The organism is Burkholderia sp. S-53 (assembly GCF_025560745.1).
GTDB lineage: Bacteria > Pseudomonadota > Gammaproteobacteria > Burkholderiales > Burkholderiaceae > Burkholderia > Burkholderia pyrrocinia.
Genome location: NZ_CP090484.1, coordinates 1 through 228,364, shown reverse-complemented (window position 1 = coordinate 228,364; position 228,364 = coordinate 1). Strand labels below are relative to the sequence as shown.

203 protein-coding genes and 2 pseudogenes (1 of these 205 cut by a window edge) are annotated in these 228,364 nt (G+C 67.8%); 98 read left to right on the top strand and 107 right to left on the bottom strand.

Annotated features, from left to right (window positions below; genetic code table 11):
• From LXM88_RS23220 to LXM88_RS23210, 3 genes are all read left to right on the top strand, one after another.
• Positions 1–30, top strand: the 3' end of a protein-coding gene (locus LXM88_RS23220; RefSeq protein ID WP_262547112.1) for a TssQ family T6SS-associated lipoprotein. The gene continues 357 nt to the left of window position 1, outside the view; only the last 30 of its 387 coding nucleotides appear in the window; its start codon lies beyond the left edge, outside the window; it ends in the stop codon at positions 28–30.
• Between the two features lie 48 nt (positions 31–78).
• Positions 79–1,545, top strand: a complete 1,467-nt coding sequence (gene tagH / locus LXM88_RS23215) for a type VI secretion system-associated FHA domain protein TagH (protein WP_262544680.1) — start codon at positions 79–81, stop codon at positions 1,543–1,545.
• A gap of 90 nt (positions 1,546–1,635) precedes the next feature.
• Positions 1,636–2,865 carry a phosphotransferase family protein gene (locus tag LXM88_RS23210; RefSeq protein WP_262544679.1) on the top strand — a complete coding sequence of 410 codons (1,230 nt, stop codon included), beginning with the start codon at positions 1,636–1,638 and terminating at the stop codon, positions 2,863–2,865.
• Between the two features lie 152 nt (positions 2,866–3,017).
• Here the strand turns inward: LXM88_RS23210 and LXM88_RS23205 are convergent, their stop codons facing one another.
• The 7 genes from LXM88_RS23205 to LXM88_RS23175 form a co-directional block, all read right to left on the bottom strand.
• Positions 3,018–4,463, bottom strand: coding sequence for an NAD-dependent succinate-semialdehyde dehydrogenase (locus LXM88_RS23205; RefSeq protein ID WP_262544678.1), 1,446 nt, complete (start codon positions 4,461–4,463; stop codon positions 3,018–3,020).
• 153 nt (positions 4,464–4,616) lie between these two features.
• Positions 4,617–5,915 (bottom strand): cytochrome c, encoded by a 1,299-nt coding sequence (locus LXM88_RS23200; protein WP_262544677.1) that lies wholly within the window; start codon positions 5,913–5,915, stop codon positions 4,617–4,619.
• Between the two features lie 15 nt (positions 5,916–5,930).
• Positions 5,931–8,150: a xanthine dehydrogenase family protein molybdopterin-binding subunit gene (locus LXM88_RS23195; protein ID WP_262544676.1), complete on the bottom strand. Its 2,220-nt coding sequence runs from the start codon at positions 8,148–8,150 to the stop codon at positions 5,931–5,933.
• A gap of 84 nt (positions 8,151–8,234) precedes the next feature.
• On the bottom strand, positions 8,235–8,690 hold the full coding sequence (locus tag LXM88_RS23190; RefSeq protein WP_262544675.1) for a (2Fe-2S)-binding protein: 456 nt from the start codon (positions 8,688–8,690) through the stop codon (positions 8,235–8,237).
• Between the two features lie 140 nt (positions 8,691–8,830).
• Entirely contained in the window at positions 8,831–9,130 is a 300-nt protein-coding gene (locus LXM88_RS23185; RefSeq protein ID WP_262544674.1) for a putative quinol monooxygenase, read from the bottom strand.
• Between the two features lie 93 nt (positions 9,131–9,223).
• The gene (locus tag LXM88_RS23180; protein ID WP_262544672.1) at positions 9,224–10,267 is read right to left on the bottom strand and encodes an NADP-dependent oxidoreductase; all 1,044 of its coding nucleotides are present in this window, start codon (positions 10,265–10,267) and stop codon (positions 9,224–9,226) included.
• 234 nt (positions 10,268–10,501) lie between these two features.
• Positions 10,502–11,122: a TetR/AcrR family transcriptional regulator gene (locus tag LXM88_RS23175; protein WP_262544670.1), complete on the bottom strand. Its 621-nt coding sequence runs from the start codon at positions 11,120–11,122 to the stop codon at positions 10,502–10,504.
• 308 nt (positions 11,123–11,430) lie between these two features.
• On the opposite strand from LXM88_RS23175, the gene LXM88_RS23170 reads away from it, so the two are divergent.
• The gene (locus tag LXM88_RS23170; protein ID WP_262544669.1) at positions 11,431–13,002 is read left to right on the top strand and encodes a hypothetical protein; all 1,572 of its coding nucleotides are present in this window, start codon (positions 11,431–11,433) and stop codon (positions 13,000–13,002) included.
• A gap of 111 nt (positions 13,003–13,113) precedes the next feature.
• On the opposite strand, the gene LXM88_RS23165 is transcribed toward LXM88_RS23170, so the two are convergent.
• On the bottom strand, positions 13,114–14,133 hold the full coding sequence (locus LXM88_RS23165; RefSeq protein WP_262547111.1) for a DNA-binding protein: 1,020 nt from the start codon (positions 14,131–14,133) through the stop codon (positions 13,114–13,116).
• Positions 14,134–14,494: 361 nt separating this feature from the next.
• On the opposite strand from LXM88_RS23165, the gene LXM88_RS23160 reads away from it, so the two are divergent.
• The gene (locus LXM88_RS23160) at positions 14,495–15,679 is read left to right on the top strand and encodes a thiolase family protein (protein ID WP_262544668.1); all 1,185 of its coding nucleotides are present in this window, start codon (positions 14,495–14,497) and stop codon (positions 15,677–15,679) included.
• Positions 15,680–15,899: 220 nt separating this feature from the next.
• On the top strand, positions 15,900–16,565 hold the full coding sequence (locus LXM88_RS23155) for a cation diffusion facilitator family transporter (protein ID WP_262544666.1): 666 nt from the start codon (positions 15,900–15,902) through the stop codon (positions 16,563–16,565).
• 201 nt (positions 16,566–16,766) lie between these two features.
• Here the strand turns inward: LXM88_RS23155 and LXM88_RS23150 are convergent, their stop codons facing one another.
• Positions 16,767–17,951, bottom strand: coding sequence for a helix-turn-helix transcriptional regulator (locus LXM88_RS23150; protein ID WP_262544665.1), 1,185 nt, complete (start codon positions 17,949–17,951; stop codon positions 16,767–16,769).
• A 280-nt stretch (positions 17,952–18,231) separates the two neighbouring features.
• Here LXM88_RS23150 and LXM88_RS23145 point away from each other — a divergent pair, with 280 nt between their 5' ends.
• From LXM88_RS23145 to LXM88_RS23125, 5 genes are all read left to right on the top strand, one after another.
• Positions 18,232–19,170, top strand: coding sequence for an alpha/beta hydrolase (locus LXM88_RS23145; RefSeq protein WP_262544663.1), 939 nt, complete (start codon positions 18,232–18,234; stop codon positions 19,168–19,170).
• Positions 19,167–20,291: a bifunctional 3,4-dihydroxy-2-butanone-4-phosphate synthase/GTP cyclohydrolase II gene (gene ribBA, locus LXM88_RS23140; protein WP_262544661.1), complete on the top strand. Its 1,125-nt coding sequence runs from the start codon at positions 19,167–19,169 to the stop codon at positions 20,289–20,291. The genes LXM88_RS23145 and ribBA overlap by 4 nt, the downstream gene beginning before the upstream one ends.
• 156 nt (positions 20,292–20,447) lie before the next feature.
• Positions 20,448–20,879 carry a helix-turn-helix domain-containing protein gene (locus LXM88_RS23135; protein WP_262544659.1) on the top strand — a complete coding sequence of 144 codons (432 nt, stop codon included), beginning with the start codon at positions 20,448–20,450 and terminating at the stop codon, positions 20,877–20,879.
• Positions 20,880–20,881: 2 nt separating this feature from the next.
• Complete coding sequence (locus tag LXM88_RS23130) at positions 20,882–22,213, top strand: type II toxin-antitoxin system HipA family toxin (RefSeq protein WP_262544658.1); 1,332 nt, start codon at positions 20,882–20,884, stop codon at positions 22,211–22,213.
• A gap of 367 nt (positions 22,214–22,580) precedes the next feature.
• Positions 22,581–23,816, top strand: a complete 1,236-nt coding sequence (locus LXM88_RS23125) for an NADH:flavin oxidoreductase (protein WP_262544657.1) — start codon at positions 22,581–22,583, stop codon at positions 23,814–23,816.
• A 32-nt stretch (positions 23,817–23,848) separates the two neighbouring features.
• Here LXM88_RS23125 and LXM88_RS23120 read toward each other — a convergent pair whose 3' ends face one another.
• Positions 23,849–24,976, bottom strand: a complete 1,128-nt coding sequence (locus LXM88_RS23120; RefSeq protein ID WP_262544656.1) for a 4-hydroxyphenylpyruvate dioxygenase family protein — start codon at positions 24,974–24,976, stop codon at positions 23,849–23,851.
• Positions 24,977–25,332: 356 nt separating this feature from the next.
• On the opposite strand from LXM88_RS23120, the gene shiA reads away from it, so the two are divergent.
• Positions 25,333–26,640, top strand: a complete 1,308-nt coding sequence (shiA, locus tag LXM88_RS23115; RefSeq protein ID WP_262547109.1) for a shikimate transporter — start codon at positions 25,333–25,335, stop codon at positions 26,638–26,640.
• Positions 26,641–26,843: 203 nt separating this feature from the next.
• Positions 26,844–28,145, top strand: a complete 1,302-nt coding sequence (locus LXM88_RS23110) for a UDP-N-acetylglucosamine 1-carboxyvinyltransferase (protein WP_047903294.1) — start codon at positions 26,844–26,846, stop codon at positions 28,143–28,145.
• Between the two features lie 128 nt (positions 28,146–28,273).
• On the opposite strand, the gene LXM88_RS23105 is transcribed toward LXM88_RS23110, so the two are convergent.
• Positions 28,274–28,762, bottom strand: a complete 489-nt coding sequence (locus LXM88_RS23105) for a hypothetical protein (RefSeq protein WP_262544654.1) — start codon at positions 28,760–28,762, stop codon at positions 28,274–28,276.
• 302 nt (positions 28,763–29,064) lie between these two features.
• On the opposite strand from LXM88_RS23105, the gene LXM88_RS23100 reads away from it, so the two are divergent.
• Positions 29,065–29,460 carry a DUF4440 domain-containing protein gene (locus LXM88_RS23100; protein ID WP_262547107.1) on the top strand — a complete coding sequence of 132 codons (396 nt, stop codon included), beginning with the start codon at positions 29,065–29,067 and terminating at the stop codon, positions 29,458–29,460.
• 42 nt (positions 29,461–29,502) lie between these two features.
• Here LXM88_RS23100 and LXM88_RS23095 read toward each other — a convergent pair whose 3' ends face one another.
• Together LXM88_RS23095 and LXM88_RS23090 are read right to left on the bottom strand one after the other, a co-directional pair.
• Positions 29,503–29,916: a PIN domain-containing protein gene (locus LXM88_RS23095; RefSeq protein ID WP_262544653.1), complete on the bottom strand. Its 414-nt coding sequence runs from the start codon at positions 29,914–29,916 to the stop codon at positions 29,503–29,505.
• Positions 29,903–30,136 (bottom strand): AbrB/MazE/SpoVT family DNA-binding domain-containing protein, encoded by a 234-nt coding sequence (locus LXM88_RS23090; RefSeq protein ID WP_262544652.1) that lies wholly within the window; start codon positions 30,134–30,136, stop codon positions 29,903–29,905. Before LXM88_RS23090 ends, LXM88_RS23095 begins: the two co-directional genes overlap by 14 nt.
• 158 nt (positions 30,137–30,294) lie before the next feature.
• Between LXM88_RS23090 and LXM88_RS23085 the strand changes: the two genes are divergently transcribed.
• Entirely contained in the window at positions 30,295–31,065 is a 771-nt protein-coding gene (locus LXM88_RS23085) for an IclR family transcriptional regulator domain-containing protein (protein ID WP_262544651.1), read from the top strand.
• A gap of 99 nt (positions 31,066–31,164) precedes the next feature.
• On the opposite strand, the gene LXM88_RS23080 is transcribed toward LXM88_RS23085, so the two are convergent.
• The 3 genes from LXM88_RS23080 to LXM88_RS23070 all read right to left on the bottom strand — a co-directional run bounded on the left by LXM88_RS23080 (position 31,165) and on the right by LXM88_RS23070 (position 36,128).
• Positions 31,165–33,465: an ATP-dependent DNA helicase gene (locus tag LXM88_RS23080; RefSeq protein WP_262544650.1), complete on the bottom strand. Its 2,301-nt coding sequence runs from the start codon at positions 33,463–33,465 to the stop codon at positions 31,165–31,167.
• Positions 33,462–35,156, bottom strand: a complete 1,695-nt coding sequence (locus tag LXM88_RS23075) for a VRR-NUC domain-containing protein (protein WP_262544649.1) — start codon at positions 35,154–35,156, stop codon at positions 33,462–33,464. The genes LXM88_RS23080 and LXM88_RS23075 overlap by 4 nt, the downstream gene beginning before the upstream one ends.
• Positions 35,157–35,249: 93 nt before the next feature.
• The gene (locus LXM88_RS23070) at positions 35,250–36,128 is read right to left on the bottom strand and encodes a MipA/OmpV family protein (RefSeq protein ID WP_047903301.1); all 879 of its coding nucleotides are present in this window, start codon (positions 36,126–36,128) and stop codon (positions 35,250–35,252) included.
• A gap of 446 nt (positions 36,129–36,574) precedes the next feature.
• Between LXM88_RS23070 and LXM88_RS23065 the strand changes: the two genes are divergently transcribed.
• Entirely contained in the window at positions 36,575–36,823 is a 249-nt protein-coding gene (locus LXM88_RS23065) for a hypothetical protein (protein WP_262544648.1), read from the top strand.
• Positions 36,824–36,921: 98 nt separating this feature from the next.
• Here LXM88_RS23065 and LXM88_RS23060 read toward each other — a convergent pair whose 3' ends face one another.
• Together LXM88_RS23060 and LXM88_RS23055 are read right to left on the bottom strand one after the other, a co-directional pair.
• A complete protein-coding gene (locus tag LXM88_RS23060) occupies positions 36,922–38,721 on the bottom strand; it encodes a methyl-accepting chemotaxis protein (protein ID WP_262544647.1) in 1,800 nt (599 codons plus the stop codon).
• Positions 38,722–38,955: 234 nt separating this feature from the next.
• Complete coding sequence (locus LXM88_RS23055) at positions 38,956–39,210, bottom strand: DUF3562 domain-containing protein (RefSeq protein WP_262544646.1); 255 nt, start codon at positions 39,208–39,210, stop codon at positions 38,956–38,958.
• On the opposite strand from LXM88_RS23055, the gene LXM88_RS23050 reads away from it, so the two are divergent.
• Together LXM88_RS23050 and LXM88_RS23045 are read left to right on the top strand one after the other, a co-directional pair.
• On the top strand, positions 39,203–39,691 hold the full coding sequence (locus LXM88_RS23050) for a hypothetical protein (RefSeq protein ID WP_262544645.1): 489 nt from the start codon (positions 39,203–39,205) through the stop codon (positions 39,689–39,691). The two genes, LXM88_RS23055 and LXM88_RS23050, sit on opposite strands and share 8 nt — an antisense overlap.
• A gap of 83 nt (positions 39,692–39,774) precedes the next feature.
• Positions 39,775–40,209, top strand: coding sequence for a hypothetical protein (locus tag LXM88_RS23045; protein WP_262544643.1), 435 nt, complete (start codon positions 39,775–39,777; stop codon positions 40,207–40,209).
• Positions 40,210–40,723: 514 nt separating this feature from the next.
• Here LXM88_RS23045 and LXM88_RS23040 read toward each other — a convergent pair.
• From LXM88_RS23040 to LXM88_RS23020, 5 genes are all read right to left on the bottom strand, one after another.
• The gene (locus tag LXM88_RS23040; RefSeq protein ID WP_262544642.1) at positions 40,724–41,659 is read right to left on the bottom strand and encodes a universal stress protein; all 936 of its coding nucleotides are present in this window, start codon (positions 41,657–41,659) and stop codon (positions 40,724–40,726) included.
• 207 nt (positions 41,660–41,866) lie between these two features.
• Positions 41,867–43,249 carry an amino acid permease gene (locus LXM88_RS23035; protein ID WP_262544641.1) on the bottom strand — a complete coding sequence of 461 codons (1,383 nt, stop codon included), beginning with the start codon at positions 43,247–43,249 and terminating at the stop codon, positions 41,867–41,869.
• 441 nt (positions 43,250–43,690) lie between these two features.
• Positions 43,691–44,716, bottom strand: coding sequence for a DedA family protein/thiosulfate sulfurtransferase GlpE (locus LXM88_RS23030; protein WP_034179555.1), 1,026 nt, complete (start codon positions 44,714–44,716; stop codon positions 43,691–43,693).
• A 188-nt stretch (positions 44,717–44,904) separates the two neighbouring features.
• Positions 44,905–45,411, bottom strand: a complete 507-nt coding sequence (locus LXM88_RS23025) for a cupin domain-containing protein (protein ID WP_065502080.1) — start codon at positions 45,409–45,411, stop codon at positions 44,905–44,907.
• A 358-nt stretch (positions 45,412–45,769) separates the two neighbouring features.
• Positions 45,770–46,240, bottom strand: coding sequence for a universal stress protein (locus tag LXM88_RS23020; protein WP_262544640.1), 471 nt, complete (start codon positions 46,238–46,240; stop codon positions 45,770–45,772).
• Positions 46,241–46,560: 320 nt separating this feature from the next.
• On the opposite strand from LXM88_RS23020, the gene LXM88_RS23015 reads away from it, so the two are divergent.
• Together LXM88_RS23015 and LXM88_RS23010 are read left to right on the top strand one after the other, a co-directional pair.
• Positions 46,561–48,657, top strand: coding sequence for a PAS domain S-box protein (locus tag LXM88_RS23015; protein ID WP_262544638.1), 2,097 nt, complete (start codon positions 46,561–46,563; stop codon positions 48,655–48,657).
• Positions 48,654–49,301 carry a response regulator gene (locus LXM88_RS23010; RefSeq protein WP_047903312.1) on the top strand — a complete coding sequence of 216 codons (648 nt, stop codon included), beginning with the start codon at positions 48,654–48,656 and terminating at the stop codon, positions 49,299–49,301. Before LXM88_RS23015 ends, LXM88_RS23010 begins: the two co-directional genes overlap by 4 nt.
• 73 nt (positions 49,302–49,374) lie before the next feature.
• Here the strand turns inward: LXM88_RS23010 and LXM88_RS23005 are convergent, their stop codons facing one another.
• Complete coding sequence (locus LXM88_RS23005) at positions 49,375–49,779, bottom strand: lysozyme inhibitor LprI family protein (protein ID WP_262544636.1); 405 nt, start codon at positions 49,777–49,779, stop codon at positions 49,375–49,377.
• Positions 49,780–50,119: 340 nt separating this feature from the next.
• Here LXM88_RS23005 and LXM88_RS23000 point away from each other — a divergent pair, with 340 nt between their 5' ends.
• The 3 genes from LXM88_RS23000 to LXM88_RS22990 are packed head-to-tail and all read left to right on the top strand — an operon-like array spanning position 50,120 to position 52,436.
• Complete coding sequence (locus tag LXM88_RS23000) at positions 50,120–50,722, top strand: DUF1326 domain-containing protein (RefSeq protein WP_262544635.1); 603 nt, start codon at positions 50,120–50,122, stop codon at positions 50,720–50,722.
• 23 nt (positions 50,723–50,745) lie between these two features.
• Entirely contained in the window at positions 50,746–51,534 is a 789-nt protein-coding gene (locus LXM88_RS22995) for a DUF2182 domain-containing protein (protein WP_262544634.1), read from the top strand.
• An 8-nt stretch (positions 51,535–51,542) separates the two neighbouring features.
• On the top strand, positions 51,543–52,436 hold the full coding sequence (locus LXM88_RS22990; protein ID WP_262544633.1) for a DMT family transporter: 894 nt from the start codon (positions 51,543–51,545) through the stop codon (positions 52,434–52,436).
• Between the two features lie 129 nt (positions 52,437–52,565).
• On the opposite strand, the pseudogene LXM88_RS22985 reads toward LXM88_RS22990, so the two are convergent.
• The 10 genes and pseudogenes from LXM88_RS22985 to LXM88_RS22940 all read right to left on the bottom strand — a co-directional run.
• A pseudogene (locus LXM88_RS22985) lies at positions 52,566–52,724 on the bottom strand (DUF4148 domain-containing protein); the annotation flags it as partial.
• Positions 52,725–52,879: 155 nt separating this feature from the next.
• Positions 52,880–53,473, bottom strand: coding sequence for an SCO family protein (locus LXM88_RS22980; protein ID WP_262544630.1), 594 nt, complete (start codon positions 53,471–53,473; stop codon positions 52,880–52,882).
• Positions 53,466–53,898: pseudogene (locus LXM88_RS22975) on the bottom strand (hypothetical protein); the annotation flags it as partial. The gene LXM88_RS22980 and the pseudogene LXM88_RS22975, both read right to left, overlap by 8 nt.
• Positions 53,899–53,924: 26 nt before the next feature.
• On the bottom strand, positions 53,925–56,297 hold the full coding sequence (locus tag LXM88_RS22970; protein ID WP_318654708.1) for a ricin-type beta-trefoil lectin domain protein: 2,373 nt from the start codon (positions 56,295–56,297) through the stop codon (positions 53,925–53,927).
• 225 nt (positions 56,298–56,522) lie between these two features.
• A complete protein-coding gene (locus LXM88_RS22965; protein ID WP_262544627.1) occupies positions 56,523–56,852 on the bottom strand; it encodes a DUF4148 domain-containing protein in 330 nt (109 codons plus the stop codon).
• A 224-nt stretch (positions 56,853–57,076) separates the two neighbouring features.
• Entirely contained in the window at positions 57,077–57,952 is an 876-nt protein-coding gene (locus tag LXM88_RS22960; protein WP_262544625.1) for a PilZ domain-containing protein, read from the bottom strand.
• 81 nt (positions 57,953–58,033) lie between these two features.
• Entirely contained in the window at positions 58,034–60,625 is a 2,592-nt protein-coding gene (locus LXM88_RS22955; RefSeq protein ID WP_262544622.1) for a penicillin-binding protein 1A, read from the bottom strand.
• A gap of 174 nt (positions 60,626–60,799) precedes the next feature.
• Positions 60,800–61,807 (bottom strand): trans-3-hydroxy-L-proline dehydratase, encoded by a 1,008-nt coding sequence (gene lhpH / locus LXM88_RS22950; RefSeq protein ID WP_065502084.1) that lies wholly within the window; start codon positions 61,805–61,807, stop codon positions 60,800–60,802.
• A gap of 66 nt (positions 61,808–61,873) precedes the next feature.
• Positions 61,874–62,995 (bottom strand): branched-chain amino acid ABC transporter substrate-binding protein, encoded by a 1,122-nt coding sequence (locus tag LXM88_RS22945; protein WP_262544618.1) that lies wholly within the window; start codon positions 62,993–62,995, stop codon positions 61,874–61,876.
• A gap of 121 nt (positions 62,996–63,116) precedes the next feature.
• Positions 63,117–63,854, bottom strand: a complete 738-nt coding sequence (locus LXM88_RS22940; RefSeq protein ID WP_034179566.1) for a FadR/GntR family transcriptional regulator — start codon at positions 63,852–63,854, stop codon at positions 63,117–63,119.
• 265 nt (positions 63,855–64,119) lie between these two features.
• Here LXM88_RS22940 and lhpI point away from each other — a divergent pair, with 265 nt between their 5' ends.
• The 3 genes from lhpI (at position 64,120) to LXM88_RS22925 (ending at position 66,435) form a co-directional block, all read left to right on the top strand.
• Positions 64,120–65,055 carry a bifunctional Delta(1)-pyrroline-2-carboxylate/Delta(1)-piperideine-2-carboxylate reductase gene (lhpI, locus tag LXM88_RS22935; RefSeq protein WP_262544612.1) on the top strand — a complete coding sequence of 312 codons (936 nt, stop codon included), beginning with the start codon at positions 64,120–64,122 and terminating at the stop codon, positions 65,053–65,055.
• 179 nt (positions 65,056–65,234) lie between these two features.
• On the top strand, positions 65,235–65,639 hold the full coding sequence (locus LXM88_RS22930; RefSeq protein ID WP_262544611.1) for a response regulator: 405 nt from the start codon (positions 65,235–65,237) through the stop codon (positions 65,637–65,639).
• A gap of 16 nt (positions 65,640–65,655) precedes the next feature.
• On the top strand, positions 65,656–66,435 hold the full coding sequence (locus tag LXM88_RS22925; RefSeq protein ID WP_262544610.1) for a helix-turn-helix domain-containing protein: 780 nt from the start codon (positions 65,656–65,658) through the stop codon (positions 66,433–66,435).
• Between the two features lie 54 nt (positions 66,436–66,489).
• On the opposite strand, the gene LXM88_RS22920 is transcribed toward LXM88_RS22925, so the two are convergent.
• The 6 genes from LXM88_RS22920 to LXM88_RS22895 form a co-directional block, all read right to left on the bottom strand.
• Positions 66,490–66,840, bottom strand: a complete 351-nt coding sequence (locus tag LXM88_RS22920) for a metal ABC transporter ATPase (protein WP_262547106.1) — start codon at positions 66,838–66,840, stop codon at positions 66,490–66,492.
• Between the two features lie 157 nt (positions 66,841–66,997).
• Complete coding sequence (locus tag LXM88_RS22915) at positions 66,998–67,237, bottom strand: hypothetical protein (RefSeq protein ID WP_034191426.1); 240 nt, start codon at positions 67,235–67,237, stop codon at positions 66,998–67,000.
• A gap of 16 nt (positions 67,238–67,253) precedes the next feature.
• Complete coding sequence (locus LXM88_RS22910) at positions 67,254–67,544, bottom strand: DUF1488 domain-containing protein (protein ID WP_262544609.1); 291 nt, start codon at positions 67,542–67,544, stop codon at positions 67,254–67,256.
• Between the two features lie 111 nt (positions 67,545–67,655).
• A complete protein-coding gene (locus LXM88_RS22905; RefSeq protein WP_047903326.1) occupies positions 67,656–68,054 on the bottom strand; it encodes a DUF488 domain-containing protein in 399 nt (132 codons plus the stop codon).
• Positions 68,055–68,216: 162 nt separating this feature from the next.
• Complete coding sequence (locus tag LXM88_RS22900) at positions 68,217–69,419, bottom strand: amino acid aminotransferase (protein ID WP_262544608.1); 1,203 nt, start codon at positions 69,417–69,419, stop codon at positions 68,217–68,219.
• Between the two features lie 46 nt (positions 69,420–69,465).
• Entirely contained in the window at positions 69,466–70,851 is a 1,386-nt protein-coding gene (locus LXM88_RS22895) for an amino acid permease (RefSeq protein ID WP_262544606.1), read from the bottom strand.
• A gap of 318 nt (positions 70,852–71,169) precedes the next feature.
• Between LXM88_RS22895 and LXM88_RS22890 the strand changes: the two genes are divergently transcribed.
• Positions 71,170–71,643 carry an Lrp/AsnC family transcriptional regulator gene (locus LXM88_RS22890; protein ID WP_174418056.1) on the top strand — a complete coding sequence of 158 codons (474 nt, stop codon included), beginning with the start codon at positions 71,170–71,172 and terminating at the stop codon, positions 71,641–71,643.
• 19 nt (positions 71,644–71,662) lie between these two features.
• Here LXM88_RS22890 and LXM88_RS22885 read toward each other — a convergent pair whose 3' ends face one another.
• A complete protein-coding gene (locus LXM88_RS22885) occupies positions 71,663–72,301 on the bottom strand; it encodes a hypothetical protein (RefSeq protein ID WP_262544605.1) in 639 nt (212 codons plus the stop codon).
• Positions 72,302–72,535: 234 nt separating this feature from the next.
• On the opposite strand from LXM88_RS22885, the gene LXM88_RS22880 reads away from it, so the two are divergent.
• Genes LXM88_RS22880 through LXM88_RS22870 form a run of 3 tightly spaced genes read left to right on the top strand, consistent with a single transcriptional unit; the run spans position 72,536 to position 74,064 of the window.
• The gene (locus LXM88_RS22880) at positions 72,536–73,096 is read left to right on the top strand and encodes a PAAR domain-containing protein (RefSeq protein ID WP_262544604.1); all 561 of its coding nucleotides are present in this window, start codon (positions 72,536–72,538) and stop codon (positions 73,094–73,096) included.
• Positions 73,097–73,099: 3 nt separating this feature from the next.
• Entirely contained in the window at positions 73,100–73,732 is a 633-nt protein-coding gene (locus LXM88_RS22875; protein ID WP_262544603.1) for a type VI secretion system amidase effector protein Tae4, read from the top strand.
• Positions 73,729–74,064 (top strand): hypothetical protein, encoded by a 336-nt coding sequence (locus tag LXM88_RS22870; RefSeq protein WP_262544601.1) that lies wholly within the window; start codon positions 73,729–73,731, stop codon positions 74,062–74,064. The genes LXM88_RS22875 and LXM88_RS22870 overlap by 4 nt, the downstream gene beginning before the upstream one ends.
• A gap of 331 nt (positions 74,065–74,395) precedes the next feature.
• On the opposite strand, the gene LXM88_RS22865 is transcribed toward LXM88_RS22870, so the two are convergent.
• A complete protein-coding gene (locus LXM88_RS22865) occupies positions 74,396–75,307 on the bottom strand; it encodes a DMT family transporter (protein ID WP_262544600.1) in 912 nt (303 codons plus the stop codon).
• 348 nt (positions 75,308–75,655) lie between these two features.
• Between LXM88_RS22865 and LXM88_RS22860 the strand changes: the two genes are divergently transcribed.
• Positions 75,656–77,329, top strand: a complete 1,674-nt coding sequence (locus LXM88_RS22860; protein WP_262544598.1) for a phospholipase C — start codon at positions 75,656–75,658, stop codon at positions 77,327–77,329.
• A gap of 93 nt (positions 77,330–77,422) precedes the next feature.
• Positions 77,423–78,844 carry a cytochrome-c peroxidase gene (locus LXM88_RS22855; RefSeq protein WP_262544597.1) on the top strand — a complete coding sequence of 474 codons (1,422 nt, stop codon included), beginning with the start codon at positions 77,423–77,425 and terminating at the stop codon, positions 78,842–78,844.
• Positions 78,845–78,868: 24 nt separating this feature from the next.
• Here LXM88_RS22855 and LXM88_RS22850 read toward each other — a convergent pair whose 3' ends face one another.
• The 5 genes from LXM88_RS22850 to LXM88_RS22830 form a co-directional block, all read right to left on the bottom strand.
• Entirely contained in the window at positions 78,869–79,600 is a 732-nt protein-coding gene (locus tag LXM88_RS22850) for a class I SAM-dependent methyltransferase (protein ID WP_262544596.1), read from the bottom strand.
• Positions 79,601–79,678: 78 nt separating this feature from the next.
• Positions 79,679–81,007, bottom strand: a complete 1,329-nt coding sequence (locus LXM88_RS22845; protein WP_262544594.1) for an NAD(P)/FAD-dependent oxidoreductase — start codon at positions 81,005–81,007, stop codon at positions 79,679–79,681.
• Positions 81,004–81,759 (bottom strand): amino acid ABC transporter ATP-binding protein, encoded by a 756-nt coding sequence (locus tag LXM88_RS22840; protein ID WP_262544592.1) that lies wholly within the window; start codon positions 81,757–81,759, stop codon positions 81,004–81,006. The genes LXM88_RS22845 and LXM88_RS22840 overlap by 4 nt, the downstream gene beginning before the upstream one ends.
• Positions 81,756–82,412: an amino acid ABC transporter permease gene (locus LXM88_RS22835; RefSeq protein WP_262544591.1), complete on the bottom strand. Its 657-nt coding sequence runs from the start codon at positions 82,410–82,412 to the stop codon at positions 81,756–81,758. Before LXM88_RS22835 ends, LXM88_RS22840 begins: the two co-directional genes overlap by 4 nt.
• Positions 82,413–82,500: 88 nt before the next feature.
• Positions 82,501–83,277 (bottom strand): ABC transporter substrate-binding protein, encoded by a 777-nt coding sequence (locus tag LXM88_RS22830; RefSeq protein WP_262544590.1) that lies wholly within the window; start codon positions 83,275–83,277, stop codon positions 82,501–82,503.
• A 164-nt stretch (positions 83,278–83,441) separates the two neighbouring features.
• On the opposite strand from LXM88_RS22830, the gene LXM88_RS22825 reads away from it, so the two are divergent.
• On the top strand, positions 83,442–84,233 hold the full coding sequence (locus tag LXM88_RS22825) for an IclR family transcriptional regulator (RefSeq protein ID WP_262544589.1): 792 nt from the start codon (positions 83,442–83,444) through the stop codon (positions 84,231–84,233).
• A 51-nt stretch (positions 84,234–84,284) separates the two neighbouring features.
• Here LXM88_RS22825 and LXM88_RS22820 read toward each other — a convergent pair whose 3' ends face one another.
• The 5 genes from LXM88_RS22820 to LXM88_RS22800 all read right to left on the bottom strand — a co-directional run bounded on the left by LXM88_RS22820 (position 84,285) and on the right by LXM88_RS22800 (position 88,050).
• Positions 84,285–84,740, bottom strand: coding sequence for a type VI secretion system amidase immunity protein Tai4 (locus LXM88_RS22820; protein WP_262547104.1), 456 nt, complete (start codon positions 84,738–84,740; stop codon positions 84,285–84,287).
• A 190-nt stretch (positions 84,741–84,930) separates the two neighbouring features.
• On the bottom strand, positions 84,931–85,278 hold the full coding sequence (locus tag LXM88_RS22815; protein WP_262544588.1) for a DUF1493 family protein: 348 nt from the start codon (positions 85,276–85,278) through the stop codon (positions 84,931–84,933).
• On the bottom strand, positions 85,271–85,708 hold the full coding sequence (locus LXM88_RS22810) for an STM2901 family protein (protein ID WP_262544587.1): 438 nt from the start codon (positions 85,706–85,708) through the stop codon (positions 85,271–85,273). The genes LXM88_RS22815 and LXM88_RS22810 overlap by 8 nt, the downstream gene beginning before the upstream one ends.
• 297 nt (positions 85,709–86,005) lie before the next feature.
• Positions 86,006–87,340 carry a chloride channel protein gene (locus LXM88_RS22805; RefSeq protein ID WP_262544586.1) on the bottom strand — a complete coding sequence of 445 codons (1,335 nt, stop codon included), beginning with the start codon at positions 87,338–87,340 and terminating at the stop codon, positions 86,006–86,008.
• Between the two features lie 248 nt (positions 87,341–87,588).
• Positions 87,589–88,050 (bottom strand): VOC family protein, encoded by a 462-nt coding sequence (locus tag LXM88_RS22800; protein ID WP_262544585.1) that lies wholly within the window; start codon positions 88,048–88,050, stop codon positions 87,589–87,591.
• Positions 88,051–88,359: 309 nt separating this feature from the next.
• On the opposite strand from LXM88_RS22800, the gene LXM88_RS22795 reads away from it, so the two are divergent.
• Positions 88,360–89,502: a porin gene (locus LXM88_RS22795; protein ID WP_262544583.1), complete on the top strand. Its 1,143-nt coding sequence runs from the start codon at positions 88,360–88,362 to the stop codon at positions 89,500–89,502.
• Between the two features lie 216 nt (positions 89,503–89,718).
• Positions 89,719–90,021 carry a DUF4148 domain-containing protein gene (locus tag LXM88_RS22790; RefSeq protein WP_262544581.1) on the top strand — a complete coding sequence of 101 codons (303 nt, stop codon included), beginning with the start codon at positions 89,719–89,721 and terminating at the stop codon, positions 90,019–90,021.
• 132 nt (positions 90,022–90,153) lie between these two features.
• Here LXM88_RS22790 and LXM88_RS22785 read toward each other — a convergent pair whose 3' ends face one another.
• On the bottom strand, positions 90,154–91,101 hold the full coding sequence (locus tag LXM88_RS22785) for a LysR family transcriptional regulator (protein WP_262544579.1): 948 nt from the start codon (positions 91,099–91,101) through the stop codon (positions 90,154–90,156).
• 200 nt (positions 91,102–91,301) lie between these two features.
• On the opposite strand from LXM88_RS22785, the gene LXM88_RS22780 reads away from it, so the two are divergent.
• Together LXM88_RS22780 and LXM88_RS22775 are read left to right on the top strand one after the other, a co-directional pair.
• The gene (locus LXM88_RS22780) at positions 91,302–93,485 is read left to right on the top strand and encodes an FUSC family protein (RefSeq protein WP_262544577.1); all 2,184 of its coding nucleotides are present in this window, start codon (positions 91,302–91,304) and stop codon (positions 93,483–93,485) included.
• Positions 93,486–93,621: 136 nt separating this feature from the next.
• Positions 93,622–93,834 carry a hypothetical protein gene (locus LXM88_RS22775; RefSeq protein WP_262544575.1) on the top strand — a complete coding sequence of 71 codons (213 nt, stop codon included), beginning with the start codon at positions 93,622–93,624 and terminating at the stop codon, positions 93,832–93,834.
• A 129-nt stretch (positions 93,835–93,963) separates the two neighbouring features.
• On the opposite strand, the gene LXM88_RS22770 is transcribed toward LXM88_RS22775, so the two are convergent.
• Both LXM88_RS22770 and LXM88_RS22765 read right to left on the bottom strand, forming a co-directional pair.
• Positions 93,964–95,073, bottom strand: coding sequence for a DmpA family aminopeptidase (locus LXM88_RS22770; RefSeq protein ID WP_262544574.1), 1,110 nt, complete (start codon positions 95,071–95,073; stop codon positions 93,964–93,966).
• A 64-nt stretch (positions 95,074–95,137) separates the two neighbouring features.
• Positions 95,138–96,544: an APC family permease gene (locus LXM88_RS22765; RefSeq protein ID WP_262544572.1), complete on the bottom strand. Its 1,407-nt coding sequence runs from the start codon at positions 96,542–96,544 to the stop codon at positions 95,138–95,140.
• Between the two features lie 124 nt (positions 96,545–96,668).
• On the opposite strand from LXM88_RS22765, the gene LXM88_RS22760 reads away from it, so the two are divergent.
• Complete coding sequence (locus LXM88_RS22760; RefSeq protein ID WP_262544570.1) at positions 96,669–97,469, top strand: helix-turn-helix transcriptional regulator; 801 nt, start codon at positions 96,669–96,671, stop codon at positions 97,467–97,469.
• 138 nt (positions 97,470–97,607) lie between these two features.
• Positions 97,608–97,991 carry a hypothetical protein gene (locus LXM88_RS22755; protein ID WP_262544568.1) on the top strand — a complete coding sequence of 128 codons (384 nt, stop codon included), beginning with the start codon at positions 97,608–97,610 and terminating at the stop codon, positions 97,989–97,991.
• A gap of 72 nt (positions 97,992–98,063) precedes the next feature.
• On the opposite strand, the gene LXM88_RS22750 is transcribed toward LXM88_RS22755, so the two are convergent.
• Entirely contained in the window at positions 98,064–98,369 is a 306-nt protein-coding gene (locus LXM88_RS22750) for a panthothenate synthetase (RefSeq protein WP_262544566.1), read from the bottom strand.
• Between the two features lie 188 nt (positions 98,370–98,557).
• Positions 98,558–99,997 carry a cytochrome P450 gene (locus LXM88_RS22745; protein WP_262544564.1) on the bottom strand — a complete coding sequence of 480 codons (1,440 nt, stop codon included), beginning with the start codon at positions 99,995–99,997 and terminating at the stop codon, positions 98,558–98,560.
• 87 nt (positions 99,998–100,084) lie between these two features.
• Here LXM88_RS22745 and LXM88_RS22740 point away from each other — a divergent pair, with 87 nt between their 5' ends.
• The gene (locus tag LXM88_RS22740; RefSeq protein ID WP_262544562.1) at positions 100,085–101,020 is read left to right on the top strand and encodes an AraC family transcriptional regulator; all 936 of its coding nucleotides are present in this window, start codon (positions 100,085–100,087) and stop codon (positions 101,018–101,020) included.
• Positions 101,021–101,086: 66 nt separating this feature from the next.
• On the opposite strand, the gene LXM88_RS22735 is transcribed toward LXM88_RS22740, so the two are convergent.
• Positions 101,087–101,464, bottom strand: coding sequence for a nuclear transport factor 2 family protein (locus LXM88_RS22735; protein ID WP_262544560.1), 378 nt, complete (start codon positions 101,462–101,464; stop codon positions 101,087–101,089).
• A 305-nt stretch (positions 101,465–101,769) separates the two neighbouring features.
• Between LXM88_RS22735 and LXM88_RS22730 the strand changes: the two genes are divergently transcribed.
• From LXM88_RS22730 to LXM88_RS22715, 4 genes are all read left to right on the top strand, one after another.
• Positions 101,770–102,654 (top strand): LysR substrate-binding domain-containing protein, encoded by an 885-nt coding sequence (locus LXM88_RS22730; RefSeq protein WP_262544558.1) that lies wholly within the window; start codon positions 101,770–101,772, stop codon positions 102,652–102,654.
• Between the two features lie 164 nt (positions 102,655–102,818).
• On the top strand, positions 102,819–103,751 hold the full coding sequence (locus LXM88_RS22725; protein ID WP_262544556.1) for an AEC family transporter: 933 nt from the start codon (positions 102,819–102,821) through the stop codon (positions 103,749–103,751).
• Positions 103,752–103,875: 124 nt separating this feature from the next.
• A complete protein-coding gene (locus tag LXM88_RS22720; RefSeq protein ID WP_262544554.1) occupies positions 103,876–104,814 on the top strand; it encodes a DMT family transporter in 939 nt (312 codons plus the stop codon).
• Positions 104,815–105,108: 294 nt separating this feature from the next.
• On the top strand, positions 105,109–105,483 hold the full coding sequence (locus LXM88_RS22715) for a COG4315 family predicted lipoprotein (protein ID WP_262544552.1): 375 nt from the start codon (positions 105,109–105,111) through the stop codon (positions 105,481–105,483).
• A 146-nt stretch (positions 105,484–105,629) separates the two neighbouring features.
• On the opposite strand, the gene LXM88_RS22710 is transcribed toward LXM88_RS22715, so the two are convergent.
• Entirely contained in the window at positions 105,630–107,147 is a 1,518-nt protein-coding gene (locus tag LXM88_RS22710; protein ID WP_262544551.1) for a CoA-acylating methylmalonate-semialdehyde dehydrogenase, read from the bottom strand.
• A gap of 49 nt (positions 107,148–107,196) precedes the next feature.
• Positions 107,197–108,555, bottom strand: coding sequence for an aspartate aminotransferase family protein (locus LXM88_RS22705; RefSeq protein WP_262544549.1), 1,359 nt, complete (start codon positions 108,553–108,555; stop codon positions 107,197–107,199).
• Positions 108,556–108,660: 105 nt separating this feature from the next.
• Between LXM88_RS22705 and LXM88_RS22700 the strand changes: the two genes are divergently transcribed.
• Entirely contained in the window at positions 108,661–109,611 is a 951-nt protein-coding gene (locus LXM88_RS22700; protein ID WP_262544547.1) for a LysR family transcriptional regulator, read from the top strand.
• 144 nt (positions 109,612–109,755) lie between these two features.
• On the opposite strand, the gene LXM88_RS22695 is transcribed toward LXM88_RS22700, so the two are convergent.
• The 3 genes from LXM88_RS22695 to LXM88_RS22685 are packed head-to-tail and all read right to left on the bottom strand — an operon-like array spanning position 109,756 to position 111,870.
• Positions 109,756–111,012 (bottom strand): MFS transporter, encoded by a 1,257-nt coding sequence (locus LXM88_RS22695; protein WP_262544545.1) that lies wholly within the window; start codon positions 111,010–111,012, stop codon positions 109,756–109,758.
• Complete coding sequence (locus tag LXM88_RS22690; RefSeq protein ID WP_262544543.1) at positions 111,009–111,344, bottom strand: hypothetical protein; 336 nt, start codon at positions 111,342–111,344, stop codon at positions 111,009–111,011. The genes LXM88_RS22695 and LXM88_RS22690 overlap by 4 nt, the downstream gene beginning before the upstream one ends.
• A 37-nt stretch (positions 111,345–111,381) precedes the next feature.
• Positions 111,382–111,870 (bottom strand): MarR family winged helix-turn-helix transcriptional regulator, encoded by a 489-nt coding sequence (locus LXM88_RS22685; protein WP_412524166.1) that lies wholly within the window; start codon positions 111,868–111,870, stop codon positions 111,382–111,384.
• 159 nt (positions 111,871–112,029) lie between these two features.
• Between LXM88_RS22685 and LXM88_RS22680 the strand changes: the two genes are divergently transcribed.
• Positions 112,030–112,521 (top strand): 2,4'-dihydroxyacetophenone dioxygenase family protein, encoded by a 492-nt coding sequence (locus tag LXM88_RS22680; protein ID WP_262544540.1) that lies wholly within the window; start codon positions 112,030–112,032, stop codon positions 112,519–112,521.
• An 83-nt stretch (positions 112,522–112,604) separates the two neighbouring features.
• Here LXM88_RS22680 and LXM88_RS22675 read toward each other — a convergent pair whose 3' ends face one another.
• Positions 112,605–113,354, bottom strand: a complete 750-nt coding sequence (locus LXM88_RS22675; RefSeq protein ID WP_262544538.1) for an MFS transporter — start codon at positions 113,352–113,354, stop codon at positions 112,605–112,607.
• An 83-nt stretch (positions 113,355–113,437) separates the two neighbouring features.
• A complete protein-coding gene (locus LXM88_RS22670; protein ID WP_262544536.1) occupies positions 113,438–114,289 on the bottom strand; it encodes a class I SAM-dependent methyltransferase in 852 nt (283 codons plus the stop codon).
• 131 nt (positions 114,290–114,420) lie between these two features.
• On the opposite strand from LXM88_RS22670, the gene LXM88_RS22665 reads away from it, so the two are divergent.
• Positions 114,421–115,392: a LysR family transcriptional regulator gene (locus LXM88_RS22665; RefSeq protein WP_262544534.1), complete on the top strand. Its 972-nt coding sequence runs from the start codon at positions 114,421–114,423 to the stop codon at positions 115,390–115,392.
• Between the two features lie 48 nt (positions 115,393–115,440).
• Here LXM88_RS22665 and LXM88_RS22660 read toward each other — a convergent pair whose 3' ends face one another.
• Positions 115,441–116,205, bottom strand: coding sequence for an SDR family oxidoreductase (locus LXM88_RS22660; RefSeq protein WP_262544533.1), 765 nt, complete (start codon positions 116,203–116,205; stop codon positions 115,441–115,443).
• 138 nt (positions 116,206–116,343) lie between these two features.
• On the opposite strand from LXM88_RS22660, the gene LXM88_RS22655 reads away from it, so the two are divergent.
• Entirely contained in the window at positions 116,344–117,276 is a 933-nt protein-coding gene (locus LXM88_RS22655) for a LysR family transcriptional regulator (RefSeq protein WP_262544531.1), read from the top strand.
• Between the two features lie 402 nt (positions 117,277–117,678).
• Here the strand turns inward: LXM88_RS22655 and LXM88_RS22650 are convergent, their stop codons facing one another.
• Together LXM88_RS22650 and LXM88_RS22645 are read right to left on the bottom strand one after the other, a co-directional pair.
• A complete protein-coding gene (locus tag LXM88_RS22650) occupies positions 117,679–118,992 on the bottom strand; it encodes a PIN-like domain-containing protein (protein ID WP_262544529.1) in 1,314 nt (437 codons plus the stop codon).
• 259 nt (positions 118,993–119,251) lie between these two features.
• Positions 119,252–120,211, bottom strand: a complete 960-nt coding sequence (locus tag LXM88_RS22645; protein WP_262544527.1) for a GlxA family transcriptional regulator — start codon at positions 120,209–120,211, stop codon at positions 119,252–119,254.
• Positions 120,212–120,348: 137 nt separating this feature from the next.
• Here LXM88_RS22645 and LXM88_RS22640 point away from each other — a divergent pair, with 137 nt between their 5' ends.
• Together LXM88_RS22640 and LXM88_RS22635 are read left to right on the top strand one after the other, a co-directional pair.
• Complete coding sequence (locus tag LXM88_RS22640; RefSeq protein WP_262544525.1) at positions 120,349–121,149, top strand: SDR family NAD(P)-dependent oxidoreductase; 801 nt, start codon at positions 120,349–120,351, stop codon at positions 121,147–121,149.
• 373 nt (positions 121,150–121,522) lie between these two features.
• Entirely contained in the window at positions 121,523–123,331 is a 1,809-nt protein-coding gene (locus LXM88_RS22635) for a sensor domain-containing diguanylate cyclase (protein ID WP_262544523.1), read from the top strand.
• 70 nt (positions 123,332–123,401) lie between these two features.
• Here LXM88_RS22635 and LXM88_RS22630 read toward each other — a convergent pair whose 3' ends face one another.
• The 3 genes from LXM88_RS22630 to LXM88_RS22620 all read right to left on the bottom strand — a co-directional run bounded on the left by LXM88_RS22630 (position 123,402) and on the right by LXM88_RS22620 (position 127,316).
• Entirely contained in the window at positions 123,402–124,763 is a 1,362-nt protein-coding gene (locus LXM88_RS22630; protein WP_262544521.1) for an MFS transporter, read from the bottom strand.
• An 83-nt stretch (positions 124,764–124,846) separates the two neighbouring features.
• Positions 124,847–126,199, bottom strand: a complete 1,353-nt coding sequence (locus tag LXM88_RS22625; protein WP_262544520.1) for an MFS transporter — start codon at positions 126,197–126,199, stop codon at positions 124,847–124,849.
• A 157-nt stretch (positions 126,200–126,356) separates the two neighbouring features.
• Entirely contained in the window at positions 126,357–127,316 is a 960-nt protein-coding gene (locus LXM88_RS22620; RefSeq protein WP_262544518.1) for an MBL fold metallo-hydrolase, read from the bottom strand.
• A 177-nt stretch (positions 127,317–127,493) separates the two neighbouring features.
• Between LXM88_RS22620 and LXM88_RS22615 the strand changes: the two genes are divergently transcribed.
• Positions 127,494–129,143: an IclR family transcriptional regulator gene (locus LXM88_RS22615; protein WP_262544517.1), complete on the top strand. Its 1,650-nt coding sequence runs from the start codon at positions 127,494–127,496 to the stop codon at positions 129,141–129,143.
• 516 nt (positions 129,144–129,659) lie between these two features.
• On the opposite strand, the gene LXM88_RS22610 is transcribed toward LXM88_RS22615, so the two are convergent.
• Positions 129,660–132,530: an alkaline phosphatase family protein gene (locus LXM88_RS22610; protein ID WP_262544515.1), complete on the bottom strand. Its 2,871-nt coding sequence runs from the start codon at positions 132,528–132,530 to the stop codon at positions 129,660–129,662.
• 271 nt (positions 132,531–132,801) lie between these two features.
• On the bottom strand, positions 132,802–133,284 hold the full coding sequence (locus LXM88_RS22605; protein ID WP_047903376.1) for an Lrp/AsnC family transcriptional regulator: 483 nt from the start codon (positions 133,282–133,284) through the stop codon (positions 132,802–132,804).
• Between the two features lie 286 nt (positions 133,285–133,570).
• On the opposite strand from LXM88_RS22605, the gene LXM88_RS22600 reads away from it, so the two are divergent.
• From LXM88_RS22600 to LXM88_RS22590, 3 genes are all read left to right on the top strand, one after another.
• Positions 133,571–134,221, top strand: coding sequence for a LysE family translocator (locus tag LXM88_RS22600; protein ID WP_262544514.1), 651 nt, complete (start codon positions 133,571–133,573; stop codon positions 134,219–134,221).
• Positions 134,222–134,458: 237 nt separating this feature from the next.
• Complete coding sequence (locus LXM88_RS22595) at positions 134,459–134,890, top strand: YqaA family protein (RefSeq protein ID WP_262544513.1); 432 nt, start codon at positions 134,459–134,461, stop codon at positions 134,888–134,890.
• Positions 134,891–135,033: 143 nt separating this feature from the next.
• Positions 135,034–137,016 carry a methyl-accepting chemotaxis protein gene (locus LXM88_RS22590; RefSeq protein ID WP_262544511.1) on the top strand — a complete coding sequence of 661 codons (1,983 nt, stop codon included), beginning with the start codon at positions 135,034–135,036 and terminating at the stop codon, positions 137,014–137,016.
• A gap of 49 nt (positions 137,017–137,065) precedes the next feature.
• Here the strand turns inward: LXM88_RS22590 and LXM88_RS22585 are convergent, their stop codons facing one another.
• Complete coding sequence (locus LXM88_RS22585; protein WP_262544510.1) at positions 137,066–138,718, bottom strand: acyl-CoA synthetase; 1,653 nt, start codon at positions 138,716–138,718, stop codon at positions 137,066–137,068.
• Between the two features lie 168 nt (positions 138,719–138,886).
• Between LXM88_RS22585 and LXM88_RS22580 the strand changes: the two genes are divergently transcribed.
• The 7 genes from LXM88_RS22580 to LXM88_RS22550 all read left to right on the top strand — a co-directional run bounded on the left by LXM88_RS22580 (position 138,887) and on the right by LXM88_RS22550 (position 148,754).
• Positions 138,887–139,642 (top strand): Crp/Fnr family transcriptional regulator, encoded by a 756-nt coding sequence (locus LXM88_RS22580; protein WP_262544509.1) that lies wholly within the window; start codon positions 138,887–138,889, stop codon positions 139,640–139,642.
• 228 nt (positions 139,643–139,870) lie between these two features.
• A complete protein-coding gene (locus tag LXM88_RS22575) occupies positions 139,871–143,119 on the top strand; it encodes an efflux RND transporter permease subunit (RefSeq protein WP_262544508.1) in 3,249 nt (1,082 codons plus the stop codon).
• A 26-nt stretch (positions 143,120–143,145) separates the two neighbouring features.
• Positions 143,146–144,375 (top strand): efflux RND transporter periplasmic adaptor subunit, encoded by a 1,230-nt coding sequence (locus tag LXM88_RS22570; protein ID WP_262544506.1) that lies wholly within the window; start codon positions 143,146–143,148, stop codon positions 144,373–144,375.
• Positions 144,372–145,886 (top strand): efflux transporter outer membrane subunit, encoded by a 1,515-nt coding sequence (locus LXM88_RS22565; RefSeq protein WP_262544504.1) that lies wholly within the window; start codon positions 144,372–144,374, stop codon positions 145,884–145,886. The genes LXM88_RS22570 and LXM88_RS22565 overlap by 4 nt, the downstream gene beginning before the upstream one ends.
• A 22-nt stretch (positions 145,887–145,908) precedes the next feature.
• Positions 145,909–146,604 (top strand): heavy metal response regulator transcription factor, encoded by a 696-nt coding sequence (locus LXM88_RS22560; protein WP_065502177.1) that lies wholly within the window; start codon positions 145,909–145,911, stop codon positions 146,602–146,604.
• On the top strand, positions 146,601–148,067 hold the full coding sequence (locus LXM88_RS22555; RefSeq protein ID WP_262544502.1) for a heavy metal sensor histidine kinase: 1,467 nt from the start codon (positions 146,601–146,603) through the stop codon (positions 148,065–148,067). Before LXM88_RS22560 ends, LXM88_RS22555 begins: the two co-directional genes overlap by 4 nt.
• A 99-nt stretch (positions 148,068–148,166) precedes the next feature.
• The gene (locus tag LXM88_RS22550; protein ID WP_262544500.1) at positions 148,167–148,754 is read left to right on the top strand and encodes a LysE family translocator; all 588 of its coding nucleotides are present in this window, start codon (positions 148,167–148,169) and stop codon (positions 148,752–148,754) included.
• Positions 148,755–148,828: 74 nt separating this feature from the next.
• Here the strand turns inward: LXM88_RS22550 and LXM88_RS22545 are convergent, their stop codons facing one another.
• On the bottom strand, positions 148,829–149,674 hold the full coding sequence (locus LXM88_RS22545; protein ID WP_262544498.1) for an AraC family transcriptional regulator: 846 nt from the start codon (positions 149,672–149,674) through the stop codon (positions 148,829–148,831).
• Positions 149,675–149,845: 171 nt separating this feature from the next.
• Here LXM88_RS22545 and LXM88_RS22540 point away from each other — a divergent pair, with 171 nt between their 5' ends.
• Entirely contained in the window at positions 149,846–150,640 is a 795-nt protein-coding gene (locus LXM88_RS22540; RefSeq protein ID WP_262544497.1) for an SDR family NAD(P)-dependent oxidoreductase, read from the top strand.
• 28 nt (positions 150,641–150,668) lie between these two features.
• Here the strand turns inward: LXM88_RS22540 and LXM88_RS22535 are convergent, their stop codons facing one another.
• From LXM88_RS22535 to LXM88_RS22515, 5 genes are all read right to left on the bottom strand, one after another.
• The gene (locus LXM88_RS22535) at positions 150,669–151,043 is read right to left on the bottom strand and encodes a hypothetical protein (RefSeq protein ID WP_262544496.1); all 375 of its coding nucleotides are present in this window, start codon (positions 151,041–151,043) and stop codon (positions 150,669–150,671) included.
• A gap of 223 nt (positions 151,044–151,266) precedes the next feature.
• Positions 151,267–152,337, bottom strand: a complete 1,071-nt coding sequence (locus LXM88_RS22530; protein ID WP_262544495.1) for an AI-2E family transporter — start codon at positions 152,335–152,337, stop codon at positions 151,267–151,269.
• A gap of 136 nt (positions 152,338–152,473) precedes the next feature.
• The gene (locus LXM88_RS22525) at positions 152,474–153,583 is read right to left on the bottom strand and encodes an NADH:flavin oxidoreductase/NADH oxidase (RefSeq protein ID WP_262544493.1); all 1,110 of its coding nucleotides are present in this window, start codon (positions 153,581–153,583) and stop codon (positions 152,474–152,476) included.
• 146 nt (positions 153,584–153,729) lie between these two features.
• Positions 153,730–154,416 carry a type 1 glutamine amidotransferase domain-containing protein gene (locus LXM88_RS22520; protein WP_262544492.1) on the bottom strand — a complete coding sequence of 229 codons (687 nt, stop codon included), beginning with the start codon at positions 154,414–154,416 and terminating at the stop codon, positions 153,730–153,732.
• A 397-nt stretch (positions 154,417–154,813) separates the two neighbouring features.
• Positions 154,814–155,842: a substrate-binding domain-containing protein gene (locus LXM88_RS22515; RefSeq protein WP_262544490.1), complete on the bottom strand. Its 1,029-nt coding sequence runs from the start codon at positions 155,840–155,842 to the stop codon at positions 154,814–154,816.
• 218 nt (positions 155,843–156,060) lie between these two features.
• Between LXM88_RS22515 and LXM88_RS22510 the strand changes: the two genes are divergently transcribed.
• Together LXM88_RS22510 and LXM88_RS22505 are read left to right on the top strand one after the other, a co-directional pair.
• Entirely contained in the window at positions 156,061–157,647 is a 1,587-nt protein-coding gene (locus LXM88_RS22510) for a glycoside hydrolase family 68 protein (protein WP_262544488.1), read from the top strand.
• A 156-nt stretch (positions 157,648–157,803) separates the two neighbouring features.
• The gene (locus tag LXM88_RS22505; protein ID WP_262544486.1) at positions 157,804–159,450 is read left to right on the top strand and encodes a glycoside hydrolase family 32 protein; all 1,647 of its coding nucleotides are present in this window, start codon (positions 157,804–157,806) and stop codon (positions 159,448–159,450) included.
• A 93-nt stretch (positions 159,451–159,543) separates the two neighbouring features.
• Here LXM88_RS22505 and LXM88_RS22500 read toward each other — a convergent pair whose 3' ends face one another.
• Complete coding sequence (locus LXM88_RS22500; protein WP_262544485.1) at positions 159,544–160,293, bottom strand: SDR family oxidoreductase; 750 nt, start codon at positions 160,291–160,293, stop codon at positions 159,544–159,546.
• 122 nt (positions 160,294–160,415) lie between these two features.
• A complete protein-coding gene (locus tag LXM88_RS22495) occupies positions 160,416–161,333 on the bottom strand; it encodes a LysR family transcriptional regulator (protein ID WP_262544484.1) in 918 nt (305 codons plus the stop codon).
• 243 nt (positions 161,334–161,576) lie between these two features.
• Between LXM88_RS22495 and LXM88_RS22490 the strand changes: the two genes are divergently transcribed.
• The 10 genes from LXM88_RS22490 to LXM88_RS22445 all read left to right on the top strand — a co-directional run bounded on the left by LXM88_RS22490 (position 161,577) and on the right by LXM88_RS22445 (position 171,297).
• A complete protein-coding gene (locus LXM88_RS22490) occupies positions 161,577–162,158 on the top strand; it encodes a hypothetical protein (protein ID WP_262544482.1) in 582 nt (193 codons plus the stop codon).
• Positions 162,155–162,751, top strand: a complete 597-nt coding sequence (locus tag LXM88_RS22485; protein WP_262544480.1) for a hypothetical protein — start codon at positions 162,155–162,157, stop codon at positions 162,749–162,751. The genes LXM88_RS22490 and LXM88_RS22485 overlap by 4 nt, the downstream gene beginning before the upstream one ends.
• A 422-nt stretch (positions 162,752–163,173) precedes the next feature.
• Positions 163,174–164,658 carry a MocR-like pyridoxine biosynthesis transcription factor PdxR gene (gene pdxR, locus LXM88_RS22480; protein WP_262544478.1) on the top strand — a complete coding sequence of 495 codons (1,485 nt, stop codon included), beginning with the start codon at positions 163,174–163,176 and terminating at the stop codon, positions 164,656–164,658.
• Between the two features lie 94 nt (positions 164,659–164,752).
• The gene (locus tag LXM88_RS22475) at positions 164,753–165,190 is read left to right on the top strand and encodes a carboxymuconolactone decarboxylase family protein (protein WP_262544476.1); all 438 of its coding nucleotides are present in this window, start codon (positions 164,753–164,755) and stop codon (positions 165,188–165,190) included.
• 10 nt (positions 165,191–165,200) lie between these two features.
• Entirely contained in the window at positions 165,201–165,620 is a 420-nt protein-coding gene (locus LXM88_RS22470; protein ID WP_262544475.1) for a cupin domain-containing protein, read from the top strand.
• Between the two features lie 411 nt (positions 165,621–166,031).
• Positions 166,032–166,730 (top strand): TetR/AcrR family transcriptional regulator, encoded by a 699-nt coding sequence (locus tag LXM88_RS22465; RefSeq protein ID WP_262544473.1) that lies wholly within the window; start codon positions 166,032–166,034, stop codon positions 166,728–166,730.
• Positions 166,727–167,689, top strand: a complete 963-nt coding sequence (locus LXM88_RS22460; protein WP_262544472.1) for an HlyD family secretion protein — start codon at positions 166,727–166,729, stop codon at positions 167,687–167,689. Before LXM88_RS22465 ends, LXM88_RS22460 begins: the two co-directional genes overlap by 4 nt.
• Positions 167,686–168,645: an ABC transporter ATP-binding protein gene (locus LXM88_RS22455; RefSeq protein WP_262544471.1), complete on the top strand. Its 960-nt coding sequence runs from the start codon at positions 167,686–167,688 to the stop codon at positions 168,643–168,645. The genes LXM88_RS22460 and LXM88_RS22455 overlap by 4 nt, the downstream gene beginning before the upstream one ends.
• Entirely contained in the window at positions 168,642–169,796 is a 1,155-nt protein-coding gene (locus LXM88_RS22450; RefSeq protein ID WP_262544469.1) for an ABC transporter permease, read from the top strand. Before LXM88_RS22455 ends, LXM88_RS22450 begins: the two co-directional genes overlap by 4 nt.
• A gap of 10 nt (positions 169,797–169,806) precedes the next feature.
• On the top strand, positions 169,807–171,297 hold the full coding sequence (locus LXM88_RS22445) for an efflux transporter outer membrane subunit (protein ID WP_262544468.1): 1,491 nt from the start codon (positions 169,807–169,809) through the stop codon (positions 171,295–171,297).
• A 226-nt stretch (positions 171,298–171,523) separates the two neighbouring features.
• On the opposite strand, the gene LXM88_RS22440 is transcribed toward LXM88_RS22445, so the two are convergent.
• Positions 171,524–172,744, bottom strand: a complete 1,221-nt coding sequence (locus tag LXM88_RS22440; RefSeq protein WP_262544466.1) for a porin — start codon at positions 172,742–172,744, stop codon at positions 171,524–171,526.
• 477 nt (positions 172,745–173,221) lie between these two features.
• Complete coding sequence (locus LXM88_RS22435; protein WP_262544465.1) at positions 173,222–174,286, bottom strand: phytoene/squalene synthase family protein; 1,065 nt, start codon at positions 174,284–174,286, stop codon at positions 173,222–173,224.
• Between the two features lie 381 nt (positions 174,287–174,667).
• Here LXM88_RS22435 and LXM88_RS22430 point away from each other — a divergent pair, with 381 nt between their 5' ends.
• Positions 174,668–175,813 carry a glycerophosphodiester phosphodiesterase gene (locus LXM88_RS22430; protein WP_262544463.1) on the top strand — a complete coding sequence of 382 codons (1,146 nt, stop codon included), beginning with the start codon at positions 174,668–174,670 and terminating at the stop codon, positions 175,811–175,813.
• Positions 175,814–175,891: 78 nt separating this feature from the next.
• Here LXM88_RS22430 and LXM88_RS22425 read toward each other — a convergent pair whose 3' ends face one another.
• Together LXM88_RS22425 and LXM88_RS22420 are read right to left on the bottom strand one after the other, a co-directional pair.
• The gene (locus LXM88_RS22425; protein ID WP_262544462.1) at positions 175,892–177,517 is read right to left on the bottom strand and encodes a rhodanese-related sulfurtransferase; all 1,626 of its coding nucleotides are present in this window, start codon (positions 177,515–177,517) and stop codon (positions 175,892–175,894) included.
• Between the two features lie 104 nt (positions 177,518–177,621).
• Complete coding sequence (locus LXM88_RS22420; RefSeq protein ID WP_262544461.1) at positions 177,622–178,188, bottom strand: cysteine dioxygenase; 567 nt, start codon at positions 178,186–178,188, stop codon at positions 177,622–177,624.
• Between the two features lie 17 nt (positions 178,189–178,205).
• Here LXM88_RS22420 and LXM88_RS22415 point away from each other — a divergent pair, with 17 nt between their 5' ends.
• Complete coding sequence (locus LXM88_RS22415) at positions 178,206–179,180, top strand: LysR family transcriptional regulator (RefSeq protein WP_262544459.1); 975 nt, start codon at positions 178,206–178,208, stop codon at positions 179,178–179,180.
• A 67-nt stretch (positions 179,181–179,247) separates the two neighbouring features.
• Here LXM88_RS22415 and LXM88_RS22410 read toward each other — a convergent pair whose 3' ends face one another.
• The gene (locus LXM88_RS22410; protein ID WP_262544458.1) at positions 179,248–180,591 is read right to left on the bottom strand and encodes an acyl-CoA dehydrogenase family protein; all 1,344 of its coding nucleotides are present in this window, start codon (positions 180,589–180,591) and stop codon (positions 179,248–179,250) included.
• A 350-nt stretch (positions 180,592–180,941) separates the two neighbouring features.
• Here LXM88_RS22410 and LXM88_RS22405 point away from each other — a divergent pair, with 350 nt between their 5' ends.
• From LXM88_RS22405 to LXM88_RS22370, 8 genes are all read left to right on the top strand, one after another.
• Entirely contained in the window at positions 180,942–182,027 is a 1,086-nt protein-coding gene (locus LXM88_RS22405; RefSeq protein ID WP_262544457.1) for an LLM class flavin-dependent oxidoreductase, read from the top strand.
• A 20-nt stretch (positions 182,028–182,047) separates the two neighbouring features.
• Complete coding sequence (locus LXM88_RS22400; protein WP_262544456.1) at positions 182,048–182,887, top strand: class II aldolase/adducin family protein; 840 nt, start codon at positions 182,048–182,050, stop codon at positions 182,885–182,887.
• A gap of 33 nt (positions 182,888–182,920) precedes the next feature.
• Entirely contained in the window at positions 182,921–183,955 is a 1,035-nt protein-coding gene (locus LXM88_RS22395) for an ABC transporter substrate-binding protein (RefSeq protein WP_262544455.1), read from the top strand.
• Positions 183,956–183,959: 4 nt separating this feature from the next.
• The gene (locus LXM88_RS22390; RefSeq protein WP_262544454.1) at positions 183,960–185,057 is read left to right on the top strand and encodes an ABC transporter permease; all 1,098 of its coding nucleotides are present in this window, start codon (positions 183,960–183,962) and stop codon (positions 185,055–185,057) included.
• The gene (locus LXM88_RS22385) at positions 185,051–185,878 is read left to right on the top strand and encodes an ABC transporter ATP-binding protein (RefSeq protein ID WP_262544453.1); all 828 of its coding nucleotides are present in this window, start codon (positions 185,051–185,053) and stop codon (positions 185,876–185,878) included. The genes LXM88_RS22390 and LXM88_RS22385 overlap by 7 nt, the downstream gene beginning before the upstream one ends.
• A 50-nt stretch (positions 185,879–185,928) precedes the next feature.
• Positions 185,929–187,113 carry a c-type cytochrome gene (locus tag LXM88_RS22380; RefSeq protein WP_262544452.1) on the top strand — a complete coding sequence of 395 codons (1,185 nt, stop codon included), beginning with the start codon at positions 185,929–185,931 and terminating at the stop codon, positions 187,111–187,113.
• A gap of 37 nt (positions 187,114–187,150) precedes the next feature.
• On the top strand, positions 187,151–188,104 hold the full coding sequence (locus LXM88_RS22375; protein WP_262544451.1) for an ABC transporter substrate-binding protein: 954 nt from the start codon (positions 187,151–187,153) through the stop codon (positions 188,102–188,104).
• Positions 188,105–188,196: 92 nt separating this feature from the next.
• Positions 188,197–189,063 (top strand): MOSC domain-containing protein, encoded by an 867-nt coding sequence (locus LXM88_RS22370; protein ID WP_262544450.1) that lies wholly within the window; start codon positions 188,197–188,199, stop codon positions 189,061–189,063.
• A 122-nt stretch (positions 189,064–189,185) separates the two neighbouring features.
• On the opposite strand, the gene LXM88_RS22365 is transcribed toward LXM88_RS22370, so the two are convergent.
• From LXM88_RS22365 to LXM88_RS22350, 4 genes are all read right to left on the bottom strand, one after another.
• Positions 189,186–189,674: a hypothetical protein gene (locus tag LXM88_RS22365; protein WP_262544449.1), complete on the bottom strand. Its 489-nt coding sequence runs from the start codon at positions 189,672–189,674 to the stop codon at positions 189,186–189,188.
• A gap of 274 nt (positions 189,675–189,948) precedes the next feature.
• Positions 189,949–191,346, bottom strand: coding sequence for a sensor histidine kinase (locus LXM88_RS22360; protein WP_262544448.1), 1,398 nt, complete (start codon positions 191,344–191,346; stop codon positions 189,949–189,951).
• A complete protein-coding gene (locus tag LXM88_RS22355) occupies positions 191,343–192,017 on the bottom strand; it encodes a response regulator (RefSeq protein ID WP_006754147.1) in 675 nt (224 codons plus the stop codon). Before LXM88_RS22355 ends, LXM88_RS22360 begins: the two co-directional genes overlap by 4 nt.
• 125 nt (positions 192,018–192,142) lie before the next feature.
• Positions 192,143–193,378, bottom strand: a complete 1,236-nt coding sequence (locus LXM88_RS22350) for a multidrug effflux MFS transporter (protein WP_262544447.1) — start codon at positions 193,376–193,378, stop codon at positions 192,143–192,145.
• Positions 193,379–193,489: 111 nt separating this feature from the next.
• On the opposite strand from LXM88_RS22350, the gene pdxR (LXM88_RS22345) reads away from it, so the two are divergent.
• From pdxR (LXM88_RS22345) to LXM88_RS22325, 5 genes are all read left to right on the top strand, one after another.
• The gene (gene pdxR / locus LXM88_RS22345) at positions 193,490–194,977 is read left to right on the top strand and encodes a MocR-like pyridoxine biosynthesis transcription factor PdxR (RefSeq protein WP_262544446.1); all 1,488 of its coding nucleotides are present in this window, start codon (positions 193,490–193,492) and stop codon (positions 194,975–194,977) included.
• A gap of 218 nt (positions 194,978–195,195) precedes the next feature.
• Positions 195,196–196,296, top strand: a complete 1,101-nt coding sequence (locus tag LXM88_RS22340; protein WP_262544445.1) for an ABC transporter substrate-binding protein — start codon at positions 195,196–195,198, stop codon at positions 196,294–196,296.
• Positions 196,297–196,396: 100 nt separating this feature from the next.
• Positions 196,397–198,169 carry an ABC transporter permease gene (locus tag LXM88_RS22335; protein ID WP_262544444.1) on the top strand — a complete coding sequence of 591 codons (1,773 nt, stop codon included), beginning with the start codon at positions 196,397–196,399 and terminating at the stop codon, positions 198,167–198,169.
• Positions 198,162–199,229: an ABC transporter ATP-binding protein gene (locus LXM88_RS22330; RefSeq protein WP_262544443.1), complete on the top strand. Its 1,068-nt coding sequence runs from the start codon at positions 198,162–198,164 to the stop codon at positions 199,227–199,229. The genes LXM88_RS22335 and LXM88_RS22330 overlap by 8 nt, the downstream gene beginning before the upstream one ends.
• 159 nt (positions 199,230–199,388) lie before the next feature.
• Positions 199,389–200,480, top strand: coding sequence for a porin (locus tag LXM88_RS22325; RefSeq protein ID WP_262544442.1), 1,092 nt, complete (start codon positions 199,389–199,391; stop codon positions 200,478–200,480).
• Positions 200,481–200,704: 224 nt separating this feature from the next.
• On the opposite strand, the gene LXM88_RS22320 is transcribed toward LXM88_RS22325, so the two are convergent.
• Complete coding sequence (locus tag LXM88_RS22320; protein ID WP_262544441.1) at positions 200,705–201,667, bottom strand: quinone oxidoreductase family protein; 963 nt, start codon at positions 201,665–201,667, stop codon at positions 200,705–200,707.
• Between the two features lie 46 nt (positions 201,668–201,713).
• A complete protein-coding gene (locus LXM88_RS22315; RefSeq protein WP_262544440.1) occupies positions 201,714–201,965 on the bottom strand; it encodes a hypothetical protein in 252 nt (83 codons plus the stop codon).
• A gap of 95 nt (positions 201,966–202,060) precedes the next feature.
• Here LXM88_RS22315 and LXM88_RS22310 point away from each other — a divergent pair, with 95 nt between their 5' ends.
• Positions 202,061–202,870, top strand: a complete 810-nt coding sequence (locus LXM88_RS22310) for an AraC family transcriptional regulator (RefSeq protein ID WP_262544439.1) — start codon at positions 202,061–202,063, stop codon at positions 202,868–202,870.
• 228 nt (positions 202,871–203,098) lie between these two features.
• On the opposite strand, the gene hpaI is transcribed toward LXM88_RS22310, so the two are convergent.
• The 7 genes from hpaI to LXM88_RS22275 form a co-directional block, all read right to left on the bottom strand.
• Complete coding sequence (gene hpaI / locus LXM88_RS22305) at positions 203,099–203,905, bottom strand: 4-hydroxy-2-oxoheptanedioate aldolase (RefSeq protein WP_262544438.1); 807 nt, start codon at positions 203,903–203,905, stop codon at positions 203,099–203,101.
• Between the two features lie 7 nt (positions 203,906–203,912).
• The gene (gene hpaH, locus LXM88_RS22300; protein WP_262544437.1) at positions 203,913–204,716 is read right to left on the bottom strand and encodes a 2-oxo-hept-4-ene-1,7-dioate hydratase; all 804 of its coding nucleotides are present in this window, start codon (positions 204,714–204,716) and stop codon (positions 203,913–203,915) included.
• Positions 204,717–204,735: 19 nt separating this feature from the next.
• Complete coding sequence (locus tag LXM88_RS22295) at positions 204,736–205,128, bottom strand: 5-carboxymethyl-2-hydroxymuconate Delta-isomerase (protein WP_262544436.1); 393 nt, start codon at positions 205,126–205,128, stop codon at positions 204,736–204,738.
• A gap of 90 nt (positions 205,129–205,218) precedes the next feature.
• Positions 205,219–206,067, bottom strand: coding sequence for a 3,4-dihydroxyphenylacetate 2,3-dioxygenase (gene hpaD, locus LXM88_RS22290; protein ID WP_096474519.1), 849 nt, complete (start codon positions 206,065–206,067; stop codon positions 205,219–205,221).
• A 45-nt stretch (positions 206,068–206,112) separates the two neighbouring features.
• Entirely contained in the window at positions 206,113–207,576 is a 1,464-nt protein-coding gene (gene hpaE, locus LXM88_RS22285) for a 5-carboxymethyl-2-hydroxymuconate semialdehyde dehydrogenase (RefSeq protein WP_262544435.1), read from the bottom strand.
• A gap of 22 nt (positions 207,577–207,598) precedes the next feature.
• Complete coding sequence (locus LXM88_RS22280; RefSeq protein ID WP_262544434.1) at positions 207,599–208,363, bottom strand: fumarylacetoacetate hydrolase family protein; 765 nt, start codon at positions 208,361–208,363, stop codon at positions 207,599–207,601.
• Positions 208,360–209,049 (bottom strand): fumarylacetoacetate hydrolase family protein, encoded by a 690-nt coding sequence (locus LXM88_RS22275; RefSeq protein WP_262544433.1) that lies wholly within the window; start codon positions 209,047–209,049, stop codon positions 208,360–208,362. The genes LXM88_RS22280 and LXM88_RS22275 overlap by 4 nt, the downstream gene beginning before the upstream one ends.
• A 152-nt stretch (positions 209,050–209,201) precedes the next feature.
• Between LXM88_RS22275 and hpaR the strand changes: the two genes are divergently transcribed.
• Positions 209,202–209,645 (top strand): homoprotocatechuate degradation operon regulator HpaR, encoded by a 444-nt coding sequence (gene hpaR / locus LXM88_RS22270; RefSeq protein ID WP_262544432.1) that lies wholly within the window; start codon positions 209,202–209,204, stop codon positions 209,643–209,645.
• Positions 209,646–209,699: 54 nt separating this feature from the next.
• Here the strand turns inward: hpaR and LXM88_RS22265 are convergent, their stop codons facing one another.
• Positions 209,700–210,911: an SDR family oxidoreductase gene (locus tag LXM88_RS22265; protein WP_262544431.1), complete on the bottom strand. Its 1,212-nt coding sequence runs from the start codon at positions 210,909–210,911 to the stop codon at positions 209,700–209,702.
• Positions 210,912–211,561: 650 nt separating this feature from the next.
• On the opposite strand from LXM88_RS22265, the gene LXM88_RS22260 reads away from it, so the two are divergent.
• The 4 genes from LXM88_RS22260 to LXM88_RS22245 all read left to right on the top strand — a co-directional run bounded on the left by LXM88_RS22260 (position 211,562) and on the right by LXM88_RS22245 (position 216,180).
• A complete protein-coding gene (locus LXM88_RS22260) occupies positions 211,562–211,906 on the top strand; it encodes a DUF3564 domain-containing protein (protein ID WP_262547103.1) in 345 nt (114 codons plus the stop codon).
• Positions 211,907–212,325: 419 nt separating this feature from the next.
• Positions 212,326–214,215 (top strand): peptidoglycan D,D-transpeptidase FtsI family protein, encoded by a 1,890-nt coding sequence (locus tag LXM88_RS22255; RefSeq protein WP_262544430.1) that lies wholly within the window; start codon positions 212,326–212,328, stop codon positions 214,213–214,215.
• A 185-nt stretch (positions 214,216–214,400) separates the two neighbouring features.
• On the top strand, positions 214,401–215,396 hold the full coding sequence (locus tag LXM88_RS22250) for an arabinose ABC transporter substrate-binding protein (protein ID WP_262544429.1): 996 nt from the start codon (positions 214,401–214,403) through the stop codon (positions 215,394–215,396).
• A gap of 19 nt (positions 215,397–215,415) precedes the next feature.
• Positions 215,416–216,180 carry an SDR family oxidoreductase gene (locus LXM88_RS22245; RefSeq protein WP_262544428.1) on the top strand — a complete coding sequence of 255 codons (765 nt, stop codon included), beginning with the start codon at positions 215,416–215,418 and terminating at the stop codon, positions 216,178–216,180.
• Between the two features lie 61 nt (positions 216,181–216,241).
• Here LXM88_RS22245 and LXM88_RS22240 read toward each other — a convergent pair whose 3' ends face one another.
• The 4 genes from LXM88_RS22240 to LXM88_RS22225 all read right to left on the bottom strand — a co-directional run bounded on the left by LXM88_RS22240 (position 216,242) and on the right by LXM88_RS22225 (position 222,111).
• A complete protein-coding gene (locus LXM88_RS22240) occupies positions 216,242–217,960 on the bottom strand; it encodes a cation:proton antiporter domain-containing protein (RefSeq protein ID WP_262544427.1) in 1,719 nt (572 codons plus the stop codon).
• Positions 217,961–218,171: 211 nt separating this feature from the next.
• The gene (locus tag LXM88_RS22235) at positions 218,172–219,596 is read right to left on the bottom strand and encodes a c-type cytochrome (protein WP_262544426.1); all 1,425 of its coding nucleotides are present in this window, start codon (positions 219,594–219,596) and stop codon (positions 218,172–218,174) included.
• Positions 219,593–221,371: a GMC family oxidoreductase gene (locus LXM88_RS22230; protein ID WP_262544425.1), complete on the bottom strand. Its 1,779-nt coding sequence runs from the start codon at positions 221,369–221,371 to the stop codon at positions 219,593–219,595. Before LXM88_RS22230 ends, LXM88_RS22235 begins: the two co-directional genes overlap by 4 nt.
• Complete coding sequence (locus tag LXM88_RS22225; RefSeq protein WP_262544424.1) at positions 221,371–222,111, bottom strand: gluconate 2-dehydrogenase subunit 3 family protein; 741 nt, start codon at positions 222,109–222,111, stop codon at positions 221,371–221,373. Before LXM88_RS22225 ends, LXM88_RS22230 begins: the two co-directional genes overlap by 1 nt.
• 601 nt (positions 222,112–222,712) lie before the next feature.
• Between LXM88_RS22225 and LXM88_RS22220 the strand changes: the two genes are divergently transcribed.
• Positions 222,713–223,297: an RNA 2'-phosphotransferase gene (locus LXM88_RS22220; RefSeq protein WP_262544423.1), complete on the top strand. Its 585-nt coding sequence runs from the start codon at positions 222,713–222,715 to the stop codon at positions 223,295–223,297.
• 13 nt (positions 223,298–223,310) lie between these two features.
• Here LXM88_RS22220 and LXM88_RS22215 read toward each other — a convergent pair whose 3' ends face one another.
• Positions 223,311–223,727, bottom strand: coding sequence for a DUF3995 domain-containing protein (locus LXM88_RS22215; protein WP_262544422.1), 417 nt, complete (start codon positions 223,725–223,727; stop codon positions 223,311–223,313).
• 301 nt (positions 223,728–224,028) lie between these two features.
• On the opposite strand from LXM88_RS22215, the gene LXM88_RS22210 reads away from it, so the two are divergent.
• Together LXM88_RS22210 and ald are read left to right on the top strand one after the other, a co-directional pair.
• The gene (locus LXM88_RS22210) at positions 224,029–225,258 is read left to right on the top strand and encodes an RNA-guided endonuclease InsQ/TnpB family protein (protein WP_262544421.1); all 1,230 of its coding nucleotides are present in this window, start codon (positions 224,029–224,031) and stop codon (positions 225,256–225,258) included.
• A 167-nt stretch (positions 225,259–225,425) separates the two neighbouring features.
• Positions 225,426–226,541, top strand: a complete 1,116-nt coding sequence (ald, locus tag LXM88_RS22205; RefSeq protein ID WP_262544420.1) for an alanine dehydrogenase — start codon at positions 225,426–225,428, stop codon at positions 226,539–226,541.
• Positions 226,542–226,597: 56 nt separating this feature from the next.
• Here ald and polX read toward each other — a convergent pair whose 3' ends face one another.
• Positions 226,598–228,364, bottom strand: a complete 1,767-nt coding sequence (polX, locus tag LXM88_RS22200) for a DNA polymerase/3'-5' exonuclease PolX (protein ID WP_262544419.1) — start codon at positions 228,362–228,364, stop codon at positions 226,598–226,600.

The window sequence follows — 228,364 nt, the reverse complement described above, 5'->3', positions numbered from 1 at the left end:
GCGCGCCGCAGACATGCGTCGTCATCCTGAACGAACCGGTTTCCACGCGAGCGCTTCATCTACCGAGCGACGTATGACATGCAACTGATCGTGATCGAACATGCCGGCGAACCGGTCGAAAACGACTCCTACGACGCCGTCGTGTTTCATCCGCCGGGCGGCACCATCGGCCGGGCCAGCGACAACCATCTGGTGCTGCGCGACGACACGCGGCAGATTTCGCGGCTGCAGGCGCTGCTGCAGGTCGGCGACGACGCGTGCCTGCTGAAGAACCTGAGCAGCGTGTCGACGATCGAGGTGAATCGCGAGCCGGTCGGCTATGCGCAGGAACGCGCGCTCAGTACCGGCGACATCATCCGCATCGGGCCGTACGTGCTGCGGGCCGAACGCGACGATGGCGGCGACGCGCCGGTCATCGACATGGCGCCCGATTCGGGTGTGCACGTCGACAGGCGCGGCGCGGCGGCGGGTGCCGCATCGACGCAACCTTCGCACACGCCCTCGCCTTCGCCTTCGCGCGACGACACGAAAGGCGCCGGCAACCGGCTGTGGGGGTTGCTCCAGGATCGTCTCGGCCCGCGCGGCAAGGCGGCGGATGCCGGCGCCAGGCCGGTTGGTCCGGCACGCGCGGACGCGGCGCAGCCCGCGAACCGTGCCGCAGCCCAGCAGGCCGTGCCGTCCGCACCGTCGCAGCGCGACCTGAATCAGCTATCGACCGATCCGCTCGACCTGTTCGCGCAGTCGTCAGGCGATATCGGCGCGTCGGGTACGGCGCCGTCGGCTGATCGCGGCAACGCGGATCGCGACGCGTCGTCCGCGACGCAGGTCGACCACGCACCCGAGTGGACGCAGCACGTGCGCGTGCAGCCGGCGGCCGCGCGCGCCGACGCGCGGCCGGCCGACGAACCGGCCTCGCATGCCGCGCGCGCACCGGCGCCGCCGACACCCGACGAACTGCTGAACGCGTTCTTCGAAGGCGCGGGGCTCGACACGGCCGCCGAATCGCACCAGTGGTCGGCCGAACAGCTCTATATCGCGGGCCAGTTGCTGGCGCTGTTCGCGAACGGCACGGTCGAGCTGCTGTCGTCGCGCAGCATCCTGAAGCGCGAGGTGAAGGCGCACATGACGATGCTGCTCGATCGCGAGAACAACCCGCTGAAGCTGCTGCCGGACGGCGGCGCGGTGCTGCGGCAGATGTTCGGGCTGCCGCTGCCGGGCTTCATGTCGCCGCAGAGCGCGGTCAGCGACGCGTTCCAGGATCTGCACGCGCACCAGATCGGCATGGTCGCCGGCATGCGCGCGGCGCTGATGGACCTGCTGACGCGCTTTTCGCCGCAACGGCTGCGCGAACGCGACGACGCGATGCGCTGGTACGAGAAGCGCGTGCCGGCGCTGTACAAGGCGCGGATGTGGGATCGCTACGCGGCGACCCATCGCGATACGGTGTTCGCGATCGAGGACGATTTCGCGTCGGTGTTCGGCAAGGCGTTTCTGGCAGCGTACGACGCGGAAGTGGAAAGCTATCGCGGCAGCAGCCGGCATTGAGTCGCGTCACCGCGTAACCCCCGTAGCGGTGCATTCGCGAATTGCGATACGCTCGCCGTGCACCGGCAATCGACGCCGGTCAGGAGCGAAATGAGCACGATGACGGAGACCCTCGATCCAGCGGCACTGCCGCCGCGCGTCGCGCGACTGGTGCTGGTGACGCCGGATGGCGCCGTGATCGGTTGCCTGCCGCCGATGCCTGTCGCGATCCCGTGGTGGCAGGAAGTCGAGTCGGTCGTGCGGGCCGCGCGCGAACGCCATGGCGTCGACGTGACGATCCTGCGCCTGCTGGAAACCGTTCGCGACCGTGCGCCCGGCGGCGAAGTCACCTATCTGGCCGAGATTGCGGAACCGGTGGCGGCCGAAGCCTGGACAGGAAACATCGAACCCCATTCGCTGCGCCGAAGTTACGCACGGCCGGGCGGCCCCGCGGCCGATCTCGGCTGGGCGGCGCGCGTGCTTGCCGGTCATGGTCTGTCGCCCAGCGCCAATCCCGTGCAGGTTCGAACCTGGAATCTCTCCAGCGTCTGGCGTATCCCGATCGGGGCGCGATCGGCCTGGCTGAAAGTGGTGCCGCCGTTCCTCGATCACGAGGGCCGCGTCATCACGGCGCTGGCCGGCCGGCGCGTGCCGACGCTGCTGGGGCACGACGAATGCGGACGCATCCTGCTCGCGGAAATCCCCGGAGATGACCTGTTCGATGCAGCGCTGCCGCAACTGCTCGACATGGTGACGCTGCTGGTCGACATCCAGGCTTCGTGGATCGACCGCGTCGACGAATTGCACGCGATGCGGTTACCCGACTGGCGCGGCGCGGGTCTGGCTGCCGATATCGCCGACGTCGTCGAACGGACCGGCGAGGGACTGTCGCGCGCCGAACGGGCGTCGCTACGGCATTTTGTGAGCGGCCTTCAAGAGCGGTTCGCCGGGATCGATGCGTGCGGATTGCCGAATACGCTGGTTCATGGCGACTGCCATCCCGGCAATTTTCGCGGCACGCGATCGGAACTCACGCTGCTGGATTGGGGCGACAGCGGAATCGGCCACCCGCTGCTCGACCAGTCCGCGTTTCTCGACGCCGTTCCGCGCCACTACGCGGCGGCGATCAAGGATCACTGGAATCGCGAATGGCTGGCGAGGCTGCCCGGCAGCGACCCGGTGCGTGCCGCCGCGCTGCTTGCACCGATCGCCACGGCCAGACGGGCCGTGATCTACCAGCGATTCATCGACAACATCGAGCCGTCGGAGCAGATCTATCATCGCGGCGATCCGGCCGACTGGCTGGGCCAGACCGCGGCGCTGGTCGCGACGCAGGATTGAACGCGGGATGGCCTTCGCCGATGCCGTGAATCGCCACGGCATGGAAACGGGAACAGCAAGAAAAAACGGCGCAGGCCGGGCGCGATACCCGACCTGCGCCGTTCACGCGCGCCGCACCAACGGCGCGCGGCGCGGACTCGGACGAGCGACCGTCAGACGGCCATCACCGTCACCGACTTCGTGACGAGGTACGGCTCGAGCGCTTCCGGCCCGCCTTCCGACCCGTAGCCCGAATCCTTCACGCCGCCGAACGGCATTTCCGGCCACGGCGTAGCCGGCTGGTTGATCCACAGCATCCCTACTTCGAGGCGCTGCGTGAGCAGGTGCACGTTCGCGAACGAACGCGTGAACGCATAGCCGGCCAGCCCGAACGGCAGACGATTCGCTTCGGCGATCGCGTCTTCGAGCTTGTCGAAGCCGCGAATCGCCGCGACCGGGCCGAACGGCTCGTTGTTGAACACGTCCGCTTCGAGCGGCACGTTCGCGATCACCGTCGGCGCGAAGAAGTTGCCTTCCGCGCCGATCCGCTCGCCGCCCGTCTCGATGCTCGCGCCGACCTTGCGCGCGTTGTCGACGACCGATGCCATCGCGGTCAGGCGGCGCGGGTTCGCGAGTGCGCCGAGCGTCGTGCCTTCCTCGAGGCCGTTGCCGACCTTCAGGCTTTCGGCATGCTTGACCAGCGCGCGCGTGAACTCGTCGCGGATGCTGTTGTGCACGAGGAAACGCGTCGGCGAAATGCAGACCTGCCCCGCGTTGCGGAACTTCGCGCCGCCGGCGGCCTTCACCGCGAGCGCGACGTCGGCGTCTTCTGCGACGATCACCGGCGCGTGCCCGCCCAGCTCCATCGTTGCGCGCTTCATATGCTGGCCCGCGAGCGCGGCGAGCTGCTTGCCGACCGGCGTCGAACCCGTGAACGTGACCTTGCGGATCACCGGGTGCGGGATCAGGTACGACGAGATTTCGGCCGGATCGCCGTACACGAGGCCGATCACGCCGGCCGGTACGCCCGCGTCGACGAACGCGCGCAGCAGCGCGGCCGGCGATGCGGGGGTTTCCTCCGGCGCCTTCACGAGGAACGAGCAGCCCGTCGCGAGCGCGGCGCTCAGCTTGCGCACGACCTGGTTGACCGGGAAATTCCACGGCGTGAACGCGGCGACCGGGCCGACCGGCTCCTTGACGACCGTCTGCTGCGCGCCGAGGTTGCGCGGCGGCACGATCCGGCCGTACACGCGGCGGCCTTCGTCCGCGAACCATTCGATGATGTCGGCCGCCGACAGCACTTCGACGCGTGCCTCGGTGAGCGGCTTGCCCTGTTCCTGCGTCATCAACTGTGCAATCGCGTCGGCGCGCTCGCGCACCAGTGCGGCCGCCTTGCGCATCGTTGCCGCGCGTTCGTGCGCGGGCACCTTGCGCCATGCTTCGAAGCCGCGCTGCGCGGCGGCGAGCGCGCGATCGAGATCGGCGATGCCCGCATGGGCCACCTTGCCGATCACGTTGCCGGTCGCCGGGTTCACGACGTCGATCGTCTTGCCGCTCGCGGCGTCGACCCACTCGCCGTCGATCAGCAGTTGCGTATCCGTATAAGTCACGTTAGCCATCCAGACACCCCTACATTGCGTCGATAAAACGCGCGCTGCCGCGAACGGCCGCGCGCCGGTTGACAGAAAGAGCAAAGCCGCCGGGGCTGACAACCACCCGGCGGTGCAGAAGGCAGGCACGCCGGCCCGCCTTCGTTCCGCATGGAGCCGCGCTCAGCGCGCGGCCGCCGTCGCCTTGCGGAGTTTCGCGACGTCCGCCGCCTGCACCGGCGGCGCGCCGTTGTTCCAGCCGGCGCGCATGAACGTCAGCACGTCGGCGATCTGCCGGTCGCTCAACTGGTTCGAGAACGCCGGCATCGGATACGCGGAAGGCACGCCGTCGATCACGAGCGTGTCGCTGCCGTTCAGCGTCACGTTGATCAGCGACGACGCATCGGCCTCGAGCACGTTCGGATTGCCGGCGAGCGGCGCAAGCAGCGGCGCGTAGCCGCGCCCGTCCGCGCCGTGGCAATGCAGGCAGTAAGCGTTATACACCTTCGCGCCCGGATCGGCTGCCGGCCGGCCCAGCACCACCTGCGTCGCCTTCGGATCGTAGCCGTACGGCGGCGCGCCCGTGCCGCCCGCGGCCGGCAGCGACTTCAGGTAGCGGGACATCGCGGCCAGATCGTCGTCGTTCAGCGCCTGCGTGCTGTGGTTGATCACGCTCACCATCGAGCCGAACGCGGTCGCGTGCCGGTTCGCGCCGGTCTTCAGGAACTGCGCGACGTCGGCCTCGTTCCAGCGGCCGAGCCCCGTGTTGTGCTCGCCGGTCAGGTTCGACGCGAACCAGTTGTCGATCGGCGCGCCCGACAGGAACGCCGCGCCGCTTTCGTCGAGCGCCTTCTCCTGGAAGCCGACGCCGCGCGGCGTGTGGCACGACCCGCAGTGCCCGAGCCCCTGCACGAGATACGCGCCGCGGTTCCACATCGGGTCCCTGGACGACTTGTCGGCATAGGGAGTCGTGTCGAGGAACACCGCGTTCCACAGCGCGAGCGGCCAGCGCATGTTCAGCGGCCACGGGATGTCGGACGGCCGGTTCGGCTGCTTCACCGGTTCGACGCCGTGCATGAAGTATGCGTACAGCGCCTTCACGTCGTCGTCCTTCAGCTTCGCGTACGACGGATACGGCATCGCCGGATACAGGTGATGGCCGTCCTTCGCGACGCCCGCGCGCAGCGCGCCGGCGAACTCGGCTTCCGTGTAGCCGCCGATGCCGGTGTCCGGATCGGGCGTGATGTTGGTCGTGTAGATCGCGCCCATCGGCGTGACCATCTTCAGGCCGCCCGCGAACGGCGTGCCGCGCGGTGCGGTATGGCACGCGACGCAGTCGCCGGCTTTCGCGAGATACGCGCCGCGCGCGACGAGCGCGCTGTCGGCCGGTGCCGTCTGCGCGGCGTGCGCGACCGGGCCGGCCAGCAGCGCGGACAGCGCGAGCAGCGATGCGCCGAGCGTGTTCAGGGTCAGGTTTCGCATGGTCGTTCCCGCCCCTCAGGCCGTCTTCAACTGGTTGCCGACCGGCAGCTTGCGCAGCCGCTTGCCGGTTGCCGCGAAGATCGCGTTCGACAGCGCCGCCGCGGTCGCGGCCGTGCCCGGTTCGCCGATCCCGCCCGGCGCTTCGCCGCTCTTCACCAGGTGTACCTCGATCGGCGGCGTCTCGTTGATTCGCAGCATCCGGTAGTCGGTGAAGTTGCTCTGCGTCACGCGGCCGTCCTCGATCGTGATCTCGCCGTACAGCGCGCCCGTGATCCCGAAAATGATGCCGCCCTGCACCTGCGCCTCGATCGTGTTCGGGTTGACGAACATTCCGCAGTCCACCGCGCACACGACGCGCTTGACCTGCACGTCGCCGTCGTCCACCGCGACGTCGATGACGATCGAGAAGAAGCTGCCGAACGCGTGCATCACCGACACGCCGCGCCCTTGCCCTTTCGGCAGCGACGGGCCCCAGCCGGCTGCCTTGGTCGCGACGTCGAGCACGTTGCGCGCGCGCGGCGTCTTGCCGAGCAGCGCACGGCGATATTGCACGGGGTCGGCCTTGGCCTGCGCGGCCAGCTCGTCGATGAAGCTCTCGACGACGAAGGTGCTGCGGGTCGGGCCGACGCCGCGCCAGAACGCGGTCGGCACGTGGCGCGGCTCCTGCCGCACATAGTCGATCAACTGGTTCGGCAGGTCGTACGGCAAGTCGGTTGCGACCTCGACCGCGTCGGGATCGACGCCGTCCTTGAACGCCGGCGGCGCGAAGCGCGCGAGGATCGACGAGCCGACGATCCGGTGCTGCCACGCGACCGGCTTGCCGTTCGCGTCGAGGCCGGCCGAGATCCGGTCGTAGTAGTACGGCCGGTACATGTCGTGCTGGATGTCCTCCTCGCGCGTCCAGATGACTTTCACGGGCGCGTTGACTTGCTTGGCGATCTTCACGGCCTGGCCGATCATGTCCGTCTCGAGCCGCCGGCCGAAGCCGCCGCCGAGCAGGTGGTTGTGCACGACAATCTTGTCCGGCGGAAAGCTCGTGAGCCGCTGCACGGTATCGACCGCGCGCGTCGGCACCTGCGTGCCGACCCAGATCTCGCAGCCGTCGTTGCGCACGTGCACCGTGCAGTTCACGGGCTCCATCGTTGCGTGCGCGAGGAACGGCTGTTCGTAGACGGCGTCGATGCGCGTCTTCGCGCCAGCGAACGCCTTGCCGACGTCGCCGTCCTTGCGCGCGACCGCGCCCTTGCCGTTCGCCGCGGCCTGCGCGAGATCGGCGACGATGTCCTTCATCGACACCTTCGCGTCCGCGCCTTCGTTCCACTTCACGACGAGCGCCGACGCGCCGCGCTTCGCGGCCCACGTGTGATCGCCGACCACCGCGACCGCGTTGTCCGCGCGCACGACCTGGCGCACGCCGGGAATCTTCTTCGCGGCGGTATCGTCGACGCTCGCGACCGTGCCGCCGAACACCGGGCTGTTCACGATCACCGCGTACAGCATGCCGGGCACGCGCACGTCGAGCCCGAACTGCGCGGTGCCGTCGACTTTCTCCGACGAATCGAGGCGCTTCGCGGGGGTGCCGATCAGCTTGAAATCCTCCGGCTTCTTCAGCACGACATCCTTCGGCACCGGCAGCTTCGCCGCAGCGTCGGCGAGCTGGCCGTACGACGCGCGCCGGCCGCTCGGCGGGTGCTGCACTTCGCCATTTGCTGCACGGCAGGATGCCGGATCGACATTCCATTGCTTCGCGGCCGCCGCGACCAGCAGCGTGCGCGCCGTGGCGCCCGCGCGGCGCAGCGGTTCCCATGCGTAGCGAATCGATGTCGAGCCGCCGGTGAGCTGGCCGCCGAGCAGCGGATCGAAGAACAGCTTCTCGTTCGGCGGCGCATGATCGAGCGTCACGCTCGACAGCGGCACTTCGAGTTCCTCGGCGATCAGCATCGGCAGCGCCGTGTAGACACCCTGGCCCATCTCGACCTTCGGCATCACCAGCGTGACCTTGCCGCTGCGGTCGATCTGCACGAACGCGTTCGGCGCGAATACGCGGGCACGCGCGGTTTCGTCGCCGTCGCCGCCGATCACCGAACGGCGCGTGTCGTCGCCTGCCGCCGGCAGGCTGAAGCCGAGCAGCAAGCCGCCGCCCGCCGCCGCGCCGAGCGACATGCCGAACTTGAGAAACGACCGCCGCGACACGCCCGCGCCGGCCCGACCTGCTTCGATCAGTCCTCGCGACATGTCAGCCTCCGCAGAGCCGCCTCAAGGGGGCTGGCCGCCCCCTCGGAGGGCAGTGAACAAAGTGAACGTGGGGGCTGTTTCATCTCAGGCCCCCTTGGCGGCTTGCTTGACGGCCGCGCGAATCCGGTTGTACGTGCCGCAGCGGCAGATGTTGCCGGCCATCGCCGCGTCGATGTCGGCGTCGCTCGGGTTCGGGTTCGACGCGATCAGCGCGGTGGCAGCCATCACCTGCCCCGACTGGCAGTAGCCGCACTGGACGACGTCGAGCTCGCGCCATGCCTGCTGGACCTTGTGGCCGGCCGGTGTCGCGCCGACGGCTTCGATCGTCGTGATCTTGCGGCCCGCGACGGCCGCGACCGGCAGCACGCACGAGCGAGCGGCGACGCCGTCGAGATGCACGGTGCACGCGCCGCATTGCGCGATCCCGCAGCCGAACTTCGTGCCGGTGAGACCGACGACGTCGCGCAGCACCCAGAGCAAGGGCATGTCGTCGGGGGCGTCGACCGCGCGGGTTTCGCCGTTGATGTTGAGGGTGACCATTCAGCCTCCGGGGCCGGTGTATTGGGGAAGCGGCGCGCCTGGCGCGCCGCGCGGGGTCGTCGTTGTCTTCGCCGTCGCGCGGTGCGGGACGGGTGCCGCGCGGCCCGGGTGGGACGAGCCGCGGCGGTGATCCTGCGTCGTTACTCGGCCACGTCGACGCCCGACAGCACCTTGATGACCGGCGGTGCCGTGAACCAGTCGGCCGACTTCGTACGGAATTCGCCGAAATACGGGCTGGCGAGGTGCGCGTCGAATGCGGCCTGGTCGTCGTAGATCTCGTACAGGTGCAGGTTCGGCGAGCCGTCTTGCTCGCGGAACAGGTCGTAGCGCCGGTTGCCCGGTTCGGCGCGCGTCTTGACGACCATGCCGCGCAGTTCGGCCTCGGCGGCCTGTGCATGTTCGGGTTTCAGGAACAGCGAAGCAATCACGTGAAGCGCCATCTTGTCACTCCTTTCGAAACGGAATCGAGCATGCCACAAGCCGGCGTCGCGCGACGCCGGCGTGCAATCGTGGTGGGTTGCCGTGCCGCGGCATCAGGCCAGTTCGTCCGGGCCCACGCGCACGACGACCTTGCCGAAGTTCTTGCCGGCCAGCAGGCCGATCAGCGCTTCCGGTGCGTCGGCCAGGTCGGGGACGACATCTTCCAGCGTCTTCACCTTGCCCTGCGCGACCCACTCGCTCATCTCCTTCAGGAACGGCGCATAGCCGGTCGCATAGTGATCGAGGATGATGAACCCCTGCATGCGGATGCGCTTGCGCAGGATCGTCGACACCAGCGCCGGCAGGCGGTCGGGCCCGGCCGGCAACGCGGTGTCGTTGTAATGCGCGATGATCCCGCACACCGGCACGCGCGCGTGATCGTTGAGCAGCGGCCACACGGCGTCGAATACCTCGCCGCCGACGTTCTCGAAATAGACGTCGATGCCATTCGGGCACGCTTCCTTCAGCTTCGCGGCGAACGCCGGATCGCGGTGGTCGACGCACGCGTCGAAGCCAAGCGTGTCGGTCACGTACGCGCACTTGTCGGCGCCACCCGCGACGCCGATTACGCGACAGCCCTTCAGCTTCGCGATCTGGCCGACGACCGAGCCGACCGCGCCGCTGGCTGCCGCCACGACCACGGTTTCGCCGGCCTTCGGCTCGCCGATCGTCAGCAGCCCCGTATAAGCGGTAAAGCCCGGCATGCCGAGCACGCCGAGCGCATACGACGGATGCGCGAAGTCGCGACCGAGCGGAATCAGGTCGCGGCCGTCGGACAGTGCATAGTCCTGCCAGCCGGCGCCTGCGACGACCAGATCGCCTTCGCGGAACGCGGGCAGGTTCGACGACACGACGCGGCTGACCGTGCCGCCGACCATCACGTGGCCGAGTTCGACCGGCGCGGCATAGGACGGCGCGTCGCTCATCCGGCCGCGCATGTACGGGTCGAGGGACAACCAGACCGTGCGCAGCAGCACCTGGCCGGCGCCGGGCGTCGGCACGTCGCCGGACTCGGTGCGGAAGTTGCCCGGCGTCGGCGCGCCGACCGGGCGCGAAGTCAGGATGATCTGGCGGTTTGCGGTCTTGTTTTGCGGCATGTGAGTCTCCGTCAACAGGAATGAACGTGCTTCGTGGGCACGTTCGGATCAGGGATGGACCAGCAGAAGACGAGCACGCGCGGCAACGTTGGCGGTCAGGCCATCGCGGTTGCACGCGTGCGGTTGGAACAATCGGGACAGCGTAATGCGGGGCGAGGCATTCGTCATGCGTGTATAAGTAGACCAGTCGTCTAGGATCGAGGCAAAAACAAGGCGCGCCAATGCGCGCCCGGGTTACGACTGCGCTCCGTCATGCGCGGCCGGCGGCAGGTTCAGCATGCGCCGTGTTTCGACCATCGCCCTTTCGAGCGGTTTGCGATTGCGGTGAATCTTTTCCAGCAGCGTTGCGCCCAGCCACAGCTCGTAAAGGACCGCGGCCGTGTGCGGCGGATCGTCGACCGCACGCAGCGAGCCGTCGGCGAGCCCTGCTTCGATGCCGCCCGCGAGCCGGTCGATGATCTGGCTCGTGCCACGCCGCAGCACCGTGCGCATCGATTCCGACAGGTCCGACACTTCCGCGCCGAGCTTCACCGCGAGGCACTTGCCTTCCGGATCGTCCGCGCATTGCGTGTGCAGCCAGTTGTCCCAGTACGTCATCAGGCGTTCGGCGCCCGTGCCGGCCTGATGCTTGAACAGGTTGTCGAGATGCGCGAGATAGCCTTCGAAATACGCTTCGAGCAGCGCTTCGCCGAATGCCTCTTTCGAGCCGAAGTAATGGTAGAACGAGCCCTTCGGGATGCCCGCCGCAGCGAGAATCTCGTTCAGACCGACCGCCGAAAACCCCTTGTGGAGCATGATCGGCTTCGCGATATTCAGGATGTGCTGGCGAACTTCCGCGCCTGAAGATGCATTCATGATGGCGTATGGTAGCAACGATTAGACCGGTCGTCTAGTAACGTCGGACCGGCATGTTGAGCGGCACTTTACCCGATCCCCGTGCGACACCCAATGGCCAGCCGGCGTTCCCCCGCCCGCGCCCCGGTGTTGCCGCGTGCGCGGCGTCACACGAGCGACTCGGTTTCGTCGCGGGCGTTTCATCGATTTCCCGGATAAATACGCGCGGCGCATGTGCCGGCGAACGCGAAGCTGCGGCCGGCATTGCACACGTGTGCAATGTGCCGGACCGTCGTTGCCTCTTCCCGAACCCGTGACCAGGAACGCTCATGACCGCTTCGAAACCCGAACGCCCGCCCGCACCGAACCGCCGGCGCTTCATCCAGCGCGGCGCCGCGCTGACCCTGTCGCCGCTCGTCGGCACACTGGCCGCGTGCGGCGGTGACGGCAACACGACGACCGCGTCGTCGTTCGCCGCCAACGGCGCCGCCGATACGTCCGCGCGCAGCTATGGCATCGCCGACCGCTCGATCACGATCAACGTCGTCAACGCGATCCCGTCGACGACGCTCGCGTACGGCAACGCGGCGAGCCAGAGCGGCTCGGTGCCGCAGGCGTCGCAAGCGCTGATCGCGACCGGACAATCGACCGCCGTCAGCGCGTCGAACAGCTGGGGCGATTGCACCGGATCGTTCAGTCTTGCCGGCGGCGATGCGTCGTTTGCGATCTCGTACACGCATCCGTTCGGATCGCAGCCGACCACCGTCAGCGTCACGCCGTCGGCCGGCTACGTGTCGGGCGCCGATGCCGCGACGTTTCCCGGTCACGACTCGGTCGCGAACCTCAACCTGTATCGCGGTGTCGCGACCGCGAACGGCGCGTGGGTCGTCCCGCTCGCGCAGCTCGCGACGCCGCCGTCCAACAATTGCCAGGATTTCGCGAACAGCATGTTCGGCAGCAACGTGCGCACGGCCGCGGCGATCCAGTCCGCGTATCAGGGCACGGGCCCGCTCGGCTACGTGCCGCCCGCCGATTTCACCGGCGGCCAGCTCGCGGGTTTCGTCGCGCAATGGGTGCAGCGCTGGCAGAACGGCGCATCGTATACGGTGCTGCCCGACGCCGATGCGCAACTCATCGACGCGCTGAAGCAGTACGTGTCCGGCGCATCGAGCGCCGGCCCGCTGACGATGTGGGTGCCGCAGATCGGGTGGCAGGCTGGCTCCGATCCGGCGGTGTTCGCGCTGACGGGTTATCGCGCGTTTCCGTTCGTCGATGCGCAAGGCAACTGGATCGCGGACACGCTGTCCGCATTCCTGACGCTGCTGGCGGCCGGTTCGCACATCGTCGCGATCAGCGCGACGAGCGACCTGCCGGCCGGCGTCACGATGCAGGCGTTCGACAGTTTCGTGGGCGCGAGCGGGCTGACGACGTCGACGGATATCGGCAATTCTCACTACGCGTCGGTCGTGAACACGACGGGTCGTTATTACCTGAGCGTCGGCAGCGATTTCGCACCGGCGAACTGCGGGCTGATCCTGTCGTTCCTGTACGGGCGCACGGTGAACAACCTGCTCGCGGGCGCCGGCAGCTACAACACGTTCATCCAGCTCGAAGGCTGGCAAGCCGGCGGTTCGCGTCACAACGCCGACTACGCGACGTATCAGCAGACGTTGTGGAACATCTCGACGTACGGGGCGTCCGCATACAGCGAGAAGCGCGCGACGTCGATCTTCCTCGCGCCGGCCGGCTGGACGCCGCAGGTCTACCAGACGACGCGGATGATGCCGTACGTCGGCGCCTATGCGCAGTCGAACGGCACGCCGCAGGGCTGGCTGAACACGTCGCTGGTCACGATTCCGGCGGATGCGCCGCCGCTGCCGTCGCGGTACGTGTCGAGCTGATCTGGATGGGTGGGTGGGCGAGCGTCGGCGTGTGCAGGTCTCGGCCGTTGGTCCGCTTGCCTGCTTCGGGCGTGCGTCGCGATCGGCTGACGCGCGCTTGCGGTTTCATCGTCAGCGCGCCGCTTCGTCGGCGCGCTTCCTCGTGCGCGCCTGCCGTTCGCTCCGCTGCGCGGCCGGCGCCGTCTTGACGCCGCGCACCGGTGCCCGCCGCGCAAGCACCGTCATTTCCCGCCTCAGCGCATCGAGCTCCTTGACGCGCGCCGCATCGGTCGCCAGCGCGCCGTCGAGTTGCCCTTGAAGCACCCCGCATCGATGCAGCGCATCGCCGAGTTGCGCCTGCAGCGCCGCGACATCCTTCCGCTGCTGCGCATCGCGCTGCTCCGCGCGCGATGCTGTCGCGTCGAGTTCCTTTTGCAGCCGCGCGGCCGCGAGCCGTTCGCGATCGATTTCCTGAAGCGCCCGCTTTTCCGACGCGCGCAAGCGATCCTCGGCCCGGCCCGCGTCGTCGCGCAGCCGGTCGAGCTGGGTCGTGAAATCCGCGCGTGCCTGTGCGAGTGCGCGGTCGCCTTCCGCGTTGTCGGCCTTCAGGCGTTCGATCTCCGCTTGCAGCGCGCGCCGCGATGCGTCGTCGGCCGCCCTCGCCTGCTCCAGTTCCTGAATGCGTACCTGCGCGACCAGCAGCGCTGCCGTACGTTGCTCCAGCGCGGTTTCGGTGCGGGCCAGTTCGGCCTGCAGCGTCGTGACTTCCGCGTTCGCTGCCGTGCGTTCGGCTTCGACTTCCGCGCGCAGTGCGTCGAGCGCGGCGGCCGCGTCGTTGCTCGACCGATTCCACAACGCCGCGACCAGCTCGCCGGCTGCCGCCTGCAGATCGGCCGGCAAGTCGGGATGTTCGATCCGCACGCGACTCTTTTCCCGCAGTTCGGCCCAGAACTCGCCGAGGACGGCCGTCGGCGTGCTCATGCTGCCCTTCCGGACGAGCTGGTACAGGCGGTTCGCGGTAGGCGTGATGCCGAAGCGGAAGAACAGCAGCGCGCAGGCCTCGCGATACAGCTCGCGGGTTTTCGGGAAGTCGGCCTTGAGGCGCTCGATTTCGGCGGTCAGGCGGGGTTCGTCGGCGGCGAGATCGGACATGGCAGGTTTCGTCAGGAATTTAGTAAATAATATAACGTAAACCGGCAAATATCCAATCATTGATGCCGATTGTTTTGACATTATTTCTATAATGTCGAGAACGTGAGCACCGGCATGTCGTGCCGGCATCACCGCTCTTCCCTGACCCCGCGCAATAGCCCCGTTGACAGTATGCATATGCATAGATACCTTTCCCTCACGTAGCGGCTTGCGATCCCGGCATCGGATGCAGCCCCGCTGCACGGCGTCGGCGGCCCTGCCCGCATCACGGCGCAATCGAAACGGCGACGCGAAGCGCGCGGCGTGCCCCGTTCGCGACCGACTCGCCCGCGCACCTCGCAACGCGATCCAGGAACGCATCATGAGTACACGTGAAGTCGTCATCTGCCACCCCGTCCGTACGCCGATCGGCACGTTCAACGGGTCCCTGAAGGACACCCCCGCCACCGAACTCGGCGCGATCGTCGTGCGCGAAACCTTGCGGCGCAGCGGCCTCGACGGCGCGTCGATCGACACGGTCGTGCTGGGCAACGTGATCCAGGCCGGCAACAAGATGAACCCGGCCCGGCAGGCCGCCATTGGCGCCGGCTTGCCGGTCAAGGTACCCGCGCTGACGGTCAACCGCGTCTGCGGCTCCGGCGCGCAGGCGGTCGTCAATGCCGCGCAGGAGATCCTGCTGGGTTACGCGAACGCGGCGGTCGCCGGCGGCATGGAAAGCATGGAGCGTGCGCCGTACCTGCTCGACGGCGCACGCTGGGGCTACCGGATGGGCGACGCGCCGATCCGCGACAGCATGCTGCGCGACGGCCTCGTCGACGCGTTTTCCGACCAGCATTCCGGATGGCATACCGAGGATCTCGCGAGCCAGCTCGACATCTCGCGCGACCGCCAGGATCGTTGGGCACTCCGCTCGCAGCAGCGTTTCTCCACCGCGCTCGCGCACGGCAAGTTCGACGCCGAGCTCGTGCCGGTCGACGTGCTGCAGCGCAAGGCGCGCGTCGCATATGCGCGCGACGAGACGCCGCGCCCCGAGACGACGCTCGAAACTCTCGCGAAACTGAAACCCGCGTTCCGCCCGGACGGCACGATTACCGCGGGCAACGCACCGGGCCTGAACAGCGGCGCGTCGGCGATGCTGGTTGCGGATCGCGCGTTCGCCGACGCGCACGGCATCGCGCCGAGCGCCCGGCTGGTTGCGTTCGGCGTTGCTGCCGTCGAGCCGGGCATGTTCGGGCTCGGCCCCGTTCCGGCCGTTAAGATCGCGCTCGAACGCGCGGGCTGGGCGCTGGCGGACGTCGAGCGTTTCGAGATCAACGAAGCGTTCGCGGTCGTGCCGATCGCGGTGGCCGGTCAGCTCGGCATTGCCGAGGAGATCGTCAACGTCGAAGGCGGCGCGATCGCGCACGGTCATGCGATCGGCGCGACGGGTGCGGTGCTGACGACCCGCCTGATCCATTCGATGCAGCGTGACCGCATCAAGCGTGGCGTCGTGACGCTGTGCATCGGCGGCGGCCAGGGCATCGCGCTGGCAATCGAGGCGCTTTGAGCCGAAACGGCGAAGCCGCGGGCGAAAACGTCCGCCGCGCGGGCTACCCGGGAAACGGGACGGCCGGTAACCTGCGCCGTTCATCGCGTTTTGGGCTGACGGTCGGAGCGTTCGCTTGCGCATCCCGCCAGGATTCGGCGGCGGCGCCCGTGTCACGGCGCTGCCACCGTCGACCGGTAGCGTTCTGGGCTCACCCACGCTATCGACAGACGAATCCGCCATGCAGCGCACGTCGCGCGCCACGTCCCACGTTTATGCGGCCACGTCCCGCGCCCTCGCCGTCAGTCTCGCGATCAACCTGCTGCTGCTCGCCGTCGAGACTGGCGCGGCATGGTCCGCGCATTCGTCGGGGCTGCTCGCGGACGTCGCGCACGCGGCAATCGATCTCGCGGCCGATGCACTGATCATCGTCGCGTGCCGGCTCGACGCGCGCCTGCCGGCGGAGCGGCGTCCGACCTACGAGCCGCTTGCACTCGCGGGCCTCGGCGCACTGCTCGTCGCGACGGGCGCGCAGATGATCTGGCACGCGGTCAGCCGGTTCGACGCGCCGCCCGTCGTACAGCCGGGCGCGACGACGCTCGCACTCGTCGGCATCACGCTCGCCGGCAAGGCCGCGCTGTCGCACTGGATGCTGCGCAAGGCGCGCGACACGGGCTCCGCGCTGCTCGAGGCGAGCGGCTGGCATGTCCGGACCGATGCGTTGTCGTCGTTGCTGGCGGCGCTCGCGATGAGCGCGGCGCTGGTCGGTTTCGGCCGTCTCGACGACGTGGCTGCACTTGCGATCGGCGCGCTCGTGATCCGTACCGGCGCCGGTTTCATCCGGCGCGGCTGCGCGCAGTGGCCGGCGCTGGCGGCGTGGGCGAATCGCGCGATGCGCGGGTCGTGAACGCGGTCGACACCGGCGCGCGTTGCGCCGACGCCCGCAATTTCCGGTACCCGCTATCGGTCATCGGCCGGGTGGAATGACAAAGAGGCTCGCGTCGTGCGAGCCTCTTTCGCTTGATGCTGCCATCGCCGTGCATCGACCGATATCGACGTCTCGCCTGACGAATGCGTCCGGTTCCGATGCAGCGAAATCGGCCGCTGCCTACCCGAGCGGCACCACGCTCCCGAGCAGGATTCGCACGAGCGTCGCCTGCCGCGTGACACCCGTCTTCGAAAAGATCGCGCGCAGGTGCGTGCGTGCCGTGTTCTTGCTGATCCCCGATTCCTCTGCCGCTTCCTCGAGCGTCAGCCCGTTCGTCAGCAGCAGCGCGAGCGACGTCTCGGCGGGCGTCAGGTCGAACAGCTTGCGGATGATTTCCTGCGCGCCCTGCGGCTTGCGATCGGGGTCGCGCAGGAACAGCGTGACGGCCGGCCGCCGCTTGTTGTCTTCCGACCATTCGGACAGCAGCACCGTGCGCACCAGCAGCCCGAGGCGCGGCTTGTCGAAACTGCGCGTGATCGGCATCGCCTCGACGGTCGCCGCGGCCGTGCCGTGGTGCCCCATCACCGCGTGGCGGATCAGCCGCTTCAGCGTGCGGTTCTCCTGCGCGTCGGTCGCCTCGATCGTGCCGCGCGCAATCGTCAGACCGTTGTTCTGCTTGAGGATCTCGTCGGCGACGCTGTTCATGTCGATGATCGTGCCGTTCTCGTCGAGCGCGATCGTGCCGACCTGCATCCGGTCGATCGCGTTTGCATAGATCGACCGTTCGACCTCGGCCGTATCGAGCCGCGAATGCAGTTCGATCGCACGCTTCAGGTGCGGCAGCAGCAGCGCGCAGATCGCCTTGTCGCGCGCGGAGAACTGCTTCGACGCATGGTTGCGGCACACGCGGAACCGGCACTCGACGCCCGACGGCGTGCGCAGGTCCGCGCCGAGGATATAGCGCACGTCCTGCGGCTTCAGGAACTGCTTGTACAGCTCGCTCGACAGCCAGCCGGTGTCGCCGAACACGTCGTCGACCGTCACCACGCGATCGGCCGGCAGGCCGACGAACGGGTCGAGGGAATAGTAGTAATCGTTGTAGGACGCCTGATCCGGGACGACCGGGCCGAACTCCGATGCGTGCACCGACAGCGGCGCGCGGCGGTCGCTCGCGGCCGCGCGCAGGATCAGCGTCACGTAGTTCGCCTGCAGCCAGCGGCGGACCAGTTCGAGCGCACCGGCCCAAGGCGGCGTCTCCAGCGGCCCCTGATAGATGCGCGCCATCAGCTCGCTGAAATCCGCGACGCCGATATCGGCGTCGTCACTTGTTGCCTGGCTCTCTTGGGGAGCCCATCTCGTCTCCATCAGCACGCTCCATCCTCCATACGACATGTTTCCGGTGCGATTCAGCCGCGCCGCCATGATTAAGACGCGTCTAAATTCCGGCGTCATCGGGAGATTCACTGAATGGTGAGAATTGGCTATCCGGGCGTGCGAACCATCGTCCAATCGGATGATGTGGCGCCCTGCCCGCTGCGCTGGAATGCCCGTCAGGCCGTGCCGGCAAGCGTCCGGCGCCCACTCAGGGAAAACCGCGACGCGGGTTTACCTGATTCAGACGAATCCGATTCAGACAGGAGTTCCCATGCCGCTCGACCCCCAGGCGCAGGCGCTGCTTGCCGCGTTCGCCCAAGCACCCGCGATCGATTTCGCCCAGCTCACCGTTCCCGCGTACCGCGCGAGTCTCGCCGCGGGCGGTGCGTTCGCGCCCGGCGATGCCGTCGCCGCCGAAGAGGATTGGCAGATTCCCGCATCGGGCCGTCAGTTGTCCGCGCGGCTGTACCGGCCCGATGCCGCAGGGCCATTGCCGCTGACCGTGTTCTTCCACGGCGGCGGCTTCGTGGCGTGCGGCATCGATTCGCACGCGAACCTGTGCCGCAGCCTCGCGCAACGCGCGCGCACGCTCGTGCTGTCGGTCGACTACCGGCTCGCGCCCGAGGCGCGCTTCCCGGCGGCCGCGCACGACGCGTGCGATGCCGTGCGCTGGGCCGCCGCCAGCGCGCGCGATCTCGGCGCGCGCGCCGGTGCGTTGGCCGTGGCCGGCGACAGCGCCGGCGGCAATCTCGCGGCGGTCGCCGCGCTGCAGTTGCGCGGCTCGGGCATCGCGATCGCGCATCAGTTGCTGCTGTATCCGGTCGTCGATTGCGCGACCGAGCATCCGTCGTACGAATCGCTCGGCGACGGCTATTTCCTGACGGCCGACATGATGCGCTGGTTCAAGGGCCACTATTTCGACGACGGCGCGGATCGCGCGTCGCCGCTCGCGAGCCCGCTCGCCGCGCCGGACGTCGCGGGCGCGGCGCCGGCGACGATCGTCAGCGCCGAATTCGATCCGCTGCGCGACGAGGCCGAAGCGTACGCGCTGCGTCTCGCGCAGGCCGGCACGCCGGTGACGCTCGTGCGCTGGCCGGGCCAGTTGCACGGCTTCGCGAGCATGCTCGGCGCCGTCGACGCGGCCGACCGCGTGCTGACGTTCGGCGCCGCCGCGCTGCGCCGCGCATTCGACGCGACGGAGGCGCAATGACGCTCGCCGGCACGCTGGAGATCGTCGACGAGCTTCGTGCGGGCCGCATGGTCCTGCTCGTCGACGAAGAGGATCGCGAGAACGAAGGCGATCTCGTGATCGCGGCCGATCACGTGACGCCCGACGCGATCAATTTCATGGCGCGCTTCGGGCGCGGGCTGATCTGCCTGACGCTGACCGCCGAGCGCTGCGAACAGCTGCGGCTGCCGCCGATGGCCGACCGCAACGGCACGCCGTTCGGCACCGCGTTCACCGTCAGCATCGAGGCGGCCGAAGGCGTGACGACCGGCATATCGGCGGCCGATCGCGCGCATACGATCCGCGCGGCGGTCCGTTCGGGTGCGCGTCCCGACGATCTCGTGCAGCCCGGGCACGTGTTCCCGATCGCCGCGCGTCCGGGCGGCGTGCTCGTGCGCGCAGGGCACACCGAAGCCGGTTGCGATCTCGCGGCGCTTGCCGGGCTCACGCCCGCGTCGGTGATCTGCGAGGTGATGAACGACGACGGCACGATGGCGAGACTGCCGGAGCTGAAGGCGTTCGCCGCGCATCACGGGCTGAAGATCGGCACGATCGCCGACCTGATCCACTACCGCCGCGAGCACGAATCGCTCGTCGAACGCGTCGGCGAGCGGCCGCTGCATACGCCGTGGGGACGGTTCCGTGCGATCGAGTACCGCGACAGCGTGCACGGCGCGCCGCATCTCGCGCTCGTGCGCGGCGAACCCGATCCGGCGACGCCGGTGCTGACGCGCGTGCACGAATGCCATTCGCTGCTCGACCTGCTCGACGCGGAACCGTCCGCGCATTCGTGGCCGCTGCACGCCGCGCTGCAGCGGATCGATGCGGCCGGCTGCGGAGTCGCGGTGCTGCTCGACTGCGACATGCGCGGCGACGCGATGCGGATGCCGGCCGGCAATGTGCGTCGCGACGGGCGCGTGACGGGGATCGGGTCGCAGATCCTGCGCGATGTCGGCGTGCGGCGGCTGAACGTGCTGTCGAGCCCGTTCCGGCTGCCGGCGCTGTCGGGGCACGACCTGGAGATCATGGCGTTCATTCCGCTCGGCGACGACGATCCGGAAAGCGCGCGGGGCGCGCACGCGAACCCGCTTCGGGCGGCGTGATGGTCGGCTGATGCGCGGGATGGCCGGTCGCATGTCGCGAAACAGGCTATCGTTTGTTTCTGTTGAATACAGTCTCGGGTTTGTATTTTGACAATACATGCCATAGACTGTATTTTCCGATTACAAACGATCGCCTGTCATCCTGCGGAGCGCCCGATGGCCTTTCCTGTCCAGACCCTGACCCAGTTGCGCCCGATACTCGTCGGCTTCCGGAAATCCGCAGGGCTCACGCAGGCGCAATTGGCCGCCCGCCTGGGCGTCACGCAGCAATCCTACGCGCAGCTCGAAGCCAATCCGTCGGCGGTCAGCATCGAACGGCTCTTCAAGGTGCTGAACACGCTCGGCGTTCGGATGACGCTCGACCTGGGCGTGCCGGATGAATTGGCGGGGCCCGCCGATACCGAGGCCGATGCCGGGCCGGCGGCTCGCAAGCCGGCCGCGAAAAAGCGCATGCCGGACCCGGCGCGCGGTGTAACGGCAGCAAAATCCGCCAAAGCCCGAACCAAAACCACGACCGGCGCCGCGCGCAAGCGTCCCGCGACGGCAGCGGCGGGCAAGCCGCGCGTCTCGAAACGGGAGGACTGGTGACCGTGGCCGCGCGAGCCCGCCACGACCGGCTCGACCTGTGGATGAACGGCATTCCGGTCGGCTACTGGGAAGTCCGGCGCGGCGTCGAGCGCCTCGTCTACCTGCCGGGCTGGCTCGACGATCCCCAAGGGCGGCCGCTGTCGCTGTCGCTGCCCTTCACGCCCGGCAACCAGCCGCACCAGGGCGCGATCGTCGCCGACTACTTCGATAACCTGCTGCCGGACAGCGAGCCGATCCGCCGCCGCATCGCGCAGCGTTACCGGCTCCGCTCGACGGCGCCGTTCGAACTGCTCGCGTCGATCGGGCGCGATTGCGTCGGCGCGATCCAGATGCTGCCGCCCGGCGAGACGCCGGTCGACCTCGAGGCGATCGACGGCGTGACGCTCGACGACGCAGCCGTCGCCCACATGCTGCGTCACGCGACCGCCGCGCCGCTGCCCGGCCGCGCGGAGCCGGACGTCGACCTGCGCCTGTCGATCGCCGGCGCGCAGGAAAAGACCGCGCTGCTGCGTCAGGGCAACCGCTGGTTGCGGCCGTCGGGCAGCACGCCGACGACGCACATCTTCAAGCTGCCGCTCGGGCGCGTCGGAAACATGCAGGCCGACATGCGGACATCCGTCGAAAACGAATGGCTGTGCTCGAAGCTGGTCGCCGCATACGGCCTGCCGGTCGCGCCGTGCGAGATCGGCCGGTTCGACGACCAGAAGGCGCTGATCGTCGAGCGCTTCGACCGGCGTCCTTCGCGCGACGGCACGTGGATCCTGCGGCTGCCGCAGGAGGACATGTGCCAGGCGACCGGCACGCCGTCGGGCGCGAAATACGAATCCGACGGCGGCCCCGGCATCGAGACGATCATGGGCATCCTCGCGAATTCGGCCGACGCCGCGCACGACAGGAGGAATTTCTTCGTCGCGCAGTTCGTGTTCTGGGTGCTGGCGGCGATCGACGGCCATGCGAAGAACTTCAGCATCGCGCACCTGCCCGGCAACACGTACCGCAGCACGCCGCTGTACGACGTGCTGTCCGCGCATCCGATCGTCGGCACGCGCCGTAACCAGCTGCCGCCGCGCCGCGCGCGGCTCGCGATGGCCGTGTGCGGGAAGAACCGGCACTACGTGATCGGCGAGATCCAGCCGCGTCACTGGATCGCGCAGGGCCGGCGCGTCGGCCTGACCGAAGACGACGTGCACGCCGCGATGGCCGCGGTCGCCGCGCGCACGGAGCCCGCGATTGCCGAAGTCGCCGCGCAGATCCCGGCGGATTTTCCGGCGGATGTGGCGGACGCGATCTTCGACGGCATGCGTCGCCAGAGCCGCAAGCTTGCGGGTGGGTGATCGCGCGTGATGTTTCCCCGCGGTGTGCCGGGCTGGGGCGTGATGTGGCGCTTCAAGGCGTCGAATCGATTGATCGTCCTGATTGATTCGCCCGAGTTCACGCGAATTCGCGCGATTGCGCGACATGGTCCTCGCCGCGTTAGACGACAGCGAACCGCCGCATAAAGATGGCGCGGGCGGCAAGCGGATCGACACGTCGCACGCGCACCGGATCGGAGGTTGTCGGCAATTCATCCCGGCGGGCGGTGAAGCCTGCGGGCATTTCATTTCAAGCCGGTCCGGACGAAAGGCTCATCCACCCGGACGATGCGCGCCTGCACCACCGCCGCACAATGGTCGCCGTGCCCATCCCGACGCCCGCGCCCCCATGGAATCCGCCGACCTCACGACCGCGTTCAGCCCGCTGCAGATCGGCCCGCTGACGCTGCGCAACCGCCTGATCAAGTCCGCCACCAACGAAGGCATGACGCCGAACGGCGTGCCGTCGCGCGCGCTCGTCGGCTTCCACGAGCGCATTGCCGAAGGCGGCGCCGCGCTGACGACCGTCGCGTACTGCGCGATCAGCGACGACGGCCGCACGTTCGTCGACCAGGCCCGACTCGACGGGCCGACGGTCCGGCAATTCCGCGCGCTGACCGACGCCGTCCATCGCCACGGCGCGGCCGCCTCCGCGCAGATCACGCACGGCGGCTGCTTCACGTTCCTGCCGTCGCTGTCGACGAAACGCCCGTTGAGCGCGTCGGGCGGTTTCAACAAGGTCGGCGTGATGAGCGGCCGCTTCCTGAAGCAGGCGATGACGCGCGACCAGATGTCGGCGATCGCCGACGAATTCGCGCAGGCGGCGCGGCATGCGCGCGACGCCGGCTTCGATGCGGTCGAGATCCACATGGGGCACGGCTATCTGCTGAGCCAGTTCCTGTCGCCGCTGTACAACCGCCGCCGCGACGCATACGGCGGCGACGCGGCACGCCGCGCGGCGTTCCCGGTCGAGGTGCTGCGCCGCGTGCTCGATGCGGTGGGCCGCGATCTCGCCGTCGTCTGCAAGATCGGCGTGACCGAAGGCGTGCGCGGTGGCGGCACCGCCGACGATGCATGCGAGATCGCGCGGCGGCTGGAAGCCGAAGGCGCGCACCTGCTGGTGCTGAGCGGTGGGATGAACGTCGAATCGGTGTGGCAGCTATTCGGCAGCCCGCTGCCGGGTGAAGCGCGCGCGAACGCCGACAACGCGATCGTGCGTACCGCGATGATGCTGCAGAAGCTCACCGAGCCGAAAATGGGCGCCTTTCGCGAGATGTATTTCCTCGAACATTCCAGGAAGGTGCGCGCGGCCGTCAGGATGCCGCTCGCCTATCTCGGCGGTGTGCGCTCGCGCGAAAACGTCGAGCAGGCGATGCGCGAAGGTTTCGACGCGGCTGCGCTTGCCCGGGCGCTCGTGTTCGAACCGGGTTTCGTGAACGGGTTGCGCGACGGCCGGCTGACGCAGTCGGGCTGCACGTCGTGCAACCGCTGCGTCGTATCGATGTACACGCCGGGCGGCACCGCATGCGTGCTGCGCGAGCCGAACGACCCCGCGCCGAACCGCATGCCGGCCGCCGCCGCGTGAAACCTGACGCGTGACGCGGGTGCGCGGGCCGCTCAGCCCGCGTCGCGCGCGCGGGCGAGTGCCGCGAGATTCCCTTCCCCGAACCCGTGGTGCCCCTTGCGCTGCACGATCTCGAAGAAGATCTCGCCGGGCCGGCGCTTGACGAAGGTCTGGAAGAACAGGCGCGGCACGCCGTCGCTGCCGATCTCGCCATCGACCAGCACCGCGCGGCGGCGCAGCGCGTCGAGATCGACGCCGTGCCCGGGCAGCCGCGCATCGACGTCGTCGTAATAGCGTGCGGGCGGCTCGATGAATTCGACGCCGTTCGCGCGCAGCGCATCGACGCACGACAGGATGTCGTCGGTGGCCAGTGCGACGTGCTGGACGCCCTCGCCCGGATGGTCGGGCAGATACGCATGCATCAGCTCGGTGCGCCGCGTGCCTTCCTCGTAGACCGGAATCCGCACCGCGCCGCACGGCGACACCATCACGCGCGAGTCCTCCGACACATGCCAGTGCGCGTCGATTTCGTGGATTTCGCGAAAATGCAGCAGGTCGTGGTAGAAATCCAGCCACTCCCGCATGCGCCCCGCGCCGACGGTCTGCGTGAAATGATCGACCTGCTGCAGGCCGACGCCCACGCAATCGAGATCGGTATGCGCGGTTGCGATGTCGATCGGCCGGAAATCGATGTCGAAGATCGAGATGTCGCCGACGCCGCCGCGCTGGCCGTCCCGCCCGCGCCAGCGGTCGACGAAATACAGGTGCGAATCGCCGATGCCCTGGATCGCCGGGATCTTCAGCTCGCCGACGCCGACCCGCTCGCCCTCGAATGCCCACGCGCCGAGCTCGATCGCACGCTCGAACGCGCGCCGTGCGCTGGCCACGCGCAGCCCGATCGCGCAAACGCCCATTCCGTATTCCTCTGCGTAGCGCGCGGCGAACGATTCGGGCTCGGCATTGATCAGGAAATGCATCTGCCCTTGCCGGTACAGCGTGACGTTCTTGCTGACATGCCGCGCGATCGCCTTGAACCCGAGCTGCTCGAAGCGTTGCGCGAGCGCTTCCGGCACGGGCGCCGCGAATTCGACGAATTCGAGGCCGGCCATCCCGAGCGGATTGGCGGCCGGATCGGCAACGGGCGGCGTATCGCTGGACAGGGGGTGGGAATTGCCGGGCATTCCAGTCTCCGGGGGCATGCGGTCGATGGGGATGGCGCCCGGCGCGTGCGGCATGCGCGGCCGATGTGGCGACCGGGCATCCGCCCCGAACGGGCGAGTTTTCATGCTGCAGATTTTAACCAGATCGTTCACGGCGGCACACCCTGGCCGAACGGGATATCGATGCGCCGCCTAGTGCAAACCCGGAAAGCGTTCGATAATCGCACGAATCTGAACGATAATCGCGCACTTTATCCGATTGGCCAATTGCCGCCGTGCGGCGCGCGCCCTATTCTCCGTTCACCCATCGACTTCAATGCAGCATCGGACGCGGCGCCGCCACGATTCCACGATGCGCCGAGCCAGGAGACACCATGATGACCCCAACCTTCGACACCCTCGACGCCGCTGCCGGCGTCCGCGCGCGCAGCCAGGCCCGCAAGGCCGCGATCGGCAGCTTCGTCGGCGCTGTCGTCGACTGGTACGACTTCCTGCTGTACGGGATCGTCGCCGCGCTGGTATTCAATTCCGAGTTCTTCCCGAAAGTCAGCCCGACGATGGGCACGCTCGCGGCGTTCGCGACGTTCGGCGTCGGCTTCCTGTTCCGGCCGCTCGGCGGCGTCGTGTTCGGCCACTACGGCGACCGGCTCGGCCGCAAGCGGATGCTCGTGCTGACAGTGATGGTGATGGGGCTGTCGACGGTCGCGATCGGCCTGCTGCCGACCTTCGCAACCATCGGCTGGTGGGCGCCGGTGCTGCTGGTGCTGATGCGCGCGATCCAGGGTTTCGCGGTCGGCGGCGAATGGGGCGGCGCGGCACTGATGGCCGTCGAGAGCGCGCCGAAGCAAAAGAAAGCGTTCTACAGCAGCGGCGTGCAGGTGGGCTACGGCGTCGGGCTGGTGCTGGCCACGGGCATCGTGTCGATCCTGAGCCACACGCTCGGCGAAGCCGCGTTCAAGTCGTGGGGCTGGCGCCTGCCGTTCGTGTTCAGCATCGTGCTGGTGCTGATCGGGCTGTGGGTGCGCAAGAGCATGGACGAATCGCAGGAGTTCGTCGAGAAGGTCGAGCACGGCAACCGCAAGTTGCGCCTGCCGGTGCTGGAAGCGCTGACGCGCCATCCGAAGGCGTTCCTGCTGATCATCGCGCTGCGGCTCGCCGAACTGTTCACGATGTATATCGTCACCGCGTTCGCGCTCAGCTATTCGACGACGAACCTCGGCATGTCGCGCGACCTGTTCCTGAACATCGGCCTGCTGGTCGGTGCGGTGAGCTGCGTGACGATCCCGTGCTTCGCGTGGCTGGCCGACCGCTACGGCCTGCGCCGCATCTACCTGATCGGCGCGCTGATCGGCCTCGCGTCCGCGGTGCCGTTCTTCGTTGCACTGGAGGCGCGGTCGATCGCGTGGATCGTGATCTTCTCGATCCTGCTTGCGAACGCCGCGCACGACATGGTCGTGAGCGTCCAGCAGCCGCTGTTCACCGAGCTGTTCGGCGCCGAATACCGCTACAGCGGCGCGGGCGTGGGTTACCAGTTCGCGAGCGTCGTCGGCGGCGGGTTCACGCCGTTCATCGCGATCGGCCTCGTCAGCCTGGCCGGCGGCTCGTGGCACCTCGTCGCCGGTTATCTCGCGGTGGGTTGCCTGATCTCGCTGGTGATTGCCGCGCGGATGCGGGCAGCGCAGTGACGAAGTGAGCGCGTGGCCGGCCCGATCCGCGGCCGGCCATTTCCCTGCGTCGGCCGCCAGCCGTACGGCGGTACCCCCGACTCAACGTCAAACACCGTCAATCACGCGCGCCGATCCCCCTTTTCCCTTCTGAACATTCCACGTCGCCCGCCGACCAATGGCATCATATGGGCCTACGTCAGTCACCGATACGCCCCCATATCATGTCGAATCTCATCGTCCACGGCGGCACTCCGCTGCGCGGGGACATCAAGCCGTCCGCGAACAAGAACGCCGTCCTGCCGATCCTGTGCGCCACCCTGTTGACCGATCAGCCGCTGCGCCTGGTCGGCGTGCCGGACATCACCGACGTACGCAAGATCCTCGACATCTTCCGCACGCTCGGCAGCGACGTGTCGGTCGACTTCACGACGGGCCTGCTCGAACTCCACCATCGCAACACGAAGTTCGATCCGGCCGTCCACCGGCTGCCGGAGGCGATGCGCTCGTCGATCATGCTGATTCCGCCGCTGCTCGCGCGCTTCGGCGTCGCGCGCCTCGAGAACGACGTGAAAGGCTGCACGCTCGGCGTGCGCGAGATCGATCCGCACGTCGAGGTGTTCGAGCGCTTCGGCGCGCACATCGAGCGCACGCCCGATTCGCTGATCGTCCGCACCGACGGCCCGCTGACGGCCAACGATCACTGGTTCGACTACGCGTCGGTGACGACCACCGAGAACTTCGCGCTGTGCGCGACGGCCGCGAGCGGCACGTCGACGTTGATGAACGCGGCGTCCGAGCCGCACGTGCAGGAGTTCTGCCAGTTCCTCGCGATGATCGGCGTCACCATCGAAGGTATCGGCACGTCGCGGCTCTGCGTGACGGGCGGTGGCAAACTCGGCGGCGGAGAATTCCGCTTCGCCGAGGATTTCCACGAGATCGCGACGTTCCTCGCGCTCGGCGCGATCACGGGCGGCGATATCACGGTGCGCAACTCGTCGCCCGAGCATTTCCCGCTGATCGACCGCACGTTCGCGAAGTTCGGCGTCAACGTCACGCACCGCGACGGCTGGTCGCGCGCGGAACGCGACGGCCCGCTGCGCGTGCGCCGGCCGTTCACGCAGAACATCCTGACCAAGGTCGAGGCCGCGCCATGGCCGTACCTGCCGGTCGACCTGCTGCCGATCTTCATCGCACTCGGCGTGCGCGCGGAAGGCAGCGCGATGTTCTGGAACAAGGTCTACGACGGTGCGCTCGGCTGGTCCGGCGAACTGTCGAAGTTCGGCGCGCACGTGCTGCTGTCGGATCCGCACCGGCTGATCACGTTCGGCGGGCTGCAACTGACGCCGGCACGCGTCGAGAGCCCGTACATCATCCGCGTCGCGATCGCGCTGCTGATGGTGGCCGCGAGCATCGAAGGCCGCTCGGAAATCATGAACGCGCTGCCGATCCGCCGCGCGCATCCGCATTTCGTCGAGAACCTGCGCTCGGTCGGCGCGAACGTCGAGTGGACCAGCAGCGAATAATGCCGCTCGGGCGGGTGCGGCTCGCGTGAAGTCGGCGCCGCATCCGTCTGCCCTCCTTCCTTGGCCGGCGTCGGCAGACTCCCCGGCAACCGGCGCGCGTTGCAGGATCGCCGCTTCGCTTCCAGGCGTTACTCCCCCTCCCCGCACCCGACGTCGCCCGCTCCCATGTGGTCGAAGCCGTAAAGCATCACGGCAGTCGTCCCGTGCGCGGGATCGCTCGGCCGCCTGCCGAGGCTGTTGTCGGTCGGGCTCGACGGATACTGGATGCTCGTGTCCATCAGGTTGTCCGGCTGCTTGCGCAGTTCCGCTTCGGTCAGCTTGCGACCTTCCGCGTGCGGCAACCCGAACGCCTTGCGCACGTCCGCTTCGTTCCACGTTCCCTTCAGCGTGACGGTGACCATCTGCAGGTCGCCATGCTCCCAGTCCAGGTCGACTTTCGTCGCGAGCGGATGGATGCGGGCCGCGAGCCGGTCGGGGAATGCAGGGCCTTCGTAATACGCCTTCGTGTTCTTGCACGCGTCGCCGGTGTTCCGGTACTTCTTCAGCGCGCAGTTGAAGCGCTTGTCACGGTAGTCGAATGTCGTTTCGACGTAGCAGCCGAATTTCGGCGACGTCATGCGTGGCCACGCTCGGATGTCGACGGCCGGACGAGCGAGTCCGGCGTCACTTGCAGGACTGGCGCCTGCGAGCGCCGGCACGGCCGCAGCGAACAAGGCCACCGCGAATTCACGAAGTTTCATGCTGGGTTCCAGAAAAACGATGATCGTGTCATGCGCGCGATCCGATGGTTCACGGCAAAACCAGATTCAGACTTGTCCAATTGCTCCCGCACCTGCCCCGGCCTCAAGCTTCTTTCCTTTCCGGGCGGTGGCTGACGAAAGCCACTCAACCCGCGATCCGACAGGAACTGGTGCCGCACATGAAACCCCGATACACCCTGACGCAGATGCGTGAGGTCTGGCTCGATGCATATCGTCACGCTGACATCGAGCAGCTCGATTTCGTGGCGAGCCCGCATTTTTTCGTCCAGCACGAGAATCGCATTCGGACGAAGACGCAATATCTCGCAAGGATGCGCACCCTTGCGGCCGATCGCATGTCGGGCGCACCGCATTTCGTGTATCGGGATGAAGCCATGCAGATCGTCGAGCACGGACAATGGGCGACGATATCGGGTGTCGGGGCCGTCTGGAAAGACCGGGCGATCGACTCCCGCTTCGATTTCCTGGAGCTATGGCGCATCAACGACGCACGATGGCGGATTGCGGCACTGTGCTACGAGCACAAGGAAATCGACGCGCATCGCCCGGCCTGATCGCAGCGTTCCTGTCGGTAGCACACCCGGAATTCGCGACGTTCAGGCAAACGGATTTCGCAGTACCGGACCGCCGTCCACGCGCAGGCCGTCGTGCATGTCCTCGGTGTACAGGTACTCGCAGCCCTCGAGCGACGCGGCGGCGACGATGCACGCGTCATAGAAGGACAAGCCATGCCGTTCCGCGAGCCTTCGCGCCAGGTCATGCGTATCGATCGTGACCGGTACGACATGGCACAAGCTCCTGATCGGTTCCAGAAACTGCCCCACATCGCTCCACGGCATCCGCAATTTTCGACTGCACACGCTGGCGACTTCGTTCAGTACCTGGACACTGATGGTCGGCCGCCGAAGGAACAGCGCCTCCGCCCGATCCGCCTTGGTTTCGTCCTCGGACAGCAGATAAAGCACGACATTGCTGTCGACGAACGATTTCGCCGACTCAATCCCGCTCATTCGCGTCGTCCCGGCTGAACTTGAAATCGGCGGGCAGCTTGCCCCTGAAACGCCGCAACCGTTGCAGAAGTTCATCGGCCCGCGGCTTGCGGCTGACGGCAAAAACGCGCGGGCTATCGACCACGATTTCGATATCGTCCCCTTCACGGAGCTCCAGTGCATCGACCACACTGGCGGGAAGGCGGACGGCCAGGCTATTGCCCCACTTTGCGACCTGCATGCTGACCCCCTCGGATATACATCGGTGATTGTATATCTTCCATATCTCGCCTGCAAAATCGGGGCATGACGCATGCGTCGGAAGCCGCCGCCGTTCGAATCGCGCGATAATCGCCCACTCCCGCGCGATCACCGCGCATGACGGCGCCGCTCCCGACGATGAAAAAGCCCGAACTCGACCGACGCGACTGGATTGCCGGCCTCGAAAAAGGCCTGATGATCCTGGAGGCATTCGACAGCCAGCACGCGCGCATGACGCCCACGCAGGCCGCCGCGCGCACCGGCCTGACGCGCACGGCCGCGCGGCGCTACCTGCTGACGCTCGAATCGCTCGGCTACGTCTACACCGACGGCAAGCTGTACGGCCTGACGCCGCGGGTGCTGCGGGTCGGCTGGTCGTACTTCGACTCGGCGCGGCTGCCGCGCACGGTTCAGCCCTATCTGCAGCAACTGAGCGCGTCGCTGAACGAATCGGCTTACGTGAGCGTGCTCGACGGCTGGGAACTCGTGTTCATCGCGCGCAACGGCGTGTCGCGCGTGATGTCGACCGGCTTCGTGCTCGGCGCACGCGTGCCGGCGCCGCTGACGTCGCCGGGCGTCGTGCTGCTCGCGCATCATCCCGATCGCGAGGCCGTTCGCGCGTGGCTCGACGACACCGAGCTGACGCCGTTCACGCCGCACACGATCACCAACAAGGCGCGCCTGCTCGAACAGGTCGACCAGGCGCGCGACGCCGGTTTCGCGGCGATCGAACAGCAATTGCAGGTCGGCGTGCGCGGGATCGCGGTGCCGCTGAAGAACCGTCACGGCGAAGTGGTCGCCGCGCTGAGCACGAACATGCCGATCGGCACGGAGACGACCGACGCCGCCGTGCGGCGCGTGCTGCCGCACCTGCAGGAAGCCGCGCTCGCGATGCTGAACGTGCTGTAGCGTCCCGCCCAGCGCGATGCCTGCTACACCGCTACGCGACGGATAACACCGCTGGACCGCAACCGGCAGCATGCCGGCCGCGCTTCGTCCCCTTCACCTTCACCCGATCCGCCACCACCGCGGCAGCAGATCGCGCACCTCCCGCCGCCGGTAACGATCGTCGATCAGATGCACGACGCCTTCGTCGCGCTCGGTGCGGATCACGCGCCCGGCCGCCTGCACGACCTTCTGCAAGCCCGGATACAGGTACATGTAGTCGTAGCCGTTGCCGAAGCGCGCGTCCATCGCACGCCGCATCTGCTCGTTGACATCGTTGACCTGCGGCAACCCGAGCGTCGCGATGAATGCGCCGATCAACCGTTCGCCGACCAGGTCCACGCCTTCCGAGAACGCGCCGCCCAGCACCGCGAAACCGACGCCGCGCCCGCCCGCGTCGAAGCGAGCAAGAAATGCGTCGCGCTCGCTTTCGGCCATGCCGGGCGCCTGCGCCCACACGGGCACGTCCGGATGGCGCGTCTGCATCAGCGCGACCACGCGCCCGAGGTAGTCGAAGCTGCTCAGGAAACCGAGGTAGTTGCCGGGCCGGGTCGCGTATTGCGCGGCGATCAGGTCGACGATCGGCTCGAGCGAACGGTCGCGGTCGCGCCAGCGCGTCGATACGTGGCTCGCGACGCGCACCGTCAGCTGCTCGGCGCGGAACGGCCCGTCGACGTCAAGCCAGCCGGTGTCGCCGGGCAGCCCGAGCGTGTCGCGGTAGAAATGGAACGGGCTCAGCGTGCCAGAGAACAGCACGGTCGCGCGCGCGGCTTCGTAGCGCGGCGCGAGAAAGCCGGCCGGGATCACGTTGCGCACGCACAGCGTCGACTGGACGCGGCGCCGGCGGCTGGCTGACGCGACGCCGTCGAGGGCCGGCTGGCGCGGCATCGGCTCGCCTTGCAGCGTTACGTCGAAGATCGACGCGCTGTCGAAGGCTTCGGCGAGCACGCCGAACTGGATCGCCTCGAAATGAAAGCGCAGCAGCGCATCGCCGTTCGCGCGCGGCGCGTCTGTCAGGTGTTCGCCGATCGCCGCGACGAGGTTCTGTACGGCCGACACGATCGGGCCCGGAATGTCCGGATACGCCGCATAGCGTTCGGCCTGCGCGCGATTGATCGTGCCCCACGCGCGGGCGAGCCGGTCGAACGCCTTGCGCAGCGCCGCGGGCGCGGCTTCGCGCGCGGCCGCGAACGCGAACGGATCGAGCGACGCGCTGTACATCTTGCGCGCCCGGTCCAGCAGGTTGTGCGCTTCGTCGACGAGCACGCCGACGCGCCACTGGTTCTGCTGCGCGAGCGCGTGCAGCATCGCGCTGCCGTCGTAGTAGTAGTTGTAGTCGCCGATCATCATGTCCGACCAGCGCGCGAGCTCCTGCGCGAGGTAGTACGGGCAGACGTCGTGCGCGAGCGCGGCCGCGCGCACGGTATCGCGATCGAGCAGCCCGGCGCCGATCGCCGCATCGCGCGCGGCCGGCAGCCGGTCGTAGAAGCCTTGCGCGAGCGGGCACGATTCGCCGTGGCACGCTTTGTCCGGGTGCTCGCATGCTTTGTCGCGCGCGACGAGTTCCAGCACGCGCAGCGGCAGCGCGGGCGTGCCGGCGCCGAGCGTCGTCGCCGCTTCGAGCGCGAGCGCGCGTCCGGGCGTTTTCGCGGTGAGGAAGAACACATGGTCGAGCTCGCCCTCGCCGCACGCCTTCAGCAGCGGGAACACGGTGCCGAGCGTCTTGCCGATGCCGGTCGGCGCCTGCGCCATCAGGCAGCGTTCGTCGCGCGCCGCACGATAGACGGCGACCGCCAGCTCGCGCTGGCCGCTACGGAACTGCCCGTGCGGAAACGCAAGCGCGCGCAGCGCCGCATCGCGCGCCGCGCGATGGGCCGTCTCGCGCTCGGCCCAGCCGACGAAGCACGCGCACTGCTCGGCAAAGAATGCCGCGAGCGTGGCCGCGTCCAGCGTTTCCGTCAGCACGGTCTCGCGCTCGGACACGATGTCGAAATACACGAGCGCGACGTCGATTTCGGCGAGGCCGCGCGCGTCGCACATCAAGTGCGCATAGACCTTCGCCTGCGCCCAGTGCAGCGCGCGGTGGTTCGCCGGCATCGCGTCGAGGCTGCCGCGATAGGTCTTGATTTCCTCGAGGCGGTTCGCCACGGGATCGTAGCCGTCCGCACGGCCGCGCACGGTGAGCGTGCCCCACGTGCCCGTCAGCGCGATCTCGGTTTCGTAGCGCGCGCCGCGGTTCGACGTGACCGCGCCGTGGCCGGCGATGCCTTCGAGCGCGGTCGGCGCGGGCGTGAAGCGCAGGTCGAGATCGCCGCGCCGCGCGGTGAACTCGCACATCGCCCGCACGGCGACGACGTAGCTCACGCGGACAGCCCCGCCGCTTCGGCGTGCGCCACGCCCGCGCCGGCCCACTCGACATCGACGACGCGCACCGGAATGCCGTGCGCGACGCAGTACGCGAGCCAGCGCGTCTGGTTGTCCTGCAGCCGGTCTCCGGGGCCCTTCACCTCGATCAGCTCGTAGCGGCGCTCGCCGGGCCAGAAGCGAACGAGATCGGGCAGCCCCGAGCGGTTGCTGCGGATATCCGCGAGCAGGCGCGCGAACCACAGCCGCAGGTGCTCGGGCGGCAGGCACGCGAGCGCCTCGTCGAGCAGTTCGTCAGTCAGCACGCCCCAGAACACGAACGGCGACTGCAGCCCCGCCTTCATCGCAAAATGCCGGCGGATCGTGTCGCGGTACGCGCCCGAATCGAGTTGCGCGAAACAGGCGGCGAACGCGTCCGCACGGCGCGCGGCGAAATCGGGTGCGTGCAGGTCGGCCGGGCCGCGCTGGAACGGGTGGAAGAATGCACCGGGCACGGCTGCGAACACGGGTTCCCAGCACAGCAGCCCGAACAGCGAATTGATCAGCGTGTTTTCGACGTAATGGACCGGCGACGCCGGTTGCGCGAGATGGTCGCGCACCGCGAATTCGACGCTGACGAACGCATCGGGGCGCACCAGCACGAGCGTCTCTCGCGGCACGTCCGGCGCGGCGGCCGCGCGTTCGACGCGCTGGCCGACGCGGCGCTGCAGGCGCGGCAGCATGCGCTCGACGCGCTGGCGCTCCTCGTCGCTCTCGAAGCCGCCGCGCGCATCGAGCGCCAGCGCGAGCGCGTCGTCGTCGCGCCCGCAGCGTTCGAGCACGCGGATGCGCCGATGGCGGCTGCCGGGCCATGCGCTGCGGGTGTATGCATCGAGCGCGGCGGCCCAGTCGGCGCGGCGCTCGCAGGTCTGCCCGAGCGCGAACAGCAGCTTCGCGCGACGCGTCGCGAGCCACGGCTGCGCGCAGCCCACCGCGTCGATCGCGCGCAGCAGGTCGTCGAACGGCAGATCGTCGGGCCATGCGTCGAGCGCATCGCGACACATCTGCAGCGCGAGATACGCATCGACGTCGCCGCGCTGCTGGAACGCGCGAGACGACGGCGCGATCGGCACGCTTTCGTACTGGAACGCGCCGAGATCGGCGAGCACGAATTCGCTCCAGTCCTGATGGAGATTGCCGAAGAACATCAGGCGCAGCCGGTCGCACAGCGCGCCGACCGTCACGCGCAGCACGCGGTCGCCGGCCTTTGCGCACCACGCATCGAGCGGCTGCGCGACGTCGTGCACGGGCCGCAGCCGTTCGAGCCATTCGGGCTTGCGCTCGCCCGCATGTGCGGCGAGCGACGGGAAGATGCGCAGCAGTTCGGCCTTGGTAGACAGCGCGAACAGTTCGTCGAGCGTCAGAGCGGGCGCCGGATCGACCCAGCCGAGTTCGACGAGCGGCGCGGCCGCATCGAGCGTGCAGCCGATTTCGTCGTACGCGAGCTTGCTCGCGCGGAAGTCGGACCCGTTGCGCATCAGCATCCGCACGAGCAGCGCGCGCGACGCCTGCGGCAGCGTCGCGAAATCGCGGACGAACGCCTGCTCCCGATGGTCGAGCAGGTCGTCGTAACGCTCGCCGAGCCAGGCCAGCGCGCGTTCGAAATTGGTCAGGTAGTAAAACGCCGGGGGCGTCGGCGAAGCGGGTGTCACGGGAATCGATCACTGTACGTTTGTACAGGTCGGAATCATATCAAATGTGACGGGAAGTGCCGCATGCCGCCGCCCGTGCTCACCCGGCTCCGGTCAGAACTGGTAATTCACCGACATGTCGAACACGCCGTTGGTCGACTGCTGCGTGATCGGGCTGCGCGCCGCGCGGCCGACGAGCTGCTCGATCGCGCCGTCCATCGTGACGAACCAGTGCTTGTTCACGAACCAGACCATCGTCACGCCGACGCCGGCCGACTTGATTCCCGCGCCCGACGAATAGGCCGGCAGCCCCGAACGCGCGGCGGCACCCTGGCTCACGCCGAACCAGCTGTTCATGTAGCGCGAGTCGGCGAACGACACGGTCGGCCCCGCGAACCAGAAGAAGTTTTCGTTGCTGCCGGGCATCGGCATGTACGCGGAGAAATCGCCGGTCCAGCCGTTCGAGCCGCCGATGCTGCGCCGGACATCCGCGCGCAGCACGAGCGGGAATTCCTTCGAGATCACGTAATCGGCGGCCAGTTTCATCACGGGCGCCGCGTTGATGTTGTCGAGGCCGTTCAGGTGGCCGAGATCGTCGGCCGAGCGGCGCCCGAGGTCATAGCCGACCGACAGGCTCACGCGCCAGTTCGGCCCGCGCAGCACGTTCGCGCCCAGCCCCTCGCCGGTCGACAGGAAGAACAGGTCGCGATAGCGGATGTCGAGATTCGGGCCGCCCAGCACACGATAGCGGTCGGAGCCCGCATAGCGCGGCTGCAGCGTCATCGCGGCGCCGACGCTGACCTGCCAGGTGGAGATGGTCGGATCGAACAGTTTCTCGAGCGGCACGCCCGCCGAGTATTGCCACTCGCCGAGCGGCGAAGGTGTCTGGGCCGACGCGTCGCGGGCGCCGGCCGCGGCGAGCGCCGCGCATGCCGACAGGCCGGATACGAACCGGCGTGCGCCGGGTGACAGCAACGGGCGAGCAACAGTCATCGAAGGCGGTCTCCGTCGGTTGCGCGAAACGAACCAGAGGGAAAGCGCGTTGCGCCTCTTCGGCAGCAGCGGCTGGCGGCCTGCGGCGCGAACGTAGCGTGCGCTGAATTAACGGACATCCTACGCGACGCGCGCGCAGTCGCAAAGCGCCTGCTGCGCGCGGGCACTTGTGTCTCGTTCCCGCGTGGATGGATGGAGCGTTGCCGAATCGGAAACGCTCGACGTGATAATGCAACGAGCGCGATTCGAAATAGCGGCCGCATGCGTTCGCGTCGTAACGTATCCTTTTCTTGAAAGCATTCGTCACGATGTCCTCTCATCCACGCCGACGGCGCGCGGGTCATGCCCGGCGCACCGGCCGGCTTCCCCGGCACGCAAGCGCCATGCCGCCGATGCCGCGCAGGCACGGCGCTTGCGCCTGCATCGATGACCAAGGAGGTTCGACCATGTCCGTTCACGCCCCCGGCCGCCGCGACACCGTGTCGCCGGCTGCCGGACCGCTCCAGTTCGCCACGTCCCGCCCGCCAACCGACGACAAGACGGAGGAGCGCATCGACGAAGGGCTCGATGAGTCGTTCCCGGCCAGCGACCCGCCCGCCGTCGGCGGTGCGACGCGTATCGACCCTGCCAAGCCGTCCGGCAAGCACGAACGCCGCGCGCCGCACGTTCCTTCCCCGCCCCGCGATCACGGCTGACGGCGGCACCCGGCGCGCGATGTGCGGCGGCGCATCCGCGGGCCGGCGAAATCGGGAGCGGCTCCCGATCGGCAAGGCCGCGCATTCCGCTGGCCGCATCAGGCGACCTTGAACTGCCCGACCGTGGTCGCCAGTGCGTTCGCCTGCGACTGCAGCGCGGTTGCGGCGGCGGTCGACTGTTCGACGAGCGCCGCGTTCTGCTGCACCATTTCATCGAGCTGCGTGACCGCGCGATTCACCTCCTGGATGCCGCGCGTCTGCTCGTTCGCCGCGTGCGTGATCTCGGAGATGATCGTCGTCACGTTCGACACGTTGGACACGATCTCGCGCATCGTGTCGCCGGCCTGGCGCACCTGCCCGGATCCGGCCGACACGCTCGCGACCGTCGATTCGACCAGCACCTTCACTTCGCGCGCGGCCTGCGCGCTGCGTTGCGCAAGGCTGCGCACTTCCTGCGCGACGACCGCGAAGCCGCGGCCCTGCTCGCCCGCACGCGCCGCTTCGACAGCCGCATTCAGCGCGAGAATGTTGGTCTGGAACGCGATCCCGTCGATCACGCCGATGATGTCGCCGATCCGGCCCGATGCTTCCTCGATCTTCCCCATCGTCGCGACGACGTCCGACACGACCACGCCCCCGTGCGACGCGATCCGCGACGCGGCTGCCGCGCGTTCGTCGGCCTGGCCGGCGGCCGCTGCCGACTGGCCGACGGTGGCCGTGATCTCTTCCATCGATGCGGCCGTTTCCTCGAGGCTCGCCGCCGCCGATTCGGTGCGCGACGACAGGTCCTGGTTGCCCGCCGCGATCTCGTTCGCGGCCGTGCGCACCGATTCGCTCGCGTCGCGGATCTGGCGCATCACGTCGTTCAGCTTGTCGACGAAGCTGTTGAACGAGCGCGCGATGTCGGCGACTTCGTCGCGGCCGTCGGCCGGCAGGCGCTGCGTCAGGTCGCCGGTGCCCGAGCCGATCGCGGCCATCGCCTGGCGTACCTGCGACAGGCGCCGGAACGCGGTCGCGGTGATCGCGCCGATGATTAGCGACGCGACGCCGACGATCACGACCAGCGTGATCAGCGACGCGGTCAGCAGCGAGCGCATCCCGGCCGTCGCCTCGGTCTTGTCGAGCAGCACCAGCGCGTACCAGTCGGTGCCCGGCACGGGCCGCGCGCGCGCCAGCTTCGCGTCGCCGCCGACGCTGACCTCGACGGGCGCGGTCGCGGCCGCGACCGACGCGGCGCTCATCGCGCCGAGCTCGGGCGACACGTCGGCGACCGGCTTCAGCGTGAGCTTCGGGTCCGGGTGCGCGACGACGTGGCCGCTGCTGTCGATCAACATCCCGAAGCTCGCGGGTGTCGGGCGGATCGATTTCACGTTCGCGATCACGCTGTCCATCGCGACGTCCGCCGCGACGACGCCCTTCAGCGCGCCGTCGCGCACGATCGGCACCGCGAACGTGACGACCAGGTTGCCGGTGCCGGCGTCGACGTAAGGCGGCGTGACGACCGGCTTGCCGGCCTGCGCGGCCTGCTTGTACCACGGGCGGCCGGTCGGATCGTAGTCGGGCGGGATGCCGGTCGGGTCGGAGAAGCGGAACGCCTTGTCGGCGTAACCCGCGTAGACGTTCGTGAAGCCGCCGGCCGCGGCCATCTGCTTGAACACCGGCAGCGGATCGGGCGCCAGCGCGGCATCCTGCAGCGACGCGATCATCCGGCTCCGGGTAGCAACCCAATCGGCGATCCCGACCACGTGGCCGCTCGCGACGGAGGTCAGGTTGCGATCGATCGCGTCGTCGTTGTACGAGTGCGCGATGAAGTAGTTGATCAGCGTCGTGGCGATGAGCGCGAATACGACAATGGCGACGCATGCGGCAAGGATGCGGGCGCGGATGGACGAGAGCATGGCAACGACTCGGTAAGGGAGCGCGAACGCCCGGTGGACGAATTCACCGGGTAAACGGCAATCGCGCCGCTTACTTGAGGCCGTTGTGACAATTCAGTGAAATGTAAGGCGGAAGGCGCCGCCGGATGTCGGCGGATCGTCAGGACTGCCGCACTCGCCCGGCGCCCGCAAGCAGGTTGCCGGGCGCCGCGACGGGCGGTTGACGCCCGCGGTGTCCGTCGCGGCGAACGCCCGTCATAACCGATGGCTCGGGCGCGGGTCGGATTCCGCGGGCGGCGCGCCGGCCCGCGTATCGCTGTCGAGATCGTCCTGCTGGCGCATCCGTTCGCGCAGATGCCGGATCGCGAACACGTGGATGTAGTCGTGCACGCGCGCGCCGGACGACAGCGCGCGCACTTCGTCGTCGAGCATCGCGCGCAACTGATCCGCGCCGATCGCACGCTGTTCGGCGGCTTCCTTGAGTGAATCGAGCAAATTGTCCTTGGACATCGACGAACTCCTGACGGTCGAGGAACGAAAAGAAGACGGTACTGGAAGCTTAAAGACTGGACGGCTGCGCGGCGTACGATGCGCCGGAGCATATTTGCGCGCGATCAACGGCACGTTGCGTGCCGCCGTGCCGGTCCGTCTCCGGATCGGCCGCGCCCGGTTCGCGGCGCAAACTGCCCGCGAACGAGACTGGAAGCCCTGCCACGCCACCCCGGGGCGCGGCACCGGCAGACGGGCGGGTGGTGGAACGCCGCGCGACGCCGATGCTGTGGCGAACTTAGACCGGCCGAAATCATGCGTCAAGCGACGTCCGCCGCACCCCATCCATTCGTCGGAACGAACGCGCCGGATCACCGTCGATTCCACCGTACCCGCCGATCGGCCGTCGCGCGTGTCAGCGGATTCCGATACGTGCGCGCAATGCCTGACAGCGACTTCAGCGCGCGCTGCTTGGCAGCGCGTTTTCGCCACCCGATACTGATTGCATGGACGAAGCGTTCATACCGGGTCATCGCCCAGCCGGCCGTCGAGCCGGCATGCGGGGGCCGGAGCGGGAGACCAACCATGAAACATCGCAACTTCCCGGCCCGGGACGGCCAGCGGCACGCGTCGGGCAACACGCGTGCCCTGCCCGCCCGGGCCGTGTCGGCGGGCAACCGCCCGTCCGACGACATCGACACCTTGCTCGCGCTCGCACGCGAAGCCGGGTTGCTCGTCACGCTCGACGGGCAGATCGGCCGCGAAAAATACCAGAGCGTCGCGGGGTCGGTACTCGCGCTGCAACGGTTCGCCGCGGCCCTCTGCGCGCGGGCCGCCCCGGATACTCCCGCCGTCTCCGAGCCACGCCGCAAGGCGCGTCCCGGCTGGCCGCACGCGAACCGGCTGCGCAGTCGCACGTCCGCCGCGCGCGGGCCGATGCGTGTCGCGCGTCAACGTCCGCGCGTACGCCGCGGCGCCGGCCGCCGGCACGACCTGCGGTCGATTCTTCGCACCTTCTGAACGCGCACGCAGCCGGCACGGCACGGGGCCGTGCGATGGCTGCGCGCGACAGAAACGTCTGCAGCGCGTGCAGTGGTGGCGCGTGTATCGCGCGACGCCACGCATGCCGCGACCATCGCCGATCCACATAGGCGCGACCACGCGCGATTGCGGACCATTGCGGGACCTCGCACGCCGTTCCACACGGCAGCATTCACGACGATTCCTGCGGGGAAAAGAAATCCGACGGGGCCAGCAACGCGGAAAGCGGACGGGGTGACTCGCACCCCGCCCGTCTCCAAGGCAGCCGTCGGCTGCCTACCCTCGTGCCAGAGAGTTCCCGGCGGATGACGCGCCATGCGCGGCGTGGCGCGGCTCCTGAAAATGATGTGGCGACGACGCTTGCGCGGTTGTCATCGCGCATGCGCGACAGACCGGCAGCGTCGCCGGATGTTCCGTGAATGTCTCACGCGATGCGCATGCCGTTTCTGATGCAGGTCAACCCAAGCCCGCTTCGTGCGCGACATCGCGCCATTCACGCAGCGCCACGCACGAGCAAGACAGGCACTTGCGCGAGGTGCGCAACGCGGCGCGCGACGCTGCCGATCAACCACGCGGCAATGCCGCGCCGGCCATGCGTGCCGACCACCAGCAGTTCCGCACGCCAGTGCACGGCGTCGCGCATCAGCGCATGCGCCACATCGTCGCTGGTCGGACGCGTTTCGACGACACCGCGCTTGGTCGGGTTGCCGGTCGCCTGGAACAGCGGGCCGATCTTCTCAAGCGCATCCTCGCCCTCCGCGCGGTACGCATCCTCGAGCGCGCGCACCGGCACGATATCCGTCAGGCGAATCGCGCGATCGATCACGTACGCCGCATACAGCAACGTCGTCGGCGCCGCGAAGCCGAGCCCGACGCGCACCGCGTGCAGCGACGGTTCGCTGCCGTCGACCGCGAACATCAGACGTTGCAGCGTGCCGTCCGACGGACGCGCATAGCCGGCCGGCACGATCAGCAGCGCGCACCTCGCGCGCGTCGTCAGCGTGTCCGAGATCGCGCCTTCGACGAGCCGCAGCAGCCCGTGATGCGGATTCGCGCCGACCACGAGCACGTCCGCGCGCCATTCCGACGTGTCGTTCACCAGCGCATCGGCGACCGTGCCGCCGGTCACCGACGTATCGACGATGGCCTGCTCGACGTCGATGCCGCTGTCGGCGAACAGCGCCGCGATCCGCGCGTTGATGGCTTGCGCTTCGCGCATCATGTCCTCGCGCGCGGACGTCAGCAGCGCGTCGATACGCGGGATGTCGGGCAGGACGAGGCGCGGGTTGTCGATTGCGCAGACGATGCGCAACCGCATGCCGGCATGCAGCAGCGTGCGCGCATAGCGCGCGGCGGACAGCGATTCGGGTGTCGGATCGACGGCCAGCACGATCCGGGCGAGCGGCGGGATGGACTGGGCAGGCTGCATGGCGAAGGTCTCCGTGCATGCGCGTCGCCGCGGAACGACGGCGGGAGCTTCGCGCGGAAGCGGCGCGCGGCGGCCGGACAGCCGCCGCGGTCGCTGGGATCGGCGGGTAGCCACGCGAAGCGCGGACTAGCAATGGGTTCAGCATAGGTCGTCCGGCCCGCGCCCGCATGATCGCGATCAACGATCGCGCAGCCCTGCCCGTATCGGTTACGACTTCGTCGGCACCGATGCCGCCGGACGGTTCGCGTAGAACAGCGCGTACGCGATGCCGAGCAGCACGATCCATACCGGCCCGATCACGAGCGCGACGCGCGTGTCGGGCGTGAACGCCATCAGCACGACGACCAGCGCGAGAAACCCGAGCGCGACGAACGAACCGAGCGGATAGAACGGCACGCGGATCGGCAGGCGCGCGATCCTGTCGGCCGACAGCGTGCGGCGAAAGCGCATCTGCGCGATCAGGATCACGCACCAGGTCCAGATCGCACCGAACGTCGACACCGACGTGAGCCACGTGAACACGTGCTGCGGCGCGAGATAGTTGAGCAGCACGCCGATCAGCAGCAGCGCGACCGACACGATCACGCCATACACCGGCACGCCGTTGCGGTTCACGCGGCCGAGCCGGGCCGGCGCCTGGCCCTGCTGCGCGAGGTTGTAGAGCATCCGCGCGGTGCTGAACAGGCCGCTGTTGCACGACGATAGCGCCGCGGTCAGCACGACGAAGTTGATGATGCCGGCAGCGGCCGGAATGCCGAGGCGCGAGAACGTCATCACGAACGGGCTGCCCTGCGTGCCGATCTGGTCCCACGGGTACAGCGACATGATCACGAACAGCGCGCCGATGTAGAAAATCAGCACGCGCCAGAACACCGAGTTCACGGCCTTCGTCAGCGACTTCTCCGGGTTGCGTGCCTCGCCGGCCGTGAGGCCGAGCATTTCGACGCCCAGATACGCGAACATCACGATCGGCAGCGCGGCGATCACGCCGCCGATGCCGTTCGGCATGAAGCCGCCGTGCGCCCACAGGTTCGAGATGCCGGTCGCGACACCGCCGTTGCCGATGCCGAACGCGATCATCAGCCCGCCGCCGATGATCATCAGCACGATCGTGACGATCTTGATCAGCGCGAACCAGAACTCGAATTCGCCGTACAGCTTGACCGCGATGAAGTTCACCGAGCCCATTGCCATGAGCGCCGCGAGCGCCCAGATCCAGTTCGGCACGCCGGGGAACCACATGTGCATGTAGACGCCGACCGCCGTGATTTCCGCCATGCAGGTGACGATCCACACGAACCAGTAGGTCCAGCCGGTCAGGTAGCCCGCGAGCGGGCCGAGGTAGTCGCGCGCGTAGCGGCTGAACGCGCCGGCGACCGGATTGGTGATCGCCATCTCGCCGAGTGCGCGCATGATCAGGAAGATCGCGATGCCGCCCAGCAGGTAGGTCAGCAGGATGGCGGGGCCGGCCGTGCGGATCGCGGTGGCCGAGCCGAGGAACAGGCCGACGCCGATCGTCGCGCCGAGCGCCATCAGGTTGATGTGCCGTTCTTCCAGCCCGCGGTGCAACTGGTCTTCTGGTTGTTTCAAGTCCGTCTCCTGGCAGCCGCAAACGGGCCGCCGTCATTGTCGATGTCAATGCGCGACCGTTCATGCCGATCCCGGCATGCCGAAAACGAAATAATCTCCGCCGTCGATTTCAGAATGAGAAACGACATGGATATTGCGTCAATCCGATTGGAATCGCCGCGGATTATCCGTATTGTCCGGAACAATCCGGAAAACGGATCGGGCCTTTCACGGAATACGCCCGTGCGGCCCGTACGACGCGGCTGGGCGCGTGACGGGCGACAACGGGATCAATCGCTTTCGGCGCGAACGAATGCGCGTCGAATGTGCGCGATCACGCGCACGCAATATGCAGGCGGGATTATATGAATGATCGGAGGTTTCACGCCAGCCGATTTTCGCAAAATCGGAGTGCGTGAAACCGGTGGTGGAATTCGAATGCGCGCGGCGCCGCGCGCGCATTTATTTGGACAGCGTCGCGCGCACCGTATATTCGCCTTCGAGCGCGCCGTGTTCGGGACGCACGAAATAGCGCGACGAATCGAGATCGGCCGGCAGCGGCTCGACCGGATAGCCGTGCTTCTCCCACGCATCGAGGCCGCCCTTCAGCGCCCGGATGTTGTGGATCATCTTCTTGCGCTGCATCTTCGCGATCAGCCGCTTCGCGGTTGCCTCGTTCGGGCACACGCAATAGACGACGATCGGCCGTTTCAGCATTTCCGGGTCGAGCAGGTCCGGCGAATCGAGATCGACCGGCACCGCGCCGGCGATCCGGTACGGCTCGCGCTCGCGAATCGCTTTCGGCCGCGCGTCGAAGATCAGCGGCGGCTCGTCCGACGTCATCATCTCGACGAGCTGCGGCGGCGAGATGCGCACCTGCGCGAGATAGCGGCGGAACTGCACGCGGCGCACCCAGCGGTACAGCAGGAACGTGATGAAGATCGCGAGGAACGCGTCGAGGATCGTGCCGCCGCTCGCGCGCACCCACAGCACGAACTGGACGATCTGGTCGTGAATGGCCGCGCCGCCGACGAGCCAGAACGCGGCCCACAGCGACGCGCCGGCCAGATCCCAGAACAGGAAGACGCCGACGCCGATCGCGGTCGTGCCGAGCAGCGGCGCCGACACGAGGCCGAGGCCCGGCAGGAACTTGGACAGCACGAGCAGCGGCGCGCCGTATCTTTCGAATACGTTACGCGCGAAGCGCAGCGTCGTGTCGAGCGACAGCGAAAAGCGTACGAGGCCGTTCAGCAGGCGCCGGCCGCGCGTGCGGCCCATGAAGAACCACAGCGAATCGGCGAGCATCGTCGCGCCGATCGCCGCCGCGAACATGCTGGCCCACGACGCCTGCCCCATTGCCGCCATCGTGCCGCCGAGAATCAGCATCGGCACGGCCGGCACCGGCACGCCGAGCTGCGTGATCAACACGCTCGCGAACACGGCCCACGGGCCGAGCGACGATGGAATTGCAATGGGAAAGTGCCACACGGGGGCGCTCCTGGAAGACATGCGGGCCGCGCGACGGGGGCCGTCGGACCGGCTTGTGCAACGGCCGCTGCGGCACGTCCGCAGCAGGCCTCGTGCATCACGGGCATTCTAAACGGGTTTGGCCGGGATCGCGCGGAACACACGCCGTCGGCGCGGGCTTCGGGCCGACGGTTGCACCGCTGTGACAGTTATGCGTCCGGGCGCTGCGCGAGCCGTGCGACGTGTTCCGCGTAGTCGGGAAACGCGGCAGTCAGCATGGCCGCGTCGGCCAGCTCGAATTCCGCGAACTCGAAGCCCGGTGCAACCGTGCAGCCGACCAGCGCGACGTGCTCCGGCGACGCGCAGCGCGCGCCGAACCAGCGTCCGGCCGGCACGACCGTCTGGAACACGGTGCCCGGATGCGTGAGCGGGTTGCCGAGCCGGTGGATCGTCAGCCCGTCGCGCTCGTCGAGCACCCATACCTCGAGCGGATCGCCCGCGTAGAAATGCCAGACCTCGTCGGAGCGGATCCGGTGCCACGACGAATAGGCGCCGTCGCACAGCAGGTAGTAGATCGCGGTCGAGGCGGCGCGCGGCGCGCCGTCGGCCGGGCGCACGACCGAATCGGTCGCGCGATAGGTTTCGCGGAAATAGCCGCCCTCGGGGTGCGGCTGCAGGTCGAACTGGCGGATCAGGTCGGTGGCGGAAATCGGCATGGCGGATGACGTCGGTAAGGTGAGAAACCGGCATCCGGCGTGCGGCCCGGTTCATCGCGGATGCGACCGGGTGCCGCCGGATGGCGCTGCGTCGATCGCCGCGGCCATGCACGCGGCGAGGAAGCGGACACGGTCGATGCTGCCAGAATTGCGTGTCGGGATGCAACCGCGAGGATGCAGGGGCCGTCCTGGGCGCCCTCGTCCGGACGACGCTTGCGTCGAACGCGACAGGCGAACTCGCGCGCGCCGCGCCGATCAGCGCGTCGCGCGTTCCATCAGGCGGACATGCGGCAACGACACGCGGCAGTCTCCTGCCGGCAACCGCTACCGCTCGAGCGTCAGCGCGGCACTGCGTGCATCACGCGGCCGCCGGCGCGCCCGGCTCGCTGTGCCGCACCAGCAGCACGGGCCGGTCGGCCGCGCGCAGCAGCGATTCCGCGACGCTGCCGAGCAGCAGACGGCGCAGGCCATGCCGCCCGCTCGTGCCCATCACGATCAGGTCGGCGTCGGTTTCGGCCGCCGTACGCATCAGCACCGTCGCGATGTCTTCGCCGTACGCGTCGAGCGCGCGCACGGTGCCCGGCACGTGTTGCTGCGCGAGCACCGCTTTCGCATCGTCGAGCACCGGCGTCGCGGCAGCGGTCGCGGCCGCATCGTCGTCGCGCTCGGCCGCGAAGCCCGCATCGACGTCGACGAGCTGCGGCCGATGCTCGACGACATACGCGCAGATGACCTCGCCGCCGGACGCCGCCGCGATCCGGATCGCCTCGTTCAGTGCGAGACGCGCATTCGGGCTGCCGTCGAGCCCGACGAAAATCCGCTTGTACATGGTCCGTCCCTCCGACCGGGCACGCGCCGCGCATCGCGCAACGGCGGCCCGTTATCGCAAGCCGGCCCGGTGCCGGCTTGCCTGCCGAACAGTCTGCTCCACGTGTCGACGCGCTCGTTGACGCGCGTCAAGCGCGGCCGGCGCGCCCGCTGCTCCGTGCCGTTTGCCGCATTTTCAGGTGACCCTATTACATAAAACGTGTAAAACGCGCACAATTTCATCTTGAAAATAGACGTTGCATGCAGCCGGTGCGAGTTTTGCCCGGTTTTGCCGCGCTGCCCGAGTGCTACGGGCGGCCCCGACAACAGAATGGCCATTGAATGACCGCCGGTGGAACCCCGACGCGCGACGCCCGAGGGCCCACGCGCCTCCAGACCATGTTACGCCAGCCGCTCGCGGCTGGCGTCGTTGCGCTGTTCGCCGGCGCGGTGCTGTCGCTCGGCGTCGCGCTGCTGGTGCGCGGCCAGTGGCAAAGCGCCGTCCATACGCGCTTCGAACGCCGCACAACGCACGTGACGGCGATGTTGCGCCACGAACTGCAGTCCGGCGTCGCCGTGCTCGAAAGCGCACGCGGCGCGTTCGGCCTCGTGCCGGAAATGACGCCGGAGCAATGGCGTCGTTATACGGAGGCGCTCGATCTCGACAGCGGCCGCTCGCCGATCCGGCAGCTCGGCTATGCGCCGTTGCCGCCCGCCACGCGCAGCGCCCTCGCCGGCGCGAACCCGATGCCGGCCAGCCCGCTCGCGGCCGCGACGCTCAGCGCGCCCGCATCGAACGCCCTCGTCGTGCGCTTCGCTGCGTCCGACGCCGCGCCGCTCGCGCGCGCGCTGCAGACCGGCGATATCGCACTTGGCGTCCACCCGGCCGACAACGACGCGTCCCGCGACGCGCGCACCCTCACGCTGTTCCTGCCCGTGACCGCGTCGCCGCATGCGGCCGCCACGCCGTCCGGCACGCGCGAAGCCGGCGCCGACGGCGTGCTGTTCGCGGCGCTGAGCCCGCGGCGCCTGGTCGAGCGTGCGCTCGACGCGGAACGCGGGATCGACCTGTGGATGACCACCGGCGGCGATTCGCGCAAGATCGTCAGCGTCGAAACGACGACCGACGAGGCGTCGGCTTCGCCCGACCTGATGCGGCGCACCGACGTGCTGAATTTCGGCGGCACCATGCTGACGCTCGCGTATTCCGCCGACGGCCGCCCGAGCGCAACCGGTGCGCAACGCGCGGCCGGCACCGTGCTGGCCGCCGGGCTGATCGCGTCGTTCGCGTTCGCGGCGCTCGTCCATGCGCTGGTGCGCGGCCGGTCCGGCGCGAGCAGCCGCGGCATCCTCAACGAGGCGCGGATGATGGGCATTATCCGTTCGTCGATGGAAGCGATCATCACGATCGACGAAAAGCAGACGGTCGTGATCTTCAATCCGATGGCCGAGCAGGTGTTCGGCGTCTCCGCGATGGAGGCGATCGGCGCGCCGTTGTCGCGCTTCATCCCCGAACGGTTCCGCGCCGCGCACGCGAAGCACGTCGACCAGTTCGGCGTGACGGGAGTTTCGGAGCGGCAGATGGGCCGCCAGCGCGTGCTGTTCGGGCTGCGTGCCAACGGCGAGGAATTCCCGATCGAGGCGTCGATCTCGCAGATCCGCGACGCGTCGGGCAAGCTCTATACGGTGATGCTGCGCGACATCACCGAGCGGCTGCGCGCCGAGAACGCGCTGAAGCAGTCACGCCAGGAATTGCGCGAACTGTCGGCGAACCTGCAGAACGTGCGCGAAGAGGAAAAGACGCGCATCGCGCGCGAACTGCACGACGACCTCGGCCAGCAGCTCACCGCGCTGAAGATGGACCTGTCGGTCGTCGAGCAGCAGTTGCGCGTGCCCGGCCGCGCGCAGCCGGACGAAGACATGCAGTCGCACCTGCAGGGCATGCGGCGGCTGATCGATGCGACGGTCGCATCGGTGCGGCGCATCGCGGCCGACCTGCGCCCCGTGATGCTCGACGATCTCGGCCTCGTGCCCGCGATCGAATGGCTCGCGAACGATTTCACGAACCGCTACGGGATCGATGTCGAGCGTCACATCGAAACGGGCGGCCTCACGTTCACCAGCGCGGGCGCAACCACGCTGTTCCGGATCGTCCAGGAAGCGTTGACGAACGTCGCGCGCCACGCGGATGCCACGCGCGTCGCGTTGCGGCTCGACGTCGAGGACGGCTTCTGCGTGCTGCGCGTCGCGGACAACGGCCGCGGCGCGGCGCCCGGCGGGCCGGCTCACGAGGACAAATCGTTCGGCCTGATCGGCATTCGCGAGCGCGCGCACATGCTCGGTGGTACCGTGACGATCGATACCGCGCTCGCGCGCGGTTTCTCGATTACCGTCGCGTTTCCGCTCAGTACCGTTCAACAGGAAACTCTCATCACATGATCACGGTGCTCATTGCCGACGACCATACGCTCGTGCGCGACGGTCTGCGGCACATCCTCCAGAACGCCACCGGATTCGAGGTGGCCGGCGAAGCCTGCGACGGCCCGTCGACGATCGCGCTCGTGCGCTCGACGCCCGCGCAGGTGCTCGTGCTCGACCTGTCGATGCCCGGCCGCAACGGCGTCGAACTGATCAAGCAGATCAAGGACGAAAAGCCCGCGCTGCGCGTGCTCGTGCTGACGATGCACGCGGAGCAGCAATACGCGGTGCGCGCATTTCGCGCGGGCGCGTCAGGCTATCTGACGAAGGAAAGCGCCAGCGCCGAGCTGGTCGGTGCGGTCACGAAGGTGGCGTCGGGCGGCGTCTACGTGAGCCTCGCGATGGCCGAGCAGTTCGCGCAAAGCCTGAACGAGCCGGCCGAGACGCTGCCGCACCAGCGGCTGTCCGATCGCGAATTCGACGTGTTCCGGCGGATCGCCGCCGGCCAGACGCTGACCGAGATCGCGCAGGCGCTGTGCGTGAGCGCGAAGACGGTCAGCACCTACAAGACACGGATCCTGGAAAAGATGCAGATGCCGCACGAAGCGGCGCTGGTGCGTTACGCGATGCGGCACAAGCTGCTCGACGAAACGGACGACGTGTAACGGACGACACGTAGCACCGGATGGCCGGCTTGGCCGGCCGCGCGGCATGCGGCCGGTCAATCGGTGCATGACTTTACTTGCCGGGCACCGGGCACGCGAGATCGCCCTCCTCGCAGGACAGATAGCTCTTCAGCGTTTCGGTACGCGCTTTCGTCAGATCGTCGAGGCAGGTCGACACGACCATCGGGTAGACGCTGCCGCCCTCCGCATTCGCGCTGGAGAAACCGCATTCGGCGTCGCGGTACGCGATCCACGCGCGCTGCGCGTTCACGAGTTTGTCGGCAAGCGGCCGTGCATCGCGCAGGCGCGCGGTGACGGCCTGGTAGGTCCGGTTCAGGTCCCCGTCGGACTTCTTGTACGCGCGATCGGCACATGCCGTCATCGTCGCCTGATCCGTTGCGTCCGCACAATTCGCCTGCGCATGGGCAACGTTCGCCGCCAGCGCCAGCGAGCACAGCAGACCGGTCAAGACACGCATGGATGCTCCTTGTTGTTCGTTGATGTCGTGGAAGCCGGTGCGGAGCCTGACGCCCCTGCCGCGCCTCGGCGCGCGGCGACACCGTCCGCGATGCTAGCGCACGCGCGTTCGCTTGTCAGCCGGCATCATGCTCGCGCGCCGGCTTGCATATCGTCCGCGCGCGCCTACACTGGAAAATCGATACGCCGCTTCAGGCCCGCGCTATCGCATCCATCCCGTCCCGCTTCCGCGCGTTCTTCAGCGCATTTCGCGTTCGTGCCGCCGAGCGGGCCTGACGTTCCGTCAGCCGGTTTCCTCTGCCCTGCGACCGCGCAATCGCCGTCGCTCTCTGGAGGAAATCATGAGCTATCACCTGGAAGGCCGTCTGCTCGAGGTCTGCAACTGTCGCGTACTGTGCCCGTGCTGGATCGGCGAGGATCCGGATTTCGGCGTGTGCGACACCATCGTCGCCTGGCATGTCGACAAGGGCACCGTCGACGGCGTCGACGTCGGCGGCAACACGATCGCCGCGGTGTGCCGTGTGCCGGGCAATATCCTGCAAGGCAACTGGACGGCCGCGATCTACGTCAGCGACACGGCGTCCGACGAGCAGGAGCAGGCGCTCCTCAAGGTCTACACGGGACAGGCCGGCGGCCCGATCGCCGAACTCGCGAAACTGATCGGCAAGGTCGTGTCGATCGAGCGCGCACCGATCAGGTTCGACGTCGAGGGCGCGCGCGGCACGCTGTCGATCGGCACCGACTATCACGCGGAACTCGAGCCGTACCTGGGCCCGAGCGGCGCGCAGACGACGCTGACCGACACCGTGTTCTCGACGGTGCCCGGCGCACCGGTGTTCGTCGGCAAGGCGCCCGTCTACCGGTCGAAGAATGCGGCGATCGGCATCGACGTCGATCTGAAGAATCACAACGCGCTGCAGAGCACGTTCCTGTTCGACGCGTGAATCGCGATCGCACGGAAACGGCCATGGCAGCGTCGCTGCACCGGCGCCTGTTTCCGCTCGTGCTCGCGAGCCTCGTTGCGTTCGCGTGGGTCACGCTGTGGGCGTGGACACGCAGTCCGTACGGGCGTTATCTCGAGCACGGCGACGGTGGCGCCTCCGACCCGTTCAGCGCACTGTGTCGCGCGCTGCCGGGCGGCTCGCTATGGCTGCCGGCCGTGCTCGACGCGGCCGCCTGGACCCTGATGATCCTGGCGATGATGCTGCCGACGACGCTGTCGCTGTTCGACGCGTTCGCGCGCGTCGTCTCGAACCGCCCGGACCAGACGCGCCTGCTCGCGCTCGTCGGCGTCGGCTACGTCGTCGTGTGGAGCGGATTCGGCCTCGTCGCGCACGGCCTGCATGCGCTGGTGCTGATGGGCGTCGCGCAGGTGCCGGCGCTAGCGTGGCGCGGCTGGCTGATCGGCGCGGCCGTGTTCGCGCTCGCCGGCGCATTTCAGTTCAGCAGGCTGAAGGAACACTGCCTGGATCGTTGCCGCACCCCTTTCGGTTTCGTGATCAGCCGCTGGCGCGGCCGCACGCCGTTGCGGCACGCGTTTGCGCTGGGCGCAAGCCACGGGCTCTTCTGCGTCGGGTGCTGCTGGGCGCTGATGCTGCTGATGTTCGTCGTCGGCGCCGGCAGTCTCGGCTGGATGCTGTCGCTGGCCGCGCTGATGGCCATCGAAAAGAATGCAGTGTGGGGACGTCAGCTCACGGCGCCGCTCGGCGCCGCGCTGTTCGGCGTGGCCGTGCTGATCGTCGCGAACCACGCGTGAGGCCCGCGATGCGCCCGCCCGCCTCCGCCTTCGCGCTGCACGTGCGGCCAGGCGTGCGGGTGGCCGCGCTGACGTCCGTCGCAATGCTTGCATTCGCGTCGAATTCGCTGCTGTGCCGGCTCGCGCTGCAGGCCGGGCGGATCGACGCGGCCAGCTTCGGCAGCGTGCGCCTCGTGTCGGGCGCGCTGATGCTCGCGATCGTCGCGCGCGCAGGGGCGCGACGGCCCGCCCCGCCCGCGGACTGGCCCGCGGCGGCGATGCTGTTCGCCTATGTCGCGTGCTTCTCGTTCGCGTACCTGACCGTCAGTGCCGCAACCGGCGCGCTGATCCTGTTCGGCGCGGTGCAACTGACGATGTTCGCGGCGGGATGGCGCGCCGGCGAACGGTTCGCCCCGGCAGGCTGGGCCGGGTTCGGCGTCGCGCTCGGCGGGCTGCTGTATCTCGTGTCGCCGGGGCTCGCAGCGCCGACGCCACAAGGCGCCGCGCTGATGACGGCCGCCGGCGTTGCATGGGGCATCTATTCGATACGCGGCCGCAAGCCTGTCGATCCGGTCGCGGCGACCGCCGGCAATTTCCTGCGTGCCGCACCGCTGGCGCTCGCGTTGAGCGTCGCGCTCGCCGCCCGCACGCACGTGACACCGGCCGGCGTCGCGCTTGCGGTCATTTCCGGTGCGCTCACATCGGGCCTCGGCTACGTCGTCTGGTATGCCGCGCTGCGGCACCTCACGGCCATGCGCGCCGCGGCAATCCAGTTGTCGGTGCCGCCGATCGCCGCGTGCGGCGCCGTGCTGCTCCTGTCGGAACAGCCGACCTGGCGGCTCGCGCTTGCATCGGCCGCCATCCTCGGTGGCGTCGCGGCGGTGCTCGCGACCCGTGCCCGCCGTGCGGGTACCACGCCGTAACGGCAGGCAGGCGGACCGCGCTCGCCCCGGCGCATTCGCGCATGCAGAAATGAAAAACCAGTCCACGGATACCGTGCACGGGTTTCGGGGGAAGCGGCAAACCGGGCGCCATCTCGGGCGCCGACCGCCTTACTGGCCGCCGAAGTACACCGAAGTTCGATCAGCGGCGGCCGACACCACCACGCGCTGGCCCGACTGCGACGTCGCGGCTGCCTTCTCACCGCAGCCCGTTGCGTCGCCTTGAGCACCGGTGTTCTGCGCGGCGGCGATTCTTGCCTGCGCAGATTGTCGGCCGGCGCGATGCGCCCCGTGGACGGGCCGTCCGGCAGCGCTCGCCCACGGCATGGTGAAGTCGCGCGCGCCGCCCATCGACGCGGCTTCATGGCGGCAAAATCAGAGCGCGATCAACGACGCGCAAGTGCGTGACATCTTCGGCGCGCTGCTCACGGGCGCCGCAAGATGTCCGCGACCGATTCGGCCGACGGCAATTCGTAGGTCCGCCAGATCAGCGCGCCAGCCCGGTCGATCACCTGGACCTGCGTGCTGTGATTGTCGAGTCCCGTGAGGCCGCCGCCAAACAGCGCCTGCAATGTGTCGACATCCTTCGGTTCCGGCGCGGCCGCGATCCAGCCCGGCCTCGCATCGAAGCGCGCGAGCCACGCGCGCATCCGCGCGGGCGTGTCCTCGAACGGACTGATGCTAAGCGACAGCAACTGCACGTCGGGGTGCCTGTGCGGCCCCAGCAATCCTTGCACGCGCTGGAACACGGCGCCCTGGATAGGACAGGTCGACGAACAACCGGTGAAAAATAGCTGCAATGCCGTCACCCGGCCGTTCAGCAGCGCGTGCAAACGGGTCGCGCGGCCGTCTGCGGTGTGTACCGGTACGTCCGGCACCGGTACAGGCGGCGTGACGCGCCCGCCGTGATAGCCGACGATCGGCACGGCAGGCGCCGGGCCCGGTCGCAGCGCCGCCAGCGCAAGCGCCGCCGTCAGCCACGCGCGCCGCCGACGGGCGTGCGCGTCGAGCGCGCTCATGCCCCGCCTCCGTTCAAATATCGCCAGAGCGCGGTGCAGTCGCGTTCATTGAGCGTGTAGCGCGGCATCTCGACGTTGACGAGGACATAGGCCGGATCGAGGCCGGTGCGCAGCAGCACGCAGAAGGCGTCGCGATCGTAGCGCGTCAGCGGGCCGCCGCGCCGGCCGCGCGGCGCAGTCAGCCAGTCGTGCGTGAGACGCGGCGCAAGCGAGTTCGGCACGGCTGGCCCCGCGCCCGCCGCATGGCAGTTCGCGCAGCGCACCACAGGCGGCGGCAGGCTGTCCGGATGCGTCGACAGCCGCCCTTGCAGCGGCGCGGCGCCGTCGAAGAGCGCCTGACCGCGCGCGGCGGCATCGCCGGCCGCGGCGGCGCTGCCGCCGTACATCGCCATGGCGACGCACGCGCCTGCCAGCCGCGCCGCCACGCGCCGCCCGAATCGCGGATGCGGCGTCACGAGATCTGCAACGACGTCGACACGCTCGGCACGCCGTTCGCGTCGAGCGCGAACAGCATGTAATAGCCGGGCAGCACCACGCCGGCGTCCGACGGGATCGCGAGCCGGTACGATGTCCCGCTCGCATTGACGATGGACAGCGGAATGCGGCGCTGATCGTTGTTCGTCGTGTGCGTCACCGACGACAGGCGCATCAGCACGAACGACGCGACCGGACCGCGCGTCGCGACCTCGATCGATGCGCCGCGACTCGTCGCCGAAGGCGCGCTCGCGATTGCGGGGCGCCCGGCCGGCGAGCCATCGGCATTGAGCAGATAGGGCGGCGTGAGGATCTCCGCGTTCAGGTGATTGTTCACGCAGCCGGTGCCGCACTGCCCGCCGCCGCCCGCGAACACGCGGCCGTCCGGCAGCAGGATCGCCGTGCTGTGATAGGTGCGCGGCGTCTGCATCGGCTTCAGCAGATTGAAGCGCTGGGTCTTCGGGTTCCAGATCTCCGGAACCATGATCGCCGTGGTGTCGGTGAACGGCATCGGCAAGCTCTGGCCGCCGATCATCACGATGCTGCCGTCCGGCAGAATGACGCTGTTCGCGAACGCGCGCTGGTAGGTCATCCCGTTCAGGCGTTGCACCGTGACCGGCTGGTTCGGCCCGCGCGTGATGTCGATCTGGTAGACCGCATTCGATGCATAACTCGACGCGCTGCCGTTCTGCTGGTACGACTTCGCGCCACCGGCCTTCAGGATCTTGCCGATGTCGTATAGCGACGCCGTGCCGTTGATGCTGTAAGGATCGGCGCCGCGCGTGCCGGCGGACTGGATCGTGCCGCTGCCGTTGGTCGAGATCCAGTTCATCTGCGCACTCGGGCCGGCGTGGAACACGCTGCCGTTGCTCTGCGCGAACAGCCACAGGTGGTTATCGCCCCGATAGATGCCTTGCGGATCCGGACCCACGATGCCGGTTTCCGGCACGCCGGACAGCACCGTCCAGTTGGCGCCGTTCCAGACTTCCGCGCTCTTACCGCCTTGGCCGCCGCTCCACGAGCCGCCAAGCGTCAGCACCGAGCCATTCGACAGCAGTGTGTCGCCCTGATAGCCGCGCGGAATGTTCATCGTCGCCGATGCGCTCCACGTGTTGCTGTTCCAGTCGTACAGCGTCGTCTTCGGACTGCTGTCGCCACCGTTCACGAGCAACCTGCCGTCGGACAGCATCGCCGTGCCCGGGCAGAACATGTCCGAGCCCGCGGACGTCTCCAGGAATTGAGTCGCCCGGTTCGTCGCGGGGTCGAACAGCGCTGTCTGCGTCTGCGTAGCCGTGTTGCCGACGTCGTTCTGGAAGCTGAAGGTCTGGTCCGCCGACCACATCACGAGCTTGCCGTTCGGCACGTTCGCAATGCCGATCGGATTGACCGGCAGCGGGATGACGGCACTCCACGCCGACGGCAGCGTAACCGGGAAACTCTGCGGCAGGCCAAGCGTGAACTGGTCGTTCAGCGCGGTCGCACCCTGGCACGGGTACTGGACCAGCGCAGCGCCGTCCGTGAGCGCGCCGCCGCTCACGTTCAGGCAAATGCCGCTCGCAACCGACACCAGCCGGTAGTTCGAGCCTGACGCGGCAGCGACGGTCCACTGGTCGTTCGTTTGCGCATCGCTTTGGCACGGATACTGGATCACCGGCGTGCCGCTCCCTCCCGTGCCGCCCGACACGTTCAGGCACTGCCCGGTGCGCTGGGACACGACGTGATAGCCGCTGCCGGCCGGCAGCAGCGACCAGCCCGCGTTGCTCTGGGTCGAGCACGCGCCCTGCACGATCGCGGCACCCGCATTGGTCGAATTGCCGCTGACCGTCAGACAACGACCGCTGCTCGCGGACACGATGTTGGAGAATGCGGCGACCGGCAGATACAGGTTGAACTGGTCGTTCAGCGCGGTCGCACCCTGACACGGATACTGGATCAACTGCGCGCCCGACGCGCGCGAGCCGCCGTTGACGTTCAAGCACATGCCGCTCAAGACCGACACGATCCGGTAGCTTGCGCCGACGGCCGTGATGGTCCACTGGTCGTTGGTCAGGTTGTCGCCCTGGCACGGATACTGGATAAGCGGCGTGCCGATGGCACGCGAGCTGCCCGGCACGTTCAGGCACAGGCCGCTGCCCTGCAACACGATGTGATAATTCGCGCCGACGGGCACGAACGACCACGTCGTGTTGCCCTGTCCCGCGCACGAGACCTGCACGACGCCCGCGCCGGGGGCGGCCGAGTTGCCCGCAATCGCGACGCACTGCCCGCTGTCCGCCGACACGATGTCGGAATAAGACGCCGTGACGGCCGCCGCGGCGCTCGACGGCAGCCACGCAACGAAAATCGACACGCACACGCACAAGAACGCCTGTCTCCAGGCAAGCCCAGACACTTGCATGATCCCCCCATGGTCCCGTTTTAATTTCCGGTCGTATTAAAACGTCGAACACCTGGATCGGGATGTACGGTGGGCCACTCAATGGAGACGACGCAAAAAAGCCCGCACTCGTCACGAGCGCGGGCTTTTCGATACCACTTTGGCCGCGGCCCCGAAGGCCGCTATCCGGCCACCGGCTTAGTGGCCAAAGTACACCGACGTACGATCGGCGGCGGCCGGCACGACCACGCGCTGGCCCGACTGCGACGTCGCGGCTGCATTCGCGCCGTAGCCCGTTGCGTCGGCTTGTGCGCCGGTGTTCTGCGCGGCGGCGATCTTTGCCTGGGCGGCCTGGATGTTTTCCGGGTAGTTCATCCAGTCGTTCGGGTTGTAGCCGGCCTTTTCGAGCTGGGCCAGCTCGGCGCGCACTTGCGCGCGCGTCAGCGGCTGCTGGTTCGATTGGGCGAACGAGACGACCGGTGCAGCAACGAGAGCGGCCAGTGCAACTGCCTTGATCAGCGATTTCATGATGCGTTACCTCCAGGATTGTTTTGTCAGGCGCTTCGGACTCGGGGTCGTTGCGCATGAGTAGAAGTCTAGGAGGCGTGGCTATCAGGGTAAATACTTAAATCGCAAATTCACTGTTGACGGAAAAAGTACAATCTCGCGGGAATAGCCATATTCATCAGATGATTATCGGCACTCATGCGCCGAATGCGGTGATACGGCATTCGGCGCGCGCTGCCAGCGCGTCAGCGCAGCGGGTCGGCGTCCGCTGCCGCCATCAGCCTGTCGAACAACAGTGCCTTGAGGCGGACCAGGTCGTCGGCGCCGGTCTCGTCGAATGCGGCGTGATGAAGCGTCAGCGCCGGCGCCGCCGGATCGGCATGCGCGGCCCGTACCGTACCTTCGAGCGCCAGCCATTCGACGCGGTCGCCGGCCGCGTACGGCAGCAGCACGCGCAACGGCTCGCCGGCCGCGGCGATGGTCCGGTCGAACGCGACCGACAGCCCGCTCAGGCTGATGTCGTGCACCATGCCGATGCTTTCCGCGCCATCCGCTCCACCGGTGCAGCAGGCCGCGATCCGCGCCGGCACGCGCGGCTCCGCGCGCGTGCGCAGCCTGTCGACGAAGCCCGGCGGCGACAGGATCATGAACGGCGCGGCACCCGACGTCTGCACCGACTCGACCGTCGCGCCGAACCGGGACACCGCGGCACGGCCGATCGCCACTGCCTCGATGTCGTCGCCGCGCGCGAATTCGAGCACGGCCGCCGGCTGCGGCTCGACGAACAGTGCGCCCGACGCGGCGACCCCGATCAGCCGGCAGCGCTGCAGCGTGCGTGTCGTGCCGACCCGGCGGCGGATGCCGATCGCGGCGCCGGCCGACAACCCCATGCGCGTGGCGGGCGGCACCGCACCGGGGCCGCGCGGATCGGTTTCGGTGTCATCGCGCACGCGCACGGGCCGGAAATGATCGAACAGGAAAGCATGCTGCGCGGCATCGCGCAGTGTCGTGCCGGCCGGCAGCAGCGCGGCGCCGTCGGCATCGTAGAGATCGAAGCCGAGCGGAACGCCGGCGCAGAGATCGTCGCGCACGAGCGCGACATAGTCGCTGGGAAGTCGCATCGGAGAGGCGCGCGGCGCGACCGCGCGAGCTGTCGTGACAACGTGATTACGGCAGCTTCGCGCGAAATCTGAACGGCTCCGTTACTGAGAGGCCCCCGTCGTGTCGGGGGAGACCGGCGCGGGCGGCTGGGTCGGCGTGGCGGACGGTGCGGTTGCCGGTGCGGCGCCGGTGCCCGAGCCGACACCGCTCGTCGTACTCGCGCCCGCTGCCGGCGGCGGTGCGGGCTGCGGTTGCGATGCGCCGGCCGACAGTGCCGCGGCCGATGCGGCCACTTCAGATGCCGGTATCCATTCCTCGACGATGCCGCCGGACGCCGCTTCGGGCGCCGATGCCGCCGACGCGGCCGATGCCGCGCCTTCGTCGGCTTCCGATGGAGGCTCGACACGCTGCGTCCTGACGGGTGTGGGCGTCTTCTTCGGCTCGGTCCTGAACCACGTGTCGAACAGATCCGTCGCACGCTCGCGCAGCGACGCGAACCAGCCGGGCGACGGCTCGGTATCGAATTTCGCCTTCGTGTCGACGATCCGGGCGCGCTGCGCGCGCTGAAAGAAATCGCCGACGATCGGCAGCGCGCTGTGCGCGCCCTGCCCCCAGTAATCGCTGCGCAGCGTCACGCGGCCGTCGTCGAAACCGACCCACGCGCCGGCGACCAGGCCCGGCTGCATCAGGATGAACCAGCCGTCCGCGTTGTCCTGCGTCGTGCCCGTCTTGCCGGCCACGTCGCCACGGATCCCGAAGCGCGTGCGGATGCTGCCGCCCGTGCCGCGCGTCACGACATCACGCATCACGTCGAGCAGCGTCTTGTCGGTTTCGGCGTCGAACGCGCGCTCGGGCGGCGCCGGCGCGTATTCGGCGAGCACGTCGCCCTGGCGGTTTTCGATGCGCGTCACCATTTGCGGCTCGACGTACAGCCCGCCGTTCGCGATCGTCGCGTACGACGCGACCATCTCCTTCAGCGTGACCGGGCTCGTGCCGAGCGCGAGCGACGGCACGCGTTCGAGCGGGCTTTCGCGCACGCCCATGTCGCGCGCGAGCCGCGCGACGGCCGCGGGCCCGACCTTCTCCATCACCTGCGCGGTGATCCGGTTGCGCGACAGCGCGACCGCGTCGCGCAGCGTCATCGGTTTGCCGGTCGGCGGCACGTCGTCGTTCGGCCGCCAGATCTCGCCGCCCTTCAGCGGGATCTCGACCGGCTGGTCGATGAACGTGTCGTCCGGCGTCATCCCGCTCGCGAACGCGGCGCCATAGACGAACGGCTTGAACGTCGAGCCCGGCTGGCGCCGCGCCTGCGCGACGTGATCGAACGGCTCGTTGGTAAAGTCGCGGCTGCCGACCCAGGCGCGGATCTGCCCGTCGCGCGGATCGATCGCAACGAAGCCGGCCTGTACGTCGGTCTTCGTCTTGCACAGCGCGCGCATGAAGCCGCGGTCGGCCGCGAGCAGCTTCATCGCGGCCGCGTCGTCCTTGCCGGCGTCCTGCGCGGCCTTGTACTCGGGCGACTCGCGCATGAAGGTGCGGAACACCTCGTTGTCGGTGCCGCAGCCGTCGCGGCCGCTCCACGCGTTGTTCGCGATGCCCTGCAACTGATTGCCCTGCAGCGTGAGCGCCTGCGTCGCCATCTGCTGCAGCCGCGAGTCGATCGTCGTGCGCACGATCAAGCCGTCCGAGTAGATGTTGTAGTCGTTGCGGTCGGCCCACGCGATCAGCCACTTGCGCAACTGCTGCGCGAAATGCGGCGCGGGCCCCGGCGGCTCCTTCTGGCGCTCGAAATCGATGCGCAGCGGCCGGCGCTGCAACTGCGCGAATTGCGCCGCCGACAGCTTGCCGTACTTCACCATCTGGCCCAGCACCGTATTGCGCCGCTGCAGCGCGCGCTCGGGATTCAGCACCGGGTTGTAGTAGCTGTTGCCCTTCAGCATCCCGACGAGCGTCGCGCTGTCGAGCACGTCGAGTTCGTCGGCCGACTTGTCGAAATAGGTGCGTGCGGCCATCTCGACGCCGTACGCGTTGTACAGGAACGGTACCGTGTTCAGGTAGGTCTCGAGGATCTGGTCCTTGCTGTAGACGGCCTCGATCTTCAGCGCGGTGATCGCCTCCTTCATCTTGCGCGTGAGCGTCGGCGCGCGGCCGATCTCGTCCGGATACAGGTTGCGCGCGAGCTGCTGGGTGATCGTCGAGCCGCCCTGGCGGCTGCCCGAGAACGTATGGAGCGCGGCCGACGCGGTGCGTTTCCAGTCGAGGCCGTGATGCTCGTAGAAGCGATGGTCCTCGGTCGCGATCAGCGCGTCGACCATGTGCGGCGAGATCTGCTTGAGCGGCACCCACTCGCGGTTCGACGGCTTGAATTCGGCCAGCAGCTTGCCGTCGGCGGACAGCACCTGCGCGGGCTGGTCGACGCGCGCCTTGCGGATGTCGCCGATGCCCGGCGTGAACGGGATCAGCACGATCACGTACAGCGCGAACAGCGACGGCACGGCGGCGGCCGTCAGCAGCACGCCGCGGCGCGTCGGATGACGGAGATGGTGCCATGCGGCGGCGGCGAGAGGCTTGACCCTCGCGACGGCGGCAGCCGCGACGGGTTGGGCGCGCGCGACCCAACTGGCACAGAAGTCACGCACTGACGACACGTTTCGGCGATTCACGCGGGTGGGGCTCGGCTGAAAAGGGTGCATCGTACCAAAACTCGCGCGGCCCGCCGGCCCGTGGCGGTGCGGCGCCGGCGCACACAGCGCGGTGCGGCGACCGTTCGCACGCAAAAAAGGCGCGCGCTCCGCAACGGGAACGACGCGCCAAGCCTGGTACAACAACCGGGTGGCCGCGCGGCGGCGGCCGATCGGCGCCGCGAATCAGCGCACGAGAAAACCGTAGGTCAGCGGATCGCGCTCGTCGACGATCCAGTTCGCGAAACCGCAGATATGCGCGCTGCCCTCCACTTCCGGGATCACGGCCGGGATGTCGCCGACCGTCGTCTCGCGCAGCACGCGCCCCTTGAAGATCGTGCCGACGATCGATTCGTTGACGAGCGTGTCGCCGGCCGCGAGCAACCCGCGCTGGTACAGCTGCGCGACGCGCCCGCCGGTGCCGGAGCCCGTCGGCGAGCGGTCGACCTCGCGATCCGCGAACACGCAGCAGTTCGCCTGCGTCGAGCCCGGATGGCGCGGCGCATTTGCGATGATCGTGCCGTAGATATGGTTGATTTCCGGAATCTCCGGGTGCACGACCGGGTATTTCGCGTTCGCGGCAGCCTTCACTTCCGCGCCGAAGCGGATCAGCCGTTCCACCGCCGCTTCGCGCACCGGCAGGTCGAACGGCGCGCCGTCGACGTAGAAATAGAACGCGCCGCCATACGCGATGTCGCCGGTCACGGTGCCGAACGACGGCGTGTCGACCGACACGTCGCGCCGCCAGATGAACGACGGCACGTTGACGAAGCGCACCGGCCCCGCATGCTCGCCGTCCCACTTGACGAAGGCCTCGATGAAGCCGCACGGCGCGTCGATGCCGACCCGCGTTTCCGGCACAGTGCGCTGCACCCAGCCGAGTTCGACCGCGGCGGTCGACAGCGCGATCACGCCGTGCCCGCAATGGTCGCTGTAGCCTTCGTTGTGCACGAAGATCACGCCGAAATCGGCGTTCGGCGACACGGGCTCGGTCAGGTAGCCACCGTACATGTCGGCGTGGCCGCGCGGTTCGAACATCAGCGCGCGGCGGATCTCGTCGGCGTTTTCCTTGAGCCACGCGCGGCGCTGGACGATCGTGTCGCCCGGCAGACGCGGCAGCCCGCTCGTGACGATGCGGAACGCTTCGCCGCCCGTATGGACTTCGACGGTGGAAAGGGATCGGGAAATTTTCATGGTCGATCGAATGCGTTGAAACGAAGGACGGCGGCCAGGCCGCCGTCCGATGGCAGGCTGGCCGGGTTATTTCGCGTACGGCTCGGGCAGGCCGTTGCGGATCACGTAGACGGTCGTCGGCGCACCCTTCAAGTCGCCGTTCGCGTCGAACGAATAAGTGCCCGCGACACCCGCATAGTTCGACTTCGCGAGCTGCGCGATCAGCTTCGCCTTGTCGGTGGTCGTGCCGGCCTTGACCATCGCGTCGGCGAGCAGCTTCGCGCCGTCGTAGTAGTTGACGCCGTAGACCTGCGTATCCGTGTGGTACGCGTCGTGGTACTTCTTCAGGAATTCGCGCCCGGCCGGCGTCTTCTCGAGCGCGACGCCGCCCTGTGCGCAGTAGACGATCGATGCCGCTTCGCCCGCCACCTTGCCCATGTCGGCCGAGCAGATGCCGTCGCCGCCCAGCAGCTTCGCGCGCAGCCCGCGCTGCTTCATCTGCTTGGCCATCGGCGCGCCCTGAGCCGCATAGCCGCCGAAGAAGATCACGTCCGGGTTGCTGGCCTTGATCTTGGTGAGAATGCCGAGGAAATCGGTAGCCGACGAGCTCGTGAATTCCTGGTCGACGATCTTGATGCCGTTCGCTTTCGCGACGTTCATGAACTGCTCGGCGACGCCCTGCCCGTACGCGGTGCGATCGTCGATGACGGCCGCGGTTTTCGCGTTCAGCGTCTTCGCGGCAAACGTGCCCATCGTGCCGCCGAGCTGTTCGTCGCTTGCGCCGATCCGGAAGATGTTCTTGAAGCCCTGCTTCGTGAGTGCCGGATTCGACGCCACCGGCAGGATCGGCACGCCGGCATTCGAGTACACGCGCGACGCCGGAATCGCGACGCCCGAGTTGTACGGCCCGAGCACGGCGACGACGCCCTTGTCGACGAGGTTCTGCGCGACCTGCACGCCCGCCTTCGGGTCGGCCTGGTCGTCGTCGGACACCAGCTTGAACGTGACGGTCTTGCCGGCAACCTTCACGCCGGCCTTGTTGAGTTCATCGATGGCAAGGCGTACGCCGTTTTCGTTGTCCTTGCCGTTCGCGGCCTGCGGGCCCGTCAGCGGCGCCGAATGGCCGATCATCACGACTTCCTGCGCGTGCGCGGAAGTCAGCGCGCCGGCGGCAACAGCCACCGAGAGCGCGGTAACGAGGGTTCGCATGATGTCTCCTGATTGGTTTTGTGTGAAACCAATGTAGGACACGCGTGGTCACATCGCAAGCAATTTCAAAATAATTTTCGCGATTCTGGTCATAATTCAGACCAGAACGAGGCCGCGCCCGTCACTTCGGCGCGATGTCGCGCCGCACGCGGCGGATGTGCTGCTCGACATAGAACGCGGCCGCATCGGCGTCGCCCGATACGATCGCCTCGTAGATCAGCCGGTGTTCGGACACGTAGAGCCGGATCCGGCCCGCATCGTAGATGCCGTCGTCCTTCAGGCGCTTCCAGAGCGGCTGGTCCATCGTCTTCGCGACCTCGTCCGCGATCTTCACGATCAGCGGGTCGCCGGTCATCAATGCGAGTTGCCGGTGGAACAGCCGGTCGCTTTCGTTCCACAGCGCGCGCTGGTGCGGATCGTCGACGTCGGTGATGGTTTCCATCTGCGCGAGATAGCGCTCGGCGCCCGGGTCGGCGCGGCCGTGCGACGCCGCGAGGCGCGCGATCGCGGGCTCCAGGATCAGCCGCACGTCGAGCGTCGACGTCGGGCTGAAGTCGGCTTCTGACGCCGCGCGCATGTCGCCGCGTTCCGCGAGCACGTCGAGCGGCGACGCAACGACGTAAGTGCCGGAATTGCGCTTCGTAAACACCAGCCCTTCGTTCTGCAGCGCGCCGAGCGCCTCGCGCACGGCCGGCCGGCCGACCTGGAACAGCACCGCGAGCTCGCGCTCGGACGGCAGCCGCGAATCGGCCGCGTAGCGCCCCGCGCGAATCTCGTCGCGGATCTTCTCGGCGACCTGCTCGTAGATCTGCAGCGGCCTGAAACCGCCTTCGAGTGATTCGGGACGCGCGGACATCATCGTATGGCTCCTGCCCGGTCGCGGGCGTGGACTTGGAATGGGTTCGCACTATACCGGAGCGGTGCGGGTATCGAGACCACGGCGACCCTTCTGGACCGATATTAGAACCAAAACCGCCCCTTTGCTTCATTTCCCGGGTTGCGGGTGTGGCTGAAAGTGGTATAGATTCGATCCACGCTGCCCTGTATCACGGTACCCGGCAGCCCCTTTGGCGGGCGCGTCATGCGCCCGTCGTCCACGCTCACCGACGCCTGCGACGTACACGATGACCGCCCCTTCCCGGATTCCCGTTTTCGATGCGGCCGATACGGCCGCGCTGCTCGACTACCCGGCGCTGCTCGCCACGCTCAGGCAAGCCGTCGCCGAGTACGCGGCGGGCGAGATCGTCAGCCCCGAGCGCCTGGTCGTGCCGCTGCAGGCCGGCGGCGTGATGCTGTCGATGCCGTCGAGCGCGCGCGACCTTGCGACCCACAAGCTCGTGAACGTGTGCCCCGGCAACGGCGCGCGCGGGCTGCCGACGATCCTCGGCCAGGTGACCGCGTACGACGCGACCACCGGCGAGATGCGCTTCGCGCTCGACGGCCCGACGGTCACCGGACGCCGCACGGCGGCCGTCACCGCGCTCGGCATCGATGCGCTGCATGGCGTCGCGCCGCGCGACATCCTGCTGATCGGCACCGGCAAGCAGGCGGCCAATCACGCGGAAGCGCTCGCGGCGATCTTTCCCGATGCGCGCCTTCACGTGCGCGGCAGCAGCGCCGCTAGCGCGGCCGCCTTCTGCGCCGCCCACCGCGCGCAAGCGCCGCGGCTCGCACCGCTCGACGGCGACGCGATTCCCGATGCGATCGACGTCGTCGTCACGCTGACGACGAGCCGCACGCCCGTCTACCGCGACGCCGCGCGCGAAGGCCGGCTCGTGGTCGGCGTCGGCGCGTTCACCGCGGATGCGGCCGAGATCGATGCGAACACGGTACGTGGCAGCCGGCTCGTCGTCGACGATCCGGCCGGCGCGCGCCACGAGGCCGGCGACCTGATCGTCGCGCAGGTCGACTGGCAGCAGGTCGCGTCGCTCGCCGACGTACTGAGCGGCGCATTCGCGCTCGGCGGACCGCTGCTGTTCAAGAGTGTCGGCTGCGCCGCGTGGGATCTCGCCGCGTGCCGCACCGCCCGCGCCGCACTGGACGCGCGCCAGGCCGGCTGACCCGGCAGCAAGGCCCGCCGGCCGCGTGCGCGCCGCCGGTGCGGCATCGCAACATCCCGAGTGCTCCGGCACTTTCCCGTACGCGTTGTAGGAAACGCCCTACAACGCGTCGAAGCGGCCTACACCAACTTCCAATTCGGCCGATTTCATTTTTGGCGGCGCAACACGATACTGCCGGCATGAATGCCAGCCTGTCACCCGCCGCGCTCAGGGTGTTTCTCGTCGATCACGCCGTTGCCGTCCGGCAGCGGATCGCGCTGCTCGTCGGCGCGATCCGCGGCGTCGCCGTCGTGGGCGAAGCGGAAGACGGCCAGGACGCGTGGACGCAGATCCGCAGCAGCCGGGCCGACGTGGTGATCGTCGACCTGCGGCTCGCGGACGGCAGCGGCCTCGACCTGATCGGGATGCTGTCGAAGGCTGCGCCGCGCGTCGTCACGATCGTGCTGACGAATCATTCGGCACCGGCATTCAGAGAGGCATGCGCGACGGCCGGAGCCGACTACTTCTTCGACAAGACCGTCGAATTCGACGCCGCGTGCCGTGTCATCGAATCCCTGGTGCACGCTCGCGTGCACCACCCCTGACGAGCCGGAGTGACTCATGTCCACAGCCACCGCCAGCGCCGACGACGTAGCCATCGCGCCCCGCCCGACCATTCCGCTTCGTGCGGTGACGCGCGCCGACGCCGCCAAACATCCCGCCGCGCGCTGCTCGGTCTGCGCGATGCGTTCGATGTGCCTGCCGCCGCACCTGACGGCTGCCGAATACGGCCGTCTCGACGCGATCATCTGCACGACCCGGCACGTTCGCCAGGGCGATGCGCTGTTCCGCACCGATGATCCGTTCCAGAGCATCTATGCGGTGCGCGCGGGTTCGTTCAAGACGGTGATGATGCATCGCGACGGCCGCGAACACGTGACGGGCTTCCAGATTGCCGGTGAAACGCTCGGGATGGACGGTATCGGCGGCGGCCAGCACTGCTGCGACGCGATCGCGCTGGAAGACAGCGTCGTGTGCATCATCCCGTTCGGCGCGCTCGAAGCGGCGTGTCGCGAGATCAAACCGATGCAGCATTTCCTCTACCAGATGCTGAGCAGCGAAATCGTGCGCGAATCGAGCCAGATGCTGCTGCTCGGCACGATGTCGGCCGAACAGCGCGTCGCGCATTTCCTGCTGAACCTGTCGTCGCGCTTCGAGGCGCGCGGCTATTCGGCGACCGAATTCAACCTGCGGATGACGCGCGAGGAAATCGGCTGTTATCTCGGGATGAAGCTCGAAACGGTCAGTCGGATGTTCTCGCGGTTCCATCGCGATGCGCTGGTCGAAACGCGCGGCAAGCGCGTGCGCATCATCGACGCGCAGGCGCTCGCGCGGGTCTGATTTCGGTCCGAAATACTCACCGGGATCGTTCGCGCGGCCTCGCACGCCCATGCGTTACCGGGCTGTGCCGTCGGTCGCCTCGTCGCGCAGCATCACCCTTCTACCGCCCGCCTGCCACGCGATCAGCGCCTGTTCGGCCTGACCGAACGCGCGGCGCAGCGCGTCGTCCACGTCGTCGCCGATGCACGGCGGCAGCGGCCTGAGGATCGCGTCGTGAAACACCAGGTCCAGCCGCACGTCGTATGTGCGCGCGCCGCCCGCCGCCACGTGCGATTCGATTGCGAGGTGACAGCCGTCGATCAGTCCGCGGAACCGTTCGAGCCGCACCAGTTGCGCGCCGGCTTCGGCTTCGACCGCGGCCGAACCCGTGAATCCGAGGCAGGCGATCTGCATGCCCACGCCCATGTCGTTTCTCCTGACGGGGCCGCCCGCTCGTCGACCGCCTTGCATGCACCGCCCGCGCCGAAAGGCGGCGGTGCGCATTTCCCGTGGCGTGGCGCGGATTCTTCGATCGCTGGCCCGCCGATATCGTCTGCCCGCGCCTCTGTCGGCGCGGCTTCGTTCATACGTTGAAGACCTGCGACGTCTTCATCTCGATCCACGTCATGCCGGCCCGCAGCCCTTCGATCATCGCCTCTCGCTCGGTCGGATACGCATGGCTGTGCTCGAACGTATGATGAAAGCGCGCCGCGCCGGCGCCATGCTCGACCGACACGCGGCAGCGGAATTCGCCCGATTCGCACGGGCGCGTCTCGACTTCGACCGACCAGTCGCGTTCGTGAATGTTGCCCTGCAGTGTCATGCACCCTCCTGCGATGTCAGTCGCCGAGCCGGAAGTGGCCGCTGTGCAGCAGCACCGGCCGGCCGCCGATTTCTTCGAGCATCCGTCGCGCCATTGCCTCGATCGCCGAACGATGCGCTTCGAACGCGGCCAGCAGGTCGCGTTCGAGCAGCGACGGCGCGCCGAAATGGTCTTCCAGTGCCTCGGCCGTGACCGCGCACTGCACGCAACGTTCGTCAACCAGCGCCGAAAACGCGACGACCAGGTCGCGCGCGCAATATTCGGGCGGCTCGGGCGGGAAGGTAATCTGCATCTGTCCGCCAGTCATTGTCGTGATGGCTCCATGACGAGAGCATAGTGGCGCGCGCGGCCGCGCACTTGACCCACGTCAACCGGTTCGCCGCACCGCACGATCGCGATACGGCTTCGTGCCTCCGCGTCAGCCCGCGTCGGGCTCGATCGCCGCGCCGCGCGCCGCGAGCAGCTCGCGCAGCACGCTGCGGTGGCAATGGCGCTCGTCGTCGCAGTAACAGCCGATCGAGAACGCGGTGGTCGCCGACAACGCCGCCAGCAGATCCAGCACCTTCGCAGGATCGCCATGCGCCATCTCCGCGCGGAAGTGGCGCTTGAACGCGTTCCATTCGGCGTCCGTCTCGGCCGCCTGCGCCTGCGCGACGAGCTCGGGGCTCGGCGACAGCGTCGGCAACCATACATCATAGTAGTTGCGCGACGCGAATTCCGCCTTCGGCACGCCGCGCGGCGGCCGCCGCACCGTCCCGATCCGCAGGCCCTCGCCGGCCGCGCGTGGCGTACCGAGCTGGATGATCCGGATGCCCATGTCGCTCCTCAGTCCTGTATCCGATGCCGTGATCGTACCGCCAGGCCCGCGTGCGCGTCAGCCGGGCAGCCTGCACATCGTCCGCGCAACAAAAAACCGGCTGCCTCCGCGACGGGAGACAGCCGGTTCGGCCAGCCGCGTTGCGCGCCGGGCGCGCGACGCTCAGACGCCGCTCTTCAGCACCTTGCCGATTGCGTCGGCGACGATGCCGACGTTCGAGTCGTTCAGGCCCGCCACGCACATCCGGCCCGAACGCAGGATGTACACGCCGTGCACGTCGCGCAGCGCGTCGACCTGCGATTCGGTCAGGCCCGTGTACGTGAACATCCCGCGCTGCTTCACGTAGCGCGTGAGCGCTTCGCCGCTGACGTGGTCGCGCAGCCCGTCGTGGATCGACTGGCGCATCCGCGCGATGCGGCGGCACATCGCCGACAGCTCTTCTTCCCACTGCTGGCGCAGCGCGGGCGTGCCGAGCACGGCCGCGACGACCTTCGCACCGTAGGTTTGCGGGTTGCTGTAGTTCGAGCGCACGGCGCCGGCCAACTGGCCGAGCACGCGGTCGGCCGCGGCCGCATCTTCGCAGACGACGCTCAGGCCGCCCACGCGCTCGCCGTACAGCGAGAAGTTCTTCGAGAACGAGTTCGCGACCAGCGCCGGCACGCCGCGGCGGGCCAGTTCGCGCACCGCGAACGCGTCCGCATCGAGGCCCGCGCCGAAGCCCTGGTAGGCCATGTCGACGAACGGCAGCAGCCCGCGCGTCTCGATCACGTCGATCAGCTTTTCCCACTGGCCTTCGTCGAGATCGACGCCGGTCGGGTTATGGCAGCACGCGTGCAGCAGCACGATGCTGCGCGCCGGCAGCGCGTCGATCGCCGCGAGCATCGCGTCGAACTTCAGGCCGCCGGTCGCCTCGTCGTAGTACGGATACGTGTTCACCGTGAAGCCGGCCCGCTCGAAGATGAAGCGGTGGTTTTCCCAGCTCGGATCGCTGAGCCACACCTGCGCGTCCGGGAAGTAGCGCTTCAGGAAATCGGCGCCCACCTTCAGCGCACCCGAGCCGCCGAGCGTCTGCAGCGTCGCGATGCGGCCGGCCGCACGGGCCGGGTGATCGGCGCCGAACACGAGCGCCTGCACGGCGTCGCGGTATGCGGCCAGGCCGACCATCGGCAGGTACGGCTTCGGGCCGCTCTCGCGCTGCAGCGCGGTTTCGGCTTCACGCACGGCACCCATCACCGGAATCCGGCCTTCGGCGTCGAAGTAGATGCCGATGCTCAGGTTGACCTTCTGGTCGCGCGGATCTTTCTGGAAGTTCTCGTTGAGCGTCAGGATCGGATCGCCCGGGTACGCGTCGATGTGTTCGAACATGGCTTGAGTCGGTCTCGTTTGGAAGAATGGTCGGTGGTGGCCTGCGTCAGCGTGCGGACGCGCTGTCGCGCATCGCATAGCCTGCATTCTTCTGACGGAAGCGATACCCGATCGCGAGCACCGCGAGCCATACCGGGATCAGGTACACCGACAGGCGGAGATCCGGCGTCAGGTACATCACGACGAGAATGCCGGCCATGAATGCCAGGCACAGGTAATTCGTGAAAGGATAGCCCAGACTGCGGAAGGAAGTCTTCTCCCCGGCTGCGCGCTTGGCCTGGCGGAACTTCAGGTGGATCAGGCTGATCATCGCCCAGTTGATGATCAGCGCCGACACGACGAGGCCCATCAGCACCTCGAACGCCTTGCCCGGCATGAAGTAGTTGACCAGCACGCACAGGCCTGTGGCGAGCGCCGACGCGCCGAGCGCGGCGAGCGGAATGCCGCGCTTGTTCACCGAGCACAGCACCTTCGGCGCATTGCCCTGCTGCGCGAGGCCGAACAGCATCCGGCTGTTGCAGTACACGCCGCTGTTGTAGACCGACAGCGCGGCCGTCAGCACGACGACGTTCAGCACGTTCGCAACCAGGTTGCTGCTCAGCGCGTGGAAGATCAGCACGAACGGGCTGCCGCCGCTGACGACCTTCTCCCACGGATACAGCGACAGCAGCACGGCGAGCGCGCCGATGTAGAAAATCAGGATGCGGTAGATGACCTGGTTGGTCGCGCGCGGGATGCTGTGCTTCGGATCGTCGGCCTCGGCCGCCGTGATGCCGACGAGCTCGAGCCCGCCGAACGAGAACATGATCGCGGCCATCGACATCACGAGGCCCGACACGCCGTTCGGGAAGAAGCCGCCGTGCTGCCACAGGTTCCGGACGCTGGCCTCCGGCCCGGCATGGCCGCTCGCGAGCAGCCAGCCGCCGAAGCCGATCATCCCGACGATCGCGGCGACCTTGATGATCGAGAACCAGAATTCCGTCTCGCCGTACGACTTCACGCTGGTCAGGTTGATCAGGTTGATGACGACGAAGAACACGAGCGCCGACACCCAGGTCGGCACGCCCGGCCACCAGTACTGCACGTAGATCCCGACGGCCGACAGTTCGGCCATGCTGACGAGGATGTACAGCACCCAGTAGTTCCAGCCGGACAGGAAGCCCGTGAAGTGGCCGAAATACTTGTTGGCGAAGTAGCTGAACGAACCTGCGACGGGCTCGTCGACGACCATCTCGCCGAGCTGGCGCATGATGAAGAACGCAACGATGCCGGCTACCGCATAGCCGAGCAGCACGGACGGGCCGGCCATCTTGATCGTCTGCGCGATGCCGAGGAACAGCCCCGTGCCGAGCGCGCCGCCGAGCGCAATCAGCTGGATGTGCCGGTTCTTCAGCCCGCGCTTCAGGCCGTCGCTCTCGTTTCCAGAAACCATGTCTTCTCCACTTTGTCCGCCTCCGCCGGAAGCGGTGCGGCGCGCCTCGGTGTGCCGGGCGCTGTTTTACTGTGCCGGCGACCGTTCGTGGAGCCGCCGGGTTGGGGACTGCAATCTTCGCGTGGCGGCGCCCGATTCCTGTCAGCGTGCCCGCCAGACCGGCCGCCGACTGTCGCCCACACCGCATTGCTGCGGCCGCACACGAAAATCCGGCGTCAGTTTAGCGTCGCGACGGCGAAATCGGGTTTCGTAACCCGTTCATGCAAACCCTACATTATGAGATAAGATTGCATCCAGGAGACAAATGAGGAAATAAAAATGCCTGAACCGGATCTGGACCGCATCGATCGCCACTTGCTTTCGATCCTGCAGGAGAACGGCCGTGCGTCGAACCTCGATCTGGCGAAGGCCGTCGGCCTGTCGCCCGCGCAGACCTTGCGGCGCCACCGGCGGCTGGAAGAGATCGGCGCGATCCGCCGCTACGAAACGCGGCTCTGCCCCGACACGCTCGGCTTCGGCGTCACCGCGTTCGTGCACGTGACGATGGAGCGCGGGCATATCCGCGACCTGTCGAAGTTTCAGAAACTCGTGTCCGATCTCGCGCAGATCCAGGAATGTTTCTCGGTGACGGGCGACATCGACTACGTGCTGAAGGTCGTCGCACACGACCTGAAGGGGCTGTCGCAGTTCCTGCTCGAAACGCTGATGCGGATTCCCGGCGTGAGCGGCGTGCATTCGAGCGTGTGCCTCGACGAGATCAAGTGCACGAGTGCGATGCCGGTTGAAGCGTGAGAGCCGGCGCGCCGGCCGGTCATTCGCAGACGGACGCCCGCGAGATCGACAGCGGCGCTGCCGCCACGTGGCGGTCGGCGTCGACATGGAGTTGGCGCAGCGTCAGACGGTCGTCAGTGGAGTCTGCCGAATCTTGGACCTCATAGTCGTGCCCTGCCGCCGGAGCAAAGGTCCCTGACACCAGCGGGTCGGAAACCTGAACGGTATTCGCTTCGCGCATGCCCTTGTATCTGGCGCACAACGTAATCGTGATCGGTTTGTCGGCCAGAACCACATATTCTCGCAGCGTCGTCCGGCACCGGCATGCCGACTGTCTTGTTGACAGGGCCCGACATACCCGGCTTGGCGAGACGATCGGATGCGGATACCGGCCAGGCAACGATTCGGGAGGCCTGCATCCGCGATTGAATCGGAAGTACGCGAGCGGCCCTCGGCAGGCGCGAATCCGCGCATCCTTCGTCGGGTCGTAAGTTGCGCTCGTCCCGCCCTGTATCACGCATCCCATCAGCGCCAATATCGCCAGCACTGGCGCCAGGCGCACGGCCATCGCCCCTGTCGTCATCCCTGCCATTTGCCCGGAACGTTGCGCCCCGACCATCGCACCCTGTTTACGCCGCCAAGGCGGCCGGATGATGCCATGTTCGTTCGGTTCAACCACGCCACCGTCTCTCAACCGACGTCCAGCGCACGACTTCAGACGTGTTGATCGGCAATACGCCGGCAGCGATCATCAGCAACTCGAGCACGTTGTTGCTTGCCTCACCACACATCGACGATGTGTTAACGCATTTAAACCGTCGAATGAATCACACGCAAATTCGAACTAGTCCCATAGACAATTTCCCCCTTGCCTGCGAATTTCTTCGATTCCTTAACGCACAAGGAAACGACGATGCGCAGAACAGCAGCAAGAGACCGTGATTCGACAACAACCGGCGGATTCGTCATTGCCGTCACGTCAACGATATTCGATAACGGTAAACGCGTTGCTTTGGATGGCGACGAGGCAACGTGTGGCAATTGCAAAGGGGCATTCAAGATTTCCGGTAGCGCCACGCGCATGAGTTGCCACGGTCGCAGAGTCGTTTTGAATGGCGACCCCGTGCTCTGTCCGTGTGGACAAAACAAGGTCATCGCAGGCGGCGACAGTCGAATTTTCTACGAAGCCGACAGCGGCACGTCCAGGCAAGGAGCGGCAACCCGTGACGCTCAGTCACCTACATCGCCGACCCGATCTGCCGCGCTTTCCTGCTACGACGAAAAGCTGGTGTGTACGACGCGCAAGTCGGTACTTGTCGGATATCCATGCCACATCGAAACGGCAGATGGCCGCACGTACAACGGCCGACTCGATCCAAGCGGAGAATTGCCCCGCATCGATACCGGCAACAAGCCCGATGAATACACGGTTTATTGGGGCGACGAAGCCATTGAAAAACAATACGAGAGTTGACTGATGCCAAACAAGCCTACGAAGGTTCGCTCGAACGACACTAAAGGATCCATCAAACCGGTAACGCTTCATACGTTGTCATTTCGGGAACTTTGGAGCGCCTATCCGAAGAAGGATCCATACGATGATCCCACCGGCCAGTATGAGAACCAGTGCGCCATTCGCATGAGCGTTACGTTTCACCACGTCGGAAGCGACATGAAGTCGTTTTCGCAGAAGGTGTTGAAGCCGATGCCGGGGAAGAAGTCGTTAGGTCGTCTGATACTCGACGGGAAAGCAACGGCGACCCGCGCCTACGAGTTGGCCGAATGGTTGAAGCTTCACCCGTTCCTCGGCCTGGGCAAGCCGGAAAACATCACTGGCCAGGATTGGCAACGCAAGATTAAAGGCCGAACCGGTATCATCTATTCTTTTGGCTACTGGCGGCAAGAAGGGGATTCTGGTGACGCGTTGAGCGGCGGCCATATTGACCTATGGAACAGGGATGCCCTGACGCCATCTACCGTTTCGTTCTGGAGGTTTCGCATGGGCGTGCCGAGCATGATTAACCCACTTGATTACCTTCGGGGTCGACGCGGGAATTGGTATTCGGATCTGGCCGATTCGAAAGAAATCCTTTTCTGGGAAGTCAAATGAAACGACTGGCTGTTGCAGTTCCGGGGTTCCTATGGGGCTTGCTCATCACATGGGCGTCCCTTTACACCTTCAGCCGTATTCATTGGCCTGCTGCGCCGTCGCATTCGACCGGCTGCAACGACATGGAACACTGCGCTCCACACGCAGTATTCATCGTCGGCCTGTTCGCTCTGACCTTGTGGCCTTCGGTCGTCTTTGCCGCACTCAATGCCTTCGCTTACCGGCGTTGGTCGTCGCGCAAGTGGGGTATCACGTTCATTGCAGCTACGCTATTTGTCGTTCTCTTTCATCTTGCGGCCTACGCGACACCCGCGCTAGGTCTTTTCGGCTAAATCGGCCTACCGAAGCGGCCCGATGGAGTTTGTGCGCCGCTTCGCCTCCCTCCACAGTCCTCTCCAGATACGGTTTTATTTGTTGCGTCAGCAACGATTATGCTCTCACTTCGACTTTCGGATTTCGGTTCTGGAGATCGGCACCAAGCGTTGCATAATGCCCCTTGGACTACGTATGCATGATTGATATGTAGCGCTCGTGTGCGAGGGTCTGTAAAGTCTTGCGGGTCGATCCATGGACGTTCGCGACAGCGATTCGAACGCGATTTTCAGTTGTCAGCACGGTCGAACCGGCGTTCACAACATACGCATTGCGCGTCCTGGGACACCTTCACCGCACCGCCTCGAACGCACTGATCAGCAACGCACCTGCAGCGATCACCGCGCAACCCGCCGCACGCCGCGGAGTCAGCCGCTCGCCGAGATACACGCGCGCGATCAGCGCCGCGAACACCACGCTCGTTTCGCGCAGCGCCGACACCGGGCCCATCGGCGCACGATCCATCGCCCAGATCACGATGCCGTACGCAAGCGCCGCGAACACGCCGCCGCACGCAGCCTTCGCCGTCTCGCCGACATCCTGCGTCAGCCGCAGCGGCCCCGCGCGCAGCCGGTAGTACGCGGCCATCATCGCGCCCGTCAACACGAACATCCACGCCGTATAGCCGACCGTGCTGCCGCTTTCCCGCACGCCGATCCCGTCGACCACGCTATAGGCCGCGATCGACACGCCGGTCGCGAACGCGGTCGGCAGCACCTGCGTCATCCGGTGCTTCGCGCCGCGCCCGCCCTCCAGCCCGATCGCCAGGATGCCCGCGCAGATCAGCACGAGCCCGCCTTGCGCGCCGGCGTTCAGGCGCTCGCCCGCGAACGCCGCCGCGCCGAGCGTGACGAGCAGCGGCGCGGTGCCGCGCGCGACCGGGTAGGCGACGGTCAGGTCGCCGTGCTCGTAGGCGCGCACCAGCAGCAACGTGTAGACGACGTGAATCACGGCCGATGCGACGACGCAGAGCCAGCTCACGGGCGTGATCGGCGCGGCAGCGGGGAGGAACAGCAGCGCGAACAACCCGATCGCGATCTGCAGCACCGTGGCCGACCGCAGCCGGTCGCCGCTGCTGCGGACGAGCGCATTCCATGACGCATGCAGGAACGCCGCACACAGAACGGCAAACAGAACGGGGATCGGCACGCTGAATTCTCGGTAACGGTCGGCAACATGAAATCGACGTCGCGGGGCATCCATCGTATGAATGCGTCATCCGATTGTCAAAAACCCGGCACTCGGCGCCTCTCGCCCGAACCGGCCGACCGCGCGCTTTCGCCCACCCCGTGCGGCCTGCGCGGCAGCGGCCCCGCGCACCGCGAAACAGGCTCCCAAAGTGGCACGCGATCCGCCCCTTTCCGTTCTCTTTCGACCCACGCTGCGCCGTAATGGAATCGATACCACAGCGCAACCGTCGCGAAACCACTCCGTCCCCACATCTTCATACGGGGCTGTTCCAATGCGCGTGCTCTCTCGCGAGCTCTGCGTCGAACCGACACGGCGACGGGGCCGCTCTCCACCTTCGAAGACCTTACCTGGAGTTTCCCGATGTTCCGTCAAGCCTTGCTCGTCACCGCCTGCGCAGCAGCAGCGCTTGCGCTGTTCGCCTGCGGCGGCAGCGACGACCCGACGTCGACGCCCGCGGTGTCGTCGCAGGATGCGCTGCAGACCGCCACGCCGATCAAGCACGTCGTCGTGATCTACGGTGAAAACATCTCGTTCGACCACTACTTCGGCACCTACCCGAACGCGACGAACCCGTCGGGCGAACCGGCATTCACCGCGAAGGCCGGCACGCCGACGCCGAACGGCCTGACGGGCACGCTGCTTACCGCGAACCCGAACTTCACGAACACCGCCAACGGCACCGACGCGGCGAACCCGTTCCGCCTCGACCGCACCCAGGCCGCGACCGCCGACCAGAACCACGCGTACACGGCCGAGCAACTGGCCGAGGACAACGGCCTCGCCGACCTGTTCCCGAAGTACACGGGCAAGGGCTCGTCCGGCGGCGCAGGCGCGTTCGGCACGAAGGGCCAGGTGATGGGCTACTTCGACGGCAACACCGTGACGGCACTGTGGAACTACGCGCAGCGCTTCGCGATGAGCGACAACATGTACACGACGTCGTACGGCCCGTCGACGCCGGGCGCGCTGAACGTCGTGTCGGGGCAGACCAACGGGATGCAGATCGTGAAGACGTCGAAGCAGCCTTCGACGCTCGCAGCCACCTCGTACTACATCAATGACGGCCAGGGCGGCTTCACGATGATCAACGACGTCGACCCCGGCAACGACGTGTGCTCGAGCACGACCGACCAGGCGTTGATGAGCGGCAAGAACATCGGCGACCTGCTGAACGGCGCGAAGATCACGTGGGGCGGCTTCATGGGCGGCTTCAACCTGTCGACGACCAACGGCAACGGCACGACAGGCTGCAGCCGCAGCACGGTCGCCACCGCCGTGAACGCCGCGACGGCCGACTACATCCCGCACCACAACTGGTTCCAGTACTACGCGTCGACGTCGAACCCGCAGCACACGCGGCCGAGTTCGATCGCGGCGATCGGTTCGAGCGTCCAGACCGATGGCAAGACGGCGGAGCCCGCGAACCACCAGTACGACACGGACGATTTCTTCGCGGCCGTGAAGGCCGGCAACTTCCCGTCGGTCAGCTACCTGAAGGCGCCGGCCGCGCAGGATGCGCACGCGGGCTATTCGGATCCGCTCGACGAGCAGGCGTTCGTGACGAAGGTCGTCAACTTCCTGCAGCAGCAGCCGGACTGGCAGAACACGGCCGTGATCGTCACGTATGACGACTCGGACGGCTGGTACGACCACGTGTACACGGCGCCGACGCGTGCGTCGTCCGACCCGGTCGACCAGCTCAACGGCAGCGGCAAGTGCGGCACGGGCGGCACCACCGGCGTGAACGGCGCGACCGTGAACGGCCGCTGCGGCCCGGGCGTGCGCATTCCGCTGATCGTGATCTCGCCGTATGCGAAGCAGAACTACGTCGACCACACGATGCTCGACCAGTCGTCCGTCGTGCGCTTCATCGAGGACAACTGGCTCGGCGGCCAGCGCATCGGCGGCGGCTCGTTCGATGCGACGGCGGGCGACCTGCGCAGCCTGTTCGACTTCACGTCGAAGCCGAACACGACGCCGCTGTACCTCGACCCGACGCTCGGCACGGCATTGAGCGCGGCTCCGGCGATCTGATCGGCATCCGTTGACCGCAGGCCGGCGCATCACGCGCCGGCCGTTTCCATTTAACGCGCCGCTTCGTGCGGCGCCCGATTTCCGACCGACAGCATGACAGCTCGCCCCGCGATCCCGTCACCCGACGCCTCCGGCACCTCCGCGCCGCGTTCCCCTTCCCGCCTGCTGCGCCGCGCGGCGTTCGTGCTCGGCGCGGCCGTGCTCGGTTATGGCGCGTTCGCGATCGCGTTCCCCGCGCGGGTGCCCGCGGCGATCGGCACCGTCGTCGCCGACTGGACGGGCGCGAATCCGCATCCGGTCGTGCTGCAGCGGCCCGCCGCGCAGCCGCTGTCGGCAGTCGCGCAGCTCGGGCGCGCGCTGTTCGCCGATCCGTCGCTGTCGGCGTCGGGCAAGCAGTCGTGCGCGTCGTGCCACAGCCCCGATCATGCGTACGGGCCGCCGAATGCGCTCGACGTGCAGCCGGGCGGCCTCGCGATGACGCAGCAGGGGTATCGCCCGCCGCCGTCGCTGATGTACCTGTATCGTCAACCGAACTTCAGCATCGGCCCCGATGCCGGTGAAAACGACGCCGCACCGAGTGTCGCGCAGCAGGCCGCGTCGGCGGCCGGCGTCGTCAAGGCGCAGAAGGTGGCCGGCACGTCGGCCGCGCCGCAGCTCGTGCCGCAGGGCGGGATGTTCTGGGACGGCCGCGCAGATACGCTGCAGCAGCAGGCGTTCGGCCCGCTGCTGAATCCGGTCGAGATGGCGAATGCGAGCATCGACGACGTCGCGCGCAAGCTCGCGCAGTCGTCGCACCGCGCGCAGCTCGAGCAGCTGTTCGGCGCGCGCGTGTTCGACAGCCCGCAGCTGGCGGTATCGGAGGCGATGTTCGCGATCGCGCGGTATCAGGTCGAGGATCCGTCGTTCCATCCGTACAACAGCAAGTACGACCGCTGGCTCGAAGGCCGTGCGCGCCTGTCGCAGGCCGAACTGCGCGGGCTGCGCCTGTTCAACGACGCGGACAAGGCGAATTGCGCGGGCTGCCACCTGTCGAAGCCCGGCAAGGACGGGCTGCCGCCGATGTTTACCGACTACCAGTACGAGGCGCTCGGCGCACCGCGCAACAAGCAGCTTGCGCAGAACCGCAACGCGGCGTTCTACGATCTCGGCGTGTGCGGGCCGTTCCGCGACGACCTGAAGGACCAGACGCAGTATTGCGGGATGTTCCTCACGCCGACGCTGCGCAACTCGGCGACGCGCCAGGTGTTCTTCCACAACGGCGTGTTCCACACGCTCGACCAGGTGATGGCGTTCTACAACGAGCGCAGCATCTCGCCGCAGAAGTTCTATTCGCGCGGCGCGGACGGCAAGGTCGACGAGTACGACGATATTCCGCCGAAGTATCGCGCGAACGTCGACGTGACCGATGCGCCGTTCGATCGCAAGCCGGGCGACAAACCCGCAATGACGGCGCAGGATATCAAGGATATCGAAGCGTTTCTCGGCACGTTGAACGACGAGCCGGTGCAGCACTGAGCGTCGGTTGACCACCGCGCCGCGTCAGCGGCGTGCGCGGATGCACAGGAACGCCGGCGACAGCGACAGCTCCGCATGGAGCCGTTCGGACGCGGCCTTCATCTCCGGCAGCGGCTTCGGTTCGACGAACCGCTCGAGCCGCCAGCCGCCGTCGGCCACCGCGTTCAGGATGTCGGCGAGCGGCCGCCGCCAGGCTTCGACATAGGGTCTCGGCTCGCCGAATCCCGACCAGTGGAATCCAAAGCGGGACGTGTCGAAATACGTGCCCTCCCCGCGCGTGCGTTCGTCCATCCAGTCGCGCATCGGATGCGCCAGCGAGAACACGAGCGTCGCACCCGGCCGTGCGACGCGCCGGAATTCGCGCAGCGTCGGCGCGAGATCGCGCACATAGTCGAGCGCGAGCGAGCACAGCACCTTGTCGATCGCGTGGTCGGGCAGCCAGTCGAGCGGCGCCGCCAGATCGCCTTCCACCACGTCGACCGCGAGGCCCGCGCAGCGCGTTCTCGCGAGCGCGACCATCTCCGGCGTGACGTCGAATGCGTGCACGGTCGCGCCGTGGCGCGCGAGGTGCTCGCTGCAGATGCCGGGCCCGCAGCCGGCGTCGAGCACCGTCAGGCCGTCGACGTCGCCGAGCAGCGCCATCGTCGCCGGACGCTCGTAGAGCGCGTTGTGCGCCTTCGTCGGCGCGATGTCCGCATAACGTTGCGCGAAGCTCGCGTACGCGCGGCGGCCGGGGGAATCGTTCGGGTCGGTCATGTGGGATACGTCAGCGGAAACTGGGCGTATCGATTCTGCCCGATCGGACGACCAATGGCGACCCGCGTCCGCGCCCCGTCAGGAAAGGCTGTCGAGCAGCCGATACCAGGCCACCCCGGCCGCGATATAGAAGCGCTGCAGCCCGTGAAACGGAATCGACCGGATCGGCGTGGCCCGGAACGGCAGCGGCAGTTGCGCATCGCCCGACAGGTGCGCGGCCAGATGCTTGCCGAGCGTCGTCGCCATTGCGATGCCGCGGCCGTTGTAGCCGAGCGCGATCGTCACGCCCGGCGCGGGCTCGTGCACGTGCGGCATGAAATCCGCGGTGATCGCGACGCGCCCGGCCCAGCGGTATTCGAACCGGACGCCCTTCAGTTGCGGATACAGCAGCGTCGTCGCGCGCTCGAGATGACGCCAGTCGCTCGTCGCGCGCGGCTCCGCGAACGGGCCGCGGCCGCCCATCAGCAGGCGGCCGGCCGCGTCGCGGCGGAAGTACAGCAGCAGGCGCCGCGCATCCGATGCGACCTCGCCGCCGGCGAGAATGTCGCGACCGAGCTCCGGCGCGAGCGGCTGCGTCGCGACGATGAAACTGTTCGCGGCGATCACCGACTGGCGCAAGCCGGGCCACAGCCCGTCCGTGTAGCCGTTGGTCGCGATCACGACGCGATCCGCCGTCAGCGTCGCACCGCCGGCCGTCGCGATCCGCCAGCGGCCGTCGGCACGCGTCAGCCCGACGGCGCGCGTCAGCCCGACGGCGCGCGTCAGCCCGTGCACGACTGCCCCGCTCGCCTGCGCAGCGCGCACGAGGCCGCGCGTATAGCTGAGTGGCTGCACGCTGCCTGCGCGGCGATCGATCCAGCCGCCCGCGTAGGCGTGCGTGCCGAGCCGTCGCGCGACGTCGTCGCGGCCGAGCACTTCGACCGGTGCGCCGCGCGCGGCCCACTGCTGCGCGCGGCGCGCAACCGTATCGAGCATCGCGGCGGTCGGCGCCGGCTGGATCCAGCCGCCGCGACGCGCATCGCAGTCGATCGCGTGCCGCGCGATCAGGTCGAACACCGTGTCGGCCGCGCCGCCGACCACGCCGGCAAGCTGCTCGCCGACCTCGTCGCCGAACCGGCGGACCAGTTCGTCGGGGTCGTATTTCAGCCCGGGGATCACTTGCCCGCCGTTGCGGCCCGACGCACCCCAGCCCGGCTGCGCGCCGTCGATCACGCGCACGTTCGCACCGCGTTCGGCCAGGTGGAGCGCGGTCGACAGACCGGTGAAGCCGGCGCCGACGACCGCCACGTCGCACGACGCGGACACATCGAGCGCGGGGGTGTCGGGCGCCGGCGCGGCCGTCGCCGCCCACAGCGAATCCGGCCACCGGGAGTCGGCCCATGCGGGTGCCGCGTTCCTTTCGCTCATGTTCGATCCGGGTTGGCGGCGCCGTCCGACGCCAGCAGGCGACGCAGGAATTCCTGCGTGCGGGGATGCTTCGGTTGCGTGAGCACGTCGCGCGCGGGCCCGCTTTCGCAGATGGCGCCGTCGTGCAGGAAGCACACGCGATCGGCCACCTCGCGTGCGAACCCCATCTCGTGCGTGACGACCACCATGGTCATCCCGTCACGCGCGAGCCCGCGCATCACGCCGAGCACTTCGCCGACGAGCTCGGGGTCGAGCGCCGACGTCGGCTCGTCGAACAGGATCGCCTGCGGTTCCATCGCGAGCGCGCGTGCGATCGCGACGCGCTGCTGCTGGCCGCCCGACAGCTCGGACGGGTACGCATTCATCCGGTGCGCGAGCCCGACCTTGTCGAGCAGCGCGCGGGCCTGCTCGCGCGCTTGCGCGGCCGGCACCCGCCGCACATGCACGGGGCCTTCCATCACGTTCTCGAGCGCGGTGCGGTGCGAAAACAGGTTGAAGCGCTGGAACACCATGCCGACCCGCATCCGCAGCTCGTGGATACGCTTCGAATGCGCATCGACCTTCACGCCGTCGATCGTGATCGAGCCTTCGTCGTAGGTCTCGAAGCCGTTGATACAGCGCAGCACGGTCGATTTGCCCGAGCCGGACGGCCCGATCAGGCACACGACTTCGCCCTGCTGCACGTCGAGACTCACGCCCTTCAGCACGGCGTGCTGATGGAAGCGCTTGTGTATCGAGTCGATCCGGATCATGCGCTTCTCCTCAGCGCGAGCCGCTTGCCGAGCCGGTTCACGCCGAACATCAGCGGCAGGCCGAGCGCGAGATACAGCAGCGCGACGAGCGTATAGACGCTCATGTTCTGGAACGTCGACGACGCGATCAACTGGCCGGCGCGCGTGATCTCCGCGACCGTGATCGTCGACGCGACCGATGAATCCTTCAGCAGCATCACGAGCGTGTTGCCGTACGGCGGCAGCGCGATGCGGAACGCCTGCGGCAGCACCACACGCCGCATGATCATCGGCCCGCGCATGCCGATCGCGTGCGCGGCCTCGATCTGGCCGCGGTCGATCGCCTCGATGCCGGCGCGGAAGTTCTCCGCCTGGTAGGCCGAATACGCGATGCCGAGGCCGAGCACGCCGGCCTGGAACGCAGACAGTTGCACGCCGAGATCGGGCAGCACGAAGTACATGTAGAACAGCTGCACGATGATCGGCAGCCCGCGGATCACGTTGACGATCGTGCTGCCGGCCGTCGCCACGGCGCGGTTGTGCGACACCTTCAGCAACGCGAGAATCAGCCCCAGCACCGAGCTGAGCACGAACGCGCATGCCGTGATCTCGATCGTGACCACCGCCCCCTTCAACAGGATCGGCAGGAAATCGATCGCGTTCTGAAAAAACATGAGGTCTCCTATGCGATGGCCGAACGGCGCGCCGCAATGGGTGCCCGCCAGACGCGGGCGAAACCGGTCCGGAACCGGGGGCCGGCGCTCAGCTCATGTGCCACTTCTGCAGGATCTGCTGCAGCGTGCCGTCGCTCTTCATCTTGCGGATCGCGCCGTTGAGCTGCTCGAGCGTCGCGGTATCGCCCTTGCGCACGATGAAGCAGACCTGCCCCTTCACGACGCTCTGGTATTCGGGCACGAGCCGTACGTCGCGGTTGACGCCGTGATCGATCTGGTACGCGACGATCGGCTGGTCGGCGAAGCCGGCCTTGATGCGCCCGAGCGCGACGTCGCGCATGATGTCGGCGATCGAATCGTAGGTCCGGACTTCCTTGAAGATGCCCTTCTTGTTGAGCGCGTCGACGAACGCGGTGCCGACCTGCGCGCCGACCACCTGCCCCTTGAAATCGTCCATCGACGTATAGCGGCCCGGGTCGTCCGCCTTCACGATCAGGCCTTCGCCGAACGAATAGACCGTGTCGGAGAAATCGACGACCTGCTGGCGCGCCGGCGTCTTCAGCATTGCGGCCGAGATGATGTCGATCTTCTGCGTGGTGAGCGACGGAATGAGCGCCGAGAACACGGTCTGCTGCACGTCGACGCGAAAACCGGCCGATTTCCCGGCCGCGGTGATCGCGTCGACCATCATCCCCTGAATCGAATTGCTCTTGACGTCGAGAAACGTGAACGGCACGCCGGTGGCCGTCGCGCCGACCTTCAGCGTCGGCTCGGCCGCGGCGGCGCCCGCCGATGCCGCGGAAATGGCGATACAGGTGGCGAAACCGGCAGCCAGTGCGCCGAACCGCTTGATGAACGTAACCATGGTGTCTCCTTCTCGAATAAGCCAGTACGCCGTGCGATCGCGGGTCGACGCATTGCGACGATGACCCGATCTTAGAACGAATCAAAAATATCGCAAATAGATTTTTGCGTATCGATATTCGATACGCTATGATTCGATATCGAATCGATCAAGCCCCCTTGCTCATGGAAACATCGCCCGATCAGTCAAACGACCTGCTGTTCAACCAGTCGCTGGAGAAAGGGCTGAACGTGCTGCGCGCGTTCAGCGCGAAGCGGCGCACGATGACGCTTGCGGAAGTGGCCGACGCGGCGGGGATGACGAAGAGCTCGGCGCAGCGGATGGTCTATACGCTCGAGAAGCTCGGCTATATCCGCAAGCATCCGGTCACGCGGCGTTACCAGCTCACGCCGCACGTGATGCGGATCGGCTTCAACTACCTCGCGGCCGATACGCTGATCGACGTCGCGAATCCGTTCCTGTCCGAACTCACGAACGTGACCGGCGAAACCACCAACCTCACCGAGCCGGACGAGGACGAGATGGTGTACGTCGCGCGTTTCGTGTCGACGAAGTTCGTGCCGATCCATATGCCGATCGGCAGCCGCATCCCGATGTATTGCACCGGCAGCGGCCGCGCGTTCCTGAGCGCGCTGCCGCCCGACGATGCGCGGGCGCGGCTCGACGGGATGGCGCGCACGCCGCACACGCCGCGCACGGTCACGGCGCTCGACGCACTCGTCGCGCTGCTCGACAGCGCGCGCCAGGAAGGCTACGCCACCAACCAGGAAGAACTGTTCATCGGCGACATGTCGATCGCGGCGCCGGTGCTCGGCAGCCAGGGGCAGCCCGTCGCAGCCGTGCACGTGGTCGCGCCGACGAGCCGCTGGACATTCGACGACGCGCGCCGCAAGCTCGCGCCGGCCGTGATCGACTGCGCGCGCGGCATCAGCAATTCGATCCGGACGCTCGAATAGTGTCTGCGATAGGGAAACGGCAGCGCCGCTGCATTGTGCAACGGCGTTTGGTCAATACTGAGGCTTCCGCGAATTCTCCGTCCGGTAGGTACTGTTCGGGCGCAAGACGAGTTTCTTCGCCGCGGTGTCCAGTTCCTTGCCGTGATACAGGTCAACGCACTTCAGGAAGTCGAACTTCACGTCTGCGACCTCCGATTCGACAACCGGATTCCGGTAATCACGCGCAAGATACTTCGCCACCAGCGCGCGAATGACATCCGGCGCACGCTCCATGTCGTAGTAGGTCCAGTCGCGCAACGCACTGACGCTGCTGCCGATGTCCTTGCTCGCGCCGGGCTCCTGCTTGTAAGCGGTTGCCAGGCACTCCGCGAGCACCATGTCCTTGAAGCTCTGAAGGTAAGTCCGCGAACCTGCCTCCGGTGACGCCTGCGCTGCATCCTTCGCCGACACCGCCGCAAGATGCAGCGCAATGCACGTCAGTCCGGCCGCGAGCCAGGCTCTCTTCATGACAGACACCAGAAATTCGCACGATACGTACGGCCGGTTCGTTGGAATGGCAGTGGTCATAGCACCGATTGCCGTTGATCCGAGAGCCTTTCGGCGAAGCTCGATGAAACACGTCGCGGGCCGGACTTCGTGGTGGAAGACGCGCACGCAAAAACAGGCATCCGGCCCGCAGCATGCAACACCAGACGGGTCATCGCTCCCAGCGCCCGCGGTCCATCGCCTGTTCCATCATTCCGAGCGTCAGTGATCGGCCGCCCAACGTCTCGCGCGCCTTGTTGCTGAACGGAGATTTGACGACCGCCGCGAGGAACGACCCGATATCGAGTTTCGCGGACGGGTAGTAATAGTGGATGTCGAACGCGGAGAGGTCGATATCAAACGTTACGGCCCATCGCCTGACGAGTTCGGCGATGTCGCCCGGCTCCATGTCGAGATCATGATAGAGGTCCGTGTCCCGCGTCAGTTCGATTCGATCGACCGGAAACCTGCCGATATCGGTCTCGATAAACGCTTCGAGACGCTTCCATGCATCAGCCATACAAACGATCCTCGGGCTTCACCGTGCTGTTGTAGGTGCTGACCGTGCGATAAGTGATCAGCGATACATCCGTGGCCAGGATTACCCAACCAACTCCGGGTATCGCGCGCCCGACAAACGCGCCGATATTCCGCGTGAACTTGATGCGCAACATGATAAGGCTCGTGAACGAAGTAACGGTAGGCAAAATCCGGTACTTCAGTTCGTACGGCAGCATACGACGAGAAACGACAGACGCGATGGAGGTGCCCTTGACGGCATTCGCGAACTTGCCACGAGTCGGAATGAAGCGCTGGCCCAATAACACCATCGCGATACCGACCGCATCATCTACACCCATCTCCTTGCCAGTCTCTTCTATGAAGATCAGGAAGAGCAATTCTTCACGGCTCAAGCCCTCATGAATGCCGTACTTGTACGTATTCGCCATTTTCTCTCAGATAGTTTGAATTTGAACGAGCGGACAAGGCTATCGTGAATGGCGCAGGGAGGACAACGGGCTTACCGGTCGACGGTTGCTGCGGGAGAATGTCCGAGCACAATTGATCGATCTCGAGTGATTCCTTTGCAGTAGTTCCCGGCTTGCCGTTCGGACCGATACCGCGTCATCGTTCCGCGCGAGTCCCCGCAGTAACGGCACGCATCAGAACGAATGCAAAGCGTTAATTTTCCGTGGCTGGCTGGCGACGAATGCGCCGATGTTATCCGGCCCGTGACCGCTCGTGCGTTAGCGCGTCGCCGCTACGCGCTCGCTCACGGTCGCAGCCCCACTCGCCCGCCCCTCGCTTAACCGCTGCGCGAACCGGTACGCGACGAGCGACCCGGCCACCGCAAGCAGCATCGGCACGAGGCTGTCGTGATTCGCCCGTGTGAATTCGAGCAACAGCACGACCGCCGTAATCGGCATCTGCATCGACGCTGCGAGAAACGCCGTTGCGCCGACGAGCGCACACCCGCCAATCGACGCGCCCGGCCACACGAGGCTCCACAGTCCGCCGAGCACGATGCCGAGCAGCGCGCCGTTCGCGAGGCCCGGCGTCAGCAGGCCGCCATCGGCGCCCGCGCGCAGGCTGCCCGCCTCGATCAGCACCTTGAGCACCAGCAGCGCCGCCGCAAGACCGATCGTCAGCGTGCCGTCGAAACCCAGCGACGCCGGCCCCTTGCCGTTGCCGAGCAATTGCGGAAACCACATCGCGAGCATGCCGATCACCGCGAAGTTGACCAGCGCGAGCATGGGCAGCCGCCAGTCTTTCGGCGCGCTTGTCCGCGCAAGGGTCGTGAGCCGCACGAAGCCGTACGCGGCGAAGCCGAACAGCGGCCCGCAGACGATCGACCATGCGACGAGCGGCGTGCTCAGCGCGAACGCAGGCACCGTGTACTGGTGTTCGTTGCCGAGGCCGATCCACGCGACAACCGCCGCGATCACCGACGTCACGACCGCCACGATCAGCGCACGCAGCTCGAACGTGCCGAGCAGCACTTCGAGTACGAAGATCGCGCCGCCGAGCGGCACGTTGTAGACGGCTGCGAGGCCCGCACCGGCGCCGCAAGCCACCATCAGCCGGCAGTCGTCGGGCGTGAGCCCCGCGCGATGCGCGAGCCGCCCAGCGAGCAGCGAACCGATCTCGCGCGGCGCGACTTCGCGGCCGAGCGGCGAGCCGAGCGCGACGGTGACGATCTGCAGCAGCGCATGAACCGTCGTGCTGACGAACGGCATCCTCGGATCGGCCGCGCGCACCGCGCGGCGGATGCTGACGAGCGGCCGGCCGTATCGGTAAAGCGCCCACCAGCCGCCGCCGGCGACGATCCCGCAGACGACCAGCACCACGAACCTGCGCTGCGGATCGGCATCGGACACGCCGGTGAGGAAGCTCTCGGTGCCGATCACGTGCGCGACGCTGTAACCGTACGCGACGTGCTGGATCGCATGCAGCAGCAGCGCGAGCAGCATGCCGCCGAGCCCCGCGCCGACACCGGTCAGGATCGTGACGGCAGCCATGCGTGCGAACGGGCTGGCCGACGGCGAGGAAGATGCGGGGGCGGACGGGAGATCGAGGCGCATGAGGTCGACGAACAGGGATCGAAAGGACGGCGCGCAACATGCGCGCCGTCATCAGGACCGCATCGTAGGCCTGCGACTCTCATGAGACAAACGTATTTTTCGAATCGACTCATGCATTTTATGAATGCACGAGCACGGACGGCTTGTCACCGCCTTCCGCATCAACTCGATCAATCCGGGCAAGTGATGCGCTCCGGTTCACACAACAGATATGGATGAAAAGCATCGATGCGCGAACGCACCGCGCATCAGGACCAGCCTTCAAACGACAAGCCTGTTTCGGCAGCCGCTTCCTCGGGCGTCACGTCGCGCACGTGCTGGCCGAACGTCCACACATGCTGTTCCGGATCGCGCGCGCGATACGTGCGGTCGCCATAGAACTGGTCGGCCGGTTCCTGCAGGATTTCCGCGCCGGCCTGTCGCGCGTGTTCGCAATGCGCGTCGAGGCCGTCGGCAAGCTGCACGTGCACGCTTTGCGTATTCCTGCCGCCGATCTCCTGCGGGCTCGTAACGAAATCGGCCCAGTGGCCGCCGATCATTACGATGCTGCCGCGATGCGTGAGCTCGGCATGCGTGATCTCGCCGTCGGGCGTACGGACGACGATGCCGCGTGCGAAGCCGAACGCGCGCTCCAGCCATTCGAGCGCGGCACTCGGATCGCGGTAATACACGGCGACGCTGATCGGCGGATGGCGGTCGGGTTGGCGCATCGTGTGTCTCCGGTCGTGGGCACGAGCGACTCATTCTCCGCGCGTCGACCGTACCGATCAACCGTCGTATCACGCTCCACGCATGTTGCAACGGCGCGACAGCCGAGTCCCGCCGAACGGACGCAGCGTTCAGGCCATCGCGCATGAACGACCGGCCTCGGGCGCGCGCGGCGCGTCGTGTCAGTTTTGTGAAGGACTCTTGCCGGATCCGGAAAGGTGCGCTCGCGGCCCCAACGGCCTTGCGCGCGCGGTGCATTCCTATACTTGCGCCGAACTTTTGTTTCCAGTCCCACACGCAGGAGCCTCACCATGAAAAAAACCCTCATCGCCGGTGCATGCACGGCCGCGCTGTTCGCGCCGCTCGCCCACGCACAAAGCTCGGTCACGCTGTACGGCCTGATCGACGCCGGCATCGCATACACCAACAACGTGAATGGCGCGTCGCAGTGGCGCATGGCCAGCGGCACGATCAACGGCAGCCGCTTCGGCCTGCGCGGCAGCGAGGATCTCGGCGGCGGCCTGAAGGCGCTGTTCGTGCTCGAAAACGGCTTCAACGCGAACAACGGCGGGCTCGGCCAGGACGGCAAGCTGTTCGGCCGCCACGCGTATGTCGGCCTGAGCCAGGCCGGCTACGGCACGCTGACGCTCGGCCGCCAGTACGACACGATGGTCGACTTCGTCGCGCCGCTGTCCGCGACGGCCGGCGACTTCGGCGACGCGGGCTTCGCGCATCCGTTCGACAACGACAACCTGAACCACTCGCTGCGCATCAATAACGCGGTCAAGTACACGAGCGATACGCTCGCGGGCTTCAAGGTCGGCGCGATGTACGCGTTCTCCAACTCGACGAACTTCAGCGCCAACCGCGCATACAGCGTCGCGGCGAGCTACACGAACGGCCCGTTGAAGGTGGCCGGCGCGTACCTGCAGATGAACGGCACGAAGGGCTCGACGAGCGCGAGCCCCGGCGCGACCGATTCGGCCGAAGCGAAGAGCGTGAGCCAGGGCGGCTGGTCGATCGGCTCGGATCGCATGCGCTCGTACGGCGGCGGCGTCAGCTACGTGTTCGGCCCGGCGACCGTCGGCTTCGTCTATACGCGCTCGCAGTACGACAACACCGGCTCGTTCGGCTCCACTGGCCAGGTTGCGTTCAACAACTACGACGTGAACGTGCGCTATGCGGTGACGCCGGCGGTGAGCCTCGGCGCGGCCTACGTGTACACCGACGCCAGCGTGTCGAACCCGGACAGCAAGCACGGCACCGATCCTAAGTGGCACCAGGTCGACCTGCAGGCCGTGTACAAGCTGTCGCGCCGCACCGACCTGTACGCGGAAGCGATGTACCAGCATGCGTCCGGCCGCGGCTACCAGGCGTTCATCAACACGTCGGGCGGCGCATCGAGCACGGCGAACCAGGTCGTCGGCACGATCGGCATGCGCACGCGCTTCTGACCGGTGTGATGCAACGTCGCCCGCCGGCAACGGACCCGCGTGCGCATACGGGTTCGTTTGCCGCGAGCGACGTGCGCCAATGTTGTTCCATCTGGAAGGCAGCCTGCCTGGAATCGGGGTTTTTACGCGCGCGGGCGCTGCGTAGACTGCCGTCGAAGGTCCACGTCACGCATTGCGCGTCGAACCGGCCACCCACCCCGTACCCAGGAGAACCTCGTGAAATCGCTCGTCGTTACCGCCGCCGCTGCCGTCCTGCTTGCCGCACCGGCCCTGTCGTTCGCCCAGTCGGCGAAGTCGCCCGTCACGCGCGCGCAGGTGCTGCAGGAACTGTACGACCTCGAATCGGTTGGCTACAACCCGTCGCTCGGCGACGCCGGCAACTATCCGGACGACATCATGGCCGCGCAGGAGCGTCTTGCAGCTAAGCGTCTCGCCGAGCACAAGGCCGCGCAGGCCGCATACGGCCCGGCCGGTGCAGCCGCAACCGAATCGGGCACGGCGGCGAAGCCCGCGCTGTGACGACGTGAAGAAGCGCGTCGCCCGCATGAATCGTGTGCTGCGGGCCACGCGCCTGTCGTGTGTGCATAAGGAAGTGTGCGGCGCGATCACCGGTCAACACAACGCATCGACGTACGGATGCGCGCCAGGCGTTCAAGCGGCCTGCGGTTCGCGGCCGATCGCGTTCAGCATCTCGACGTCGCGCTCGATCATCCCCGGCACCTGCGCGCGCAGCATCTCGACCCAGGTCCGCACCTTCGCGTCGACGAAGCGGCGCGACGGATACAGCGCATACACGTTCATCTTCTGCAGGATATGCGCGGGCAGCACGCGCACGAGCGTGCCGTCGCGCAGCGCGTCGATCGCCGAGTACAGCGGCAGCATGCCGATCCCGATGCCGTCGCGGATCGCGAGCGCGAGCGATTCGGCCGTATTGGTCTGCACCGGCCCGGCAACGTGGATCTGCTCGACGCCTTCCGGCCCTTCGAGTACCCATTCGTGCGTCGGGAACGCGGGCGTACACAGCGTCAGGCACGCGTGCGCGGCGAGATCCTGCGGACGGGCCGGCACGCCGTGCCGTTTCACGTAGTCGGGCGACGCGCACAGGATGCTGAACGTCGAGCCGAGCAGATGCGACACCAGTTCCGAATCGGGCAGCGACGACGCGGTCACGACGGCCATGTCGCTCGTGCCGTCGAACAGGTCGGGCATGCGCTGCGACAGCGACAGTTCGATCGACACGTCCGGGAACTGCGCGTGATAGCGCGTCAGCGCGGGCAACACATAGTGATGCCCGACGCTCGCGAAGCTGTGCATGCGCAGCACGCCGGCCGGCCGTTCGTGCGCGCAGCTCGCCTCTTCTTCCGCGCGGTCGACGTCGGCGAGGATCTGGCGGCAGCGCCGCAGATAGCTTTCGCCGGCCGACGTCAGTGCGAGGCGGCGGGTCGAGCGATTCATCAGACGGGTGCGCAGGCGCGCCTCGAGCTCCGACACCGCGCGCGACATCGCGCCCGTCGTCGAATTCAGCGATTGCGCGGCGGCGGTGAAGCTGCCGGTCTCGACGACGCGCGAAAACACCCGCATGTTTTGTAGGGTATCCATTCCTGTGAGCAACCTGTGGCGGAGCCGCTATTTTCCTCCACCGGATGCGACAGATTGTTGCTCCGGCTGCAACTATCGTTTCCCCGCAGCTGCGTTAATGCGCGGGCGCCGCGCTCCTACAATCGGCGCCTCACCAGTCGAACGGACCCGTTCGGATGCGCCGCGGCACCGTGCCCGGCCCCGCGCGGACCTCTCTTTTCATGAAGCCACAACCTGCGATCGAGCGACCTTCCATCGAACCGGCACGATGGAGGGCATGGCTCGATCCGCTCGGCGACGCGGCGCGCGACTGGGCCGCCAGCGACGGGCTGATCTGGCTGCACCTCGCGAAGACCGTGTTCGCGGCGCTCCTTGCGATGGGCATCGCGATGCGACTGGAGATGTCGCAGCCGCGCACGGCGATGACGACCGTGTTCGTGCTGATGCAGCCGCTGTCGGGGATGGTGTTCGCGAAGAGTTTCTACCGCGTGCTCGGCACGGCGGCCGGCCTCGTCGCCGCGCTCGCGCTCGGCGGGCTGTTCGCGCAACAGCCCGAGCTGTACATGGCCGGCATCACGCTGTGGATCGGCGGCTGCATCGCGCTCGCGGTACGCAACCGCCACTTCCGCTGGTACGGCTTCGTGCTCGCCGGCTACACGGCCGCGCTGATCGGGCTGCCGGCCGTGATGACGCCGCAGACGCTGTTCCAGTCCGCGCTCACGCGCGCCGCGGAAGTCGCGCTCGGCATCGCGTGTTCGGGCGCCGTCAGCGCCTTGATCCTGCCGCTCAGTTCCGCAAAAGCGCTGATGCGTTCGCTGAGCACCCGCCACACGACGTTCGCGGCCTTCACCGCCGGCGCGCTTGCGGGTGACGTCGCACGCGGCGATTTCGAGCGGCGCTTCGCCGATTTCGTCGACGACATCGTCGGCTTCGAAGCGAACCGCGCATTCGCGTCGTTCGAGGATCCGCACATCCGCGCGCGCAGCCGCCGGCTCGCGCGGCTGAACAGCGAGTTCATGAACGCATGCACGCGGCTGCATGCGCTGCACCAGCTCGTCAAGCGCCTGCGCGCGAACGGCTCGGACGCGGTGCTCGATGCGCTCGCGCCGCACGTCGACGCGCTCGCGCAGCGGTTCGCCGCATTGCGCGACGAACGGCAGCGCGGCATTGCACCGGCCACCGGTGCGATGCTCGAACTGCGCCGCTTCCACAGCGCGTTGCCGAAGGCCGCGCGCGCGTCGCGGCGGATCATCGAGGAACACGCGGCCGGCGGCCTGCTCGATTTCGATACGGCGATCGAGCTGCTGTACCGCTTCATCGGCGAATATCTCGGCTACGCGGACACCTACGCGTCGCTCGACCAGGACGATCACGCGTTCGAGCGCACGGTCACGCATTACGCGGTGAAGACCAATTCGTTCTTCGTCGGCTTCGCGTTCCTGCGCACGATCGTCGCGGTCGGCGCGATGAGCGCGTTCTGGATCGCGTCCGAATGGCCGAGCGGCTCGCTCGCGGTAATCGCCACCGCGATCGCGTGCGCGCTCAGCTCGACGTCGCCGCGCGCGCCGAAGTTCGTCGCGCAGATGAGCGTCGGCGCGGCATTCGCGACCGCCGTCGGTTACCTGTTCCTGTGCTACGTGTATCCGAACATCGACGGCTTCCCGCTGCTGTGCGCGACGCTCGCGCCGGTGCTCGGCCTCGGCGCGTTTCTCGCGATGCGGCCGGGCCTGTCCGGTTACGGGATCGGCTTCGCGGTGTTCTTCTGCCTGCTCGCCGGCCCCGACAACGCGATCGCGTATACGCCCGAGGTGCTGATCAACAACGGGCTGGCCGTCGTCGTCGCGATGCTCGCGTGCTCTCTCGTGTTCGCGGTCGTGTTCCCCACCCACATGCCGTGGCTCACGGGCCGCATCGCGCACGACCTGCGCCGCCAGGTCACGCTCGCGTGCGAAGGTGCGCCGGACGGCCTCTCGCAGCGCTTCCAGTCGAGCACGCACGACCTGATGGCGCAGTTGCGCACGCTGCTCGTGCGACGCACGCGGCAGCATCGCGACGCGCTGCGCTGGATGCTGTCGACGCTCGAAGTCGGTCATGCGGTAATCGACCTGCGCGACGAACTGCACGCGTTCTGCGAATCCAAACCCCCGCAGACGCTGCGCTGGACCGGTTCGATCGACGCGGTGCTGCACGAGCTGCCGCGCTTCTTCGACGACCCGACGCCCGGCCACCATGCGCGCACGCTGAAATCGGTGAACCTTGCGATCCGCGCGGCGCAGCACACGCTGCAGGCATGGTACGCGGTGCCCGACGCGCGCCGCAGCATGCAGCGGATCGTCGGCTGCCTGCACTTCATGCGCAGCGCGCTGCTGGACAAGGATGCGCCGTTCAACCGGCATCGCCATTGAACATCGGTGCGCCCGCAACGGGATCCTTGTTCCGAATGGAAATAAGCTCTACAGGTGCGGCGATTAATCTTTAAGCAGTGCGAGCCTATAGTTTCCTCACTGCCAGCGAGACTGGCACTCACCCAGGAGAAACAAAATGAAGCCGCTGCACCTCGCCCTCGTTGCCCTGTCGCTCACCGCTGCTGTCGCCCACGCACAGCCTGCGCCGGCCGACGTCGCACAGCAACAGGCGAACCGCGCCGAAGCCGTCAAGGCCGCAGGCCGCGTCGATCGCGCGCAATCGAATCAGGAAGACCCGAACGCCTGTGTCGGCCCGGTCAGCTTCTGCAACATCTACTTCGGCAGCTGAGCATGACGCCGCGTCGTCACGGCCAGGCCCGCTTCGCCCGCATCGAATCCGCGGGCGGGCGGCGGAACGGCCGATCGCCGCATCGCCGCCCCGCTCCACGCCGCTTCGTTTGAAGCGGCGCATGCCGTTTCAGGCGCCGCGCCCCGGCCGCCACCCCACTTCGCGCAATGCGTCCAGCAAGCGCGCCTGCCCGAGCCCCTCGACCCGCGCACCGCGCGATTCGACGTCGCCACCCGCGACGAGCGCATTCACGATCGCTTCCTCCACCGCCTCCGCCGCCGCGACGAACAGCGCGGAAATATGGTCGTTGTTGACCATCTTCACGGCGGTGGTCGGCGCGCCCTTGCTGCCGTAGTTCGCCGCCGGCAGCGCGTCGTTGCCGGTTGCGAACGCAAGGAAGATGTCGCCGCTCGAATCCTCGGTGCCGCCGCCGACGCGTGCGAGCCCGACGCTCGCGCGCTGCGCGAGGCGCGTGCATTGGTGCGGCAGCAACGGTGCGTCGGTCGCGAGCGTGACGACGATCGAACCCATGCCGGCCTCGCCTGCCGCGTCGGGCGCGCGGAACGGCGAATGCACGTGCCGCAGCACTTCGCCGACCGGATAACCGGCCACGCGCAGCATCTCGCGCACACCGTAGTTCGCCTGCACGAGCGCGCCGACGGTCCAGCCGCCCGCATCGGCCGCGAGCACGCGCGACGCGGTGCCGATACCGCCCTTGAACTCGTGGCAGATCATCCCCGTGCCGCCGCCCACGCCGCCTTCGGCAACCGGCCCCGACTGCGCGGCGGCCAGCGCGCGCTGCACGTGCGCGGCGCTCACGTGCTGCCCCCAGATATCGTTCAGCAGCCCGTCGTAGGTTTCCATCACGACCGGCATGCACCAGTACACGCGGCCGGCCGCCGCTTCCCGCTCGTTCGCGACGAGCGCGTCGCGCACCGCACCGACGCTGTGCGTGTTCGTATAGGCGATCGGCGTCGTCAGCAGGCCGGCCTCGCGAATCCATTCGAGCCCCGTCGCGTCGCCGTTGCCGTTCAGCACGTGCACGCCGGCGAAACACGGCGAATCGTGCGCGGCGCCCGCGCGCGGTTCGATAACGGTGACGCCGGTGCGGATCGATGCGTCGCCGTTCTCGACGTTCAGCGTGCAATGTCCGACCCGCACGCCCGGAACGTCCGTGATCGCGTTGAAGCGGCCCGGCGTGCCGAGTCCGATGCGGATGCCGAGATCCCTCGTGCGCATGATGCAATTCCTCCAGTCTTTCAATGGTTCGGTGTTTCGGTGATGCAAGGTGACGATCCGGCGTTCAGAGCGCGCGGAACGCTTCGCTGTGGCGCGCCCACACGACATACATGACGAGTGCGGCGACCAGCAGCCCCGCGATGATGATCAGGTCGGTCGGCTTCGTCGCCGTCGCCAGCGTCGTGTAGAGCGTGTACGCGGCGCCCGCCACCGCGACGAGCGGCGTCACGGGCCACAGCGGCATCCGGTAGTGATGTTCGACATCGCGGCGCACGAACCGGCTTGCCAATGCGGCCAGCCCGACGACCAGATAGATCAGCAGCAGCAGGTCGACCGTGAACGCGGTCAGCTCGTCGAGGCTCGACACGAACACGAGCCCCGCCGACGGCACCGCGAGCGCGATCGTCGCGAGCCACGGCGATTCCAGGCGCGGATGGATCGTCGAGAATGCGCGGTTGCAGGTGCGCGACCAGAGCGCGTGCCGGCCGCTGCTGTACAGCAGGCGGCCCATCGTGATCACGATCGCGATGATCGCGTTGAACACCGACAGGAAGATCCCGGCGCTGACCACCCGCGACACGGCCGGATTGCTCAGCGAACGCACGACATAACCGATCGGGTCGGCGCTTTTCGTGAGTTCCGTCAGCGAAGGCGCGCCGAGCACGATCGCGGTGAGCGGCACCAGTTCGACGACGAGGATCACGAGCAGCGAATAGATCACGGCCTTCGCGACGTTGCGGTTGCCGCCGCGCAAGTCTTCGGCGAGGTATGCGGCTGAGCCGAAACCGTTGTAGCAGAAGATCGCCGTGCCGATCGCGGGCACGATCGCGGCGAGCGTCGCCGGCACGAGCGCGTTGCCGCTCGCGACGACCGGCGCGACCAGCACGTCGGCGCCGCGATGCAGCGAGCCGAAACCGAGCCCCGCGATCAGCATCAGCACGCCGATCTCGACGACGAGAAACGCGCCGGTGATCCACGCATTCGTCTTGATGTTCAGCATGCCGAGCAGGTAGCTGAGCAGCACGATCGTCAGCGCGACCGACTGGTTGCTGAAGTGCGTGCCGAGCGCGTTGTTCAGGTACGGCGCGGCGCCGCTCGCGAGCACGGCCGGGATGAACACGCTGACGGACAGCACCGTGATGAAGGTCAGGTAGCCGGGCAGCGTGCCGAACACGCGCTTGGCCATCACGTATTCGCCGCCCGCGCTGCGGTGCGCGGCGCTGAGCTCCGCATAGCAGAGCGCGAATGCGAGCGCGAGCACGCCGCCGAGCAGGAACGACAGCACGGCGCCGCTGCCGGCCTGCTGGATCGCGAACGGCGCGATCACGAAGATCGAGCTTGCGGGGGTCACGCCCGACACGGTGATCATCACTGCATCGCGCACGCTGAGCGTCTGCGACAGCGCGCGCGGCGCGTCTTCCGTTGCAGGCGTCGCTTGCAGCGTGCCCGTCGATTCCGACATCATCGCCATCTCGTTCTCCTGTGCTGCACTTTTTTGAACGCCCATACTCGGGCCCGATTGATTGCGTGGCAGTCTAGGAAGCCAATTTCAGGACCGCTATTCCCCCTTCGTGTTACGCCCTTCCGGTGGTGGTATGGATCGTCTCTTTTCCGAAATCGCGATGCACCAGGCGCTTGGCCGCGCAATCGATCATCTCGGCCAGCCGCGCTTCTGGCGGTTCCTGGTGCTGCTGCTCAATGAAATGGCGCCGTTCGACAATGCGCTCGCGACCGCGATCGGCCGCGACGGCGTGCCGCTCGTGCTCGACGAATACGACACGGGCGGCACCGACACCGCATCGCCGGTGCCGCTTTACCTGAATGGGTTATATCTGCTCGATCCGTTCCTGCAGGCCGCGCACGACGGGCTCGCCGACGGCTGCTACCGGCTCGAGGAAGTCGCGCCCGACCTGTTCCGGCAAAGCGAGTATTTCCTGAGCTACTTCCGCGATGCGGTCGGCGACGACGAGATCCAGATCCTCGTGCGGCCGAACGCCGACACGCTGCTGTCGCTGTCGCTCGGCGCGGCCGCGCGTTTCGACGTCGAGCCGCTCGGCAAGCTGACGGCCGCGATGCCGTGGGTGCTTGCGACGATCCGGCAGCACTGGCGGCTGGTGGGCGACGCCGCGCGCACGACGCCCGACGCCGATCTCGGCGCGCGCGTCGAGCAGGCGCTCGCGCGCTTCGGCGCGGGTGTGCTGACCGATCGCGAGATGTCGATCGCGAGAATGGTGCTGCGCGGCAATTCGTCGAAGGCGATTGCCGAACGGCTGGCGATCTCGCCGGAAACGGTGAAGGTGCATCGGCGGCACCTGTACGCGAAGCTCGGGATTGCGTCGCAGCCCGAGCTGTTCTCGCGGTTCATCCAGGCGCTGGGAGAAGATGCGGCCGGGTGAGCGCATCGAGCAGCACGGGTGGCAACGGGCGCGGAATCGTGCAATATCCGTGAATCGCCGCAATCCGTGGTCATCCGGTGAAGCACACGCGGATGTTCCGTCGACAACCAGGCTGCCCGGAAACAGGAATCCCGCTCCATGTCGCTCATTCCGCTCGTCGGACTTGGCTGGTTGCTTCTGTGTGCGATCAGCGCCGCATCGATCGTGCTCGTGCCGCCGCTGCTGCTGGTCGCCTGCCTGATGGGAAAGGACGTCTGGTCGATCCTGACCCGCGGCCGGCTGCAGTTCGCGTTCCTCGCCTACCTGGGTTCCGCGCCGGTGCCGGCGGTCTTCACGTTCCTGCTGGAAGCCGGTGCCGCGGCCGGGAGCGCCGGAGGCGTTGCGCCCGACAGCCTGACCGTGTGGAACGAACGATGTTTTTTCATGTTCCTGGGCGCGGCAGCGCTGAGCGGCGTGCTGTTGCTGCTGCGGCCGAAAGACGGGCAAGCGGCAAACGTCGAGCCGTCACAGTCTTCGCAATAGCCGGCACGCGAACGCCGCGCCATGCCGCCCGCCCGGTTTTCGGGCAGGGGCACGGTCACGCGCAGCGTCCTGCTACCGCCACTTCGCGCCGAGTTGCGCGAGCCCGGCGTTCCGGAGATCGTCCGGCAGCATCACCACGCGGAACTCGCAGTCTGCATTCAACATCAGGAACCACGGCTCCGCGAGCGCCGGGATCTGCGACGGGTCATCCAGATCGACGATCACGACCGCCCCGCGCCCGCCGCTCTGCTCCGTGAAATACACGGCCTCCGGCCTGACCGCTTCGAGTATTCGCGAGATCACGTCGCCGACGCTGCCGTCGCGCACCAGCGTGTTGAACGGCTCGTGAGGGATTCGTATGTTGAGAAGCATGCGCATGACCATCCTCCTTGGGCTCCGCCCGGCTTGGGCCCTTCAAGCATAGGTGCTGCGCGACGCCGCGCCAGTGGCGCCGCAAGCAGTTGCCGGCACGCATTCACATTCCGACGATTCGATGACACCGCGTCGCGCAAACGGCAATCGCCCGCGCGATGCAGGCCGGGTCGAATCGACCGCTTATGCCCCCGTCATGCGGAGACCGTATCGGCCGTCAGCCCCGTCGACGCGATCGTCAGATGCAACGGCTGCTCCGGCCGCAGCGTCACGTTCAGCACCGCGCGCGGCGGCGTCATGCCGTGCGGCACCGACAACGCAAAACGCTGCAGGACCATTGCGGCCACAACCGTCATCTCCGTCATCGCCAGATGCTGCCCGAGGCACACGCGCGGGCCGGTGCCGAACGGCATGTACGCGCCGCGCGGCGGCGCCGTCGCATCGTCGGCGAAGCGCTCCGGACGAAATGCATCGGGCTCCGGAAACCATCGCGGATCGCGCTGCATCAGTTGCAGCGGCAACATGAACATCGTGCGCGCGGGAAACTGCCACGCGCCCAGCGTGATCGGCCGCGCTGCGCGCCGGCTGATCAGGACCGGTGCGGACGGATACAGGCGCAGCGTTTCGTCGAGCGTCTGCGTCAGATAGCGCAACGACGATCGCGTCTCGGCGGACGGCGCGCGACCGCCCAGCACGCGGGAAACCTCGTCGCGCGCGGCGGCTTGCACCGCCGGATTCGCGGCCATGCACCATGCCCACCAGGTCAGTGCTCCGGCCGTCGTCTCGTGGCCGGCCAGGAACGCCGTCATGCATTCGTCGTGCACGGCCTGCAGCGGCCATTTCCGGCCATCCGCCCGATGCAGCCGCAACAGGCGCGACAGCAGATCGTCGGGCCACGTGCGCTCCGGCATGTCGATACGCGCCTGCAGTTGCCGGTCGATCAGCCCGTTCAGCACCGCCTTCGCGCGCGCCTTGCGGCGCTTCCACGGCACCCAGTCCGGCGTGCTCGCCGGCTGGTAGAACTCGGCGTTGGCCGCGGCGCTCACCGCGCGCACCGCCTCCTCGGCCGCGCGCGCATCGTCGCCGATCGCGTCGGAGAACATCGTGCGCATGATCACGTCCATCGCGAGCGACGTCAGCGCACTTTCGATCGGCCAGTCCGGATCGTGCGCGGGCCACTGCGCGAGTGCATGACCGGCCGTCGCCGCGATCGCCGGGACGAACGCCTGGACCGGCTTCGGCATGAAGCTCGGCTGCAGCGCATGCCGCTTGTCGCGCCACGCATCGCCCTCGGCGACCAGCACGCTGTGCCCGTGGACCTGCGCGAACACGCGCATGCCGTGCTCCCAGCGCCCGAGCGCATCGTGATGCGTGACCAGCAGCTCGCGCACGAGCGCCGGATCGGTCACGACCACTTCGTGCTCGTGCCAGATGCGCAAGTGCACGACGTCGCCGTACGCGCGCTGCCAGCCGGACAGCGCGCCGATCAGGTCGCGCGACATCGCGCGCAGCAGCCCCCACCCCGTCAGGCCGGCACGCGGCCCCGGCGGCCATACGCCGGGCGGGTGAAGCGCGGGCGCCGACGCAGCGGTGCCCGCATGGAATGGACATTGGGAAGAGGATCGTGTGTTCATGCGCCGGATTGTCCGCGTCGGCGAGCCGGCGGTCTTGAACGCAAACGACATCGACACGCGTGCGACCGGTCCCTATACTCCGGCGTCATGTTCTCCGGACCACCATCGATCCCGCCGTCATGCCCCGATCCGCTTGCGCGCGCACCCCGTGTATCGAGCGGCGGACAGTCGCCGCATGCGCGGCTGCATCCCGCGCCGGCCGCGCTGCAGGGTGCGGTGGTCGCGATCGTCCTGCGCGACACGCGCGGCTTCACGTTGAGCGACGCGCAGCGACTCTCGCACTTTCCGGCCACGCCGCTCGTCTGCGTGTCGTGGTATCGGGATCTCGACGTGGGCTTCATCGAACCAACGGCCGACGGCCCGCAATGGCGCCCCTTCGGCGCCGCGGCGACGCTGTCGGGCAGCCATTCGGCCCCCACCGTCGCGTGGGCGCCGACCGGCGGGCGGATCGGCATGATCTGTTTCACCGCCGATGCGGCGCGGACGCTGTTCGGCATCGCGCTGCCGGACATCCACGACCGCGTGGTCGACGCGCATGCATGCCTCGGCCGCGACTGGCACCCGCTGGTCGATGCGCTGGTCGGCGCGGATCGCGATGCCGACGTGCTGGCGGCGATCGATCGCCATCTCGCGCCTCGCTGGCAGGCGCTTCGGCCCGCGCCGCCGCTGTCGTCGCTCCGCAACGCGGGGCGTAGCTGGGTCGAGCGCCTCGCGCTGCAGGCGCGCGAATGGCGCGGCACGCACAGCCCGCGCCAGGTCGAACGGCGCATCAAGACCTACAGCGGCCGATCGCTGCGCGAATGGCAGGCGCTCGTCAGGACGGAAAGCGCGTTCTTCGCGGCGCGCGACCGGTTCGAAGCCGGCGCCGCGTTCAACTGGGCCACGCTGGCGCTCGACGAAGGATTCGCCGACCAGGCGCACCTGAGCCGCGAGGTCAAGCGCATCACTGGGTTCTCGCCGAGCGAATTCACGCAACGCTTCATCGACGACGAATCGTTCTGGATGTACCGGCTCTGGGTGTGACGCGGCGGCGGTCGATCACGCTTTGGTGATCCGATTCGCGATGAACTGCCGGCTCGCGCCCCCCACTCAACCGCGCGGTTCGACGAAGCCGCCCTCAGGTGCTTCGTGCGGCACGTTCCAGCCGAAGTACACCTCGGCCTCGACGATCCGGCCGTCGCGGACGCGCAACCGCTCCGCGTTCCTGAACCGCTTGCCGCCGCTCGTTTCGGCCTCGTACACGACGAATACGTGCTCGCCGTGAACGACGACGTCGACGAAATCGAAGCGCGCCAGCGTCACGCTGTTCGGCCAGCAGCGCCGGAAATACGTGTCGCGGTCGAGCCGGTTGTCGAGCGGGCTCGTGAAATGGAAGTCTGGTGCGATCAGCGCTTCGATCGCGTCGCGGTCCTTGTCGACATATGCGCGGTAGCAGGCGCGTGCAACGTCGCCCGGGTTCTGTAGCATCGTCGTGTCCTCCTTGAAGGGTCGGTGCGCGCCTCGCTCGCGCGGGTTCAGGTGTTCTGGCGGAACGCGCCCGTTACCATCCACGTCAAGCCGCGTCGGCCGGCAACCCGCGCTTTCCATCGTAAGCCGGCAATCCCGCGGTTGCCCGATTCTGCGGGCACGGGCATGATGTCCGCGAACTCGCCAGCCGCTTTTTTCGCCGATTTTCGCCGACCACGCCGCACCGGTGCGGCGTGTCACGCGAACGCTGCCGCCGTCGCGCGAGCCATCCGCACGCCTGCCCCGCCGCCCACGTCACTTCGTCCATGTCACTACGCGCATTCAGAACGCTGGTCGCCATCGCCCGACACCGGACCTTCGCGCGCGCCGGCGAAGCCATCGGGCTCACGCAGTCGGCGGTGAGCCTGCAGATCAAGACGCTCGAAAGCGAATACAACGTGCAGCTGTTCGACCGTTCACGCCGGCAACCGGTGCTCACCGAAGCCGGCAACATCCTGCTCGCGCAGGCCGAGCAGGTGCTCGCGATGGTCGACCGGATTCCCGATGCACTCAGCGACGAGAAGAAGCTCGTCGGCCGCCTGCGGATCGGCGCGATCCAGACCGCGCTGTCCGGCCCGCTGCCCGATGCGCTGCTCGCGCTGCGCGATGCGCATCCGTCGCTGCGCGTGCACGTGTCGGCCGGCATGTCGGCCGAACTGGCGAACCGCGTCGCGGCCGGCGAACTCGATGCGGCGATCACGACGCGCCCCGTGCGCCCGCATCCGGCGGAACTGACGTGGACCACGCTGTACGAGGATCGCTTCTGGCTGCTCGCGCCGCCGGAATATGCGGAACGCGACGCGGGCGCGCTGCTCGACGCGCTGCCGTTCATCCGCTTCGACGCGCAAGCCTGGGCCGGCCGCATGATCGCCGCCGAGCTGCGCCGCATCGGTGTGAGCGTGCGTGAAGAGATGGTGCTGGACAGCGCGGAAACGATCGCGCGGATGGTGGCGCGCGGGCTCGGCGCGGCGATCGTCGCGCTCCCCGATTCGACGCTCGCGCGCCTGCCGCCCGTCACGCGCTTGCCGTTCGGCCAGCCGCAGATGGGGCGCGCGGTCGTGCTGCTCGAACACCAGTCGCGCCCGGCCGAGCGTTTCGCGCGCGCGCTGGCCGCCGAAGTGACCGCGTCATCGATGAGAATTTCTCATTGAACACCCGATAATTAACAATTATTCCTGTTGCTTTCGCGTGTTAACTTGGCGCCATCGTCACTCTTTCGATCGCGTGTCGCCATGTTGCCCGCCCGACGGATTCCCGCCTCGTTCCGCCGCTCCGCCTGCCAGCCGCTCCGCACGGCCCGCCTGAAGGCGCGCCGATGATCGGCCCGATCCTGCTCGCGCTGGCGCCGGTCGCGCTGCTGGTCGCGTTCGGCCATGGCCTCCGGCGCACGGGTTTCATCGCCGAAGCGTTCTGGCCGCAGGCCGAGCGCCTTTGCTACTACGTGCTGCTGCCCGCGCTGTTCGCGGACAGCCTCGCGAACGCGCGACTGCAAGCGCTGCCCGTTTTACCGCTCGCGGCCGCGCTGGTCGGTTCGACCGCCGTCGCCGCGGCGCTTCTCCTGCTGGTCCGCCCGTTCGTCCGGGTCGACGGCGCCGGCTTCACGTCAGTGTTCCAGGGCGCGGTGCGCTTCAACAACTATGTCGGCACCGCACTCGCGGCCGGGCTGTTCGGCGCAAAGGGCATCGCGCTCGCGGCCGTGTGCGTCGCGGCGATCGTCCCGACCGTCAACCTGATGTGCGTGCTGGTCTTCGCACGTTATGGCGATACACGGCTCGGGGCAGCCGCACTCGCGCGCCAGATCCTGTCGAATCCGCTCGTCGTCGCGTGCGCGCTCGGGATCGCGATGCAGGCCGGCGGCGTCGCGTTCCCGGCGCCCATCGAGCCGGCCGTGCGCGCGCTCGGCGCCGCGTCGATGCCGCTCGGCCTGCTGTGCGTGGGTGCGGCGCTCAGATTCGATGCGGCACGTGCGTGGCTGCAGCCGGTGTGCATCGCGTCGGCGTTCAAGTTCATGGCGATGCCGCTCATCACGCTCGCGGCCGGCCGCGTGGTCGGGCTCGGCGATGCGGCGCTGACGGTCGCGCTGCTGTTCCAGGCGCTGCCGACGTCGTCGGCGTCGTACATCATGGCGCGCCAGCTCGGCGGCGACGCGCCGTTGATGGCCGGCATCACCGCGTTCCAGACGGTCGCCGCGGCGCTCGCGATGCCCGTCGTGCTGACGGCGCTCGCGTCGGCACCGGTGTTTCGCTGACGGCGCGGCACTCGCCCCCTTCCGCTGAATCGGCCTGCGGGCCAGTCGTCGCACGGCCCGGCCTCGTCAGCCGCGCGCGGTCGTGCACACACGGCCGCGACCACCTTTCGAGAAACCACCACGCATGAACGCGCCATCCGCACCCGCCGCCATCGTCGCCTCCCGGCCGCACGCAGCCCTCTACGTCAAGCTCACCCTCGTCGCGCTGTTCTGGGGCGGCACGTTCATCGCGGGCCGGGTCCTGGCCGCGTCGATGTCCGCGACTTCCGCGGCCACCGGCCGCTTCGCGATCGCCGCGCTGCTGCTGGTCGCGCTGACGTGGAAGTTCGAAGGCGGTCTGCCGAAGCTGAGCGGCCGCCAGATCGCGACGACCTTCGCACTCGGCGCGACCGGGATCTTCCTGTACAACGTGTGCTTTTTCGCGGCGCTCGCGCGGATGCCGGCCGGCCGCACCGCGCTGTTCGTCGCGCTGAACCCGGTCGCCACCGCCGTACTGCTGTCGGTCGTCACGCGGGAACGCCTGTCGCTGTCGCGCTGGGCCGGCATCGCGGTTGCGCTGTGCGGCGCGCTGGTCGTGATCAGCCGTGGCGAATGGCTGCGCGTGCTGACCGACCTCGGCAACACGTTCGGCGCGGGCGAACGCTTCATGCTGTGCGCGGTGCTGAGCTGGGCCGCCTATACGGTGATCGGCCGGCGCGCACTCGACGGTCTGTCGCCGCTCGCGGCGACGACCTACGCGACGCTGTGGGGCCTCGCGCTGCTGATCGTCGCGCACCTGTTCGGCCCGGGCGCGGGTGCAGGCGACGGCACGCCGCTGACGTGGCAGGCCGTCGTGTCGATGGTCTATCTCGGCGCGATCGGCACCGTGGTCGCGTTCGTCTGGTATTCGCAGGGTATCCGCGAACTCGGGCCGGCCCGCGCCGCCGTGTTCACCAACCTGGTGCCGGTGTTCGGCGTGCTGCTGTCGGTCGCGTTGCTCGGCGAACCGCTGTCGCCATCGATGCTGGCCGGCGGCGCGCTCGTGATCGCGGGCGTCGCGCTGACCAATCGCGCGCGGCGCTGACGCATTGGCGCACGCGCAGCGCCGGCTCGGGGACGGATCCCGAATACCGGATCGCGACGGCACTCGCCGCACTGTTGCGCGACGCCTGCGCGCCGCCGCTCCGCGCCGGGACTTTCTCGCAGCCCTGCCAAAAACCGCCTATCGTGAATGAAGCGCTCCGTTTGCCGCTATTCGACCCTGAGTCGCTCGCACCAGCGGCAACGGTGCCGCGTTCCGGCACCATTCATCGCAATCGTCGCGTCCGCTCGCCCGTGCGCGCGATCGCGGCCGCCCACCGGATTACAGGAGGCACTCATGAAAGCCGCGCTGCTCGTCAGTTCCGCCCTGCTCGCCATTGCGTCCGCTTCGGCCTCGGCCCAAGGTTCGATCACGAAAGTCGAAAACGGCGCGCTCGTCGCCGCGAACGGGATGACCGTCTACACCTTCGACAAGGACAAGCCCAATGCCGGCACCAGCGCATGCACGGGCCAGTGCGAATCCTTCTGGCCGCCGTACAAGGCCAGCGCGACCGACGCACCGGTCGGCCCCTACACGATCGTGAAACGCGACGACGGCAGCCCGCAATGGGCATACAAGGGCAAGCCGCTGTACTTCTTCTCGAAGGACATGAAACAGGGCGACCGCAACGGCGACAACTTCAAGGACATGTGGCACGTGGTCGCGCCGTAAGCGTTGTTGCGCCGCCGTCCGCGCATCCGGCGCGGACGTGAAGAAGCCCGCCCGGATCGTCGATCGGGGCGGGCTTTCGTACCTTCACACCTGTCACATTGCGTCGCCAGCCGGCGGGCCGGCGACGCATGCAGCCGGCATGCGCGTCAGCGGTTCGACGGGAAGCTGAACACCGTTCCTTCGCGCACGCCGGCCGACGGCCAGCGCTGCGTGATCGTCTTGCGCTTCGTGTAGAACCGCACGGCGTCCGGGCCGTACGCATGCAGGTCGCCGAACAGCGAACGCTTCCAGCCGCCGAACGAGTGGTATGCGACGGGCACCGGCAGCGGTACGTTGATGCCGACCATGCCGATCTGGATGTTGTCGCTGAAGTAGCGCGCGGCCTCGCCGTCGCGCGTGAACAGGCACGTGCCGTTGCCGTATTCGTGCGCGTCGATCAGCGCCATTGCCTCGTCGAGCGACTTCAGGCGGATCACGCCGAGCACCGGCCCGAAGATCTCGTGCTGGTAGATCGGCATGCCGGGCTTCACGTTGTCGAACAGGCACGGGCCGAGATAGTAGCCGCCGTCGTGGCCGTCGACCTTCACGCCGCGGCCGTCGACGACGAGCGTCGCGCCCGCTTCCACGCCCGCTTCGACGAAGCCCGTCACCTTCTCGAAATGCTGCTGCGTGACGAGCGGGCCCATGTCGACGCCCGCGCCGTTGCCCGGGCCGACCTTCATCTTGTCGATTTCCGCCTTCAGGCCCGCGACCACGTTGTCACCCGTCTCGTCGCCGATCGCGACGACCAGCGGAATCGCCATGCAGCGCTCGCCGCACGAGCCGTACGCGGCGCCCATCAGCGCGTTCACCGCGTTGCCGATGTCGGCGTCGGGCATCACGACCGCGAAGTTCTTCGCGCCGCCGAGCGCCTGCACGCGCTTGCCGTGCGCGCAGCCGGTCGAGTAGATGTATTCGGCGATCGGCGTCGAGCCGACGAAGCTCACGGCCTTCACGCGCGGGTCGGTCAGGATCGTGTCGACCGCTTCCTTGTCGCCGTTCACGACATTCAGCACGCCCGGCGGCAGGCCGGCCTCGAGCGCGAGCTCGGCCATGCGCAGCGTCGACGACGGCGTGCGCTCGGACGGCTTCAGCACGAACGTGTTGCCGCACGCGACGGCCATCGGCCACATCCACAGCGGCACCATCACCGGGAAGTTGAACGGCGTGATGCCGGCGGCCACGCCAAGCGCCTGGAACTCGCTCCACGAATCGATCGCGGGGCCGACGTTCTTGCTGTGCTCGCCCTTCAGCAGTTCGGGCACGTAGGTCGCGTATTCGACGTTCTCGATCCCGCGTTGCAGCTCGCCCATCGCATCGGCGAGCACCTTGCCATGCTCGGCCGTGATCAGCGCGCACAGTTCGTCGGCGTGCTCCTCGAGCAGCGTCTTGAAGCGGCTCATCACGCGGGCGCGCTTCAGCGGCGGCGTGTTGCGCCACGCCGGGAACGCGGCCTGCGCGGACGCGATCGCGGCTTCGACGGTCAGCTTGTCGGCGAGCGCGACGCTCTTGTCCGATGCGCCGGTGGCCGGGTCGAACACCGGCTGGACGCGGCTGCCGCCGTCGACGCGCTTGCCGTCGATCAGGTGGCCGACGGTGGAGGTCACATTGCTGTCGTGTTTCATCGTTCAGGCTCTTTCGTGAATTCGGTTGTCGCTTGGGACGAGCGATGGCTCAGTCCACTTCGTTCAGCGCGTCGGACAGCGCGTTGACCAGGTTGTCGATCTCGCGCTTCTCCGAGATGAACGGCGGCGCGAGCTGGATCGTGTCGCCGCCGTAGCGCACGTAGAAGCCCTTCGCCCAGCAGCGCATCGCGATCTCGTACGGACGCCGTGCCGGTTCGCCCGGCAGCGCCGCGATCGTCAGGCCGGCCGCGAGGCCGTAGTTGCGGATGTCCGCGATGTGGCGCTGGCCCTTCAGCCCGTGCACGGCCGCCTCGAAATGCGGTGCGAGATCGCGCACGCGGGCAACCGCATCTTCCTTCACCAACAGGTCGAGCGCGGCGACGCCGGCCGCGCACGCGACCGGGTGCGCCGAATACGTGTAGCCGTGCGGGAACTCGAGCATGTACTCGGGGCCGCCTGCCGCCATGAACGTGTCGTAGATTTCCTTCGTCGCGACCACGCCGCCGAGCGGCTGCACGCCGTTCGTCACCTGCTTCGCGAAGTTCAGGATGTCCGGCGTCACGCCGAACGCGTCGGCGCCCGTCATCGCGCCGGCACGGCCGAAGCCCGTGATGACCTCGTCGAAAATCAGCAGGATGTCGTGCGCGGTACAGATGTCGCGCAGCCGCTTCAGATAGCCCTTCGGCGGCACGACCACGCCCGCCGAGCCGGAGAACGGCTCGACGATCACGGCCGCGATGTTCGATGCGTCGTGCAGCGCGATCAGGTCGAGCAGGCGGTCTGCCAGCTCCGCGCCGTGTTCGGGCATCCCGCGCGAGAACTTGTTCTCGGCGAGTTGCGTGTGCGGCAGGAAATCGGCGTCGAGGCCCTGGCCGAACAGCTTGCGGTTCGGCCCGATCCCGCCGACCGAGATACCGCCGAAGTTCACGCCGTGGTAACCCTTCTCGCGGCCGATCAGGCGCGTCTTGGTGCCCTTGCCCTTTGCGCGCCAGTACGCGCGGGCCAGCTTCAGCGACGTGTCGGCCGCTTCCGAGCCCGACCCCGTGAAGAACACGTAGTCGAGGCCGGCCGGCGTCAGGTCCTTGATCTTGTTCGCGAGCTCGAACGACTTCGGGTGGCCGAACTGGAACGCCGGCGCGTAGTCGAGCTGCGCGACCTGGCGGCTCACCGCTTCGACGATTTCCGTGCGGCCATGACCGAGGCCCGTGCACCAGAGACCCGACAGGCCGTCGAAGATCTTGCGGCCTTCGGCGTCCGTGTAATACGCGCCCTGGCCCGACACGATCATGCGCGGATCGGCCTTGAACTGGCGGTTGGCGGTGAACGGCATCCAGTGCGCGTCGAGCCACGCGGCGTCGGTGCGGATGGTCGTGTCGTCCTGCTGCGCGGCGGTGGTGATGTCGGTCATGTCGGTCGGCGCGGCGCGCCCCTCCTTCTTGTGATGATGTTGCGCATTGTCGGGAGGCCAATTAGTCTCTTCAATATCGCAATATCAATGTTCACTTGCGCAACTATGCAAGCAAAGAAACCGAAGAGCCGCGCGCTGCTCGGGCAGCTCAGCGACATGGATCTCCGCCTGCTGCGGGTCTTCAAGGGCGTCGTGCAGTGCGGCGGGATGGCGGCGGCCGAACTGGAACTGAATATCGGCATCTCGACGATCAGCCGGCACGTGAAGGATCTGGAAACGCGCGTCGGCCTCGTGCTGTGCCGCCGCGGCCGCGCGGGCTTCACGCTGACGCCCGAGGGGCAGACCGTGTACGAGGAGACGCTGCGGCTGCTCGCGTCGATGGAAGCATTTCGCAGCAGGATAGACGGTATTCACGAACGGATGGGCGGAGAATTGCACGTCGCGGTGTTCGACAAGACGGCCACCAACGCGAACGCGCGGCTCGGCGACGCGATCCGCCGGTTCACGGACGAGGCACCCGACGTCGCGCTGAACCTGCATGTCGCGTCGATCAACGAGGTCGAACGCGGGATCATCGACGGCAGTTATCAGGTCGGGATCATTCCCGCGCACCGCAACTCGGGCAGCCTCGTGTATTCGGAGCTGTTCGACGAACGGATGCTGCTGTACTGCGGCCGCCAGCATCCGCTCTACGATGCGCCGCACGGCAAGCTCACGTGGACGACGATCCGCCACCACGCGTTCGCGGGGCTCGGCTTCCATTCGCCGAACATGGAACTGAGCCATCGCGCGAAGCTCACGCGCAGCGCGACCGCGTCGGACCAGGAGTCGATCGCGACGCTGATCCTGTCCGGTCGTTATCTCGGCTTCCTGCCCGACCATTACGCGGAAAGTTTCGAGAACAAGGGGCTGATGCAGCCGGTCGCGCCGCACCGGTTCAACTACCGGTGCCGGTTCGTGAGCCTGCTGCGGCGCTCGCCGCGGCCGTCGCGGGCCGCGCTGCTGTTCCAGTCGTGCCTGGAAGCCGCGCATGCGGCGGGTCGGCCGGCGGCGTAGGCGGCTCACTCGGGGAATCCGGTTCCCGGCGGTGCGCCGTACAGCATCGCGCAAGCGGGACGCTCGGCTGACCCTGCGCACGCGCGCCTGCATCGAATATGAGACGAATGGGCGCAGCCGCGCCTTCGTTTCCGCCCTGTTACGTCACGCGCCGTCGCCGTTGTCGACCGCGCCGCCAGCGCGCAGCCGGGCCTGGCTGCGCTTCATGAAATGCGTCGCGACGAGCGCGGCGGCAAAGCCGGACGCCGCGCCGAGACCAAGCGCCCAGCGCGGCCCAAGATGATTCGCGACCCAGCCGGCCACCGGCGCGCCGAGCGGCGTGCCGCCGAGCGCGACCGCGAGGCGCAGCGCCATCACGCGCCCGCGCATCGCCGGCTCGGTCGACAGTTGCATCAGGCTGTTGGTCGAGTTCATGAAGGTGATCGCGGCGATCCCGGTCAGCACGAGCGCGGCCCCGAACAGCCAGTAGCCCGGCGCCAACGCGGCGAGCGTGCAGCCGAGCCCGAACAGCGCCGCGCCGAACCACAGATGCCGGAAGCGCGGCTGCTCGCGGCGTGCCGCGAGCAGCGCGCCCGAGACCGTACCGACCGCCATCATCGACGACAGCACGCCGAAGCCGCGCGCGTCGACGTGGAACACGCTGGCCGCCATCGTCGAAATGAACAGCTGGAAATTGAGCCCGAACGTGCCGATCAGGAACAGCATCACGAGGATCGCCTTCAGGTCGTCGCGCTGCCACACATAGCGGAACCCGTCGAGCAGGCCGCTGCGCGAGCGGCCCGCCCGCACATTCGCGCGCAGTTCGTCCTCCCGGAGCAGCGACAGCGACGCCAGCACCGCGAAGAAGCTGAGCCCGTTGGCGAGAAACGCCCAGCCGGTGCCGATCGACGCGATCAGGAACCCGGCTGCCGCCGGGCCGATCATCCGCGCCGCATTGAACGACGTCGAATTGAGCGCGACCGCATTCGCCAGCTCGCGGTCGCCGACCAGTTCCGCGACGAAGGTCTGCCGCACCGGCGCGTCGAACGCCGACGCGCAGCCGAACAGGAACGCGAACACGTAGACATGCTCGAGCCGCGCGACGCCCGTGACGGTCAGCGCGCCGAGCGCCAGCGCCAGCACGCCCATCAGCCCCTGCGTCACCATCAGCAGCTTGCGCTGGTCGAAGCGATCGGCCGCGTAGCCGGTCCACGGCAACAGCAGGAGTTGCGGCCCGAACTGCAGCGCCATCACCGTGCCGACCGCCGACGCGTCGTGATGCGTGAGCTGCGTGAGGACGAGCCAGTCCTGCGCGGTGCGCTGGATCCACGTGCCGATGTTCGACACCAGCGCGCCGATCGCCCACACGCGGTAGTTGAAACTGCGAAGCGAGCGGAACACGCCCGCGGCCGGCACGCTCATGGCCGCTCCCGGTCGGGCTCGTTGCCGCCGTGCAGCGCGCCGAAGTGCCGCGCGAGGAACAGGCCGAGCGCCAGGACGCCGAGCCCGAGCGCGGCCGCGTCGGCCGTAACCTTCAGGTCGAAATCCCCGACGCGGCACACGAGCGCATAGCCGATCGCGAGATTCACGACACCCCACACGACATTCACGGTGGACGACGACAGCCCGCGGCCCGGCGGATTCGCGAACGGCGTCTGGAACGGCTCGCCGCGCAACCCGCTGACGAGATGCGGCACGGCGTTCGCGAGAAACGCGCCGCCGAAAAAGTACGACACGAGATGCAGGGAGGTCATGTTCGGGCTGTCCTTTCGGCGGGCGGGTCGATGCGGTTCACGGGCGCGCCGGGTCCTGGAAATCGGCGAGCCGCTGCAGCAGCTTCACGGCCGCTGCGAGCTCGGCCTGCTCTTGTTCCGATAACTGCGCATGCAGCGCGCGGAACAGCCAGTCGTCCTTCGCCGCGCGATTGGTCTGCAGCACCTTGCGGAAACCAGGCGTGAGCGCGATCAGCGTCTGTCGTCCGTCGGTCGGATCGGGCGCGCCGCCGACGGCACCCAGCGCCTCGAGCGTCGCGACCGTCACGCGCATCGACTGCGGTCGCACGCTTTCGGCGCGCGCGAGCGCCGACACGGTCGCGGGGCCGTCGCGGTCGAGCCGCAGCAATACCGATTTCTGGGAAGACGTGAGGTCGTTCGGGTGGGTCTGCTCCCGCATCCGCCGCATCAGCTTGCCGACCGAGATGCGGAGTTCGCCGGCGAGACCGGCCAGTGGGAGCGATTCGGAAGATGACGATGGCGGGTTCATGAATCCACGATAGCACATATACAGAAAAACTGTACAGTTTAACTGTATATGCCGAGACGCATCGGACACGTGCCTGCCGAGATCCGCGAATCGGAGACGAACGCGATACGTCGCCTTCAGCCGCGCGATCCGCCTCTGCGATAATGCGGGCTCCCCATTTCCGCCCAGCCTCCCGCCATGACGCAGCCGCCCGCCCCGCTCTCGACCGACCTGCCGCCGATCTCGTGCCTGCCAGGCGATGCGCTTCCGTGGCTGCCGATGAGCGCCGACCTGCCGGGGCTGGCGATCAAGTACCTGCACATCAATGCGGCCGAGGACACGCTGACCGCGCTGCTGAAGATGCCGGCCGGCGGCACGCTGCCGCGCCATCGCCACGACGGCGAGGTGTTCGTCCATACGCTGCAGGGTGCGTGGCGCTACCTGGAATACGACTGGGTTGCGCACGCCGGCTCGACGGTGCTCGAACCGGCCGGCTCGGTGCATACGCCGCAAACGCTCGGCGCGCCGGGCGAGGATGTGATCACGCTCAACGTGATGCGCGGCGATCTCGTGCTGCTCGACGACGACGGCCGCGAGACCGCGCGCGAGAATTGCCGCGTCGCGCTGCTGCGCCAGCGCAAGCATGCGCGCACGGCGCCGGACGACGCCGTGGCGTTCGTGACACGCTGACGTCGGGCGCGGTCGGGTTCGGCGATCGGAGCATGCGCGTTCGGCGTCGAATTGCCGGGGCCGCGCCGCATCGCCGAACGGGCTTAGTCAGCGGACCGCCGGATCAACTGGCGCAGCGACAGCGCGTGCAGCAGGATCGAGGTCGGCACGACGAACGCCGGCGTCAACACATCCGGATAAACACCGGCACCGATACTGGGCACATGCGGAACGATCAGCTGGAACCGGCCGGGCGACGTGATCAATCCCATCGTGATCGCGATAGCGAAATCCGCCAGGCCGAAGAGGTTCCACATGATCGCCGCCTTCCGCCCCTCGGCCGTGCCGGTCGCGACGGCGATTGCCGCCGGCACGGCGAACATGCCGGTCAGCACGTCGCCGATTCCCGCCGGCAACGCGAACACGCCGGGCATCCCGCCATGCAGCCACGCGGCGAGCGCCCAACCGCCGAATACGCGGTAAAGCTGAATCGCGACGAGCCACGTCGCCGGCATCGCATCGAGCACCTGCCCGACCCGCCTCGACAACAGCAACAGTGGCGCGCCGATCAGCACCGGCAGAACAATTGCCAACGGCAGCAAAGGCGGCGCATCAGGCGAGCCCGCGCGGAACGTGCCATCGATGGCCGCGCTCCACGCGACAGCGAACCAAAGCGTGTACGGAATCATGACCGCAAGCCAGGTCGTGCTGCGTTGGCCCGGCGCCAGGCCGGTACGTTCGAGACCGAGCCATAAACCGATCGCGACGACCGCATGGACCGCCAGTTGGTGAGCGGTGACGGCAACGCCGCTCGCGGGGATAGCCGGCTGCCAGTAGATCAGGCCGATCCACAAGGCCGTCAACGGTGCGATCCAGAGCAGGCCGCGCCAGGCGGCACGCGACGGGACGATACCGGCAGGAAAAGGAGCGGTTGTCATCAGCGGGCCTCCATGCGGTTCCGGGTATTCGTGGCGTCGGCCTCGAACACCGCAGTGAGAATGCCGACCCGGCCTTCGACGAGATTGCGTCCCAGGTTCGCGAACAGTTGCGCGAAGTCCGGCCCCAGCACAATGCCGAGATTCGGCGACGGCGGCGGCCCGGACGCACGCCGTTGGGCGATCCACGCCTTGGCGGCCTCCGTGTCGTCCTGCCAGGTCAGCGTGCGGAAACCTGCTGCCTCGATGGCCTCGCGTGTTGCATCGGCCGTCATCAGGAAGCTCGTGGCCGGGGTTCGCGCCCACGGAACGGGATAGTGCAGTTCGCTGCCGTTTGCGACGACGTCGTACGTCGCGAATTTGCCGTCCGGCTTCAGCACGCGCCGGATCTCCCGGTAAAGCCGTGCGCGATCGGCGATGTTCATCGCCACATGCTGCAGCAACACGACATCGAAACAGCCGTCGTCGAACGGAAGGTCCAGCGCGCTGGCGGTACGAAACGACACCTGCCCGCTCTGCCCGGTGCGCTGCGCGAGATAGCGCGCGGCATCCACGAACGGCTCGCTGAGGTCGATGCCCGTCACCCGGCAACCACGGGCTGCAGCCAGCACGCGCGCCGGCCCGCCGATGCCCGAACCGACGTCCAGCACCGCCATGTCGGCGGTGATCCCGACCAGTTCGGCAAGCTCGTCGGTGGCAGCCAGCCCGCGGGTATGAAACTGGTCGAGGGCGTCCAGTTGCCGCGGTGCAAACGGTTGATCTTCCGGTCCAAGCGCCGTGAGTGCGGCTTTCAGCCGCTCGGTCAGGCCGGTCGCGCGATAGTGCTCGCGCACGCCATCAAGGGCATCGTTCATGGTGAGGTTCTCCACGGTTTCGAGCAGACCGTTCCCGGCTTGCGTGCCGGAATCGGCGCGACGCCTCGTCTGCAGGCGTAGGTGTAACATGGCCGCTGGCGAGCGACTATTCATCACAATGTTGATGGGCCATGAAGCAGAACTTCACAGTCAGGCAAGGCGCACTCGATGGTGTGGAGGCGTTCCTCAGCGTTGCCCAGCATCGCAGTTTTCGCCGCGCTGCCGCCGAACTCGGCGTCACGCCGTCGGCCGTCAGCCAGGCCGTGCGTACGCTTGAAGAACGCGTTGGCGCAGCACTCTTCATCCGCACCACGCGTAGCGTCGGCCTGACGGAAGCCGGCGAACGGTTTCTGTCGCGTGCCAAGCCAGCGTTCGAAGAGCTCGTCGCCGCCAGCGAGGTAGCCCGCGATCTCGGCCAGCGGCCCGTCGGACTGTTGCGCCTGTCGGTGCCGCGCGCGGTGGTGCCGATCCTGCTGGAACCGCTGATTGCATCCTTCTGCCGGGCGTATCCCGAGATCGAAGTCGAGATTGCCGCGAACGAGGCGCTGGTCGATCTCGCTGCGGAAGGGTTCGACGCCGGCATCCGCCTGGGCCAGTTCGTCGACGCCGACATGGTCGCGGTGCCGTTGACGCCCCCGTTCCGTCTCGTCATCGTCGGCAGTCCGGCCTACTTTGCAGGCCGCGGTCTTCCGGAACGGGTGGACGATCTGCGCGAACATGCGTGCTTGCGATGGCGGAGATCCAATGGCGCGCTCGCGCCGTGGTCATTCAACGACAACGACCGCGAGATCGAGGTCGCCGTATCGGGCCCGCTCATCGCGCATGATTTTCCGACCCTGCTGGGTGGCGCAGTCGAAGGTCTGGGCCTTGCGCAGCTACCTGAGCCGATGGTCTCGGAAGCGCTGAAAGCGGGAACCCTGGTGCACGTGCTGGAGCCGTTCGCGCCGGTGAGGCCGGGCGTGTTTCTCTACTATCCGGGCCGCCGGCAGATCATGCCGAAGCTGCGCGCGTTCATCGATCACGTGAAGAACCATCCGCCAGGTCCTGGCAAAGTTCCGGTGCGTCATGCACCGGGGCATGCTGGACCGAGGAAAGGCGGATGATGTTTTCTTTCGTGTGGCTGATTAGCGAATCAGATGCCGCCAACGGGTTTACGTACGCGTAATCGACGCGCCGCCATCGACCAGCGAGGCGGTGCCGGTAACGAAGGACGAATCGTCCGATGCGAGATAAAGCACTGAACGCGCCAGTTCTTCCGGCTTTGCCACGCGCTTGAGCGCGTGCAGCCCGGTCACGAACGCCTGCGATTCGTGGGTGTCGTTCATGCCGCGATACATCTCGGTGTCCACGGCGCCCGGCAACACTGCGTTGACCCGCACGCCTTGCGCGCCGTACTCGGCAGCGAGTGCCTGCGTCAAGCCGATCAGCCCGGCCTTGCTCGCCGCGTAGGCCGCCGTGCCGGGAAACGCGAACGAGTAACCGACGAACGTCGACGTGAAGATGATCGAGCCACCGCCCTGCTTCAGCATTTCGGGAATCTGGTGCTTCGCGCCCAGGAAGGCACTGGTCAGATTGGTCGCCAGTGCAGCGTTCCAGCCTGTTTCGGAAATACCGGTGGTTGGGCCCATCTCGCCCAGCGTACCGGCGTTGTTATAGGCAATGTCCAAACGGCCGAAGCGGCTCACTGCGAGCGCGACCAGCGCCTTCGCGAAGTCCTCCGATTGCACGTCGCCCGCCAGATACGCTGCTTCGCCGCCTTCGCTGGCGATCTCCGCCGCGAGCGTTTCAAGTTCCGCCGCGCGCCGCGCCGCAATGACTACCTTGGCGCCTTCCTTCGCGAACAGCTTTGCAGTGGCTCGGCCGATGCCTGCGCTGGCACCCGTCACGATGGCGACTTTTCCTGTCAAACGTTGCACTTTCAATCTCCTGATCCGTTGCGTCGGCCAGTGCCCAATGCGTTGGTCCGTGCGACCAATATAAGCTTCAGCCTTGATTGCAGAAATACCTAAAAAATGGTTCTATCATTAAATTTTTGTAAATGATCGAAGATAGGCATGGATCGGCTGCGCGCCTTTGAGGTTTTCGTAACGGTGGTGAGCCGTGGTGGTTTTGCGCGCGCTGCGGATGCGCTCGGCACGTCGCCTGCCAACGTCACCCGCTATGTGCATGAACTGGAAGCGCACCTCGGCACGCGCCTCCTGAATCGCACGTCACGCAGGCTGTCTCTTACCGAGGGTGGCGAGACGCTTTACGCCCGCTGCAAATCCATCCTCGACGAGGTTGCGGAGACAGAGGGGCTTGTGTCATCCGCGTCGGTCGAACCACGTGGAAGGCTGCGCATCAATGTACCCGTGAGCTTCGGCATTCTGTATCTGGCACCGCTATGGCCCGAGTTCATGCAGAAATATCCGGGAATCGAACTCGACATCGGGCTGATCGACCGCGTCGTCGATATCGTCGATGAGGGCTACGATCTCGCCATTCGCATCTCACGCGCCGGCTCGACTAACCACGCGGCCCGCAAGCTGGCGACATCGCAAAACATCTTGTGTGCGTCGCCGGACTATCTGGCTCGCTTCGGACATCCGACCGCGCCGACGGACCTGATCGAGCATCGCTGCATCGGCTACAGTTATGCGGCCACCGGCGACGAATGGGAACTGATCGATGGTAACGGAAAGACCCATCCTGTGAGGGTCGACTGCCACATGCATACCAATAACGGCGATACGGCGCGCTCAGCAGCGCTCGCCGGGCACGGGGTAATCTGGCAACCCACGTTCCTGATCAGCAACGATCTCCGTGCAGGCAAACTCGTTCACGTGTTGCCTGAGTATCGTCTACCCGAGATCGACATACTTGCTATCTACCCGAGCCGCCGACACTTGAGCGCGAGAGTGCGTGTCATGATCGATTTCCTGGTCGATGCGTTCCGTGGAGTGCCTCCGTGGGACCGGGATGACGGAAATCGCGCAGGTGCCACGTAGGCAATGAGTTGAAGGCGCATCCCAAACATGGGTCAGCCATGTTCGGGCATTCAGGTTCGGGGAGCGCGTGATCGTTCTGCGCTCTGGCGCGCAGACATCCGGATCGCCGCCCCGGCCAGCCTTTGACCACGGTCGGTGACTGTCTGGAAATTCCAGCATCTCCAGACACGGAATTCGCGTGAAAGTCCGTCACCTCGGCGCAGGCGACATTTGAATGTCGATGCGATGGAACCCGCCGACATCCGCGACTGGCCGAACCCGGAGCGATGGTGAAGGTCGCGCCGCATTGTTGGAGTCAATGGACGTCGACGGCAGGTGCCGACCCGTTTGAGTCACTCAGTTAGTATTGGGGCCGGTCCGCTGTCTCGCCGATATGAGACATTGCCTCGCGTCCGTCACATGCTACACGTCACTCTCGTCATCTTCCTTTGTCGACGAATAACTGCGTTGAATCAAATCTGAAAAATCAGCCGATATTTCATTCAAATCATCAATCGTGCGAGGCCGATCGTAGATCTCATATTTCTCCATAGTGGTTTCATCTAAAGCACTTCGCATTTTAATCATTTCATTCATGATCGGTTTTTTTAGATCAATTTGGTATTTTTCGACCGTCATCTCATTTAATTCGCGCACCAATCCATCATCAAGCAATCCTTCGTCGCTCGCCCTTGAAATGACCGCCCTTGCCGAATAAAACATGTTCGTCAATTTTTCAAGCAGAGCCTTTGCACGTTCGCCGGATTTTTCAAATTCAACACTGTAGTAGTAGTTTCGACCCTTTCTCCGTTTTAATCGAATTCGCTCAGCAACTTGACGAGTGGCCGCGATCGTACTCTCTTCAACGTCAACGTGAAGTTGCGTACTTGCGTTTTCAAGGAATCCACTGAATGTGTACATCCAGAATAGCTCGGCACCTGAGCGGGTTATCTCTTCGCGCAGTTCCCGCCTTGGGCCTTGGCGACGGCCACTGTCGATGCGCCACCAATCTTCTTTATTATCATCAGTTATAAAGATAACCTTTTTAAATTCTGAATCTTTTTGCGACACAACGTCAAGCAGCTGCCGCCACAGAATCAGATCGCCGTACTTCCTATCGTAGGTAACTCCGTCAATTGTGCGCCGCGGTTCTTCATCACGTTCCTTCGTTCGGTCAGCGAAGCCAGGCGGTATCTTGTCCCTAAATCGTGCATCCCCGTCAGCGGTCAGACGCGCTAGGTCATCCGAATTCATCGGAGCGTCGCCTAGCGCATCGACAAACAAGTCGTCAATCGAATCAAAGACAGATTCATCGGACCCGATGAAATCCTTGAGATCCTTGAGCTTGAGATTGATCGCCGATGAATCAGCATCGAGGTCCTGTAATAGTTTATCCACCTCGACCTGCGAGCCTCGCTCAAAGCTGCGGGCTTGCCGCAGGTGCTCCTTGAGCGGACCTAAGAGTACATCTAGCTTCGACTGCCATTCATTAACGTCTTTCAAGGTACCGGCGACGCGCCGCGCTCGGTTCGCCTGATATTCAAGCGCGGCTTGGTGCGGAAGCCACATCCTGCCTTTTAGTTTTTTCAACGTCCCGAGCGCATCTTGCTGAGGCTCTTTAGCGAGGGCGGTCAACGTCAGCAAAGCGCTTGCGTCGAAAACGAATATACCGTTCTTCCAAAGAGACGCACGCTCCTCATTGGACAGCGGATAAAAAGATTTAAATCTGTCTCGCACGTGGAAGATCCCAAAGCGTAAAAAGCCGAATATAGACCCTAGACCGCCGGTAGGCAATGATCGTCATTCAATTGCCAGCATCGCGCCGTCCGATTAGTCGACATCAAATGGGTCGAATGACCAAATCGAGACGGGTTTCGGCCATGTTTCACCGTCGAGCGATCGTCGCTTCTTGGCCGAATCCACCCGGCAACAGCCCTCGCCCCCACCCAATCCCACCCGATTCACCCACCCGCCCCAGCCTGCGGCAACCACCGCCCTAGCGACCTCCCCGATCGTCCACGCGCGCATCGCGACGCATCGCCTGCGGCGGCACGCCGAACCCGCGCACGAACGCCTCGCGCATGTGCCGGCGATCGCGAAACCCGTTCTCCTTCGCGATCACGTCGAGCGGATGGCGGCTCTGTTCGATCATCAACCGCGCGGACTCGAGCCGCAGCCGCTCGATCGCCTTCGCCGGCGACTGCCCCGTTTCGAGCGTGAACACGCGACTGAACTGCCGCGGGCTCAGGTGAACGGCATCGGCCAGCTCCTCGACGGTCAGCGCACGACCGAGGTTCTGCCGCGCGTAGTTCAGCGCGTTCTGGATCCGGTCGGATTTCGGCGCGAGCTCCAGCATTTCCGAATGCTGCGACTGGCCGCCGGCCCGGCGCTGGTGCATCACCAGCTTGTGCGCGACCGAACGCGCGGCATCCGCGCCGAGATCCTTCTCCACCATCGCGAGCGCGAGGTCGAGGCCGGCCGTCATCCCGGCCGACGTCCAGATCGGCCCGTCGACGATGTAGATCCGGTCTTCCTCGACGCGAATCTCCGGGTAGTGCCGCTGCATGTCGCGGCCGAACGCCCAGTGCGTCGTTGCACGGCGCTGCTCGAGCAGCCCGGCCTCTGCCAGCACGAATGCGCCCGTGCAGATGCCGGCGACTCGCCGCGCCCGCACGTTCGCGCGGCGCAGGAACGCGACCACGCCGGCCGGCGCCGGCGAAGCGAGCGGATCGTTGACGCCCGCGACGATCCACGTATCGACGTCGATCCGCCCGCGCAGCGCGCGCGTGGCGACCGACAGCCCGAGCGACGAGCGCACTTCGCCACCGTCGACTGAATAGTTGTCCATCACGTAGAACGGCTCGCCCGCGCCCATGTTCGCGTACTCGAACACCGACTGCGCGGCGAGCGCCATGATCTGGAAGCCGTCGCTGATCAGAAAGCCGATTCGATGCATGCGTGTTCTCCGGTCCCGGGCATGTCCGTCGTCCCGATGTCCTGAATCATACCCATCTACGTCATTTGTGTCGCAGCGATTCGAAGCCAGAATGCATTCACGCCATTCGGCCAACTTCATCGACACGGAGCGACATCATGACTCACGCACATCGCGGTACCGCCCTCATTACCGGCGCCTCGTCGGGTATCGGCGCCATCTACGCCGACCGGCTCGCGCGCCGCGGCTACGACCTGATCCTGGTCGCGCGCAACCGCGACCGGCTGGCCGCCCTCGCCGAACGCATCACGAACGACACGCAGCGCAGCGTCGAGATCGTCGACGCCGACCTCAACGACCGCGCGGCGCTCGCCGCCGTCGAAGCGAAGCTGAAGCAGGACGCGAGCATCACGCTGCTCGTGAACAACGCGGGGGTCGGCACGCACACGCCGCTGCTCGACAGCGACGTCGACGCGATGACGCGGATGATCGACCTGAACGTGACCGCGCTCACGCGCCTCACCTACGCGGCCGTGCCCGGCTTCGTCGCACGTGGCCGCGGCGCGGTGATCAATATTGCGTCGATCGTCGCGATCTCGCCCGAGACGCTGAACGGCGTGTACGGCGGCAGCAAGGCGTTCGTGCTCGCGTTCAGCCAGTCGCTGCACCACGAGCTCGCCGGCACGGACGTGCAGGTGCAGGCCGTGCTGCCCGGCGCGACGGCCACCGATTTCTGGCAGACGGGCGGCTTGCCGCTCGAGCACCTGCCGAAGGAAATCGTGATGCCGGCGTCGGACCTGGTCGACGCGGCGCTGGTCGGCTTCGATCGTGACGAACTCGTGACGATTCCGTCGCTGCACGCGGCCGACGAATGGGATGCGTACGAGGCCGCGCGCCGCACGATGGCGCCGCACCTGTCGACCGATACGCCGGCACCGCGCTACGCACCGGCTCAGTGATCGCGCAGGACATCCTGCGGATCGAAGGCGGCCAGCCCGGAACACCGGAACGTGCTGCAGGACACGGTGACACGCGGAGATTCGGCCGGCGGTCATCCGGTGTTCGGCGGTACGTTTCCGGACGCGCGCCGGTCACTTCATTCGTCTGCGGGAAGGCGCCGGCGACGCACGACGTCCGGCCATCCACGCGCCGGGAAAGCGCCCCCTAATTCTTTCCCGGCACGCGTAAATGGATCGCGCTGAAATCCGATTCCAACCCGCTTGCCACGCAATTTGCGCAACAGTAAGCTCTACGATTGCAGTTTCCCGAGCAATATCATCCGGTCGGCATTCGTCCGATCACGAGCGCAATCGTCCGTTGCGGAATTCGACCATGCGGTTCCGTATGTTCATCACCGAGACCGGCGACGCGCCGGCCGCCGGGCGCGGTTCGGCCGACCGTCAGCCGGCGCTTGCGCCGCCGCCCGAACTGGAGATCGTCTGCCGCGTCGCGCGTGCGCATTTCGGCACGGCCGGCGCCTTCGTTGCGCACGCCGAAGCCGGCACGCAATGCGTGCTGGCGGCCGACGGCGCGCTACCCGACCGGCTTCCCGCCGATTTCTTCCCGCCACACGTCGAACGCGATCCGTCTGCCGACGGGCGACTCGTACTGCCCGGCGCGGACGGCAGCCTGCAATCCGACGACGGCCCGCGTCACGCACCGCAAGTCGTCGCCGCCTGCGAACTGGTCGCACCCGACGGCGCCGCGCTCGGCATGCTGTGCATCGTCAACCCTGTCGCCGTGACGCTCGACGCCGCGCAAAGCGCGCTGCTGCGCGACTTCGCCGCGCTGGCCGAGCGCGCGCTCGCCTGCGCGATTGCGGAAGCCGCGTTGCGCGAACAGCTCGCCGTCGTCGCGGAACACAGCACGCTGACGACGCTCGCGCTGACCGAAAGCGGCACCGGCGTGTGGGACCGCAACGTGGAAACCGGCGAGATCCATTACTCGCCGGCCTGGAAGGCCATGCTCGGCTACGCGCCGCACGAACTGAGCAGCCGGATCGAGGATGCGTACCAACGGCTGCATCCGGACGATGTCGACGACGTGAAGGCCACGATGCTCGCGCACTTCGAGCGGCGGACCGACAACTACGAGGTCGAGCACCGCATCCGCTGCAAGGACGGCACGTACAAGTGGATCCGCAGCCGCGGCAAGGTAATCAGCCGCGACGGCATCGGCCGTGCGCTGCGCATGGTCGGCACGACCACCGACATCACGGCGCTGCGCGAACTCGCCACGCGGCTGCGCGACTCGGCCGCGCTCGTCACGGACCTCACCGACCAGGTTCCCGGGCTTGTGTTCCAGCTACGGCAGGCGGCCGACGGACGCCGCACCTTTACCTACGCGAGTGCGGGTGTCCGCGACATCTACGAACTGACGCCCGAGCAGATCGCCCGTAACGCGGAGGCTGTCGAGACACGGATCCATCCGGCCGACCTGATCGCGTATCGGCAGTCGCTGCATGAGTCTTCGGCGCGACTGACGCCGTGGCGCCTCGAATATCGCGTGCTGCTGCCCGGCCAGGGCCTGCGATGGCGCGAAGGCGATGCGCGCCCGCAACGCATGGCCGACGGCGGCACCGTGTGGCACGGCTTCATCACCGACGCGACCGACCGCAAACGCATCGAGGCCGAACTGCAGCGGATGGCGACGACCGACCACCTGACGCAACTGTCGAACCGCCACGCGTTTATGCGGCAGAGCGAAGCCGCGCTGCGCTGCGTGCGCGCGACCGGCCGGGCCGCCGCGGTGCTGATGCTCGATCTCGATCACTTCAAGGCGCTGAACGACCGCTGGGGCCACCCGCTCGGCGATCGCGCGCTCCGGCATTTCGCGCGGCTGCTGCTCGCGGAAACCGCGCCGGACAGCATCGTCGGCCGGGTCGGCGGCGAGGAATTCGCGATCGTGCTGCCGGGATCGGACCTCGATACGGCGATTGCGTTTGCACGGCGCCTGCAGCAGCGCGTGATGCAGGCACAGCTGATGCACGAGGATCAGCAGGTCGCGCTGACCGTCAGCATCGGCATCGACGCGATGCGCGAGTCGGATTTCGGCGCGTACCAGTCGCTGTCGCGCGCCGACAAGGCGCTCTATCTCGCGAAGGATCGCGGCCGCAACCGGATCGAGGTGTATCGGCCGTAGCCGCGGCGTGCGCTTCCGGCTGGAACAGGACAACGGCAACGCGCCGCTGCCCGCTCACGCAACCTCACGTTCAACGCAGCGCTTCCGCCCGCGCGAGCGCGTCGCCGCGCGGCACGCCCAGCAGCATCGCGACCGCGCACGCGGCCAGCAACGCCGCGATCATCAGCATCGCCGGGTCCATGCTGCCGGTTCGCGTACGGATCAGCCCGACGAGCCAGGGCGTGATCATCCCGCTCGACACGCCGATGCTGCTGATCAGCGCGATCCCGCCCGCCGCGCCGGCGCCCGAGAAATACGCGGACGGCACGGCCCAGAACACCGGATGCGCGGCGAAGATCAGCATCGCCGCGACCGACAGCAGCGCCATCATCGCGACGATGCTCGGCAGGTGCAGCGTCAGCAGCGCGAGCGCCACCGCGCCGCCGAACGCGCATGCGGCGAAATGCCGGCGCCGTTCGCGCTTGCGGTCCGAGCGCCGCGCGATCGCGATCAGCCCGGCCGCACCGACCGCGTTCGGCACGACCGACAGCAGGCTGATCTGCACGACGTCGTGGATGCCGAATTCGCGGATCATCAACGGCATCCAGAACAGCAGCATCAGCAGCGCGGTGGTCAGCGAGAAATAGATGAACGCGAACAGGTACGTACGCGGTTCGGCCAGCACCTGCCGCAGCGAATGCGGCGGGTGCGGCGTATGCGTGCCCGCGCCGGCGCGGTCGGCGGCCAGGTCGGCCGCGAGTTGCTGCCGGTCGGCGTCCGACAGCCAGCGTGCGTGCTCCGGACGATCGCACAGCCAGAACCACGCGATCACGCCGAGCAGGACCGCCGGCGCGCCCTCGATCGCGAACATCCATTGCCAGCCGTGCAGCCCGAGCACGCCCGACATCCCGCGCATGAGCCAGCCCGACAGCAGCCCGCCGATCATCCCGGCCACCGCGACGCCCGCGTAGAAGATCGACAGCACCGACGCGCGCCGCCGCGCCGGATACCAGTACGTCAGGTAGAACACCACGCCCGGGAAGAACCCGGCCTCGAACAGCCCGAGCAGGAAGCGCAGCACGTAGAAATGCTTCGCGCTGTCGACGGTAATCATCGCGACCGATACCGCGCCCCACAGGAACATGATCCGCGCGAACGTGCGGCGTGCGCCGAAGCGGCGCAGCAACGCGTTGCTCGGCACCTCGAACAGCACGTAGCCGACGAAGAACAGCACCGCGCCGAGGCTGTACATCGCATCGGTCAGGCCGAGATCCTGGCGCATCTGCAACTGCGCGAAGCCGATGTTGCTGCGATCGAGGATCGACACGATGTAGCAGATGAACAGGAACGGCACGATCCGCATGCCGATGCGGCGGTACAGCGCGTCGTCGTCCGTCGAACCGGCGCCGGACGCGACGGCATGCGCGCCGTCCGCTTGAAGTGGGGCTGACATCGATCGTCTCCTCGATGGATTCGAATGCGGGCCGGACACGAAGCGCCGGCCGCCGCCGCCCGCGGGCAGCGGCCGGCCGTGGTTCAGTCGCGCTGCGCGGCTTCGCCCTTCACGCCGAGCATCAGCGCGACGCCGCTGGCGACCAGCAGCGCGGCCAGCAGGTACACGGCGAGATCCATGCTGCCCGTGCGCGTGCGAATGATCCCGATCACCCACGGGCTGACGATGCCGCTCGTGATCCCGATGCTGCTGATCAGCGCGATCCCGGCCGCGGCCGCGTTGCCCGACAGGTAGCGGGTCGGCACGGCCCAGAAGATCGGCAGCGCGGCGAAGATCAGCGTCGCCGCGATCGACAGGCACGCGAGCATCGCCGCGAAGCTGTGCAGGTGCAGCGTCAGCGCCGCGAGCGCGAGCCCGCCGCCGATCGTGCAGCACGCGAAGTGCTTGCGACGCTCGCCGGTGCGGTCCGAGCGGCGCGCGATCAGGATCAGCCCGACCGCGCCGACCGCATTCGGCACGACCGTGTAGAGGCTCACGGCGACGACGTCGGTGACGCCGAAGTCGCGGATCATCAACGGCATCCAGAAATTGAGCGTCAGCGATGCGCAGGTCAGCGAGAAATAGATGAACGCGAACAGGTACACGCGCGGGTTCGCGAGCGCAGCGGCGAGGCTGCGCCCGTCGTGCGCGCTGCCGTGCCCGCGGCCGTCCGCGCACAATGCGGCGACGCGCGCCTTTTCATCGGCGGTGAGCCATGCGGCGTCCTGCGGCCGGTCGACGAGGAACGTGAACGCGGCGAACGCGAGCAGGATCGCCGGCGCGCCTTCGATCGCGAACATCCATTGCCAGCCGTGCAGCCCGAGCACGCCGCTCATGTCGCGCATGATCCAGCCCGACATCAGGCCGCCGAGCACGCCGGCCACCGCGACGCCCGCGAAGAACACCGAGATCGCCGCCGCGCGCCGGTTCGCGGGGAACCACCAGGTCAGGTACAGCACGATGCCGGGGAAGAAGCCGGCTTCGAACACGCCGAGCAGGAAGCGCAGCACGTAGAAATGCGACGGCTGCGACACGAACATCATCCCCGTCGACGCGATGCCCCACAGCAGCATGATCCGCGTGAACGTGCGGCGCGCGCCGAACCGCGCGAGCAGCAGGTTGCTCGGCACTTCGCAGAACACGTAGCCGACGTAGAACACCGCGGCGCCGAGGCCGTACATCGCATCGCTGAAGCCGAGATCGTGCTTCATCTGCAACTGCGCGAAGCCGATGTTGATGCGGTCGAGGAACGACACGACGTAGCAGAGGAACAGGAACGGGACGATCCGCCATGCAATCTTGCGGAACAGCAGCGCGTCGCCGGATTCGGACGTCGATGAGGATACCGAAGCGTTCGCGTGCGCGAGCGTCGCTTCGGCGGGAAGCGATTGGGGCATGTCTCTCTCCAAACGGGCTGCGCGAGTCGAGCGCGCAGCAGTCTCCGAGGGCGTGCATGCGCCCTGCTTTCTTGTGAGACCGGATACGGCGGCGGAAACCGCCGCCCTCAGGGAAACGGCGATGCGTTCACGCGAACGCCCCGCCGCCGGGTGCCGCTCAGTCCTGCAGCGCGGCCCACATGTCCTTGTCGCGCTGCGCCGTCCAGATACGCGGATGCGTGATGCCGCTCGCCTCGTCGAACGCACGCGACACGTCGAACGGCAGGCAGTGCTCGTAGATGAACACGTGGCCGAACTTCGGATCCATCGCTTCGCGCGTGAGCGCCATCGACGCCTTCAGGTCGAGATTGCGTTCGACGGCCTTGCGGCCCTGCGCGAGCAGCGTCGTGACGAAATCCTTCGTGTAGTCGAGGCCCTTGTCGACCTCGGCCGGATTCAGCAGCGCGGGGCCGCGGCCCGGCACGAGCTTCTCGGCGCCGAGCGCGCGCAGCGCCTCGAGCGTGGCCGGCCACTGTTCGAGCTGCGCGTCGCCGCAGTAGCACGCGGCGTCGTATTCGACGAGGTCGCCCGAGAACAGCACCTTCTGCGACGGCAGCCAGACGATCGTGTCGCCCTTCGTGTGGCCCGAGCCGACATGCATGATCTTCACTTCGAGCTTGCCGAGGAACAGCGTGATCTCGCGCTCGAACACGAGCGTCGGCCAGGTCAGGCCGGGCACCGTCTCCACGCCGGCGAACAGGCGCGGGAAGCGCTCGATCTCCGACTTCATGTCGGCCTCGCCGCGCTCGACGATCATTTCGTAGGTGCCGCGGCTCGCGATTACGTGCTGCGCGCCTTCGTCGAAATACGCGGATGCGCCGAGCACGCGCACCGCGTGGTAATGCGACAGCACCACGTGCTTGATCGGCTTGTCGGTCACGCTGCGGATCTTCGCGATCAGGTCCTGCGCCATCGCGGGCGTCGCAGTCGTGTCGACGATCAGCACGCTGTCGTCGCCGACGATCACGCCCGAGTTCGGGTCGCCTTCGGCGGTGTACGCGTACGCGTTCTCGGACAACTGCGTCCAGGTGACTTTCTTCTCTTCCAGATCGGCTTGGGAGGCGAATGCTTTGGCCATGTTGCGTTCCGTGGCTGCGAGCCATGTGTTGAGGGGAGTGAGCGGATCATCTTCCCGCGCCGATTATTTGTCAATGACAAAGTCGCTTGCTATTGTCTAATACGGGTAAACCTGCGGGCTGGCGCGATAAATGGCGTCGGATACCATGCGGGGTTTCGTCAACGGAAGATTCATCGCGTGCAGAACCACGAAGTCAGCGCAGACGACGCGCCGCCCAAGGCGCAGCGCGGGATCCAGAGTGTCGAGGTCGGCGGCCGGCTGCTCGACGCGCTCGCGCGCCGTCGCAAGCCGCTCGGCCTGTCGGAGCTGGCCGCGGCAGCCGACCTGTCGACCGCGCAGGCGCACACCTATCTCGTCAGCCTGACGCGGCTCGCGCTCGTGAAGCGCGACGCGATCACCGGCAACTACGAGCCGGGCCCGTTGTCGTTGCGGCTGGGGCTGATGTCGATCGAGCGCCAGCCGGCCTACCGCGCGGCGCTGCCGCACGCGATGCGGCTCGCGGAAGCTGTGGGCTTCAGCGTCGCGCTGTCGGTGCCGGGCGCGCTCGGCCCGACGATCGTGCGCATCGAGCACGGCGGCTATCCGCTGCACGTGAACCTGCACGTCGGTTCGGTGATGTCGCTCGACACGACGGCGACGGGCCGCGTGTTCCGCGCATTCGGCGATCCCGCGCAACTCGACGCGATGGCGGCCAGCCAGGCCGGCGCAGGCGACACGCTCGCGGGCGCCGAAGGCACGCAATCCGCACCGGACGCCGCAGCGCAATTGGCCGAACTCGACGCGATCCGCGCGCGCGGCATCGAGCGCAGTGTCGACCGGCCGAGCCCCGGCGTCAGCGCGATGTGCGTGCCGGTATGCGACGCGCACGGGCGCCTGCAGCTCGCGTTGACGGTGATCGGTTCGAGCGGGTCGATCGATGTCGGCTGGGACGGCCCGATCGCGACGGCCTTGCGCGATGCGGCTCGGCAGGCAACCGCATCGCTCGGCGCCGAACGTGCGGAACCGCTGCCCGCCCCCTCGGCGGGCGCACCGCACGTGCCGCCCGCGCTGGCCGACGACGCGAAGGCGCAGCGCGGGATCAATGCGCTCGACAGCACCGGCGAGCTGCTGCTCGCGCTGGTGTCGGCGGGCCGCGCGCTGCCGCTGCGCGATCTAGCGGCGGCGGCCGGCATGCCAGCGGCAAAGGCGTTCCCGCATCTCGTCAGCCTGCAGAAGATCGGCCTGCTGAGCCGCGACGACGCCGGCTATTTCGACGGCGGCCCGCTCGGTCAGGCGCTCGGCCTGATCGCGATGCAGCGCGTGTCGCCGACGCGCGACGCGGAAGCCGAGATCGTCGCGCTGGCCGCCGCGACCGACATGAGCGTGGCCGCCGCGACGCTCGGCCCGCTCGGGCCGACCGTGATCCGCCTCGAGGAATCGGCGCGGCCGCAGCATGTGAGCCTGCAGGTCGGCACCGTGATGTCGCTCGTCAATACGGCAATCGGCCGGATCTTCGCGGCCGGCATGTCCGACGACGTGCTGGCCGACCTGCTCGCCAACGAGCCCGTGCGCCTCGCCGGCAGCGGCCCCGCGCAGGCCGACGATGCATTCCGCGCACGGCTCGCGACGATCCGCGCGGACGCGCTCGATTTCGCGTTCGACGCGCCGGTGCCGGGCATCGGGACGGTCGCCGCGCCCGTGTTCGATCACACCGGCAGCATCCGGCTCGTGATCGCGATCATCGGCTCGTCGCGCGGCTTCCCGCGCGGGCCGGACAGCGACCTCGCGCAGACGCTGCTCGCCGCGACGCGACGGCTGTCGTGGCGGTTCGGGTGGATCGGCCGCTAATCGCCGCAGCGCCGCCTTCCTCTCCGTCGCTCGATGCCCGCTGTCTTTCTCGTTGCAAGGCCGTGCGTGCCACGGCCTCGTCGCGCCTGTCCGCGACCTGGCGGACCGCCCAAATTCATGTTGCGTAGCAGCAACACAAATTGTCAGTAATTCTCATATAACGAAATCGCATTTCACAAGGCGGTGGCGTTTCGCTATGATTAGGGTTATCCCTAACTCGCCACCTATATGGGGCTTCGTCATGCAAACGTCTAATGTCTCCGATCGTTCCACCCAATCCGCTGGCTGGCTCGCACGTGTTGGCGAGCTGCTTGCAGAAGCCTGGCAACTCCACCTCGATAACTGCGAAGTCATCGCCGAAGCACACGCGCGCCTCCCGCGCTGAACGGAACGACCGGGGCAGCACAGGTTTGAAATGAATGACGGTCCGTCGAGCGGACCGTCATTTGCAATCGGGCATGCTTTCCGCCGCGGCCCGCGCCGGTCTCCCGGCCAGGGTCCTGCGACGGGCGGGCGTCAGCCCTTCACCGCATGCTTCGCGGTCGCCGGCGGCGCGTCGTCATCGTCGTCGTGCCGCCGCGTCGCCTGCTGCGTGTCGCCCGGCCGCACCGGGTACGCCTTCGCCCCCATCAGCCCCTTCCACAGCACCTTGTTGTACGCGACCGCATCGAGCCGGTCCTCGACCGAGAAGTCCATCCCGCGCGTGACCGCTGCCCAGTAGCGCATCCCGTGCGTCGGCTTGAGCGCCGCCGTCTTGATGTCGCCCGCCGGGATCGGCAACTGCGTGTTCGCGAGCAGGCCCGACGCGACCGCCTTGTACGTCCACTTCGACTGACTCAGGTCGAACACATCGGTCATCGGCCCTTGCGTCGCGTCGAACAGCCCGAGGTGATCGAGATTCAGCACCTCCGTGATCGTGCGGATCATGTTGACCGTCGTGTAATGCGTGCTGACGACCGCGTTCTGCTTCACGTACGGCCCGATCACGAATGCGGTGCTGCGATGTGCGTCGACGTGGTCCGGCCCGTCTTGCGCATCATCCTCGACGATGAAGATCAGCGTGTCCGCCGCATACGGGCTGTTCGCCAGCGCCTGCGCGACGCGGCCGACCGCATAGTCGTTGTCGGCCATGTCGAGCTCCGGCGTGTTGACGCCGTCCAGTGACGACGCAAAGCTGCCGGTATGGTCATGCGGCAGCCGCAGCAGCGTCAGCGCGGGCATCTGGCCATTGGCGACGAACTGGTTGAATTCGCGCTCCCACTCCAGCTCGCGGTACAGGTCCGGATACGCGTTGTCGTAACCGCGGAAGTACGGATCGGTGCGATCGACGAGCGCAGGCGTCACGCTGTACCCCTGCACCTTGTTGTCGGCGAACGGCGCGCGATCCATCGGAATCGCGTTCGGGCCGCCGTTGCGCGAGATATCCATGAAGAAGCCGTAGTTGCGCACCGTCAGCCCCGCGCGCAGCGCGGCGTTCCAGATATAGCCCTGCTGCACGGCGTCGGACGGGCCGTCCGGCGCCGACACGTCGGCCGTGCCGGGCAGCAGGTCGGGGTCGGCCGGCGTGAGCGGGTTCGCCGTCGTGCGTTGCGCGCCGGTCAGGCCCACGTCGACGTTTCGGTTCTGGCCTTCCCAGTCGTAAGAGCCGCCGCGCGAGCCGCTGCGCACCGGGCTGCTGGCATAGTTGACGGGCAGCATCTTCGCGCCGGCGTCGGATTCGCGCGCGCCGGTCGACCACGGCCAGCCGTTGCCGCTCACGTCGCCGGAATCGTGGAAGTTGTCGAGCGTGACGAACGTCTTCGCGAGCGCGTGCATGCTCGGCGTCGTCGCGTCCGGGAACTCGGCCAGCGACGGATCGCCGTTCCCGCGGCCCAGATCGCCGAGGATCTGGTCATACGTGCGGTTCTCCTTGACGATATAGATCACGTGCTTGATCTTCTGCCGCAGCGCGTTCATCGTCGCGACGTCGGCCGTGGAGAGCGCGGCATTGAAACTGTTGTTGTCGGCAACCTGCTTCGTCAGCAGGCCGAGCGTCGCGCTGTCCGGCGCGGGCATCCACATGAAGCCGCCCTTGCTCAACTGCTCGATGTACTGGTTCTCCACCAGGTGCACGGGCGAGTTCTTGACCGGGCACGGCACGGTCCGGCCGCTGTCCTTGCAGTTGCCCGGATTCGGCCCCGGCATGTTCTTCGTGTAGACCATGTAGAGCGCGTTGTTCGCGCCGACCGCGACATCGGACGGATACCATCCGGTCGGAATCAGTCCGGTCACTTTCGCCGTATCGCCCGACAGCGATACGACCGCAACGTCGTTGGTGCCGCGATTGGTCACGTACAGTGCGGTTTCGTCCGGCGACAGCGCGAGCCCGTTCGGCGACGCGCCGCGATACTGCATTTCGGTGACGAGCCCCGCGGGCGCAACCGTCGACACGCTCGACACCACCTTGTTCGATGTCGTATCGATCACCGACACGATGTCGGCGTTGTCGGACGCGACGTAGAGGCGCGTCTGCGCCCGGTTCAGGACCATCTTGTTCGGATTGCCCTTGACCGGGATGCGCGTGACGACCTGCGGTGCATTGGTCGAGATGTCGACGACGACAATCTCCCGATCGCGTTCGCTCGACACGTACGCGGTCTTGTTGCCGACGATGCGAACCGCGTTCGGATATTCTCCGCCCGGCGTGCCCGCTGCGCCGCCGCTCTTGCCCGGCCGGAGATCGCGTTCGGCAAGCACGGCACCGCCTGCGACATCGACCAGCGTGACGGAGTCGTGATAGCGGTTTGCAACGACCGCGCGCTTGCCGTCCGCCGTCACGTCGACGCCGGTCGCGAGCGGCGAGCTGCCGAGGCCGTTGCCGCCCTTGTGATTCAGCGCGATCGGCGCGCCGGCTTCGCCCCACACGCCCTGCGACAGCGCAAACACGTGCAGGTTGTCGTCGCCGCCGCCGGTCACGTAGAAATGCTGGCCGTCGGGCGCGAATGCGATGCCGACGTAGGTATCCGCCACCGGCAGCACCTGCTTCTTCACCGGCGTGCCGCCCGACACGTCGAACACGAACACGTATTCGCTCGAATCCGCACTGATCAGCTTGCCGCCCGCATCGAGCCTGTTGTTGTAGCCGCTCGTCAGCACCAGCAGCGTCTTGCGGTCCGGACTGAGCGCCTCCGACACCGGCTGGCCGGCGATCAGGTCCGGCACGTCCTGCAGCCCCGGATTCAGCGCGACGAGCGTCGTGCCGGGCGCAGCCGCCGGCGTGATGCGCTGTCCGGTCGACAGCAGCGTCGACGTGGTGTCGCCGAGCGTCGCGGTCGTGTTCACGGAATCGCTGTTGCACGCGGTCAATGTCGCGGCAACCGCTCCGGCTAGGACGAGAATCTTGTACACGGATGCTCCTGTTCGTCGAATGAGAACGTTTTCACTGCCCCGTCGAGACGGGCGGTAATAGTTCGTAACGAACGGCAGGGTAGTGACCGTAGGTGAACCACTGGTGACGGCAACCTTGCCAAAGGCATTCAAGCGCTTTCGCTTTACTTTCCGTCACGGCTCGGCGCGAACGCCGGCCAGTGCGCATTGCGCACTGCGCATCGACGTCGGCCGCGCATGCCGATCGCGGGCGATGGGCAACACGCGCGGTGCTGCGTGTGCCCCGCCTCCCTCACACCTGGATCGAAGGCACATCCTTCATGCAGCGCAGTGCGAACATCGAGCGGCTGTGACGGATGCTCGAGATCCTGTACAGCTTTTCGCGCAGGAACCGCTCGTAGCCGGCCGTGCCGTCCACGGCGACCTTGATCCAGTAGTCGTACTCGCCCGACACCAGATACGCCTCGAGCACTTCCGGCAGCGCCGCCAGTTCGGCGCCGAAACGCGCCAGCGCATCGTCTTCGTGGCGATCGAGCGTGACTTCGAGGATCACGATGTCCGCGTAGCCGAGCATGCGCTGGTTGACGAGCGCGACGTAACCGTCGATGTAGCCGTCGGCTTCGAGCTGCCGCGTGCGGTTCCAGCACGCGGTCGTCGACATGCCGATCTGTTCGGCCAGTTCGGCGTTCGACAGGCGCGCATTTTTCTGCAATGCACCAAGGATCTTGCGGTCCTGATTGTCGAGCGTTTTCGGCGTGCGTTCGCGGTTGGCCATGATGAGAGGAATCTTCTACTGAAAATCGGCATTCTATCTGAACAGGATTCCGGTTTCAGACCCGTTTCGCCGGAAAACAGGAAGCCTTTTAACCGGCCAGCTTGATACATTTTCTCCATGCCTGTTGCCCGGCACGCTCCCCGCGACAACCCCTTCGCACCGGGACGCACGGCCGCAATCACGAGTTGCGGTGCCGGACAGCAGGCATGCGATTCCCCGCCGCCCGCACGCCTATCCGACCGCGTGCGGAGCCGGTGCCTGCGTCCCCGTTCTTGCCCTTCCCGTCATGTCGTTCAGGCTTTATCTGTCGTTCCTCGCTGCTTCCGTCGTTCTCATCTACGCGCCCGGCCCCGTCAACCTGCTCACGATGAACCAGGCGCTACGCGCCGGCTGGCGCCGCGCGCTGCCGTGCGTGTGGGGCGGCACGCTCGCCGTGCTGCTGCAACTCGCGCTGACCGCGCTGTGCCTGAATTCGCTGGTCCACCTCGACGAACACGCGCTGACCGTGCTGCGCTGGGCCGGCGCCGCATATCTCGTGTGGCTCGGCGGCAAGCAATGGCTCAGCCGCGCACCGGCAAACGCGCCGGCCGCATCGGCGGAAGCCGGCGCCGCGATCGTCCCGCAGGACACCGACACCGGACGCGCGCTGTTCTGGCGCGGCGTCGCGACGTCGGGCCTGAATCCGAAGACGCTGCTGTTCTTTCCGTCGTTCTTTCCGCAGTTCATCAGCCCGAATGCCGACTGGAGCCTGAATCTTCAATTCGTGCTGCTCGCCGCGACATTCGCGCTGCTGTTCGCGGGCGGCGTCGCGTCGATGGCGCTGTTCTCGCACCGGCTGAGCCGCGCGTTGCAGCGGCCGGCTCGGATGCGCGCGATGAACCGCGTGACGGGCGGGCTGCTCGTCGGGATGGGCGCGATCATGGTCGGCTGGAACTGAGCGAACAGCGCATCCTCGAACGGCTGCGCTTCTTGACACCGGACATGGCGTTCTCGCCGCAGCGACTCGCGGACGAACTGCTCGCGCGCACGCTCAACGACGAACCGGTCGACAAGCCGGTGATCCTGCACCTGCTGTTCGGCACGGCAGACGCCGCATGATGCCGTGAGACGGTGAGACGGTGTGACCGTGTGACCGTGTGACCGTGTGACCCGCGGCGGCCGGTACAATTGCGCGATGTCCGAATTGCTCACTTACGGCGGCCTGTTCGCCGTGTCGATGGTCGCCGCGACGCTGTTGCCGCTCCAGTCCGAAGCCGTGCTCGCCGGCCTGCTGCTCGCCGGGCGCGAACCCGTGTGGGCGCTGGTGCTCGTCGCCAGCATCGGCAACGTCGCCGGCTCCGCGATCAACTGGGCGCTCGGGCGCGGCATCGAGCATTTCCGCGACCGCCGCTGGTTTCCCGTCAAGCCGTCCGCGCTCGCGCGCGCCGAGCGCTGGTATGCGCGCTACGGCCGCTGGTCGCTGCTGCTGAGCTGGGCGCCGGTGATCGGCGATCCGCTGACGATGATCGCCGGCGTGCTGCGCGAGCCGCTGCCGACCTTTCTCGCAATCGTCACGCTCGCGAAGGTCGGCCGCTATCTGGCGGTCGCGTGGCTCGTGACGGCCTGACGCGGCCTTTCCTGCGTCGACGGCGCCGGCTCGCGCCGCCACCGGCTTCGCACCGCTAAAGAATTCGCCAAAGCTGCCGTATTCCTTACGATGTGCGGTGACGCGTGCGTTCCGCCCCTCTCCCTCCCCACTCAGGATGCCGTATGAGATTGACCCAATTGGGCCGGGTGAGCGTCGGCGCGCGCCTTGCCGCGCTGGCGTGCGCGCTTGTCGCACTGCTGTTCACCGTTTTCGCGTGGGCGCTCGCCCATTTTGCCAGCCAGCAACTCGCGGACGAGGCGCACGCGCGAATCGCCGACAAGGAGCAGTCGATCCGTGCGATGGTCGAGATGTTCGACAAGGCGCTGTCGGCCGAAGCCGGTCGCTCGATGTCGCTGTTCGCGAGTTTCCTCCCGGCCGATTTCTCGCTCGACCCGGCGCGCACCGTCGACATCGGCGGCGTCGCCGCGCCCACGCTTTCCGCGGGCGGCCAGCCCCTCGACCTCGATTACTCGATTCCCGACCAGTTCCTGAAGAAAAGCGGCGCGATCGCGACGATCTTCGCGCGCGACGGCGACGATTTCGTGCGCATCACGACGTCGCTGAAAAAACAGGACGGGGCACGCGCGGTCGGCACGCGCCTCGATCGCGCGAGCCCCGCGTACGCGCCGCTCGTCGCCGGGCACAGCTACACGGGCCTCGCCAAACTGTTCGGCCGGTCGTACATCACGCAGTACAAGCCGGTCACCGACGCAACCGGCCGCGTGATCGGCGCACTGTTCGTCGGTCTCGACGTCGGCGCCGAGCTGCAAGTCGTCCAGGACGGCATCCGTGCGTTGAAGGTCGGCGAGAACGGCTACTACTTCGTGCTCGACGCATCGCCGGGCGCAGCGCGCGGCACCCTCGTCGTCCATCCCGACGCAGCCGGCCAGCGCGTCGACGACACGCGCGCGCCGTACACGCAGATGCTCGCGGCCGGCCAGGGCCGGCTCGCGTATACGTCGACCGACCCGGCCGCGCACGACGGCCAGCCAACCGGGAAATTCGTGTCGTTCACGACGATTCCGCAGTGGCAATGGCTGGTCGGCGGCATCGCGGTCAACGACGAACTGCTCGCCGGCATGCGCACCCTCCGCGACCGCTTCCTGATGATCGCAGCCGTGCTCGTCGCGGCGTTCGCAGCGCTGTTCGTCGTCGTCGTGAGGCGCGTCGTGAGCCGGCCGCTCGACGCGGCGGCACGTGCTTCCGAACGCTACGCGGCGGGCGACCTCAGCGTGCGGATCCGCGACGGCGACGCGGCACGCAGCGCAGCGGGCAACGACGAAATCGGCCGGCTCGTGCAGGCAGTCGACGGGATCGGCGACGGCCTGGCGCGGATCGTCGCACAGGTGCGCAGCGGCTCGGCCGGCATCGCGCGCGGCATGGTCGGCATCGCGGCGGGCAGCGGCGACATCGCCGCGCGGATCGCGACGCAGGCGAGCAGCGTCGAACAGACGGCCGCCAGCATGGAGCAGATCACGGCCGCCGTGCAGCAGAACGCCGAGCACGCGGCGCAAGCGAACACGCTGGTCGCGAACGCGTCGGCCGCCGCGACCGACGGCGACGCGGCGGTGCAGCGCGTGGTCGCAACGATGGACGAAATCGGCCGCGCAACGCGCCGGATCGCCGAAATCACGAGCGCGATCGAAGGCATCGCATTCCAGACCAACATCCTGGCGCTGAACGCAGCCGTCGAGGCCGCCCGCGCGGGCGAGCACGGCAAGGGCTTCGCGGTGGTCGCGGCCGAAGTGCGCGCGCTCGCGCAGCGCAGCGCGGCCGCGGTCAAGGAAATCGACGCGCTGAGCGCCGAATCGTCGACGACCGTCGAACAGGGTTACCGAATCGCCGACGCGGCGCGCGGCACGATGCGCGACATCGTCGCCCGCGTCGATCAGGTCCGCACGCTGATCGGCGAGATCAGCACCGCGTCGCGAGAGCAATCGGCCGGCATCGAGCAGGTGAACCAGGCCGTCACGCAGATCGGGGAAGCCACGCAGCAGAACGCGACGCTGATCTCGAATGCCGAACGCGCGGCCGTCGCACTGCGCGACCAGGCCGCGCAACTGTCGGAAGCCGTCAGCGTGTTCCGGCTCGCGCGCGACGCATGAGCGTCGACCGGCGGCGGGCGACCGGCTGCGGGCGGTGGCCGCTCGCTGCCTACTTCTTGTCCCCCGCCAGGTCGATCGCCTTGTCCGACCCGACCGCATTGCGCAGCTGGAACTTCTGGATCTTGCCGGTCGACGTCTTCGGCAGCTCGCCGAAGCGCACGGCCTTCGGCACCTTGAAGCCCGCGAGCAGTTGCCTGCAGTGCGCGACGATTTCCTCCTCGGTCGCGCTCGCGCCTTCGCGCAGCTCGACGAACGCACACGGCACCTCGCCCCATTTCGGGTCGGGCATCGCAACGACAGCCGCAACCGCGACGGCCGGATGCCGATACAGCGCATCCTCGACCTCGATGCTCGAGATGTTCTCGCCGCCCGAAATGATGATGTCCTTGCGGCGGTCCTTGATGCGGATATAGCCGTCCGGCGTCAGCACGCCCAGATCGCCCGTATGGAACCAGCCGCCGTGGAACGCCTCGTCGGTCGCCTTCGGGTTCTTCAGATAGCCCTTCATGCAGATGTTGCCGCGGAACATGATCTCGCCGAGCGTCTCGCCGTCGGCCGGCACCGGCGCCATCGTGTCGGGATCGAGCACCGTCGCGCCCGCTTCGAGGTGGTAGCGCACGCCCTGGCGCGCATTGAGCCGCGCACGCTCTTCATCGGGCAGCGCGTCCCAGTGCGACTGCTGCGCGCACACGGTCGCCGGGCCGTAAACCTCGGTCAGCCCGTACACGTGCAGCAGGTCGAAGCCGATCTCCTTCATCTTCGCGATCACGGCCGGCGCGGGCGCCGCGCCCGCGACCATTGCGTGCACCGTATGGTCGATCCCTTCGCGGAATTCGGCCGGCGCGTTCGCGATCGCGCTCTGCACGATCGGCGCGCCGCAATAGTGCGTGATGCGTTCGCGGCGAATCAGGTCGAACACGGTCTTCGCGTCGAACTTGCGCAGGCATACGTTCACGCCGGCGCGCGCCGCGACGGCCCACGGGAAGCACCAGCCGTTGCAGTGGAACATCGGCAGCGTCCACAGATACACCGCGTGCTTCGGCATGTCCCATTCGAGGATGTTGCTGATCGCCGCCAGATGCGCGCCGCGATGGTGGTAGACCACGCCCTTCGGGTCGCCGGTCGTGCCCGACGTGTAGTTCAGCGCGATCGCGTCCCATTCGTCGGCGGGCGGCGTCCATGCGTAGTCGGCATCGCCGCCGGCGACGAACGCTTCATAGTCGGTCGCGCCCGCGAACCGGTCGGGATCGGCCGGCATCGCGTCGGCAACGCTGACGATCTTCAGGCCCGGCACCTCGAGCGCCGCGCGATGTGCAAGCTCCGCGTACTCGGTATCGACGATCAGCACCTTCGCCTCGCCGTGACGCAGCATGAACAGCACCGACGGCACGTCGAGCCGCGTGTTGATCGTGTTCAGCACCGCGCCGGCCATCGGCACGCCGAAGTGCGCCTCGACCATCGCCGGAATGTTCGGCAGCATCGCCGCGACGGTGTCGCCGCGCTCGACGCCGGCCCGCGCGAGCGCGCTCGCCAGCTGCTTCGCGCGCGTGTAGGTCTCGCCCCACGTGCGCCGCACGTCGCCGTGCACGATCGCGAGACGCTCGCCGTAGACTTCGGCCGTCCGGACCAGGAAGTCGATCGGGGTGAGCGGTACGTAATTGGCATCGCGGCGGCCGAGCCCGGCCTCGAACATCTGCGTCATGATCCTGTCTCCCGTGTTCTGTCGACCGGTGTGCATGCACCCCGGATCGTTTTGATGTGGTTCAATTGCCGACAGCCTAACGGGCATTATTGTGAGCGGTCTGTCGTCGAAACGACAGAGTGCCTTTCGAGCGCTGCGCGTTATCCCTAACCTCGCAAACCCGCACCCATGCACGACCACCTCGTTGCGCCGCCCGACGCGGCCGCCCACCCGGCCGACGCGCAGCCCGAGCCGGGCCTGCTGCCGGCGCTGTCGACGCTGTTCCGCCAGTGCGCGTGGTTCCGCACGCTCGCGCCCGAACACCAGGCGCTGGTGCTCGCGCAGTCGCGCGTCGAGCAGTGCGAGGCCGGCGACGTGATCGCGCACCGGCTCGCGCCGTCCGAATACTGGATCGGCGTGCATCGCGGGCTGCTGAAGCTGGCGATCTTCAACGCGTCGGGGCGTGGCTGCACGTTTTCCGGCGTGCCGTCGGGCGGCTGGTTCGGCGAAGGCAGCGTGATCAAGCGCGAACTGCGCAAGTACGAGGTCGTCGCGATCCAGCGCTCGACCGTGCTGTTCGTGCCGGTCGACACGTTCCATGCGCTGCTCGACACGAGCCTGCCGTTCACGCGCTTCGTGATCCATCAGTTGAACAACCGGATGGGCGAATTCATCGCGTCGATCCAGAACAGCCGGCTGCTCGACGTCGATGCGCGCGTCGCGCAGTCGCTCGCGCAACTCTTCAACCCGGACCTGTATCCGGACACCGGCCCGTCGCTGTCGATCTCGCAGGAGGAACTGGGCATGCTCGTCGGCGTGTCGCGGCAGCGGATCAACCAGGCGCTGCAGCAACTCGAGAAACTCGGTGTGCTGCGGCTCGCGTACAACCAGATCGACGTCGTCGATCCGGGTGCGCTCGCGCGCGTCGGGATGGAGCAGATCTGAGCGCGGCGCGATGAGCGAAACCGGCGCCGGCACGACACGCGCAGCCGTTGCCGCAGCCGTTCGCGGGTCGCAGCATGCGCATGTCTTCCGTCTGCAGAATCGGCCGACCGCTACCGCGGCACAACCTGACAATTCCGCCAGTTTCGCGACAGTAACCCGTTCCATGCCGACGCCTATCATTCGGGTTCCCTTCACCGACGCCTGATCACCGCCTGACCCGCCGCCTCCATGTGGATTGTCAATCTCGCGCTCAGGCGCCCCTACACGTTCATCGTCATGGCCATCATGATCGTGCTGGCCACCCCGCTTGCGCTGATGCGCACGCCGGTCGACGTGCTGCCCGCGATCAACATTCCCGTGATCAGCGTGATCTGGAATTACGGCGGCTTCTCCGCGACGGAGATGACGAACCGGATCACGGCCGTCCATGAACGGATCCTGACGACGACCGTCAACAACATCCAGCATGTCGAGTCGACGTCGCTGCCCGGCATCGCGGTCGTGAAGGTGTTCCTGCAGCCCGGCGCGAACGTGCAGACGGCGATCGCGCAGACGGTCTCGTCCGCGCAGGCGATCGTGCGGCAGATGCCGCAGGGCGCGACGCCGCCGCTCGTGATCACCTATTCCGCGTCGAGCATCCCGGTGATTCAGCTCGGGCTGTCGAGCCAGACGCTCAGCGAGCAGTCGCTCGCCGACATCGCGCTGAACTTCCTGCGCCCGCAGCTGATCACGGTTCCGGGCGTGCAGATCCCGTTCCCGTATGGCGGCCGCACGCGCGTGGTCGCGATCGACATCGACCCGCAGGCGCTGCTCGCGAAAGGGCTCACGCCGGCCGACATCGTCAACGCGGTCAACACGCAGAACCTCGTGCTGCCGACCGGCACCGCGAAGATGGGCCAGACCGAATACCGGATCGACACGAACGCGTCGGCCGACACCATCGCCGACATCAACAACCTGCCGGTCCAGACCGTCAACGGCGCGACGACCTACCTGCGCGAGGTCGCGGCGGTACGCGACGGCTTCGCGCCGCAGACCAACGTGGTGCGCCAGAACGGCCAGCGCGGCGTGCTCGTGTCGATCCTGAAAAGCGGCGACGCGTCGACGCTCAAGGTCGTGTCGGACCTGAAGACGCTGCTGCCGAAGGTGATCCCGACGCTGCCCGAGGGGCTCACGATCACGCCGCTGTTCGACCAGTCGGTGTTCGTCAACGCGGCCGTGCAGGGCGTGATCCACGAGGCGCTGATCGCGGCCGTGCTGACCGCGATGATGATCCTGCTGTTCCTCGGCAACTGGCGCAGCACGCTGATCATCGCGATCTCGATTCCGCTGTCGATCTTCACGTCGCTGATCGCGCTGTCGGCGCTCGGCGAGACCATCAACATCATGACGCTCGGCGGGCTCGCGCTCGCGGTCGGGATCCTGGTCGACGACGCGACCGTCACGATCGAGAACATCGAGCGGCACCTGCATCTCGGCACGCGCCGGGCCGCCCCAAGCGTGCCGAGCGCCCCCCTCGGGGGGCAGCGACCGACGGGAGCGTGGGGGTCGTCGTTCAGCACGGACCTGCACGAGGCGATCCTCGAAGGCGCCGGCGAAATCGCGGTGCCCGCGTTCGTGTCGACGCTGTGCATCTGCATCGTGTTCGTGCCGATGTTCTTCCTGACGGGCGTCGCGCGCTACCTGTTCGTGCCGCTCGCGGAAGCCGTCGTGTTCGCGATGCTCGCGTCGTACGTGCTGTCGCGCACGCTCGTGCCGACGCTCGCGATGCTGCTGTTCCGCCCGCAGCAGGCCAGCACCGGCCCCGACCATGCGACGTCGCGTTTCGCGCGCGTGCATCATGCGTTCAACAACGCGTTCGAGGGGCTGCGCGCGTGGTACATCGTGCTGCTCAGCATGCTGCTCGTGCGCCGCCGCTTCTACGCGATGTGCTTCCTCGGCTTCTGCGTGCTGTCGACGGGCCTCGTGTTCGCGCTCGGCCGCGACTTCTTCCCGAACGCCGATTCCGGCAACATCCGGCTGCACATGCGCGCACCGACCGGCTACCGGATCGAGGAAACCGCGCGTCTCGCCGACCAGGTCGAGCGCGTGATCCGCGAAGCCGTGCCGCCCGAAGAGCTCGGCGCGATCGTCGACAACCTCGGCCTGCCCGTGAGCGGCATCAACCTGTCGTACAGCAATGCCGGCACGATCGGCACGCTCGACGGCGAGCTGCTGATCGCGCTGAAGCCCGGCCACCGCGCGACCCAGCACTACGTGCAGACGCTGCGCAAGCTGCTGCCGGAACGCTTCCCGGGCGTCGAATTCTTCTTCCAGCCGTCGGACATCATCACGCAGATCCTCAACTTCGGTCAGCCGGCCGCGATCGACGTGCAGGTGCTCGGCAACGATCTCGCGAGTAACATGACTATCGCGAGCAACCTGATGAAAAAGGTCAGGCAAATCCCCGGCGCCGTCGACGTGCACGTGCTGCAACGCAACGACGAGCCGACCCTGCTGGCCGACATGGATCGTACGCGCATGCAGCAGCTCAATCTCTCCGCGCAGAACGTCGCGCAGAACATGCTGATCTCGCTGTCCGGCAGTTCGCAGACAACACCGTCGTTCTGGATCAACCCGAGAACCGGCGTCCAGTACCCGCTGCAGATCCAGACCCCGCAATACAGCATCTCGTCGGTCGACGACCTGCTCGGCACGCCGATTTCGGCGAGCGGCCGCACGGGCATGCCGCCGCAACTGCTCGGCAACCTCGTGCAGGTGCGCACCGCCGCGAACCCGGCCGTGATCACGCACTACAACATCCGCCCGGCGATCGACCTGTACGTGAGCGTCGAGGGCCGCGACCTCGGCTCGGTCGCGGGCGAGATCGACCGCATCGTGTCCGACATGCGCGCGAGCCTGCCGCGCGGCACCGACCTGACGATGCGCGGCCAGATCGAGACGATGCGCACGTCGTATATCGGCCTCGGCGCGGGCGTCGCGATGGCGATCGTGCTCGTCTACCTGCTGATCGTCGTCAATTTCCAGTCGTGGCTCGACCCGCTGATCATCATCAGCGCGATGCCCGCCGCACTCGCCGGCATCGCGTGGATGCTGTTCATCACCGGCACGCACCTGAGCGTGCCCGCGCTGACGGGCGCGATCATGACGGTGGGCGTCGCGACCGCGAACAGCATTCTCGTGGTGTCGTTCGCGCGCCAGCGCCTCGCGGCCGGCGCGCCGCCGCTCACGGCCGCGCTGGAAGCCGGCGCGACGCGGATCCGGCCGGTGCTGATGACGGCGCTCGCGATGATCATCGGGATGGTGCCGATGGCGCTCGGCCTCGGCGAAGGCGCCGAGCAGAACGCGCCGCTCGGCCGCGCGGTGATCGGCGGGCTGCTGTTCGCGACCGTTTCGACTTTGCTGTTCGTGCCGCTCGTGTTCGGCGGCGTGCATTCGCGGCTGGCCCGCCGGCGCGCGCGCCAGGCCGGACACTGACCTTCGCCTAAAGACCCGGTTAATTCATGGAAGAGAAACATCACAGCTCCGTCGGCATCCAGGTGGACGAACACGGCATGCACCTGCCGACGCGCACGTCGGTGTCGCGGCGCGGGCGCATCGTGCTGATCGTGATCGGCGTGCTGCTGGCCGCCGGCGCCGCGCGCACGATCGTCGTCAACGTGCTGAACCGCAACCGGCTCGACGCGATCGCCGAGCAGAACACGCGCCAGTTCGTGAACGTCGTGCACCCGGCCGACGCGGCCACCGGCGGCAAGCTGACGCTGCCCGGCACGCTGCGCGGCTTCGTCGAGGCGCCGATCTACGCGCGCGCGAGCGGCTACGTGCTGCGCTGGCAGGCCGACATCGGCGCGCACGTGAAACAGGGGCAAGTGCTCGCGGAACTCGACACGCCCGAGCTGAACCAGGAGCTCGCGCAGGCCACCGCGCAGCGCCAGCAGGCGCAGGCGGCGCTCGCGCTCGCGAAGACGTCGTTCGACCGCGCGCAGCAGTTGCGCCAGCGCGATGCGGTGTCGCAGCAGGAACTCGACGACCGCCAGGGCGCATTCAACCAGGGCACCGCGAACCTCGCCGCGGCCGATGCGAACATGCGCCGGCTCACCGAGCTGAAGGGCTTCCAGCGGATCGTCGCGCCGATCGACGGGATCGTCACGCAGCGCAACGTCGACGTCGGCGATCTCGTCGGCTCCGGCAACGCGGGCCGCTCGCTGTTCACGGTCGTGCAGGCCGACCGGCTGCGCCTCTACGTGCAGGTGCCGCAGGCCTACGCGCAGCAGGTGAAGGTCGGCCAGCACGTGAGCGTCGCGCAGGCCGAGCTGCCGGGCCGGACCTTCGACGGCACGATCACGCGCACGTCCGAGGCGATCGATGTCGCGACGCGCTCGCTGCAGATCGAGATCACGCTGCCGAACCCGGATGCACGGCTGCTGCCCGGCGCGTACGTGCAGGCGACGCTGCCGATGACGCCGGTCGGCCGCCTGCAGATCCCGGCCAGTACGCTGCTGTTCCGCGCCGAAGGCCCGACGGTCGCGACCGTCGACGCGAACGGCCAGATCCGCCTGAAACCGGTGACGGTCGTGCGCACGATCGGGCAGACGCTCGAAGTCGACGGCCCGCTCACGCCGAACGACCGCCTCGTCGCGAACCCGAGCGACGCGCTCGCGAACGGCGACCCGGTCGTCGTGTCGACGCCGGCGGCAAAACCCGCATCGGCCGTCGCGGGAGCGAAGTCGTGATCGCGAAACGCGCCCGCGTGCGGCCTGCGGCGCTCGCCGCCGTCGTGGCGGCAGCCGCCCTCGCCGGCTGCACGGTCGGCCCCGACTACCGGCGCCCGGCCGTCGATACGCCGGCCGCATGGCGGCTCGACCCGGCCGACGCTTACTGGCACCCGGCCGCGCCGGCCCGCGCGCCGCTCGATCCCGCGTGGTGGACCGCGTTCGGCGATCCGCAGCTCGACGCGCTCGAAACCGACGCGCTGCGCAACAACCAGAGCCTGAAGGCCGTCGCCGCACGCTACGACCAGGCGAAGGCGACGCTCGCATCGGTCGCGTCCGCGCAGTATCCGGCGGTCGGCCTGAACGCGAGCGGCCAGCGCTTCAAGATCTCCGCCGACCGGCCGCGGACCAACTACACGACGCAAAACGCGTCGACGGTGCAGAACGACATCCAGGTCGGCGCGAGCGTCAGCTACGAACTCGACCTGTTCGGCCGCGTGCGGCGCAACGTCGAATCCGCGCAGGCCAGCACCGAGCAGGCGCACGACGATTTCGCGAACGCACGCCTCGTGCTGACCGCCGATCTCGCGTCGAGCTATTTCGCGCTGCGCGAGCTCGATACCGAGATCGACGTCGTCAGGCGTTCGATCGACCTGCAGCAGAAGGCGCTCGACTACGTGAGCGCGCGCCACGAACTCGGCGCGGTGTCGGGCCTCGACCTGCTGCAGCAGCGCTCGCAGCTCGACGCGACGCGCACCCAGGCGCAGTTGCTGAACCAGCAGCGCGCGCAGGTCGAAACCGCGATCGCAACGCTGGTCGGCACGCCGGCTCCCGCATTCTCGCTGCCGCCGCGCGTGGTGCCGATCAACGCGCCCGTGCTGCCGACCGGCATGCCGAGCGACCTGCTGCAGCGGCGCCCCGACGTCGCGTCGGCCGAGCGCGCGATGGCGGCCGCGAACGCGCAGATCGGCGTCGCGCGCGCCGCGTATTTCCCGCGCATCACGCTGTCGCCGGACCTCGGCTGGGATGCGACGCGCTTCGCGGGCCTGTTCACCGTGCCGGCGCTGCTGTGGTCGGTCGGCGCGTCGGTCAGCCAGCCGCTGTTCGAAGGCGGCAAGCTGAAGGCCGGCGTCGATTTCGCGCAGGCCGGCTATGCCGCCGCGCAGGCCAGCTACCGGCAGACCGTGCTCACCGCGTTCCAGGAGGTGCAGAATGCGGTGACGGGCCTGTCGGTGCTGGCCGACGCCGCGCAGCAGGCAGCGGCGGCCGTCGACGACGCGCGCAAGCTCGTATCGCTCGCGCAGGATCGTTACGCGGGCGGCCTGACGCCGTTCATCGACGTGCTGACGGCCCAGCAGCAACTGCTGACGAGCGAGCGCCAGGCCGTGCAGATCCAGGGCCAGCGCGCAGCGCTCGTCGTCTTTCTCGCGAAGGCGCTCGGCGGCGGCTGGGACGGCGGCGCGGCGAGCGGCCCCGCGCCGTCCGACGTCGCAGCGGCCGGCCCGCAGCGCAACGCGGGCGTCGGCCCTTAACCCGGTTACGCGGAACAAGAACATGAAAGTCCTGATCGTCGAAGACGAACCGAAAGTCGTCGAATACCTGAAGAGCGGCCTGACCGAGGAAGGCTGGGTCGTCGACACCGCGCTCGACGGCGAGGACGGCGCGTGGAAGGCCGTCGAATTCGACTACGACGTGGTCGTGCTCGACGTGATGCTGCCGAAGCTCGACGGCTTCGGCGTGCTGCGCGCGTTGCGCGCGCAGAAGCAGACGCCCGTCATCATGCTGACCGCGCGCGACCGCGTCGACGACCGCGTGCGCGGGTTGCGCGGCGGCGCCGACGACTACCTGACCAAGCCCTTCTCGTTCCTCGAGCTGATCGAACGGCTGCGCGCGCTGACGCGCCGCGCGCGCGTGCAGGAATCGACGCTGATCTCGATCGGCGACCTGCGCGTCGACCTGATCGGCCGCCGCGCGACCCGCGACGGCACGCGCCTCGACCTGACCGCGCAGGAATTCCAGCTGCTCGGCGTGCTCGCGCGGCGCAGCGGCGAGGTGCTGTCGAAGACGACGATCGCCGAACTCGTGTGGGACGTGAACTTCGACAGCAACGCGAACGTCGTCGAGACGGCGATCAAGCGCCTGCGCGCGAAACTCGACGGCCCGTTCGCGGACAAGCTGCTGCATACGATCCGCGGGATGGGCTACGTGCTCGAGGCGCGCGAGGACGGCGACACCGAGAGGTCCGCATGAAGCGCTCGATCGTCCTGCGGCTGTCCGCGATGTTCGGCATCGTGTCGCTGCTCGTGTTCACGCTGGTCGGCTGCGGGCTGTTCGTGATGATGGAGCGCCAGCTGTTCGCGGAACTGCGCGCGACGCTCGACACGCGCGCGAAGGTCGCCGAGATGATCGTGTCGCATGCGACGACGGCCGCGCGCGGGCGGCTCATGCAGGAAAAGCTGGCCGACCTCGAACCGCCGGACGGCTCGACGCACTACCAGGTCGACAGCACGAACCCGGCATTCCGCTTCGGTACGCCGGTCAACGGCGTGCCCGTCGAGCCGCCGTTCGGCGCGTTCCAGCGCTACGCGCTGAACGACAGCAGCTACCACGTGATGACGAAGACCGTCACGGTGGCCGGCAGCGGCGAGCGGCCGACGCTGAAGCTGATCGTCGCCAGCTCGTGCGAGCGCACGCAGCGGATGCTGCGCCGCTTCGGCTGGACGCTCGCCGCGCTGATCGCGACGGCCACGGTCATCACGCTGCTGCTGAGCCGTGCGGTCGCGCGCTTCGGGCTCGCGCCGCTCGACCGGCTGTCGCAGGATGCATCGGCGATCAGCCTCGCGAACCGCCGCCAGCGGCTGCAGACCGACGCGCTGCCGGCCGAGCTGCGCGACCTCGCCACCTCGTTCAACGACGCGCTCGAACGGATCCAGCAAACCTACGCGCGGCTCGAAGCGTTCAACGCCGACGTCGCGCACGAGCTGCGCACGCCGGTCAGCATCCTGATCGGCCAGACCCAGGTCGCGCTGACGAGCCGCGACCGCTCGGTCGACCGGATGCGCCAGACGCTGCAGTCGAATCTCGAGGAATTCGAGCGGCTGCGCGTGATCATCAACGACATGCTGTTCCTGTCGCGCAGCGATCGCGGCGAACGGGCGACCGACCTGAAGGACGTGTCGCTCGCCGACGAGGTGCGGCGCATGCTCGACTTCCTCGAAATCCCGCTCGACGAAGCGCAACTGCGCGCCGAACTGCATGGCGACGCGCGCGCGGCGGTCGATCCGTCGCTGTTCCGCCGCGCGATGACGAACCTGCTGATCAACGCGATCCAGCACTCGGCGCCCGGCGCGACGGTGGACGTGACGATCGCGCGCCGCGACACGCTCGTCGAGATGGCCGTGTCGAACCCCGGCGAACCGATCGACCCGGTGCAGCGTTCGCACGTGTTCGAGCGCTTCTACCGGCTCGAGGAAGCACGCGCGAACAGCAAGGAAAACCACGGGCTCGGGTTGTCGATCGTCAAGGCCGTGGCCGAGATGCATGGCGGCAGCGTGTTCGTCGCATGCTCGGGCGGCGTCAATACGTTCGGCTTCTCGGTGTCGACGCAACCCTGCACGGGCGGCCCGCTGCGCGCAGCCGATGCAGCCGATTCCGTCGGCTCGCCCGATCCGCACGCTACGCAGCGGGCGCACGCGCCGCGCGCGTTGCACTGACGGCGGCCGCGCGCCGCCGAGGGCAGTTTTCTTCAATACGGGCCAGTGCGGCTCCCGTAGTCTCGATGCGACTTTCGACATTTCGCGTGGAGACACCCGATGAGCATGCTGGTTTCGATGGCCGCGTTCGCGCTCGCCTCGTCGATCACCCCCGGTCCCGTCAATATCGTCGCGCTCAGCGCCGGCGCACGTCACGGCCTCGGCGCGAGCCTGCGCTATGCGGCCGGCGCGACGCTCGGCTTCGTCGCGCTGTTCCTGCTGATCGGCCTCGGCCTGCACGCGGCGCTCGTGCGCTGGCCCGTGCTGACGACCGCCACGCAGTGGTCGGGAATTGCGTTCCTGCTCTATATGGCGCTGCGGCTCGCGCTCGATGACGGCCAGCTGTCGGCCGACCCGGGCGTGGCCGGCCCGTCGGCGGCGGCCGGCGCGGCGATGCAGTGGCTGAATCCGAAGGCGTGGCTCGCAAGCGTGGCCGCGATGGGCGCGTATGCGGCCGATGGCGACCGCGCGCAGGTCTGGTTGTTCGCCGCGCTGTATCTGGTGATCTGTTTCGCGTCGATCGCGTGCTGGGGATATGCGGGTGCGTCGCTGCGGCACCGGCTCGCGAACGCGCGGCGGATGCGCGTGTTCAACCGGTTGATGGCGCTGCTGCTCGCGGGCAGCGCGCTCTTTCTGCTGGACGTCTAGCCGGCCTGCTCGCGAATCAGGCGATTCCGCGCATCGACGGCGCAAGCGCACTCCGCGCGCTGCCGCCCTGCCGTTCAGCTCATCGCGCTACGGTACTGACCGGGCGTCGCGGCCGCGATCCGCCTGAATGCACGCTGGAAATGCGCCTGGTCCGCGAAGCCCGCGTCGAGCGCGACCTCGGCGATCGGCCGGCCGCGGCGCAGCTCCGTGCGGCCGTACTGCACGCGGCGATCGATCAGGAAAGCATGCGGCGTCATTCCGTAGCGTGCGTTGAATGCGCGAATCAGGTACGACGGCGACAGGTCGGCCGCGGCGCAGATCGCATCGAGCGTGACGCCCTCGCGGCAATGCGCGGCGATGTAGTCGGCCGCACGCGCGAGCTTCGCGTTGTCTTCCGCGGGGCGCATGGCGGGCAGCTCGCGATCGAGCGCGCCGTGCAGTTGCGTGAAGAATTCGACCGCCGCGCTCTCCTTGCCGAGCGGATCGATGCCGGGCGCCACGAGCGTGCGGTAGAAACCGCCAAATTGCGCGAACAGGTCATGCCGCTCCGTCAACTTCGGCGAAAACCCGTGAAAATCGCTGTTCGGACTGCGGCCCAGCGAATGCTGCAGCCGCGCGAGCCATGGAACGTCGACGTAGACCATCCGGTACGCCCATGCGTCCTGGCCGTACGGATTGCACGCGTGCACCTGCTCCGGATCGATGATCACGAGCACGCCGCGCCCGACCTGCGCGTGCGTCGCGCCGTTCACGTAGGTGCTCGTACCGCCGACGATCGCGCCCAGCGAAAACGTGTCGTGCGTGTGCTTCACGTAGCAGATCGCGCGCCCGTCGTCGACGGTGCGCGCCTCGATGAACGGCAGCGCGGCGTCGCGCCAGAACGGCGACGGCACAGCGGATCGGTTGACGGAACGGCTCACGCTGCGGGCTCCCGGATCGGACGGCGAACGCACACCGTACAAGACTGCGCGAGCCGATGCAACCGGCGCCTTGCAGCGTCGGTACCGGATCGCGTCGTTTCGCCTAAGCTTTGAATTCCGGCCGCCGCGGCACGCGCGGCGGTTCCCGTTTACTCCTCTCCCGTCACGCTCATGCACATCGATCTGAAAGGCAAGACCGCGGTCGTCACCGCCTCCACCGCCGGTATCGGGCTCGCGATCGCCGAAGGGCTCGCGCGCGCCGGCGCGCGCGTCGTCGTCAACGGCCGCAGCGACGCATCGGTGCAGTCGGCGCTCGCGCAACTGCGCGCCGCCGTGCCCGGCGCGAGCCTCGATGGCGTCGCCGCCGACCTGTCCGACGCGGCCGGCGCCGCGCGCGTCACGCGGCACACGCCCGATGCCGACATCCTCGTCAACAACGCGGGCATCTACGGCCTGAAGGCGTTCTTCGACATCGACGACGCCGAATGGGAACATTACTTCCAGATGAACGTGATGTCCGGCGTGCGGCTCGCGCGGCACTATCTGAAGGGGATGATCGAGCGCAACGCCGGGCGCATCGTGTTCGTTTCGTCGGAATCGGGCCTGAACATCCCGGTCGACATGATTCACTACGGGTTCACGAAAACCGCGCAACTGTCGATCGCGCGCGGCCTCGCGAAGCTCGCGGCCGGCACCCATGTGACCGTCAACTCGGTGCTGCCGGGGCCGACGCTGTCGGAAGGCGTGCGCGCGCTGCTGAAGGAAACGGCCGACGAAACGGGCCGCAGCGTCGAGGACGTGGCCGTCGATTTCGTGCGCGCTCATCGCTCGAGCTCGATCATCCAGCGACCCGCGACGCCCGAGGAAGTCGCGAACCTGGTCGTGTACGTGTGCTCGCCGCAGGCTTCGGCGACCACGGGTGCGGCGTTGCGCGTCGACGGCGGCGTGGTCGACACGCTCGCCTGACAGTTCACGCGCGGCGCATGCCGCCGCGCTAGCGCGAAGCGGCCTTGTCCGGCTGGAGCGTGCCCTTGCGATCGGCGTCCATGCAGGTATCGAAGCCGTACTGCGTGACGACGCCGGCCTTGTCGAATACGACGAAGTAAGGCCGGTGATCGTTGCCGTGCTCGATGAAGTAGTTGTAGCAGACACCGCTGCCGCTGCGGACCATCCAGACGCTGCGCGGGTTGCCGCCGGCGCGGACGACGTCGGCGCGCGTCGCGCCATGCCGCGACGCGGCCCGCGCGAGCGGCGTGCGCGAATAAGAGAACGGTAGCCACGAGTCGAACCACGCGCAGCCGTGCAACATCAGGCAGCCGGCAGCCAGGGACAGCGTCGCCGCGGGACGGGACATCGAAATCAATCGCATGCTTGGGGAAATCTGCTGCGCCATGCCGGCGTGATCGAAAGCCCCATGCTACTAGACCTTTGGGTCCGGATCGAAAAGAAATGTAGAGATCTGTATCCGAACCGCTGCCCTGCATGCCCCGAGCGCAAGCCGGATCGTTGCCGACCGTTGCGGCCGGCGCATGCTTGCACGCGCATCCATCCCGTCGCGCCGATGCATCGAATCGGCGCGACGGCGGGCATCGTCACGCGATCCATTCGGCCCACAGCATCGTCAGCACCGTCATCAGCGCGGGGCCGACGAACAGCCCGATCAGGCCGAACGTCTCGGCGCCGCCGAGGATGCCGAACAGCACGAGCACGAACGGCAACCGCGCCGAACTGCCGATCAGCACCGGCCGCACGAAATGCTCGGCGACGAACACGACGACGAAACCGAGCACCGCCACCACCACGGCCCACATGGTCGCACCCTGAACGAACAGCCAGAGCGCCGCGCCGCAAAACACGATCGGCGCGCAGAACGGCAGCATCGCGGCGATCGCCGTGACGAGGCCGAGCAGCGCAGCATGCGGGACGCCCGCGAACGCATAGGCGACGCCGAGCAACGCACCCTCGCCGAGCCCGACGACGACGAGCCCCGTCACCGTGCCATACACGGCCTTGACCATCCGGTCGATCAGTTCCGCTCCGTTGCGACCGAACGCGCGCTGCGCGCCCTGCAGCAACGCGCCGGACAGCTTGTGGCCGGCGCGCAGGATCACGAACAGCGTGACGAGCATGAAGCCGAATTCGAGCAGCGCATGCGCGAGCTTCGTGCCGAACTGCCGGCCGAACGCGAGGAATTTCTCGCCGTTGGCGCCGTGCATCGCGCTGTCCGCATGCAGCGGATGGCCGAGGTTGGCCTGCCACCATTCGGTGATCTGCGCCGAACCGTAAGGCAGCCGGCCGACGACGTCGGGCAGCGGGATGCCGTTGTCCTGGATCGTACGCAGCCACTCGCGCAGGTCGTGCGCCTGCCCGATCGCCTGGATTGCCGCGACGGCGATCGGCAGCACGACGAGCAGCGAGATCGCCGCCGTGATGACGAGCGCGTTGACCGTTGGCCGGTTGCGGAACAGCCGGTGCGATTCGAAGCGTTTCAGCAGCGGCCACATCGCGATGGCGATCACGCACGCCCATGCGATGGCGGGAATGAAGTCGCGGATCACCCACAGCGCGAGCACCAGCAGCGCCGCATACAGCACGACGCGGGAGATCTGCTGCGCGCGCGGCTGCGCGGCGGACTCGTGAGACGACGGGACATGTGCGCCCATGGCACCTCTGTCGAAATGGAAAAATGGCGGTTCGCGCAGGCAACCGGCCTGCACGAACCGCCATTCTATCCATCGCCAGCGGATCGGCGGCGCGCGTCATGCGCGGGCCGCCGCGGCGCTAGGTTCCCGCGCCCGTTCAAGCCACCTTGTCGGCGGTCCGGTAACGCTCGAGCCAGTGTGCGTACGGCGCGGGCAGCGTCCACGACGGGCGCTCGACGCCGAGCTGCTTCGCCGCGTAGTACGGCCAGTGCGGATCGGCCAGATGCGCGCGGCCGACCATCACGAGATCGAGCTGCTGTTCGGCAACCACGCGGTTCGCCAGTTGCGGCGTGTCGATCCCCCACGCGGACGACACGGGCAGCCCGGCCTCGCGGCGCACGCGCTCGGCGATCGGCGCGAGGAACGCCGGGCCCCACGGAATCTGCGCGTCGGGCGTCGTGAAGCCGACCGACACGCTCAGCATGTCGAGCCCCTCCTGCTTCATCCGCTGCGTGAGCGCGATCGACTCGGCGAGCGTCTCTTCGTCGCGGCCGTCGTATTCGATCACGCCCAGGCGCGCGGTCAGCGGCAGATGCTCGGGCCAAACCTTGCGGACGGCCGCGAGCGTCTCGACGACGAAGCGGCCGCGGTTCTCGGCCGAACCGCCGTATTCGTCGTCGCGCCGGTTCGAATGCACCGAGAAAAAGCTCTGGCCGAGATAACCGTGCGCGAAGTGCAGTTCGAGCCATTCGAAGCCCAGGTCGCGCGCACGCTTCGCCGATGCGACGAAGTCGGCCTGCACGCGAGCGATGTCGTCGCGCGTCATTTCACGCGGCACCTTCGGCAGATGCGCGCCGAACGGCACGGCCGACGGCGCGATGGTCTGCCAGCCGCGCGGATCGCCGTCGGCGATATGGTCGTCGCCTTCCCACGGACGGTTCGCGCTCGCCTTGCGGCCCGCGTGTGCGATCTGGATGCCGGGCACCGCGCCGGCCGCCTTGATCGCCGCGACCGACGGCGCGAACGCTTCGGCCTGCGCATCGTTCCACAGCCCCGCGCAGCCCGGCGTGATCCGCCCTTCCGGCGACACGGCCGTCGCCTCCGCGATCACGAGGCCCGCGCCGCCGCGCGCGATGCCGGCCAGATGCACGTGATGCCAGTCGTTGACGACGCCGTCTTCGGCGACGTACTGGCACATCGGCGGCACCGCGATGCGGTTGCGCAGCGTGACATCCTTGAGTTTGAACGGTTCGAACAGGGCAGACATCCACGACTCCTTTGCTTGGTTCTGCAAAACGACTGGGAATTCGCCGCGCGACGCGCACGGCGCAACGATTCGGGCCGTCGGCGGGCCGGCTGCGCCCGGCGACGGATACGGAACGGCGCCGGCCTGGCCCGGCCGGCGCCAGATGCTTACCGGTGGCCGAGCTTCGCGAGCAGCGCCGCGGCGGCGGGCTCCGACGACGCGGGGTTCTGGCCCGTGATCAGCAGCCCGTCGGTGACGACATGCGGCGCCCAGTCGGCACCGCGCTCGAACGCCGCGCCGTTGGTCTTCAGCATGTCCTCGACGAGGAACGGCACGACTTCCGTCAGCTCGACGGCCGCTTCCTCGCTGTTGGTGAACCCGGTCGCGCGCTTGCCGCGCACGACCGATTCGCCGGTTGCCGGGTTCTTCACATGACGCAGCACGCCCGGCGCGTGGCAGACCGCCGCGACCGGCTTGCCGGCCGCGAGCGTGCGCTCGATCAGGCCGATCGAATGCAGATCCTCGGCGAGATCCCACAGCGGGCCGTGGCCGCCCGGGTAGAACACCGCGTCGTAGTCGTCGGCCGACACGTCGGCGAGCTTGCGCGTCGATGCAAGTTCGGCCTTGGCCGCCGGATCGGCGTCGAAGCGGCGCGTTGCATCGGTTTGCGCGGACGGATCGCTGCTTTTCGGGTCGAGCGGCGGCTGGCCGCCCTTCGGCGAAACCAGCGTCAGCTCGGCGCCCGCATCCTTGAACGCGTAGTACGGCGCGGCCAGTTCCTCGAGCCAGAAGCCTGTCTTCTTGCCGGTGTCGCCGAGCGTATCGTGCGAGGTCAGGACAACCAGAATCTTCATGATCGACACTCCTTCGAAAATGGGGGAACGGGGCCGCGCGGCCCATCATCGGCCGGCACGGCACGCCTGTCGGTTAGTCAGATACCGCGCGTCAACGTGCCGCTCGCGGATCCGAAATACCGCACGATCCTATTAGACCAGTCGTCTAGGAAGAATCCGAAAAAAACGACGGCGTCTCGCTGCACGTTCAGCATCGCAGTGCGATATGGCATTTTCGCGTCCGCGTTGCCCGAGCCGGGAGGTGTCGTCGCATTCGTCAGGACGGATGATATCCGCTGATTAGACCGGTCGTCTAGAGAACGGGCGTTCATCCCTGCAGGCGTCATGGCCTTTTCGACCGGGCACGATCCGGCAACCTCCGCCACCGATCGCGCCCTGCCCGGGCCCGTCGCGCCGGCTAGCCGCGCACCGGGCCGTCGGTATCGCCGGCTTCGATTACCGGCGCCTCGAGCCGATGCTCGCGTGCGCCGTCGTCCAGCCGCTTCAGCATCAACTCCGCCAGCGCACGCCCCGACGCATGCCCGGTCGGCTGCATGACCGCCGTCACGCGATGCGGATGCGCGAGGTCCGGCGGCACGCCGTCATAGACGATCAGCGACACGTCCTGCCCCAGGCGCAGCCCGCTGTCCACGAGCGCCCGAAACGCGCCGCTGCCCGCGATATTGTTGTCGACGAGCAGCGCCGTCGGCCGCTTGGCGTGCGCGAGCAGCGCCCGCGCGGCCTGCAGCCCGCCGTCGTGCGTAAACGGGCACTCGACGAGCAGCGCCGGATCCGGCTCGATGCCGGCTTCGCGCAATGCCGACAGATAGCCTGCGCGACGCTGCGCGGCGAAATTCAGCGCCAGCGGCGCGCTGATCATGGCAATGCGTCGATGCCCGAAACCGGTCAGCCGACGGACGGCATCGCGCGCGCCCGCCTCGTTGTCGAAATCGAACCACGCATACGGCTCGGCCGCTTGCGTGCGACCGTACGCGACGTACGGAAACGCGCTCGACTGCAGGTAGGCAATGCGCGGATCGTCGACCAGCGTGCGCGCGACAATCAGCCCGTCGACGAGCTTGCCGTCGACGATCCGCCGATAGGTGTCCAGTTCCGCATTCGGTCGCGCAGACGCGATGATGAAATCGAGATTGCGCTCGGCCAGCCGTTCGGTGATGCCCGCGACGACCTCGCCGAAACGCGGATCGCCGAGATCGCCCGCGCCGAACGGATAGACGATCCCGATCACGTCCGCCCGCCCGGTGGCGAGCCGGCGCGCGGTCGGGTCCGCCACATAGCCCATTTCCCGCGCAGCCTTCGCCACGCGTTCGCGCGTCGCCTCGCTGACGTCGTCGTAACCGTTCAACGCGCGACTGACCGTCGTTCGCGACAGCCCGAGCGCATCCGACAGCGCCTTCAGATTCACCTTCACCGTCGCTCCTCGCATTCGCCGGTCCGCCGGGTTTCCCGGGCGCCCGGACTCCGGATGCCCGTACGCCGGGCGCCCGGACTCCTCGATCGGGTAATTATTTCCATTTGGTAAGCATTACCGTCAAATAAATATCTTTTGCGTCCCAAACCGGTTTGAAATACTATCCAAACCGGTTTGGACATCGATGCCACCTTCAGCCGTTCCCTTTCACCGTCAACTGAAATAACGTCGAGATGACACACTTTCCTTTTTGCCGCACGACTGCGGCCAAACGTTTGCTGTTCGCTGGCGCGGCACTGGCCGCCTTCGCGTCCGCGTCGTCCGTTACGCACGCGCAGAGCGCCGGCGCCCCCGCGCCCACGCCGCATACGCAGCAGGCCTACGATCCCGAAGGCAACTTCACGATGCGCTGGACCCGCGCGGACATCCGCCAGATCGTCGCGCAGTCGCACACCGCAGGCGCCGACAGGAACTCGCTGCCGCAAGCGCTGACGATGCCGGACATCCCGCAGGATTTCCCGCTGATCAACTCGAACGTGTGGGTCTGGGATACCTGGCCGCTGGCCGACCTGCGCGCGAACCAGCTCAGCTACAAGGGCTGGGAGGTGATCTTCTCGCTCACCGCCGATCCGCACGCGGGCTACACGTTCGATGACCGCCACGTTCACGCGCGCATCGGCTTCTTCTACCGCCGCGCGGGCATCCCCGCGTCGCAGCGCCCCGCGAACGGCGGCTGGACCTGGGGCGGCCACCTGTTCCCGGACGGCGCGAGCGCCAAGGTGTTCGGCACCGCGCCGATGACCAACAACGCCGAATGGTCGGGCTCCGCGCGCCTCACGCACGGCGACAACGTCAGCCTCTACTACACCGCCACATCGTTCAACCGCTCGGCGCCCGGCGGGGCCGACATCACGCCGCCGCAGGCGATCATCACGCGCGCCGACGGCCACATCCATGCCGACGACAAGCACGTGTGGTTCAGCGGCTTCGACGATCACAAGGCGCTGCTGCAGCCGGACGGCAACTACTACCAGACCGGCCAGCAGAATACCTACTTCTCGTTCCGCGATCCGTTCGTGTTCACCGATCCCGCGCACCCGGGCAAGACCTACATGGTGTTCGAAGGCAATACGGGCGGCCAGCGCGGCGCTCGCACCTGCACCGAGGCCGATCTCGGCTACGCGCCGAACGATCCGTACAAGGAAGATCTCAACGCGGTGATGAATTCGGGCGCAGTGTATCAAAAGGCCAATGTCGGCCTCGCGGTCGCGACGAACCCGCAGTTGACCGAATGGAAGTTCCTGCCGCCGATCCTGTCGGCGAACTGCGTCGACGACCAGACCGAGCGCCCGCAGATCTACCTGAAGGACGGCAAGTACTACCTGTTCACGATCAGCCACCGGACGACGATGGCCGCGGGCGTCGACGGGCCGGACGGCGTGTACGGCTTCGTCGGCAACGGCATCCGCAGCGACTTCCAGCCGCTGAACGGCGGCAGCGGCCTCGTGCTCGGCAACCCGACCGATTTCTCGGCACCGGCCGGCGCGCCGTATTCGCAGGATCCGAACCAGAACCCGCGCGAATTCCAGTCGTATTCGCATTACGTGATGCCGGGCGGGCTCGTCGAGTCGTTCATCGATGCGATCGGCGCGCGGCGCGGCGGCACGCTCGCGCCGACGGTGAAGGTCAACATCAACGGCACGTCGACGGCGGTCGACCGCGCGTACGGACGCGGCGGACTCGGCGGTTACGGCGACATCCCGGCGAACCTGCCCGCGACGGGCGCCGGCCACAACGACGGCCCGGGCACCCGCCCGTAACGGCCGCGGCGGGCACCGCCCGCAGGCAGTGAGGCGGCGCCCATCGCGCGTGTCGCGTGCGCGCCGCCGTTTTTCTTCCGCCAATCGCGCGTGCCGCCGTTGAAAGCGGCATGCGCCCTCCTTTCCCGCTTCGCGCGACGGAGCACGGAACCCCGCATGAGATCGACGTTTTTCCGCTTTTCCCTCCGGATCGCCCGGCTGCTGCTCGCCGGTGCGGCGGGCGTGGCCTGCACGCACGCATCCGCCTCGACCTGCGATGCATCGCCCGAAAACGGCACGCCGCAATGGCGCCCCGCGCTGCACTACACGCCGCAGCGCAACTGGATGAACGATCCGAACGGGCTCGTCTACGACAACGGCCGCTACCACCTGTTCTATCAGTACAACCCGGTCGGCAACGACTGGGGCAACATGTCCTGGGGCCATGCGACCAGCACGGATCTCGTGCACTGGCGCGAGCAGCCGGTCGCGATGCGCGCGAACGCCACCGAGGAAATCTTCTCCGGCTCGATCGTCGCCGACACGCGCAACACGTCGGGCCTCGGGTCGCCAGGCGAGACACCGCTGGTCGCGCTCTACACGAGCGTCTACAAGGACGGCTCAGGTCATGCGCCGGGTACGCAGGCGCAGTCGCTCGCCTACAGCGTCGACCACGGCGCGACGTGGCAACCCTACGCGCACAATCCGGTGCTCACGCTCGATCCCGAATCGAAACAGTTCCGCGACCCGAAGGTGTCGTGGTACGCGCCGGGGCGCCACTGGCTGATGACGACGGTCGTCGCCGACGCGCAAGTCGTGAAGCTCTATCGCTCCGACGACCTGATCCACTGGTCGTTCCTGAGCGACTTCACGTTACCGGACGTGCCGCATGCGGGCGCACTGTGGGAGATGCCCGACCTCGTGCCGCTGCCGCTCGACGGCGATCCTCGACACATCAAGTGGGTGATGATCGTCAATGTGAATCCGTGGTCGATCGCGGGCGGCTCGGGCGCGATGTATTTCGTCGGCAACTTCGACGGCCGCACGTTCACGCCCGATCGCGTCGCGCCGGCCGGTTCCGATCCCGCCCGATTCCGCTGGGTCGATCACGGCGCCGACTTTTATGCCGCGGGCACCTTCGCGAGCGCGCCCGGCACGCGGCCGGTCGCGATTGCGTGGATGAGCAACTGGGATTACGCGGCGAAAGTGCCGACGACGCCGTGGCGCGGCGCGACGACCCTGCCTCGCGAGCTCGCACTGAAGACGATCGACGGCGAACCGCGGCTCGTCGTCACGCCGGCCGCCGCATTCGACGCGTGGGCGGACGGACGGCCCGCCGTGCATGAAGGCGAGTTCGCCGTCGAATCCGCCACGCGCGAGCTGTCGGCTGCGACGCGCGGCGTCGTGCAGCGCATCACCGTGACGATTGCGCCGCAGCGCGCGGCGCGCGCGGGCCTGATCGTCCGGCGCTCGGCGGACGGCACGACCGGCACCCGGATCGTGTACGACACCGCGAAACGCACGCTGACGCTCGACCGCTCGCAGTCCGGCGAAGCGAATTTCGCCGGCACGTTCAGCCGCGAGCACATCGTCGACCTGCCGCTCGAACAGGGGCAACTGCGGCTCGAAATCGTCGTCGATCGCGGGTCGGTCGAAGTGTTTGCGAACGGCGGTCGCGTCGCGCTCACCGACCTGATCTTTCCGCCGCTCGACGCGGACCGCGTCGCCGTGTTTGCCGAGCACGGCCGCGCGACGTTCTCCGGGCTCACGGTGACGCAACTCGAAGCCGGCGGCGATACGCGTCACGCCTGCGCGGCGCGGTAGGCGCGGTTCGCGGGCGCCGTCCTTCCCGCATGTGACGGGGGCCGTCCGCCCGACATTGCGGCGGGCGGTTGCGGTCCCCGCCGGTGCGACGGCTCAGAGCAATCCCATCCCGCCCGACGCGATGATCTCCGCGCCGACGATGAATGCGGATTCCGCCGCACTGAGGTGCAGCACCGTCGACGCGATTTCGTCCGGCGTGCCGAACCGGCCGATCGGGACGAGGCCCTTGATCTTCTCGGCCGTCTCGTCGAGCGTCGCCGCATCGAGCCCGAGCTTGCCGTACAGCGGCGTCTGGACCGGCCCCGGGCTCACGACGTTCACGCGCACGCCGTGCGGCAGCAATTCCGTCGACAGCGTCTTCGCGAACGAATTGACGGCCGCCTTGCTCGCCGCGTACACCGACGAGCCGGGCATCCCGATGTGCGCGTTGATCGAGCCGTTGATCACGATCGACGCGCCGCGGTTCAGCAGCGGCACCAGCGACTGGATCTGGAAATACGCACCTTTCACGTTGGTGTTGAACACGAGGTCCCACATGGCCTCGTCGCTGTCCGCGAACGGCGCGAGTTTCGCGACGCCCGCGTTGATGAACACCGCGTCGAGCCGTGCGCCCGCGGTCGCGATCGCGTCCGCCAGTGCGCGGGCCGACGCGACGCTGCCGGCCTCGTTGCGGATCGCTAGCGCGCCTTCGCCGAGCGTTTGCCGTGCGGCTTCCAGCGTCTGCGCGTCGCGCCCGGTGATGATCACCCGCGCGCCTTCGGCAGCGAATGCCTTGGCGGCCGCCAGGCCGATGCCGCTGTTGCCGCCCGTGACGAGGACCGTTTTTCCTTCGAAGCGTTGCATGATGTTCTCCTGTGAACCGGTGAGTTGACCGTGAACACAGGATGCACGCGGCGCCCGGACATGCCGTACGACGGGGGCGGCGAACATGTTCGAAATCGTCGAACGTGTTTGACCGGCCCCGCTCAGCCGGTCACGTCGATCCCGTCGAGCAGCCGCTGCGCGAGGCGCGGCTCGCGCAGTTGTTCCAGCCACCATTGCAGCGCGCGGCCGTCGCGATCGCCGTGCCACGCGACATACAGCACGTTCGGTTCGCGCGGGTTGGCCGTCTGTTTCTCGACGAGTTCGCCGCGCGCGAGCAGCGACGCCACGCGCCGGCGCGGCACCCAGCCGACGCCGAGCGCGTCGCGCTGAGCGAGGATCTTCGCGCGCATCGACGGCACCGCGAGCACGGCCTGCCCGCCGAGCAGCCCATACGCGCGGCCGGCCGCGCGCCGCGACGAATCGGCGACGACGACCGCGCGATGCGCGCCGATCGCGTCGCGCGTCAACGCGTCGCTCGCGGCGGCAAGCGGATGGCGCGGCGACACCGCGAACACCCACTCCATCGCGCCCAGCTCGAACCATTTGAAGCCCGGGATCGCGGGCGGCTCGTTGGTCGCGCCGACGACCAGATCCGCGCGACCGTCGCGCAGCGCTTCCCAGGTGCCGCCGAGCACTTCGTGCGTGAAGCGCAGCGACACGCCCGAATCGAGCGCGTCGAACGCGCGGACGACCGGCAGCAGCGTATCGAACTCCAGCACCTCGTCGCTGACGATCCACAGCCGGTCCTCCCAGCCGCTCGCGACCTGCCGCACGCGCTGCGTGAGCCGCGCAACGTCCAGCGCCAGCCGCGACGCTTCGTCGGTCAGCAATTGCCCGGCCGGCGTGAGCTGCAACCGGTAGCCGCGGCGGTCGAACAGCAGCGCGTCGAAACGCGTTTCGAGCTGGCGCGCGGCGTGCGACACGGTCGACGGCGCCTTGCCGAGCCGCGCGGCGGCGCGCGACAGGCTGCCGGTCGCGCGGATTGCGTCGAGCAGCGCGAGTTCTTCTTCTGACAACATGGCCGGGCTCCGGTCCAGGGATTGACGTGCATCGTAAGGCCAGCGGGCGCGCCGGTCCAACCCCGGCGCGGCGATTCACGCGTCATGCGCATGACGCAGCAAGCGGCTTCGCAGCCGATCCGCGTGATCGCCCCCGGCGAAAGTCATGCGCTGCAGCCGCCAGTCGCTGCCCGACGTCGCTGTAAAGTTTCCTGCGTAGTTGCCGTTATCAGTCGCATTCGTGAAAACACATGAACCGGAGCCATGTTCGATAGCAGGATTACCGCCAAAATCGTTGCGACATCGATACTCGCCGTCGCGAGCGGCTGCGTGGCACGCCCGCCGCTTGCATTCCCGCCGCCGGCGCCGGCAGCGTGCTGCAAAAGCTGGCAAGACGCCCGATTCGAGCCGGTCGGCATCGAGGGCGCGAGCCACGTCGCCATCCATATCGGGCAAAGCGCGACATTCGACTTCACCGAGGGGCGCTCCACGTTCGTGGCATACATGCTGCCGGAGCAGCGACCGCGCAGCATCGGCGTCCGCACGTTTGTCAGCACGCCGAGCCGGTTGCCGTACGCAACGGTCTTCAGACCGCGCGTACTCTTTCTCGACGCAGGCCGCCGCGAAATCGCGACCCGTCCGTTCGAGCCGATGACGCGCGGTGCCGAGTTCCTCGCCGGCCCGTACTACACCGCAACAGCCGATGTGCCGCCGGAAGCCCGCTATGTCGTCATCTATGCGGCACCGTCCGCGAAGACCGATCGACTGGTCGCGCGGTCGGTAAATGGCTCGATATTTGGCCTGCCCAACGCCTATGAAGGCACGATCTCAGTCACATTCCAATGAACACATTCCGCAACCGGCTCGGCGGCCTGCGCTCGGTCATCACTTGCGCAGCGGCTTCGGCATCGTTGCTGTCCGCATGCGCGCCGCTTCTCACCACGGATATCACGCTCGGTCCGAACGATACGGCCGCACGCGTGCGATTCCGGTTCGTCGGAAACGGCGCGCTGAGCGTTCTTCAGTACGCTGAAGCCACGTGCCATGCCGAATCCGATCCCGCAGTCCGCTCGCTGGTGTCCATCACCTACCAGGCGCATACGCTCAATCTGGCGGCGCTGCCGTTCAGCCCGCCCAAGCTCGGCATGCCCGGCAAGCCCGACGGCGTATCCGATCTGACGTATGGCGAAGTCGTCGTCAAAGCGGGCGAACCCCTTGTCTTTGGGCCGCAGTGGAGCGCCAGCGACGGATTCAGGTATTACCGCGCGTGGCGGTTCGCCAGCTTCACACCGGACAGCGGCACCGACTACGAGGTCGTCATCGGCGACGGCTTCAAACAGCCCATGACGTTGAGCGTCGCCCGACTGCAAGTCGTCGACGGGCATGTCGACCGCGTGCCTGTCACGGCGGCGACGCTCAAGCAATGCGGCTCGACGTAAGACGGCGCTGTTCGCCTGCTGACCGTCGCTGCGCGCAATGCGCGAAAACGCCGGACCGCATCGCAATCGCGAAACTTGAAGCGATTGCGATGGTCCGCTGAACCGACAAGCCCGTTCGCCCGCGCGTACGGCACGTCGAACCTACCCTTGGCCCAATCGCAAGCGCGCCACGCCGCCGCTCGACGCCCCGACATCACCGATAGCGCTGGTCGCGTCACGCCGCGAAAATTCTTCTTCAGACAGGATCGGCGCGCTCCGCTCGTGAAAAACCATGATCGTCGGGCAACCACATGCCTCGCTCCAGGCCGGACGGCAGCTCTCCAGTGTCGCGCTTCGAGCGCGCGCCACGCCGGCTGGGCGACGCGTCATACTTGCGGCATGCCGATTCCGGCGAAATAACCAAATCCGAGGTAACCACTGCGATGGACATCGCGATCCGCATCGAAGGCCGCCACGACCTCACCGGACAAATCTTCCGGCAACTGCGCACCGCGATCGTCGACGGGCGCCTGGCAGGCGGTGCACGGCTGCCGTCGACGCGCGATCTCGCGAAGCAGCTCGGCGTATCGCGGAAGACGACGCTCGATGCATTCGAGCGTCTCGTCGCCGAGGGCTACCTGAATACGCGTGCCGGCGACGGCACGTTCGTCGCCGACGGCCTCGCGCGCGTGCCGCACGCCGCGGCGATGTCGGCGCCGTCGCTCGTCGAGGACACGCCGCGCATCGACGCGGTCGACGCACGCGCGCTGTGGAACGACCTGCCCGACGCGCTCGCGATGCCCGCGCCGCAGGATGCGCCCGGCTTCGACTTCCGCGGCGGCGTGACCGACAAGACGCTGTTCCCGTTCGACGCGTGGCGGCGCTGCCTGCACCACGCGCTGCGCCAGCAGGCGCGCGGCCCCGCCCAGTACCACGACCCGGCCGGCGACTCGCAACTGCGCGGCGCGATCGCGCGCTACGTCGCGTTCAGCCGCGCAGTCGCATGCAACTGGGACGACGTGCTCGTCACGCACGGCGCGCAACAGGCGCTCGACCTGCTCGCGCGCGTCGTCGTGCGGCCCGGCGACGTGGTCGCGGTCGAGGATCCCGGCTATCCGCCAGCGCGCGCCGCGTTCGCGTCGCTCGGTGCGACCGTGATCGGCGTGCCGGTCGACGCGCACGGCCTCGTCACGGAGCGGCTGCCCGACGAAGCGCGCCTCGTCTACGTGACGCCGTCGCACCAGTTCCCGCTCGGGATGCCGATGACGCTGGAGCGGCGCATCGCGCTGCTCGAATGGGCGCAGCGCCGCCGCGCGGTGATCATCGAGGACGATTACGACGGCGAATTCCGCTTCGAAGGCCGGCCGGTGGAATCGCTGAAAAGCCTCGACCGCACGGGCCTCGTCGCGTACGTCGGCACGTTCTCGAAGACGATCTTTCCCGAACTGCGGATCGGCTACGCGATTCCGCCGCGCGCGCTGCGCGGCGCGCTCGCCAAGGCGAAGCAGATCGTCGACTGGCACACCTGCACGCTGACGCAGGCGGCGCTCGCGCGCTTCATGCTCGAAGGCGATTTCGCGCGACACCTGAAGCGCGTGCAGAAGCATTACGATGCGCGCCGTAAGATGCTGATCGCGCATCTGCGCGGCGAACTCGCGCCGTGGTTCGACGCGATCGTGCCGACCGCCGGCATCCACCTCGCAGCGCACCTGAAGCCTGGGCTCGACGAAGCGGCGCTGGTCCGCGCGGCGCGCGAGCAGGACATCGGCCTGTACGGGATCTCGGCCTTCCATGTCGGCGTGCCGGTCCGCGCGGGGCTGCTGTTCGGCTATGGCGGGATCGACGCGCTGCGCATCGACACGGCGCTCGCGAAGCTGGCGGGGCTGCTGGGTTCGGGCAGTTTCGGCACCCCTGCACTGGTTACCTGAATTTCCACGGAATTGGCTATTCAAGCAGGCCAATGCTGATCTTAAAGTGGGTCCTGTCGCGCCACCGTGCGCACCAACCGAAAAAGGACCTGCCATGCAACCGCGCCTGAACTTCTATACCGCCAGCCCGAATGCAATCAAGGTGATGCGCAACGCCGAGGAATTCCTCGCGAAGAGCACGATCGAGAAGCCGCTCGCCGAACTCGTCCGCCTGCGCGCGTCGCAGATCAACGGCTGCGCGTTCTGCGTCGACATGCACACGACCGACGCGCGCAAGGGCGGCGAAACCGACCGCCGTCTCGCGACCGTCGTCGCATGGCGCGAAACGCCGTTCTTCACCGAGCGCGAACGCGCTGCGCTGGAATGGACCGAGGCGCTGACGCTGGTCGCGAGCAACCATGTGCCCGACGCCGTCTGGGAAGCCGTGAAGCCGCACTTCAGCGACGAGGAGCTGTTCGACCTGTCGATGCTGATCGCGACGATCAACACGTGGAACCGCTTCGCGATCGCGTTCCGCAAGATGCCCGAGTAAGGGGACGACGATGATCCGCTCCACGCTCCATCTAGCCGTCCTGTGCGCGGGGCTCGCGCTCGGCGCCGCGCTGCCGGCCGCCGCCCATGCGCACGACGCCGGCGACAACGTGCACGCGATCATGCAGCAGGCCGTGCCCGAAGCGCCCGGCAAGCTCGTCGTCGTCGCGACCGTCGACTATGCGCCCGGCCAGGCTTCCGAAGCGCACCAGCACCTCGGCTCGGTGTTCGCGGTCGTGTCGAAAGGCGAAGTGCTGTCGCAGGTGAACGGCGGCCCGCTGCATCGCTATCGCGCCGGCGAAGGCTGGTACGAGGCGCCCGGCTCGCGCCATCAGGTGTCGCGCAACGCGAGTGCGACCGAGCCCGCGCAACTCGTGGTGTTCGGGCTGACCGGCGAACACGCGCCGCTGAAGTCGCCGATCGATCAGTGACGACGATTCGGAGGTGCGTGCCGTGTGCGGCCCGCGCCTCCGTTTCGTGACCGGTTTCCCCGCCGATTTCGTGCAGTTGCTCCGCCGCGTTTCGCCGTTTCCTCTCCGCCGTTTCCTCTCCGCCGTTTCCTCTCCGCCGTTTCCTCTCCGCCGTTTCCCCTCCGCCATTTCCCCTCCGCCATTTCCCCTCCGCCATTTCCCCTCCGCCATTTCCCCCCGCCATTTCCCCCCGCCATTTCCCCCCGCCGTTTCCCCATTAGCCGCTCCCTACACTTCGCCGCCGGCACCCTGCCCGCCGCCACGCTGCCTCCCCGCTCGTCCGCGCCGCCATTCGACACTCGCCTGATCGCGATCAACGCCGGCGAAAACCCTTCCTTGAAATTAACTAACTCATCAATTAGCGTCGTCTGCATGAACCCGAAATCCACCGTCGCCAGGCCGCGCGGGCGCCGCCCGTCGGTGGACGATTTCGACCTGCGCGACCACATGCTCGACGTCGCGATGCAGTTGTTCGCCGAACGCGGCATCGCCGCGACGACGGTCGCGCAGATCGCCGCCGCCGCAGGCGTCACGTCCGCGATGGTCCACTACTACTTCACGAACCGCGAGCAGTTGCTCGACGCGATCGTCGAGGAACGGATCGCGCAGGCCATCGCGTTCGTGTGGCGGCCGACCGAGCCGCAGATCGAAAACGATCCGTTCGCGCTCGTCGCCGAACTCGTCGACCGCTTCTTCGATGTCACGCATCGCATGCCGTGGCTGCCGTCGATCTGGCTGCGCGAGATCATCCATGAAGGCGGGCTGCTGCGCGAGCGGATGCTGCGGCGCATTCCGCTCGAGCATGTCGGGCGTTTCGCCGAACGCGTCCGCGCCGCGCAGCAGGCCGGCACGCTGAACCCCGCGCTCGAACCCGCGTTCCTGTTCCATTCGATCATCGCGCTCGTGATGCTGCCGCTGGCAACCGCGAAGCTGTGGCAAAGCGCGCGCGGCCTGCCGCCGATCGACCGCGACGTGCTGCACCGGCACGTCCGCGCCCTGCTCGGTTCCGGCATGCAGCCGCCGGCCGCCGCGCCGCGTGCGCGGACACGCTCACCGCGGAGGCCGTCGTGAACGCGGCCCGCGTGCTGCCGCTCGCGCTGGCCGCCGTCGCGCTGCTCGCCGGTTGCGGACAGTCGACGGACCACGGCACGACCTACCAGGGCTATGTCGAAGGCGAATTCGTGTACCTGTCGTCGTCGCAATCGGGGACGCTGACGCAGTTGTCGGTCGCACGCGGCCAGGCCGTCTCCGCCGGCGCGGCGGCGTTCTCGCTCGAAGCCGTGAACGAAACGGCCGCGCTGCTGCAGGCACAGCATCAGCTCGCGGCGGCACGTGCGCAGCTCGCCGACCTGCAGACCGGCAAGCGCCCGCCGGAAGTCGCGGTCACGCAGGCGCAACTCGCTCAGGCCACCGCGCAAGCTGCCCGGGCCGCCGCGCAACTGGCGCGCGACGAACGCCAGTACGCGGCCGGCGGCCTGTCGAAGCAGCAGCTCGACGATTCGCGCACGTCCGCGCAAACCACCGCCGCGCAGATGCGCGAACTGCGGAACCAGGTCGACGTCGCACGCCTGCCGGGCCGCGCGCAGCAGTTCGCCGCGCAGGCCGCGCAGGTCGAAGCCGCCCAGGCCGCAGTCGTGGAAGCGCAATGGAAGCTCGACCAGAAGCGCGTCGCCGCGCCCGCCGCCGGGCGCGTGTACGACACGCTGTACCGCGTCGGCGAATGGGTGCAGGCCGGCAATCCGGTCGTGCAGATGCTGCCGCCGCAAAACCTGAAGGTGCGCTTCTTCGTGCCGGAAGCCGCCATCGCATCGCTCGCGCCGGGGCACGCGGTCGCGATCCGCTGCGACGGCTGCGCGGCCGACGTGCCCGCGCGCATCACCTACGTGTCGAGCGAGGCCGAATACACGCCGCCCGTGATCTACAGCAACGAGAGCCGGACCAAGCTCGTGTTCATGATCGAGGCGCGCCCCGCCGTCGCGGATGCGCCGAAGCTGCATCCGGGCCAGCCCGTCGCCGTGAGGGTGCAATGAACGCGCCGGCCGCCCCGTACGCGATCGACGTCGATCGCCTGAACAAGCGTTTCGGCGACAAGCACGTCGTGAAGGACGTGTCGCTGCGCGTCGCGCGCGGCGAGATCTTCGGCTTTCTCGGGCCGAACGGCAGCGGCAAGACGACGTCGATCCGGATGATGTGCGGCCTGCTCACGCCTGACTCGGGCAGCGGCACCTGCCTCGGCTACGACATCGTGCGCGACAGCGCGCAGATCAAGCGGCGCGTCGGCTACATGACGCAGCGCTTCTCGTACTGGGAAGACCTGTCGATCCGCGAGAACCTCGATTTCGTCGCGCGCGTGTACGGGATGCCCGACCGCAACGCGGCCGTCGCGCGCGCGCTCGACGGGCTCGGCCTCGCGAGCCGCGCGGACCAGCTCACCGGCGCGCTGTCGGGCGGCTGGAAACAGCGCCTCGCGCTGGCCGCGTGCATGCTGCACGAGCCCGAACTGCTGCTGCTCGACGAGCCGACCGCCGGCGTCGATCCGGCCGCGCGCCGCGACTTCTGGGAGGAGCTGCACCGGCTGGCCGCGCAAGGAATCTCGGTGCTCGTCAGCACGCACTACATGGACGAAGCCGAGCGCTGTCACAAGCTTGCGTATATCGCGTACGGCGAACTGCTTGCGCAAGGCACGTCGGCGGAAATCGTCGCGTCGCAACGCCTGTCCACGCGCGAGATCACCGGCGAGCACCTGACCGAGCTGTCCGCGCGGCTGCGCACGATGCCGGGCGTCGATCAAACCGTCGTGTTCGGTTCCGCGCTGCACGTGAGCGGCCGCGATCACGCGCTGCTCGACGCAACGCTCGCGCAGGTCGTGGCGCAGGCCGACGGGAATGCGGCGCTGCAGGTTGCACCGATCGACACCGGGCTCGAGGATGTGTTCATCTACATGATGGGCCGCGCGTCCGGGCCGCCCGGCGGAGCATCCTCATGAACGCGTGGGCGGGTCTGCGCGAATCGTTCTCGGTCGCGCGCTGGTGGAGCATCGTGCTGAAGGAGTTCCTGCAGCTACGCCGCGACCGTGTGACGTTCGCGATGATCGTCGGTGTGCCGATCATCCAGCTCGCGCTGTTCGGCTTCGCGATCAACACCGATCCGAAACACCTGCCGACCGCGGTGATCGTCGCCGATTCGAGTCCGTTCGCGCGCAGCTTCATCGCCGCGATGCGCAATTCCGCGTACTTCGACATCGTCGAGACGCTGCCCGACGAAGCGGCCGGCCGGCATGCGCTCGCGCGCGGCGACGTGCAGTTCGTGCTGAGCGTGCCGGCCGATTTCTCGCGGCGGCTGTTGCGCGGCGAGCGTCCGGCGCTGCTCGTCGAGGCGGACGCCACCGATCCCGTCGCGACCGCGTCGGCGATCGGCGCGCTGCCGGGCCTCGTGCAGCCCGTCGCGGACAAGGATCTGACGGGGCCGCTCGCGCACCTGAACGGCCGCCCGGCCGCGTTCGACGTCGTGCTGCACCGGCTGTACAACCCGGAAGGCATCACGCAGTACAACGTCGTGCCGGGCCTGATGGGCGTGATCCTGACGATGACGATGGTGATGATGACGGGCCTCGCGATCACGCGCGAACGCGAGCGCGGCACGATGGAAAACCTGCTCGCGACACCCGTGCGGCCGCTCGAGGTGATGACGGGCAAGATCGTCCCTTATGTGTTCATCGGGCTGATCCAGGTGTCGATCATTCTCGCGGCCGCGCGATTCGTGTTTCACGTGCCGTTCGTCGGCGGCGTGTTCGCGATCTACCTGTCCGCGCTGCTGTTCATCGCCGCGAACCTGACGGTCGGCATCACGCTGTCGTCGCTCGCGCAGAACCAGTTGCAGGCGATGCAGCTCGCGGTGTTCTATTTCCTGCCGAACATCCTGCTGTCGGGCTTCATGTTCCCGTTCGCCGGAATGCCGAAGTGGGCGCAGTTCATCGGCAACCTGCTGCCGCTCACCTACTTCAACCGCCTCGTGCGCGGCATCCTGCTGAAAGGCAACGGCTGGGCCGACCTGTGGCCGTCCGTGTGGCCGGTCGCGCTGTTCACCGTCGTCGTGATGGGCATCGCGCTGCGCTTCTACCGGCGCACGCTCGATTAGGTGCCCCACGATGAAACCGGCTTCGCATCGCACCTCCATCGCCGCCCGCGGCGTTACGTTGGCCGCCGCTGCGCTGCTCGCCGCCGGTTGCGCGGTCGGGCCGGATTTCCGCACGCCGGACGCGCCGGCCACGCAGCAATACACGCGGGATGAACCGCCCGTCACGACAGCAGCCGCCGGCGGCCCGGCCGGCGACGCGCAGACGTTCGCAGCGGCCGCGCACACGCCGCAACACTGGTGGACCGAGTTCGGCTCGGAACCGCTGAACCGGCTCGTCGACGCCGCGTGGCAAAACAGCCCGACGCTCGCCGAGGCCCGCGCGCGGCTCGACGAAGCGCAGCAGAACCATGCGGCCGAAGCCGGCGCGACGATGCTGCCACGCGTCGACGCGAACCTGTCCGCCACGCGCCAGAAGGTCGACACGACGGCGTTCGGGCTGCCGGCCAACGTGCCGAATCCGGGGCCGTTCACGCTGTACGACGCGTCGGTCAGCGTGTCGTACGTGCTAGACGTATTTGGCGGCAACCGGCGCGCGCTCGAAGCGCTGCGCGCGCAGGTCGACTATCAGTCGTACACGCTCGACGCCGCACGCCTGACGCTCGCGGGCAACGTCGTCGCCACCGCGATCCTGCGCGCATCGCTCGTGCAACAGGTCGCGCTCACGCAGCAACTGGCCGACGCGCAGGCGCGGCAGTTGCGCATCGTCGAAGCGCGCTTCGCGGCGGGCGGCGTGTCGCAGGCCGACGTGCATGCGCAACGCGCGCTGCTCGCGCAAACGCAAGCATCGCTGCCGCCGCTCGCGGCCCGCCTCGCGCAGGCCGGCCACCGGCTCGCGATCCTGCTCGGCGCGCCGCCGTCCAGCGCGATGCTGCCCGACCTCACGCTCGATGCGCTCGTGCTGCCGCGCACGCTGCCCGTCACGCTGCCGTCGACGCTCGCGCGCGAACGGCCCGACATCCGCGCGGCGGAAGCCATGCTGCACCAGGCGAGCGCGAACGTCGGCGTGGCCACCGCGAACCTGTATCCGCGTTTTTCGATTTCGGCGGGGATCGGCTCGGAGCGCACGCGCGTTGCGGATATCGTGAGCGGGTTGAATGTGTGGAACGTCGGCCTGGGTCTGACGCAGCCGCTCTTTCACGGCGGCGAGCTGCGCGCGAAGAAACGGGCGGCCGAAGCGGCGTACGACGCCGCGTTCGCGAGCTATCGGGAAACCGTGCTGCAGGCGCTTCAGCAGGTGGCCGACGCGATGCGCGCGGTCGAACACGACGCGGCCGAACTGCAGGCGAGAGACACGGCCGCGCAGGAAGCGGCGGCAAGCAATGCGATTGCCGGCGACCGTTACGCGGCGGGCGGGATCAGCGCGTTCGACCTGCTCGACACGCAGCGGCAGGCGCTGCAGACGGCGCTCGACCGTACCCGCGCGCAGGCCGACCGGCTTGCGGATACGGCGGCGCTGTTTCAGGCGCTGGCGGGGAGCTGGATGGATGATGCGGCGAAGTGACCGACAGGATGGTGTTGGCACCGGCCGGACACTGCCGGTCTGCACGCCAGGCACCGCACGAGCGGTGCGCTTGTCGGGCTCGGCTGCCGTCGCCGCCCGCTTCCATTCGATGACCGCCGATGACTGAACCCGCAATATGCACAACGCGTGCCGCAAATAGAAAAACCGGCCCGAAGGCCGGTTTTCGTACCGCATGCCGTGAGCGGCGCTCGCGCGCCGCGCGACATCAGAAGCGGTGGATCAGGCCGACGCCGGCAGCGATCTGGTTCTGCTTCGAACCTGCGCCCACGCCGTCGCCGATCGACGTCGTTGCTGCCTGGATGCCGCCGGTCGGGGTCACCGTGTTGCCGCTTGCGTGCTGGTAAGCCTCAACCGCGTACAGGCCCGTGCGCTTCGACAGGCTGTAATACTGCGACAGCGTGACTTGGTGGTACTTGGCCGCGCTCGAAACACCGTTCGACTGCGTTGCCGCCGTGTACGAGTAGCCTGCCGCGAAGTCCCACTGCGCCGATGCCTTCCAGTGCAGCACTGCACCTGCCGTGTTGAAGATCGCCGTGTTCTTGAAACCCGAACCCGTGCCCGGAATGTACTGAACGTTCGAGTACGACGCCGAAATGTCCCACGACGGCGTGAACTGATAGCCAGCAGTGACAGCCACGCGCTGTTGCGACTGCGCGAATTGGTAGCCATTGTTGATCGACGACACTGCCGGCTGGACGCCGTTGGTGCCAGCCGCGTTCAAACCGTTCTGCACCGTCGAGTTCGCGCCCCACGCACCGCCACCGAGCGTCGCGTTGTTGACCCGCTGGTAGCCGACCGCGATGCCTGCCGGGCCGTTCAGGTACTGGACCGCCGCGCTCCACGTCGAGCCGCGGTTCGTCGCGCCTGCAACGCCGCCGAACGAGTACGAACCGCCGACCGTGAAGCCGTAGAACTTCGGCGACATGTAGACGAGCGAGTTGTTCGCACGGTAGCTGGTATCCAGCGAGTCGATATCGCCCGGGTGCGCGCCGTAGTAACCGGTCAGCCAGGTCGTCGGGCTATACGGCGACAGCAGCGTGTAGTACGCGGTGTACTGGCGGCCAGCCGTCAGCGTACCGTACGACGCGTTGGTCATACCGACCCACGCCTGACGCGTGAAGATGCCGTTGTTCCACTGCGACGAGCCGTTGTTCGCGTTGAAGCCGGCTTCCAACTGGAAAATCGCCTTCGTGCCGCCGCCAAGATCTTCGCTGCCCTTCAGGCCGAAGCGGCTGCCTGCCCAAATGCCGGTGGCCATCTGCACCTTCGAGTGACCACCCGTGGTCGCGCCGACTGCCGACGAGTTGTTCTGCCAAGCGATAGCGTTATCGACGATACCGTACAGGGTCACGCTGCTCTGGGCGTGGGCGGCGGTAGCGGCTGCAAGGCCAACTGCCGTCATGGCGAAAGCGACGCGCTTTTTCATTGATTCTCCGTCCTCAAAGAATGATTTCTTTTCTGGTGTGGTTTTATGACTGACACATGTGCGAGTACATGCCGGCGCAATTCTGACGGATTACCGATTATTTCCCAACACGCGCAGTCGGTCATCGTATGATCGACGCAACGCACGGGTTCACCAAGCGGTTACATAACACCTGAAAACGCTTACGCGGCGGGCATTTCCGGCGTTTCCCGGTGAAAACCCTAGCTTTACATTTTTACTGGTGCAACACGACCCGCCGATGTCGTCAGACGCCTTCGGCAACAATCCTCTTACCAATGCGCGATCGCAACTGACGCCGCGATTCACGCCGCCGCGCAGGATCGCTGACGTTCATGACACCCACATTTCGAGAAACGAAATCGTGAAAACGTTTCAGCCCGCGTGCGGGAGATCGGACGAGAGCGGCCCGGCAAACGCGGGCCGAAGGACGATGCCGGCGCGGCGCGCCGGCGACATTCAACGCGATGCCGGCAACGCGAGCCGCGCGGTCACCGCATCGGCGAGCGCGGTCATCCGCGCACGGATCGCCGTGTTCGAGCCGACCAGCGCGAGCGACGACGCCATGATCCGGTAGATGCGTTTTCTCGGCACCTTGGCCGGCTTCGCCGGGTCGAGCCACGCATCGTGGCCGGCCAGCAGCTCGAGCGTTTCGAGGCCGATCATGATCGGCCACAGGCACGCGAGCCGCAGCCGCACGAAGCGCCGCGGGATCGCGAGCGTGTACAGGCACGCGTCGCGATACTGGTCGAGCGCGATGCGCAGCAGGTCGACCAGCACGCCGCGCGCCCGCACCGACGCGTCCGGCTGCATCAGGTCGGCGACGCCGAGCCCGTGCGTGGCCAGCACGTCGTCGGGCAGGTAGCAGCGGCCGATGCGCAGGTCCTTCGCGCAGTCGCGCAGGATGTTGGTCATCTGCAGCGCCTTGCCGAAACGGATGCCCTTCTCGCGCATGTCCGGCTGGTCCCAGCCGCGCGCGGCACGCGTGTGCGCGCCGGTCATGTCGGTCCAGAACTCGCCCACGCAGCCCGCGACGAGGTACGTGTAGCGGTCGAGCAAGTCGCGCGTCGGCAGCGACGCGACCTGCCCCGACTGTTCGTCCGGGAACGTGCGCAGGTCGAATTCCATGCCTGAAGTCAGCGTCGCGACGACCTTGCGGATCGACGCGCGGTCGGCGTCCGGCTGCGCGCGCAGCAGCGCGAGCATCGGCTCCATCGAGCCGAGCAGCACGTGTTCGTGCGAATCCGTCTGCATCCGCGTCACGTCGTCGAGCGAACGCGACAGCGCCGCGCCGTCGCCGAGCCGCTCGACCTCGTCGCGCAGGTCGGTCAGCAACGCCGCCCGGCGATCGGGCGCGACGAGCGCGGTGTCGGCGATCGTGTCGGCCGCGCGCGCAAGCAGGTACGCGAGGCCGACCGGGTCGCGCATGCCGTCGGGCAGCACGCGCAGCGTCAGGTAGAAGGAGCGGGAAACGTTCTTCAGCAGGTCGCCGAGCAAGTAGGCGGAATCGGTTCGGGTCGTCATGGGTCGGGAAAAATCGGCCGGCGCGGGCCCCGGACGCACACGGGCGCCGGGCGCCCGCGCCGGCCCGCGAGTCGCCGCATCGTCGCGCCGCGCGGGCGTCAACCCGGGCACTGCGATGCAAAATTCCCGCAAGTTTAGTGCATCCGGCGCGCGGCCTGCCGGCGAGGGCCGGAATGCGGCATGTACACCGATGCCGCGCCCCTCCCCGCCGCCCTCATCGCACTCTCGAACAAAACGGAAAGGACAAAGTAATACATATGTAATTATTCGATGCGACGATCGCGTCCCGTTCGATTCCGTAAGGCACGGCACGACAGCCGCGCCGGCGGAGCGAGCGCCCCTTTACGATTTTTCCGATTCCCGTTCCGAAGGTTCATCGACATGTCCTTTATGCGCCCGAGCGCCCTGCGCTACGTCCCGTTCGCCTGTGCCGCCGCCTTCCTGCTCGCCGCGTGCAGCGACGGCGACGACATGACGTCCGATCCCACCCTGCCGATTTCCGCGAAGGTCCAGGTGGTCGGCCATCGCGGCGCGAGCGCGCTGCGCCCCGAGCACACGCTCGCGTCGTACCGCAAGGCGATCGAGGACGGCGCGGACGTCATCGAGCCCGACCTCGTCGCGACGCGCGACGGCGTGCTCGTCGCGCGCCACGAGAACGAGATCTCGGGCACGACGAACGTGTCGGCGCTGCCGCAGTTCGCGAGCCGCAAGGCGACCAAGACGATCGACGGCGCGCAGCTCACGGGCTGGTTCACCGAGGATTTCACGCTCGCCGAATTGAAGACGCTGCGCGCCCGCGAGCGCATTCCGCAGATCCGCCCCGCGAACACCGCGTACAACGACCAGTTCGAGATTCCGACCTTCGACGAGATCGTCGCGCTCGCGAAGCAGATGTCCGCGCAGACCGGCCGCACGATCCACCTGTATCCGGAAACCAAGCATCCGACCTACTTCCAGTCGATCAACCTGCCGCTCGAGGATCGCCTCGTCGACGCACTGCTGAACGATGCGTACACGTCGCGCACGGCGACCGTCTACATCCAGTCGTTCGAGGTCGCGAACCTGAAGACGATCCGCAACCGGATCAAGTCGAGCCAGCCGAACTGGAAGCTCGTGCAGTTGATGGACGAAGCCGGCCAGCGCCCGTACGACTTCGTGAAGGCGAACGACAAGCGCACCTACGGTGACCTGTCGACGCGCGACGGCATGCGCGAGATCGCGACCTACGCGAACGGCGTCGGCCCGTACAAGACGTCGATCATCGCGGTCGCCGCGGACGGCACGCTGCAGCAGCCGACGCCGTACGTGCGCTACGCGCACGAGGCCGGCCTCGTCGTGCATCCGTACACGTTCCGCCCGGAGAACAACTTCCTGCCGGCGTCGCTGAAGGACGGCGGCACGGCGGCCAAGCGCAACACGGCCGGCTCGGTGCGCGAGATCCAGGCGTACCTGCGCGCGGGTATCGACGGCTTCTTCACCGACGATCCGGCGGTCGGCCGCACGGCGGTCGATACGTTCAAGCGCTGAATCCGCAGAACGTGCTGAACGTGCGGCAGCCGGGCGCGGCGCATTGCGTGCCGCCGCGCCCGGTTGCCGCCGTATCGGTCAGATCACGCTGAAGTGGTGCGTACCGTCCCGCTTCAGCTGATCGACCAGCCCGTATTCCCAGTCGAGATACGCCTGCATCGCGGCAGCCGCGTTGTCGGTGCCTTCGTACGGGCGCCGGTAGCGGTCGACGCGCGGCGACGCGAGCCGCGTCTCGCCGCTTTCGAGCGGCAGCCCGGCATCGATCCATGCGGCCGTGCCGCCGGTCAGCACCGAGATGTCGGCCGATGCCGGCAGCAGCGCGCGCGCATCGTCGGCCGCGAACCGCGCGAGCAGGCTCGATCCGCACGTGAACACGTAGCGCTTCGCGGGCGGGATCGCCGCGAGCGCGTCGCGCAACTGCGCGCGCACGACGAACCAGGCGCCCGGAATATGGCGCTTCACGTAGTTCGCGCTGGCCGTCACGTCGACGATCGCGAGTTCATCCGGCGCAGCTTCCTTCAACCAGCCCGCGAGCGTCGCGGGCGACACGTCGGTCGCGGGCGGCGTCGCCGGCACGTCGCGCGGCGGCTGGCCGCGCTCGCCGAACGCCGCCGCGCCGGCCGGTTCGACCACGCGCACGTCCCAGCCCATCTGTGCGAGCCACGACGCGGTCATGTCCGCGCGTACGCCGTCGTCGTCGGCGAGCACGATCCGCGCGCCGCGCACGGCCGCATGATGGTCGGTCTCCTGCACGAGCTGGCCGCCCGGCGTGTTCAGGAAGCCCGGCAGGTGGCCGGCCTCATATTCCTCCGGCGTGCGGACGTCGAAGCGGTACAGTGTGCGGCCCGGCTCGTCGAGCGCGGCGACGTCCGCGAGCGCGATGCGCGGCACGCCGGCACGTTCGGCCACCGCGCGCGCAGCCCGGCGCGCGTCGGCGCGCTGCGTCGTGTCGATCTCGTCAGGAAAGCGGCGCGCCGCGCCGTGCTCGAGCGTCTGGCCGGCAAGCGTCCAGCCGATCGTGCCGTTGCGCAGTGCCGCGACCGGGTTCGGCAGCCCCGCGTTGACGAGCGACTGCGTGCCGATGATGCTGCGCGTGCGGCCCGCGCAGTTGACGACCACCTGCGTCTGCGGATTCGGCGCGAGCGCGCGCACGCGCAGCACGAGTTCCGCGCCCGGCACGCTGGTCGAGGTCGGGATGTTCATCGTCTGGTATTCGTCGAAACGGCGCGCGTCGACGATCACGACATCGGCCTTCGCGTCGATCAGCGCCTGCACTTCCTGCGCGGACAGCGACGGCGTATGCCGCTCCGCCTCGACCCATTCGCCGAACGACTTGCTCGGCACGTTCACGTCGATGAACAGCTCGCCGCCCGCGGCCACCCAGCCCGCGAGGCCGCCGTCGAGCAGCCGCACGTCGGTATAGCCGAGCTGCGCGAGCTTCGCGGCCGCGCGCGGCGCGAGATCCTCGCCGCCCGCCTCGCCGAACACGACGATCGGCGTGTCGCGGCGCGGAATCCGCGTCCATGCGTCGAGTTCGAGCTTCGACAGCGGAAAGTTGGCGGCCCACAGCGGATGGCCCTGCGCGTACGGATCTTCCTCGCGTACGTCGATCAGTGCGATCTCGTCGCGGGCAAGCAGGCGCGCGCGCACGTCCTGGTACGACACGACGGGAAAGCAGAAAGTGGAATCGGCGGATTGCGTCACGATGTCTCTGTCGGATTCTGTTGAAGTCGGTGAAGAAAGCGAAACGGATGAATCTTCGGCCAGCCGGCGCACGCCCGCAACGGGCCGCGCCGGCTGGCGCCGCATCAGGCATTCGAATAGCCGGACACGAAAGGCTTCACGGTGCCGTCGTCCAGGTACACCGCGCGCTCGACCTTGCCGATGTTCGCGCCGTACACATGGATGCTGATCGATACCTGGTCGGCGAATGCGTTGGTCACGCGATGGACGTCGCCGATGCGCGGCGACACGGCCTCGACCTCGCCCGGCTGCAGCCGCACGGCTTCTCCCGCCGGCACGGGCTTGCCCGCTTCGTCGAACCGGTAAGGCTGCGAAAACTCGCCGCCGCGCAGCATCCCGATCAGCCCCCACACCGTGTGGTTGTGGATCGGTGTCGTCTGGCCGGGCCCCCACACGAAGCTGACGATCGAGAACCGCTCGTCCGGGTCGAGATACAGCAGGTACTGGCGATAACGTGCGGGATCGGGCTGCGCGAACGCGTCGGGCAGCCAGTCGTCGTGTTCGACGAGCGCGGCGAGCAGCGCGCCGCCCTCGTCGAGGATGCGCGCCTCGTTCGCGCCGGACGCGAGCAGCGCGCCCAGAGCGTCGACGAACGGACGCAGCGGCGTCTGATGCAACGAAAGCGTACTCATCGGCTGCCTCCTCGAATATGATGCCGAATATGATGGATTGTCATGATGCACCCGAAAGACCATGCAGAACAAACATGAAAATTAGCGATATCGACGCTTTTGCAGCGGTCGTCCGCTGTCAGACGCTGAGCCAGGCCGCGGCCGAGCTCGGGATGACGCAGCCCGCGATCACGCGGCGCGTCCAGAATCTCGAGGAAGCGCTCGGCGTGATCCTGCTCGATCGCAACACGAAGCCGCCGCGCCCGACCGACATCGGCCGGCAGGTATTCGAGCAGTGTCGCGCGATCCTGCGCGAAGTCGATGCGCTGCGCGAACTGACGGCCGGCCAGCAGCCGCCCGCCGGCGAATTCCGGATCGGGCTCACGCAGGGGCTCGGCGAACTGATGCTGCCCGCGCTCATCGCCGAACTCGCCGCGCAGTGGCCCGCGCTCGCGACCCAGGTCACGACCGCGTGGGGCGGCATGCTCGTCGAGCGCGTCGCACGCCGCGAACTCGATGCGGCGCTCGTGTTCCTCGCGCGCGAGATGGTGCTGCCGGCGCAGGTCGAGGGCGAACGGCTGCTGGCCACGCGGCTCGTCGCGGTCGGCCGCAACGGCGACTGGCCGCGCCGCAGCTACCGGCTCGCCGATTGCCACGCGCGCGGCTGGGTGCTCAATCCCGACGGTTGCGGCTTTCGCGCGGGCCTGCGGCGCGCGCTCGACGCGCAGGGCCTGCCGATGCCGGTCACGCTCGACGCGTACGGCCGCGACCTGCAACTGCAGAGCGTCGCGAACGGTTTCGGCGTCGGGCTGATGCCGCTGCCGCTCGTCGAAGGCAGCCCGTTGCGCGACGCGCTCGAGATCGTGCCGCTCGCCGATTTCAAGCCGCAGATCGATCTGTGGCTGCTGCGCCGGCACGACGCGGCGCGCTTCGACGCGCCGCTCGCGGCCGTCGCCGCGCATGCGCGCGCGGCGTTCGCGTTGCCCGAGCAGACGCGCGGCAAGGCTGCTTGACCATACGGGGCGGCGCCCGCATCGCGCCGCCCTGTTTCTGTTTGCTTCCACGGCAGCGCCGCACCGCTCACGCATCGTTTCGGCCGCGTTCGACGTCGTTGCGTGACACCTCGCCCGCCTCCACCTTCGTTTCGCCCCGACTCGCCGCTTCGAGCACCGCACGCCCCGCCGCCACCGCGATCGCGTCGTCCTGCGGCGTATGCACGCGGCTGCACAGCACGTCGCGATAGTGGCGTTCGAGCGGATTGCTGCGGCTCAGACCGTGGTTGCCCGACAGCATCAGCGCCTGCTCGACCACGCGGATCGCGTGCTCGGTCACGGTCCGCTTGACGAGGCCGCTCGTCGTCACCGACGGCGCGTTGCCCGCGTCGGTGCGCGCAATGTGATCGTCGAGCAGCACGCGGTTCGCATGCAGCCATCCTTCGATTTCGCCGACCGCCTCCTGCACGCGCGGCAGCGTCGCCAGCGGCGCACCGAGCCCGCTCGGCGCACGCGTCGTCGCGAATCCGACCAGCCAGTCGCGCGACGCACGCGCCACCGCGTCGTACAGACTGCCGAGCAGCACGACCATCCACGCCTGCTGGTCGGCCTGCGCGTCGGCATCCGCATGCGTCGCGGCCGACACGGCCCACGCGTGCGGCGCGCGCACGTCGACCGCGTGGCCGGCCGGCAGCCGCACATCGTCGAATACGACCTCGTGACTGCCCGATGCGCGCAGGCCGAGGTGATTCCAGCTTTCAATCACGCGGATGCGGTCGCCGTCGGCGTCACGGTCGCGCGGCACGAGAAACACGCCGACGCGCGGCTCCGGTTCATCGGTGCGCGCCCACACGGCCAGCCAGCGCAGCGCCGGAATCCCGGTGCTGTACAGCTTGTGGCCGGACAGCCGCCAGCCGTCGCCGTCGCGGCGCGCAACGGTGTCCGGCAGGCCGCCGCGCGACGGCGAACCGAGCGCCGGCTCGACGCGCAGCGCGTTGATCAGCGCGCCGTGCGCGACCGCGCTGTCGAACACCGCGCGCCGCACGGGTGCCGGCCAGCGGTTGTCGGCCCGGCCAAGCGCGCGATGCTGCAGATACGTCATCGTCAGCACCAGCGCGGTCGCCGGATCGGCGTGCGCGACGGCGGCCACGATCCGGCTCGCCCGCGCGAGCGTCGCGCCCGCGCCGCCGTGTTCGCGCGGCACGACCTGCGCGATCAGCCCCGCGCGATGCAGCCGCGCGAAGTTCTCGTGCGGAAAGCGGCCGTCGACGTCGTTGCGCGCCGCGTCGGCGGCAAGTTCGGGTGCGAGGCGGTCGAGCAGCGCGGCGATGCGCGCGTCTTCTGCATCGTCGGCTTCGTCGGCGGCGGCAGGCAGAAAGCGCAGCGAAGACTGCTGCGGCGACGGTGAGGAAGCGGCAAGGCTGGCGGACATCGATACGGATTCCCTGGGTAATACGCAAAGGCGAAGCAAAGGCGCCACAAAGGCAAAGGCTGCCACCGCGGCAAAGGCAGCAATAGCGGTGATCGATCGCCGCGCGATGCGGTTCCGCGTGAAATCGGCAACGCGGAACGCGCGCCCGCCCGATCGTTCGTTCGTTCGTTCGTTCGTTCGTTCGTTCGTTCGTGAGCCCACAGCGTATGCGTAGCGCCCCGCCGCCCAAACCATGCAAATCTGATATTCAAATCGGGATTGATTATTTCCATTCCGCATGATCCCGGCGTTAACCTGCGCTCCATTCCTGCCCGGCCGTGCGCCGGGATGTCCCTGCACCGGAGACCCAGATGAGCGTCGAATTCATCGGCATGATCCAGAGCCAGAAGCAGTCGGAAATCCACCCGCCGTCCGGCCCGGTGGTCGATCCCGACTATGTGCGCGACTTTGCGCGCGCCCACGAAACGGCCGGCTTCGACCGGATCCTCGTGCCGCATCACTCGACCGGCCCGTCGGCAACGCTGACGATCGCGTTCGCGGCGGCCGCGACCGAGCGCATCCACTTCATGCTCGCGCATCGTCCGGGCTTCACCGCGCCGACGCTCGCCGCGCGGCAGATCGCGACGCTCGACCAGTTCAGCCGCGGCCGGCTCGCCGTGCACTTCATCTCCGGCGGCTCGGACAGCGAGCAGCAGCGCGACGGCGATTTCCTCGACCACGACGCGCGTTATGCGCGCACCGACGAATACCTCGGCATCCTGCGGCGGATCTGGACCGAAGCGCAGCCGTTCGATCACGACGGCGCGCACTATCGGTTCAAGCAAGGCTTTTCCGAAGTGAAGCCGTTCCAGCAACCGCATGTGCCGATCTACTTCGGCGGCGCATCGGAGGCCGCGCTCGCGGTGGCCGGCAAGCACGCGGACGTCTACGCGCTGTGGGGCGAATCGCTCGACCAGGTGCGCGACCTGACGACGCGCGTGCGCGCCGCAGCCGCGCAGCACGGCCGGCAGGTGCGTTTCTCCGTATCGTTCCGCCCGATCCTCGCCGCGACCGAGGACGAAGCGTGGGCGCGCGCGCATCGCATCCTCGACGAAACGCGCCGGCTGCGCGAAGCATCCGGCCTCGGCGCCGGCGGCCCGCAGCAGAGCGAAGGCGCGCGCCGCCTGCTCGCCGCGGCCGAACGCGGCTCGCGCGTCGACAAGCGGCTGTGGACCGAGATCGCGAAGCTCACCGGCGCGCGCTCGAACTCGACGGCGCTCGTCGGCACGCCCGAGCAGGTCGCCGATGCGCTGCTCGACTACTACGACCTCGGCGTGACGACGTTCCTGATCCGCGGCTTCGATCCGCTGGAAGACGCGATCGACTACGGCCGCGAACTGATTCCGCGCGTGCGCAGCGCCGTCGCCGCACGCGACGCGGCGCGCCGCGCCGCATAACGCCAACGGAGCCGCACGCCATGTCCGCCGTCCTCGACACACCCGTCCGCACCGCATCGGGCCTCGTGCTCGCCGAAGCACCGCGCCAGCATTTCTGGTTCGACGCGCCCGCGCCGCGCATCGACGTCGCCGCCGAACGCCGCCACCGGCAGGAGCGGCTCGCGGCCGCGTTCCGCCTGTTCGCGCGCTACGGTTTCGCGTCCGGGCTCGCCGGCCACATCACCGCGCGCGATCCGGAACTGCCCGACCATTTCTGGGTGAATCCGCTCGGCGTGCATTTCGCGCAGATCAAGGTGTCCGACCTGCTGCTCGTCAACGCACGCGGCGAAACCGCGATCGGCACGCGGCCGCTGAACAAGGCTGCGTTCGCGATCCATGCGGCGATCCACGAAGCCCATCCGCACATCGTCGCGGCCGCACACACGCATTCGACCTACGGCAAGGCGTGGTCGACGCTCGGCCGCCCGCTCGATCCGCTCACGCAGGACGCTTGCGTGTTCTACGAGGATCACGCGCTGTTCGACGACTTCACCGGGATGGTCGTCGACACGAGCGAAGGCGCGCGGATCGCGCACGCGCTTTCGAAGCCGGACGGCAACACGCACAAGGGCGTGATCCTGAAGAACCACGGGATCCTCACGGCCGGCCCGACGGTCGAGGCTGCCGCGTGGTGGTACATCGCGCTCGACAACGCCGCGCACACGCAGTTGCTGGCCGAAGCGGCCGGCACGCCGCAGCCGATCGATCACGCGACCGCGCGCCACACGCACGGCCAGATCGGCGGCCCCGACGGCGCACTGCATGCGTTCGACAGCCTGTTCGCGCGCGTCGTCGCCGACGAACCCGACCTGCTCGACTGAGCGCCCTTCCGCAAGTCCGGAGACCAGACCACCATGACCCACCCCACCGCACCCGCGCCGGCCATCGCGCACGACGACACACGCCGCCGGCTGCTGCGCGCGGCCGGCGCCGCCGCGCTCGCCGCGCCGGCGATCACGCTCGGCCGCAACGCGTGGTCCGCGCCGCCGCTGAAGAAGCTCACGTTCGCTTGGAACCAGAACGCGTTCTGCCTGACGCCGATCGTCGTCGCGCAGGAGCGCGGCTTCTTCGAGAAGAACGGGCTGAAGGTCGACCTGATCAACTACAGCGGGTCGACCGACCAGTTGCTCGAATCGATCGCGACCGGCAAGGCCGATGCGGCGGTCGGGATGATCCACCGCTGGCTGAAGCCGCTCGAAGCCGGCTTCGACGTGAAGATCATCGTCAGCTCGCACGGCGGCTGCGTGCGGCTGGTCGGCGCGAAGGCGGCCGGCGTCACGACGCTGCAGGCGCTGAAGGGCAAGACGGTCGGCGTCAGCGATCTCGCCGCGCCCGGCAAGCATTTCTTCTCGATCCTGCTCGCGAAGAACGGGATCGATCCCGAACGCGACATCACGTGGCGGCAGTATCCGGCCGACCTGCTCGGCGTCGCGGTCGACAAGGGCGAGATCCACGCGATCGCCGACGGCGACCCGAATCTCTTCCTGCTCGAAAAGCGCAGCAACGGCGCGTATACGGAACTCGCGACGAACCTGTCCGGCGAATACGCGCGCAAGGTGTGCTGCGTGATCGGCGCGCGCGGCGATCTCGTACGCAACGACCGGCCGGCCGCCGCCGCGCTCGCGCGTTCGATCGTGCAGGCGACCGAGTTCACGCACGACAACCCGAACGAGGCCGCGAAGGTGTTCGCGAAGTATTCGCCGAAGATCAGCCCCGACGACCTGCGCAAGCTCTACGCGACGCTCACCTACACGCATCACCCGACCAACGTCGACCTGCAGCAGGAAATCGCGTTCTACGCGGACGATTTCCGCCGCATCAGCGTGCTGAAGAAAAGCACGGACCCGCAGCGCTTCGCGCAGCAGGTCTTTGCGAACGTGCTGGGGTGACGCGATGTCGACGATCGAACACGCTGCCCCCGCGCGCACGGCATCCGCACCGGCCGGCAGCGCCACCGCCACCACTGCATCCGCGCGCATCGCCTGCACGGCCTGCGAAGCCACGCTGGCGGCCGAAGCCCGCCGCGCACGCACCTGGCCGACCGGCATCGCCGCCGCGTTCGCGTGGGCCGCGCTCGGTGCACTCACGCAACTGTGGCCGAATCGCGTCGTCGGCTTCACGGACTGGCCGTACACCGACACGTTCGGCACGGCCGCATGGTCGATCGCCGCGTTGCTGCTCGTCGTCGCGACGCTCGGCCATCTCGTCCCCGCCACGCGCACGCGGCTCGCGCGCGTGCGTCCGGCCGGCCCGTGGCTCGTCGCGCTGCCGCTCGTGCTCGCCGCATGGGAAATCGTCACCGCGAAAACCGGCTGGCTGCCGACGCCGTTCTTCGCGCCGCCGCAGGCGCTGATCGAGGTCTATGTCGACGACTGGCCGCGCCTGCTCGGCAGCGCCGGCAACACGCTGAAGCTGCTCGCGCTGGGCTTTGCGTACGGCGTCGCGGTCGGCTTCGCCGTCGGCGTATCGATCGGCTGGTCGCGCCGCATCGGCTACTGGGTGCATCCGGTGCTGCGCGTGCTCGGCCCCGTGCCGGCCACCGCGCTGCTGCCGCTCACGTTCTACTTCTTCCCGTCGAGCTATTCGGCCGCCGCGTTCCTGATCGCGCTGTCGACCGGCTTCCCGGTCGCCGTGCTGACATGGTCGGGCGTCGCGAGCGTGAACCGGCAGTACTACGACGTCGCGCGCACGCTTGGCGCGAACGCGCGCTTCCTCGTGCTGCGCGTCGCGATTCCGGCCGCGCTGCCGCACGTGTTCGTCGGCATCTTCATGGGGCTGAGCGCGTCGTTCACGGTGCTGGTCGTCGCCGAGATGATGGGCGTCAAGTCGGGGCTCGGCTGGTACCTGAGCTGGGCGCAGGGCTGGGCATCGTACGTGAACATGTATGCGGCGCTGATCGTGATGGCGCTGCTGTTTTCCGGGCTGATCGCGCTGCTGTTCGCGGTACGCGACCGCGTGCTCGCGTGGCAGAAAGGAACCGTCAAATGGTAAGCGCCGCCGTACTCGAACCGTCCGTTGCCGCTTCGCCCGCCGCGTCGTCCGGCATCACCGCGCCGCGCGGCGCGCGCATCGACATCCGCCGCGTGAGCCATGCGTTCGACGGCCCCGGCGGCCCGCTGCCGGTGCTCGACGACGTGACGCTGTCGGTCGCGGCCGGCGAATTCGTCGCGCTGCTCGGCCCGAGCGGCTGCGGGAAATCGACGCTGCTGCGCCTCGTCGCGGGGCTCGACGCCGCGCGGCAAGGCACGATCGCGCAGGACGGCGTGCCGATCGAGCGCCCCGATCCGTCGCGCATCGTCGTGTTCCAGGACCCGACGCTGTACCCGTGGCGACGCGTGCGCGCGAACGTCGCGCTCGGCCTCGAAGCGCGTGGCGTGGCGCGTGTCGCACAGCATCGCGTCGACGATGCGCTCGCGCGCGTCGGGCTGCAGGAATTCTCGAACGTGTTTCCGCATCAACTGTCCGGCGGGATGGCGCAACGGGTCGCGCTTGCCCGCGCGCTCGTCAACGATCCGCGTCTGCTGATTCTCGATGAGCCGCTCGGCAAGCTCGATTCGCTGACGCGGCTCACGATGCAGGGCGAGCTGACCGCGCTGTGGCAGCGCGACGGTTTCTCGTCACTGCTCGTCACGCACGATGTCGAGGAAGCGCTGTTCCTCGCGCAGCGCGTGATCGTGTTCGGGCCGCGCCCGGCACGCATCGTCGCCGAATTGCGCGTCGACCTGCCCTACCCGCGCCATCGCGGCGACCCGCGCCTCGCCGAACTGCGCCACGACGCGCTGCGGCATCTCGGGCTCGATGCGAGCTGGTAGATGCAGGGTGCCGTTCGACGCTTGTGCGCCGCTCGGCGGGAACGCGGCCGATGAACGCGCCGCCGTTCTCCGACTGGGCGCTCGCGTTCCTGCAATTGCTGTATCGCGCGCAAATCGCATTGGCGCGCGTGCTGCATGCGGTCGGCCTGACCGGCGACACCGACGGTCAGGCTGCGTGGACGTGGATGCACCGGATCGCGCTCGAGACGCTGCGCATCGACGCGGGACTCACGCGGCAACTCGCGTTCGCCGGTGCCGCGACGGCGCTGGCCGTCGTGCTCGCCTGCGTCGCGCTCGCTTCGCGAAAGTGGCGTTTCGGATCCGCGCTCGCCGCGCTCGCCATTGCATGGTTCGCACCGTGGCCGCCGTCGTCGCTGTGGCTCGCGCCCGCCGTGCCGACGAGTTTTCAGCGCGATCCCGCGCCGTTTTCGGTGTCGAACGTGATGCGCGGCGCGCACCTGTATGCGCAACACTGCGCGGCGTGCCACGGCGCGGACGGCCGTGGCGAAGGGCCGCTCGCGGCCACGCTCGCGCACTGGCCGCCGACCTTTGCCGGTTCGCTGCTCGCCCGTCGCCTCGACGGCGAACTGTTCTGGCGGGTACGCCACGGCACGCGCGACGAACACGGCGCACCGACGATGCCGGGCTTCGCCGCGACACTCGGCCCGCAAGACACGTGGGCCGTGCTCGACTACCTGAAAGCGCTCTCTGCAGGCAGCGGCGCGCAGGCCGAAGGCGCGTGGCCCGTGCCTGTTCCGCTACCGGCGCTCGACGTGCGCTGCGGCAGCGCCGCGCCGCAATCGCTCGATCGCTGGCGCGAAGGCCAGCGCGTGCGCATCGTCGCGCTCGCTCCGGGCGCCGCGCCGCCACCGGAAGACCCGCGATGGCAAACCTTGCTCATCACTGCGCGCGGCGCGTCCATGCCCTCGGCTTCCGGCACACGTGCGAACTGCGTCGCGTCGACGCCCGATGCATGGCTCGCGTTCGCGACGATTGCCGGCATCGCGCCCGACGCGCTCGGCGGCACGCAACTGCTCGCCGATCGGCGCGGCTGGCTGCGGGCGCGCGCGCAGCCGGGCAGCACCGGTTGGTCCGATGCCGACCTGCTGTGCCGCTCCGATGTCGCCGCACGGCCGGCCGCCGCTGCCGCCACGAACGGCGACCCGCTGACCGCGCTGCTGCTGCGCATCGACGCGGAACCCGTGCGCGACGTGCAGGCCGGGCTCCCGCACTGAATTCCCGAACCTCTCTTTCGATCAACCGAACTTCACGATGAATCCGACCCGACGCCATTTCCTCGCACAGGCGAGCGCCCTCGCCACGATCGCCGCGGCCCCGGCCGCGCTGCGCGCGCAATCGGGCGCACGGCCGCTGCTGCGCGCCGGCGACCAGAAAGGCGGGCTGCGCGCGCTGCTCGAAGCGGCCGGCGAACTGCACGGCCTCGCATACGACATCGCGTGGACCGAGTTCCCGGCCGCCGCGCCGCTCGCCGAAGCGCTGAACGCGGCCGCCGTCGATTGCGGGCCGATCGGCGATGCGCCGGTGATCTTCGCACTCGCGTCCGGCGCACGCATCAAGGTAATCGGCGCGAACCGTTCCGATCCGTACGGCACGGCCGTGCTCGTGCGGCCCGACGCGGCGCTGAAAGGCGCGGCCGACCTGAAGGGCAAGCGCATCGGCACCACGCGCGGCTCGATCGGCCATTTCGTCACGTTGAAGGCGCTCGACGCGGCAGGCCTGCCGCCCGATGCGGTGTCGTTCCGCTTCCTGCCGCCGGCCGACACGATGCTGGCGCTCGCGACCGGATCGATCGACGCATGGGCGACGTGGGAGCCCTACACCGCGCTCGCCGAAACGAGCGGCCGCGCGCGCGTGCTCGTCAACGGCCGCGGGCTGTGGTCGGGCCTCAGCTATCTCGCGGCGACCGACGCGGCAATCGCGTCCAAGCGCGACGTGCTGCACGACTTCCTGCGGCGCGTCGTGCGCGCGCAGGCCTGGTCGTACCGGCATGCCGACGCGTATTCCGCGGCGCTCGCGCGCATCATCGGCATTCCGCCGGCCGCCGCGAAGCTGCAGTTCGAGCGCCGCAACACGCGCTGGCTGCCGCTCGACGCGACGCTGATCGCCGAACAGCAGCGCACGGCCGATTTCTATCTGAAGGCCGGGCTGCTGCGCCAGCCGCTCGACGTGCGCACGACCTTCGACGGAGGCTTCCCGCTCGCATGACCGGCCGCGCGGCGGTGGCAACCGCCCGAACGGCTTCGAGACGATCTGGCACAATCGCGCTTTGACCATCCACGTCATTCGAAGCCAGCGCCATGCCAGCCATCAGCGAACTTTTCGTCTACCCGATCAAATCCTGCGCCGGCATCGCGCTGACGCGTGCGCAACTGCTCGAAACGGGCCTCGCCTACGACCGCCACTGGCTGATCACCGATCCCGATGGGCAGATGATCACGCAGCGCACGCACCCGCGCCTCGCGCTGATCCGCACCGCACTCGACAGCGATGCACTCGTGCTGAACGCGCCGGGCATGCGCGAAATCCGTACGCCGCTCGACGGCGACGTGTCGCCCGCCACGCCGAAAATGGCCGCGACCGTCTGGCGCGACACGGTCGACGCGATCGACACGGGCGCCGAAACGGCCGCTTGGCTCACCGAATTCCTCGGCGTACCGACGAAGCTCGCGCGTTTCGCGCCCGACGCGCGACGCGGCTGCAACCGCAATTGGACCGGCGACATCGATACGCACACGCAGTTCGCGGACGGTTATCCGCTGCTCGTGATCGGCCAGTCGTCGCTCGACGACCTGAACGCGCGGCTCGTCGCGAAAGGCGCGCCGGCGATCCCGATGAACCGCTTCCGGCCGAACATCGTCGTGTCGGATCTCGATGCATACGAAGAGGATTTCGTCGAACATCTCGACGTCGATGGCGCGACGCCGGTGCGGCTGCGCCTCGTGAAGCTGTGCACGCGTTGCCCGATGCCGACGATCGACCAGGCCACCGGCGCGCCCGACCCCGCATGGCCGCACGAACCGACCGACACGATGCAGACCTATCGCGCGAATCCCAATTACGAAGACGCGCTGACGTTCGGCATCAACGCGATCGTCGTTGAAGGCGCGGGCGCGTGGCTCGAAATCGGCCAGCCGCTCGAAGCGGAGATCGGGTTCGGCGATTAGAAAATCGCGAACCCGCATGAATGGCGCAAGGTGCTGAATCAGAAGGCGGCGCATGCGGTCATTTACCGCAATGCGCCACCGGATTCGATTTCAAACAATGCGTCGATTGATTTCTGCCGGAATCACAATTCCGTAATCCTTGCGTCGCTCACCGAGATCTTTTCTTCCGGATTTTGGGGATCGACGCTCGTATAGTTGGCCGTTCCGGTTTTCGAACCCTGAGGAATAAGGGAAGACAAATCCAGCACCGGAAACAGTGCCGGCGGGATGCCATGATACTTGTTGGCGGGAATGATCCCGCCGACGTAACCATGCACGTGCAGCAAAAGCGACCGTACCAGAAGAGCGGACGCGCTTTCCTCTTCCTTCGACGGGAAATAGGTATAGTTTCCGCCGATCGTGATTCTGGTCACGTTATTGGGCCGATGGGCCCAGATAATCGTGCCGGAGCCTTGCAGCGAACCCGAGGGATGACCGAGTTCCGGGTGGAAAGCGGCGGCAAAGTGAATGGCCGGCGCCTGTCCCTTTCCTGACGTGACCTGCCCTCCGCTGATCCTGAATCGTTTGACGAAAATCTCCGGCAGAACTTCTTCATCGAGTGTCGTGGCCATTGCTTTGCCCTCACTTAATAGTGGAAAATTGCGATTCATCCCTGAATTGACGAGACGAAGCCGTGTATTGAACGGCTGATTCAGCTTAGGTCGGATAATTTGATTTTGTAGCTGTTATAAATAGCAGCATGCCACGCGATTATAAAAACATTCAATTCCATTATTGAACGCTTCGATTTTATTCAATCTCGCGATTGCGCATAATGGCACAGATAATCACCTGCCCTGCGCATACCCACCGTCACCCCGGGGAAACACATGCCGAAATGGTTTTCTAAAGGCTGATCGGCAGCGCCACCGTGACGACCAGCCCGCCGCCGCCCGCATCGGCCAGCGCCACCGTGCCCTGATGCACGCGCGCAATTTCCCGCACGATCGACAGCCCGAGGCCCGTCCCTTCGACCGTCTGCGTCTTGCTGCCGCGATGGAAGCGTTCGAACACCGCATCGCGCTCGTCGGCCGGAATGCCCGGCCCGTTGTCGATCACGTCGAGCCGTGCATGCTCGCCGTCGCACGACACGCGCACCGTGATCACCGCACGGTCGCCCGCATAACGAATCGCGTTGTCGATCAGGTTGCCGATCATCTCGCCGAGCAGGTCGGACTGCCCGTGCACGCTGACGTCGGCCTCGTGCTCGAAACCGAGATCGATGTCGCGCGCACGTGCGACGGGCGACCAGTCGAGCGTCACGCTGCGCGCGAGCCGGTGCAGCGCGACCGGCTTGTGCGCGACCGCATGGCCGCTGTCCGAATCGAGCCGCGACAGCGACAGCAATTGCTGGACAATCTTCGCCGCCTGCCGCACCGCGCCGTTCGCGCGCCGCAGATGACCGTTGACGCGCGGCTGCTCGTCGGGTCGCAGCGCGAGTTCGACGCCGGCCTGCACAGCCGCGAGCGGCGTCTTCAGTTGGTGGGCCGCATCGGCGAAGAAGCGGCGCCGCGCGACCTGCATCCGCTGCGTGCGGCCGATGTACTGGTTGATCGAATCGACGAGCGGCGCGAGTTCGCTCGGCATCGCGCCGGTGTCGAGCGGCGTCGGGTCGTCCTCGCTGCGCGCGGCGACCGTCGCCGACAGCCGGTTCAGCGGCCGCAGCCCACGCCCGACACCGAGCCACACGATCCCGAGCGCGAGCACGACCAGCAGCCCCTCCTGCAGCAACGAACCGACCAGGATCTCGCGCGCCAGCGCCTGGCGCGCCTCGATCGTCTCGCCGACCATCACCCACACGATGCGCGACTGCGCGGTCGGCACGTCGTGCACCGGGATGCGCAGCGCGGCCATCCGCAACTGCTCGCCGCGATAGACGACGTCGTAGTAGCGCGTGACGAACAGCGCGCCGTCGCCCGCGTCGCGCCCCTGCGGCAGCGGCAGGTCCGGGTAGCCGGTGATCGTGTGGCCGTTGTCCTCGCGGATCAGGTAGTAGATCTTGCCGCCGTCGCTCGATTCGAGCATTTCGAGCGCGAGATACGGCAGGTCGACCTCGATCTCGCCGTCGTTGAGCCGCACGCCTTCGCGAATCGACTTCAGCGACGACGACAGCGTGCGGTCGAACGCGACGTGCGCGGCGCTCATCGCGCGCTGGTAGGTGAGCCACGAATCGAGCGCGAGCAGGCCGAGCAGCGGCAGCAGCAGCCACAGTGCGACCTGCGTACGCAGGTTCGGGCGGGTCATTCCACTGCCTTCGCTTCGAGCAGATACCCGAGCCCGCGCAGCGTGACGATCGCGACGCCCGTGTTCTCGAGCTTCTTCCGCAGCCGGTACACGTAGATCTCGATCGCGTCGGCGTTGACCGACTCGTCGAGCCCGAAGATCTTCTCCGACAGCGTTTCCTTGTTGATCGCGCGGCCGTTGCGCAGGATCAGCACCTCGAGCACCGAGCGCTCGCGCGGCGTGAGCGACAGCGGTTCGCCCGCAAGGTGGAAACTGCGGTCGATACTGTCGTACGAAAGCGGCCCGCATTCGACGCGCGAATGCTCGTGGCCGAGGCTGCGCCGGATCAGCGCGCGGGCGCGTGCTTCCAGTTCGGTCAGCTCGAACGGTTTCGCGAGATAGTCGTCGGCGCCGAGATCGAGCCCCTTCACGCGGTCCTCGACCGACCCGTGCGCGGTGAGGATCAGCACCGGCACCGGATTGCGGCGCGCGCGCAGCCGCCGCAGCACCTCCAGCCCGTCGAGCTTCGGCAGTCCGAGATCGAGGATCACCAGCGCGTAATCCTGCGTGCGCAGCACGTGATCCGCCGCCTCCCCGTCCGCCATGTGATCGACAGCGAAACGCGCGGCGCTCAGCGCGTCGTTCAGCGACTGGGCCAGGTTCGGATTGTCTTCGACGAGCAGCACACGCATGGGGATTCCGGTAAGGTCAGCGACAGGCCGCTACATTACATGATCCTTTCCATGTCGACGCCTCGCGGAAACACCTGTTGCGCCGCCCCTGCGAACCCGCGTCGCCCGTTCCGGCCGACCGTCGTTCATCGCTCGGCAGCGGGACGGCTCCCCGTCGCGAAGCGCGAACCGTCGGCCGCGCGCCGCTCGCGAAGACCGACGACCACGGCCAGGAACGCGACGCTTGCGCCGACCGTGACCGCAATCATCGGGCGGGCGGTGCCGTCCGACAGCCACGCCAGCACGCCGCCGCATGCGGCCGTGATCGCCATCTGGATAAAGAAAAAGAGCCCGGACGCCGTGCCGGCGATCTTCGTATACGGCTGCATCACGGCGAACTGACAGGCCGGAATCGCGATCCCGACGGCAATCATCACGACGAACATCGGCACGACGAGGGCCGCCGGCACCGTGGGGGCGATCGCACCGCAGCCCCACAGCGCGATGGCGCCGGCCAGATTGACGGCTGCCGCCGCGACGATCACCGAATCGGCTTTCCAGCGGCCGCTGGCCCGCGCGAACACGCTCGAACCGATCAGGTAGCCGAGCACCGTCAAGCCGAAGATCGCCGCATAGACCGGGCCGGACACGCCCATTTGCCGCTGGAACAGCGTCGACGATTCCGCGATGAATGGATAGTACGTGCAGTAAGCGAAGCTGATCGCCAGCGAGTAGCGCAGGAAACGGCGCTCGCGCAGCAGGCCGGCATAGGTCCGCAGGAGCCCGGGGCCGAGCGCCGGCCGCGCATCGTATTCGCGGGTCTCGGGAAGGTAGCGCAGCACCATCGCCGTCGCGACCAGCCCGCCCGCCGCGAGACACCCGAACACGCCGCGCCAGCCGAACCAGTCGGCGATCGCGCTGCCGGCCAGCGGCGCAATCACCGGCGACAGCGCCATGCCGGCCGAAATGCGACCGAGCATCGTGGCCTGCATCGCGGTCGGAAAGCGCTCGCGCACGATGACGCGCCCGATCACCGTCCCGCTGCAACCGCCCAGCGCCTGGAAGATGCGAGCGGCGATGATCGCCGGGATGCTCGTCGACAACGCGCAGGCGACGCTCGCGATCGTGTAGACGCACAGGCCGCCGACGAGTACCGGACGCCGGCCGTATCGATCGGACAACGGCCCCGACACCAGCATCGACAGCGCATAGCCGACCATGTAGAGGGTCAGCGTGAGCTGCAACTGGGCGTCGGTGCCGTGCAGCGCGTCAGCCATCGCCGGCAGCGACGGCAGGTACGCATCGATCGTGACCCGCGGCAGGCACACGACGAGCATCAACAGGAACAGCCAGCCCCATTGGGGCAAGGAACGCGTCTTCATGCGGTGAGTCCGTCTCCGGTCGAATGGATGTGGTTGGTGTGGTCGACAGCAATCTAAGGTGAAAGTGATATAAGCTGAAGGACCATTAAATCGACTTTTAACTAGACCACTATGCCGCGAGGCAAAGCCGCGATTCCGCTTGATCTGCCGTGCCCGTCCGGGCTGTCGACCGGCAGCCCGCAGTCGAAGCAGGCGTGCATTGCCGACGCGATTCGCGACGCGATCCTGAAGCGCCTGCTTCCCGGCGACAGCCCGCTGCCGTCCAGCCGGACCCTTGCGGCGCGCTGGGGTGTCGCGCGGGGAACCGTCGAAGCGGCGTACGACCTGCTGTGCTCCGAGGGCTACATCGCACGCACGCGCGGCTCCGGGTCACGGGTCTGCGCGGTGGTGCCGGACAGCTATCTGCGCGCGGCCACACAGTCGCGCGACGGCAGCCCCCTCCGCTCCGACGCGGGCCCCGCGCCGGACGGCACGACGGATGCGGCCACGCCCGAACAAGGCGTGCGTCCGGGCGTCCCGTTCGTCGCGCGGCTCGCCGATCCCGGCCTGATGCCGATGCAGCAATGGAAGAAGGCGCTCGGCGCAAGTCTGCTTGCCGCGACCGCGAACGACCTCGGGGCGACGCCGTCGCAAGGCGTCGAAGGGCTGCGCACCGAAATCGCCGCATACCTGCGGGAATACCGCGGCATTCCGTGCGAGGCCGGCGACATCTTCATCACCACCGGCATCCGGCATTCGATCGATCTCGTCGCGCGAACGCTGCTCGCGCCCGGGTCGACGGTGCTGATGGAAGATCCCGGTTATGCGTCGGCCTGGCAGATTTTCACGATCGCGGGCGCGACCGTGATCGACGTGCCGGTCGATCGGGAAGGGATCGACACGGCGTCGCTGGATCGGCATCCCGATGCGCGCGCGGCCTACGTGACGCCTGCCCATCAGGCACCGCTCGGCGTCACGATGTCGGTGTCGCGCCGGCTCGAACTGCTCGACTGGGCACAGCGCAACCGCGCGTGGATCATCGAAGACGACTACGACGGCGAATTCAGTTACCAGACCGCTCCGCTGCCGGCGCTGAAATCGCTCGACGCCTGCGATCGCGTGATCTATTGCGGCTCGTTCAACAAGACGCTGTTCTCGGGGCTGCGCATCGGCTTCATGGTCGTGCCGGCGGAACTGAGGCCGATGCTGTCGGCCGTGTGGCACGCGACCGCGCGCTCCGTCGGCGTGGCGCCCCAGCTCGCGCTGGCCCGCTTCATCGCGCACGGCGATTTTGCGAAGCACCTGCGCGCCAGCCGCCACGCGTACCGTCAGCGGCGCGACATCGTGCTCGACCAGCTGGCGAAGCACGCCGTCGGACGGTACACGGTGTCCGGCGAACACGCGGGATTTCATTTCGTGCTGTGGCTGCCGCCCGGGTCGGACGACGCATCGTACGTCGCGCAGGCCCACGCGGCCGGCGTCGCATTGCAGACGATCCGCGGATTCTGCCGAAGCGCCGAGTGCGAAGCCGGTGTCGTCGTCGGGTATTCGGCACTGACGACCGCGCAAGCGCGGCATGGCGGCCGGATCCTCGCAAAGCTGCTGGCGCAACCCGCATAGCGGCGCTTGCCATCGGTGCCGCGTTCGGCGGCAACCCGCTTCCTTCCCTTTTCAAACCGAGCCGCGCGCCGCGAAAACCGCGGCCACCGTCGTTTCGACCTCGGGAAATCCATGACACAAAGGACACGATTGTGAACGGAAATGAAAGCAGGCTGAAAGTGCCCCGCAATTAACATCCGCGTCACTCGAACAACATCTATGCGTAACTGGAGGAAGACATGCCGTTTGCACCGAAGCACCTCGCCGCCGCGCTGGCGATCGTCCTGGGCACTGCCGCCGGCAGCGCCGTCGCGCAGGTTCCGGCCGGGTATCCGGGTAATTACCAGGGCGTGATCGACGCCGCGAAGAAGGAAGGCAAGCTGATCGTCTACTCGACGACCGACACGGGCCTCGTGCGTCCGCTGATCAAGGACTTCGAAAGCCTGTACGGCGTCAAGGTCGAGTACAACGACATGAACAGCACCGAGCTGTACAACCGCTACATCAGCGAGAACGCGGCGAGCAGCACCAGCGCCGACGTGCTGTGGAGCTCGGCGATGGACCTGCAGGTCAAGCTCGTCAACGATGGCCTGATGGCGTCCTACGATTCGCCCGAAAGCGCGAACCTGCCGCAATGGTCGCAATACCAGAAGCAGGCGTACGGCACGACGTTCGAGCCGCTCGCGATCGTCTACAACAAGCGCCTGATCCCCGAGAACGAAGTCCCGACGACGCGCGCCGACCTGATCAAGCTGCTCACCACGCAGGGCGACAAGTTCAAGGGCAAGGTCACGACCTACGACATCGAGAAATCGGGCGTCGGCTTCAACTACCTGACGCAGGACGCGCACGTGAACGAGAAGGTCACGTGGGAGCTCGTGAAGGCGATCGGCGCGACCGGCCCGAAGCTGCAGTCGAGCACCGGCGCGATGATGGAGCGAATCTCGTCGGGCGAGAACCTGATCGGCTACAACATCATCGGTTCGTATGCGTATGCCAAGGCGAAGAAGGACAAGTCGATCGGCTATGTGTTTCCGAAGGACTACACGCAGGTCGTGAGCCGCCTCGCCACCGTGTCGAAGAAGGCGAAGAACCCGAACGCCGCGAAGCTGTGGGTCGACTACCTGCTGTCGAAGCGCGGCCAGACGCTGATCGCGAACCAGGCGAACCTGTACGCGATCCGCGCGGACGTGACCGGCGAAACGTCGGCCGCGAGCCTGTCGAAAGAGCTCGGCGATTCGCTGAAGCCGATCCAGATCGGCACCGGCCTGCTCGTCTATCTCGACCAGTCGAAGCGCCTGGCTTTCCTGAAGCAATGGCAGCAGTCGATCAAGCGCTGATCCGCTGACTGCCGGCCGCCCGCCGCACCTCGCGCGGGCGGCCCCTTCCCCTTACCGATTTCCTAGAGGCGGCCATCCGGATGGCCGCAGGGGCGAACTCATGCTTTCAACCAGCACACGCGGAACGGCGCCGGCCGTTCCGCCCACCACCGGCCAGCGCGACGCGATTCCCGCGCTGCCGGTCAACAGCCTGCAGCCGCTCGCCGGCATGCTGCGCTGGATCGTCGTCGCGGTGCTGACCATCGCGGTCGCGCTGCCGCTCGGCTTCATCCTGTTCCAGAGCCTGCTGTCCGCGCCGTTCTTCGACGCGAACAAGACGCTCGGCATCGAAGGTTTCCGCTTCATCTTCAGCGATCCCGACTTCTGGTCGGCCGTGAAGAACTCGTTCATCATCGCCGGCGGGATGCTGTTCATCTCGATCCCGCTCGGCGGCATCCTCGCGTTCCTGATGGTGCGCACCGACCTGCCCGGCCGCCGCTGGCTCGAACCGCTGCTGCTCACGCCCGTGTTCGTGTCGCCGATGGTGCTCGCGTTCGGCTACGTGGTCGCGGCCGGCCCGGTCGGCTTCTACTCGGTGTGGTTCAAGGAACTGTTCGGGGTGCAAAACGTGCCCTGGAACGTGTATTCGATCTTCGCGATCACGGTGATCGTCGGCCTCACGCACGTGCCGCACGTATATCTGTATTCGTCGGCCGCGCTGCGCAACCTCGGCTCCGACGTCGAGGAAGCCGCGCGCGTGACGGGTGCCCGCCCGTTCCGCGTCGCGCTCGACGTGAGCCTGCCGATGACGATGCCCGCGCTGCTGTTCGCCGGCGTGCTCGTGTTCTTCCTCGGCTTCGAGGTGTTCGGGCTGCCGCTCGTGCTCGGCGATCCGGAAGGCCACCTCGTGCTCGCGACCTACCTGTACAAGCTGACCAACAAGCTCGGCGTGCCGTCGTACCACCTGATGGCGGCGGTCGCGGTGTGCATCGTCGCGATCACGTTCCCGCTCGTGCTGCTGCAGCGCCGCCTGCTGAAAACGGCGAACCGCTTCGTCACGGTGAAGGGCAAGGCCGGCCGCTCGACGGTGCTGCCGCTCGGCGTGTGGCGCTGGGTCGCGCTCGCGATCGTCGCGCTGTGGCTGATGCTGACCGTGATCGTGCCGATCTCGGGCATCGTGCTGCGCGCGTTCGTGACCAACTGGGGCGAAGGCGTCGCGCTCGCCGAGGTGCTGACGCTTTCGAACTTCATCGAGCTGTTCGAGCAGGACAACCTGGTGCGCGCGATCGTCAACACGCTCGGCATCGGCGTGATCGGCGGCGCACTCGCGATCGGCTTCTACTCGCTCGTCGCGTTCGCCGGCCACCGCCGCCCCGACTGGGCGACCAAGCTGCTCGACTACCTCGTGCTGCTGCCGCGCGCGGTACCGGGCCTGCTCGCCGGCCTCGCGTTCCTGTGGATCTTCCTGTTCGTCCCCGGCCTGCGCGAGCTGAAGAACTCGATGTGGAGCATCTGGATCGCGTACACGGTCGTGTGGCTCGCGTACGGGATGCGGCTGATCCAGAGCGCGCTGCTGCAGGTCGGCCCCGAGCTCGAGGAAGCCGGCCGCAGCGTCGGCGCGACGCGCAGCCGCGTGTCGCTCGACGTGACGCTGCCGCTCGTGCGTTTCGGCCTGCTCGCCGCGTGGCTGCTGATCTTCATGATCTTCGAGCGCGAATACTCGACGGCCGTCTACCTGCTGTCGCCCGGCACCGAAGTGATCGGCGCGCTGCTCGTGTCGCTGTGGGCGACCGGCGCCGTCGACCAGGTCGCCGCGCTTTCTGTCATCAACATCGCGATGGTCGGCGCCGGTCTCGGCGTGGCCCTGCGTTTCGGAGTGAAACTTCATGGATAAGCTCATCGTCGACGACCTGCATCTCAGCTACGGCACCAATCCGATCCTCAAGGGCGTGTCGTTCGAACTGAAGGCCGGCGAAGTCGTGTGCCTGCTCGGCGCGTCGGGCAGCGGCAAGACCACGCTGCTGCGCGCGGTGGCCGGCCTCGAACAGCCGTCCGACGGCCGCATCCAGCTCGACGACCGCGTGTTCTTCGACGGCGCGAAGCGCGTCGACCTGCCCGTCGAGCAGCGCTCGCTCGGCCTCGTGTTCCAGTCGTACGCACTGTGGCCGCACCGCACCGTCGCCGAGAACGTCGGCTACGGGCTGAAGCTGCGCCGCGTCGCGCCTGCCGAACAGAAACGCCGCGTGCAGAGCGCGCTCGACCAGCTCGGCCTCGGCCATCTCGCGGAACGCTTTCCGCATCAGTTGTCGGGCGGCCAGCAGCAGCGCGTCGCAATCGCACGCGCGCTCGTCTACAACCCGCCGGTGATCCTGCTCGACGAGCCGCTGTCGAACCTCGACGCGAAGCTGCGCGAGGAAGCGCGTGCGTGGCTGCGCGAGCTGATCGTGTCGCTCGGGCTGTCGGCACTGTGCGTGACGCACGACCAGACCGAGGCGATGGCGATGTCCGACCGCATCCTGCTGCTGCGCAACGGCCGCATCGAGCAGGAAGGCACGCCGGCCGAGCTGTACGGCGCACCGCGTTCGCTGTACACGGCCGAGTTCATGGGCAGCAACAACCGGATCGACGCGCGCGTCGCCGCGATCGACGGCGAATGCGTGACGCTCGCCGGCGACGGCTGGGAAATCCGCGCGATGGCGCGCGACACGCTCGCGCCGGGCCAGGACGCGCAGGCCGTGATCCGCCTCGAACGCGTGCAGGTCACCGACGGCCCGGGCGCGAACCGGCTGCAGGCCGACCTCGTCACGTCGATGTATCTCGGCGACCGCTGGGAATACCTGTTCCATTGCGGCGACATGCGCCTGCGCGCGTTCGGCCACGTGCCGCGTGCGGCCGGCAAGCACTGGATCGAATTCCCGACCAACGACTGCTGGGCGTTCGCGAAAGCGGGCTGACCCGATCGCGGCGGCCCGCGCGCCGCCGCGCCTGCACGTCGCGCGCATCGCGCCACGCGATGATGAGCCTGTCCGGCGGACATCTTCGGGCGTCCGCCGCGGCCGGTTACGCGCCGCACCTGTTTCACCCAACCCACAAGAACCAAGGAGACACCGTCAATGAAGTCACGCGCAGAACGTTCCATTCGCACAGTAGTCCTCACGGGCTCGGCCGCCGCGGCCTGCATCGCCGCACCCGCCGTGCACGCGCAGTCGTCGGTCACGATCTACGGGATCATGGATGCCGGCATCGAATACACGAACCACGCTGCCCCAGAAGGCGGCAATTCGTTCAAGCTCAAGTCCGGCAACAAGAACACGTCGCGCTGGGGCTTGCGCGGCGTCGAGGATCTCGGTGGCGGGCTGAAGGCGATCTTCCGCCTCGAAAGCGGGATCGATCTCGCGAACGGCGCCTTCGACGACGGCCCCGACTCGATCTTCGCGCGCCGCGCGACGGTCGGCCTGAAAGGCAAATGGGGCGAGCTGTCGCTCGGCCGCAACTTCACCGTCACCTACGACTACATGCTGCCGTTCGACCCGATGGGTTACGCGCAGAACTACTCGTGGGCGACGTCGTCGATGGCGACGGGCGGCCGCAAGGACGGCCTGTTCACGCGCTCGTCGAACGCGGTGCGTTACGACGGCGAATTCAGCGGCTTCAAGTTCGGCGCGCTGTACGGCTTCGGCAACGTGCCGGGCAGCGTGAAAACCAGCTCGAAATACGATTTCGCGCTCGGCTACGAGACGGGCCCGTTCGCGGCGGTGGTCACGTTCGACCGCCAGAACGGCGCGGCCGACAGCGTCACGCCGGCCGATACGGTCAACTACATCCAGGGTATCCATGCCGGCCTGAGCTACGACTTCGGCAACCTGAAGACGATGGCCGGTTACCGCAATTACAAGCGCACGTTCCGCACGACGGCGGCGAACCAGTTGAGCGACATGTATTGGGTCGGCGGGTCGTACCAGTTCACGCCGACGTTCTCGCTGATCGCGGCCGTCTATCACCAGAACATCAAGGGCGGCACCGACGCCGATCCGACGCTCGTGTCGCTGCGTGCGCAGTACGCGCTGTCGAAGCGCACGGTGCTGTATGCGGCCGGCGCGTTCGCGATTGCGAAGCACGACCAGAAAGTCGGCGTATCGCGCGACTTCAACGGGTACGGCACGACGCAGGTCGGCGTGACAGCGGGGATTCAGCAGCGGTTCTGAGGCCGATGCGGCGGGGGGCGACGGGTGTTGTTTGCCTTCGGCCGCCCGCCCTTCCTTCCCCAACGCTCGGCAGCACGGCGGCTGATGAACGGTTGTAGCCGCGCCGACCAGCCATCGCGCCGAATCCGGACCACGGCGGTCCGGTCGTCGCCTCAGACGCCTCAGACGCCTCAGTCACCTCAGTCACCTCAGTCACCTCAGTCACCTCAGTCGCCTCAGACGCCTCAGTCGCCGTGCATCGTGAACACCGGGCGCACGACGCTGTTCACATCGTCCCAGTGCTCACCGACCGCCGACAGCGGCACGGTGCGCGTGTCGATCGTCAATCCAGCGGGTCCGGCCGCATCGAACACGCCGCGCACCGAGTCCAGCAAGCGCGGCAGCGACACGCTGCCGATGCCGCTGCCCATCAATTCGATCGCGGTGGCGCGCAGCACCGCGCCCGGCAACGACACGTCCGCGCCACCGATCGAGCCGATCTGCACGAATCGCAGCCGGCGCCCGTCGGGCGTCGCCTTCGCCGCGGCAACCAGCAGCGTCCGCGCGCTGGGCCCCCACAGATAGTCGAGCACGACATCCACGCCCGCACGGAAATGCGGTTCGAGCGCACGCGCCAGCTGCGCGTCGTCCTGCTGCAGCGACACGACGGCGTCCGCGCCGGTATTCAGCAAAGCGTCCAGCGCGGCCGCGTTGCGGCCCGTCGCGATCACTTTTGAGGCGCCGAGATGCTTCGCGATCCGCACCGCCAGCCGCCCCGACGTCCCCGTCGCACCGTTGACGAGCACCGTCTCGCCCGCGACGAGCCGCGCGCGTTCGGTCAGCGCGGCCCACGACGACATCCCGGGAATCGCGATCGCCGCGGCCGTGACGTCGTCGAGCGCGTCCGGCAGCGGCACGCATCGCGCGTCGGGTGCGATCGTGCGCTCGGACATCGCGCCGAACGGCGCGGGCGCACCGAAGAAATAGACGCGCTGCCCGTCGTCGCGGCGGCCGACGCCGTCGACGCCGACGACGAACGGATAAGCTCCGTCCGACGAGTAATGCGTGCCGGACGCACGCGCCTGCGCGATCCGGCTCTGCGCGGACGCCGTCACGTCGATCAGGCTGTGGCCCGGCATCGCGCACGGCGGTTCGAATTCCATATGGACGGGACGCTCGCCGGCGCCCGTCACGACTGCAGCTTTCATGTCGGCTCCTTGAATCGGGGATCTCGATCGACGGTTCGGGTGGACGTCAACGTGCGTCGAGCCACGCGCGCAGCGCGGGATCGCGCACTTCCATCACGTCGAACAGGCCGAGCGCGCGCAGCGCCGGCAATGCGTCGATCGCGTCGGCCTGCGCGCGCGCCCGGTCGTCGGGCGCAGCGTCCGCGTCGGTCAGGACCCGCGCGTTCGCAAGAAACGCACCCACGGTGCCCTTGCGAATCGTCGTTCCGCCGACTTCGATCCGGTCGGCATGGTCGGGAAGCATCTGTTCGGCTCGCATCGTGTCGTACTCCGGTTGTCATCGATGGACGCAGTGTAGGCGTGCGAAGCCGGCCGATCTCCGGTATAACTGCCATTCGATACCGCTATCCGGCCATGTCCGATCCACTCCTGCCCGCCCGCTTCATCACGTCCGACGACGGCCCGTTCGTCGTCGCCGCCGTCCTGTCGCAACGCGACCCGCGCGTGACCGCGCCGCACGCGCATGCGCGCGGCCAGCTGGTCGGTGCGCTGAGCGGGCTGCTGACGATCGGTCTCGACGACCAGGACTGGGTCGTGCCGGCGATCCACGCGATCTGGATTCCGCCGCATTGCCGGCATTCGCTGCGCTCGTTCGGGCCGATTTCCGGCTGGTCGGCGTTCGTCGCCGAAGCGCGTTGTGCAGCGCTGCCCGATACGCCGCGCGCGATCCGCACGACGCCGCTGTTGCGCGAAGCCGTGCAGCGCGCGGCCAGCTGGGGCGATGCGGAACTGGATGCCGCGCAGGCGCGGATCGCCGACGTGATCCTCGATGAGATCGCGTCGTCGGAAGTCGAAGCGCTGGGGCTGGTACGGCCGCAGGACCCGCGGCTCATGCGGATCACCGACGCGCTCGCCACGGATCTCGCGGACAACCGGCGGCTGGAGGAATGGGCCGAATGGGCCGGCATCAGTGCACGGACGATGAGCCGCCGTTTCGTTGCCGAGACGGGGCTGACGTTCGCGCAGTGGCGTCAGCAGGCGAGGCTGCTGCGCGCGCTGGAGAAAATCGCCGATGGCGTGCCGGTGACGACGATCGCGCTCGATCTCGGGTACGACAACGTGAGCGCGTTCATCGACATGTTCCGGCGGGCGCTGGGGACGACGCCCGGGAGGTATTTGGAAGTAGCAAGATCGGAAGTCGGGACAATGGGAAGTCAGTCGTAACCCATTCGCAAGTCTTGCGCCTGCGCACTCGGTTCCGCCATCGCATCGCCGCTTGCTTCACCGCTTGTTGCCCTGCGACACGTCAGGTCGACGGCGAGGACACGTCGACGAGCCCCAACCTCGCGATTCGGGATCGCATTCGATTCGAGCACGATCTTCCGGTCCCGATGCTCCGATTCGTCAGGCAGTGCGTCTGCGTTGCTTGGCATATCTGTCATCGCGCCTCGCTCAATACGTGGTGTCGCCATTCTTTTCCGCCGGTCGAGACGCCCCCTTGAACTGCGCAGCCAACCGCTCCGCGCTTCTCGCCAGCAGCGTCGTATCGACCCCGACCGCAACGAACAGCGCCCCCGCTTCCAGATACCGCCGCGCCGCCGCTTCATCCGCGCTCAGAATCCCCGGCGCCTTGCCGGCCGCCTTGATCGTCCGGATCGCGCCGTCGATCGCGGCCTGCACGTCCGGGTGCCCCGGATTGCCGAGATGCCCGAGATCGGCCGCCAGATCGGCCGGCCCGATGAACACGCCATCAACCCCTTCGACGCGCGTTATCGCGTCGATCGCTTCGAGCCCCGCGCGCGTCTCGACCTGCACGAGCACGGCCATCTCGTCGTTCGCGCGATGCAGGTAGTCGCCGACGCGGTTCCATCGCGACGCGCGCGCCAGCGCGCTGCCGACGCCACGAATCCCGTGCGGCGGGTAGCGCGTCGCGGCAACGGCCGCGCGCGCTTCGTCGGCGCCCTGCACCATCGGCACCAGCAGCGTCTGCGCGCCGAGATCGAGCACCTGCTTGACGATCACCGGATCGTTCCACGGCACGCGCACGACCGGGTGCGACGGATACGGCGCGATCGCCTGCAGTTGCGCGAGGATCGTCGGCACCGTGTTCGGCGCATGCTCGCCGTCGATCAACAGCCAGTCGAAACCGGCGCCAGCGACGACTTCGGCGCTGTACGGATTCGCGAGGCCGAGCCACAGCCCGATCTGCGCATCGCCGCGTGCGAGCGCGGCCTTGAAGACATTCGAAGGAATCTGCATCGCTCGCTCACTCGAAGTAGCACTGGATCGTCCCGAGCGGGCCGTAATCCACGCTGAACGTGTCGCCCGGCCGCGCCGCGCACGGCCGCGTGAACGAGCCGCCGAGCACGATCTGCCCGGGCTCCAGCGCGACGTGGAAGCGCGACAGCCGGTTCGCGAGCCACGCGACGCCGTTCGCCGGATGGTTCAGCACGCCGGCCGCGACACCCGTTTCCTCGACCACGCCGTTGCGCGACATGATCGCCGCGACCCAGCGCAGGTCGACGTCGTGCGGCTTCACCGGCCGGCCGCCGATCACGACACCCGCGTTCGCCGCGTTGTCGGCGATCGTGTCGAACACCTTGCGCGGCCGTTTCGTATCGGGATCGATCGACTGGCTGCGCGCATCGATGATCTCGAGCGCGGGTACTACATAATCGACCGCGTCGTACACATCGAAGATCGTGCAGTCCGGCCCCGAGAGCCGCTTGCCGAGCACGAACGCGAGTTCCACCTCGACGCGCGGCACGATGAAGCGGCCGGTCGGGATCGTGCCGCCGTCCGCGAAGAACATGTCGTCGAGCAGCGCGCCGTAGTCGGGCTCGTCGATCTGCGACGTGTTCTGCATCGCCTTCGACGTGAGGCCGATCTTGTGCCCCTTCAGCGTGCGGCCTTCCGCGAGCTTGAGGGTCACCCACGCGCGCTGGATCGCGTATGCGTCGTCGATCGTGATGTCGGGATGATCCAGCGAAATCTGGCGGATCTGCTTGCGCTCGCGCTCGGCGTCGTGCAGACGCCGCGCGAGCTGGTCGATGAGGGCGGGTTCGAGCATGGTCGGATCGGGAATGGGTTCAGCCGGCCCGCTTGTAGCGGGCGTGGATGTTGTTGTGCTTGTACGAGCCGCTTTCGCTGAACTCGGTCAGCTCCATCGACAGCGCGAGATAGCGTTTCGCGTACAGCTCGGCGAAATGCGCCTTGATCGCGTCGAACAGCGCGTCGCACGCGGCTTTCTTCGTGTCGTCGCTGCGGCCCGAGCCGATCTTCAGCGTCACGTGGACGAACGCGTCGTCCTCCGTGCCGTCGGCGACGCAGTAGTCCTGCAGCTCGATCGCGCGCGATCGGATGCCGCCGGTCGGGAACACGCCGCCCTGCGCGATCAGCGTCGCGTTGATCGTGCTCAGCAGCGCGGGAATGCGCGCGTCGTCGCGGATGTTCGCGGTGTATTCGACGACGATGTGTGGCATAGCAATTCTCCTGTCGACCCGAGTTAGCGCTTTAGCGCTTACTCGGGTCACATGCATAGCAGTCGGATGTCGGATGCGGGGTGGCGGCGTTCAGGGCAGCGGGAAGATCGCGTTGATCTGCCCGGTGCCCGAACTCGCGAAATAGTCGGTGACGATCTCGACCGGCTTGTCGTAACGATCCCAGCCGAGCAGGCCGAGCAGCATCGCCGTGTCGTGCATGCCGCCTTCGCCGTGGCAATGCGTGTTGTACTCGGGCAGCATCGCGCAGAAGGTCTTGAAATCGCCTTGCTTCCACAGCTCGACCACGCGCAGGTCGACCTGCCGGAAGAACTCGCGGCTGATCTGGTGGATCGATTCCTCGGGGCTGCCGTTGTCGTTGAAGCGGTGCGACAGCGAACCGCTCGCAAGGAACGCGACGTTCGAATCGCTCTTCTCGATCGCCTCGAGCAGCGCCTCGCCGAAGCGCCGGCTTTCGTCGAGCGTATGCCACATGCACCAGCCGGCGATCGACACGACCTTGAAGTGCTGGTCGCCGTTCATGTAGCGCATCGGCACGAGCGTGCCGTATTCGAGTTCGAGGCTGTCGATCTCGTGCGCGCGCGTCGCGATCCCGCGTGCGCTGGCCGTCTCGGCGATCAGTTGGCCGAGCGCCGGGTTGCCCGGATACGCGTACTCCATGTCGCGGATGAAATGCGGCAGCTCGTTGCTCGTGTAGGTGCCCGCGAACCGCGCATTGCAGTTCACGTGATAGCCCGCGTTGACGAGCCAGTGCACGTCCGACACGACGATCGTGTCGACGCCGAGCGCGCGGCAGCGCTCGCCGATCAGCTGATGGCCGCGGATCGCCGCTTCGCGGCAGCCGTGATGCCTGCCGGGAAGTTCCGACAGGTACATCGACGGCACGTGCGTGATTTTCGCGGCGAGGGACAGTTTGCCCATCGTTAAGTCTCCGTATCGTTCTTGCGGCGAAACGACCCGCGCCCGTTACACGCCCCAGCGCGGAATGTGATGCGAACCCATCGAGATGCACACGTTCTTGATCTCCGCGAACACCTCGAAACTGTACTCGCCGCCCTCGCGCCCGGTGCCCGATTCCTTCACGCCGCCAAACGGCTGGCGCAGGTCGCGCACGTTCTGGCTGTTCACGAACACCATCCCGGCCTCGATGCCGCGCGCGAGGCGATGCACCTTGCCGACGTCCTGCGTCCAGATGTACGACGCGAGGCCGTACGACGTGTCGTTCGCGAGCCGCAGCCCTTCTTCCTCGTCCTCGAACGGAATCAGGCACGCGACCGGCCCGAAGATCTCCTCCTGCGCGATGCGCATCCGGTTGTCGACGTCGGCGAACACGGTCGGCCGCACGAAGTTGCCGTTGCGCAGATGGTCGGGCAGGCCCGCCGGCTTGTCCGCACCGCCCGCGACCACGCGCGCGCCTTCCTGCTCGCCGACGCGGATATAGCCCGTCACCTTCTCCCAGTGCTGGCGCGTGATCATCGCGCCGAGCTGCGTGGCCGGATCGGACGGATCGCCAACCACCAGGTTATTCGCGCGGCGCGCGAATTCCTGCACGAAGCGGTCGTAGATCGTGCGCTGCACGAAGATCCGCGAACCGGCCGTGCAGCGTTCGCCGTTGATCGAGAAGATCGTGAACAGCGACGCATCGAGGGCACGGTCGAAATCCGCGTCGTCGAAGATCAGCACCGGCGACTTGCCGCCGAGCTCCATCGAATACTTCTTGAGGCCCGCGCGCTCCATGATCCGCTTGCCCGTGACCGTGCCGCCCGTAAACGACACCGCACGCACGTCCGGATGCCGCACGAGCGCGTCGCCGGCGGTTGCGCCATAGCCCTGCACGACGTTCAGCACGCCCGGCGGGATGCCGGCTTCGAGCGCGAGCCGGCCGAGCTGGTCGGCCGTCAGCGGCGACAGCTCCGACATCTTCAGCACGGCCGTGTTGCCGAGCGCGAGGCACGGCGCCGTCTTCCATGTGGCCGTCATGAACGGCACGTTCCACGGCGACACCAGCGCACACACGCCGACCGGCTGGTACAGCGTGTAGTTCAGCATCTGGTCGTCGACCGGATAGGTGCGGCCGTTCATCTGCACGCACACTTCGGCGAAGAAGTTGAAATTCTCGGACGCGCGCGGAATCAGCTGCTTGCTCGTCTGCGCGATCGGCAGGCCGGTGTCCTGCGTCTCCAGCGCCGCGAGCATCGGCACGTTCTTCTCGATCAGCTCGCCGAGCTTGCGCATCAGCTTCGCGCGCTCCTTCGCAGGCGTGTTCGCCCATTTCGGGAAGGCTTCCTTCGCCGCGCGCACGGCCGCGTCGACTTCGGCCTCGCCGGCCGACGCGACGTCGGTGATCACGTCGCCCGTCGCGGGATTCAGCGTCGTGAAGGTCTCGCGGCTCTCGACTTCGCGGCCGTCGATCCAGTGCTTGATGGTCATGGGTTCTCCTTGGGCGACGGGCTCAGCCGGCGCGATAGTAGTCTGCTTCGCCGACGATCGTGTTCACGAGCCGGCCGATCCCTTCGATTTCGGTCATGACCTCGTCGCCCGGCTGCGTGTCCGCCAGCCCCTCGGGCGTGCCGGTCAGGATCAGGTCGCCCGGCGAGAGCGTCATGAAGCTGCTGATATGCTCGATCAGCGCCGGCACGTCGAAGATCATGTCGCGCGTGCTGCCGCGCTGCGTCTCCCGGCCGTTCACCGTCGTGCGCAGCGTCAGGTCGCCCGCATCGCCGATCTCGTCGCGGCTGACGAACCACGGCCCGAGCGGCGTGCAGGTGTCGCGGTTCTTCACGCGCAGGTTCGGGCGGTAGTAGTTCTCGAGATAGTCGCGGATCGCGTAATCGTTCGCGACCGTATAGCCGGCCACGTAGTCGATCGCCTGCGCGCGGCGCACGTTGCGCGCGGGCCGGCCGATCACGACGGCCAGTTCGCACTCGTAGTGCATGTGGGTAGCATCCGCCGGGCGCACCGTGCGCGACCGGTGACCGATGAAGGTGTTCGGCCCCTTCAGGAAGATCAGCGGCTCGCTCGGCGCCTTGAACGCGAGTTCCTTCGCGTGGTCGGCGTAGTTGAGGCCGAGCGCGAACGTCGTGCGCGGCGCGACGGGCGGCAGCCATGCGACCTCTTCGTCGGCGACCACGCGCCCCGTGTCGAGGCGGATCGCACCGTCGCCGGCCGGTTCGGCCGCATGCAGTGCGCCGTTGTAGATCACGCGCGCCGTCTTCATCGTGTTTCCTCCGCAATCAGCGTGTGCCGCAGCGTGCCGATGCCGGCCGCGGCGATCTCGATCGTGCTGCCCGCGCGGGCGCGCGGTGCGCCGCCCGCAACGCCGAGCAGCAGCACATCGCCCGCGTCGAACGACATGAACGCCGTCACGTCGGCGATCAGCTCGCGCACGGGGCGGATCAGCGTCGCGGTCGATGTGGATGCGGCCACGTCGCCGTCGATCCGCACGGTCAGTGCGAGCGCGTCGACATCGGCCAGCGCGGCGGCCGGCACGATCGCCGGGCCCAGCGGGCAGAAACCGTCACGACACTTGAAGCGTACGGCCGGACGGTAATAATCGGGATGCGGCACCGACACGTCGCTCGCGAGCGTGAAGCCGTGCACGTAGTCGAGCGCCTGCGCAGCCGGCACGCGCGTCGCGCGCCGCGCGAACACGACGGCCACCGACGCGCCGATCTCGAGCGCGTCGACGCCGGCCGGCACGACGACGGCCGCGCCGTCGGCCGCATGCGTGTTGGCCGGCTTGATGTAAAGGATCGGCGCCTGCGGCGGGCGGCCGTAAGGCGGTGCGTTCACCGCAGCGCCGAGCGCGTCGAGCGCCGCGCGCTCGTTGAGCAGCGCACCGTAGACGGTACCGATGGCGACCGGCAACGGCGGCGCCGCGGCGGTCGTGCAAGACAGCTCCATGCGTCATTCCCCTGCCGCGCGTCGCGGCGCATCGTCAATACTTAACATCTTAAGTAAACAATCGGGCGCTGGCAACCTCGATTACCCTGATACGCGAAATTCACCACCTTCGGCTGTTAAGATTGATGCGTCCCCGTCCACTGTCCACCCCGATGAACCGTACGCTCGACCATCGCAACCTGGCCATGCTGCTGCTCGAAGCCCGCGAAACGCTGATGGGCCTGTTCCGCCCCATTCTCAAGGAATTCGCGCTGACCGAACAGCAATGGCGGATCATCCGCGTGCTCGACGGCGAACCGGCGCATGCACTCGAAGCGGGACAGATCGCGCGGCGCTGCTGCATCCTGAGCCCGAGCCTCACGGGCGTGCTGGAACGGATGGAGCGCGACGGGCTGATCACGCGCACGCGCGCGCAGGAGGATCAGCGCCGGCTGCTGGTCAGCCTGACGCCGCAAAGCAGGAAACTCGTCACGGAAATCGGTCCGCGCATCGACGAGCAATACCGGCAGCTCGAATCGCGCTTCGGCCAGGACGGCCTCGAAGACATCTACCGCGCGCTCGACCGGCTGATCGAACTCGGCGGCAACGCGGGATGATGGTGCCCCGTTCCCGCCAGTTGCGGGAACGGAGCACCGGTACGGCGCGGGCGGTCAGTGCATCGCGCCGCGCATCAGCTCGGTCACGGCAACGCCGCGCGACGTGCGCATGCATTCCTCGACGTAATCGATGAACGGCAACGGCTCGAAATCGATTTCATCGCGCACGCGGCGGTTGTCGAACACGCGATCGACCGTCGCGAATTCCGCGCAACGCTGCAGCGCCCGGCCGATCACGCGTTCGAGTGCCGGATCGGGCCGCCCGAGCACGTCGCGCACCACGAGCGGCAGCTCGGCCGGCGCGCACGCCGCGTAGCGCGGCGCCCCCGTCATCCCGGCCGCCTCGTCCATCGCGCGCACGATCTGCGCGACCTGCGGCGCCTCGTCGCCGGCCGACACGTGATAGAGATCGTGCGCGAGCGTCGGCTTGACGGCCAGCAGCATCGTCGCGCGCGCCACGTCGTCCACCGACACGATGTCGATGCGGGTCATCGGCCGCGCGGTGAAGCGACGCGCGGCATGCGCAAGCCGGAACATCCAGAACGAATTCGGCGCGGGCCGCGTACCGAGCACCGTGTGGCCGACGACGTGCGACGGCCGCACGACAACGAGCGGCAGCCCGAGCGCGCGCAGGCGTTGCTCCGTTTCCGCCTTCGCGTGCAGGTAATCCGCCGCGAGCACCGCGCCCGGCAGGCCTTCGCCGTCCTGCGCGACGTCGTTCGCCGCGGCTCCCGCCACTTCTTCGTGCACGATGCCGCCGCGGCCCGCATGCGCATAGGCCGTGCCGACGTACACGAAGCGCTGCAGGCGCGGCGCCCGCGCGAAGCGTTCGGCGAAACGCACCGAATCGGCGATGTCGGCCTGCAGGTGCGCGCCGTCTGCCGGCGACGCATGGCCGGCGCAGTGGATCACGTGTGTTGCGCCGGCGAGGCGCGGTGCGTCGGGGCCCTGCCACGCGTCGCCGAGTGCGCCGACGATCACGTTCGCGTCGGTCAGGCGCGACGCCCAGTACGGCGCAAGCCCCGCGCGCAGCGCCGCTTCGCGCAGCCGTGCGACGGCGTGGCCGCGATCCTGCGCGCGCACGACGCACACGATGCGTTCGAGCAACCCTGCATTGACGAGCGCCGTCAGCACGGTACTGCCGATGAAGCCGGTCGCGCCGGTCAGCACCAGCCGTCCGACGTTCGCCGCCGCGACCGGTGCGCTGGCCGGCGACACGAGGCTCGTCCGCCAGTTGAGCGACAACGCGGTTTTCCAGATCAGCACGATAGTCTCCTTCGAAGAGTCGGCCGGGCGGCGCGGCAGCCCGCGGTTGCGGGCGGCACACGGCTCACCGGCCGGGCCGGGGCTGACGCGCGCCCTGGCTGTCCCGATCGGGCATGCGGCCCGCGATCGCGTCGATCGCGTCTCTGGCACGAGGCGGCGGCAGCCGCCGAGGACGGGCGTGCGCGGCACAGGATCGGGAAGTTCCCAGTGTGGGGCCCGACCGTATGCAAGTCTGTCCCGAAAGTTTCGTGAAAGTGTGCCGATTTGTACGCGATTGTCTGAGTGTGTCGTTCCGGCCACGCCGTCAAAGCGCCGAAACATCCGGTCGGGTCGCATTCGTACGGTGCCGGGTTGCGTCGGCCGGCCCGGTTTCGGCGGCAGCCGCGCGCGACAGATCGACGCGCCCCCCAGCCATGTCATCCCATGTCTCGACCGTCACCGATGCGCGCGTCGACACCGCAATCGCCGATGCCACTTGCGTTTGCGCGCGCCGCCCGAATGGCCGCGGATCGTCAGACGTCGTTTCATCTGAAACCGAAATGGATTCAATACGGATTTGTTGCGGATTATCACTTGCGTTTCACACCAGTCTATCTAGACTGATCAAGTCAAAACGGTCGAATGCATCATTTCTTTCAGGAGACGATCCAATGCGCCTCACGATTCGGATTAATGGCAGCGAATCCGCAACCCGGCAATCCTTCGCCGTGTTGTGGGTGGATACCGACGAAGGACTGTGGTCGCGAGAGGCACATCAGGGCATCGATCTCCCGACCTGGGGCAAGGTCCGCGACGTCGAGGGCGCGATGGCGCTCTGCGCGGCCGACGGCGGGAGCGCCGTATGCCAGTTGAAGGGGCTGTCGTTCGGTGCGACGCAGCGCGAACAGGGCCCCGCCGTGCTCGCCGGCGATCACCCGGGCGCATGGCGCCTGCAGGCGGTCGATCGTTGCACGACCGAGCCGGAATACCGGGAATTCATTTCCGTCGCCCGATAGGAATTTTTTACGTAAATCGTCTGCGGTTTTCGGGTTTATTCCGGTTTCAGCGATATTCATTGCGATATTCATTATTAACGGCGCCCCTCTTTGGGGCGTTTTTCATTTCCCGCTTTAAAGAAATAATCAGGTGCCGGGCAATTGATCGCATACCGGCGACGGGCTGAATCGACCGGTACCGGATGTCATGCGTCCGGATCGACACGCAGCGGATCGTCCGCCTTTCGTCGCCTGCCGCGGCGGTGAAGTTCCGGTTCCGTCACGCCTTTCCTGCCCCCTTTTCCATACTTGACTGGTTCGTCGCCACGCGCTTTTTCACGGGGCCGGAACAGACTTTCCCCACATGGCGTTTACTCATTTATTACAATCGCATTATTCAGACTGACCTGCCGCCTCCGGCGGCCCGACCCGGCCATTGCATGAGCGTGAAAAAGAAGACCCACCCCGCCGATCCGTACGCGGCCAAGAATCCGATGCTCGCGTCGCGCCTGCCGATGTGGCGCTCGAAACTGATCGTGATCGTCGTGTTCCTGGCGTTCGCCGCGCTGATCGCGCGTGCCTTCTGGGTGCAGGTCGCGAACCAGGATTTCTACGTCGGCCAGGGCCAGAAGCGCTACCAGCGCACGATCGAGCTCGACGCGATGCGCGGGCGCATCGTCGACCGCAACGGCGCGATGCTCGCGGTCAGCCTGTCGACCTATGAAATCTGGGCGAATCCGAAACAGGTCGCCGATACCGACTATCCGCAGATCGCGAAGCTGCTCGACATGCCGCTCGCCGAGGTGAAGCGGCGGCTCGGCAACGACAAGACGTTCGTGCTGCTCAAGCGGCAGGTCGACGCGGACACCGCGGGCCGGCTCGACAAGCTCGCGATCGACGGCATCACGCAGATCGCCGATTCGAAGCGCTTCTACCCGGAAGGCGAATCGGCCGCGCATGTGGTCGGCTTCACGAACGTCGAAGATAAAGGCCAGGAAGGCGTCGAACTCGCGGCGAACGGGCGCCTGTCCGGCACGTCCGGGCAGCGCGAGGTGATCCGCGACCGGCTCGGCCGCATCGTATCGGACACGCGCCCGCTCGTTCCCGCGCAGCACGGCGCAACGATCGAGCTGACGATCGACCGCCGGATCCAGCAGCTCGCGTTCAGCCAGCTCAAGGCAGCCGTGATCGAGAACAACGCGGTGGCCGGCAGCGTCGTCGTGCTCGATGCGCAGAACGGCGAGATCCTCGCGCTCGCGAACTACCCGACCTTCGACCCGAACGACCGCGCGCGCCTCACGGGCCAGCAGCTGCGCAACCGCGCGGTGATCGACACCTTCGAACCCGGCTCGACGATCAAGCCGCTCGTCGTCGCGCTGTCGATCGACGAGCGCAAGGTCACGCCGAACACGATCATCAACACGTCGCCGGGCACGTACAAGATCGGCCCGGCCGTGATCCACGACACGTCGAACCACGGGTCGCTGACGGTGTCGCAGGCACTGCAGAAGTCGAGCAACGTCGCGCTCGCGAAGCTCGCGCTGAACCTGCCCGCCGAAACGATCTGGAACAAGTACCAGGAATACGGGATCGGCCGCGCACCGGAGCTGACGTTCCCGGGCGTCGCATCGGGCCGGCTGCGCGGCTACAAGCGCTGGCGGCCGATCGAGCAGGCGACGATGGCATACGGCTACGGCCTGTCGATGTCGCTGCTGCAGATCGCGCAGACCTACACGGCCTATGCGGGCGACGGCACGCTGCACCCGGTGTCGCTGCTGAAGAACGGCACCGACCAGCAGACGATCGACGCACATCGCGGCCACCGCGTGACGTCGCCGCAAACGGCCGCGTCGATCCGCTCGATGCTCGAGATGGCGGTCGGCGAAGGCGGCACGGGGCGCCGCGCGCGCGTCGACGGCTACCGGATCGGCGGCAAGACGGGCACTGCGCGCAAGCAGGTCGGCGCGACCTATGCGCAGGGCAAGTACCGCGCGCTGTTCGCGGGGATGGCGCCGATGAGCAACCCGCGCCTGATCGTCGCGGTGATGATCGACGAGCCGCGCGGCAAGGGCTACTACGGCGGCACGGTGGCCGGCCCGGTGTTCGCGTCGGTCACGAGCGGCTCGCTGCAGTTGCTCGGCGTGCCGCCCGACGCGCCGGTCGAGCCGGAGAAGCCGCAGCCGGCCAAGGCGGTTGCACCGCGGAAGACGGTCGCGGCGCCGAAGGCGGCGGCTCAACCGAAAACGGCTGCCGCGCAGAAAACCGCCGCGCCGGTGAAGACGGCCGCGCAATCCGGCATGACCGTGCCGACGAAGGCAGCGGCAAGCTGAAGCTGCCGGGCGGGCGACGCCGGGTGCCGCACCGCCCGCGCGCCCGCTCCGCCCACCCGCTTTCATATCCCACTCTCTAGGAACACACCGCATTATTTGAGCGTTCCGCCCGCGTCCTCCTACAATTTTTTCGCGCCGCGGGCGGCCTTGCCCGCGCGCCCGACGACAACAACGGAGAGAGACGCATGCGCTTCCACTGGAAAACGCTCGTGCTGGCCACCGCGAGCATCACGCTGCTGGCCGGCGCCCCGGCGCGGGCCGCCGACGCCACCGACGTGAAAATCGGCTTCCTCGTCAAACAGCCGGACGATCCGTGGTTCCAGGACGAATGGCGCTTCGCCGACCAGGCGGCGAAGGAACGGCATTTCACGCTGATCAAGATCGCGACGCCGAGCGGCGAAAAGGTGTCGACCGCGCTCGACAGCCTCGCCGCGCAAAAGGCGCAAGGCGTGATCATCTGCGCGCCCGACGTGAAGCTCGGCCCCGGCATCGCCGCGAAGGCGAAGCGCGCGGGGCTCAAGCTGATGTCGGTCGACGACCAGCTCGTCGACGGCCACGGCGCGCCGCTCCCGGGCGTGCCGCACATGGGCATCTCCGCGTACAAGATCGGCCAGCAGGTCGGCCAGGCGATCGCCGACGAGACGAAGCGGCGCGGCTGGAATCCGGCCGAGGTCGGCATCATCCGGCTCGCGTACGACCAGTTGCCGACCGCGCGCGAGCGCACCACCGGCGCGGTCGACGCGCTGAAGGCCGCTGGTTTCCCGGCCGCGAACGTGATCGACGCGCCCGAAATGACGGCCGACACGGAAGGCGCGTTCAACGCGGCGAACATCGCGCTCACCAAGCACGCGAACTTCAAGCGCTGGGTCGCGTTCGGCTCGAACGACGACACGACGGTCGGCGCGGTGCGCGCCGCCGAGGGGCGCGGCATCGGCGCGGACGCGATGGTCGCGGTCGGCATCAACGGCAGCCAGGTCGCGCTCAACGAATTCGCGAAGCCGAAGCCGACGGGCTTCTACGGGTCGATCCTGCTGAATCCGCGCCAGCACGGCTACCAGACAAGCATCAACATGGTTGACTGGATCACGAAGAACCAGGCGCCGCCGCCGCTCGTGCTGACGTCCGGCACGCTGATCACGCGCGACAACGAGAAGCAGGCGCGCGCCGCGCTCGGTCTGTGAGCCCGCACCAGGAGCCGACATGACACGCACTACCCTCGTCACGGGCGCCGCCGGCGGCATCGGCCAGGCACTGTGCCGCACCTTCGTCGCGGCCGGCGACCGCGTGCTCGCGCTCGATCGCGACCGTGCGGCGCTCGACCGCTTCATCGAGTCGCTCGCCGACGCGCGCGCGACGCCCGTCGTCGACGACCTGACCGACGCGGAGCGGCTGCGCGCGATGCTCGATGCGCACCCGCCCGTCGACGTGCTCGTCGCGAACGCGGGCACGGCCGCATCGACCACGTTGCGCGACACGACGCCCGCGAGCTGGCGCACCGATCTCGATGCGAACCTGACGGCCACCTACGTGAGCGTCGAAGCCGTGCTGGCCGGCATGCGCGCGCGCCGGCGCGGCGCGATCGCGATCGTCGGTTCGGTGAACGGCGTGCACGCGCTCGGGCATCCGGTGTACAGCGCGGCGAAGGCCGGGCTGATCAGCTATACGAAATCGCTCGCGATCGAATACGGCCGCGACGGCGTGCGCGCGAACATCGTGCTGCCGGGTACGGTGAAGACACCGGCATGGGAAGCGCGCGTGTTGCGCAACCCGCAGGTGTTCGAGCAATTGAGGAAGTGGTATCCGCTCGACGATTTCGCGACGCCCGACGACGTCGCGCAGGCCGCGTTGTTCCTGTGCTCGGCGGCCGCGCGGATCATCACCGGCGTCGCGCTGCCGGTCGACGGCGGCCTGCTGGCCGGCAACCGCGTGATGGCGCAGGAACTGACGCTGGAGACGTACTACTGACGAAGGCGGGGCCGGCGGCCGCCCGGGCCGCCGCGCGCTGCCCGGTACGCGACGCGCGCCGTCAATGCGCCGCGGCTGCGACCGGCTTCACCATCCGGCCGAGCACATGCTCGGTCATCCCGCGCGCGAGTTCGGTCTCGCCCATGAACACGGTGCCGATGCCTTCGCTCGACAGCAGCGCGGCCTCGTCGCCGCTGTTCGTGCACAGCACGACCTCGAGCGCCGGATTCAGCGTGCGCGAGATCTCGACGATCTGCCGCACGTCGAACACGTCGGGCAGCGTGACGACCAGCATCCCGGCGCGCGCGATATGCGCCTGCACCAGCACGATCGGCTCGATCGCATCGCCCGACACGGCCGCGATGCCGTCCTCGCGCAGCTTCTCGACCAACTCGCGGTTCTGCTCGACGACGACATACGCGATCCCGCGCTCGTCCAGCGCATGCGCGATCCGCGTGCCGACCTTGCCGTAGCCGACGATCACGACCTGCCCGGTCAGGTGCGTCTGCGGCGTCGACATCGGCAGCGCGGCGAGCGGATCGTCGCGCGCTTCGAGCCTGCGCGCGAACGCCGAATGCTTGCGGATCCATGCGAGTGCCGGATCGATCATCGCAAACAGCAGCGTGTTCATCGCGATCGAGATCAGCGCGACCGCCAGAATCAGGCTTTGCCCCTCGGCCGACAGCAGCCCGAGCGCACGGCCGAGCCCCGCGAGGATGAACGAGAATTCGCCGATCTGCGCGAGGCCCGCGCCGACCGTCAGCGCGGTGTTCAGCGGATAGCGGAACGCGATCACGAGCGCGACGGCCGCGAGCGTCTTGCCGACCAGCACGATCGCGGCGACCTCGATCACGTGCAGCGGCTCGTCGAGCAGCACCTTCGGGTCGAACAGCATGCCGACCGAGATGAAGAACAGCACCGAGAACGCGTCGCGCAGCGGCAGCGTCTCGTCGGCCGCGCGCCGGCTGAATTCCGACTCGCGCATCATCATCCCGGCGAAGAACGCGCCGAGCGCAAACGACACGTCGAACAGCTTCGCCGCACCGAACGCGATGCCGACCGCAGCCGCGATCATGCACAGCGTGAACAGCTCGCGCGAACCCGTGCGCGCGACGAGCCACAAGATGCGCGGGAATACGCGCTTGCCGACCACGAGCATCAGCGCGATGAACGCCGCGACCTTCAGCATCGTCACGCCGAGCGTGCCCCACACGCTGCCGCCGGCCGCCTGCGCGTCGCCGGGCGGCGTGCCGCCGAGCAGCCCCGCGACGGGCGGCAGCAGCACGAGCACCAGCACCATCACGAGATCCTCGACGACGAGCCAGCCGACCGCGATGCGCCCGTTGACCGTCTCGACGAGCCCGCGCCCTTCGAGCGCCCGCAGCAGCACGACGGTACTCGCGACCGACAGCGCGAGCCCGAACACGAGCGCGGCACCGAGGCTCCAGCTCCACGTGAGCGCGAGCCCGCCGCCGAGCAAAGTCGCGACGGTAATCTGCACGACGGCTCCGGGCAGCGCGATCTTGCGCACCGCGAGCAGGTCGCCGAGCGAGAAATGCAGGCCCACGCCGAACATCAGCAGCATCACGCCAACTTCGGCGAGCTGCTGCGCGAGCGACAAGTCGCCGACGAAACCGGGCGTGCCGGGGCCGATCACGATCCCGGCGAGCAGATAGCCGACGAGCGGCGGCATTTTCAGCAGCGACGCGAGGTAACCGAAGATCATCGCGAGACCGAAACCGGCCGCGAGCAACGCAATCAGGCTGACGTCATGAGGCATCCCCCCTCCCAAGGTCTTGTAACTATTTAGTAAGGTTCAAGAATGGAAGGATACGGGATGAGGCGGAAGAATGGCGCGCCGCCGCGAAAAATTCACGCGGGGGCGCGCCGTTGCGGGGTGCAACCCCGGCGATTTCGCAGGCGCCGCGCGGGTTCGGCGGCACATTCAAGCGGAGCGTACCGGGCAGCGGGGCTCGCGCCCCGCCGCGGCGTCAGCGCGACGCTTGCGGGAACCGCGCGCCCGGCGGCGGTTCGGGCCGGGTCGACGGCACGCTCTTGCGTACCTTCGCGACCTGCGCGGCCGTCACCGGCACACCCGTGTTGCCCCAGCTCGTGCGCACGAAGTTCGACACGTCCGCGACTTCCTGGTCCGACAGGCGCCAGCCGAACGGCGGCATCGTGAAGGTCGACGGCGCGGTGCGCGTACCCTGCAGCGCACTGCCCTCCAGCACGACGTGGATCAGCGACGTCGGATCGTCGCCCTGCACGACCGGGTTGCCGGCGAGCGCCGGGAACACGCGCGTGTAGCCGTGGCCATCGCTGCGGTGGCACGCCATGCAGTTGTCGCGATAGACCGCCGCGCCCGGCTTGCTCGCGTCGCCGGTCTGCAGCGCCTTCGCGGCGGCCGCGTCGTACACGTGCGACTGCTCGCCCTGCACGCGCGGCGGCAGCGTCTTCAGATAGCGCGCGATCGCATTCAGGTCGTCGTCGGTCATGTGCTGCATGCTGTGGCCGACCACGTCCGTCATCCCGCCGAACGCGGCGGTGCGCAGCGTGCGGCCGGTCTTCAGGAACTGCACGATCTCGGTTTCCGTCCACGTGCCGAGCCCGGTTCGCGGCTCGCCGCGCAGGCTCGTCGGCACCCAGCCGTCGATCGCCGCGCCGCCGGACAGGAAATCCGGGCCGTCCGCGTCGGTCAGCCCGCGCTCCTGCATCGTCGGCGCGCGCGGCGTGTGACACGCGCCGCAGTGGCCGAGACCCTGCACGAGATACGCGCCGCGCGCGACCACCGGGTCGGTGTACGGCGCCGCATCGAACGGCTTCGGCGCCGGCGCGAACATCTTGCGCCAGATCCCGAGCGGCCAGCGCATCGACAGCGGCCACACGATGTCGACCGTGCGGTTCTCGTGCTCGACGGGCGCGACGCCGTGCATGAAGTACGCGTACAGCGCCTTCATGTCGTCGTCGGTGAGGCGCGCGTACGACGGGAACGGCATCGCCGGATACATCGTGTCGCCGTTCTTGCGCACGCCCTCGCGCACCGCGCGGGTGAAGTCCTCGACGGTCCAGCCGCCCAGCCCGGTTTTCGGGTCCGGCGTGATGTTGGTCGAATAGATGCCGCCGATCGGCGTGTCGAATTTCAGCCCGCCCGCGAACGGCTTGCCGCCGCTCGCGGTGTGGCACGCGATGCAGTCGCCCGCGCGGGCCAGGTATTCGCCGCGCTTGACGAGGTTCGCGTCGGCGGACTGGGCCGCGGGCGCGGCCGCCGGGCCGGACGCCGCCGCGGGCGCCGACGCCGGTTGCGCGACAGCCGCGGTGCCCGCGAGACCGAGCGCGGCCCACGCCGCACCGGCCGCCAGCGCACGTCGCACCGGGGCAAGGCGGTACACGGCGATGGTGTTCATCGTCTTCTTCATGCGGTCACCAGCGGGGCGGGATTTTTCAGGTATTGCTCGCGGATCGCGCGTGCCGACCAGTAGGCCAGCGCCGCGATGATCCCGGTCGGGTTGTAGCCGATGCCCTGCGGCAGCGCGGAGGCGCCCATCACGAACACGTTGTGCACGTCCCAGCACTGCAGGTAGCGGTTCAGCACGCTCGTCTTCGGGTCGGTGCCCATGATCGCGCCGCCGACGAGGTGGGTCGTCTGGTACGCGCGCGAATCGAAGTGTTTGCCGAACTCGCGCGTCGACACGCCGATCGCCTTCGGCCCCATCGCCTCCGCGATCTTCTTCATCTGCCCGGTCACGTACTGCGCCATCCTGATGTCGTTGTCCTTCCAGTCGAAGGTCATCCGCAACAGCGGCTGGCCGTACGAATCGCGATAGGTCGGATCGAGGTCGAGATACACGTCGCGGTACGACATGTTCGTGCCGTGCGCGTCCATCGAGATCGTGTGCGCGTAGTTGTCCTTGACCGCCTTCTTCCACGCCGAGCCCCACTGCGGCGTGCCGGGCGGCGTCGCGATGCCGCTGATCGGCTTCACGCCGGCCTGGTTCACCCACAGCGGCGAGCCGCCGACGAAGCCGAGCGGCCCGTGGTCGAAGTTGTCCGCGTTGAAATCGTCCACCGCGACGCCGTTGCCGCCCGCGCCGATGAACGGGTTCGTGTAGGTGTCCTTGTCGAAGAACGCCTTGATCGTCGACAGGTTCTGGTACGCGAAATTGCGGCCGACCACGCCTTCGCCCGAGATCGGGTCGTACGGCTTGCCGATGCCCGACAGCAGCAGCAGGTGCACGTTGTGATACTGGAACGCGGCCACGATCACGAGATCGGCCGGCTGGTGCACTTCGCGCCCGGCCGGATCGACGTAGGTGACGCCCGTCGCACGCTTCTTCGTATCGTCGAGGTCGACGCGCAGCACATGGCACTTCGAGCGCAGCTCGAAGTTCGGCGCCTGCTTCAGCGCGGGCAGGATGTTCAGGTTCGGCGACGCCTTCGAGTACATGTAGCACGCGTAGCCGCTGCAGTAGCCGCAGAAGTTGCACGGGCCCATCTGCACGCCGTACGGATTCGTGTACGGGCCCGACGTGTTCGCCGACGGCAGCCGGTACGGATGCAGGCCGAGCGAGTGCGCCGCGTCGAAGAAGCGCTGCGCCGAATAGGTATTGAGCTGCGCGGGCAACGGGAAATTGTCGCTGCGGTTCGCTTCGAACACATTGCCGTCGCCGACCACCTTGCCGCCGACCTTGTACGCCTGCCCCGACGTGCCGAACACCTTCTCGGCGAAATCGAAATGCGGCTCGAGTTCGTCGTAGCTGACGCCGGTATCCTGGATCGTCATCCCTGCGGGGATGAACTTCTTGCCGTAGCGCTCTTCATAGTGGCTGCGCAGGCGCAGCTCTTCCGGCGTGATCCGGAAGTGCACGCCCGACCAGTGCAGCCCCGCGCCGCCGACGCCCTCGCCCGGCAGGAACGCGGCGAGCTGCCGGTACGGCAACGCGGTGTCCTGCACGCCGTGGCGGATCGACACGGTCGTCTTCGACAGGTCGAGGAACAGCTTCTTGCGGATGTTGTAGGTCAGCTCGTCGATCGTGTTCGGATACGCGCCGTCCGGATAGGTGTCGCGATACTCGCCGCGCTCGAGCGCGACGACCTTCAAGCCCGCTTCTGTCAGTTCCTTCGCGAGAATCGCGCCGGTCCAGCCGAAGCCGACGATCACCGCATCGACATGCGGCTTTTTATCTGCGGCCATCAGCTGCGCTCCCCGTTGATCGAGACGGGGCCGTACGGATAGGGCTTGCCGTTCTGGTTGACGAAATCCATGAAGTCCGCGCGCGCGCCCGGAAAGCCGATCATCTTCCACGCGGCCATGTCGTGATTGCCGCCGTGGACCGGATCGCAGAAGTAGCCTTCGCGCGTGTTCTGCAGCAACTGGCCGAAGAACACACCGGGCGGCACGTCGTCGATCTGCGCGCCGCCCTTCTCCAGCGCGCCGAGCACGGCGTCGCGCGTCGGCGCGTCGAGATCCGCGAATGCCTTGCCGTGGGCCTTTTCGCAATAGCGGTTGACGGCCGCGATGCCGAGCCGGTAGATGTCGCGCGGCACGAGCTTCAACTGATAGCCGAGTTCGGGCACGCCCTGCTGGAACGGCCCCTGCATGTACCACGTCGCGCCGTGCGCATACGGCGTCTCCATCTGGCGGTCGATGAATTCGGGCACGCCCGATTCGAGTGCGCCGGGGCCTTCGGCGTCGGCCGGAATCAGCCGGTCGACGGCGGCCTGGACGAACGCCCATTCCTTCGCATCGAAGAAGGTCGGCTTGTACGGGGCGCGTTCGGCGCTCGCCGATGCGGCGGGTGCGTTGCCGGCCGTCGTCGCGGATGGCGACGACGCGCGCAGGTCGCAGCCGGCGACCGACGCGATCGGTACGAGCGCGACCGACGTGCGCAGGAAGCGGCGGCGCGAGTTGGGTTTGTCAGGTGGCGTGGACATGGTCGGGTGTTGATCGTTGGGGATCGGGGCCCGGACGCGCGCATTCCGCGTGCGGCGGGTCCGGCACGGCAGCCATGCCGCATGCGGCTGGCCGTCCTGTTCATTCGTGTGTTGCGAACCACCTCGATGCGGACACCGGCCGCGCGATGTGCGGCGGCGCCGTCATGCAGCCGCGTGCGTGCCGGTTCAGGCAGCGCTGCGCGGGTCGGCCTCTTCTCGGACCTTATCTTCGGACAAATACCCGCCTTCCGGCCCGCATCTGCCCGCTATCTCCATGACCTGATTCAACTTAGGCGTCGCGTTTGCCGTCGGCAAGCGCGACGTGCACGACCCTCTTTCAGGTCCGGCGACGCGTGGCGAGAATTATAGATGGAACCGGTTCCATTAATAGATGGCTCAATGCAATTCAATGCATCGAAAACTGCAACAATTGAAAAATCCGGGAGGTGGGGTGCTCAAGGATGCGCAGGCCGCCGGCTGATCCCCACGGCGGGCAGACGATTGTTCCGCGTCGGACGCGCTCGTTGGCTGTCTCTTTCCAGCCACGGCGGGCAACGCGGCGATGCCGGTTTGCGCGGCGCTCTGGTAGCCTCCGCGTCTCATGAGTACACAGAAAAACAAACCGCCGGCGCCCGACGCGATCGGCATCAGCAAATACCTGAGCTACCTGCTGCGCCACGAGCCGCAGGCAATCGGTCTGCAACTCGACCCGGAAGGCTGGGCCGACATCGGCGAACTGATCGCCGGCGCCGCCCGCCACGGGCACCGGCTCGATCGCGCGACGATCGAAACCGTCTGCGCGACCAGCGACAAGCGGCGCTTCGCCCTCTCCGACGACGGTCAACGCATCCGCGCGGTACAAGGCCATTCGACATCCGTCGTGCAACGCCGGTATCCGGCCGCGCCACCACCGGAGCACCTCTATCACGGCACCGCGACGCGCTTCCTGGAGTCGATTCGAGCGCAAGGGCTGAAACCCGGCGCCCGTCATCACGTGCATCTGTCGCCGGACATCCGGACTGCATTGGCCGTCGGCACGCGCTATGGCGTGCCCGCGATTCTCGAAGTCGATGCGCAGCGCATGCACCGGCAAGGCCACACGTTCTTCGTCGCCGAAAACGGCGTATGGCTGACCGATGCCGTGCCGGCCGAATACCTCACGCAGATCGACACGCCGGCGCGCTAGCGCCGAACGCGGCTCACCACGGCCAGAACATCGACGCGAGGGACAGCGCGAGCGCCGCGCAAAGCGGCGAGTAATACAGCGTGTCCATCCGCGCGAAACGCGACCCGCGAATCCGCTTGAAGAAGCCGACATAGCGGAAATCGCCGACGGCCCGCACCGCGAAGATCAGTGCGAGCGCAACGACCGCGAACGCGATCGTGCCGGGATACGCGTTCCGCCCCAGCCAGCCGGCACGCGCGGCGACCACGCATGCGCCGGCCAGCAGCGCCGCCGCGACGGCAAGCGTGCCGATGGCGGTCGGCTGCAGCAGCGGCACGCCGTCCTGTTCCGGAATGGCCGCACGCTTGCCGAGCCGCCCGCCGAACGCCCAGTAGACGTGAACGAACGCAAGCGCGCAAAGCGTCGGCACGCTGAAATACGCACCGGTCATGTCGGTAAATGTCCTTGTCTCGTTGTCTCGTTGTTTTGCCGGAAGGATTCCGGCACGCGGCCCCGGCCCGCGACACGCATGACGATACCGAAACCCGGCCGTGCGTGCATAGCGACCTCCGGTCGCAACTACTGCGACGCGTGCTGCGCTGCATTGCGCATGCGGCATCACGCCGGCGACCCGCTTGCCCCGATGTACGACAAGCCCAGCCGTTCAGGGCGGGGAAGGATAGCGCGGACTTCGTAGCCGTCCATGCCGAATATCACTGTCATCGCACATCGACCACGAGTACGATTGGATCATGCAACGACTTCAAGCCTGCAAGTTCGAGCTACGCCCCGACGGCCAGCAAGAGCGGCAAATGCGCCGCTTTGCAGGCTCGTGCCGGTTCGTGTTCAACAAGGCGCTGGCGTTGCAGAAGGAACGTCACGCGCAAGGCGAGAAGAAACTCGGCTATGCCGAGCTGTGCAAGCTGCTCACCGAATGGCGCAACAGCACGGAAATCGCGTGGCTGGCCGATGCGCCGGTCCACCCGCTGCAACAGTCGCTCAAGGATTTGGAGCGGGCCTACGCCAACTTCTTCGCCAAGCGGGCCGACTTCCCGCGCTTCAAGAAAAAAGGCCGGAGCGACAGCTTCCGCTACCCGGACCCGAAGCAGGTCAAGTTCGATCAGACCAATAGCCGCCTGTTCCTGCCCAAGCTCGGCTGGCTGCGTTATCGCAACAGCCGGGAAGCGCTGGGCACGGTGAAGAACATCACCGTGAGCCAGTCGTGCGGCAAGTGGTATGTGTCGATTCAGACCGAACGCGAAGTCGAGCAGCCGATTCCGCAGGGCAACGCCGTTGGTATCGACATGGGTGTAGCGCGTTTCGCCACGCTCTCGGACGGCACGTTCTACGCGCCGCTTGACAGCTTCAAGCGGCACGAAGCCGCGCTGCGCCGTGCGCAGCAGGCGATGAGCCGCAAGGTGAAGTTCAGCAGCAACTGGAAGAAGGCGAAAGCCCGCATCCAGCGCATTCATTCCCGGATCGGTAACGCCCGCCGCGACTTTCTGCACAAGACCACGACCACGATCAGCCAAAACCATGCGATGGTGTGTATCGAGGACTTGCAGGTGCGGAATATGTCCAGGTCGGCGGCAGGCACGACCGAAAAGCCGGGCAGGCAGGTTCGGGCCAAATCTGGCTTGAACAAGGCGATCCTCGACCAAGGCTGGTTCGAATTCCGTCGCCAGCTGGACTACAAGCTGGCGTGGAACGGCGGCTGGCTCATCGCCGTGCCGCCGCGGAACACGAGTCGCACCTGTCCGTGTTGCGACCATGTCTCGGCGGACAACCGCAGGACGCAAGCCCGGTTCGAGTGCGTGGAATGCGGGTTCGAGGAAAACGCCGATGTCGTCGGCGCGATCAATGTTCTCAGGGCGGGGCACGCCCGTTGCGCCTGTGAAGTGAGCGGTGCAATCATGCCGCCAGCAGCAGGAACCCACCGAAGCGACTCAGGGGCGGCCCAATGCCACGCCCGAGCGCCGTAGGAATGTCCGGCTTTCAGGCCGGGGAGGATGTCAATTCGCTCCGCGCACTACTACGCTGGTATTCCAGTACTGCAGTCGGCATGCGCGTGCGCAACCGGCCGCACGTGCAACGTTCGCCGCGCGGCGCACCTGCACGACAACGATAACGAAGGCCATGGAGGCGACTCATGCTGATCGGTGTGCCGAAGGAGATCAAGAACCACGAATACCGCGTCGGCCTCACGCCGGCCAGCGCGCGCGAACTCACGCGGCACGGCCACACCGTGCTCGTGCAGCGCGGCGCGGGCACGGCGATCGGCCTGCTCGACAAAGACTACACGGCCGCGGGCGCGTCGCTCTGCGACGGCGCCGACGAAATCTTCGCGCGCGCCGACATGATCATCAAGGTCAAGGAGCCGCAGCTGGCCGAATGCGCGATGCTGCGGCGCGGGCAGATTCTCTACACGTACCTGCATCTCGCGCCCGATCCCGAACAGGCGGCCGCGCTCGTGAAGTCCGGCGCCGTCTGCATCGCCTACGAAACCGTGACCGGGCCCGGCGGCGGCCTGCCGCTGCTCGCGCCGATGAGCGAGGTGGCAGGACGCATGTCGATCCAGGTCGCGGCAACCCACCTCGAAAGCCCGCGCGGCGGCCGCGGCCTGTTGATGGCCGGCGTGCCCGGCGTGCCGGCCGCGCATGTGGTCGTGCTCGGCGCGGGCGTGGTGGGTACCGGCGCGCTGCAGATGGCGGTCGGCCTCGGCGCGCGCGTCACCGTGCTCGACAACAACGTGAATCGCCTGCGCCAGCTCGACCTCGTCTTCGCCAACCGGATCACGACCGTCTGCTCGAATGCGCAGACGATCGACGAAGCCGTGCGCGATGCCGACGTCGTGATCGGCGCGGTGCTCGTACCCGGCGCATCGGCGCCGCGGCTCGTCACGCGCGACATGATCGCGACGATGCGCACGGGTGCCGTCGTCGTCGACGTCGCGATCGACCAGGGCGGATGCTTCGAGACATCGCATGCGACAACGCACGCGGACCCGACCTTCGTCGTCGACGGCGTCGTGCACTACTGCGTCGCGAACATGCCCGGCGCGGTCGCGCGCACGTCGACCTTCGCGCTGAACAACGCGACGCTCGGGCATGCGCTCGCGCTCGCCGACAAGGGCTGGAAGCAAGCGATGGCCGACGATCCGCATCTGCGCGCGGGCCTGAACGTCTGCGACGGGCACATCACGTACGAGGCGGTCGCGCTGGCGCTCGGCCTGCCTTATGTGCCGGCCGCCGGCGTGCTCGCATGACGATGCCGGCTCGAAGTCGAGCGCATCGCGCATGAAGCACGTGCCGCCGGCGGCCTTCACGCGCCCTTCGACCGGCTCCGCTTCGACCCGCCGCCCTCACCCATCGTGCGAGCCAGCAACGGCCGCAATTGCGTGAGCGTGCGCGTGTTGAGCACGTCCGGCCGCGTGAGCCAGCCGCGTCGCGCCTGATCGACGCCGTACGCGAGGTTGTCGAGTTCCTCCGCGCCGCACGCATCCGAGCCGATCGCGACCGGCACACCGGCATTCGCGGCCTCGCGGCACCAGATGTCCGGCAGGTCCAGCCGCCGCGGCTGCGCATCGAGCTCGACGAAGCAACCGCGCGCCGCGGCCTGCGCGATCACGCGCGGCACATCGAGTTCGCATGCGTCGCGCTCGCCGAGCACGCGCCCGGTCGGGTGCGCGAGTATCGTGAAATGCGGATGGTCCATCGCGCGCAGCATCCGGTCGGTCTGCGCGCCGCGCGACAGGTCGAAGCCGTCGCGTACCGCGCCGACGACGAGATCGAGCCGGCCGAGCATCGCGTCGGGCACGTCGAGGCTGCCGTCCTCGCGGATGCCGGCTTCCACGCCCTTGAGCAGCACGAAATCGTCGAACGATGCATTGACCCGATCGATCTCGTCGAGCTGCCGCGCGAGCCATTCGAAGCCGTTGCGGCCGCCGCCGGCAGGCGGTGCGCGGTCGGTGACGGCCAGGTACGCGAGCCCGCGTGCGCGCGCCGCGTCGGCCATCGCACGCAGGCTGTCGCGGCCGGCCGATGCGTTCGTATGCGCATGCAGGTCGCCATGGACATGCTTGCGCTCGACCAGCGCCGGCAGCATGCCGGCGCGCGACGCGTCGATCTCGCCGCGATTCTCGCGCAGCTCCGGCGGCACGTCGTGCAGCCCGATTGCGGCGTAGACCGATGCCTCCGTTGTGCCGGCGATCCGCTCGTCGCCGCGAAACACGCCGTACTCGTTGATCTTCAGCCCGCCGGCCTGCGCGATCCTGCGCAGCGCGATGTTGTGCGCCTTCGATCCGGTGAAGTAGACGAGCGCCGCACCGAACGCATCGGCATCGACCACGCGCAGGTCGACCTGCAACCCGCTGTCGAGCACGATGCTCGACTTCGTCTTGCCGTGCGCAAGCACACGCGCCACGTTGCCGTAGCCGACGAACGCGTCGGCGACCGCCTCCGGATCGCGTGCGGTGACGAGAATGTCGAGATCGCCGACCGTCTCGCGGCGGCGGCGAAAACTGCCGGCCGGCACGGCGTTGCCGACGCCTGCCACCGCGCGCAGGCGGTCGAGCAACGGCATCAGCGTTTGCGCGGCATCGGGCAGCAGGAAGCGCTGCGGTTCGCGCTGCAGGCGGTCGTCGATCGCTTCGAGCAGATGCGCTTCGGTTTTCGCGCCGAAGCCCGGCAGCTCGCGCACGTGCCCGCTTTTCGCTTCGACGCGGAGCTGTTCGAGCGAATCGATGTGCAGTGCGTCATGCAGCGCCTTCACGCGCTTCGCGCCGAGCCCCGGGACGTCGAGCAGCTCGACGATCGCGCCCGGCAGCGCATGGCGCAGCGTTTGCTGCAGTTCGCAGGTGCCGGTCGCAGCGATCTCGCGCAGCTTCGCCGCGAGATCGGGCCCGATCGACGGAATCTTCCCGAGATCGTCGCCGTTCGCGATCATCGTCGGGATGTCGCGCCCGTCGTCGGCGATCGTCCGTGCGGCGTTGCGGTACGCACGCACGCGGAACGGATTGGCGCCCTGGATCTCGAGCATGTCCGCGATCTCGGCGAACACGGCCGCGCACTCGGCATTGTGGATCGGCAT

Bases quoted from the DNA above. Each gene is read 5' to 3' on its own strand.
- tagH (WP_262544680.1), top strand. From the start codon at position 79: ATGCAACTGATCGTGATCGAACATGCCGGCGAACCGGTCGAAAACGAC.
- LXM88_RS23210 (WP_262544679.1), top strand. From the start codon at position 1,636: ATGAGCACGATGACGGAGACCCTCGATCCAGCGGCACTGCCGCCGCGC.
- LXM88_RS23205 (WP_262544678.1), bottom strand. From the start codon at position 4,463: ATGGCTAACGTGACTTATACGGATACGCAACTGCTGATCGACGGCGAG.
- LXM88_RS23200 (WP_262544677.1), bottom strand. From the start codon at position 5,915: ATGCGAAACCTGACCCTGAACACGCTCGGCGCATCGCTGCTCGCGCTG.
- LXM88_RS23195 (WP_262544676.1), bottom strand. From the start codon at position 8,150: ATGTCGCGAGGACTGATCGAAGCAGGTCGGGCCGGCGCGGGCGTGTCG.
- LXM88_RS23190 (WP_262544675.1), bottom strand. From the start codon at position 8,690: ATGGTCACCCTCAACATCAACGGCGAAACCCGCGCGGTCGACGCCCCC.
- LXM88_RS23185 (WP_262544674.1), bottom strand. From the start codon at position 9,130: ATGGCGCTTCACGTGATTGCTTCGCTGTTCCTGAAACCCGAACATGCA.
- LXM88_RS23180 (WP_262544672.1), bottom strand. From the start codon at position 10,267: ATGCCGCAAAACAAGACCGCAAACCGCCAGATCATCCTGACTTCGCGC.
- LXM88_RS23175 (WP_262544670.1), bottom strand. From the start codon at position 11,122: ATGAATGCATCTTCAGGCGCGGAAGTTCGCCAGCACATCCTGAATATC.
- LXM88_RS23170 (WP_262544669.1), top strand. From the start codon at position 11,431: ATGACCGCTTCGAAACCCGAACGCCCGCCCGCACCGAACCGCCGGCGC.
- LXM88_RS23165 (WP_262547111.1), bottom strand. From the start codon at position 14,133: ATGTCCGATCTCGCCGCCGACGAACCCCGCCTGACCGCCGAAATCGAG.
- LXM88_RS23160 (WP_262544668.1), top strand. From the start codon at position 14,495: ATGAGTACACGTGAAGTCGTCATCTGCCACCCCGTCCGTACGCCGATC.
- LXM88_RS23155 (WP_262544666.1), top strand. From the start codon at position 15,900: ATGCAGCGCACGTCGCGCGCCACGTCCCACGTTTATGCGGCCACGTCC.
- LXM88_RS23150 (WP_262544665.1), bottom strand. From the start codon at position 17,951: ATGGAGACGAGATGGGCTCCCCAAGAGAGCCAGGCAACAAGTGACGAC.
- LXM88_RS23145 (WP_262544663.1), top strand. From the start codon at position 18,232: ATGCCGCTCGACCCCCAGGCGCAGGCGCTGCTTGCCGCGTTCGCCCAA.
- ribBA (WP_262544661.1), top strand. From the start codon at position 19,167: ATGACGCTCGCCGGCACGCTGGAGATCGTCGACGAGCTTCGTGCGGGC.
- LXM88_RS23135 (WP_262544659.1), top strand. From the start codon at position 20,448: ATGGCCTTTCCTGTCCAGACCCTGACCCAGTTGCGCCCGATACTCGTC.
- LXM88_RS23125 (WP_262544657.1), top strand. From the start codon at position 22,581: ATGGAATCCGCCGACCTCACGACCGCGTTCAGCCCGCTGCAGATCGGC.
- LXM88_RS23120 (WP_262544656.1), bottom strand. From the start codon at position 24,976: ATGCCCGGCAATTCCCACCCCCTGTCCAGCGATACGCCGCCCGTTGCC.
- shiA (WP_262547109.1), top strand. From the start codon at position 25,333: ATGACCCCAACCTTCGACACCCTCGACGCCGCTGCCGGCGTCCGCGCG.
- LXM88_RS23110 (WP_047903294.1), top strand. From the start codon at position 26,844: ATGTCGAATCTCATCGTCCACGGCGGCACTCCGCTGCGCGGGGACATC.
- LXM88_RS23105 (WP_262544654.1), bottom strand. From the start codon at position 28,762: ATGACGTCGCCGAAATTCGGCTGCTACGTCGAAACGACATTCGACTAC.
- LXM88_RS23100 (WP_262547107.1), top strand. From the start codon at position 29,065: ATGAAACCCCGATACACCCTGACGCAGATGCGTGAGGTCTGGCTCGAT.
- LXM88_RS23095 (WP_262544653.1), bottom strand. From the start codon at position 29,916: ATGAGCGGGATTGAGTCGGCGAAATCGTTCGTCGACAGCAATGTCGTG.
- LXM88_RS23090 (WP_262544652.1), bottom strand. From the start codon at position 30,136: ATGCAGGTCGCAAAGTGGGGCAATAGCCTGGCCGTCCGCCTTCCCGCC.
- LXM88_RS23085 (WP_262544651.1), top strand. From the start codon at position 30,295: ATGAAAAAGCCCGAACTCGACCGACGCGACTGGATTGCCGGCCTCGAA.
- LXM88_RS23070 (WP_047903301.1), bottom strand. From the start codon at position 36,128: ATGACTGTTGCTCGCCCGTTGCTGTCACCCGGCGCACGCCGGTTCGTA.
- LXM88_RS23065 (WP_262544648.1), top strand. From the start codon at position 36,575: ATGTCCGTTCACGCCCCCGGCCGCCGCGACACCGTGTCGCCGGCTGCC.
- LXM88_RS23060 (WP_262544647.1), bottom strand. From the start codon at position 38,721: ATGCTCTCGTCCATCCGCGCCCGCATCCTTGCCGCATGCGTCGCCATT.
- LXM88_RS23055 (WP_262544646.1), bottom strand. From the start codon at position 39,210: ATGTCCAAGGACAATTTGCTCGATTCACTCAAGGAAGCCGCCGAACAG.
- LXM88_RS23045 (WP_262544643.1), top strand. From the start codon at position 39,775: ATGAAACATCGCAACTTCCCGGCCCGGGACGGCCAGCGGCACGCGTCG.
- LXM88_RS23040 (WP_262544642.1), bottom strand. From the start codon at position 41,659: ATGCAGCCTGCCCAGTCCATCCCGCCGCTCGCCCGGATCGTGCTGGCC.
- LXM88_RS23025 (WP_065502080.1), bottom strand. From the start codon at position 45,411: ATGCCGATTTCCGCCACCGACCTGATCCGCCAGTTCGACCTGCAGCCG.
- LXM88_RS23020 (WP_262544640.1), bottom strand. From the start codon at position 46,240: ATGTACAAGCGGATTTTCGTCGGGCTCGACGGCAGCCCGAATGCGCGT.
- LXM88_RS23015 (WP_262544638.1), top strand. From the start codon at position 46,561: ATGACCGCCGGTGGAACCCCGACGCGCGACGCCCGAGGGCCCACGCGC.
- LXM88_RS23010 (WP_047903312.1), top strand. From the start codon at position 48,654: ATGATCACGGTGCTCATTGCCGACGACCATACGCTCGTGCGCGACGGT.
- LXM88_RS23005 (WP_262544636.1), bottom strand. From the start codon at position 49,779: ATGCGTGTCTTGACCGGTCTGCTGTGCTCGCTGGCGCTGGCGGCGAAC.
- LXM88_RS23000 (WP_262544635.1), top strand. From the start codon at position 50,120: ATGAGCTATCACCTGGAAGGCCGTCTGCTCGAGGTCTGCAACTGTCGC.
- LXM88_RS22995 (WP_262544634.1), top strand. From the start codon at position 50,746: ATGGCAGCGTCGCTGCACCGGCGCCTGTTTCCGCTCGTGCTCGCGAGC.
- LXM88_RS22990 (WP_262544633.1), top strand. From the start codon at position 51,543: ATGCGCCCGCCCGCCTCCGCCTTCGCGCTGCACGTGCGGCCAGGCGTG.
- LXM88_RS22980 (WP_262544630.1), bottom strand. From the start codon at position 53,473: ATGAGCGCGCTCGACGCGCACGCCCGTCGGCGGCGCGCGTGGCTGACG.
- LXM88_RS22965 (WP_262544627.1), bottom strand. From the start codon at position 56,852: ATGAAATCGCTGATCAAGGCAGTTGCACTGGCCGCTCTCGTTGCTGCA.
- LXM88_RS22960 (WP_262544625.1), bottom strand. From the start codon at position 57,952: ATGCGACTTCCCAGCGACTATGTCGCGCTCGTGCGCGACGATCTCTGC.
- LXM88_RS22955 (WP_262544622.1), bottom strand. From the start codon at position 60,625: ATGCACCCTTTTCAGCCGAGCCCCACCCGCGTGAATCGCCGAAACGTG.
- lhpH (WP_065502084.1), bottom strand. From the start codon at position 61,807: ATGAAAATTTCCCGATCCCTTTCCACCGTCGAAGTCCATACGGGCGGC.
- LXM88_RS22945 (WP_262544618.1), bottom strand. From the start codon at position 62,995: ATGCGAACCCTCGTTACCGCGCTCTCGGTGGCTGTTGCCGCCGGCGCG.
- LXM88_RS22940 (WP_034179566.1), bottom strand. From the start codon at position 63,854: ATGATGTCCGCGCGTCCCGAATCACTCGAAGGCGGTTTCAGGCCGCTG.
- lhpI (WP_262544612.1), top strand. From the start codon at position 64,120: ATGACCGCCCCTTCCCGGATTCCCGTTTTCGATGCGGCCGATACGGCC.
- LXM88_RS22930 (WP_262544611.1), top strand. From the start codon at position 65,235: ATGAATGCCAGCCTGTCACCCGCCGCGCTCAGGGTGTTTCTCGTCGAT.
- LXM88_RS22925 (WP_262544610.1), top strand. From the start codon at position 65,656: ATGTCCACAGCCACCGCCAGCGCCGACGACGTAGCCATCGCGCCCCGC.
- LXM88_RS22920 (WP_262547106.1), bottom strand. From the start codon at position 66,840: ATGGGCGTGGGCATGCAGATCGCCTGCCTCGGATTCACGGGTTCGGCC.
- LXM88_RS22915 (WP_034191426.1), bottom strand. From the start codon at position 67,237: ATGACACTGCAGGGCAACATTCACGAACGCGACTGGTCGGTCGAAGTC.
- LXM88_RS22910 (WP_262544609.1), bottom strand. From the start codon at position 67,544: ATGACTGGCGGACAGATGCAGATTACCTTCCCGCCCGAGCCGCCCGAA.
- LXM88_RS22905 (WP_047903326.1), bottom strand. From the start codon at position 68,054: ATGGGCATCCGGATCATCCAGCTCGGTACGCCACGCGCGGCCGGCGAG.
- LXM88_RS22900 (WP_262544608.1), bottom strand. From the start codon at position 69,419: ATGTTCGAACACATCGACGCGTACCCGGGCGATCCGATCCTGACGCTC.
- LXM88_RS22895 (WP_262544606.1), bottom strand. From the start codon at position 70,851: ATGGTTTCTGGAAACGAGAGCGACGGCCTGAAGCGCGGGCTGAAGAAC.
- LXM88_RS22890 (WP_174418056.1), top strand. From the start codon at position 71,170: ATGCCTGAACCGGATCTGGACCGCATCGATCGCCACTTGCTTTCGATC.
- LXM88_RS22880 (WP_262544604.1), top strand. From the start codon at position 72,536: ATGCGCAGAACAGCAGCAAGAGACCGTGATTCGACAACAACCGGCGGA.
- LXM88_RS22875 (WP_262544603.1), top strand. From the start codon at position 73,100: ATGCCAAACAAGCCTACGAAGGTTCGCTCGAACGACACTAAAGGATCC.
- LXM88_RS22870 (WP_262544601.1), top strand. From the start codon at position 73,729: ATGAAACGACTGGCTGTTGCAGTTCCGGGGTTCCTATGGGGCTTGCTC.
- LXM88_RS22865 (WP_262544600.1), bottom strand. From the start codon at position 75,307: ATGGATGCCCCGCGACGTCGATTTCATGTTGCCGACCGTTACCGAGAA.
- LXM88_RS22860 (WP_262544598.1), top strand. From the start codon at position 75,656: ATGTTCCGTCAAGCCTTGCTCGTCACCGCCTGCGCAGCAGCAGCGCTT.
- LXM88_RS22855 (WP_262544597.1), top strand. From the start codon at position 77,423: ATGACAGCTCGCCCCGCGATCCCGTCACCCGACGCCTCCGGCACCTCC.
- LXM88_RS22850 (WP_262544596.1), bottom strand. From the start codon at position 79,600: ATGACCGACCCGAACGATTCCCCCGGCCGCCGCGCGTACGCGAGCTTC.
- LXM88_RS22845 (WP_262544594.1), bottom strand. From the start codon at position 81,007: ATGAGCGAAAGGAACGCGGCACCCGCATGGGCCGACTCCCGGTGGCCG.
- LXM88_RS22840 (WP_262544592.1), bottom strand. From the start codon at position 81,759: ATGATCCGGATCGACTCGATACACAAGCGCTTCCATCAGCACGCCGTG.
- LXM88_RS22835 (WP_262544591.1), bottom strand. From the start codon at position 82,412: ATGTTTTTTCAGAACGCGATCGATTTCCTGCCGATCCTGTTGAAGGGG.
- LXM88_RS22830 (WP_262544590.1), bottom strand. From the start codon at position 83,277: ATGGTTACGTTCATCAAGCGGTTCGGCGCACTGGCTGCCGGTTTCGCC.
- LXM88_RS22825 (WP_262544589.1), top strand. From the start codon at position 83,442: ATGGAAACATCGCCCGATCAGTCAAACGACCTGCTGTTCAACCAGTCG.
- LXM88_RS22820 (WP_262547104.1), bottom strand. From the start codon at position 84,740: ATGAAGAGAGCCTGGCTCGCGGCCGGACTGACGTGCATTGCGCTGCAT.
- LXM88_RS22815 (WP_262544588.1), bottom strand. From the start codon at position 85,278: ATGGCTGATGCATGGAAGCGTCTCGAAGCGTTTATCGAGACCGATATC.
- LXM88_RS22810 (WP_262544587.1), bottom strand. From the start codon at position 85,708: ATGGCGAATACGTACAAGTACGGCATTCATGAGGGCTTGAGCCGTGAA.
- LXM88_RS22805 (WP_262544586.1), bottom strand. From the start codon at position 87,340: ATGCGCCTCGATCTCCCGTCCGCCCCCGCATCTTCCTCGCCGTCGGCC.
- LXM88_RS22800 (WP_262544585.1), bottom strand. From the start codon at position 88,050: ATGCGCCAACCCGACCGCCATCCGCCGATCAGCGTCGCCGTGTATTAC.
- LXM88_RS22795 (WP_262544583.1), top strand. From the start codon at position 88,360: ATGAAAAAAACCCTCATCGCCGGTGCATGCACGGCCGCGCTGTTCGCG.
- LXM88_RS22785 (WP_262544579.1), bottom strand. From the start codon at position 91,101: ATGGATACCCTACAAAACATGCGGGTGTTTTCGCGCGTCGTCGAGACC.
- LXM88_RS22780 (WP_262544577.1), top strand. From the start codon at position 91,302: ATGAAGCCACAACCTGCGATCGAGCGACCTTCCATCGAACCGGCACGA.
- LXM88_RS22775 (WP_262544575.1), top strand. From the start codon at position 93,622: ATGAAGCCGCTGCACCTCGCCCTCGTTGCCCTGTCGCTCACCGCTGCT.
- LXM88_RS22770 (WP_262544574.1), bottom strand. From the start codon at position 95,073: ATGCGCACGAGGGATCTCGGCATCCGCATCGGACTCGGCACGCCGGGC.
- LXM88_RS22765 (WP_262544572.1), bottom strand. From the start codon at position 96,544: ATGGCGATGATGTCGGAATCGACGGGCACGCTGCAAGCGACGCCTGCA.
- LXM88_RS22760 (WP_262544570.1), top strand. From the start codon at position 96,669: ATGGATCGTCTCTTTTCCGAAATCGCGATGCACCAGGCGCTTGGCCGC.
- LXM88_RS22755 (WP_262544568.1), top strand. From the start codon at position 97,608: ATGTCGCTCATTCCGCTCGTCGGACTTGGCTGGTTGCTTCTGTGTGCG.
- LXM88_RS22750 (WP_262544566.1), bottom strand. From the start codon at position 98,369: ATGCGCATGCTTCTCAACATACGAATCCCTCACGAGCCGTTCAACACG.
- LXM88_RS22745 (WP_262544564.1), bottom strand. From the start codon at position 99,997: ATGAACACACGATCCTCTTCCCAATGTCCATTCCATGCGGGCACCGCT.
- LXM88_RS22740 (WP_262544562.1), top strand. From the start codon at position 100,085: ATGTTCTCCGGACCACCATCGATCCCGCCGTCATGCCCCGATCCGCTT.
- LXM88_RS22735 (WP_262544560.1), bottom strand. From the start codon at position 101,464: ATGCTACAGAACCCGGGCGACGTTGCACGCGCCTGCTACCGCGCATAT.
- LXM88_RS22730 (WP_262544558.1), top strand. From the start codon at position 101,770: ATGTCACTACGCGCATTCAGAACGCTGGTCGCCATCGCCCGACACCGG.
- LXM88_RS22725 (WP_262544556.1), top strand. From the start codon at position 102,819: ATGATCGGCCCGATCCTGCTCGCGCTGGCGCCGGTCGCGCTGCTGGTC.
- LXM88_RS22720 (WP_262544554.1), top strand. From the start codon at position 103,876: ATGAACGCGCCATCCGCACCCGCCGCCATCGTCGCCTCCCGGCCGCAC.
- LXM88_RS22715 (WP_262544552.1), top strand. From the start codon at position 105,109: ATGAAAGCCGCGCTGCTCGTCAGTTCCGCCCTGCTCGCCATTGCGTCC.
- LXM88_RS22710 (WP_262544551.1), bottom strand. From the start codon at position 107,147: ATGAAACACGACAGCAATGTGACCTCCACCGTCGGCCACCTGATCGAC.
- LXM88_RS22705 (WP_262544549.1), bottom strand. From the start codon at position 108,555: ATGACCGACATCACCACCGCCGCGCAGCAGGACGACACGACCATCCGC.
- LXM88_RS22700 (WP_262544547.1), top strand. From the start codon at position 108,661: ATGCAAGCAAAGAAACCGAAGAGCCGCGCGCTGCTCGGGCAGCTCAGC.
- LXM88_RS22695 (WP_262544545.1), bottom strand. From the start codon at position 111,012: ATGAGCGTGCCGGCCGCGGGCGTGTTCCGCTCGCTTCGCAGTTTCAAC.
- LXM88_RS22690 (WP_262544543.1), bottom strand. From the start codon at position 111,344: ATGACCTCCCTGCATCTCGTGTCGTACTTTTTCGGCGGCGCGTTTCTC.
- LXM88_RS22685 (WP_412524166.1), bottom strand. From the start codon at position 111,870: ATGTGCTATCGTGGATTCATGAACCCGCCATCGTCATCTTCCGAATCG.
- LXM88_RS22680 (WP_262544540.1), top strand. From the start codon at position 112,030: ATGACGCAGCCGCCCGCCCCGCTCTCGACCGACCTGCCGCCGATCTCG.
- LXM88_RS22670 (WP_262544536.1), bottom strand. From the start codon at position 114,289: ATGAACGATGCCCTTGATGGCGTGCGCGAGCACTATCGCGCGACCGGC.
- LXM88_RS22665 (WP_262544534.1), top strand. From the start codon at position 114,421: ATGAAGCAGAACTTCACAGTCAGGCAAGGCGCACTCGATGGTGTGGAG.
- LXM88_RS22655 (WP_262544531.1), top strand. From the start codon at position 116,344: ATGGATCGGCTGCGCGCCTTTGAGGTTTTCGTAACGGTGGTGAGCCGT.
- LXM88_RS22645 (WP_262544527.1), bottom strand. From the start codon at position 120,211: ATGCATCGAATCGGCTTTCTGATCAGCGACGGCTTCCAGATCATGGCG.
- LXM88_RS22640 (WP_262544525.1), top strand. From the start codon at position 120,349: ATGACTCACGCACATCGCGGTACCGCCCTCATTACCGGCGCCTCGTCG.
- LXM88_RS22635 (WP_262544523.1), top strand. From the start codon at position 121,523: ATGCGGTTCCGTATGTTCATCACCGAGACCGGCGACGCGCCGGCCGCC.
- LXM88_RS22630 (WP_262544521.1), bottom strand. From the start codon at position 124,763: ATGTCAGCCCCACTTCAAGCGGACGGCGCGCATGCCGTCGCGTCCGGC.
- LXM88_RS22625 (WP_262544520.1), bottom strand. From the start codon at position 126,199: ATGCCCCAATCGCTTCCCGCCGAAGCGACGCTCGCGCACGCGAACGCT.
- LXM88_RS22620 (WP_262544518.1), bottom strand. From the start codon at position 127,316: ATGGCCAAAGCATTCGCCTCCCAAGCCGATCTGGAAGAGAAGAAAGTC.
- LXM88_RS22605 (WP_047903376.1), bottom strand. From the start codon at position 133,284: ATGGCCAACCGCGAACGCACGCCGAAAACGCTCGACAATCAGGACCGC.
- LXM88_RS22600 (WP_262544514.1), top strand. From the start codon at position 133,571: ATGTCGTTCAGGCTTTATCTGTCGTTCCTCGCTGCTTCCGTCGTTCTC.
- LXM88_RS22595 (WP_262544513.1), top strand. From the start codon at position 134,459: ATGTCCGAATTGCTCACTTACGGCGGCCTGTTCGCCGTGTCGATGGTC.
- LXM88_RS22590 (WP_262544511.1), top strand. From the start codon at position 135,034: ATGAGATTGACCCAATTGGGCCGGGTGAGCGTCGGCGCGCGCCTTGCC.
- LXM88_RS22585 (WP_262544510.1), bottom strand. From the start codon at position 138,718: ATGACGCAGATGTTCGAGGCCGGGCTCGGCCGCCGCGATGCCAATTAC.
- LXM88_RS22580 (WP_262544509.1), top strand. From the start codon at position 138,887: ATGCACGACCACCTCGTTGCGCCGCCCGACGCGGCCGCCCACCCGGCC.
- LXM88_RS22575 (WP_262544508.1), top strand. From the start codon at position 139,871: ATGTGGATTGTCAATCTCGCGCTCAGGCGCCCCTACACGTTCATCGTC.
- LXM88_RS22570 (WP_262544506.1), top strand. From the start codon at position 143,146: ATGGAAGAGAAACATCACAGCTCCGTCGGCATCCAGGTGGACGAACAC.
- LXM88_RS22560 (WP_065502177.1), top strand. From the start codon at position 145,909: ATGAAAGTCCTGATCGTCGAAGACGAACCGAAAGTCGTCGAATACCTG.
- LXM88_RS22555 (WP_262544502.1), top strand. From the start codon at position 146,601: ATGAAGCGCTCGATCGTCCTGCGGCTGTCCGCGATGTTCGGCATCGTG.
- LXM88_RS22550 (WP_262544500.1), top strand. From the start codon at position 148,167: ATGAGCATGCTGGTTTCGATGGCCGCGTTCGCGCTCGCCTCGTCGATC.
- LXM88_RS22540 (WP_262544497.1), top strand. From the start codon at position 149,846: ATGCACATCGATCTGAAAGGCAAGACCGCGGTCGTCACCGCCTCCACC.
- LXM88_RS22535 (WP_262544496.1), bottom strand. From the start codon at position 151,043: ATGCGATTGATTTCGATGTCCCGTCCCGCGGCGACGCTGTCCCTGGCT.
- LXM88_RS22530 (WP_262544495.1), bottom strand. From the start codon at position 152,337: ATGGGCGCACATGTCCCGTCGTCTCACGAGTCCGCCGCGCAGCCGCGC.
- LXM88_RS22525 (WP_262544493.1), bottom strand. From the start codon at position 153,583: ATGTCTGCCCTGTTCGAACCGTTCAAACTCAAGGATGTCACGCTGCGC.
- LXM88_RS22520 (WP_262544492.1), bottom strand. From the start codon at position 154,416: ATGAAGATTCTGGTTGTCCTGACCTCGCACGATACGCTCGGCGACACC.
- LXM88_RS22515 (WP_262544490.1), bottom strand. From the start codon at position 155,842: ATGCGAGGAGCGACGGTGAAGGTGAATCTGAAGGCGCTGTCGGATGCG.
- LXM88_RS22510 (WP_262544488.1), top strand. From the start codon at position 156,061: ATGACACACTTTCCTTTTTGCCGCACGACTGCGGCCAAACGTTTGCTG.
- LXM88_RS22505 (WP_262544486.1), top strand. From the start codon at position 157,804: ATGAGATCGACGTTTTTCCGCTTTTCCCTCCGGATCGCCCGGCTGCTG.
- LXM88_RS22500 (WP_262544485.1), bottom strand. From the start codon at position 160,293: ATGCAACGCTTCGAAGGAAAAACGGTCCTCGTCACGGGCGGCAACAGC.
- LXM88_RS22495 (WP_262544484.1), bottom strand. From the start codon at position 161,333: ATGTTGTCAGAAGAAGAACTCGCGCTGCTCGACGCAATCCGCGCGACC.
- LXM88_RS22490 (WP_262544482.1), top strand. From the start codon at position 161,577: ATGTTCGATAGCAGGATTACCGCCAAAATCGTTGCGACATCGATACTC.
- LXM88_RS22485 (WP_262544480.1), top strand. From the start codon at position 162,155: ATGAACACATTCCGCAACCGGCTCGGCGGCCTGCGCTCGGTCATCACT.
- pdxR (WP_262544478.1), top strand. From the start codon at position 163,174: ATGGACATCGCGATCCGCATCGAAGGCCGCCACGACCTCACCGGACAA.
- LXM88_RS22475 (WP_262544476.1), top strand. From the start codon at position 164,753: ATGCAACCGCGCCTGAACTTCTATACCGCCAGCCCGAATGCAATCAAG.
- LXM88_RS22470 (WP_262544475.1), top strand. From the start codon at position 165,201: ATGATCCGCTCCACGCTCCATCTAGCCGTCCTGTGCGCGGGGCTCGCG.
- LXM88_RS22465 (WP_262544473.1), top strand. From the start codon at position 166,032: ATGAACCCGAAATCCACCGTCGCCAGGCCGCGCGGGCGCCGCCCGTCG.
- LXM88_RS22455 (WP_262544471.1), top strand. From the start codon at position 167,686: ATGAACGCGCCGGCCGCCCCGTACGCGATCGACGTCGATCGCCTGAAC.
- LXM88_RS22450 (WP_262544469.1), top strand. From the start codon at position 168,642: ATGAACGCGTGGGCGGGTCTGCGCGAATCGTTCTCGGTCGCGCGCTGG.
- LXM88_RS22445 (WP_262544468.1), top strand. From the start codon at position 169,807: ATGAAACCGGCTTCGCATCGCACCTCCATCGCCGCCCGCGGCGTTACG.
- LXM88_RS22440 (WP_262544466.1), bottom strand. From the start codon at position 172,744: ATGAAAAAGCGCGTCGCTTTCGCCATGACGGCAGTTGGCCTTGCAGCC.
- LXM88_RS22435 (WP_262544465.1), bottom strand. From the start codon at position 174,286: ATGACGACCCGAACCGATTCCGCCTACTTGCTCGGCGACCTGCTGAAG.
- LXM88_RS22430 (WP_262544463.1), top strand. From the start codon at position 174,668: ATGTCCTTTATGCGCCCGAGCGCCCTGCGCTACGTCCCGTTCGCCTGT.
- LXM88_RS22420 (WP_262544461.1), bottom strand. From the start codon at position 178,188: ATGAGTACGCTTTCGTTGCATCAGACGCCGCTGCGTCCGTTCGTCGAC.
- LXM88_RS22415 (WP_262544459.1), top strand. From the start codon at position 178,206: ATGATGCCGAATATGATGGATTGTCATGATGCACCCGAAAGACCATGC.
- LXM88_RS22410 (WP_262544458.1), bottom strand. From the start codon at position 180,591: ATGTCCGCCAGCCTTGCCGCTTCCTCACCGTCGCCGCAGCAGTCTTCG.
- LXM88_RS22405 (WP_262544457.1), top strand. From the start codon at position 180,942: ATGAGCGTCGAATTCATCGGCATGATCCAGAGCCAGAAGCAGTCGGAA.
- LXM88_RS22400 (WP_262544456.1), top strand. From the start codon at position 182,048: ATGTCCGCCGTCCTCGACACACCCGTCCGCACCGCATCGGGCCTCGTG.
- LXM88_RS22395 (WP_262544455.1), top strand. From the start codon at position 182,921: ATGACCCACCCCACCGCACCCGCGCCGGCCATCGCGCACGACGACACA.
- LXM88_RS22390 (WP_262544454.1), top strand. From the start codon at position 183,960: ATGTCGACGATCGAACACGCTGCCCCCGCGCGCACGGCATCCGCACCG.
- LXM88_RS22385 (WP_262544453.1), top strand. From the start codon at position 185,051: ATGGTAAGCGCCGCCGTACTCGAACCGTCCGTTGCCGCTTCGCCCGCC.
- LXM88_RS22380 (WP_262544452.1), top strand. From the start codon at position 185,929: ATGAACGCGCCGCCGTTCTCCGACTGGGCGCTCGCGTTCCTGCAATTG.
- LXM88_RS22375 (WP_262544451.1), top strand. From the start codon at position 187,151: ATGAATCCGACCCGACGCCATTTCCTCGCACAGGCGAGCGCCCTCGCC.
- LXM88_RS22370 (WP_262544450.1), top strand. From the start codon at position 188,197: ATGCCAGCCATCAGCGAACTTTTCGTCTACCCGATCAAATCCTGCGCC.
- LXM88_RS22365 (WP_262544449.1), bottom strand. From the start codon at position 189,674: ATGGCCACGACACTCGATGAAGAAGTTCTGCCGGAGATTTTCGTCAAA.
- LXM88_RS22360 (WP_262544448.1), bottom strand. From the start codon at position 191,346: ATGACCCGCCCGAACCTGCGTACGCAGGTCGCACTGTGGCTGCTGCTG.
- LXM88_RS22355 (WP_006754147.1), bottom strand. From the start codon at position 192,017: ATGCGTGTGCTGCTCGTCGAAGACAATCCGAACCTGGCCCAGTCGCTG.
- LXM88_RS22350 (WP_262544447.1), bottom strand. From the start codon at position 193,378: ATGAAGACGCGTTCCTTGCCCCAATGGGGCTGGCTGTTCCTGTTGATG.
- pdxR (WP_262544446.1), top strand. From the start codon at position 193,490: ATGCCGCGAGGCAAAGCCGCGATTCCGCTTGATCTGCCGTGCCCGTCC.
- LXM88_RS22340 (WP_262544445.1), top strand. From the start codon at position 195,196: ATGCCGTTTGCACCGAAGCACCTCGCCGCCGCGCTGGCGATCGTCCTG.
- LXM88_RS22335 (WP_262544444.1), top strand. From the start codon at position 196,397: ATGCTTTCAACCAGCACACGCGGAACGGCGCCGGCCGTTCCGCCCACC.
- LXM88_RS22330 (WP_262544443.1), top strand. From the start codon at position 198,162: ATGGATAAGCTCATCGTCGACGACCTGCATCTCAGCTACGGCACCAAT.
- LXM88_RS22325 (WP_262544442.1), top strand. From the start codon at position 199,389: ATGAAGTCACGCGCAGAACGTTCCATTCGCACAGTAGTCCTCACGGGC.
- LXM88_RS22320 (WP_262544441.1), bottom strand. From the start codon at position 201,667: ATGAAAGCTGCAGTCGTGACGGGCGCCGGCGAGCGTCCCGTCCATATG.
- LXM88_RS22315 (WP_262544440.1), bottom strand. From the start codon at position 201,965: ATGCGAGCCGAACAGATGCTTCCCGACCATGCCGACCGGATCGAAGTC.
- LXM88_RS22310 (WP_262544439.1), top strand. From the start codon at position 202,061: ATGTCCGATCCACTCCTGCCCGCCCGCTTCATCACGTCCGACGACGGC.
- hpaI (WP_262544438.1), bottom strand. From the start codon at position 203,905: ATGCAGATTCCTTCGAATGTCTTCAAGGCCGCGCTCGCACGCGGCGAT.
- hpaH (WP_262544437.1), bottom strand. From the start codon at position 204,716: ATGCTCGAACCCGCCCTCATCGACCAGCTCGCGCGGCGTCTGCACGAC.
- LXM88_RS22295 (WP_262544436.1), bottom strand. From the start codon at position 205,128: ATGCCACACATCGTCGTCGAATACACCGCGAACATCCGCGACGACGCG.
- hpaD (WP_096474519.1), bottom strand. From the start codon at position 206,067: ATGGGCAAACTGTCCCTCGCCGCGAAAATCACGCACGTGCCGTCGATG.
- hpaE (WP_262544435.1), bottom strand. From the start codon at position 207,576: ATGACCATCAAGCACTGGATCGACGGCCGCGAAGTCGAGAGCCGCGAG.
- LXM88_RS22280 (WP_262544434.1), bottom strand. From the start codon at position 208,363: ATGAAGACGGCGCGCGTGATCTACAACGGCGCACTGCATGCGGCCGAA.
- LXM88_RS22275 (WP_262544433.1), bottom strand. From the start codon at position 209,049: ATGGAGCTGTCTTGCACGACCGCCGCGGCGCCGCCGTTGCCGGTCGCC.
- hpaR (WP_262544432.1), top strand. From the start codon at position 209,202: ATGAACCGTACGCTCGACCATCGCAACCTGGCCATGCTGCTGCTCGAA.
- LXM88_RS22260 (WP_262547103.1), top strand. From the start codon at position 211,562: ATGCGCCTCACGATTCGGATTAATGGCAGCGAATCCGCAACCCGGCAA.
- LXM88_RS22255 (WP_262544430.1), top strand. From the start codon at position 212,326: ATGAGCGTGAAAAAGAAGACCCACCCCGCCGATCCGTACGCGGCCAAG.
- LXM88_RS22250 (WP_262544429.1), top strand. From the start codon at position 214,401: ATGCGCTTCCACTGGAAAACGCTCGTGCTGGCCACCGCGAGCATCACG.
- LXM88_RS22245 (WP_262544428.1), top strand. From the start codon at position 215,416: ATGACACGCACTACCCTCGTCACGGGCGCCGCCGGCGGCATCGGCCAG.
- LXM88_RS22240 (WP_262544427.1), bottom strand. From the start codon at position 217,960: ATGCCTCATGACGTCAGCCTGATTGCGTTGCTCGCGGCCGGTTTCGGT.
- LXM88_RS22235 (WP_262544426.1), bottom strand. From the start codon at position 219,596: ATGAAGAAGACGATGAACACCATCGCCGTGTACCGCCTTGCCCCGGTG.
- LXM88_RS22230 (WP_262544425.1), bottom strand. From the start codon at position 221,371: ATGGCCGCAGATAAAAAGCCGCATGTCGATGCGGTGATCGTCGGCTTC.
- LXM88_RS22225 (WP_262544424.1), bottom strand. From the start codon at position 222,111: ATGTCCACGCCACCTGACAAACCCAACTCGCGCCGCCGCTTCCTGCGC.
- LXM88_RS22220 (WP_262544423.1), top strand. From the start codon at position 222,713: ATGAGTACACAGAAAAACAAACCGCCGGCGCCCGACGCGATCGGCATC.
- LXM88_RS22215 (WP_262544422.1), bottom strand. From the start codon at position 223,727: ATGACCGGTGCGTATTTCAGCGTGCCGACGCTTTGCGCGCTTGCGTTC.
- LXM88_RS22210 (WP_262544421.1), top strand. From the start codon at position 224,029: ATGCAACGACTTCAAGCCTGCAAGTTCGAGCTACGCCCCGACGGCCAG.
- ald (WP_262544420.1), top strand. From the start codon at position 225,426: ATGCTGATCGGTGTGCCGAAGGAGATCAAGAACCACGAATACCGCGTC.
- polX (WP_262544419.1), bottom strand. From the start codon at position 228,364: ATGCCGATCCACAATGCCGAGTGCGCGGCCGTGTTCGCCGAGATCGCG.